The sequence below is a fragment of the Lederbergia citri genome, assembly GCF_018343625.1.
Classification (GTDB): Bacteria; Bacillota; Bacilli; order Bacillales; family Bacillaceae_C; genus Lederbergia; species Lederbergia citri.
In genome coordinates this window covers 472,951-703,636 of sequence record NZ_JAGYPG010000002.1, presented here as the reverse complement: position 1 = coordinate 703,636, position 230,686 = coordinate 472,951, and the positions used below count along the sequence as shown (strand labels likewise).

Annotated in this window: 201 protein-coding genes, 4 pseudogenes, 3 riboswitches and 1 other annotated feature (2 of these 209 running past the window's edge); of the genes and pseudogenes, 155 read left to right on the top strand and 50 right to left on the bottom strand. The window is 36.1% G+C overall.

Features of this window, described 5'->3' with window-relative positions:
* The 5 genes from KHA97_RS12045 to KHA97_RS12025 all read left to right on the top strand — a co-directional run.
* Positions 1–1,327 carry the 3' portion of a DUF3883 domain-containing protein gene (locus KHA97_RS12045; RefSeq protein WP_213124980.1) on the top strand. It extends 89 nt beyond the left edge of the window, so 1,327 of the gene's 1,416 nt are visible here — the last part of the coding sequence; the start codon falls outside the window, past its left edge; the stop codon is at positions 1,325–1,327.
* Between the two features lie 72 nt (positions 1,328–1,399).
* On the top strand, positions 1,400–1,726 hold the full coding sequence (locus tag KHA97_RS12040) for a hypothetical protein (protein WP_213124979.1): 327 nt from the start codon (positions 1,400–1,402) through the stop codon (positions 1,724–1,726).
* Positions 1,727–2,098: 372 nt separating this feature from the next.
* Positions 2,099–2,329 carry a single-stranded DNA-binding protein gene (locus KHA97_RS12035; protein WP_213124978.1) on the top strand — a complete coding sequence of 77 codons (231 nt, stop codon included), beginning with the start codon at positions 2,099–2,101 and terminating at the stop codon, positions 2,327–2,329.
* Positions 2,330–2,486: 157 nt separating this feature from the next.
* Positions 2,487–2,771, top strand: coding sequence for a hypothetical protein (locus tag KHA97_RS12030; RefSeq protein ID WP_213124977.1), 285 nt, complete (start codon positions 2,487–2,489; stop codon positions 2,769–2,771).
* A 70-nt stretch (positions 2,772–2,841) separates the two neighbouring features.
* A protein-coding gene (locus KHA97_RS12025) for an IS3 family transposase (RefSeq protein WP_213124976.1) occupies positions 2,842–4,193 on the top strand; the annotation gives its coding sequence in 2 pieces (ribosomal slippage) (positions 2,842–3,289 and positions 3,289–4,193; 1,353 coding nt in all).
* A 155-nt stretch (positions 4,194–4,348) separates the two neighbouring features.
* Here the strand turns inward: KHA97_RS12025 and KHA97_RS12020 are convergent.
* The gene (locus tag KHA97_RS12020; protein ID WP_213124975.1) at positions 4,349–4,636 is read right to left on the bottom strand and encodes a hypothetical protein; all 288 of its coding nucleotides are present in this window, start codon (positions 4,634–4,636) and stop codon (positions 4,349–4,351) included.
* A gap of 122 nt (positions 4,637–4,758) precedes the next feature.
* Between KHA97_RS12020 and KHA97_RS24715 the strand changes: the two genes are divergently transcribed.
* The 9 genes from KHA97_RS24715 (at position 4,759) to KHA97_RS11980 (ending at position 11,475) form a co-directional block, all read left to right on the top strand.
* Positions 4,759–4,992 (top strand): WYL domain-containing protein, encoded by a 234-nt coding sequence (locus tag KHA97_RS24715; RefSeq protein WP_456076488.1) that lies wholly within the window; start codon positions 4,759–4,761, stop codon positions 4,990–4,992.
* Entirely contained in the window at positions 4,992–5,336 is a 345-nt protein-coding gene (locus KHA97_RS12015; RefSeq protein WP_213124974.1) for a YolD-like family protein, read from the top strand. Before KHA97_RS24715 ends, KHA97_RS12015 begins: the two co-directional genes overlap by 1 nt.
* 414 nt (positions 5,337–5,750) lie before the next feature.
* Entirely contained in the window at positions 5,751–5,939 is a 189-nt protein-coding gene (locus KHA97_RS12010; protein ID WP_213124973.1) for a hypothetical protein, read from the top strand.
* A gap of 1,045 nt (positions 5,940–6,984) precedes the next feature.
* Entirely contained in the window at positions 6,985–7,386 is a 402-nt protein-coding gene (locus KHA97_RS12005) for a PTS sugar transporter subunit IIA (protein ID WP_213124972.1), read from the top strand.
* A 20-nt stretch (positions 7,387–7,406) separates the two neighbouring features.
* Complete coding sequence (locus tag KHA97_RS12000; RefSeq protein ID WP_213124971.1) at positions 7,407–7,907, top strand: PTS system mannose/fructose/N-acetylgalactosamine-transporter subunit IIB; 501 nt, start codon at positions 7,407–7,409, stop codon at positions 7,905–7,907.
* A gap of 3 nt (positions 7,908–7,910) precedes the next feature.
* On the top strand, positions 7,911–8,651 hold the full coding sequence (locus KHA97_RS11995; RefSeq protein WP_213124970.1) for a PTS mannose/fructose/sorbose/N-acetylgalactosamine transporter subunit IIC: 741 nt from the start codon (positions 7,911–7,913) through the stop codon (positions 8,649–8,651).
* Positions 8,652–8,654: 3 nt separating this feature from the next.
* The gene (locus KHA97_RS11990; protein ID WP_213124969.1) at positions 8,655–9,527 is read left to right on the top strand and encodes a PTS system mannose/fructose/sorbose family transporter subunit IID; all 873 of its coding nucleotides are present in this window, start codon (positions 8,655–8,657) and stop codon (positions 9,525–9,527) included.
* A 22-nt stretch (positions 9,528–9,549) separates the two neighbouring features.
* A complete protein-coding gene (locus KHA97_RS11985; RefSeq protein WP_213124968.1) occupies positions 9,550–10,605 on the top strand; it encodes an alcohol dehydrogenase catalytic domain-containing protein in 1,056 nt (351 codons plus the stop codon).
* A gap of 12 nt (positions 10,606–10,617) precedes the next feature.
* Positions 10,618–11,475, top strand: a complete 858-nt coding sequence (locus KHA97_RS11980) for a class II fructose-bisphosphate aldolase (RefSeq protein ID WP_213124967.1) — start codon at positions 10,618–10,620, stop codon at positions 11,473–11,475.
* Between the two features lie 7 nt (positions 11,476–11,482).
* On the opposite strand, the gene KHA97_RS11975 is transcribed toward KHA97_RS11980, so the two are convergent.
* The gene (locus KHA97_RS11975; RefSeq protein WP_213124966.1) at positions 11,483–12,280 is read right to left on the bottom strand and encodes a GntR family transcriptional regulator; all 798 of its coding nucleotides are present in this window, start codon (positions 12,278–12,280) and stop codon (positions 11,483–11,485) included.
* A gap of 272 nt (positions 12,281–12,552) precedes the next feature.
* Here KHA97_RS11975 and KHA97_RS11970 point away from each other — a divergent pair, with 272 nt between their 5' ends.
* Positions 12,553–12,702 (top strand): hypothetical protein, encoded by a 150-nt coding sequence (locus KHA97_RS11970; protein WP_213124965.1) that lies wholly within the window; start codon positions 12,553–12,555, stop codon positions 12,700–12,702.
* Positions 12,703–12,787: 85 nt separating this feature from the next.
* On the opposite strand, the gene KHA97_RS23995 is transcribed toward KHA97_RS11970, so the two are convergent.
* A complete protein-coding gene (locus tag KHA97_RS23995) occupies positions 12,788–12,922 on the bottom strand; it encodes a YidC/Oxa1 family membrane protein insertase (protein ID WP_233713457.1) in 135 nt (44 codons plus the stop codon).
* Between the two features lie 651 nt (positions 12,923–13,573).
* Between KHA97_RS23995 and KHA97_RS11965 the strand changes: the two genes are divergently transcribed.
* From KHA97_RS11965 to KHA97_RS11925, 9 genes are all read left to right on the top strand, one after another.
* Positions 13,574–14,467: a tyrosine-type recombinase/integrase gene (locus tag KHA97_RS11965; protein ID WP_213124964.1), complete on the top strand. Its 894-nt coding sequence runs from the start codon at positions 13,574–13,576 to the stop codon at positions 14,465–14,467.
* A 5-nt stretch (positions 14,468–14,472) separates the two neighbouring features.
* Positions 14,473–15,306, top strand: coding sequence for a site-specific tyrosine recombinase/integron integrase (gene xerA, locus KHA97_RS11960; protein ID WP_213124963.1), 834 nt, complete (start codon positions 14,473–14,475; stop codon positions 15,304–15,306).
* Positions 15,307–15,324: 18 nt separating this feature from the next.
* Positions 15,325–16,869, top strand: a complete 1,545-nt coding sequence (locus KHA97_RS23990; RefSeq protein WP_233713456.1) for a tyrosine-type recombinase/integrase — start codon at positions 15,325–15,327, stop codon at positions 16,867–16,869.
* A gap of 6 nt (positions 16,870–16,875) precedes the next feature.
* Positions 16,876–17,724 (top strand): tyrosine-type recombinase/integrase, encoded by an 849-nt coding sequence (locus KHA97_RS11950; RefSeq protein ID WP_233713455.1) that lies wholly within the window; start codon positions 16,876–16,878, stop codon positions 17,722–17,724.
* Between the two features lie 53 nt (positions 17,725–17,777).
* Positions 17,778–19,817, top strand: a complete 2,040-nt coding sequence (locus KHA97_RS11945; RefSeq protein ID WP_213124962.1) for a hypothetical protein — start codon at positions 17,778–17,780, stop codon at positions 19,815–19,817.
* Between the two features lie 229 nt (positions 19,818–20,046).
* Positions 20,047–20,535 carry a hypothetical protein gene (locus tag KHA97_RS11940; protein ID WP_213124961.1) on the top strand — a complete coding sequence of 163 codons (489 nt, stop codon included), beginning with the start codon at positions 20,047–20,049 and terminating at the stop codon, positions 20,533–20,535.
* A 1,095-nt stretch (positions 20,536–21,630) separates the two neighbouring features.
* Positions 21,631–22,263, top strand: coding sequence for a restriction endonuclease (locus tag KHA97_RS11935; RefSeq protein WP_325167446.1), 633 nt, complete (start codon positions 21,631–21,633; stop codon positions 22,261–22,263).
* Between the two features lie 135 nt (positions 22,264–22,398).
* On the top strand, positions 22,399–22,572 hold the full coding sequence (locus tag KHA97_RS11930; protein ID WP_213124960.1) for a hypothetical protein: 174 nt from the start codon (positions 22,399–22,401) through the stop codon (positions 22,570–22,572).
* A 993-nt stretch (positions 22,573–23,565) separates the two neighbouring features.
* On the top strand, positions 23,566–24,189 hold the full coding sequence (locus tag KHA97_RS11925; RefSeq protein WP_213124959.1) for an HAD family hydrolase: 624 nt from the start codon (positions 23,566–23,568) through the stop codon (positions 24,187–24,189).
* A gap of 255 nt (positions 24,190–24,444) precedes the next feature.
* Here KHA97_RS11925 and KHA97_RS11920 read toward each other — a convergent pair whose 3' ends face one another.
* Together KHA97_RS11920 and KHA97_RS11915 are read right to left on the bottom strand one after the other, a co-directional pair.
* Entirely contained in the window at positions 24,445–24,735 is a 291-nt protein-coding gene (locus KHA97_RS11920) for a YolD-like family protein (protein ID WP_213124958.1), read from the bottom strand.
* Positions 24,736–25,104: 369 nt separating this feature from the next.
* Positions 25,105–26,076 (bottom strand): helix-turn-helix transcriptional regulator, encoded by a 972-nt coding sequence (locus KHA97_RS11915; RefSeq protein ID WP_213124957.1) that lies wholly within the window; start codon positions 26,074–26,076, stop codon positions 25,105–25,107.
* 100 nt (positions 26,077–26,176) lie between these two features.
* Here KHA97_RS11915 and KHA97_RS11910 point away from each other — a divergent pair, with 100 nt between their 5' ends.
* From KHA97_RS11910 to KHA97_RS11880, 7 genes are all read left to right on the top strand, one after another.
* Positions 26,177–27,091, top strand: a complete 915-nt coding sequence (locus KHA97_RS11910; RefSeq protein ID WP_213124956.1) for an SDR family oxidoreductase — start codon at positions 26,177–26,179, stop codon at positions 27,089–27,091.
* A gap of 448 nt (positions 27,092–27,539) precedes the next feature.
* Positions 27,540–28,136, top strand: coding sequence for a class I SAM-dependent DNA methyltransferase (locus tag KHA97_RS11905; RefSeq protein ID WP_213124955.1), 597 nt, complete (start codon positions 27,540–27,542; stop codon positions 28,134–28,136).
* 336 nt (positions 28,137–28,472) lie between these two features.
* Positions 28,473–29,438 carry an ornithine cyclodeaminase family protein gene (locus tag KHA97_RS11900; RefSeq protein WP_213124954.1) on the top strand — a complete coding sequence of 322 codons (966 nt, stop codon included), beginning with the start codon at positions 28,473–28,475 and terminating at the stop codon, positions 29,436–29,438.
* A gap of 158 nt (positions 29,439–29,596) precedes the next feature.
* Positions 29,597–30,034: an NUDIX hydrolase gene (locus KHA97_RS11895; protein WP_213124953.1), complete on the top strand. Its 438-nt coding sequence runs from the start codon at positions 29,597–29,599 to the stop codon at positions 30,032–30,034.
* Between the two features lie 143 nt (positions 30,035–30,177).
* Entirely contained in the window at positions 30,178–30,594 is a 417-nt protein-coding gene (locus tag KHA97_RS11890; protein WP_213124952.1) for an NUDIX hydrolase, read from the top strand.
* A 576-nt stretch (positions 30,595–31,170) separates the two neighbouring features.
* Entirely contained in the window at positions 31,171–31,713 is a 543-nt protein-coding gene (locus KHA97_RS11885; protein WP_213124951.1) for a hypothetical protein, read from the top strand.
* 4 nt (positions 31,714–31,717) lie between these two features.
* Positions 31,718–32,023: a hypothetical protein gene (locus KHA97_RS11880; protein WP_213124950.1), complete on the top strand. Its 306-nt coding sequence runs from the start codon at positions 31,718–31,720 to the stop codon at positions 32,021–32,023.
* A gap of 115 nt (positions 32,024–32,138) precedes the next feature.
* Here the strand turns inward: KHA97_RS11880 and KHA97_RS11875 are convergent, their stop codons facing one another.
* The 3 genes from KHA97_RS11875 to KHA97_RS11865 all read right to left on the bottom strand — a co-directional run bounded on the left by KHA97_RS11875 (position 32,139) and on the right by KHA97_RS11865 (position 34,839).
* Positions 32,139–32,312: a hypothetical protein gene (locus tag KHA97_RS11875; RefSeq protein ID WP_213124949.1), complete on the bottom strand. Its 174-nt coding sequence runs from the start codon at positions 32,310–32,312 to the stop codon at positions 32,139–32,141.
* Positions 32,313–32,377: 65 nt separating this feature from the next.
* Complete coding sequence (locus KHA97_RS11870; protein WP_213124948.1) at positions 32,378–34,075, bottom strand: methyl-accepting chemotaxis protein; 1,698 nt, start codon at positions 34,073–34,075, stop codon at positions 32,378–32,380.
* 53 nt (positions 34,076–34,128) lie between these two features.
* Complete coding sequence (locus KHA97_RS11865; RefSeq protein ID WP_213124947.1) at positions 34,129–34,839, bottom strand: EAL domain-containing protein; 711 nt, start codon at positions 34,837–34,839, stop codon at positions 34,129–34,131.
* 304 nt (positions 34,840–35,143) lie between these two features.
* On the opposite strand from KHA97_RS11865, the gene KHA97_RS11860 reads away from it, so the two are divergent.
* The 3 genes and pseudogenes from KHA97_RS11860 to KHA97_RS11850 form a co-directional block, all read left to right on the top strand.
* Positions 35,144–35,800, top strand: a complete 657-nt coding sequence (locus tag KHA97_RS11860; protein WP_213124946.1) for a GGDEF domain-containing protein — start codon at positions 35,144–35,146, stop codon at positions 35,798–35,800.
* Positions 35,801–35,881: 81 nt separating this feature from the next.
* Positions 35,882–36,499: a response regulator transcription factor gene (locus tag KHA97_RS11855; RefSeq protein ID WP_213124945.1), complete on the top strand. Its 618-nt coding sequence runs from the start codon at positions 35,882–35,884 to the stop codon at positions 36,497–36,499.
* A 65-nt stretch (positions 36,500–36,564) separates the two neighbouring features.
* A pseudogene (locus KHA97_RS11850) lies at positions 36,565–36,756 on the top strand (IS1595 family transposase); the annotation flags it as partial.
* A 15-nt stretch (positions 36,757–36,771) separates the two neighbouring features.
* Here KHA97_RS11850 and KHA97_RS11845 read toward each other — a convergent pair.
* Positions 36,772–36,984 carry a DUF3951 domain-containing protein gene (locus KHA97_RS11845; protein ID WP_213124944.1) on the bottom strand — a complete coding sequence of 71 codons (213 nt, stop codon included), beginning with the start codon at positions 36,982–36,984 and terminating at the stop codon, positions 36,772–36,774.
* 561 nt (positions 36,985–37,545) lie between these two features.
* On the opposite strand from KHA97_RS11845, the gene KHA97_RS11840 reads away from it, so the two are divergent.
* The gene (locus tag KHA97_RS11840; protein WP_213124943.1) at positions 37,546–37,701 is read left to right on the top strand and encodes an aspartyl-phosphate phosphatase Spo0E family protein; all 156 of its coding nucleotides are present in this window, start codon (positions 37,546–37,548) and stop codon (positions 37,699–37,701) included.
* A gap of 1,122 nt (positions 37,702–38,823) precedes the next feature.
* Here KHA97_RS11840 and KHA97_RS11835 read toward each other — a convergent pair.
* Entirely contained in the window at positions 38,824–40,461 is a 1,638-nt protein-coding gene (locus KHA97_RS11835) for a S8 family peptidase (protein ID WP_213124942.1), read from the bottom strand.
* A 359-nt stretch (positions 40,462–40,820) separates the two neighbouring features.
* Between KHA97_RS11835 and KHA97_RS11830 the strand changes: the two are divergent.
* Positions 40,821–40,960 (top strand): annotated as a pseudogene (locus KHA97_RS11830) (ATP-binding protein); the annotation flags it as partial.
* A 149-nt stretch (positions 40,961–41,109) separates the two neighbouring features.
* On the opposite strand, the gene yidD reads toward KHA97_RS11830, so the two are convergent.
* From yidD to sda, 3 genes are all read right to left on the bottom strand, one after another.
* A complete protein-coding gene (yidD, locus tag KHA97_RS11825) occupies positions 41,110–41,340 on the bottom strand; it encodes a membrane protein insertion efficiency factor YidD (protein ID WP_213124941.1) in 231 nt (76 codons plus the stop codon).
* On the bottom strand, positions 41,330–41,608 hold the full coding sequence (locus KHA97_RS11820) for a hypothetical protein (protein ID WP_213124940.1): 279 nt from the start codon (positions 41,606–41,608) through the stop codon (positions 41,330–41,332). The genes yidD and KHA97_RS11820 overlap by 11 nt, the downstream gene beginning before the upstream one ends.
* 186 nt (positions 41,609–41,794) lie before the next feature.
* Positions 41,795–41,935 carry a sporulation histidine kinase inhibitor Sda gene (sda, locus tag KHA97_RS11815; protein WP_233713454.1) on the bottom strand — a complete coding sequence of 47 codons (141 nt, stop codon included), beginning with the start codon at positions 41,933–41,935 and terminating at the stop codon, positions 41,795–41,797.
* Between the two features lie 645 nt (positions 41,936–42,580).
* On the opposite strand from sda, the gene KHA97_RS11810 reads away from it, so the two are divergent.
* From KHA97_RS11810 to KHA97_RS11785, 6 genes are all read left to right on the top strand, one after another.
* Positions 42,581–43,717 carry a processed acidic surface protein gene (locus KHA97_RS11810; protein ID WP_213124939.1) on the top strand — a complete coding sequence of 379 codons (1,137 nt, stop codon included), beginning with the start codon at positions 42,581–42,583 and terminating at the stop codon, positions 43,715–43,717.
* The gene (locus tag KHA97_RS11805) at positions 43,714–44,319 is read left to right on the top strand and encodes a class D sortase (RefSeq protein ID WP_213124938.1); all 606 of its coding nucleotides are present in this window, start codon (positions 43,714–43,716) and stop codon (positions 44,317–44,319) included. Before KHA97_RS11810 ends, KHA97_RS11805 begins: the two co-directional genes overlap by 4 nt.
* Positions 44,320–44,708: 389 nt before the next feature.
* Entirely contained in the window at positions 44,709–45,857 is a 1,149-nt protein-coding gene (locus tag KHA97_RS11800; RefSeq protein ID WP_233713453.1) for a glucosaminidase domain-containing protein, read from the top strand.
* A gap of 55 nt (positions 45,858–45,912) precedes the next feature.
* The gene (locus KHA97_RS11795) at positions 45,913–46,068 is read left to right on the top strand and encodes a hypothetical protein (RefSeq protein ID WP_213124937.1); all 156 of its coding nucleotides are present in this window, start codon (positions 45,913–45,915) and stop codon (positions 46,066–46,068) included.
* Positions 46,069–46,138: 70 nt separating this feature from the next.
* Positions 46,139–48,718: a WD40 repeat domain-containing protein gene (locus KHA97_RS11790; RefSeq protein ID WP_213124936.1), complete on the top strand. Its 2,580-nt coding sequence runs from the start codon at positions 46,139–46,141 to the stop codon at positions 48,716–48,718.
* A 225-nt stretch (positions 48,719–48,943) separates the two neighbouring features.
* Entirely contained in the window at positions 48,944–49,972 is a 1,029-nt protein-coding gene (locus tag KHA97_RS11785; RefSeq protein WP_213124935.1) for a D-glucuronyl C5-epimerase family protein, read from the top strand.
* 69 nt (positions 49,973–50,041) lie between these two features.
* Here the strand turns inward: KHA97_RS11785 and KHA97_RS11780 are convergent, their stop codons facing one another.
* On the bottom strand, positions 50,042–50,848 hold the full coding sequence (locus KHA97_RS11780) for an accessory Sec system S-layer assembly protein (RefSeq protein ID WP_213124934.1): 807 nt from the start codon (positions 50,846–50,848) through the stop codon (positions 50,042–50,044).
* 2 nt (positions 50,849–50,850) lie between these two features.
* The gene (gene secA, locus KHA97_RS11775; protein WP_213124933.1) at positions 50,851–53,214 is read right to left on the bottom strand and encodes a preprotein translocase subunit SecA; all 2,364 of its coding nucleotides are present in this window, start codon (positions 53,212–53,214) and stop codon (positions 50,851–50,853) included.
* A 214-nt stretch (positions 53,215–53,428) separates the two neighbouring features.
* On the opposite strand from secA, the gene KHA97_RS11770 reads away from it, so the two are divergent.
* From KHA97_RS11770 to KHA97_RS11735, 8 genes are all read left to right on the top strand, one after another.
* Positions 53,429–54,538 (top strand): DegT/DnrJ/EryC1/StrS family aminotransferase, encoded by a 1,110-nt coding sequence (locus tag KHA97_RS11770; protein WP_213124932.1) that lies wholly within the window; start codon positions 53,429–53,431, stop codon positions 54,536–54,538.
* A gap of 93 nt (positions 54,539–54,631) precedes the next feature.
* A complete protein-coding gene (locus KHA97_RS11765) occupies positions 54,632–55,375 on the top strand; it encodes a hypothetical protein (protein WP_213124931.1) in 744 nt (247 codons plus the stop codon).
* The gene (locus KHA97_RS11760) at positions 55,368–56,396 is read left to right on the top strand and encodes a Gfo/Idh/MocA family protein (protein ID WP_213124930.1); all 1,029 of its coding nucleotides are present in this window, start codon (positions 55,368–55,370) and stop codon (positions 56,394–56,396) included. The genes KHA97_RS11765 and KHA97_RS11760 overlap by 8 nt, the downstream gene beginning before the upstream one ends.
* Positions 56,393–57,706: a nucleotide sugar dehydrogenase gene (locus KHA97_RS11755; protein ID WP_213124929.1), complete on the top strand. Its 1,314-nt coding sequence runs from the start codon at positions 56,393–56,395 to the stop codon at positions 57,704–57,706. Before KHA97_RS11760 ends, KHA97_RS11755 begins: the two co-directional genes overlap by 4 nt.
* 19 nt (positions 57,707–57,725) lie before the next feature.
* Positions 57,726–58,457 carry an acyltransferase gene (locus KHA97_RS11750; RefSeq protein ID WP_213124928.1) on the top strand — a complete coding sequence of 244 codons (732 nt, stop codon included), beginning with the start codon at positions 57,726–57,728 and terminating at the stop codon, positions 58,455–58,457.
* Entirely contained in the window at positions 58,458–59,882 is a 1,425-nt protein-coding gene (locus KHA97_RS11745; RefSeq protein WP_213124927.1) for an oligosaccharide flippase family protein, read from the top strand.
* Positions 59,879–60,931, top strand: a complete 1,053-nt coding sequence (gene wecB, locus KHA97_RS11740; RefSeq protein ID WP_213124926.1) for a non-hydrolyzing UDP-N-acetylglucosamine 2-epimerase — start codon at positions 59,879–59,881, stop codon at positions 60,929–60,931. The genes KHA97_RS11745 and wecB overlap by 4 nt, the downstream gene beginning before the upstream one ends.
* A 40-nt stretch (positions 60,932–60,971) precedes the next feature.
* A complete protein-coding gene (locus KHA97_RS11735; RefSeq protein WP_213124925.1) occupies positions 60,972–62,357 on the top strand; it encodes an O-antigen polymerase in 1,386 nt (461 codons plus the stop codon).
* A gap of 151 nt (positions 62,358–62,508) precedes the next feature.
* On the opposite strand, the gene KHA97_RS11730 is transcribed toward KHA97_RS11735, so the two are convergent.
* The 4 genes from KHA97_RS11730 to KHA97_RS11715 form a co-directional block, all read right to left on the bottom strand.
* Positions 62,509–64,032, bottom strand: a complete 1,524-nt coding sequence (locus tag KHA97_RS11730; protein ID WP_213124924.1) for a SpoIID/LytB domain-containing protein — start codon at positions 64,030–64,032, stop codon at positions 62,509–62,511.
* The gene (locus KHA97_RS11725; RefSeq protein ID WP_213124923.1) at positions 64,033–64,695 is read right to left on the bottom strand and encodes an SH3 domain-containing protein; all 663 of its coding nucleotides are present in this window, start codon (positions 64,693–64,695) and stop codon (positions 64,033–64,035) included.
* A 2-nt stretch (positions 64,696–64,697) separates the two neighbouring features.
* Positions 64,698–67,382 (bottom strand): SH3 domain-containing protein, encoded by a 2,685-nt coding sequence (locus tag KHA97_RS11720; protein ID WP_213124922.1) that lies wholly within the window; start codon positions 67,380–67,382, stop codon positions 64,698–64,700.
* Between the two features lie 500 nt (positions 67,383–67,882).
* Entirely contained in the window at positions 67,883–68,857 is a 975-nt protein-coding gene (locus KHA97_RS11715) for an LCP family protein (RefSeq protein ID WP_213124921.1), read from the bottom strand.
* 384 nt (positions 68,858–69,241) lie between these two features.
* On the opposite strand from KHA97_RS11715, the gene KHA97_RS11710 reads away from it, so the two are divergent.
* Genes KHA97_RS11710 through KHA97_RS11700 form a run of 3 tightly spaced genes read left to right on the top strand, consistent with a single transcriptional unit; the run spans position 69,242 to position 72,673 of the window.
* Positions 69,242–71,065 (top strand): polysaccharide biosynthesis protein, encoded by a 1,824-nt coding sequence (locus KHA97_RS11710; protein WP_213124920.1) that lies wholly within the window; start codon positions 69,242–69,244, stop codon positions 71,063–71,065.
* Between the two features lie 17 nt (positions 71,066–71,082).
* Positions 71,083–72,084 (top strand): hypothetical protein, encoded by a 1,002-nt coding sequence (locus KHA97_RS11705; protein ID WP_213124919.1) that lies wholly within the window; start codon positions 71,083–71,085, stop codon positions 72,082–72,084.
* A complete protein-coding gene (locus KHA97_RS11700) occupies positions 71,999–72,673 on the top strand; it encodes a sugar transferase (RefSeq protein ID WP_325167445.1) in 675 nt (224 codons plus the stop codon). Before KHA97_RS11705 ends, KHA97_RS11700 begins: the two co-directional genes overlap by 86 nt.
* A 522-nt stretch (positions 72,674–73,195) precedes the next feature.
* Here the strand turns inward: KHA97_RS11700 and KHA97_RS11695 are convergent.
* The gene (locus tag KHA97_RS11695) at positions 73,196–74,284 is read right to left on the bottom strand and encodes a glycosyltransferase family 4 protein (RefSeq protein ID WP_213124918.1); all 1,089 of its coding nucleotides are present in this window, start codon (positions 74,282–74,284) and stop codon (positions 73,196–73,198) included.
* Between the two features lie 1,137 nt (positions 74,285–75,421).
* Between KHA97_RS11695 and KHA97_RS11690 the strand changes: the two genes are divergently transcribed.
* Positions 75,422–76,189 carry a WecB/TagA/CpsF family glycosyltransferase gene (locus KHA97_RS11690; RefSeq protein WP_213124917.1) on the top strand — a complete coding sequence of 256 codons (768 nt, stop codon included), beginning with the start codon at positions 75,422–75,424 and terminating at the stop codon, positions 76,187–76,189.
* 288 nt (positions 76,190–76,477) lie between these two features.
* Here KHA97_RS11690 and KHA97_RS11685 read toward each other — a convergent pair whose 3' ends face one another.
* The gene (locus KHA97_RS11685; RefSeq protein WP_233713452.1) at positions 76,478–77,590 is read right to left on the bottom strand and encodes a CDP-glycerol glycerophosphotransferase family protein; all 1,113 of its coding nucleotides are present in this window, start codon (positions 77,588–77,590) and stop codon (positions 76,478–76,480) included.
* Between the two features lie 500 nt (positions 77,591–78,090).
* Between KHA97_RS11685 and tagD the strand changes: the two genes are divergently transcribed.
* From tagD to KHA97_RS11615, 14 genes are all read left to right on the top strand, one after another.
* The gene (gene tagD, locus KHA97_RS11680) at positions 78,091–78,489 is read left to right on the top strand and encodes a glycerol-3-phosphate cytidylyltransferase (protein WP_213124915.1); all 399 of its coding nucleotides are present in this window, start codon (positions 78,091–78,093) and stop codon (positions 78,487–78,489) included.
* On the top strand, positions 78,482–79,666 hold the full coding sequence (locus KHA97_RS11675) for a CDP-glycerol glycerophosphotransferase family protein (RefSeq protein WP_213124914.1): 1,185 nt from the start codon (positions 78,482–78,484) through the stop codon (positions 79,664–79,666). Before tagD ends, KHA97_RS11675 begins: the two co-directional genes overlap by 8 nt.
* Positions 79,667–79,797: 131 nt before the next feature.
* A complete protein-coding gene (locus tag KHA97_RS11670) occupies positions 79,798–80,628 on the top strand; it encodes an ABC transporter permease (RefSeq protein ID WP_213124913.1) in 831 nt (276 codons plus the stop codon).
* Between the two features lie 16 nt (positions 80,629–80,644).
* Positions 80,645–81,448 (top strand): teichoic acids export ABC transporter ATP-binding subunit TagH, encoded by an 804-nt coding sequence (gene tagH / locus KHA97_RS11665; protein WP_213124912.1) that lies wholly within the window; start codon positions 80,645–80,647, stop codon positions 81,446–81,448.
* A gap of 285 nt (positions 81,449–81,733) precedes the next feature.
* On the top strand, positions 81,734–85,237 hold the full coding sequence (locus tag KHA97_RS11660) for a CDP-glycerol glycerophosphotransferase family protein (RefSeq protein WP_213124911.1): 3,504 nt from the start codon (positions 81,734–81,736) through the stop codon (positions 85,235–85,237).
* 148 nt (positions 85,238–85,385) lie between these two features.
* Complete coding sequence (locus KHA97_RS11655; RefSeq protein WP_213124910.1) at positions 85,386–87,080, top strand: methyl-accepting chemotaxis protein; 1,695 nt, start codon at positions 85,386–85,388, stop codon at positions 87,078–87,080.
* Positions 87,081–87,326: 246 nt separating this feature from the next.
* Positions 87,327–87,418: riboswitch (cyclic di-GMP riboswitch) on the top strand.
* Positions 87,419–87,734: 316 nt separating this feature from the next.
* Positions 87,735–89,429 carry a methyl-accepting chemotaxis protein gene (locus KHA97_RS11650; protein ID WP_213124909.1) on the top strand — a complete coding sequence of 565 codons (1,695 nt, stop codon included), beginning with the start codon at positions 87,735–87,737 and terminating at the stop codon, positions 89,427–89,429.
* Between the two features lie 48 nt (positions 89,430–89,477).
* Positions 89,478–90,107, top strand: a complete 630-nt coding sequence (locus KHA97_RS11645; protein WP_213124908.1) for a response regulator transcription factor — start codon at positions 89,478–89,480, stop codon at positions 90,105–90,107.
* A gap of 627 nt (positions 90,108–90,734) precedes the next feature.
* Positions 90,735–91,349 (top strand): competence protein ComK, encoded by a 615-nt coding sequence (locus KHA97_RS11640; RefSeq protein ID WP_213124907.1) that lies wholly within the window; start codon positions 90,735–90,737, stop codon positions 91,347–91,349.
* A gap of 263 nt (positions 91,350–91,612) precedes the next feature.
* The gene (locus KHA97_RS11635) at positions 91,613–92,116 is read left to right on the top strand and encodes a sigma-70 family RNA polymerase sigma factor (protein WP_213124906.1); all 504 of its coding nucleotides are present in this window, start codon (positions 91,613–91,615) and stop codon (positions 92,114–92,116) included.
* Positions 92,117–93,068: 952 nt separating this feature from the next.
* The gene (locus tag KHA97_RS11630) at positions 93,069–94,106 is read left to right on the top strand and encodes a zinc-binding dehydrogenase (RefSeq protein WP_213124905.1); all 1,038 of its coding nucleotides are present in this window, start codon (positions 93,069–93,071) and stop codon (positions 94,104–94,106) included.
* 42 nt (positions 94,107–94,148) lie between these two features.
* Positions 94,149–94,832: an orotidine 5'-phosphate decarboxylase / HUMPS family protein gene (locus KHA97_RS11625; protein WP_213124904.1), complete on the top strand. Its 684-nt coding sequence runs from the start codon at positions 94,149–94,151 to the stop codon at positions 94,830–94,832.
* A 17-nt stretch (positions 94,833–94,849) separates the two neighbouring features.
* Positions 94,850–95,752: a sugar phosphate isomerase/epimerase family protein gene (locus KHA97_RS11620; RefSeq protein ID WP_213124903.1), complete on the top strand. Its 903-nt coding sequence runs from the start codon at positions 94,850–94,852 to the stop codon at positions 95,750–95,752.
* Positions 95,753–96,125: 373 nt separating this feature from the next.
* On the top strand, positions 96,126–97,088 hold the full coding sequence (locus tag KHA97_RS11615; RefSeq protein ID WP_213124902.1) for a D-2-hydroxyacid dehydrogenase: 963 nt from the start codon (positions 96,126–96,128) through the stop codon (positions 97,086–97,088).
* Positions 97,089–97,482: 394 nt separating this feature from the next.
* Here KHA97_RS11615 and KHA97_RS24300 read toward each other — a convergent pair whose 3' ends face one another.
* Positions 97,483–97,602, bottom strand: coding sequence for an SDR family oxidoreductase (locus KHA97_RS24300; protein WP_213125749.1), 120 nt, complete (start codon positions 97,600–97,602; stop codon positions 97,483–97,485).
* Positions 97,554–97,808, bottom strand: a complete 255-nt coding sequence (locus tag KHA97_RS24630; protein WP_213125748.1) for an SDR family oxidoreductase — start codon at positions 97,806–97,808, stop codon at positions 97,554–97,556. The genes KHA97_RS24300 and KHA97_RS24630 overlap by 49 nt, the downstream gene beginning before the upstream one ends.
* 179 nt (positions 97,809–97,987) lie before the next feature.
* Here KHA97_RS24630 and KHA97_RS11600 point away from each other — a divergent pair, with 179 nt between their 5' ends.
* The 6 genes from KHA97_RS11600 to KHA97_RS11575 all read left to right on the top strand — a co-directional run bounded on the left by KHA97_RS11600 (position 97,988) and on the right by KHA97_RS11575 (position 104,032).
* Complete coding sequence (locus KHA97_RS11600) at positions 97,988–98,824, top strand: AraC family transcriptional regulator (protein WP_213124901.1); 837 nt, start codon at positions 97,988–97,990, stop codon at positions 98,822–98,824.
* 96 nt (positions 98,825–98,920) lie between these two features.
* Positions 98,921–99,985: a zinc-binding dehydrogenase gene (locus tag KHA97_RS11595; RefSeq protein ID WP_213124900.1), complete on the top strand. Its 1,065-nt coding sequence runs from the start codon at positions 98,921–98,923 to the stop codon at positions 99,983–99,985.
* 50 nt (positions 99,986–100,035) lie between these two features.
* Complete coding sequence (locus KHA97_RS11590; RefSeq protein WP_213124899.1) at positions 100,036–100,905, top strand: sugar phosphate isomerase/epimerase family protein; 870 nt, start codon at positions 100,036–100,038, stop codon at positions 100,903–100,905.
* Entirely contained in the window at positions 100,856–102,178 is a 1,323-nt protein-coding gene (locus KHA97_RS11585; RefSeq protein WP_213124898.1) for an ABC transporter substrate-binding protein, read from the top strand. Before KHA97_RS11590 ends, KHA97_RS11585 begins: the two co-directional genes overlap by 50 nt.
* Positions 102,179–102,238: 60 nt before the next feature.
* The gene (locus KHA97_RS11580; RefSeq protein ID WP_213124897.1) at positions 102,239–103,123 is read left to right on the top strand and encodes a carbohydrate ABC transporter permease; all 885 of its coding nucleotides are present in this window, start codon (positions 102,239–102,241) and stop codon (positions 103,121–103,123) included.
* 12 nt (positions 103,124–103,135) lie between these two features.
* Complete coding sequence (locus KHA97_RS11575; RefSeq protein WP_213124896.1) at positions 103,136–104,032, top strand: carbohydrate ABC transporter permease; 897 nt, start codon at positions 103,136–103,138, stop codon at positions 104,030–104,032.
* 185 nt (positions 104,033–104,217) lie between these two features.
* On the opposite strand, the gene KHA97_RS24440 is transcribed toward KHA97_RS11575, so the two are convergent.
* The gene (locus tag KHA97_RS24440) at positions 104,218–104,385 is read right to left on the bottom strand and encodes a DUF1883 domain-containing protein (RefSeq protein WP_325167444.1); all 168 of its coding nucleotides are present in this window, start codon (positions 104,383–104,385) and stop codon (positions 104,218–104,220) included.
* Positions 104,386–104,551: 166 nt separating this feature from the next.
* Between KHA97_RS24440 and KHA97_RS11565 the strand changes: the two genes are divergently transcribed.
* The 6 genes from KHA97_RS11565 (at position 104,552) to KHA97_RS11540 (ending at position 110,088) form a co-directional block, all read left to right on the top strand.
* Positions 104,552–105,109: an NAD(P)-dependent oxidoreductase gene (locus KHA97_RS11565; protein WP_213125747.1), complete on the top strand. Its 558-nt coding sequence runs from the start codon at positions 104,552–104,554 to the stop codon at positions 105,107–105,109.
* A gap of 718 nt (positions 105,110–105,827) precedes the next feature.
* Positions 105,828–106,595, top strand: a complete 768-nt coding sequence (locus KHA97_RS11560) for an SDR family NAD(P)-dependent oxidoreductase (protein WP_213124895.1) — start codon at positions 105,828–105,830, stop codon at positions 106,593–106,595.
* 13 nt (positions 106,596–106,608) lie between these two features.
* Positions 106,609–107,598: a sugar phosphate isomerase/epimerase family protein gene (locus KHA97_RS11555; RefSeq protein ID WP_213124894.1), complete on the top strand. Its 990-nt coding sequence runs from the start codon at positions 106,609–106,611 to the stop codon at positions 107,596–107,598.
* Between the two features lies 1 nt (position 107,599).
* Entirely contained in the window at positions 107,600–108,376 is a 777-nt protein-coding gene (locus KHA97_RS11550) for an SDR family NAD(P)-dependent oxidoreductase (RefSeq protein WP_213124893.1), read from the top strand.
* A gap of 64 nt (positions 108,377–108,440) precedes the next feature.
* Complete coding sequence (locus tag KHA97_RS11545; RefSeq protein WP_213124892.1) at positions 108,441–109,208, top strand: SDR family NAD(P)-dependent oxidoreductase; 768 nt, start codon at positions 108,441–108,443, stop codon at positions 109,206–109,208.
* 37 nt (positions 109,209–109,245) lie between these two features.
* Positions 109,246–110,088 carry an MBL fold metallo-hydrolase gene (locus KHA97_RS11540; protein WP_213124891.1) on the top strand — a complete coding sequence of 281 codons (843 nt, stop codon included), beginning with the start codon at positions 109,246–109,248 and terminating at the stop codon, positions 110,086–110,088.
* 199 nt (positions 110,089–110,287) lie between these two features.
* Here KHA97_RS11540 and KHA97_RS11535 read toward each other — a convergent pair whose 3' ends face one another.
* Complete coding sequence (locus KHA97_RS11535) at positions 110,288–111,019, bottom strand: glycerophosphodiester phosphodiesterase family protein (protein ID WP_213124890.1); 732 nt, start codon at positions 111,017–111,019, stop codon at positions 110,288–110,290.
* 91 nt (positions 111,020–111,110) lie between these two features.
* A complete protein-coding gene (locus KHA97_RS11530) occupies positions 111,111–111,260 on the bottom strand; it encodes a hypothetical protein (RefSeq protein ID WP_213124889.1) in 150 nt (49 codons plus the stop codon).
* A gap of 282 nt (positions 111,261–111,542) precedes the next feature.
* Here KHA97_RS11530 and KHA97_RS11525 point away from each other — a divergent pair, with 282 nt between their 5' ends.
* From KHA97_RS11525 to KHA97_RS11510, 4 genes are all read left to right on the top strand, one after another.
* Positions 111,543–112,637 (top strand): extracellular solute-binding protein, encoded by a 1,095-nt coding sequence (locus KHA97_RS11525; RefSeq protein WP_233713537.1) that lies wholly within the window; start codon positions 111,543–111,545, stop codon positions 112,635–112,637.
* 141 nt (positions 112,638–112,778) lie between these two features.
* Positions 112,779–113,807, top strand: a complete 1,029-nt coding sequence (locus KHA97_RS11520; RefSeq protein ID WP_213124887.1) for an ABC transporter ATP-binding protein — start codon at positions 112,779–112,781, stop codon at positions 113,805–113,807.
* Between the two features lie 17 nt (positions 113,808–113,824).
* Positions 113,825–115,549: an ABC transporter permease gene (locus KHA97_RS11515; protein ID WP_213124886.1), complete on the top strand. Its 1,725-nt coding sequence runs from the start codon at positions 113,825–113,827 to the stop codon at positions 115,547–115,549.
* A gap of 434 nt (positions 115,550–115,983) precedes the next feature.
* Positions 115,984–116,580: a hypothetical protein gene (locus tag KHA97_RS11510; RefSeq protein ID WP_213124885.1), complete on the top strand. Its 597-nt coding sequence runs from the start codon at positions 115,984–115,986 to the stop codon at positions 116,578–116,580.
* Positions 116,581–116,647: 67 nt separating this feature from the next.
* Here the strand turns inward: KHA97_RS11510 and KHA97_RS11505 are convergent, their stop codons facing one another.
* From KHA97_RS11505 to KHA97_RS11490, 4 genes are all read right to left on the bottom strand, one after another.
* Complete coding sequence (locus KHA97_RS11505) at positions 116,648–117,493, bottom strand: carbohydrate ABC transporter permease (RefSeq protein ID WP_213124884.1); 846 nt, start codon at positions 117,491–117,493, stop codon at positions 116,648–116,650.
* 14 nt (positions 117,494–117,507) lie between these two features.
* Positions 117,508–118,452 carry a carbohydrate ABC transporter permease gene (locus KHA97_RS11500; protein ID WP_213124883.1) on the bottom strand — a complete coding sequence of 315 codons (945 nt, stop codon included), beginning with the start codon at positions 118,450–118,452 and terminating at the stop codon, positions 117,508–117,510.
* A 61-nt stretch (positions 118,453–118,513) separates the two neighbouring features.
* Positions 118,514–119,833, bottom strand: a complete 1,320-nt coding sequence (locus tag KHA97_RS11495) for an ABC transporter substrate-binding protein (RefSeq protein WP_213124882.1) — start codon at positions 119,831–119,833, stop codon at positions 118,514–118,516.
* Between the two features lie 43 nt (positions 119,834–119,876).
* On the bottom strand, positions 119,877–120,770 hold the full coding sequence (locus tag KHA97_RS11490; RefSeq protein ID WP_213124881.1) for an AraC family transcriptional regulator: 894 nt from the start codon (positions 120,768–120,770) through the stop codon (positions 119,877–119,879).
* A gap of 544 nt (positions 120,771–121,314) precedes the next feature.
* Here KHA97_RS11490 and KHA97_RS11485 point away from each other — a divergent pair.
* The 9 genes from KHA97_RS11485 to KHA97_RS11445 all read left to right on the top strand — a co-directional run bounded on the left by KHA97_RS11485 (position 121,315) and on the right by KHA97_RS11445 (position 131,003).
* Positions 121,315–122,427 (top strand): ABC transporter ATP-binding protein, encoded by a 1,113-nt coding sequence (locus tag KHA97_RS11485; protein WP_213124880.1) that lies wholly within the window; start codon positions 121,315–121,317, stop codon positions 122,425–122,427.
* A 74-nt stretch (positions 122,428–122,501) separates the two neighbouring features.
* Complete coding sequence (locus KHA97_RS11480) at positions 122,502–123,368, top strand: carbohydrate ABC transporter permease (RefSeq protein ID WP_407658035.1); 867 nt, start codon at positions 122,502–122,504, stop codon at positions 123,366–123,368.
* Entirely contained in the window at positions 123,365–124,180 is an 816-nt protein-coding gene (locus KHA97_RS11475; protein WP_213124879.1) for a carbohydrate ABC transporter permease, read from the top strand. The genes KHA97_RS11480 and KHA97_RS11475 overlap by 4 nt, the downstream gene beginning before the upstream one ends.
* A gap of 79 nt (positions 124,181–124,259) precedes the next feature.
* The gene (locus KHA97_RS11470) at positions 124,260–125,639 is read left to right on the top strand and encodes an ABC transporter substrate-binding protein (RefSeq protein WP_213124878.1); all 1,380 of its coding nucleotides are present in this window, start codon (positions 124,260–124,262) and stop codon (positions 125,637–125,639) included.
* A gap of 168 nt (positions 125,640–125,807) precedes the next feature.
* Positions 125,808–126,569, top strand: a complete 762-nt coding sequence (locus tag KHA97_RS11465; protein ID WP_213124877.1) for a glycerophosphodiester phosphodiesterase — start codon at positions 125,808–125,810, stop codon at positions 126,567–126,569.
* A gap of 745 nt (positions 126,570–127,314) precedes the next feature.
* Positions 127,315–128,118 carry a TIM barrel protein gene (locus KHA97_RS11460; protein ID WP_213124876.1) on the top strand — a complete coding sequence of 268 codons (804 nt, stop codon included), beginning with the start codon at positions 127,315–127,317 and terminating at the stop codon, positions 128,116–128,118.
* 326 nt (positions 128,119–128,444) lie between these two features.
* Positions 128,445–129,095: an MGH1-like glycoside hydrolase domain-containing protein gene (locus tag KHA97_RS11455; RefSeq protein ID WP_213124875.1), complete on the top strand. Its 651-nt coding sequence runs from the start codon at positions 128,445–128,447 to the stop codon at positions 129,093–129,095.
* Positions 129,096–129,977 carry a DMT family transporter gene (locus tag KHA97_RS11450; protein WP_213124874.1) on the top strand — a complete coding sequence of 294 codons (882 nt, stop codon included), beginning with the start codon at positions 129,096–129,098 and terminating at the stop codon, positions 129,975–129,977. It abuts the gene before it with no gap.
* Positions 129,978–130,007: 30 nt separating this feature from the next.
* A complete protein-coding gene (locus KHA97_RS11445) occupies positions 130,008–131,003 on the top strand; it encodes a LacI family DNA-binding transcriptional regulator (protein WP_213124873.1) in 996 nt (331 codons plus the stop codon).
* A gap of 310 nt (positions 131,004–131,313) precedes the next feature.
* Here the strand turns inward: KHA97_RS11445 and KHA97_RS11440 are convergent, their stop codons facing one another.
* Both KHA97_RS11440 and KHA97_RS11435 read right to left on the bottom strand, forming a co-directional pair.
* Positions 131,314–132,093 (bottom strand): alpha/beta fold hydrolase, encoded by a 780-nt coding sequence (locus tag KHA97_RS11440; protein ID WP_213124872.1) that lies wholly within the window; start codon positions 132,091–132,093, stop codon positions 131,314–131,316.
* A gap of 516 nt (positions 132,094–132,609) precedes the next feature.
* A complete protein-coding gene (locus KHA97_RS11435) occupies positions 132,610–134,898 on the bottom strand; it encodes an EAL domain-containing protein (protein WP_213124871.1) in 2,289 nt (762 codons plus the stop codon).
* Positions 134,899–136,114: 1,216 nt separating this feature from the next.
* Positions 136,115–136,204: riboswitch (cyclic di-GMP riboswitch) on the top strand.
* A gap of 69 nt (positions 136,205–136,273) precedes the next feature.
* Between KHA97_RS11435 and KHA97_RS11430 the strand changes: the two genes are divergently transcribed.
* From KHA97_RS11430 to KHA97_RS11420, 3 genes are all read left to right on the top strand, one after another.
* The gene (locus tag KHA97_RS11430) at positions 136,274–138,478 is read left to right on the top strand and encodes an EAL domain-containing protein (RefSeq protein ID WP_213124870.1); all 2,205 of its coding nucleotides are present in this window, start codon (positions 136,274–136,276) and stop codon (positions 138,476–138,478) included.
* 36 nt (positions 138,479–138,514) lie between these two features.
* Positions 138,515–139,351: a GGDEF domain-containing protein gene (locus tag KHA97_RS11425; protein WP_213124869.1), complete on the top strand. Its 837-nt coding sequence runs from the start codon at positions 138,515–138,517 to the stop codon at positions 139,349–139,351.
* A 189-nt stretch (positions 139,352–139,540) separates the two neighbouring features.
* A complete protein-coding gene (locus tag KHA97_RS11420; protein ID WP_213124868.1) occupies positions 139,541–139,717 on the top strand; it encodes a hypothetical protein in 177 nt (58 codons plus the stop codon).
* Between the two features lie 199 nt (positions 139,718–139,916).
* Here the strand turns inward: KHA97_RS11420 and KHA97_RS11415 are convergent, their stop codons facing one another.
* From KHA97_RS11415 to KHA97_RS11405, 3 genes are all read right to left on the bottom strand, one after another.
* Positions 139,917–140,789 (bottom strand): carbohydrate ABC transporter permease, encoded by an 873-nt coding sequence (locus tag KHA97_RS11415; protein WP_213124867.1) that lies wholly within the window; start codon positions 140,787–140,789, stop codon positions 139,917–139,919.
* Positions 140,789–141,754, bottom strand: a complete 966-nt coding sequence (locus KHA97_RS11410; protein ID WP_213124866.1) for an ABC transporter permease — start codon at positions 141,752–141,754, stop codon at positions 140,789–140,791. Before KHA97_RS11410 ends, KHA97_RS11415 begins: the two co-directional genes overlap by 1 nt.
* Before the next feature lie 180 nt (positions 141,755–141,934).
* The gene (locus tag KHA97_RS11405) at positions 141,935–143,509 is read right to left on the bottom strand and encodes a type 2 periplasmic-binding domain-containing protein (protein ID WP_213124865.1); all 1,575 of its coding nucleotides are present in this window, start codon (positions 143,507–143,509) and stop codon (positions 141,935–141,937) included.
* 938 nt (positions 143,510–144,447) lie between these two features.
* On the opposite strand from KHA97_RS11405, the gene KHA97_RS11400 reads away from it, so the two are divergent.
* Positions 144,448–146,121, top strand: a complete 1,674-nt coding sequence (locus KHA97_RS11400; RefSeq protein ID WP_213124864.1) for a methyl-accepting chemotaxis protein — start codon at positions 144,448–144,450, stop codon at positions 146,119–146,121.
* 310 nt (positions 146,122–146,431) lie between these two features.
* Here the strand turns inward: KHA97_RS11400 and KHA97_RS11395 are convergent, their stop codons facing one another.
* The gene (locus KHA97_RS11395) at positions 146,432–146,587 is read right to left on the bottom strand and encodes a hypothetical protein (RefSeq protein ID WP_213124863.1); all 156 of its coding nucleotides are present in this window, start codon (positions 146,585–146,587) and stop codon (positions 146,432–146,434) included.
* A gap of 266 nt (positions 146,588–146,853) precedes the next feature.
* On the opposite strand from KHA97_RS11395, the gene KHA97_RS11390 reads away from it, so the two are divergent.
* From KHA97_RS11390 to KHA97_RS11355, 8 genes are all read left to right on the top strand, one after another.
* The gene (locus KHA97_RS11390) at positions 146,854–147,885 is read left to right on the top strand and encodes a Gfo/Idh/MocA family protein (RefSeq protein WP_213124862.1); all 1,032 of its coding nucleotides are present in this window, start codon (positions 146,854–146,856) and stop codon (positions 147,883–147,885) included.
* Positions 147,886–147,900: 15 nt separating this feature from the next.
* Positions 147,901–148,800, top strand: coding sequence for a Gfo/Idh/MocA family protein (locus KHA97_RS11385; RefSeq protein ID WP_407658017.1), 900 nt, complete (start codon positions 147,901–147,903; stop codon positions 148,798–148,800).
* 15 nt (positions 148,801–148,815) lie between these two features.
* Complete coding sequence (locus KHA97_RS11380; RefSeq protein WP_233713449.1) at positions 148,816–149,664, top strand: sugar phosphate isomerase/epimerase family protein; 849 nt, start codon at positions 148,816–148,818, stop codon at positions 149,662–149,664.
* Positions 149,661–150,419, top strand: coding sequence for a glucosamine-6-phosphate deaminase (locus KHA97_RS11375; RefSeq protein ID WP_213124861.1), 759 nt, complete (start codon positions 149,661–149,663; stop codon positions 150,417–150,419). Before KHA97_RS11380 ends, KHA97_RS11375 begins: the two co-directional genes overlap by 4 nt.
* Positions 150,416–151,558, top strand: coding sequence for an N-acetylglucosamine-6-phosphate deacetylase (locus tag KHA97_RS11370; protein ID WP_213124860.1), 1,143 nt, complete (start codon positions 150,416–150,418; stop codon positions 151,556–151,558). Before KHA97_RS11375 ends, KHA97_RS11370 begins: the two co-directional genes overlap by 4 nt.
* A 213-nt stretch (positions 151,559–151,771) precedes the next feature.
* Positions 151,772–152,494 (top strand): 6-phosphogluconolactonase, encoded by a 723-nt coding sequence (locus KHA97_RS11365; protein WP_213124859.1) that lies wholly within the window; start codon positions 151,772–151,774, stop codon positions 152,492–152,494.
* Position 152,495: 1 nt separating this feature from the next.
* The gene (locus tag KHA97_RS11360) at positions 152,496–153,881 is read left to right on the top strand and encodes a family 4 glycosyl hydrolase (protein ID WP_213124858.1); all 1,386 of its coding nucleotides are present in this window, start codon (positions 152,496–152,498) and stop codon (positions 153,879–153,881) included.
* A 186-nt stretch (positions 153,882–154,067) separates the two neighbouring features.
* A complete protein-coding gene (locus tag KHA97_RS11355) occupies positions 154,068–155,000 on the top strand; it encodes a nucleoside hydrolase (protein ID WP_213124857.1) in 933 nt (310 codons plus the stop codon).
* A 132-nt stretch (positions 155,001–155,132) separates the two neighbouring features.
* On the opposite strand, the gene KHA97_RS11350 is transcribed toward KHA97_RS11355, so the two are convergent.
* Positions 155,133–155,630 carry a hypothetical protein gene (locus KHA97_RS11350; protein ID WP_213124856.1) on the bottom strand — a complete coding sequence of 166 codons (498 nt, stop codon included), beginning with the start codon at positions 155,628–155,630 and terminating at the stop codon, positions 155,133–155,135.
* A complete protein-coding gene (locus tag KHA97_RS11345) occupies positions 155,627–156,004 on the bottom strand; it encodes a hypothetical protein (protein WP_213124855.1) in 378 nt (125 codons plus the stop codon). Before KHA97_RS11345 ends, KHA97_RS11350 begins: the two co-directional genes overlap by 4 nt.
* 566 nt (positions 156,005–156,570) lie before the next feature.
* Between KHA97_RS11345 and KHA97_RS11340 the strand changes: the two genes are divergently transcribed.
* The 3 genes from KHA97_RS11340 to KHA97_RS11330 all read left to right on the top strand — a co-directional run bounded on the left by KHA97_RS11340 (position 156,571) and on the right by KHA97_RS11330 (position 160,215).
* Positions 156,571–157,578, top strand: a complete 1,008-nt coding sequence (locus tag KHA97_RS11340) for an ABC transporter substrate-binding protein (protein WP_213124854.1) — start codon at positions 156,571–156,573, stop codon at positions 157,576–157,578.
* 80 nt (positions 157,579–157,658) lie between these two features.
* Positions 157,659–159,152 carry a sugar ABC transporter ATP-binding protein gene (locus KHA97_RS11335; RefSeq protein ID WP_213124853.1) on the top strand — a complete coding sequence of 498 codons (1,494 nt, stop codon included), beginning with the start codon at positions 157,659–157,661 and terminating at the stop codon, positions 159,150–159,152.
* A 16-nt stretch (positions 159,153–159,168) separates the two neighbouring features.
* The gene (locus KHA97_RS11330; RefSeq protein ID WP_213124852.1) at positions 159,169–160,215 is read left to right on the top strand and encodes an ABC transporter permease; all 1,047 of its coding nucleotides are present in this window, start codon (positions 159,169–159,171) and stop codon (positions 160,213–160,215) included.
* 97 nt (positions 160,216–160,312) lie between these two features.
* On the opposite strand, the gene KHA97_RS11325 is transcribed toward KHA97_RS11330, so the two are convergent.
* A complete protein-coding gene (locus KHA97_RS11325) occupies positions 160,313–160,507 on the bottom strand; it encodes an H-type small acid-soluble spore protein (protein ID WP_407658016.1) in 195 nt (64 codons plus the stop codon).
* A gap of 185 nt (positions 160,508–160,692) precedes the next feature.
* On the opposite strand from KHA97_RS11325, the gene KHA97_RS11320 reads away from it, so the two are divergent.
* Entirely contained in the window at positions 160,693–161,190 is a 498-nt protein-coding gene (locus KHA97_RS11320) for a hypothetical protein (protein ID WP_213124850.1), read from the top strand.
* A gap of 137 nt (positions 161,191–161,327) precedes the next feature.
* On the opposite strand, the gene KHA97_RS11315 is transcribed toward KHA97_RS11320, so the two are convergent.
* From KHA97_RS11315 to KHA97_RS11305, 3 genes are all read right to left on the bottom strand, one after another.
* Positions 161,328–161,705 (bottom strand): PilZ domain-containing protein, encoded by a 378-nt coding sequence (locus KHA97_RS11315; RefSeq protein WP_213124849.1) that lies wholly within the window; start codon positions 161,703–161,705, stop codon positions 161,328–161,330.
* A gap of 116 nt (positions 161,706–161,821) precedes the next feature.
* Entirely contained in the window at positions 161,822–163,669 is a 1,848-nt protein-coding gene (locus KHA97_RS24435; protein ID WP_325167469.1) for an EAL domain-containing protein, read from the bottom strand.
* Positions 163,567–164,013: a PAS domain S-box protein gene (locus KHA97_RS11305; protein WP_213124847.1), complete on the bottom strand. Its 447-nt coding sequence runs from the start codon at positions 164,011–164,013 to the stop codon at positions 163,567–163,569. The genes KHA97_RS24435 and KHA97_RS11305 overlap by 103 nt, the downstream gene beginning before the upstream one ends.
* 65 nt (positions 164,014–164,078) lie before the next feature.
* Positions 164,079–164,168, bottom strand: a riboswitch (cyclic di-GMP riboswitch).
* A 309-nt stretch (positions 164,169–164,477) separates the two neighbouring features.
* Between KHA97_RS11305 and KHA97_RS11300 the strand changes: the two genes are divergently transcribed.
* The 9 genes from KHA97_RS11300 to KHA97_RS11260 all read left to right on the top strand — a co-directional run bounded on the left by KHA97_RS11300 (position 164,478) and on the right by KHA97_RS11260 (position 176,226).
* On the top strand, positions 164,478–164,840 hold the full coding sequence (locus KHA97_RS11300; RefSeq protein ID WP_213124846.1) for a hypothetical protein: 363 nt from the start codon (positions 164,478–164,480) through the stop codon (positions 164,838–164,840).
* A gap of 572 nt (positions 164,841–165,412) precedes the next feature.
* Positions 165,413–166,342: a polyisoprenyl-teichoic acid--peptidoglycan teichoic acid transferase TagU gene (gene tagU, locus KHA97_RS11295; RefSeq protein ID WP_213124845.1), complete on the top strand. Its 930-nt coding sequence runs from the start codon at positions 165,413–165,415 to the stop codon at positions 166,340–166,342.
* Positions 166,343–167,689: 1,347 nt separating this feature from the next.
* Positions 167,690–168,871, top strand: coding sequence for a poly-gamma-glutamate synthase PgsB (gene pgsB / locus KHA97_RS11290; protein ID WP_213124844.1), 1,182 nt, complete (start codon positions 167,690–167,692; stop codon positions 168,869–168,871).
* 10 nt (positions 168,872–168,881) lie between these two features.
* Positions 168,882–169,331: a poly-gamma-glutamate biosynthesis protein PgsC gene (gene pgsC / locus KHA97_RS11285; RefSeq protein WP_213124843.1), complete on the top strand. Its 450-nt coding sequence runs from the start codon at positions 168,882–168,884 to the stop codon at positions 169,329–169,331.
* Positions 169,332–169,341: 10 nt separating this feature from the next.
* Complete coding sequence (locus KHA97_RS11280; protein ID WP_213124842.1) at positions 169,342–170,505, top strand: CapA family protein; 1,164 nt, start codon at positions 169,342–169,344, stop codon at positions 170,503–170,505.
* Positions 170,495–172,138, top strand: coding sequence for a gamma-glutamyltransferase (ggt, locus tag KHA97_RS11275; protein WP_325167443.1), 1,644 nt, complete (start codon positions 170,495–170,497; stop codon positions 172,136–172,138). Before KHA97_RS11280 ends, ggt begins: the two co-directional genes overlap by 11 nt.
* 18 nt (positions 172,139–172,156) lie before the next feature.
* Complete coding sequence (locus tag KHA97_RS11270) at positions 172,157–172,321, top strand: hypothetical protein (RefSeq protein ID WP_213124841.1); 165 nt, start codon at positions 172,157–172,159, stop codon at positions 172,319–172,321.
* A gap of 210 nt (positions 172,322–172,531) precedes the next feature.
* A protein-coding gene (locus KHA97_RS11265) for an IS3 family transposase (RefSeq protein WP_213124840.1) occupies positions 172,532–174,090 on the top strand; the annotation gives its coding sequence in 2 pieces (ribosomal slippage) (positions 172,532–173,174 and positions 173,174–174,090; 1,560 coding nt in all).
* A 534-nt stretch (positions 174,091–174,624) separates the two neighbouring features.
* Complete coding sequence (locus KHA97_RS11260; RefSeq protein WP_213124839.1) at positions 174,625–176,226, top strand: C40 family peptidase; 1,602 nt, start codon at positions 174,625–174,627, stop codon at positions 176,224–176,226.
* A 143-nt stretch (positions 176,227–176,369) separates the two neighbouring features.
* Here KHA97_RS11260 and KHA97_RS11255 read toward each other — a convergent pair whose 3' ends face one another.
* From KHA97_RS11255 to KHA97_RS11240, 4 genes are all read right to left on the bottom strand, one after another.
* Positions 176,370–177,203, bottom strand: coding sequence for an energy-coupling factor transporter transmembrane component T family protein (locus KHA97_RS11255; protein ID WP_213124838.1), 834 nt, complete (start codon positions 177,201–177,203; stop codon positions 176,370–176,372).
* On the bottom strand, positions 177,194–178,900 hold the full coding sequence (locus KHA97_RS11250) for an ABC transporter ATP-binding protein (protein WP_213124837.1): 1,707 nt from the start codon (positions 178,898–178,900) through the stop codon (positions 177,194–177,196). The genes KHA97_RS11255 and KHA97_RS11250 overlap by 10 nt, the downstream gene beginning before the upstream one ends.
* Positions 178,901–178,971: 71 nt before the next feature.
* Positions 178,972–179,523 carry an ECF-type riboflavin transporter substrate-binding protein gene (locus tag KHA97_RS11245; RefSeq protein ID WP_213124836.1) on the bottom strand — a complete coding sequence of 184 codons (552 nt, stop codon included), beginning with the start codon at positions 179,521–179,523 and terminating at the stop codon, positions 178,972–178,974.
* 46 nt (positions 179,524–179,569) lie between these two features.
* Positions 179,570–180,427: an SAM hydrolase/SAM-dependent halogenase family protein gene (locus tag KHA97_RS11240; RefSeq protein ID WP_213124835.1), complete on the bottom strand. Its 858-nt coding sequence runs from the start codon at positions 180,425–180,427 to the stop codon at positions 179,570–179,572.
* A 69-nt stretch (positions 180,428–180,496) separates the two neighbouring features.
* Positions 180,497–180,774, bottom strand: a binding site (T-box leader).
* A 261-nt stretch (positions 180,775–181,035) separates the two neighbouring features.
* On the opposite strand from KHA97_RS11240, the gene KHA97_RS11235 reads away from it, so the two are divergent.
* From KHA97_RS11235 to KHA97_RS11200, 8 genes are all read left to right on the top strand, one after another.
* Positions 181,036–183,123 carry a BglG family transcription antiterminator gene (locus tag KHA97_RS11235; RefSeq protein ID WP_213124834.1) on the top strand — a complete coding sequence of 696 codons (2,088 nt, stop codon included), beginning with the start codon at positions 181,036–181,038 and terminating at the stop codon, positions 183,121–183,123.
* 24 nt (positions 183,124–183,147) lie between these two features.
* Positions 183,148–183,579 carry a PTS sugar transporter subunit IIA gene (locus KHA97_RS11230; RefSeq protein WP_213124833.1) on the top strand — a complete coding sequence of 144 codons (432 nt, stop codon included), beginning with the start codon at positions 183,148–183,150 and terminating at the stop codon, positions 183,577–183,579.
* A gap of 197 nt (positions 183,580–183,776) precedes the next feature.
* Positions 183,777–184,043 (top strand): PTS sugar transporter subunit IIB, encoded by a 267-nt coding sequence (locus KHA97_RS11225; RefSeq protein WP_213124832.1) that lies wholly within the window; start codon positions 183,777–183,779, stop codon positions 184,041–184,043.
* 18 nt (positions 184,044–184,061) lie between these two features.
* Positions 184,062–185,357, top strand: coding sequence for a PTS ascorbate transporter subunit IIC (locus KHA97_RS11220; protein WP_213124831.1), 1,296 nt, complete (start codon positions 184,062–184,064; stop codon positions 185,355–185,357).
* A 235-nt stretch (positions 185,358–185,592) separates the two neighbouring features.
* Positions 185,593–186,588, top strand: coding sequence for a phosphotriesterase family protein (locus KHA97_RS11215; RefSeq protein WP_213124830.1), 996 nt, complete (start codon positions 185,593–185,595; stop codon positions 186,586–186,588).
* A gap of 9 nt (positions 186,589–186,597) precedes the next feature.
* Positions 186,598–187,326 (top strand): creatininase family protein, encoded by a 729-nt coding sequence (locus tag KHA97_RS11210; RefSeq protein ID WP_213124829.1) that lies wholly within the window; start codon positions 186,598–186,600, stop codon positions 187,324–187,326.
* Positions 187,319–188,062: an SIS domain-containing protein gene (locus tag KHA97_RS11205; RefSeq protein WP_213124828.1), complete on the top strand. Its 744-nt coding sequence runs from the start codon at positions 187,319–187,321 to the stop codon at positions 188,060–188,062. Before KHA97_RS11210 ends, KHA97_RS11205 begins: the two co-directional genes overlap by 8 nt.
* A 64-nt stretch (positions 188,063–188,126) precedes the next feature.
* Complete coding sequence (locus KHA97_RS11200; RefSeq protein ID WP_213124827.1) at positions 188,127–188,810, top strand: copper homeostasis protein CutC; 684 nt, start codon at positions 188,127–188,129, stop codon at positions 188,808–188,810.
* A gap of 29 nt (positions 188,811–188,839) precedes the next feature.
* Here KHA97_RS11200 and KHA97_RS11195 read toward each other — a convergent pair whose 3' ends face one another.
* Positions 188,840–189,274 carry a hypothetical protein gene (locus tag KHA97_RS11195; protein ID WP_213124826.1) on the bottom strand — a complete coding sequence of 145 codons (435 nt, stop codon included), beginning with the start codon at positions 189,272–189,274 and terminating at the stop codon, positions 188,840–188,842.
* A gap of 146 nt (positions 189,275–189,420) precedes the next feature.
* Between KHA97_RS11195 and KHA97_RS11190 the strand changes: the two genes are divergently transcribed.
* The 3 genes and pseudogenes from KHA97_RS11190 to KHA97_RS23975 all read left to right on the top strand — a co-directional run.
* The gene (locus tag KHA97_RS11190; protein WP_213124825.1) at positions 189,421–189,987 is read left to right on the top strand and encodes a polysaccharide deacetylase family protein; all 567 of its coding nucleotides are present in this window, start codon (positions 189,421–189,423) and stop codon (positions 189,985–189,987) included.
* 108 nt (positions 189,988–190,095) lie between these two features.
* On the top strand, positions 190,096–191,190 hold the full coding sequence (locus tag KHA97_RS11185; RefSeq protein ID WP_213124824.1) for a Gfo/Idh/MocA family protein: 1,095 nt from the start codon (positions 190,096–190,098) through the stop codon (positions 191,188–191,190).
* Positions 191,191–191,356: 166 nt separating this feature from the next.
* Positions 191,357–191,553: pseudogene (locus KHA97_RS23975) on the top strand (IS5/IS1182 family transposase); the annotation flags it as partial.
* Positions 191,554–191,950: 397 nt separating this feature from the next.
* Here KHA97_RS23975 and KHA97_RS11180 read toward each other — a convergent pair.
* Positions 191,951–193,873 (bottom strand): gamma-glutamyltransferase, encoded by a 1,923-nt coding sequence (locus KHA97_RS11180; RefSeq protein WP_213124823.1) that lies wholly within the window; start codon positions 193,871–193,873, stop codon positions 191,951–191,953.
* A 710-nt stretch (positions 193,874–194,583) separates the two neighbouring features.
* Here KHA97_RS11180 and KHA97_RS11175 point away from each other — a divergent pair.
* From KHA97_RS11175 to KHA97_RS11100, 16 genes and pseudogenes are all read left to right on the top strand, one after another.
* Positions 194,584–196,077, top strand: a complete 1,494-nt coding sequence (locus tag KHA97_RS11175) for a glycosyltransferase (RefSeq protein WP_213124822.1) — start codon at positions 194,584–194,586, stop codon at positions 196,075–196,077.
* 305 nt (positions 196,078–196,382) lie between these two features.
* Positions 196,383–197,306, top strand: coding sequence for an LCP family glycopolymer transferase (locus tag KHA97_RS11170; RefSeq protein ID WP_213124821.1), 924 nt, complete (start codon positions 196,383–196,385; stop codon positions 197,304–197,306).
* Positions 197,307–197,569: 263 nt separating this feature from the next.
* The gene (locus KHA97_RS11165; protein ID WP_213124820.1) at positions 197,570–198,772 is read left to right on the top strand and encodes a glycosyl hydrolase family 18 protein; all 1,203 of its coding nucleotides are present in this window, start codon (positions 197,570–197,572) and stop codon (positions 198,770–198,772) included.
* Between the two features lie 97 nt (positions 198,773–198,869).
* Positions 198,870–199,548: pseudogene (locus tag KHA97_RS11160) on the top strand (transposase); the annotation flags it as partial.
* Positions 199,549–199,793: 245 nt separating this feature from the next.
* Positions 199,794–200,939, top strand: coding sequence for a GntR family transcriptional regulator (locus KHA97_RS11155; protein WP_213124819.1), 1,146 nt, complete (start codon positions 199,794–199,796; stop codon positions 200,937–200,939).
* A gap of 190 nt (positions 200,940–201,129) precedes the next feature.
* The gene (locus KHA97_RS11150) at positions 201,130–202,476 is read left to right on the top strand and encodes an ABC transporter substrate-binding protein (RefSeq protein WP_325167442.1); all 1,347 of its coding nucleotides are present in this window, start codon (positions 201,130–201,132) and stop codon (positions 202,474–202,476) included.
* Between the two features lie 51 nt (positions 202,477–202,527).
* On the top strand, positions 202,528–203,460 hold the full coding sequence (locus tag KHA97_RS11145) for a carbohydrate ABC transporter permease (protein WP_213124818.1): 933 nt from the start codon (positions 202,528–202,530) through the stop codon (positions 203,458–203,460).
* A gap of 15 nt (positions 203,461–203,475) precedes the next feature.
* On the top strand, positions 203,476–204,309 hold the full coding sequence (locus tag KHA97_RS11140) for a carbohydrate ABC transporter permease (protein ID WP_213124817.1): 834 nt from the start codon (positions 203,476–203,478) through the stop codon (positions 204,307–204,309).
* 148 nt (positions 204,310–204,457) lie between these two features.
* Positions 204,458–205,336 (top strand): sugar phosphate isomerase/epimerase family protein, encoded by an 879-nt coding sequence (locus KHA97_RS11135; protein WP_213124816.1) that lies wholly within the window; start codon positions 204,458–204,460, stop codon positions 205,334–205,336.
* Positions 205,337–205,356: 20 nt separating this feature from the next.
* Complete coding sequence (locus KHA97_RS11130; protein WP_213124815.1) at positions 205,357–206,442, top strand: Gfo/Idh/MocA family protein; 1,086 nt, start codon at positions 205,357–205,359, stop codon at positions 206,440–206,442.
* 381 nt (positions 206,443–206,823) lie between these two features.
* Positions 206,824–208,020 (top strand): GntR family transcriptional regulator, encoded by a 1,197-nt coding sequence (locus tag KHA97_RS11125; protein ID WP_213124814.1) that lies wholly within the window; start codon positions 206,824–206,826, stop codon positions 208,018–208,020.
* A gap of 419 nt (positions 208,021–208,439) precedes the next feature.
* Positions 208,440–210,482 (top strand): GxGYxYP domain-containing protein, encoded by a 2,043-nt coding sequence (locus KHA97_RS11120; RefSeq protein WP_213124813.1) that lies wholly within the window; start codon positions 208,440–208,442, stop codon positions 210,480–210,482.
* A gap of 354 nt (positions 210,483–210,836) precedes the next feature.
* Positions 210,837–212,141, top strand: coding sequence for an ABC transporter substrate-binding protein (locus KHA97_RS11115; RefSeq protein ID WP_213124812.1), 1,305 nt, complete (start codon positions 210,837–210,839; stop codon positions 212,139–212,141).
* Between the two features lie 30 nt (positions 212,142–212,171).
* Positions 212,172–213,053, top strand: coding sequence for a carbohydrate ABC transporter permease (locus tag KHA97_RS11110; protein ID WP_407658015.1), 882 nt, complete (start codon positions 212,172–212,174; stop codon positions 213,051–213,053).
* Between the two features lie 101 nt (positions 213,054–213,154).
* Positions 213,155–213,967: a carbohydrate ABC transporter permease gene (locus KHA97_RS11105; RefSeq protein ID WP_325167468.1), complete on the top strand. Its 813-nt coding sequence runs from the start codon at positions 213,155–213,157 to the stop codon at positions 213,965–213,967.
* A gap of 14 nt (positions 213,968–213,981) precedes the next feature.
* Positions 213,982–215,937, top strand: coding sequence for a glycoside hydrolase family 127 protein (locus KHA97_RS11100; RefSeq protein ID WP_233713447.1), 1,956 nt, complete (start codon positions 213,982–213,984; stop codon positions 215,935–215,937).
* Between the two features lie 47 nt (positions 215,938–215,984).
* Here the strand turns inward: KHA97_RS11100 and KHA97_RS11095 are convergent, their stop codons facing one another.
* Positions 215,985–216,863 carry an AraC family transcriptional regulator gene (locus KHA97_RS11095; RefSeq protein WP_213124810.1) on the bottom strand — a complete coding sequence of 293 codons (879 nt, stop codon included), beginning with the start codon at positions 216,861–216,863 and terminating at the stop codon, positions 215,985–215,987.
* A gap of 184 nt (positions 216,864–217,047) precedes the next feature.
* On the opposite strand from KHA97_RS11095, the gene KHA97_RS11090 reads away from it, so the two are divergent.
* The 3 genes from KHA97_RS11090 (at position 217,048) to KHA97_RS11080 (ending at position 220,437) form a co-directional block, all read left to right on the top strand.
* The gene (locus tag KHA97_RS11090; protein ID WP_213124809.1) at positions 217,048–217,554 is read left to right on the top strand and encodes an AAA family ATPase; all 507 of its coding nucleotides are present in this window, start codon (positions 217,048–217,050) and stop codon (positions 217,552–217,554) included.
* Between the two features lie 16 nt (positions 217,555–217,570).
* The gene (locus KHA97_RS11085) at positions 217,571–219,313 is read left to right on the top strand and encodes a phospho-sugar mutase (RefSeq protein ID WP_213124808.1); all 1,743 of its coding nucleotides are present in this window, start codon (positions 217,571–217,573) and stop codon (positions 219,311–219,313) included.
* Positions 219,314–220,005: 692 nt separating this feature from the next.
* A complete protein-coding gene (locus KHA97_RS11080; protein WP_213124807.1) occupies positions 220,006–220,437 on the top strand; it encodes a DUF4870 domain-containing protein in 432 nt (143 codons plus the stop codon).
* 61 nt (positions 220,438–220,498) lie between these two features.
* On the opposite strand, the gene KHA97_RS11075 is transcribed toward KHA97_RS11080, so the two are convergent.
* Positions 220,499–221,626: a GntR family transcriptional regulator gene (locus tag KHA97_RS11075; RefSeq protein ID WP_213124806.1), complete on the bottom strand. Its 1,128-nt coding sequence runs from the start codon at positions 221,624–221,626 to the stop codon at positions 220,499–220,501.
* A gap of 181 nt (positions 221,627–221,807) precedes the next feature.
* Between KHA97_RS11075 and KHA97_RS11070 the strand changes: the two genes are divergently transcribed.
* From KHA97_RS11070 to araB, 7 genes are all read left to right on the top strand, one after another.
* A complete protein-coding gene (locus tag KHA97_RS11070; protein WP_213124805.1) occupies positions 221,808–222,854 on the top strand; it encodes an aldose epimerase family protein in 1,047 nt (348 codons plus the stop codon).
* Positions 222,855–222,918: 64 nt separating this feature from the next.
* Complete coding sequence (locus tag KHA97_RS11065) at positions 222,919–223,836, top strand: ArsR/SmtB family transcription factor (protein ID WP_213124804.1); 918 nt, start codon at positions 222,919–222,921, stop codon at positions 223,834–223,836.
* A 151-nt stretch (positions 223,837–223,987) separates the two neighbouring features.
* Positions 223,988–225,262, top strand: coding sequence for an ABC transporter substrate-binding protein (locus tag KHA97_RS11060; RefSeq protein ID WP_213124803.1), 1,275 nt, complete (start codon positions 223,988–223,990; stop codon positions 225,260–225,262).
* Positions 225,263–225,329: 67 nt separating this feature from the next.
* Complete coding sequence (locus KHA97_RS11055) at positions 225,330–226,211, top strand: carbohydrate ABC transporter permease (protein ID WP_213124802.1); 882 nt, start codon at positions 225,330–225,332, stop codon at positions 226,209–226,211.
* Positions 226,208–227,032, top strand: a complete 825-nt coding sequence (locus KHA97_RS11050) for a carbohydrate ABC transporter permease (protein ID WP_213124801.1) — start codon at positions 226,208–226,210, stop codon at positions 227,030–227,032. Before KHA97_RS11055 ends, KHA97_RS11050 begins: the two co-directional genes overlap by 4 nt.
* Before the next feature lie 159 nt (positions 227,033–227,191).
* A complete protein-coding gene (locus KHA97_RS11045; protein WP_213124800.1) occupies positions 227,192–228,937 on the top strand; it encodes a glycoside hydrolase family 2 protein in 1,746 nt (581 codons plus the stop codon).
* A 312-nt stretch (positions 228,938–229,249) separates the two neighbouring features.
* Positions 229,250–230,686: the 5' portion of a ribulokinase gene (araB, locus tag KHA97_RS11040; RefSeq protein ID WP_213124799.1), read on the top strand. The gene runs 234 nt beyond the window's last position; only the first 1,437 of its 1,671 coding nucleotides appear in the window; its start codon is at positions 229,250–229,252; its stop codon lies off the right edge, out of view.

The following is a 230,686-nucleotide window of genomic DNA, read 5'->3' as shown; positions in this document are numbered from 1 at the left end:
TACCTACTCCAAGAGTTCCATAAGTACAGTAAGAAGCAGCGTTTATAAACTTCTTTATGAAGAATTAGAGAAACATGAAGTAGCTGACTTAACGTTTAATGATTACAAATCCATTATTCCTGAAGACGATTCTGAAATAACAACCCAAATACGTTTACGTAGTCGTTTTTTTCAGTTTTTATATGCGTTCGATTACCTTAATAATCCTGGTGGTTTTGAAACAAAGTGGATAAAAGATGAATTAATAAAAGAGTTCAGCCCCAAGGAAAAGAAATCGAAGAAGAAGTCCGAAAAAACAGGTTCTTTAACAGTCGAGGAACTAATGTTAATTCAAAATGTGGTAGAAGCAGAATCTACTAAACTTGAAACATTAAAAATGCAATTTTGTTGGTATGCTTTATTTGAATTGGGTTTACCCATTGAAGAAGTTAGGAAAGAGATAACAAGTGATAGTTACTTTAACGGACAAATAAAAACTACCGCAGGTGTTTTCAATATTCCAGTAAAGTTTCACCGTATGTTTCTTGAATTAAGTAATCGTGATAGCAACTATAATGGTTTTGCATCGTTAGAATCCCTAATTGCAAACATCGGAATAGATGCCGGCTTAACAAAAAGGATTGTTCCGAACATGATAAAAAATACTAGAAGAACGACTACTGTAATGTGTCCTAATTGTTTTGAAAGCTACTCAAACGAAGCACACAATTGGACATCAATTAATAACCGTATTGTATGTATCAGTTGTTCAGAATCTATTAAAAAAAAACTAAAAATACAGGTGAATGAAAAAGAAATTGAGAATACTAATGTTGATTTAAAGACCGATAAGGATATATCTGTTTTGTTTACGTTTGAAGACCTTAAATCAAAGTTAAAGAGTAAAAAGGTCGATTATCTACAGTTACATGAATTTCAAATGGAAATCGGTAGCTTAGGTGAAGCATACGTTTATCAAAAGGAATGTGAAAGGCTTAAAAATACAAAGTATTTGCATATGATTGACGAAAGAAAAGCACAAGACCCCGCAAATGGGTATGATATTCTTTCATATACTGAAGACGGTAAACCGTTACATATTGAAGTTAAATCAACAATAGGAAAAGAAGATGTGTTCCACCTATCTGAACATGAACGTTTAACTGGTGAACGTATGAAAAATCAAGGGAAATCCTACGTTGTTTATTTTGTTAAAGAAATCATGTCGGATGAACCTAAACTTGAAATAATAGAAAATATTACTTTAAATGAAAATTATATTTTTGAAACAAGAAATTGGCTTGTATCTAAAAAACAAAGCTTAAGACCTGAACTTTCAAAAATATAATATTAATCGTGGCTTCCTCCTATTGGGGAAGTCTTTTTATAACCATTCGCACCCTTGAACATAAGGTTTTTATTGGAAGACTTAACAGGGAAATCCCGATGTTCTTCCCAAACAGGTTTAAGAAGAGAAAGTGTAAAATTCTTTATTGAATTAATGGTGCAGTTTAATAAGAGTGGATTTTATAGTTATAATTTTGATAAAAACAAGAAAAGTAGGTATGATATGAAACTTGAAAAGATTAAAGAGACTATATTCGTAATTGGAACTTATACTTTTCTTCTTCTGTTCTTTTATAGTTTTATTGATACAAATTGGAGTAGTGAGAAATTAAATTATTTCAAGCCATTTATAGGTGTTTGGGGTTTGCTTGTTGTGGTTGGATATATCGAAAGGTCTTAGACAGTTTTATCAAAGAAAAATTACCTTTGGATTAAAATTTTTGCCATAATCTTTAGTTTACTGTTACAAGTGTTTTTGATGTCTCAATAGAAATATTAACGTAGGCTTTTGAACTAAAGGGGGCTTTAGTTTAATAAGAACAGTTGAAATCAACAGTGATTTGTTGACTTTTTTGTGTCGCATCCAGATCATAATTATATACAATGTAGGCTTTTTTTTTGCCTTAATGTAGAGAAAAGGGAGGGTGTCATTCACTAGGTACTACAAGTAAATTAATTATTCCTACTAAAAGTATTGACAATATCAACAGTAGTGTTTATATTGTTGTTAACAACATTGTCAATATGGATATTTAATAAGGAGGAATAATTAATGGTGAATGATCTATTAGTAAGAGCGATTGAAGAATTGGATAATCTCAATAGTGGAGAAGTGTTCCTTGTAAGGGATTTATTCAAAGGGTATGAATGGAATAGATTTGAGAGAAATGATAGATTGAGACTGGGTGTTTTATTTTTAAATGAGATTCAATCTAATGGAGAGTTAAGGATTGAGATATTGGATAAATCATCTTCCCACCAACAAAAGTATAAAAAGCTGTAGTTAAATGATTTCTAAATATTAGTGAGATAAAGCTAGAATATAAATGATGGCTTTTTCTATAGTATTCTGATGTATTATCGGATCATAAAGCGCAGTTAGTGAAATAGAGGATTTCCCCAACTTATGTCGAAGGATAGGACTAAAGGAGGGGGGAACGTTGAAATCTAAATTGAAAAAGTTGTTTGAAGATGACAAGTCTTTTGGAACGGATTCAATTGGTTTTGACAATGGCTTCATGCAGAATCAACATGGCGATTTGGTGGATTACATGATATTAGAGTATGTTGATAGATTCGATGTTTACCTGAATCTATACGATGAAGGGAAACCACCATACAGAAATATACTAGCGAAGGGTTCTGCTAAGACGAAAGAAGAAGCTCAAATGCTTGCGATAGAAGAATTAGACCGATTTGCATATAGTAACGATATAATACATTAATTTGAAAGCATCTCTTTTGAACTGCACCCCAATTGTTAGACACATATAACAATTGGAGGTGCAGTTTTTTATGGCCAAATTTACTTCTGAAGAAAAACTACAAGCAGTTAAGAGATATCTAAGTGGTAATGAAGGATACAAATCAGTGGCGAAATCCATTGGTGTTAATTCTGGTGTCCTCCACAATTGGATTAAACAATATGAGTTTGCTGGTGAAGCTGCTTTCGAAAAGCCCTATACAACCTACACCCCAGAGTATAAACTGGATGTACTGAACTATATGAACGACCATGGGACATCCGTTAGGGAAACTGCAGGGATATTTAACATCCCTGCCCCTTCAACTCTCTTTAAATGGAAGGCTGATTTTGAATCAGGAGGATTGGATGCCCTCAGACCAAAGCTAAAGGGGCGTCCACCTATTATGGAAAAAGACCAAAAGAAATCAACACCTGCTGAAGGATCTATAGAATCACTCCAGGCAGAATTGGAACGTTTACGCATGGAAAACGCATATTTAAAAAAGTTGAATGCCTTAGTTCAAAACAAGGAAAAATCACCAAACAAGACAAAACGCAAGTAGTCTATGAATTAAGGCATGAATTTCCGGTGAAAGCACTTCTGAAGTTCGCAGGAATCCCCCGAAGCACGTATTATTATTGGGTGAAAAATATGGACAGGCCTGATTCAGATGGTGAGCTGAAGGAATTGATCCAATCCATTTATGATGAACATGAGGGCCGTTTTGGCTACCGTCGTATCCGGGATGAACTGAGAAATCGTGGACACAAAGTTAACCACAAAAAGGTGCAGCGTATCATGAAGGAAATAGGCCTTAAATGCCTGGTACGTATGAAGAAATACCGTTCATACAAGGGGAATGTCGGTAAGATTGCCCCAAACATTTTAGACCGCAATTTCAAGGCTGATAAACCGAATGAGAAATGGGTTACCGATATTACTGAATTCAAGCTATTTGGAGAGAAGTTATATCTGACCCCAATTTTAGATTTATATAACGGCGAAATCATCACCTACACAATCGGGTCTAGACCAACATATTCACTTGTTTCCACCATGTTGGATCAGGCTTTTGGGATGTTGACAGGGAAGGGAAACATTCTAATTCATTCAGACCAGGGGTGGCACTACCAGATGAAGAAATATCAGCTTTCGCTTAGTCAACGCGGCATCACGCAAAGCATGTCCCGCAAGGGAAACTGTTACGATAACGCTGTGATCGAAAATTTCTTTGGGATTATGAAATCCGAATTTCTCTACCTCAAGGAATTTGAAAGTGTCGAGCACTTTAAACAGGAATTGGAAAAATATATAGAATACTATAACCACAAACGGATTAAGACAAAATTAAAGGGCATGAGCCCGGTACAATACCGAGTTCACGCCCAATTAGCTGCCTAATAAAATCCTGTGTCTAACTTTATGGGGTCACTTCATTTATGGGGTGCTTTTTTTTCTGTAAAAATTAAAATTGAAGTGTGAGTTTAATGCAAATGATAGAATGGTTGTCACTTTTGATATTTCCTTCTCCTTTCACAGCCCTCTTTTGAGGGCTTTTATAAACTTTCAAAAAGTTTTTGCGCCTTCAAATATTCAGAGCCGCCTTCTATAGGATTAAGAAAAAGTTCTAAATAATTGTTAGTGATATATAGTGGTGAAATTAGAAGGTTTGATAATAAGAGGGGCGGTGTTTTTAAATATTCATTTTCATTCATTTTGACTATTGAAGTGACATATAAATTACCTTCACGATTAATACTATCCAACTTTACTATCACTGCATCAGCCTCGAGTCTTTTTTTAATGTTATCCTCTAATTTATGAAATAGTAGCTTTAACTCCACTATTTTGTCATCACTCCATTTCTAGGTATTTATTCCTATCATTCTACAAATAGTTACAAATACCTTCTTTTATTTTCCAGTTGCATAACAAACGTATGTTTGCATATAATAAATAAAAACGTATGTTCGGGGGTGATTTTGTGAAAGGAATTCTCAAGCGAGCAGCTGGCACAGAGCAAAAACTTGATCTAATCTACGTAAAAAAAGATAACCAATTATCACAACGGACCATTAAAGTGTTGGCAGTAACTGATTATTCAGTAAAAGCATATTGCTACACTAAACGACAATTCAGGACTTTCAAACTGGATAATATCCTTTCTGTTGTACCATTTAGAAATAGGAGGACTGCGTGATGGATTTCAAAGAGTTCAAAGACCGCGGGATGAAAAAATGGCATGGTTTTATGATGCCGGAACATATTGGTTCGCTTGGGGATATGTGGCATGATGATGAAAAAGAGAAGAAACCAATACTAGACGAAACCCAACTACAAGAAATTGATGAAACTTTACATGCTGCTATTGAATTTAACATGCCAATCATACTTACATTATGGATCGACGGATTTCTTAAGGAAGAAGAAGGTCGACTTCATCATGTTGACAATGTGGATAAGCGCGTTTCACTTGTGGATAGTTTTGGTAATGTTAGTCAAATAGACTTTGAAAACATAGTGAAAGTGGAATTTAAAGATTGAAATGGGGAATCAAATAAACACATCTTTGAGTTGATGTACATCAAGAAAACCCCCTCTACTCTGTAATATTAGAGATAGTGAATGTACTATTCAGTTTATACTATAGTTTCATAACTTTAATGTCACTCATAATAATAAAAATCACTACATCACTTAATATAGTGGTGTATTTTTTTGTTTATAGACCTTTTAAATAACCGCATTTTACTACAACAACATTTTGAAAAATATTATCTGTTTTTCAGCCATCGGGTTGCAAGAGTTAAAGAAGGGTGTTGCTACAGCGACCTTTTATTTTTGTGCTAACGGGGAGGTTGGTGGAATAAAAAGGATAATAAATCCAAGTATCGAATATAAAGAAATGGGAAGCAACTAAGGGTTATATGATAGATTATTTTAGAAAGGGAGTTAATTGTGATTCGTGAAGCTGAAAGAACCAATAAAGAGCAAATTTCTGAACTCTATCGAATGTTAGTAACAAATAGTAAGAAAAGAAATGTACTTGAAGAACAAATTGATAGAATCAGAAAAGATTCTAATAATTTTTTACTTATTTATGAAGAAGAAGGAGTAATATTAGGAACTCTTACACTCAACATATGATTGGAAGCCTTGCATGGCAAAAGCCTTTTATGGAGTAGTAGAAAACATCATTGTTCATGAGAATCACCAAAGTAAAAAGTTGGAAAAAACTATTACAATACGTTGAGGAGTATTGTAAGTCAATAGATTGCCATAAAATTATGCTATTAAGTAACTCGAAGCGGTATAGAGCCCATCAGTTTTTTGAAAGAGAAGGATACGACGGTACAGTAAGTAAGGGATTCAAAGTTTTATTGAACGAACGGGTGCTATTCTTAAGAAGGAGAATAGCTCTTTCTTATTGAGGTAACGGGCAGCATTCCTGTAATGAAGAAATATGAGGTTTGAAGATAAAAAAGCCACTTGGTAGGATATGAGTGTCCTAAGCTTTCCGGCAAAAAGGGCACAAACACACTACCAGGAGGCAATTTAAATGAATTATAACCAAAATAAAAGATTGCTCAAATTACTTCTCAAACATTGATTATAGGTGTTGATATAAGTGATGAACGTAAATCACCAGCATGTTTAGAACCACTGATTACTGACAGTTCAAGTTTTTGTAAGTAGAAACATATTTACCGTCATAAACAGCTGGAGATATTTTGACCACTATACCCTCGTCAGTACTTTTGTAATTCGCAAGCTCTTTCTCATGATCTCCCTCCGGATAACTAATTTCATAAAATCAAAAACAATTTTTTTGCGCGTTTATCGAATGAATAACTATTTCATTAAAAGTGTCAGGTTCTATTTTCGATATACAATGTATTGTGGGGAATACAAATACAGTTATATATTCGGATTTATCTAAACCTTTACATGAACTCATATATACCTTTATACCAACAAATTATCAACTAATTTTTTCTTACTAAAATAGTTTATCCTTATGCCATCTCACTCTACAATATTTCAATTACCTATTTGCTATATCAGTAAGTAATCCTTTTTTAAACAGTGGTATTAGTTAAATTATTTGGAATATTTGTAAAACCAATTGACTAAATCGTTTGATTAATCTTATAATTGATTTGTACCTACATAGGGATAAGGGGGGGCAAATTTGATTGGAATTGTTGTTATAGCACATGGTGGTTTAGCGGAATCAATAGTCAAGGTTGTTAGGGTGTTTGCAGGCGATTCACCGCTTCTTGCATCTGTGGATTTAGCTCCTGAAGCGGGACCAGAGGATTTTTTTGCAAAATTGACGGATGTAACAAAACAAGTGGACATAGGGAAAGGAGTACTAGTTTTAGTAGACTTATTTGGCGGGACACCAGGAAATTGTGCAATGAAGTTAGGGGTCGATAGGCCGGATTATAAAATTGTCACCGGTGTAAATTTACCTATGCTGCTTGAGGCAGTTCTTAACAGAGAAAATGTCACGGACGTAAATGAACTTGCCCAAAGAGTCTATCAATCTTCTAAAGAGGGAATCCAATTGATTTCTATTGGCAATCAATAATGTGCGAAGGGGTAGAGATGATGACTAATGTTTACTACAGGGTAGATGACAGATTGATTCACGGTCAGGTTATTACAGGATGGTCACGCTATTATCATTTAAAAAAGATTATTATTGTTGATGATGTTGTAGCCAACGATGCAATACAAAAACAAATTATCTCCCTTGTGGCCCCGCCAAATATCAAAGTTCATATCACGAATGTTCTGGAAGGTTCACATCTGATCAAGGAAGCTAATCAAAATCAGGAGTCCACTCTTGTTTTGGTTAAGGGGCCAGAAACCTTAGTAGATTTGGCAAGGAGAAATGTAACCGCATCCAAAGTGGTTATTGGAGGAATGCAATTTAAACATGGACGAAAAAAGGTCACAAATACCGTGTCTTTAACCGTAGATGAGGCGAAAGCCTTTCAAGAATTAAGCAATGCGAATGTTGAACTTGTTTTACAAGTTATCCCAACTGATAAGGCTCAAGATTTTAAAGGGCATCTTAATAAATTAATTTTGCGAGAGGGAGTGTAGTGAATGACGCTAATTCAAGCCATTTTGATCGCTTCTTGGGCAGGCATATCTGGAAATTATTTCATGGACTATTTGGGTTTTGCACGGCCGATAGTCTCCGGCTTAGTTGTGGGAATTATTTTGGGCGATATTACAACAGGCGTGATTTTGGGAGCCACAATCGAGGTAATCTTTTTAGGTATTTTTACAGTTGGTGCTGCACTTGCTCCCGACCATAACCTAGCCGGAATTATTGGTGTCGCATTAGGGATAGCATCTGGTTATGGGGTGGAAACCGCCGTAACGATTGCATTGCCGGCGGCATTGTTAGGCCAGTTCTTAATGATGGCGATTGTGTATCCGGGAAATCTATTTCCTCTTCACTTAGCCGACAAATATGCAGCACAAGGACGTACCCGGCCAATTGAACTTGCTTTTTATAGTGGCGGAATTCTCTGGTTTTTAAAAGGATTTATTCCTACCCTCCTTGCTACGTATTACGGAGTAAAGCTTGTTGAAAAAGTATTTGATTCCTTGCCAACATGGCTTGTAGATGGATTCAATATAATTGGTGGAATCCTGCCAGCAGTGGGTTTTGCGATGTTATTAAATGTAATTGGCGTAAGCGGAAGGGTGTGGGCATTCTTTACCATTGGGTTTGTATTTGTAAGCTACCTGCATCTAGATATTATCGCAATTGCAATAATCGGTGTTGTTTTTGCGTATCTATTGGTCACACGAAATACAAAGGCGGAGGGAGTGTAAGCCATGCTGGGAGAGGAAAAAGTGCTTGATTATGTGGAAAATTTTGATAATTCAGAGAAACAAGAAATGAAAGTGAGCAAAAAAGTGCTTAATGCTGTTGCTCGAAGAGTATTGCTGTTTGAGAACTCTGTCAACTTTGAGCGAATGCAATCCTTGGCTTTTACCTACACGATGATCCCGGTTTTGAAAGTTTTATATAAGGATAAGCAGGAGCTTTCGAAGGCTCTCCAACGTCATTTGCAATTTTTTAATTCAAATGTCGCTACAGCTTCACTTATTACAGGAGTAACTGTTGCGATGGAGGAACAAAAAGCGAGTGGCAAGGACATAAGCGATGATACTATTAATGGAATGAAAACAGGTTTAATGGGGCCAGCGGCGGGAATTGGCGATGCCTTATTCTGGGGTACTTTTGTTCCTATTGTTGGTGGCATTACTGCGTCAATGGCCATGTCAGGGAACGGATTTGCCCCTATTCTTCACCAAATTATCCGAATTATCGTTTATGTTGCTTTTACTTTTCTATTTGTGAAATTTGGTTATCGTCAAGGAATCAACTTATTTCAGATGGTGGGGCAGGATACCGTAAAGAAGATTACGCAGGGGTCAACTATTTTAGCTGCGACCGTGATAGGTGGATTGGTCGCCTCGCTTGTCCATGCGCAAACGGGATTAGCCATGAAATCAGGCGATATGAGTATCAAGATTCAAGAGATTGCTGATCAAATGCTTCCCAATCTAGTCCCAATTAGTATCTTTTTTCTTGTGTTTTATCTATTAAATAAACGAAAATGGTCACCACTCCTAGTGATTGGTTTTGTCTTTTTACTTGGTATAGTAGCCTCCTATTTTAAAATACTGATAGTTCAAAATTAGACAATAGAAAGGTTTGAGAAAAATGAGAAGTGCAGTTTATCTAGGCCCAAAAGAGATTCAGTTAGAAGAGTTCCCGGAAGAGGAATTGCAGGTAGGTGATGTCAGGATAAAAATTGGACTTTGTGGGATCTGTGGTTCGGATATAAAAACCTATCTTCGGGGTACGCCATATTTTATACCTCCGGCTGTTTTAGGACACGAAGTAGTTGGAACAGTCGTTGAATCAAGAAATAATAAATGGAAAATTGGCAATCGCGTTGCGGTTGCGCACTACATACAGTGTGGAACATGCCCGTACTGTCTTGCCGGCAATGGAACTTTATGTCCGGAATTGTTTAATAGAAGGATATCACCCGGTGGTTTTGCGGAATATTTACGAGTCCCAAGGGATTTGGCAGATCGCGCTACCTTCAAGCTCGCTGATAGCGCTGAGTTCTTGGATGCAGTGTTGGCGGAGCCACTAGCATGCTGTATACATGGTGCGAAAAAGGTAGGTATTCCTGTAGGTGGCACTGTGCTGGTAATTGGCGACGGGCCGATGGGGCTGCTGCATTTGCAAACGGTTCGGGCCTTTGGTGCCGGGAAAGTAATCTTAAGCGGCATGACTCCGGAACGATTAGAAATTGGTCGGTACTATGCTGACTTTGTTATTAATGCAAATGAAGCTGATGTTCATTCAGAGGTAAAAAAGTTAACAGACGGACTGGGCCCAGATGTGATAATCGTTGCAGTGGCTTCTGTTGGAGTTGCGGAACAGGCAATTAAAATGGTCCGGTCAGGTGGGGGAGTATTACTATTTGGAGGTTTCTCAAGTAATTCTGAATTGAAGCTTGATCCAAACCGTGTTCACTATGATGAAGTTCGAATAGTCGGTTCATTGGGATCACTGCCCGAAGAGTTTCACCAAGCTTTGGAGTTTCTAGTCTCTAAGAAGGTAAGTGGAGAAAAAATGTTTACCAACCTGTATAGCCTTGATCAAGTTGGACTTGCATTGGAGAGGGGTTCAAAGCAAATAGGGGTAAAAGCTATTGTTGATCCATGGGCGCCTAAAGGAACAGATAAGATTCTGAAAATGTGAGGTGATGGAACCATGTTATCTTCTATGAGGGATATTTTACAGGAAGCATATCAAAAAAAATACGCGATTCCACAACCAGACTTTGTTAGCATCGATATGGCAGCAGCCTATTTACATGCTGCAAGCAAGTATCGTTTTCCGGTTATTCTCGGATTCGGTGAAGAATATTTGGATGTGTCAGGGGCGGCAAATTTAAAACACCTGGTTAAAATCATTGAGGAACTTTCAAATGCGTATGATATTCCTGTCGTATTGCATTTGGACCATGGCCGTTCCTACGAGGCTTGTGTAAGAGCCATCAATGCAGGGTTCACATCTGTTATGTTTGATGGTTCATCCTTGCCTTTTGAGGAAAATATTCAAATTACAAAAGGAGTTGTAGAAATAGCCAGATTAGGTGGAGTAAGTGTTGAAGCCGAATTGGGAAGGCTAAAAAATGCTGAGGACTATGATATGGCGGTTAGTGATTCACAAGTACTTACAGATCCCGAGACAGCGGGAATATTTGTGGAAGAGACCGGTGTTGATGCTCTCGCCGTCTCTATAGGCAGTGTACATGGCGATTATAGCGGAGAGCTTAATATTCGCATTGACTTGCTGAAACAAATAAATAATCTGGTAGGAATTCCGTTGGTACTACATGGGGCGACCGGGATCCCTTACCAGACTTTATCAAAATGTGTGCAAAATGGAGTTGCGAAAGTTAATATTTACACGGATTTTGCCAATACAATCAATCAAATTGTCCGCGAACATTTTATTCATGCTGAAAAGTTTCAGATCCCTGGTATTTTAGGTGATATTCGTGTAGGGATTAGCGAAAAATTAGAAGAATACACACAGGCTTTAGGGTCAATAAATAAAGCTTAATATATACTCAGGAGTAGTGCCGCATATTTAATTTGTAACTATAAAGATCGCCCCGGCCTACTCCTTCTTCATATACAATTGGCCTCTCCGATTCATCGTATGTGATACGCTGATTTAATAAACCTGCAGAATTGGCGGGTACACCCAATAAATTTGCTACCTCGGAAGTAATGATGACTCCTTTAATTGTATGGGATGCAACTTTTGGAATCCAACCTTGATGAGCCAGCATCTCGTATAAAGAATTGGTAAACATACTATCTACATTTAACCCTACATATTCGGGTATATATGCACAGGTATAAAAAAGTGGAATACCATTACCAGTTCTGATTCTCCTAACTAGCAATGCCCTTTTTTCTCCATTTAGCTGCCTGGAAATATTTTCAGATAAATCCACCCATTTAGCATCTAAAAATACCGCCCCCGCCTTCATACCTCTTTCAGTTAACTCTTGCGTTAAGCTTTTTAATTGGGGTACCACTACTTGGGCATCAGGTATGGAAATAAAAGTTCCTTTTCCAACAACTCTTATTAAATAACCTTTGCGTACCAGTTCTTCCAGTGCTTTTCTAACCGTATTTCTACTCATTCCGGATAATTCCTGAAGAAGTATTTCCGTTGCAAAAAAGCTACCGGGTTCCATTTTTTCTTTCTCGATTACATTTTGAAGTACTTGTATTAGTTGGTGGTAAAGCGGCATCGGATTTTGTCTATTAATCCTTTTCAATTCTTCTTCGATAACCTTTATTAGTCTATCACTCGGTTTATATTCATCTGAGATTGTCATTGATACATCCTTCATATTAAGTCCCTCTCACTCCAAAATACTTTATAGTCTCTATTATAACGTATTACAAGGTGTACCGTCAGGAAAATGCAATGTAGAACTATAAGGAAGTTTCGAAAAAAAAGACGATTTCCGGTTTCACAAGGAATCGCCTTTTTATTTATTTTGTTTCACCAAATCACCCACACTATAATGATCTGCTACTGAATATGTAATGGTAAGGTCATGGCCATACCTATCTGTTCCATTTATTACATTGCTTTACTTTGAATAATAGGGGGGATCTTATGTGCAAAAAAGGAAGGGATTTGCTCGATATGACTCGTATCTTTGAAGTCCATCCAAATGATCAGCCCAACTTTGAACTAAGTGGTTATAAAGATGTTGATCCATTACGTCATACCCTATTTTTACATATTTATGGAGCGTATCCGTAGATTTTTTTCAGTCCATCAAAATTTTGTCGGGTAGGGTTTTCAACAGGTATCTACTTCCTCTGAGCTGAGATTTCAATTACACGAGCTATCTGCTCATTTTTTTAAGTAATTCTTTAACTTCCTTTTGCAGTTGTTCATAGGCTTTCTTTGTTTTCTCTTGTCGCTTCTCGTTTATTTCTCGCTGGATCTTCAATTCGATATATCCAGATTTGTATTTCAAAAAGTCACCCCTTACGCAAGGAATTATATTCCCTTAGATTTCCATGTACTTTTTTTCGAGTTCAATTAGCATTTTTATAATAATTTATTTTTAGATTTTAAACCGTTCAATAATAAAGTTTTTATGTATATTTCATCATTATTTTCAAGTATATCATCAAGCACTTTTCATCCTCAATGATTTGAAATGATTCAAGGCAACATAGAGAAGAAAGTGGAAAATTAACAAGAAGGATGAAAATGGGATTATTGTTTTCAATGTATACAAAATAGATATTTGTCTAAAATGTATAAAAAAAACACAAATTTGTCTCATTTGTATACAAAAATATATATTTGGTAACAATATAAACAATGATAACAAAATCCATTGATCCCAATGGTCAATGTAAATTCTCAAAATTAAATAGTTTAACCAGCTGTTGACCTTTTTATGCCTTAAAAGTTCATGTTTTTTGACATGGGCTTTTTTTTATTTTTATAGGTATAAATGATAAGTTATCTGAAAATGATGTTGGTAAAAAGGAGGTTATAAATCCAGCAAAAATAAAAAATTTCTATCAGCTGTCAAAAATTCAGAACAAAGAAATATGCATTGGATGTCCAGATAGTAGGTTCTTATACTGACATACCATTAAAAGGAGATTAATAGATGAAAGATAATCGGAAATATTGGGAAAGTTCCAATGAAAACATATCTATAGAAACCAGGAGGATCTTAAATGAATACTTCTTAAGTTTAAAACTTGCTAATAAAGCAGAAGCCACTATTACAAAATATCGAAGAATATTAGAAAAATTCCTTTGCGAGTGCTTGGTTCCTCTAGAATCCTTAACATCAGAGGATGTGCTGAAATGGCTGACTGAATTTGCAGAGGATAAAAAAGAAAGAACCGTTGATCTTTATCTTTCATGTCTTTCATCCTTTTTTCAGTTCTGTTTATCAGAGGATTACATGGAAAACATGGTCATCAAAAAACGGTGGAGGCCGAAAATATCACAAACACTCCCCAAGTATCTCACAGAAGAAGAATATGCACGAGTAAGGTTAGCTGCAGAATCCTTAAGTGTTCGTGATCGAGCCATTATCTTATTCCTATTCTCTTCGGGATGCCGAAGGGGAGAAGTTTGTAACTTATCAATAGCAGATATCACTTTGAAAAAACGCACCGCCAAAGTTATCGGTAAAGGAAAGAAAGTTCGATATATTCATTTTTCAATAATGTGTGCAATTGTGTTGAAGGAATATTTACAAACAAGAGACTGTGAAGAGACTGCGCCTCTATTTATGAATCGATTTGGAAAGCCTTTAGGACCAGGTGGAATTTTGAAAATCATTAATGACCTGGGAAAAAAAGCGGGGTTGAATCAGTCCTTACATCCTCATGTTTGCCGACATACATTTGCAACGAATATGTTGGCACGTGGTGCAGACTTAGCCTTTATTGCAGATGAAATGGGGCACGCAGATCTAAATACAACTAGGATCTATGCGAGGATTCCAACAGAGGATATGATTATAGCCTATCAAAATAAAATGGGGTGAAAATAATGAATCTAGAAATCCAAGAGTCTTTTATCTATGACAATCAATCCAGATTCAGTTCTGAAACTATTAGAAGTTACCGAATTTCTCTATCTCAGTTTTTCTCTTTCTGTGAGAAAACATTTGATGAAGTCAAACCATCGGATATACGATCGTGGCTTTTGAGTATGGAAGAAAAAGGGCTAAAACCCAGAAGTATTCATTTAAAACTATCGGCATTAAAATCTTTCTACCAGTATTGTTTGGAAGAAAATTATATTCTTAAAAATCCCACCCTCACCGTTCACACACCAAAAAAAGATGATTCTCTTCCTTATTATCTATCCCAACGGCAGCTAGCTCTTCTTCAAGAATATACAAAGGGAAATGTAAGAGATCGAGCCATGGTTGAAACTTTATATTCAACAGGAGTAAGACTAAGTGAACTCCTCCATATTAAATTAGAAGATATTAAATGGGATACAAGACAAATTTGGATTCGTAAAGGAAAAGGAAATAAAGAGCGTTTTGTTCTTTTTACACATGAATGTGCGGAACGAATAAAATCATATTTGAGCGAACGAAACATTAAAAGTGATTACTTGTTTTGTAATCAACGCGCGGAGCCTTTAAGTCGTGTGTTTTTGGAAAAGAAATTTCAGGGTTATTCGGAAGCTCTAGGTTTTAAAGTAGTACCCCATACGATGCGCCATACTTTTGCAGCTCACTTGGCGGAAAAGAATATGCCTCAAAGCTACATCCAAGAACTACTCGGACATATTAATATTAATTCCACCAGAATTTATACACGTTTAATGGAACAAGCTCGCAAAAAATTATATGACCGATATCAAGGCTAATAAAAAAGGAGAAAAACCATGGATAAGTATTGGGAGATTAAAAAGGCATTACCTAACAAGGAGAATGAAAAGGTAATAAATGAATATCTGTTAAGCCTGAAGAATGAAAGTAGAAAACAGACTACCTTAATCACCTACCGGTGCCTTTTGCAATCCATTTTTATGGATGTGGAAAGATTGTATACTTCCCTCACATCGGATGATATTCAGGAAATGTTAACAAAAAATAAAAATGATAAAAATGAAAAAACTCTAAAGAATCACCTAAATATTTTAAGTTTCTTTTACAATTATTGTGTGGATAAAGGATATATGGAACAATCACCTATCCTAGAAAATAGAGTCACCATCAATTATTGGGAGTTAAAAAAACCGTTACCTAATGATGAGAATCAAAAAGTAATCAACGAGTTTTTGCTTAGCCTGAAAAGGGCTAATAGAACAAAGAGAGAAATTATCAAATACAGAGGATTTTTGCAATTGTTTTTTAAGGGAAAGGTAAATTCGTATTCAAGCGTCACATCTAATGATATACAGAAATGGCTAACGGAACATCAAAAGAATTGGAAAAAAATGACCATATATATATATATACATTACCTACGTTCTTTTTACAATTTTTGTTTGGAGAAAGGTTTTATAGATAAAAACCCTATCCTGTTCCTATGGGAAAAAGAAGACAAGTATTGGGAGGTAACGATGCCATTACTTAATAAGGTGAACCAGGAAAGAATCAATGAGTATTTATTAAGTCTTTATGTGGTGAACTACAGTAGGCATACTATCAGTGGATATAGATACGTGTTGCAGAGTTTTTTTAAGGATAGGAAGGAATTGTTTACATCTATTGCTTCTGGAGATATCCAGCATTGGCTAGCACAGCTGCAAAAAATGAAGAAAGAAAGAACGACCATGTTTTACATCAATGCTCTTACTTCCTTTTACCGTTTTTGTGTAGAAGAAGGTTATTTAGAAAAAACACCAATGAAAAAAAGATGGTTCCCTCGACTACCAAAACCAGTGCCTAAATACCTAAACAAAGAAGAAGTTGCAAAAGTCCGCAAGCAGAGTGAAAAGGAATTACTTCGAAACCGAGTCTTGGTAGAATTCTTAATTACCTCCGGTTGTCGAATAGGCGAGGTGTATTTGCTCAACCGGGCAGATGTTGATCTCGAAAATCGAATAGCGATGGTAGTAGGAAAAGGGAAAAAAATCCGCCAAGTCCATTTCTCGGTAAAGTGCGCATTGTTGCTTGAACGCTACCTCGAAACCCGAAAAGATGAGAATCCTGCCTTATTTGTCACAATTGAAGGAAAGCCTAGGCGTCTTTCAATTAATTGGATGTACAGGATTATAAACAGGATGGGGAGTAGTTCAGGACTATCAAGTGCGCTCCATCCACACCGATTTCGTCATACATTTGCGACGGATTTAATAGGGAAGGGTGCAGAACTGTCATTTTTAGCGGATGAATTGGGGCATGCTAACCTCCAAACAACACAAATTTATGCTAATCTGCCGGAGAAGAAAATCATTACATTATACCGTAGGTATATGGGATAAAAGAAGATGGAAAGAATGGGCTTAGACGCGCTTTTTAAACAATTTACATTGGATCATGAATTTCGTCTTGAACCAAGTACGATAAAAACCTACGAAAATGCAATAAAGCAGTTACTTGAATATACAGAGAAGTCCCTAGATGTTATCACTATATCAGATATCCGATCCTGGCTTGGGCATTTGAAGGAAATTGGATATAAGCTAAGTACCATTTCAGTAAAGTTATCGGGGGTGAAAACATTTTTCAGCTATTGTCTAGAAGAAGGAATTACCCTCACGAATCCTGCAGAAAAAGTTCCATTTCCTCATATAGGAGAAAAACTTCCTCGATATTTAACCTTGGATCAACTTAACAGGTTGCGGCAGTATTTGGATGGGCGGCTGCAGGAACGAGCAATTGTCGAGATTTTGTATGCCACGGGTGTAAGAATTAGTGAATTATGCGCTATGAAAAAAGAAGATATCGATTGGTCAGAACGTATTATTCACATTCCGAAGGGGAAACGGAAGAAAGGTCGTATCGTCCTCTTTACATGGGAAAGCGCTGAACATTTGAAAGTTTACTTAGAATCTAGAACCGACAATCTTCCATTTTTATTCTTAGGTGGAAAGTGGAAGAATCGTCCCATTTATCGGCAACAAGTTTCTGAATGGTTTGCAAAGTGCTCCAAACGATTGGGATTCAAAGTAACTCCGCACACTTTGAGGCACACTTTTGCTGCGCATTGTGCTCAAAAGGGAATGCCATTGGATTACATTCAGGTGCTTTTAGGTCATGAGAGCCCGGAAGATACCCATTATTATGCAAAATTATACAATCAAGCTCGAAAGGAAATGTATGATGATTTCATGTAATAGAGCCAGCAGAAGAAGAATATTATCCAAAATAATTAAAGATAGTTAAAACCATGTCTTTCTTCTTTTTAGAAAGACATGTAATAAAACTCAGCATAATACAGTTTAACCATACTCTTGGAATTATGCGGAAACACCTAAAGCCCTTGATATTACTGGGTTTAGGTGTTTTTTTATTTTGCCTCCATAGAATGGAAAGTGCGATTAACGCTAAGAAATTAGAAGTTAAATTCAATAAAGAAGTTTCAAAATCAGCTGCAGAAACAGCTGGGAATTACACTTTTGTTGGTTTAATTGACAAAAACGATGCTGCTGTAACAGCAACTTCATATGAACTGCAAGATGATGGAAAGACAGTTGTTATCAAATTATCAGATGCTCTTAAGAATGACATCTCAATTGTTGCTACAGTTTCTGAAATCGCAACAAAAGCAGATTCTAATGTTAAGACTAAGAAATTCACAACTACACTTACATTCAGTGATACTGTAAAGCCAGCATTAGCAAGCGTAACATATCCACGTGCTGGTGTAGCTGAAGTAAACTTCACTGAAGAATTAAGCACAGCTGGTACTGTTAAAGTTTATGAAGGAACTGCAGAATCAACTGAAGTTTCTCAATCTTCTTTCACAGCTGGAGATCAAAAGCTTGTATTTACTGGTCTAAAACCAAATAAAGAATATAAAGTAGTAATTGTTGGTGCTAAGGACCAATCTGAAAACTTAATTGCTGCTCCAATTGAAGTAGTAATCAAAAGTACAATTAATGATACAGTTGCTCCAGAAGTTAAATCTTTAACAACAGTTGGAAGAAATACTGTTAAAGTTGAATTTACAGAGGGATTAGATACAATTGCTGCTAATACCTATGCTGATTTGTACTTAGATGGCAGTACTACTGCGGAAGCAGGCACAACTCAAACTTTTGACGAAAAAACAAATACTTTAACTATCACTAAAGCTGGTCTTGTTGCTGCTGATGGTATACATTCACTTAAAGTGGATGGTTATAAAGATTATGCTGGTAATTCAGGAAAAGCTTTCACTAAGACTGTAACATTCTCAAATGCTGCTCCAGCTGTTAAAAAGACTGAAGTAGTTAAAAAAGGAAATGATACTTTTGTTGAAGTAACATTCGATAAAGCACCGGATTTAGCTGCTCTTCAAACTGACAGTAATGGTACTGATGCTGGTGTATATACTCTAACTTATACAACACCAGAAAAAATCCAAAAGACTACTACTATTGCAGCTGCAGATATCACTCTAGATACTACAGTTTCAACTGCACCTAAAGCATTATTTAAAGTAACAGGAAAAGATGCTGGAGATTACAAACTTGTATTACCTAAGGCTAATGTAACAGATACTGTTACACAGGCATCTTCTGATGTGACAATTACATTTACATTAGGTGATGCAACAGATGCTACTAAACCTTCAATTCAAAATGTGTTCTTACCAGGCACAGATGCATCAGCTGTTGCAGCAGGTGTAACATCAGTTCCTCTAAATACTGTATATGTAAAGTATGATAAGGAAATGTCTGCCGCTGCTCTTAATGCTGCAAACTACACTGTAGATGGTGTAACTGTATTTGAAAACCCTGTATTTGTAGGGGATAAGACACTAGTAAAACTGTCAATTAAAGAAAATACATTAACTATTTCAGGAGATCGTAACTTTGCAATCAGCAGTGCAGTAACTGGCACTAACAATGTGGCAATTGATCGCTATGCATCAGTTCTTGACTTCAAAGAAAATGTTAAGCCACAATTAGTATCTGCTAAATTAGCAGGTTCTAAAGGAGTTGAATTAACTTTCAGTGAAGCTGTTAAGGATAGTACATTAGCAAAAGCTGATTTCACTGTAACTGTTGATGGCTCTACTGTTGCACTTGATGATGCTTCACCTACTACTTGGCTATCTACTGGTACTGTAGATGATAATGTTGTAACTCTAGTATTAAAGAACGACATTACAGTTGACCAGTTTGCTAAAGCAATCACAGTTAAGTTAGATAAAGATTCTAAAGCTACTGACCTCAATGGTAATATTGTAGTTGGAGGAGTTACACTTAACGTTGCAAAGTAATATGATTCTTGTAAAACTAATCTAGAATTATTAGAGGATTAGTAGACAAATTGATTGGAAGAAAGCTCTGTAGAGAGAAATCTCTGCAGGGCTTTTCTTTTTGCTAGAAACCGAATCAAATAGAATGAGAAACATCATTTGATAAGGTGCATTAAAAGTTAGAGTATTACGTTACTGTGTATTAATAATATTGAAAGAGTAGAGCAAAGTATTAATAAGGAGCTATCTAATGACTCTTACGGAATATGTTAATTTAGTACTGAAACCTTTTTCAAAAAATATCTTAAATGAATCCGCTAAAGATTATTCAAATGATTTTTTTGTGTTTACTGGAACGTCAGTTTATAGTTATAAAACCCTTTTGTTTTACACAACTGATCCTCACCTTTTATTAGCTTATGAGAAGGATGAAGAATTTAAACATGTCATAATCCCATATGAACAGCTGGATGCTAATCGAATTATTAAAGATGTATGTGAATTTGCCAAAACGTTACCGATGGAGAAAGATGATCAATTGGACTATTGTTTTTCGACATGCAGAAAAATACTTTATATTATTGATAGGGAATTCATACAAATATATGAAGATCATCATTTCGCGGTTAAAGGAAAAAAGGGGGAAATTGGCAGAATTGTTAAAAGCTATAGTTCAACATCTCCATTTTTAATTTTGGAATGGGAGGAGGAAATAGAAAGAATCTTTAATCTTGTGTAAATGATCATTTATTTGCTTTGCGAAAAGTTTATTTAATCTGCTAAAATGGTTTGATTGTCTCGGGATACAGGCAAACTGACAAGGAGAGTACCTTACAGTTTGTCAAAATCCTGAGATCTGGTCTCCTAGTTGCGAAGGAGAGAATTCATTTGATTAGCCTTTTTGAAGTTATCTATGGGTGTGCAAAAGTCTATTGGGAAGTATGCTATTAACACCAAAGTTTTATTAAGAGTAGCATGGGGATGATCCTTATGTTTCACTTGATATTTACCAGTGAAAAAACTGTAAAGTATCACTTTGTTCCATCCGAAGTGGTTTTCCTTTATTCAAATTTCTCCAGTATGACCCTTGTACATTCCCTTAGAATACACAAAAATTTTTGTGCGTTCTAAGGGGATGATTTTTTATGATAATACATATTGGATGGGTCTTAAGTAATATTGGCAGATGGGACGAAAAATGAGTTTCCGGTATTTGAGCGTTGTAAATGCTATAACTGTGTTTCCGAGGGGATTCTTCATTAAAATGGTTACTATTGTGGATATGGAATTACTGAGGGAGATGGAGAATTATACCTTCCAATCTTTTAATCTATATTATATCCCATTGTGGATAATTTCTCGAAAAGGGGAATAGTGAAAAAATCATCCCAATCCGTTCTGAATTAATAGAAGGACCTTTGCAAGATATGCCTAGCTTTTCTAAAAATATACCTGAGGGTACCTCGCCTTTTACAATTTCTAGAGCTGAGTATAAAACATTATTGTTGCAAAAAAATAGATCACTGCGTTATTTACATATTAAATTAAATTTACTTATAAAATAATGCTTAAAATGAACTATTGATAGATTTTTTAAAGCATATATTGGAATTGGTGGCAGAGTTGAGGATTAAGAGGAATAAAGATTTCCTGAATCACTTTTCTGCGTTAAGCTACAAAACCTATATCTAATAGGAAAAATCTTATTCAATAAAGAATATGGGAATTTGATATTGAAAGCTATTACTACAAAAATAATCAGTTTCCTGAATAGGTGGTATTGGGTTAGAAGTATTAAGGACAAATAGATCGTAAAGTGAAATGAGGATCATCGGTGAAACAAATTTTGAATATGGGAATAATATTTGGGGGATTGGCATGGTTCTGGTTAATTGCGGATAATCCAAAATGGTATTGGTTTTTTATCATACTTCTTACAGGTGTTATAATCCCTGAGTTGGTTTTTCTACCAAAAAAGAAAACAAAAACAAAAAAGGTAATGAACAAAAACCAATTGACTAAAAGCAACCATCAAAAATGGTTAGCTAAGAAAACATTGAGTGATGAAGAGCTGCTAACAGCAAATTTCAGTGATCTGAATGGTTATGATTTTGAAAGATTAGTAGCGATGTATTTTGAAGATAAAGGGTATGAACCAGTAATTATTGGAGGATCAGGGGATCACGAGGTAGATATTATTCTTACTGATCCAAAAGAAAAATACAAAATTGCGGTACAGTGTAAACACTGGAAAAATAAAAATGTAGGAAATGATACGATTCTGAGGTTAAATTCGGGCAAAAGAGTACATAAGTGTTTAGATGCTTGGTGTATTACAACAAGTAATTACACTAAAAGTGCTAAGGAGGCTGCAGAAGGTTTAAATATTAGGCTTCATAATGGATTGCATGTTCAGGATAAAATCGGTAATTGGCGTAAAGATAAAATTAATCGTATTAAAAAGTGAATGAGACTTAATAACTCTTGGTAAAGTAGTAGATACCAAAAGCCGCACTATACTTAACCAACGAAGGTGACTTTTACACAGCTGCAAAAGTTAACGCTAGCCCAGATACAGCTACAAAAGCTATGTTTTAAAGTCTTGGATGCTGACCTTAACCAAGTAGCAATTATTAACAGTGCAAAATCAGTTACAGAAGTACACAACGCTCTTATGACTCTTGGAGTGGTAGATTACTGGAACGTTAAAAGTGTTGACAGACTTGCCGTAGCAGAAGAATTGCTTGAAGTAGTTCAGGAAACTGGATTTTTGTAGTTTAGTAGAAAAGAGGTAAAGGACTGAAATTTATTGGCTTAGTCCTTTTTTTGTGTGTTGGTGCTTATGTATCAATAATATAGACATGTATTAAGTGTTTTATCATATTCTTTTGATTTAGTTTTGCATATATCGTTTTCATTATCTTGAATTAAATTGCTGTCTAGCCGTGGATTTGCATTAGGAAAAAGGAGAAAAAAAACAGTACTTTTTCCAATCTTGTTTTATTTCTTCTGTGTCCACCTATCCCATAACATTTGAAATATAGGATTAAATTTAATCATGACCATATAGCCGAATGCAAGTATACCTATTGAAATTGGATTAATGGGCTGACTAGTAAAAATATTGAATAAAAGAATATAAGTTAAAGCAACAGGTAAGCAGATACCCAAGATGTGCAGATATAGAACAAATTTATGGTAGTCCATAGAATGCCATCCTTCTTTTGCCAATGTTGTTTACGATCACAATTGTTATACCCAATATTTCATGTTTATAGAAATAGGTGTCTCCCTGCCTCATAGTTGGTTCCCAAACGGCAAAGGAATCGGGGAAAAGTAGCGAGCAGACCATTATGTATTCGATCGTTATTCAACCGGTTTTTTCAATCAAAAACCAATAATAAATCGGGGCGTATTCAATCGGATTGCGTCCCTTTTTCTTTTGCCCAATATCGGTCAAATCTCCTTCCAGCAAGGGTTTCAATCTCTTTTCTCCAATCCTCTTTTTTCTAATATGGTCCCTTTCTTAAATGAATCCGTACGATTTCAGTTCTTTTCGTGTAGTTTTCAATCACTTTTCAATCTTTTCTTCTGACACTTTCCTCCATTCAGGGAAGAACTTAATAACTTTGGCAGAATATTCGACACAATAAGGGCAAAAATGGAGGGAGGGAAGGACTTTTTAGCTAACGGGAGGTTTGTTCAAGATAATAATTTACATTATTATGGTAAGGTGTTTATATAATTAGAAACTAAGGAGGGATAAGGATTGTTTAAATATGTGATTTTTGACGTGGATGGAACCATTTTAGACACAGAAAAAGCTATATTAATATCTTTACAAAAAGTCTTAAAAGAAGAGGGCAAAGATTATCAATTAGCGGATTTAAGATTTGCTTTAGGAATACCTGGAAAAGAAACATTACGAAGACTGAATGTGATGGATGTAGACCGTGTACATCCAAAGTGGTCAGAGACTATTCTAGAATTTTCTCACGAGGTAAGTGTTTTTCAGGATTTAGAAGATGTTATAAAAACATTAGCAGAAAGTCCTGCCAGAACTGGTATTGTGACTTCAAAAACAAAAAAAGAGTTAATTGATGAATTTGAACCATTTGGATTGAGTTCATTTTTTGAGTACACGATATGTGCAAGCGATACTGAAAAACATAAACCACATCCTGACCCTTTATTAGCTTGTTTAGATGGGATAAATGCTAATAAAGATGAAACAATATACATTGGAGATTCTACATATGATATGCAATGTGCAAATAGTGCAGGAGTAAAATTTGCCCTTGCTTTATGGGGTTCTAAAACAACTGAAGGATTTGAATCAGCAGACTTTGTATTAAAGGAACCAAAAGATATTTTAGATTTAATAAAAATGTAAAACCTAAATGGCTTGATTGTGAAAACACCTGGAACACTGGAAACTAAGAAAAAAATCTGAGATTGTGATGAATTAAACTTAAACTAAAGCCTGCTATTGTTGAAAAAAGAAGAAAGAGGTTGATACACATGAATTATGTGTATCAACCTCTATTTTAAAGGTTTTCAATAAATTAGGTCTTGATAAATTTCAAATCAACAAATATTTCTTTTTGTTTCGACGTTATGTTTGACAATTCAACATACCCTTAAACTTTTACTTTATTTGTATATTGATAATTGACTCAAAATTAATTTTATGAACGTCTTCGTCAAAATCCTCAATTCTCATATGCTTATTTGTAATGTCTATATAATGAATAAAACCTTCTAATATATTCGTAAAACCATTTCGCCAATAAGTAATAATAATAGGAGAATGAAATTCCAAAGCAATATGTATTGTTTCGTCAAACTCATTGAATCGAGATTCGTCTAATGTTGGCTTTATTCCTTTTTTCTTGTCGTAGTGATGAGCTATTATCTGTTCTTTATGTTCGGGAAGCATCATCCTGCTTGATTATATCTTAACTATTGTACTTACATACCGTTTAGTAAAGGCATTTTACTTTGAATACATGTCAACTATGTTTACCCTTTAGATTTTATATCTAAAGGGATGTTTTGTTGTAAAAGGATATACTTAATTAAGTAGTTCAGTATAAACTAAATTTATAGAAATAATTGATAATGATATAAGGAAGTTGTGAACAAATGTACTTAAAATGGCAGGTTAGTTGAAAAGTGTATTACAACTTTTGTTCAACAATCGGGCCATATTGTTGAAGAAAGGTAGGAACTTTTAGTATCTCATTATAGTTTTCTGGATACTTCCATGGAAATCTAGGGTATGGATCAGTGTACATCTATTTCAATATCAATTAAAATTATCTTGCTCATAAAAATCCACTATAGCCCTTGCCATATCATAAATGATTTGTCTTAAAGTTATGGGATGAACGATCCTTATCTGATTCCCAAATCCTAGAATATATTCTATCGCTTCTTGTTCTGTATCAAAACACAGTTTTACAGGGATCCATCCATTCTCTAGGGGTGAATTAATTTCTAATGTTTGTACAAATCGTCCGGTGAACCCTATTCTCTGAGCAATAGATGGAGATATTTCAACATTTACCTCATATCTTGGCAGACTTTTGATAAACTTTTGTTTTGAGTTATCCCAATATTGGGCTAAATTAAAGTCCTCTGGTCGCGAGAACTTTTCCGCTGTCATTAATGCTGACTCGATTCTTGAAGCTCTGTAATTCCGAAATTCTTCATTGGAGGACGCGATTAAATACCATGTACTACCTTTAGCTACTAATCCTAACGGATCAACAACTCTTTCTACAATTTTCCCATCTGCTCGATCATATTTCATTTGAAGTTTTCTTTCATTCCAAATTGCTTGTTGTAAAATTTTAAAAAACTCAATTTTTTCAGTTGACTGTCTCCATGTACTTGTATCAACATGGATTCGATTCCAAACATCATTGGCGTTTTTCTGCAAAAAACTTGGAATAGAAGCAATAAGTTTTTGACGTGCTTTACTCCAATCAGTTGTTAAACCTAGATCATTGAGTACATGGATTGATGGTGAAATAAACAAAGACTTAATTTCATTATCTTTTAAACCCGTTATATTTGTCCGATAGCCTTCCAGTAAAGACCAACCTCCATTTTTTCCACGCTTTGCGAGAACTGGAATTCCTGTTCTGCTCAAGGCTTCCATATCCCGATGAATGGTACGTTCTGTCACTTCCAATTCATTCGCCAATGCTTTGGTAGTTAATTTTTCGTTATTTTGTAGCAACAATATTATGGTAATAAGTCTGTCTGCTCGCATGATAACCACCTAACAAAAATATATTTAAAATCTTATTATGACATAAGGTGTCAACATTGTAGATTATACTATAGATATTACAAATGGGAGGCAGATAAAAATGAAATCTTTAACGGGAAAAGTAGCTTTGGTAGCTGGTGGAACAAGAGGAGCCGGACGTGGTATTGCTATGGAGTTAGGTGCCGCAGGAGCTACTGTCTATATCACTGGGCGTACGACACGACACGAGATTTCTGAATACGGGCGCCATGAAACTATTGAAGAAACAGCTGATCTAGTAAATAACCTAGGTGGAATCGGAATTGCTGTTCAAGTTGACCATCTTATTCATGAACAAGTACAGTCCTTAATTGAAAGAATTGAGAAAGAACATGGAAGGTTAGATATACTTGTAAATGATATTTGGGGAGGTGAATATCTTGTTGACTGGTGGAATACGAGAGTATGGGAGCATTCGCTTGAAAAAGGCTTAAGAATGCTTCGTTTAGCGATTGATACTCATTTGATTACGAGCCATTACGCATTACCATTGCTCATCAAAAACGAGGGTGGACTTGTCATAGAAATGACCGATGGCACAAAAGAGTATAATAATGAGAACTATCGCATACCAATGTTTTATGATCTAGCTAAAAGCTCTGTCATCCGTATAGCAGAAGGGCTCGCTCACGAATTAGAACAGTATCATTGCACAGCTGTCTCCTTAACCCCAGGCTGGATGCGATCCGAAATCATGCTCGATCATTATGGTGTCAAAGAAGAAAACTGGCATGACGCTACTGAGGAGGAACCTCATTTCGTCATCTCGGAAACGCCACGTTATGTGGGGCGAGCTGTTGCAGCCCTTGCTGGAGATCCCGAAGTCTCACGTTGGAACGGTCAATCTCTGTCAAGCGGAAAGCTTGCACAAGTTTATGGTTTCACTGATCTTGATGGTTCTCAGCCAGATTGCTGGCGCTATATTGTGGAAGTGCAGGATGCTGGCAAGCAAGCAGATGCTACCGGATATCGTTAAAAAAACTTATTTACTATACTAGACTATTTGAGAGTATCATCGGTGGTTAAGTTTATCTGTGTTCAATAATAGGGCGCTTTAATAGAGGAAATATCATAGAAATGTTCAAACTTTTTTATAAAATAATGATGCAATAAAACATATTAAGAGCGTGTTTTGATCAATCCTTTTTCAAAACACGCTCTTTCTTTTTGCTTGTTTTCAATGTTATAGTATTAATTTGTCAAACTTTATTCTATAGCTACATAAAAAAGTAACTCACTCGTATATTAAAACGGGCGTGTTAATGTGAAGAATTACACTTAAACGTGGCAGGTTAGAGGACCAATAAATGACATAAGTAGAGTAGAATAAGGTCATAAGAAAGGTTTGAGGAGAGAACTGTCCTCAAGATTTTGATTTTTGCTTTAAAGGTAATTTTAATTTTTAATAAACAGGGGAGTAGAATATGGAAAATAACGCTTTTGAAGAGATGGCAAAAAGATATGATACAGAAGAAAGAATTGAATTAGCTAACGTTATAGTTAATGAAGTAAGACCAGAATTACGAAATAGTAAATCAAAATCCTTGATAGACTATGGAAGTGGTACTGGTCTAGTTAGTTTAGAATTATCAGATTTAGTGGATTCTATTTTGTTGGTAGATTCATCGAAACAAATGTTAGAGGTTGCGAAAGCTAAAATTTCTATCAAAGGAATTACCAACTCAAAAAGGCTTTATTCAGATTTCACTCAAGAAACACCTAAACTTAAGGCGGACATAATTTTAATGTCATTAGTTCTTCTTCATATTCCAGATACTAAAAAGATTTTACAAGAGTTGTTTAACATTTTAAATAATGGTGGCAAGCTAATTGTTATTGATTTTGACAAAAACGATAAAATAAATCATCCAAAAGTTCATAACGGTTTTTCGCACGAAGAACTCAAAAGAGGATTATCCGAAGTTGGATTTAAATCAATTGCAATTAAGACATTCTTTCATGGCAATCGTATTTTTATGAATCAAGATGCCTCAATGTTTATATCCAGTAGTATAAAGTGATTTTGAAGAATAATTGCTTGTTTGTACTGCTCCCCAAATGATAGACACGAATCTAACGTTTGGGGTGCAGTACAAGAAGGATTAACGCTTTTTTTGTTGAAGTTATTGAGCTAACAGGCAGAATAGTTCAAAAAGGATTATAGTCACTTATGGTAAAGTAATATAATATTCATGCCAAGAACTATGGGGGAATTATGTCTTATAATGCTGTTTAGTTAGCAATTGTTAAGGTGTTATAAAAACGAGATCTTATTGGCAGTGAACTATAAGAATGCTATTGCTCAAATAAAAAAATAAAATATCCTAATGACCTCTTTAAAAAGGAGAATTGTTTTAATGGAAACATTATTACTTACACGTACAGAAGTCCAATCCCTATTAGACCCGTTAGAGCTATGCTCATCTTTAAAGGCAGCTTTTGCTTCCTACTCTTTAACTCGTCACATCCCAGTTCAAAGAGCTCGTTCCATTTTGCCTCAAGATAACGCTAGTGTTATGCTCTTGTTTCCTGGACTCATCTCAAATATCCCAGCTTATACCGTAAAAGATCACGCTAAATTTCCATCTCAATCCCCCTCTATTAAAGGTGTAATAAACCTACACGATCTTGAAACAGGACAATTATTAGCAATTATGGATTCTACCTATATTACAGCTGTTCGTACTGGGTTATCAGGTGCCCTGGGGACCCATTTGTTAGCAAGAAGGGATGCTAAAAACGTGACGATTATTGGGGCAGGGGTTCAAGGAACACTTCAACTTCGCTCCCTTACTTATTTTCGGGAAATCTCTAATGTGTTTGTTTATGACACATCTTTAGAAAAAGCAACTTCGTTTGTTAAAAATATGACAGATGCATTAAAGATTCCTATTACTATATGTAACAGCGTTGAAGAAGCAATACAAGATTCGGATATTATTATTTCCGCTACATGGGCTACAGAACCTTTCCTGTTTTCTAGTATGGTTAAGAAAGGTGTACATATTACAACACTTGGTCCAGATGAGCCAGGTAAATGTGAGGTAAGTGCAGAACTAATAGAGAAATCCATATTCGTGTGTGATGATCGGGGTCTTGCGGTTCAAATGGGGGCAATAGGTGGAGTAGGATTAACAGAAGATTACATTCATGCTGAAATTGGTGAGGTAATTGCTAATAAAAAAATCGGAAGAAAAAATGATAATCAATTTACAATTTATGGATCTGTCGGATTAGCTTTTCAAGATTTAGTGGGGGCATGGCATGTCTACCAAAAAGCAAAACAGCAAAATCAAGGAAGATATATAAACTTCTTAGGATAGTCTAACCTATTTCTTATCCGAAAGTGCAGTATTTCTGTAATAAGTTTGTGAACATATGCACTTAAACTAAAGGGGGCGTTTATTCAAGAAGGTTTAACGCTTTTTTTGTTGAAGTTATTAAGGATCGGGGCAGTTTAATTTAATAAGGGGGGCGTATCGTGGAGGGATATAATGTTTTAATGATTTATAACAAGAATATGAATCAATTGCTAATGTGCAAACGATTGAAGAATCCTTATAAAGGATTAAGTAATTTAGTAGGAGGAAAAATCGAGATTGGAGAATCTGGTATAGAATCTGCTTACAGAGAACTCTTTGAGGAAACTGGTATATCTAAAGAGGATGTTAATCTCCATCACTTAATGGACTTTAAATATTATCTACAAAATTGTTATGTTGAAGTTTATGTTGGTAGATTAAAGCGAGAAGTAAGTGTTTCGGGGGATGAAAATGTTTTATATTGGTCCAATTTGAATAAAGACTTATTTGATATGTCTCTCTATGCTGGTGAAGGAAACATTGGTCATATGGTTGAGCAAGTAAATATGGTCAAAGATAGTTTATTATCTGATAAAAACATCTTGGTTGAAAAATAGTAAGTTTTCGTAGCAGAAAACATAATTGTGCGAACGGGGGGCGTTAATCGAAGAAGGATTAATGCTTTTTTGAGTTATTAAGCTAACGGGCAGAAGACTTGAAGATGTTTCAAGGAAAGATATTAATATTGGAGGGTCATTTAATGTTTGTTGTAAATGTTGAAGGTGCAATTCGTCGAAATGACAAATGGCTTCTAATCCTTAGAAATGAAAAGGAGCAACACGCAGGCGGTTCTCTTTCTCTTGTTGGTGGGAAATGCGAAATCGAAGGAAATTCTTCAGATATATTGGAAAGGACTTTGCAAAGAGAAATATATGAAGAAGTGGGAATCGAAGTAACAGGCCTAAGATACGTAAATAGTTCATCGTTTGTTACTGATTCAGGGCTTAATGTTATTGACATAGTTTTTATATGTCACCTTAAAGCTGGTGAACCTTATGCTAAAAGTACCGAAGAAGTTGATGATGTCGTATGGATGACAACACCAGAGATCTTATCCCACAATGGATTACCCACATATTTAAAGGAAAATATAAAACTTGCTGAGAAGCTATTATAAGATATGTAACATTATATTAATCTTCTTTATCCAACTGGTATGTTGCTGCAATAATGAAGGACGGATTTTTCCTTATCGAAGTAACGGGTAGTTTACTTTAATAACTGATAATTTATGATAGAAGGGTGTTATAATAGGATTATTAAATTTTATTTTATTCAGTTATTTTAAGGTAATTCATCTTCAACTAACGGGTGCTTCTCCATAATAATCAAACAGACTTTGTCACATCCAATCATCATTAAGGATGAAGGGCAACTGTTGAATCAGACGCAGCCCGCCCAATTCATGAATGCGCATGGCAGCAATATGGATCCAAAGAAAATCCATATGTATTATAAGCGTAGTAAGCTGCGGAAAGAGGTATTTATAATTGGAGGAACTCCCTATTGGACGAAGGAAGATGTGGAGAACTATTAAAAAGTAGATCAGGAGTCCCAATGAACCTTTAGATTAAAAAGTTGAATGAATGTTTAAAAATTAGTACAATATTCCTAATACTTTAGTCTAGTTGGATTATCTACTAAATAGAATTTTAAACTTTATTGCATTTTCATTGGAGAAAGGGGATATTGGGTGGACAAAAGAAGTTTACAACCAACATTTGAGGAAATTTCCACATTGCTTGTTCGATTTAGCAATCAAATTAAAGGCATCCGAAAAATGTTATATTCTTTGACCGTTAATCTTTCGGACTCAGTGCCAGATTCATGGAATCGATTTAATGATTACTTCAATATGGGTACGTATTTTCATCTTCGTTGTCAAGGGTTTGTAGAATGTTTGCTTTTTACAAGTGCTTACTCAACTACGAGTATTGTCATTTGGGTTCATGAATCGGTGAAACCGGCTGCATATAATTTTATGCGTGCCATGGGGATAATGAATGAAATTAAAAAAACACCTGAGTTTCTTAAGAGCAATTATTTCTCTGATCTGGAGGAGAGATTATCGGCACTTCATCAAACAGGCATGTTAATTTTTGAATATTCGAACTATATAGATCAAGGGTTACAATGTATAAACAAAACATCCCTAGTAGTGGAGCAGTGGATCGCCTTTCATACGCTGCAAGAAAAAAATGATTGTTTATGGACTCCTAGTAGGAGAGGCGGTTAATGACATGCAATTGGATATAATGAAATTGTTTGATGGATATGTTAGAAACTATCATACTTTTAATCTAACAGTACATCACGGAAAGCACTCATTTACTATGACTGAAATCGAGCATTTTTCAAGGTTAGGTTCGATGTTGGGGTATTTTCCATTCACAGAAGACACTAGTAATGGTGAGAATAGACCAATGGACTTAACATGGTGTGATAACGATGATGGTGAGTATTGGCGTGACCTTGTATTACACCTGGAACGTGAAAACTATTTCAAAAAAGATCAAAATTCTCGGAAGGTTACTTTATTGGATTAGAGAAAACCTGAAACCTTTTTATGCGCAAGCATAGCCAGTTTCAGGTTTTTACTCTCCTTTAAAGGTTCTTCCATTCACTTTGGTCTTTTACATAACATTCGTACTAAGCAGCAAATTATTTCTTATCTCTTATGTTTTTAAGAGTTTTTCTAAGTTCGTTTTCGTCACCAACGAAATCACTTACTTGCACTTTTGCTACCTCGATAAGTAACTCTATTCCTTCATCATCCAGTGTCTTGATAAAGGCCATTATGTCTTGAAACTTTTTCAATTTTGCTTTAGTATTCATGAAACACCTCAAACTTTTATGACGCAGTTTCTGGATCTCCAATTTTTTTCTTTCAATGTCTAGGCTTAAAGTTTAAATTTATTCACCTGCATATTTAATTGCTCTGAAAGTGAAGCTAGTTCCTCAGCGCTTCCAGCGATTTCTTGCATCGAACTGTTGGTTTGCTCGACTGATGCTGCAGCTTGTTCAGTTCCCGCTGCCGATTCCTCCGCAACAGCCGCAACTTCTTCAATTGCCTTATTCATTTCTTTGCTATTTTCATTTAGTTCTCTAAGATTGGTAGAAATGACACGAATTTTACAAGCCATATCTGTTACGGATTCGTTAATGCCTCCAAAAGTGCGGCCCGTTACCTCGATTTGCTTAGTACCGTTTTCAACTTCATTATAACTTGACTCTAATGAATGGACCGCCTTATCTGAACCTTCCAGAATGTGTTCCACAATTTCGGTTATTTCATCAATAGAATTAGATACTTGTTCTGCCAGTTTCCGAACTTCCGAAGCCACCACTGCAAAACCTTTCCCTTGTTCACCAGCCCTCGCAGCCTCAATCGCTGCATTTAAGGATAACAGGTTTGTTTGATCGGCGATTTCTTGAATGACTTGAACGAGTTTGGATATCTTTTTCGAATCCTCATTTAACCCTTTTACATTTTGAACGGCAATCGTGACCTTTTCGTGGATATTTTCCATTTGTTTAACGGATTTATCCATTAAATCCCTGCCTTCTGTAGCCATTGACAGGACAGTATCACTTGTAAGTTCAATATCTTCTCCATGTTTATTTGCTTCATCAATTTTTACATTAAAATCTTCCATCATTTCATTCAATAATGTTGCGCTATCGGCTTGGGATTCGGCGCCGGAGGAAAGCTCCTGCATGGTTGAAGCAATTTGTTCACTGCCTTCTTTAACCTCATTGGTGGATTGTGTCAATTCTTCACTGTGCCCATTTACAGACTCAGATGCTAGACTTATTTCCTTTAATAACCCCTTAATGCTATCACTCATTTCATTGATGGCCATCGTCAATTGTCCCAATTCGTCCCTTGACTTTGTTTTTAATGGTTCATGAGAAAAATCCCCATTCGCGACAATCTTCATTCGATTTGTAATTGTTTTGATAGGCTTTGAAATAATATTAGAGATTACAATGGTAGCGATAATACCAAGTATGACGATAAAGGCGGTAGCTCCTAAACCTATGTAGATCATCGTTTTGGCATTGGATAAAATGTTATCACCATTCTGAATAATGGCTTTTTCCCTTTCTGTAGCCAGATTTTCAAAATCCAACATTATTTGCCTTGAAACGGGGGCAATTTTTTCAGAAAGAGTTTTCAACGCTTGTTCTTTATTACCGCGATCAAACTCGTTAAATACTTCATTTATGACCGTATTTTCCCATTCAACACTCTGATTTATTAATGCTTTTGCTTCCTCTGAATTTGAATTTTGCAGGATAATTTCTTCATATTTTCTGCTTTTATCGGCATATTCATTAAATAACTGTCTATATTCTTGATTTTCAAACAATACATACCCTCGTACTAAAGCTAACTTTTGAGCAATAGCAAGTGTTTCTTTTTCATCAGCAATGAGTAATGGCATTTTTTCCTTGACAATACCTTCTGTGTCATTTTTCACAAAGTTTAACGAGTAATAGTTAAATACGCCAAGTAAAATAACCAATACTAATGAGATTGAAAAACCAAAGAAAATTTTCGTTCTAATGTTCTTAAAGTTAAACAAGTTGTTCATCATGTTACCTTCTTCACTTCATATTTTTTGTTACATTTACCACCGTACATCATTTATATAAGTACTGCCTCCGTTAACATTGCGGGTTTTCCAAGAAAATACCCTTGAGCAAATACAACACCTAATGATTTAGCCATTTCCAGCTCTTCACTTGTTTCTACACCTTCTAAAATGAGCTGACTCCCATAATGGTCGCAAAATGTTTGAAATATAGAAATGAATTCTTTTTTTTTCGGGGATAGGTGCAAATCTTTCGCAAATAAGCGATCTAATTTTATATAATCCGGTTCTAATTCAATAATGGATTCAATCCTCGAATATCCTCTTCCCATGTCATCAATAGCAATTAAAAAGCCATCCTGTTTAAGGGTTGATATCCGCTCTTTAAAGATTTTTATATCTTCTATTAACTCCGACTCAGATACCTCTAAAACGATGCGACTGTTGTGTTCGCGAGATGTAAGTACTCTCTTGAGTAAAGATATAAACCTTGGATCTAGGAGAGTTGACGGATAGATATTTAAAAATATTAATCCGTTTTCACTCGTTGAAAGATAAGTAGAAAGAGCTTTACGCATAGAACCTACATCAAGATCAAATAGCTGATGTTCTTTTTTAGCAAGTTGGAAAGCTATTTCCGGATTTGGATATTCCTCTGAACGCAAAAGCGCCTCATATCCTATTTTATTTCTGTTGTGAAGTTCGTAGATGGGTTGAAAAAAATGATAAAACCGAGCTTGTTGGATAAAACGTCTAATGTTCAAACATTAATACCACCCTTCAATGCAAAAAGGTACACCTTGGAGAGGTACACCTTTTTAAAGTTTAGTTTCCTTTGGCAACCCGGCTACCTTGGCAAAAGAGCTTTAGGTCCGAAGTCTCATCTTTCAATAAGTTTGCCGATAACAGTATGAAATTGTTACTATTATTATAACAAATTATGACAAAAGAAGTATTTTTTTGACAAAATAAATTATTTTTCCATTACTTTTTACCCATTTTTTCGACAAATAATGATATATTTATACATTGTTAGATAGATAACATGAGGGAGTCTGAAGAAGCGTAATGGAGTTTAAAGGAAGAATTATTGCTGTATTAACGGTCGTGTTTATACAAACAGCCTGGATCATCTATAACATCGCGTTCATGAATATCATTTTTCATAGGTTTTTATTTTTAGCTGAACTAATCGTTATATATTGGTTAGGAAAAAAGGTAGATGATTATAAATTTTTATCGGAAAGGGATTTTTTAACGAAATTATATAATAGAAGATATGTTTTCAATGTTTTCCCCAAACTTGCCAATCATTTACGTTCCGATGAAAAGATCAATGTCTTTGTATTGGATATCAATGACTTCAAAGGCATTAATGATACATATGGTCATAAAATGGGAGATTATGTACTTAAAGGTATTTCAAAGTCCCTTTTAATGAGTATGGGGGAAAAAGATATCGTGGCAAGGCTAGGAGGAGATGAATTCCTTATCATAGCTCCGAGTAAAAAAATCATCCCTACCGAAGTGATTTTTAGAAGAATAGAAAAAACGCTCAATGATTTATCCAAAAAAATGGAGGTCAGTGTTTCCATTTCAATCGGAAAATCTGTATATCCTGATAGAGCCGAAACGTTAGATGATTTGATTAGACTGGCAGATATAAAGATGTATAAAAACAAGGTGCTACACAAAGATGAACTTCTTTATCGTAATACTAATTGAATCGAATCGAACTAAGAAAATACCGAATTGGAATCGAAGAATGAGTAAAACATTACAAAAAGCGAGAAAGGGTGAAGTTTAATGGGGTTTGTACAAGACAAGAAGGATTTTGCCAAACAGGTTCAACAGATATCATTTTACCCTCCTAAATCGGAAAAAGAATATAAATCCATACAAAAAATACGGTCATATCCTAAATTATTAATATTGGAATTGAGCCCGAATATTAACTTATATAAAATGACCGAGTATTACAAAGAACATAATGTGATGATCGCATTATTGATTTCAATGAAAGACACGAAGTATCTTCCTGACTTATTTAAACTGGATATACAAGGCTATTTTCTTAAAGGGATGAAGTCAATCGAACGACAGGTTGCTGTAAACAGCCTGTTAAATGGGATTCAATATATTCATCCAACATTTGTTCCAATCCTACTGGAAAGGTATAAGACGTATAAGACCCTCCGTAAAGAACCATTAAATAGACCTAAAAGTCTTTTATCACAAAGAGAATGGGATATATTGGAGCAAATCGTCCAAGGTAAAAGCAATGATAAAATAGGAGAACATTTTAATATTGTTATTAAAACAGTCAAAAATCATGTTTCCTGTATACTGAAAAAATTAAATGTAAGTAACAGGACAAGAGCTGCTGTAGTAGCTATTAAAAATAATTGGGTTTCTTTAAAATGAAATGTGGGGGGAGTATAAATAAGGATTTAAGTGCAAGGAAAATGAAATTGAGAAACATAATAACTCACCATCGTTTAAAGGATTGGATGGAACGCTTCTAGGGTGTGGCGACTAAATTCTTGGATAACTACCTCTACTGGTTCCGTTGGCTTCAATTAGGGAAAAATTTAGCGCTTGAAAAACAAGTGGAACAAATGCTTATTTCAGCGTGCCAAAAATCAAGTATTACGACAGTTGAAATGATAATGAGAACGTAAAAAAGACCGCTATTTTTAAACGGACTTATCGTTATCTGTTCTCTCTTCGTATTGGATGTGATGTTTTGTATCCTGTATTGGTGAATCTTGATTTACATCAATTTTATTACCCATTGTTATTTCATCGAATGGTGTATATCTATTAGAAGGTGTTGATTTTTTCTTAAACATTCTGTAACAAACATATCCGATTACAGCAATTATGAAAAAGGTAGAAACGTAAGCCATTACACAAATCACTCCTTTGAATAGACTACTTAACATACTATTCTATCTGAGGTCAATATATTCCTTTCTTCAAAAGCAACAATCTTTAAGAAAACAGCCTAATTTATTAAGCAAAGCAAACTCAAGGTATGCTTTCTTTTTGAGGTTTTAGAGGTAGTCAGCAAAGAGAAAAATGGTAAAATACAGTTAATACCTATTTTTTCTTTTTTTTATTGCGACGATTTTAACTTCTGCGGTGACGACTATAAAAGCCTTTGGGCGTTTGTGAGATTCATAGTATTTATTTTGCTATGGATGACCAAACTTGCCCAGGGCTTTTTTTGCGTTTTGAAAAGAAAAGGTAAAAAACTTTGGGAAGGGTGTGCATTATGAGACATTGAAAAAATATAAGATACGAAAACCTGATATGTACGCCTTGAAGAACTTCCAACACAATAACTGTAAAGGACGTTGCGTGAAAGCTGGTGCAGCACACTTCCAAAATCTATTAAGAAAAGATGAAAAAACATTCATCGTGCTGATGCTTACAGATGAAACTAAAAAAAGGAGAGAAAACATAATATGGATTTAAAAGAAGAGATAGAACAGAAACGAGATCTTCTACTTGTTAAAGTAAAGCAGTATGAACTTACTTATCCATATGTATTGAAAGTGTCTAAGGAATTGGATGTGATGATAAACCAATTTACACAAAAACCAAGTGAAATGACTAAGTAATTAAAATGAGACTTAGAGTCTCTTAAAAAGTTTTGGAAATTTGTTCAAGGAACGGTCTGTACTTCTTTCTTGTGATGAAGACACTCAAGAATAATAGAGGGTCCAACAACAAACGCATAAAACATACTCTAAGCAAATTTCGACATTAATACCGATTCTTCCTATACTTAGTGAATTCAGTTTAAATTAGATAATTTCTTAATAATGAACCGAAACCTCTTGATTATATAAAAGAGATTTCGGTTCATTTTGTACGTTCAAGGATAAGCCTATTTCTTATTTGACATTGACGTAGCGTAATGACATTTCCGGTTCTATTATTCAGCCTATGACTTAGAGACACGTCTTTTTAGGTTTTCAATTGTCCTAGAAGCATCATTCAGTACGCTTTTACCATGAAGTATGATAATAGCCCCTAAAGAGCTTCTTTTTCAACTTTGTATCTGTCCCTTTTGATTGCAGAACTTCAAATTTTCGTTAAATAAAAAAGGAACGGAAACTTTTTTTGAACGAAAGATTGAGTTTACAAGACAAAAAATGAAAGCTGTACGTTACATAAAGCAGCTAATCTACTTAAGTCCACATCCCTCTATAAAAATATTCTTTTAAATGAATGTATAGAAACTATAAAAGTAGTAAACAATGATACTACTAGATTATGGCTCTGTGGAGTGAAGCATTGATCTGTTCTCCTTCCGTATTTTTGTTAAAGCCGATTGTATTAAATTCTATAGGAACACCACTCAATCAATATAAAGAGTGAAAAAAAAAGCAGTTCACGATTTGAGGCATTAAGGCAACATAGCAAAGAAACTAAGTTTGATTGAGAAGGATTCTCTGATACAACCTTGCGTAGTTAGTTAATATATTACGTGAATAAAATATAAATCAAAAAAGGCACATTTCACAGCTAATAAAACCGCTGAATGTGCCTTTGTCCGTGCAATTTGTACCGCTTTTCATATCTCCGGATTAATTGGCAGTTGGCCCCTACCTCAAAATTACGGGGAAACAAGGAATCTAGGAGGGGATCAACTGCCCGTAAGTCCGATTGATTCAAGGGGCTAATGGATCACCTTGTGGTGTAATCATCAGTCGCTATGAAGAAACCCTCAGGAAGTTTCACTTTATTTTAAACATAACAACGACTGGATTGGATATTGGGATTCCAGTTGGGCTAAGAATAGTCCGGTCGATATAAAGAAAATATGTCTGGCCAGCTAAGAATCCTTCTGGTGGTCCATATACAATAACCGATTGTTGGTCTGTCCCAAATTGGAAAGTAATATTTTCAACAAATTTTCCGTTTTTGCGGATAAACACATTTCTTGAATGGACCGATTGTGGATTGATGTCTTTGTTAAATCGTATGAGTAATTGCTGGTTTGGATTCATATCCATAATGGATTGAAATTCTACCAAACCTAGTTCTTCTTGTAATGTTTTCAAAGCATATATTAATTCTTTTTTCTTTGTTCCATCAGGTAACTGCTGTATGGTGTATCTTGCTGAATCATAGTCCCATAATGTTCTTGTTTGATCAGCTAAGGAAATTTGTGTCATTGCATTTTCAATGGCTTCAAAATCAAAAGCATTGATCATGGGGTCATAATAGACCATCCCATATCCATAATAAGAATCTTTCCCCGAAGGGCCTAAATCGATGACATATTGTTGTAGTACTTCCCGTAATTCATTATTTGATAAAGTAGGATATTTTTGTTTTAATACTGCTAGTATCCCACTGACATGAGGGGCAGCTTGTGAAGTTCCGCTCATCATCGCATAATTTCCATTGATATATGTACTAATAATTTCTTCGCCGGGAGCGGAAAATTCAACTTCTGTACCTGTCGATGCAAAAGAGCTGATTGTGAATGAATCATTAACAGAAGATACGGCAATGACACTATCATATTTTGCTGGGTATTTTACAGTAGATGGATTCCCATCATTTCCACTGGATGCGACAACAATAATGCCGCTGCGATAAGCCATATCAATCATGTCTTGAAATAATTGACTAGCCTCTTTTGCTTGTAAACTCATGTTGATAATATCCATTTGATTGGCAATTGCCCAATCCAATCCTTCTAAAATATCCTGCAAGTTTCCTTCCCCTGAATGGTCTAAAACTTTGACAGCAAATAGATTGGCATCCGGAGCAACACCAACCACATCTACACCAGCGACCGAATGGATTCCAGGTTGGGTGGCTATTATTCCAGAAACATGTGTGCCATGTCCATGATCATCTTGCCATGATTTTGTGTAATCGACCGTTGATATCCCACCAGAAATATGTAGTTCATTATGACTTGAAATACCGGTATCAAGTACAGCAATATTCACATCCTTACCAGTATAACCATCTTCCCAAGACTTTTTAATATTCATTGCTTTAATATTCCATAACTCATCTTGTTGTCGAATAATGTTTTCGGCTTTTAAAATGTCTATTTCTTTAGAATTGGAGATAGAAAAGGTAATATTTTCTTCTATATAATCAATATTTTCATCATCCGTTAATTTTTTTAAATCTTTATTTGTCACTGTTGCAGAAACGGCTGGAACAGTTTCAAACTCATAATCGACTTCAACACTTTTTTCCAAAACTTCTTGCTTGCCTTCTTCATTTTTATACACAACAATAACTTCTTTTTCGATATCTGTATTTTCTTGTGCAATGACTCCTTGATAACTCATTCCTATCATCAATATAGATAGGGTAATGACAATGAGGTAGATTTTATTCTTCATGTGCTCACTCCTGGAGATTAAAATATTAAATTTTTTTAAGTACATTTATTAGGTGGTAAGACAGTAGGGGATGAAATTACTAAACTATTTATTATTATAAGAGAAATGTAGAATGTCGTCATTAATAAATCGATGGGACCAGGGACAGGTACGTTGTTCTTTATTTTGTTTTGGGTGAAATTTAAATGTACGTTTTTTAATAGGAGAGATTTTGGATATCAAGAGTGATATTGATAGTGTCAAGCCATCCTCATTTATCCAATGTGCCAACCATATATATCACATAAGTTTCATGAGTAAAACGGTGTGTTAACGCTGCTGTAACTTGAATCTAGAGTTTTTGGTCAATAGAATCATCAGTTTTTGGAGATAACCTCTAACTTCCGCCCTTGTAGACAGATTAATGCATCACGCTCATGTCACAGCGTCTAGAGGGGGAAGTTACCGGTTGAAGAATGGATTTTACTCTTTTTCCATTTCTTCATCGAATGCGATTTAATTTAAATTTGAAAAAAGTGGTGCTAAGTTGCTAATGTTGATCCGCATAATCCTGATGTTGCCCCTATAAGGAATACATATTATGTATGACATACATACCTTTCACAAATAAAAAATAGCAGAAGCAAAATAATTATGCTTCTGTTTTCTTTAAGGATAATCTATGCAACTTTCAGTATTATCTGGCCGACATCTCCAAAGGCGGTTTATCGATTTCTTTACACCTACAGCAGGTCCATATTTTCGTATGGCACTTATTGCATAATTAGAACATGTTGGATGGAATCTACATTTAATTTTTTTAGGCTTAATGGGTGAAATGAACTTTTGATAAATTTTTACAAATAATATTAATAGTGAAGCAACTGCATTACTCAACATTATGTATCACCGTTTCTTTTTTTACAGCCTTGGATCCACATTCTGGGCAAGAATTTAAATCTTTAACATTTGATTTCTGCTTATCTGGCATAAACAATGCAGGTAGACAACCTGAACAACACATCATATCTTTACCAGTATTACTCATATCCTTTCCTACATTTTGCATTTTTTCACCAAAGTTTTGAATTGCTTCTTGTTTACCGTAATACCAGACTTTCCCACATGCTTGGCATGTACATTTAGTTTCTTTTATTTTTTTTGCCATTATTCATAACTCCTTATAATGATAATTATTATATCTTTATCCTATTCAATCCACTAAAAAACCCCCGATTTTCCTTTAATGGATAATAGATCATCTACTCTTTTATTAAATTCCAGTTCAATTCTATATCTTGCAAATTCATCTGTAACAAGAAAATAGTCTGCAATATTACTAATTAGTACAGCTTCACTTGTCTTTAGGAGGTAATATTCTTCTACGCTTGATTTCATCAAGTAATAATTTAATAAAAGCACAGTCCAATTTATTGTTTTTTGCTTTCTGATATAAAGATATTAAAAGTTCATTGGATAAATTTTTAATTGACATAACATTCAACTCCAAAATAATGTTCTATGATAGAAGCTCATTATAAACATTATCCTAAATCTTATAAAAATAACGTGATAGTTTCGACAAAATTTTTAGTGCGTACATCGAATACAATATTCTGCAATATTTTCTACTATGGGGTGCGATTGTAGAAGAAAGACCAATACAATACATCAAAAAATGAGCTTGAATAACCAAACTCCTTTTTTGAAGCAACTAACACTAAATACCGAAGGATTTTAGAACAACTTTTGCGAGAATGTCCGATTCCTTTGAAGAAGTGGATGGCGAAGACGTATGGAAATGGCTAGATGAGTTTTCCGAAGGGAAGGAGCTGAAAACAATCGACCTTGTACTCCCGACTCTCTCATCCTTTTTTACCTTTTGTCTAGATGAAGAGTATATGGAAAGAGCAGTGAGTATTCTGCTGAAACTGTCGCATTAAATTCGTTTTACTGATAGAGGGTGGAAAATAACATAATAATATCACAAATCAAGAAGAAAAGAGCAATTGCACCTAACTGAGAGAAGTTGGAATAAAACTAAAAAAATTGGGTTTATTTACAAGAAAAAAATACTATCCATATAATAAATCTTCCATTATAGTAAAAAAGTACATTTATTATTTTGGAGGAAAACAACTTGAAACGTATACTATCTTTGATGCTAGCTTTTACTTTATTAGTCGTAGTTTTTCCAGTTAAATCATTTGCTTTAACTTCAAATGAGATTGCACCAGTCCTTGAGAAAACAGGTTTTTCTGAAGATGAGTTAGAAACATTTCTATTGCTTTATATGGATTTGGATATTGAAGAAATAAATTCAGTTCAGGAAGTTTATGATGCGTTAGGTCAACCTATTAATGATACAAATTTACAAACATTACTTACCGAATATAATTTTTCCAGTAAAAAAGAGTTGGAAGAATTTTTGATTGAAAATGGAGAGCTTGAAAAAGGGCAAAAAATCGAAGAAGTCTTCAAATATATTAACTACTTAGACTTCATCATTTCTTTTTATGAGGATTCATCCACCCCAATCACAAATGAATCTCTTAATCAGTTTTTAAAAGACTATAATCTGACAATGAATGATTTAAAAAGCCTTCTAACAGCTAATGATGACTCAATCGAAAATTATGAATCTATTGAAGAACTTGAGTTTGCAGTATTATCTTATATTGCTCAGCAGACGTTTGATAAATTAGGTATTACTGAAGATGAAATCATGAATTTATTCAATCATCTAGCTAGTTTGCAAATCGATGAAACGAAAATTGATTCGCAAATGAAAAGCATCATGAGTCGTCTAGATGTATTTTCTAATTTTGACAGTGCGAAAGATTTAACGAAAGAACAAATCGCTGAATTGGCTGACATTTTGAAAGAATTAATGGGCATTTTACAGATTGATGCTAAATTTTATCTTTATAAAGACGGACGAAAGACTAAAGAGCTTTCTTATGAAGATTTAATTTCGCTTGAAACGACTAATGGAGCAGACCTGCTTATCGAGTTATATAACTATGATGGTGTGCTTTTGGCTGATATGCTTTTGACGGCAGATTTATTTAATTCGGGTTTGATTGAACAAATTAAAGAAACAGAGAAAGTGATTACAAAGCCAATAGAAAAAATAATATCTAATAAACCTAAAACAGTAAAAGGGGCAAAAATGCCAAATACTGCTGGAAATTATGTTGAAGGTGTAGCAGTGGGTCTTATGTTGACTTTTGGAGGATTGTTCTTAGTCCGTAGACGATTTGTGAAACATTCATGAAATTAAGAAGATGGTTATTACTCGTAATGGGTATTGCCCTGCTTACCTTAGGAATATTTATATTTGTAAAGAATGCAATGCCGTTAATGAAGACTTATGATACTAAACAATCGTTGAAATCCGAGGTAACGGAGCAACCTATTGTATCCGCACAAAAAAAGCCAGCAAAAGAGCTGTATTCAATTCGACCCGAAAAGGGAGAGGAATTCGGAACATTATCGATCCCTAAATTAGATGCAACCCTGCCTATTTTTCAAGGAGCCGATGAAGATGAACTTGAAAAAGGAGTTGGACATTTTGCTGGGAGTGTTTTGCCAGGTGAAAAAGATAACTCTGTTCTTTCTGGTCATCGGGATACAGTTTTTCGAAAACTTGGGGATGTGGGAAAAGGTGATTTACTAATTGTTACCACATCTGCGGGAGAGTTCACATACAAAGTGAGGAAGGTACGTATTGTCGATGCGGATGATCGAACAGTTATCGTCCCTAAACCGAGGGCAACTTTAACAGTGACTACATGCTATCCATTTTACTATATTGGAGATGCCCCACAAAGATATGTATTAATTGCAGATTTAATTAAAAAGAATACAAAAGTGTAGGAGCTATCTTTCGATGGCTCCTATTTCTTTATCACGTTGAAGAACTTATTATAGGAAAAAATCGAATCATTTGAATCCCTACTCCCATTTGCAGTTATTAAATAGATGTACAAATAAATATATAAAATACATTATGTTTTGTCGAAAATTCTAATATGAAGATATTAATTGCATGTAATAATATAAAAATTACTAATTAATCCCTTGCTTACTGAGTTAGGGACTTTTTACTTTTTAGTAGAATATAAGGTAAATATATATATAAATTATGCATTTTCTATGAATAAAGAAAACAATTTAATATTAAATTATTGGAAAAGTAACCCAACTATACATTTTATTAGTATAATAGAAATACAACATTGATGATTATGGAGGTAATATGTTTCATGTTTAATAGGTTTAAGTCAATCTTAGGTACTTTAATTATACTTCCCCTTGTTTTTTCCGCGATTCCCTCATTTGCCTCGGCCAATTCACCTGTATCTATAATGGGTTCTTCCGAATTAACTTCAAGGCAAATGGGTGATTATACATTGTTGTATAATCGTAATCCAAAATTAACGAGTGTTGATATATATCAGCTGGCAGAGTTATATCTTAATATTGGGAGAATGGAAGGCGTTCGTGGAGATATAGCATTTGCTCAATCCTTACTAGAAACAGGCTATTTTGCGTATGGTGGGGACGTTGTACCTGAGCAAAATAATTATTCAGGTATTGGTACGACAGGTGGCGGAGTGAAAGGGGCATACTTTGCAACACCCGAAATTGGAGTAAGAGCACAAATTCAACATTTAAAGGCATATGCTTCAAAAGAACCACTTGTTACCGAGTTAGTTGATCCTCGTTTTCAATATGTTACACGTGGTATTGCACCAAATTGGATAGATTTAAACGGCAGATGGGCTGTTCCAGGTATTGGTTATGGAGAGAAAATCTTAGGTATTCATAGTGCAATGAAGAAAATGACATTATCTATTCCCAATACTCAACTTCCATCCAATCACCGTTTCCCAGTAGCGAAAATGGTTCTACGTCAGGATGTTCCACTAATTAATCCACAAGGTAAGGTAGAGCGAATACTAACTAAAGGGAATGGGTATAGAGTATATGGAGTTTTAGGAGATCATTATGATGTCGGTGGGGGATATTTAGTGAAAGCCGACAGTAATAAGATGGGAGTATACATCGGACGAGCTTTAATCAAAGATAATGCAACCTACCTATATGCACCCAATGGTCAGAAGTATCGTCTTATTGATAAGGGAGCAGCATTAAGGGTTTATAGTTATAATGATAGGATTTTTGATGTCGGCGGAAGCTATTATGTGACAAAGTCCAATAATGTTACATATTACGTTGGCATGGTCACTATTAAAGCGGACAGTACACTATATCAGAAAGATGGAAAACCATATAGACTTTTAAAAAAGAACGAGCGCTACCGTGTATATAAAATTGATGGTAATAAACTTGACCTCGGCGGGGGATATTATGTAGTAGATCAGAGGAATAATTTAGATTACATTAATTAAAATAGTTATTGGATTATTCCATGGCGATTTAATTTTGGTAGAGGTGAAAGTGTATATGATGAATTTGAATAATAAAGAGCTAAAGGAATATGAAAAGCTAAGAGAAAAAATGATTAATGCAAAATCTGCCGACGAGGTAGATAAGTATGCAGATAAAATAATGAAACTTCTCGAAAGGGTGTCTAAAGAAACAGACGGAGAAGAGAAGTGAAATCACCTATGATCTTGATGGAGGAAGATTACACTACAATGTGATAGACATGAAAAAGGGGGTTAAATCATTGAAAAAAGTTAGTGTGCTATTTTTATTTTTGTTGGCGGGGGTCTTTATCATTCCCGCTCCCTTTGTTTCAGCAAAGGATGCTCCATTTGAAAACCTTGGACCTCAAGTGGAATATTTAAATGTCATAAATGGTAAAGCAGGGGTTAATAAGGATGGGAGACCCCTATATTTTGCTTTGTTACAAGGAGAGCCAGCGAAGCTTGCAGTAATTGACATATGGAATAATCAAATTATTGATATTAAAGATCTTGGAAAAGCAAATGCAGCATGGGCAATTGAAATAGGAGAAGATGGTCTAGTCTGGATTGGAACTACTCCTGACGAACATCTATATACATACAATATGAATAGCCAAGTACTTACAGATCTCGGCAAGGTATCCACCCCATCGAATACTGTGATTTGGGATTTAGCCTATGATTCAAAGAATAAGAGAGTATTTGGAGTTACTTCATATGGTGGAAGTATATTTTCATATAATGAGAAAGAAGGATTTGTTGACTTTGGCCAAGTCATGAAAGGACGTCAATTTGCAAGAAGTGTAGCATTTGATCAAGTCAACAATGTTCTTTATATTGGAGTAGGTTCACCTGCTGCTCTTATAAAATGGGACTTAAAGACGAACGTTAAAGAAAACATCTTGCCCTTGGAGTATAGCCAGATGTCTTCTATTCATCATCTGGAAGTTGTAGATGGCCGTTTGTTTATTAAGTTTGAGGGAAAACCGCTTATTCTTCAGTATGAAATCAATTCAAATAAATATGTACAAACGATTGAGGCGGATTCTATAGGCGTATCACCTAAAATAAAAGATGAGAATAGTATTTTTTATAGCAATAAAGGTTCTCTATATAAATATAACTATCTCTCAAATCATTCGGAGAAGATAAATTCTGATTTATATGGATCTAGTGCGGTTTCTTTAGATTTAATACCTTCATCATCAGGAAAAGATATGCTTGTGGGTCTTGCAGGTAATAAAGGTAGATTCTACTCTTTTGATATACAAAATAAAAAATTTTCTATGAGAATGTTAGAACTTCCCCCTCAGGCTGTCGAAATTTATAAAATTGGGAATGGTCCAAATGGCTCCATTTTTAGTTCTGGCTTTATTTCTGGTAGTTTATCAATCTACGATCCTCTAACCAAAGAACGATATACAAACACAGGAATTGGTCAAATGGAGGCAGCGACCTTTGCAAACGATCAAGCTTTTATTGGCGTTTATCCATCATCAAAGATATTTCAATTTAACCCTAACCAACCATGGCTTATGGGGCAAAATCCTAAACAATTATTTTCGTTAGATCACTTAAATCAGGATCGTCCTTTAGCCATGACTGCGGATGAAGAAAGCAATCGTTTGTTTGTTGGAACATACCCAATGAGAGGGAGTAATAGTGGATATGTATCAATCTATGATTTGAAGAATAATAAAGTCATTTATAATAAAGAAATTTCTCCTAGCCAGAGTATCTTCTCACTCGCTTATCTTCCAGAGAATAAGACGTTATACGTCGGAACTTCAGTATACAATGGTCAAGGAATAAAGTCAGAATCAGGCGCAAAACTTATAGCCCTGAAAGTTGACGATCTTGAAAAAAAACCTGTTGAAATCGACTTGCCTGTTGATTATTCACTTATGGTATCAGCATTGGCGATTACTAAAGATAACCGGGTTTGGGGGATTATTGATAATAAAATATTTGTGTACAATCCTGAAACAAAGGCATCCATTGTTACGCCAGTAACGTCAACGCCTGTGAAAGGGATGACAAAAAATGAATCTTTGCTTGTTGGCAAGGATGGCTATCTATATGGAACCATTCAAGGAACGTTTTTTAGCGTAAATCCTTTTACTATGAAGATATCAATATACAGGACAAATGATGTCTACAATTTGGCAAAAGATCTACAAGATGACTTATATTTTAATAGTGGTTCAAATTTGTGGAAAATCCATATAAACGCATTGTCTGATGAGGATATCATTGATCCTTTGAAAATAGAACTTCCTTATATCACAACGGATGATTCGCTTATTCCTGTCGCTAGAGCATATGCAAAACAGCCACTCGTGTTGTATAAAAAAACGAATGGTGCCATGATTCCTTATCAAACGCTGAGAGCAAAAGGGTTTTATAGAGTTTATGGAACAGAAGGTAGATACTACCATACTGGTGGAGGATATTATATTTATCATGAAGGGCACAAAGTTGCTACATATATTGGAAGAGTGGTTTCGAGTGTAGCGGTTCCCATGTATAAACCAGATGGCTCTTTATATAAAATGGTTGAGCCAGGGGCAGAATTACGAGTTTATAATTATGATGAAAATGAATATGATGTAGGTGGAGGATATACTATTCAAAAGGACCAAAATGTTACCTATTATGTAGGAACTGCCAAGGTCTTGAAGGAAACTTGGATGTATCAATACGGTGAAGAGGAACCCGTATTCAAAGTGAATCCTGGGGAAACATATACTGTCTTTCATGCGAATGACAATATAATGGATATTGGAAATGGCTACTATTTAAAGTTTAAAAAAGAAGTATTTGATTATCGGAAGAATTAGGGGGGATTGCCCCCCCATATTCCTCCCTAAAATGAGATAGGTGTAGTGAGTGTTGAAGTGAACAAATGGAAGTAAATGGTGTATGTAAATCCTGTAAGGATTGTAGAACAACCAATTGGATGTAGTAAAACAACAGAGTAGAAAATAATATAAAAAGTAGATTTTTAAACGAACATAATAGGGAGTACCACCTAATATGGTGAAAAACAGTAAGTAGGGGAATTAATGAAGAGAATAAAAAAGTCATTTACTTATCTTCTCGTTCTGGGGATCATTTTCGCTTCAGTACTTGGAGTAAGTAACCCAAAAGTCAAAGCCAGCACAATTTATAGTAAGGTAGTACTGGATTCGCTAAAGCAGTATAAAGCAGAAAATCACACCCACACAATTTACATGGAACAGTATGATCGAAAAGGGGACTACTTTAACTTTAGTGACCGTAAGGGTTTTCCATCCCCAGTATTTAAGTTTGATAATGATGGAGTACCAATGACACAATATAGAGGCAACTACCACTACAATCCTGTATCAGTTGCACAATCAGCTTTAAAAGTATATGGTAAGTATTTAAAAACACAAGATGATGATATCAAACGAAAGTTCTACGCACATGCAGATAAACTTTTAGAGTTGCAAAGTAAAGATGGTGCTTTTAGATTAGATTTCACCCATACCATCAACCATATTGGAGTAGTCTATAAACCAGGGTGGGTTTCAGCATTAGCACAAGGACAAGCATTAAGTGTACTATCAAGAGCGTACGAATTAGACTGGAACCTAAAGTACAAGAGGGCAGGTAAAAATGCATTAAACTTCCTAATGACTCCAAAGCAAAAAGGAGGAGTTATGACCACCTTAGCAGATATGAGCAAATCATGGAAAGATAATATTTGGTTTGAAGAGTACGTATCAACACCAGATAACTACACTTTGAATGGATACATGTTTACACTTGTAGGGTTATATGACTGGTCTCATGTGGCAGGAGCAAGAACAGATCATGGACAGATTACAGCTGAAAAATTATTCAAAGAAGGAATAGCTTCGTTAAAGCTGATGCTCAGTAAGTATGACTTGGGGGGATTTACATCTTATGACCTCACACATCTAGTCAATAGACAGCAGCCACACATTAATGTTTTTTACCATAAAGTACACATATATTTACTACATGGACTCTATACAGTAACAGGAGACACTTATCTAAAGTCATATAGAGATAGATGGATAGGGTACGTAGAAAAAATTGAGTAATTATAATATGTAATTATACAAAATGTAAAAAAGTGCTACAGAATAAGAAAAATGTAGCACTTTTTGTATTTATCTTGGAACTTGAGCAGTCCATTTTGATAAATCTGGGTTTTTATTTTCTAATAAGTTTTGAGGGAATATGAATGTCCATGGTTTACTCGTATTGGCATTAATGATAAAATCATTAAGTTTGAAAGAGCCTGATGCAACAACATTTTTCTGTGCATCCATTATTTGAAGGGGCAGCTCCTCCAGTCGAATGGCTTCTGCTGATCCATTTCGAATCAGCAAAGTAGTTGCTAATCCGCCCTGGTCAGTAAACTTTGCTTGGATCCCAATGAAATTCACTTCATTCTCTTTTAAAGGCGGTAATTTCTCCACTAGTTCCCTGAGATACTGTTTTTGTTCATCCGTAACGGATTTTTCCCAACTCGCGTCTAGCATTAATTCATGTTTTGTTTCTTCTTTTCTTTTTTCTAATTCAAATGCTATAGTCCAACCTTCAGTAGGTATAGACTTATGCTCATTATCCTCTTTATGGAATAAGAATTTCCATGGTCGGCTAGAAAAAGGCGGGAGATTTCCGAAAATTTCCATATCAAACCTTTTTCTTGCGAGTGTATTTTGATCTTCATCCAATATAACTAAATTGAGAACCTCAAAAGTAATCTCCTTATCTAGTGTTGAGCGAACATAAGCAGTGACGACAAAAAAGTCTTCATAGTCTTCTAGTTTATTCCCCACAATTTGCAGTTGATTTTTTTCCATAGGCGGAAGTTGTTGATGTTGAAATTGATAAACATAAATTTCCTGCTGTGATAAATCCCATTCTGGGTGAATAGATAACGTGGTTTCGATATGCTTATTTTCGGACATAATTACACCTCTTCGTGTTGGTCATCGCTTTTTATGAAAGCATAGATATGATTCGTAATAGATAATTGATAGCTCTTTGTCATTTCATCGTAAGCATTGTGAGCTTCCATTACGAATATTCTATAAGGGTCTTCCTGGCTGTAACTCCTTAAAGTGATCCCATCTTTTAAAGTTTCCATTGTATTCATGTGATCAATCCAATGCTGATCGAGATTCTGTAATAAAATCCTTTGAATGGCTAGTAAGTTTTCATCATGCATAATAAACTGCGTTAAATGTTGTTTGTATGAAGAAAAGCGAGAGAAAATATACTTAGAGAGATCTTCTTTGTCTGAAAAACTACTTATTTCAATATCTTTAACTATTGGTAGCATTAAGGATAGTCTAGTAAATATATGTTGAATTCTATCTTCATTTATTTCACGATCATTTTCTGAGACATCATTAATAAGAGTTTTTAATGCTTGTTCTATTTCAGATATCAAAATAGAAGGAATATTTTCTTTTAACAATAATTTGTCTCGTTTATAATACGTGCTTTTTCGCTGTTGATCAACAATATCATCTAATTTAAGTAGATGCACACGTGAAGAAAAGTGAGTGTTTTCAATCGTTTCCTGAATCAAGTTTACAAACTGTTGCGGATTAGGGGAAATAATCTCTCCTAAGGCATCGGTTTTCATTTTTTTTCTCCACTTTTCCAATTCTTCGTCATCATATTGGAGCATTAGGTCATCCTCAAGAGAGATAATAAATTGAGTTGTTCCTGGGTCTCCTTGCCTTCCTGCTCTTCCTCGAAGTTGCATATCGATTCTTCTGCTTTCATGGCGCTCTGTTCCAATTATATGAAGTCCGCCAAGTTTCGCTACGCCATCTCCTAAAAGAATGTCTGTTCCTCTACCTGCCATATTAGTCGCTATCGTAATTTGTGATTCTTGACCAGCAAGAGCAATTAATTGTGCCTCTTGTTCCTCACTTTTAGCATTGAGCAATTGATGTTTTAGCCCGTGTTTTTTCAAGAGTAATGAAAGTTTTTCTGATTGTTCGATTGAGGTCGTTCCAAGTAAGATCGGTCTTTTTTGCCCGTGATAATGCTGCACTTCCTTAATAATCTTTTCGTATTTAGATTGTAACGTAGAATACACAACATCTGGAAAATCTTGACGTATTTTAGGCCGATTCGTAGGTATTTCAATGACATCTAGTCCATATATATCATTGAACTCTTCTTGAGCTGGGATTGCACTCCCTGTCATACCGCAAAGTGTTTTATACATACGGAAGTAATTTTGTACAGTGACAGAAGCTTGTGTTTCATTTTCTTCATTGATTTCTAGATTTTCTTTAGCCTCAATTGCCTGGTGAAGGCCGTTGCTCAAGGTTCTGCCATCCATCACTCTTCCAGTAAAGGCGTCTACTAACTCTATTTTACCTTCACGTACAATATAATCCGTATCTTTTCGGAAAATGAATTGTGCTTGCATCGACTGAGTAATAAAGTGCAGCAATATTTGGTGCTCAGCATCGTATATATTGTCAATACCAAATGCTTTTTCTACTTTTCTTGCTCCTTTTTCAGTCAATTGCACTTGTCTGTATGGAAGATCTAATTCATAATCTATTTTTTCTGTAAAACTTTTAACTATTTTTGAAGTAATCTGAAAGAGCTCCGAGGAGATATTTGATTTATTTGCAATTATTAAAGGTGTACGTGCCTCGTCGATGAGGATGCTATCAATTTCATCGATAATCGCAAAATTATGGCCACGCTGAACTTTATTTTTTATATTAAATTCCATGTTATCACGCAAATAATCAAAACCAAACTCACTTCCCGTTCCATAAATAATGTCGCTGGAATAGGCGGCTTGTTTCTCTTCGGGCGAGAGGTCAGAAACGTTCAAACTTATGGTGAGGCCAAGATATTGGTGAATCTGGCCAATTATTTCTAAATCTCTTTTTGCAAGATATTCATTTGCAGTTATAACATGTACACCTTTTCCATGGAGAGCAAATAAAAAGCTAGGCAATGAAGCAACGAGTGTCTTACCTTCCCCTGTTTCCATTTGAGCTATATTACCATCTGCCAATACGAGACCGCCAAGTAATTGAACATCATAATGTCTTTGGCCGATTGTTCTTTTCGATGCTTCTCTAACCATAGCAAATGCTTCAACTGTCAATTGATTAATTGCTTTTCCTTCTTTTAATTGTATCTTTAATTGTTTTGTTTTTTGTATAAGCTCATCTTGTGATAGTTTTTCAAATTTATTTTCCAATGCATTTATTTGGTTTACCGTTGCCAATAATTTGTTCATATGCAACCGGGATTTAAATTTCATAAAATGATTTTGCAAAGTGGACATTAAATATTTGCACCTCTGTTTTGAATCGAATAATAAATAAAATTATACCATAATTAAGCAATTTGCTATATGGTAATATGTGAAATTGCATTTTCATTTTTCGATAAGATGAGAGACCCAGATAAATTTGTAGTAAAATGCATGATATGATAAAATTTTGTGGTAAAATATCATAAGTGAAGAATGTTCTTATTATTTGAAAGGACGAGAATCAATGAAAATTCCTATGCTTGATTTATCTGAACAATATAAAACATTAAGGGAAGACATCTTGGGTGTACTAGATGAAGTTATGACATCCTCTCAATTTATTTTGGGGAGTAACGTAAAAAAATTAGAAAGTAGTATTGCTGAATATTGCAATGTCAAGCACGGAGTGGGCGTTGCAAATGGAAGTGATGCCCTTCACATTTCCCTAATGGCCTGTGGAGTAAAAGAGGGGGATGAAGTGATCACAACTCCCTTTACATTCTTTGCAACAGCAGGAGCAATTGCCCGCTGCAATGCAACTCCTGTTTTTGTTGATATTGATCCAGTGACATTTAATATTGATGCTAATCAAATTGAAGATAAAATTACAGCTAAAACAAAAGCAATTATTCCAGTTCATCTATATGGCCAAATGGCAGATATGACGAAAATTAATGAAATTGCAAAAGCACATAATTTATATGTTATTGAAGATGCTGCTCAGGCAATAGGAGCAACACATCGAGGACATCATGTTGGAGAATTAGGGGATACTGCGACTTTAAGCTTTTTCCCTACGAAAAACCTTGGGGCATATGGTGATGCAGGCATGGTCGTTACCAATAATGATGACTTGATGGAAAAGATGCGTGTCATTAGAGTACATGGCAGTAAGCCAAAATATCATCATCACGTACTGGGGTATAATAGCAGGATAGATGAAATGCAAGCTGCCATCCTGAATGTAAAATTCCCTCATTTGGATGAGTGGGGAAAAAAACGGAGGAAGATAGCTTCCCGATATACCGAAATGCTGACAGGTAAAGTTGCTGGGCAATTGATCACCCCTGTTGAATCTAAAGATAGTTATCATGTTTTCCATCAATATACGATTCGTGTAGAGAAACGTGATGAACTACAAAATCATCTAAAAGAAAATGGAATTTCAACAATGATTTACTATCCTGTCCCTTTACATTTACAACCTGTTTTTTCGGATCTCGGATACAAAGAAGGAGATTTCCCTCAAACTGAAAAGGCGGTAAAGGAAGCAATTTCTCTCCCGATGTTTCCAGAGCTTAAGGAAGAACAACAACAATATGTAGTGGATTCGATTGTGAAATTCTTTCAATAACTACTATTAGGAAGTCGCCTTCTTTTCGATATGAATAAAAGGAGACTTCCTTATTTTTCGTCAATTATGAACTATTAATTGTGAGGTAATAAAATGGAAAATGAGAAAAGATTTGTATTTTATGAATATTTATTGTTTTTTTGGCAGAAGAAATGGGTCTTATTGCTGTTGCCAATCATATTAGCGGCTGCTGCAGCGCTTGTATCACTAATGAATGTTAAAGGATATGAAGGTAAAGTAAATTTTTATACTTCTTCCCTTAATATTAATGATGAGCTTACTGATAATGAATTGATTGAGAATATGTATAAAGACAAGATAGATGATAATGTTATGTTCTCGGCAAAGGTGTTACGGAAATCACGAGTCCAATTTAAGGTGATTGGCACTAATAAGGATAGTGTCGAAAAGCAGCTTGAATTCCTTCGTATAGATTTCTCAGAGAGGCTCGTTAATGCTTTTAATTTGAGAAAAAATCTAACTGAAAAAAAATTGAATAATTTTACAAAACAGTTAACATCAAATGAAAATGAAAAAGAGAAAATTAATGCCATAAAATGGGACCAATTAACAGAATCCGAAAAGGTTGACGTAGCCCAAGCTATGACCAAAAGAGCTGATATAATTGCTGAATTTACAAGAGATATTAATGCTAATGAGAAAGATTTAGCCCTTGCGGAAGAACCAATCGTTTACGGAGAAAGTATTGAGAAAAATAAAGGGAATGTGGTAGGAAACACGATTGTAGGTTTTATTTCAGGTCTTTTTTTGTCAATTTTGATACTCATGTTATGGAAGTATATTACATTCGCTAGAGAGCAGGGATATAATGATTAAGTTCGCAATTGTAGGGATGGGGCATATAGCAAATAAACATATCCAGGCTATAGATCAAATAGATAATGCACAAGTAGCTGCCGTATGTGATACTAATATTGATCGCTTAAAAGAATTTGAAGGGAAGTACCCTATCTATAAAGACCTTGAAGATATGCTACAAAAACAGACGGATATTGATGTGGTTAATATTTGCGTACCATCTGGTTTACATGCGCCATTAGCGAAGATTGTAGCGTCCTATGGAAAACATATCATATTAGAAAAACCTATGGCGTTAAATTGTGATGATTCTATGGAGATTATTGACGCTGCGAAGAGAGCAAATGTAAAATTATCGATAGTTCATCCGAACCGTTTTCGACCTGTGATTCAGTTATTACAGGAGACGATGAGCAAAGGGATGTTAGGAAAACTAAGCCATGCGAATATAACAGTAAGATGGAATCGTGGACAGGAATATTATGATCAAGCTGCTTGGCGTGGGACAAAGCAGTATGATGGCGGTGTTCTTATGAACCAAGCAATCCATAATATTGACCTATTACTATGGTTAATGGGTCCTGTTAAATCAGTCCAAGCTATGTCCGCTACACGATTGAGAAATATTGAGACGGAAGATGTAGCTTTAGGTGTTGTTGAGTTCGAAAGTGGAGCGCTAGGAGTTATTGAAGCGGCGACTACAATTTATAAAGAAAATCTCGAAGAATCGATTGCTATTTTTGGTGAAAAAGGTAGTGTAAAAATCAGCGGTAAAAATGCTAATTATATTGAAACATGGAATATTGAGGGAATTAGTGATGAAAAACGTGATGAATATATAGATAGAATCAAAGAAGATCCATTTGGAAAACCTGGTCATCAATGTATTATTGAAGACATGGTGACAGCCATTAAGGAAGATCGTCAACCTGTTGTAAGTGGTAATGATGGATTAGCTCCAATCCAGCTAATCGAAGCTATGTTAAAATCGTCTGAAACAGGAGAACGAATCATATTAGGTAAGGAGAAGGAAATATGAGTATGAAATCATTGTTAGAGAAAATAGAAACACGTCAAGCGGTTGTAGGAGTTGTAGGACTCGGTTATGTTGGACTACCACTGGCGGTAGAAAAAGCAAAAGCAGGGTACCATGTAATAGGGTTCGATGTTCAACAATCAAGAGTGGATATGGTGAATAATGGTATAAATTATATAGGTGATGTACTACCTGCTGATCTTCATGAAATGGTAAATAGTGGGTTATTATCAGCAACAACCGACTATGCTAAAATTCAAGATGTAGATGCAGTTGCGATATGTGTACCAACTCCGTTAGACCTTCATAAGCAACCAGATACGTCATATGTAAAAAGTTCGGCAAAGGCAATTGCTGAGTATGCACATGAAGGAATGTTAGTAGTATTAGAATCTACAACATATCCAGGTACAACGGAAGAAATTATTGTGGCGGCTTTTGAAGAAAAAGGATTTAAAGTTGGAGAAACTATTTTTATCGCCTATTCACCTGAACGTGTAGACCCAGGGAATAAATTTTATAACACAAAAAATACTCCTAAAGTTGTAGGTGGAGTAACTAAAAACTGTACGGAAGTAGCTTCAATGCTTTATCGCCAAGTATTAGATGGTGATGTATTTGAAGTTTCTAGCCCGGCAGTTGCAGAAATGGAAAAGATTTTTGAAAATACATTCCGACATATTAATATCGCTCTTTCAAATGAAATGGCATTGTTGTGTGACCGTATGGGAATCGATGTGTGGGAAGTTATAGATGCAGCGAAAACGAAACCCTATGGATTCATGGCGTTTTATCCAGGACCAGGTTTAGGAGGACATTGTATTCCTATTGATCCATTTTATTTAACATGGAAAGCAAGAGAGTATAACTATCATACTCGATTGATTGAGATAGCTGGAGAAATTAATAATGCTATGCCTGAATTTGTTGTCGATCGCTCGATGCGAATTCTAAATGAATCAGGTAAAGCAATGCGTGGAGCGAAAATTGCTCTACTTGGAATTGCTTATAAAAAGGATATTGATGATGTCAGAGAGTCTCCTGTACTGTCTATTCTTTCAAATTTGAAAAAAGAAGGTGCATTAGTAACAGCAGTAGATCCTTATGTAGATAATTTTAAATGTGGCCGGGAAGTAATTAATACTGAACCACTTAGTAAAGAGATACTTAAAAATGCTGATTTAGTCATTATTACGACAGATCATTCAACATTTGATTATGAATTAATTGCTGAAACAAGTGACGTTGTTTTTGATACCAGGAATGCATTGAAAGACGTTAAAAAGAAACCGAAAAAATATTTTAAACTATAAGTTTTAGGAGCGGTTAATCATGAATATGATCCATGAATCAGTCAAAATACATGATTCTGTAAAAATGGGATATTTCAATGTAATCGAAGAGGGTGTCACTCTAGGTGAAGATGTTCAAATAGGTAACCATGTTACTATTTATCAAGGAACCAAAGTAGCAAAAGGCGTTCGAATTGCTGATGGAGCCGTTCTTGGGAAACAACCTACACCCGCAAAGACTAGTACTATGAAGTTATCCGGAGAAATACAGCCGCTGGTATTAGGTGAAGGGGTTACGATCGGTTCTAATTCTGTACTTTATGCAGGAGCGGAAATTGGTCCATCCACATTGGTTGCGGACCTCGCCACTGTTCGTGAAAATGTTCAAATTAAAGAGGAGTGCATTATCGGCAGGGGTGCTACTATTGAGAACTTTGTAACAATTGGAAAACGTGTCAAGGTACAATCTAACGCCTATATTACAGCACATTCTAATTTGGAAGATTTTGCTTTTGTTGCCCCATGTGTAGTCACAACAAATGATAATTTCATGGGTAGAACAGAAGAAAGATTTTCTAAGATTAAAGGAGCAACCATTAAAAAGGGAGCTCGTGTAGGAGGAGCTTCAATCCTTCTGCCAGGTGTGATTATAGCAGAAGAAACGTTCGTAGCTGCAGGAGCATTGGTTACGAAGAATACTGAAGAGAAAACGGTTGTTAAAGGGTTCCCGGCTAAAATTTCCAAGATGGTAGATGAACGGGAGCTGTTATAATTGTTAGAACATCTCAAGCGATTGGGGGGAGATTCCCTCCTTTTCGCTTTAATGAATGTAGGTACAAAACTAATTGCCTTTTTAATGCTTCCTATTTATACATCTTACTTGGGAGCTGAACAGCTTGGGGTTCTAGAAAACGTTGACGCCTTTACCTCAATGTTAACTTTTATCGTTATATTCGGAACTGATTCTGCGTTAGCGTTTTTTTATTTTGATACAAAGGACAAGCTAGAAAAAGAAAAGTACGTAAGAAATGTATTAATGTTTAGAATAATGGTAGCTTCAGTGTTATTATTATTAGCTATTTTTACGGGGAATTTCATATCCAAGTTAATTTTTGGAGTGCCAGGTTATGGAGTTATTGTTCAAATAGCCCTTGTAGTATTATTTTTAGAATCAGTTATTACACTTGTCCTTACTTATTTTCGCTATGAGTTTTTAAGTAAAAAAGTAGTAGTTTATACGGTATCGAGGTTAGGAACTGTAGCCATTCTATCCTATTTGTTTTTACGGTACATGAATGCTGAAGTTTCTGTAATATTTTATGCTCGTATCATAGGTGCTATATCGATCCTAGTTCTCCTTTTCCCTTATATAAAGCGTTTCTTTACTTTTAAGATTGATTTCCCTCTTTTAAAGGAAATTTTAATATATGCCGCTCCTCTTGTTCCGGCATCTATAGCATTTTGGGTAATTTCTTCGTCAAATCGCTTTTTTTTAAGCCAATACGATAGTCTGGCACATGTGGGTGTTTATGGAGTAGCTGTGAAATTTGCAACAGTTATTACGTTGCTTACCTCTAGCGTACAAATGGCTTGGAGACCCTACTCAATGTCCATTAAAGATCGCAGTGATGCGAAAACAGTTTTTGCAAATATATATTTACTTGTGCTCATTATAGGGATGTTTGGTTTACTTGGTATAGCCACATTCATTCCATATATATTGCATTGGATGATTCCGAAGGTTGAATTCCATAGTGCTAGTAAATATATTGCAGTTCTTAGCTTAGGAACCTTTTTAAATTTTTATTACCTTATCATATCCGTTGGATTGTTCATAACAAAGAAAACAAATCCGATATCCATTTACTTTGGCATCGCTGCAATCATCAGTATTTGCTTAAATATCGTATTAATACCTAATTTTTCTTTATGGGGAGCAACCCTAGCAGTTGTATTGTCTTACTTATTTGCATGTATAGCAATCTTTATTAAGAGTCAAAAAGTTTACCATGTACCAGTATCGATTTTTAATTTAGTTGTGGTATTTATTTCGGGAGTATTATCTTTACTGTCAATAGTCTATATTCAAGAGTATACCAATTTGAATGGTGCATACACGATTTTATCTTGGCTATTTTACTTTGGCATGATAGTTATTATTTATCTAAATGTTAAGAGAGTGGGGGCGAAAAAATGAAAATCATCACAGTAATTGGTGCAAGACCACAGTTTATCAAGGCTGCTCCTGTATCGAGGGCATTAAGAAAGCATTTTGATGAATTGATTATTCATACAGGACAGCACTATGATTCCAATATGTCTGATATCTTCTTTGAGGAATTAAATATCCCAAAGCCAGATTACCACTTACATGTTGGTTCTAGTTCACATGGTAAACAAACGGGTGAGATGCTTACAAATATTGAAGAAATTCTTATGAAAGAATCCCCTGATTATTTATTGGTTTATGGGGACACAAATTCAACTTTAGCAGGTGCCTTGGCAGCAGCAAAAATCCATATCCCGGTAGTTCATATTGAAGCTGGTCTAAGAAGTTTTAACAAAAAAATGCCAGAAGAAATTAATCGTATTATGACAGATCACGTGTCCGATTATTTATTTTGTCCAACTGAGACTGCTGTAAAAAACCTAAAAGCAGAGAATATTACAAAGAATGTTTTTAACATTGGTGATGTCATGTATGACGCAGTCTTATATAATCGAAATTTAGCTGGAAATTCAAAGATTATTCAAAATTTAGGGATAAATTCTAAAGACTATATTTTAATTACTTTGCATCGAGCAGAGAATACCGATGACCCGAATAAAATGCTTGCAATTATTGATGCATTTAAAGAAATTGAAAAAACAAAAGTATGGCCAATTCATCCAAGAACTAAGAACAAATTAGAACAATATGGAATTAATCTTAATGAAATACCAGGGCTCCAAGTAATTGATCCTGTAGGATATCTGGATATGCTTCGCCTCGTTATGGATGCGGAAAAAGTTATGACTGATTCAGGTGGTGTTCAAAAAGAAGCGTACTTTTTGAATATTCCTTGTGTAACATTGAGAGATGAGACAGAATGGGTAGAAACAGTTGAAAATGGTGCTAATCTATTGGTTGGATCGGATGCCAAAAAGATTGTGAACGCCGTCTACCAACCATCCAATTCTTCTTATCCATCAGTTTTTGGTGATGGTAAGGCCTCGGAGGCAATAACTAAAATATTGATGAAGTAAACTAACTGGAAGCTATGTACAACACGAAAGGAGTAACAGGATGCAATACATTGCCCTCTGGGGAATGGTAGTGGTAATATCTTTCTGTCTTTTTAAGAGCTCGGCTGGTTCAATGTCATTATTGAAACCGAATTTGCTTTCGATTATTTTTTATTATTCACTGCTTATTTCTTCCTATATAGGATCACTTTTAATTGTTCTAAAAATAGATAACCATTACATGACCAGGTTATTATCCAGTGATTATTTTAGGTTAGAAGGATTTATCGTAGTTTCGATTGTTATGATCCTTTTACCATTAACGATGTTTATAGTGAAGACATTGACCGGGTTTAATTCGGAAAGAGAATTTAACACTTATCTTGAGTCTCCCATCAAGAATGAAGTCGATTTAGATAAATATTACTTTTTTATGTACAGTTGCATGTCGTTATTGTCATTGATGTCAGTGGCGTATACTGTCTATCATCTTAAGGCAATCCCACTTTTATCACTAATATTAGGTGGGGATAATCTAAGCCAGTTGAGGATTGAGGCATCTCATGGATTTACGGGAAACACAATCATACGTAATGTCTTTGGAATTACCTTGGCCCCGATTTTGTCGATGATCACGTTTGTTTATGCCAATAAAACACGGAAGTTAAAATGGATAGTGTTATTTTTTATTACTTTTTCATGTGCCATTTTTATGCAAACGTACGATCTTGCAAAAGGTCCCATTTTCTTTTACGCATTAATGTTTATCTTACTATTAATTTACATGGGCATACTCAGACTAACATGGTTTAAAATGGCGTTATTTGGTGCCATAGCTGCAGTTGGGCTTGTTACTATGTATGTTTTAATCTCTGGAGTAACTGATGTACATCAATATTTATCCTATAATTCTGGACCCATTGGTCGTTTGATTTTGTCACAGATTGGCCCTTTGTATCTTCATTTAGATCTTTTTACTGGTCGCGAGCCTTTATTAATGGGTCAAAGCCTACCATCATCATTACTACATTTGTATGATTTGGAACAGATTCGCTCTGCCCGACTTGCCATGGAAGTATTCTTCCCAGAACGAGTAGAGGCAGGAACTGCAGGCGTTTTGAATACATTATTTGCAGCAGAAGCATTTGCTAACTTTGGATATTTGGGTGTGATTCTAGGTACAATTTACATTGGTGTATATGTACAAGTGATATATATCATATTTACACGCCTGCCTAAAAACCCGCTGTTTTTATCGTTGTTTGTTTATTTTACGGTGAGTATTCCTCGGGTAGTGATTGGAGGATTCGCAGACTTTCTTCTCAATACATTATGGGTCGCCGTGTTAGTTATTCTGTTAGCACCTTATTTGTTAATCTTATTAAAAAGAGAGTATAGAAAAATAAGAAATCACTTAGGGAAAAATAAAAATGCGGTTGGCAATTAGCCAACCGCATTTTTAGTTAATGCTAAGGTTATTTAAAAAATTAAAACTTTGTTGAGCGCCTTCCGCTTTTCGTGGCACCCTGTGTTTCCTTTATCTCGTCAGAATCCTAAAAAGTTGGTTACGTCGCTGAACAGGCGCTTCCGCTTTTGTTTTAATATTCTACAGTTGTTCCTTGAAAATAATGTTTAATAATATTTTCAGCCTTCCATCCATTTTCTGCTAGCCCTTTTGCTCCATATTGACTCATTCCAATTCTATGTCCCCAACCTTTTCCTTTAATAAGGATAGAAGCAGGATCGCTTTCTTTTGATAGAGTGGATGCTTTCATCTGGATGTCGACTAGATTGGAAGATATTACAGCTGATTTATTATCAGCAAGTAAGATAGATTGCCCTTTAATGTTGTATTGACTCGTAACTTTATCAGTCATTTGAATGGAATAGTCTTTTGTGCTAGTTAAAGTAAACCAGTTAGACTTTAACATGTTATAAGCCCCACCAACAGGAAAGAGTTTTCTAATATCGTTCTCGTTGCCTTTAACTGTTTTATTTCCTTCAGAAGTTTCTATTGACACGCTAGAAATTTCTCCGTTTGCTCCTGTAGCTTGTACTTTTATATCGTATAAGTTAGTTGTCAAAGGATTAAAACCAAAACCACTTAAAATGGTAGCAGACGATATTTTTTCCTCCCAATTACTATGAGGAGAATTTTCATAAGGATCTGACACGCTCTTTAGATAAGGATAAGTCGCTTGATTGGAATTCCAAACATCGCCAATATTTGCTGTTTTCCCACCACTTGTAGAGTAAAAAAATGTTTGGATTGGTTTACCATTATATTTAACTAGTAAACCTTTCGTTTCATCAACAGCTTGATTACTTTTCGACTGTTCAGACGAATAGCCTTTGTAAACTTGGCTAGCTGTAGTATTTTGGAGTAACATGCTGTTTGCTGCATAGCTTCGTGCTGCAATTGCCTGAGCTTTAAGTGCCTCAATATGCCATGAAGATGGCATTTCATTAGGAACAACGCCTTTTACATAGTTCTCCAAATCTAGTATGTTAATAACCTTAACATTACTATTTGATGCTTCTAGAAGTATGCTGCCGCGATAGCTGGAAGTGCCAAGTGTAAAGTTGTATATAATAGATGGGGAGTCCTCAATTAATGTAGAGGCAGCAGGTACCCATCCCTTTGTTCCATCGGCGGTTTGCACATTGTACCATGTTTCATTCTTATTATTGACAATACTTGTGATGTATTCGGCAACTTCTACTTTTGAAATTGTTTTTTTAATTTCATAATCTTTAGTAGCACCACTATGTATGTTAGTGTTACTTGTAAACTTTGCAATTTTTTTTAGACCTGTTGTTTCTCTTAAGAAAAATCCGGCTGGAGATGTATATGTTACATCCCCTGCCTTAATGATTGTTGAAGAGCCAGAAGCAGAAACGGAAATAATTACGTTCGGTGCTAATAAAGCTCTTGTGCTTGATGCTTTATCCTGTAATTCGTAAATGCCTCGCAATGGTATGCTAGTGGATCGAGTGTTGCTAAGTTGGACTTTCACTTCATTTTGATAAGGGACTGTAGTATATGCTTCTGTTACATTTGTAGAAAGTAGACAGATTAATAATACTGGAATTAGAGCAAGCAATAGTTTATTGCTGTTCATTTATGATTGCACCTCGCCGTAGCTCGCCTGAATCCAACCTCTAAGTCCTGATGAGAGCTCAACGTTGTACCATGTCTCATTGTTGCTGTTAATAGCAGAAATGTATTTTACTGATTGACCTGATTGTAAAGTTGCAACTTTGCGATATGTTGTTAATGCTCCACTGTATACAGTTGTGGTTTTGTTAATTTTAACTGTTTTTGGCGTATTTACTGGGTCTACGCTAATATCTGAAGCCAAAATCCAACCAAATTGTCCTGATGAATACTCAACCCGATACCACTTTTCTGTAGATGTATGTTCATCCAAAACTTTTAATCTTTGACCTACCGCTACATTAGCTACCTTACGATAACTTGTTAAAGCACCTGAGTAAATCGAAGCAGAATTAGATTTAACATAAACATATTCAGGAAGAATTAACCCTCCACCTTCTGAGATAGATTTTTTTAATAAAGCTATTTCTGCAGCTTGCGAATTAATGGTAGATTCCAATTTATCAATCTTTGTTTTTAATGGATTAATTTGTGATGTTACCCATTCAACGCTAGCAATCAATACATTGCTCTGTGCAGAACTATAGATTGAAGGTGAGAAAATACCTCCTATTAAAAAACCGATAGCCAAAGTGAAAGAAATAGTATATATTTGCCTTTTTTTCATAACTAATTTCCTCCGTCAAAGTAGTTTTTCAAGCCTTGAGCAATGCCTAATGCTGCATTTTTTCGTGCAGTTTCACTACGAAGGAGTGTTTCTTCCGCTGGATTAGATAAAAACGCTAACTCTACTAAAATACTTGGTACTTCATTGTTTTTGATTACGTAGAAGTCTGCAGTCTTAATTCCACGATCATAGGTACCCAATTTGTTAACGAGTGTTTTTTGTACTTCCGTTGCCAGAATCATACTTTTAACACCATTAAAATTGGAATTAATATTATAGTAGGTTTCCGTACCTCTTGCCGCCGTATTATAGTTAGAATTAGCATGGACACTGACAAAAGCATCGTAATTAGACCCGTTGGATAATTGCACTCTTTCATCTAAAGTTAAGAAGACATCCGTGCTTCTTGTTAGGACTACAACTGCACCAAGTTTCTGTAATTCACTTTGTAAGTACTTAGCAACAGCCAAGTTAACATCTTTTTCTTTTAATTTAGTCGGACCACTAGCACCAGCATCATGGGCGCCATGACCAGCGTCAATTAAAATTCTTTTATTAGCAATACCAACTCTAGATATTTTTAAAGTGAATCGATTATCATAATTTCGGAGAGTGAAACTATAGCCTGCATCTGGCTTAAGAACAAAATAATCTTTAAAGGTTTGAATGCTAGAAAGTCCCACTATTTTCCCTTTTGGTAAATCAATTAAAGTATTAGCCGCATTTACTTTTAAGGATTTATCAGATTGGATGGAATAAGTGATTGGAATGTTTTTACTTTTAGTCCAAGTAATCAATGTTTCAGCAGCTGAAAGCTGAGAGATTGAAGGGCCGCTTAATAAATTGGGAACCACTTCAACTACTTGGTTAAGTAAAATCCAACCTCGAATACCGTTGCTATTTTCTACATTTATCCAATCATTATTTCTATTGAGATATAACAATGGATCTCCCGATTTTACGGTTGCGTTTTCTTTATAAGATGTAGAAGCACCTCTTCTTAAAACATTGTTTTGAGAAGAATAATAGTATTTGCGATCATTAAGAGAGTCATATAATTCCCACGCAGGGACCCAACCTCTAACTCCATTACTTAATTCTACATTCATCCATTTTTGCCCGTTTACATTAAAAAATTCAGATATAACAGTGACTGTTGAGCGTTCTGGTAGCTTTTGCGTGACTTGATATCCGAAATCAGCTCCACGACGTAATTCAGCTGATTTAGTGCCGATTACCATCTGTTTTTTAATAGGTGCAACTTCAACTGAAAGAGCAGAAGAAATAACCCAACCATATAAATTGTTCCCTAGGTCCACTCTATACCAAGTCTCGAGATTACTATGTGTGAATTGATCAATTACCTTGACTTCCTTGCCTTTTGATAATGAGCTAACTTTTTTGTATGAAGTAGCGGCACCACTATAAACACTGGTATTTTCGATAACATAGAATACCTTTTCAGTGAAAGGGTCATTTTGAAGTAAGGTTGAAAGGATCCAACCTAATGTACCATCGCCTACCTGTACTCGATACCATAGTTCATTATTACTATTAATAATTTGATCGATTACCTTAACTGCAGTATTTTTTGTCAAGGTGCTTACTACTTTGTAAGAGGTAGTTGCTCCACTTCGGAGATTTGCAGTTTCAACATTCACATAAAGTACTTGATCGGATATAGGTATAGCTGTTTCTTGAATCTCAGCAGATAGTACCCATCCTAAAATATTGTTGTTGAGTTTTACTCGATACCATAGTTCTTTTTGCTGATTAACAAAATAATCTATTATTGTTAATTGTTCCCCCATCTTTATGTTGGCAACAGCTTCATATGAAGATAAAGCCCCTCTTCGGATTGCTAGGTCTTTTTTTGCATAAACTATCGAATTCATTTCAAGAACATCTGGAACGAGGTCTGGTTGTAGGGATTTGGAGTATACCCAACCATAGATTCCATTTTGTGTTTCTACTCGATACCATAATTCTCCCAATGAATTTGTAATTTCATCAATAATTTCAACCTTTTCGTTCCTTTGTAAAACGTATGATGTGGCATACGATTCTAGAGCGCCTCTTTTAACGGGAGTATTATTTTCATTGGCGTAAAGAGTTTTAGGTGTATTGTTTGAAGGACTATCTTCAGAAGGAGTGTCTTTAGAAGGACTTTCTTCAGAAGTGTCAACAGCAAGATAAGTCCCAATTACCCACCCGAATTGGTTACCAATTTTGATTCTATACCATTCTTCATAATTTTGATTAAGGAAGCGATCAACGGCTTCTACTTGTTGACCTAAATTCAAAGAATCAATTTTATCATAGGAAGTCATAGCGCCTTTTCTAACACTTACATTATTTCCTGTTGAAATCATTTTAGTGAGCTTAAATTGAGCTTCCTTAATAAATTCATTTTTTACCCAACCTGTAACAGTATTACTGTTGATTCGTAGCCAAAGTTCATTTTTTTGATTTTTAAATATGTCTATTACATATACTTCTTGGTCTTTTGAAAGTACTGCTGTTTGTGTGTATTCAATATCGGCTCCGCGATATACTATAACATTGTTACTAGTTGTAACTCCGATAAATGGAATTTTAACTGAATTATTAGTAGTTTCTGCAAATGATACTTGTGAAAATGAAAAAAGAATTAACAAACACACAATAGAGTGAAAAATCCGCCGCATTTTAGTCTCCCTTCCTTGATGCCAAGTGAATCATGAATGATAGTTGTGTAATATGTTGAATTCCTGCGATATAAGTGTCATTGTGACTATACTAAACTGTGTGGACTATGTTCTTTCCCCCTTTTTTAAAAACTTATCGGTATTAGCCGATTTAATCGGATAAAGAGTAATTCTTTCCCGATTTAACTTGAATTCATCTACCTTTATGTAGGTGAATTTCTCACTATCTTCGAGACTCTAGTTAGAATTTTCAAAATAAACTATACAGTTCTTAGTAATTTAGTAGTGTTTATTTTGATATCCAGCTAAACTCCTATTCAAGTGATTCAAATAAACCCCTGAATAATTTATCAGGGGGTTATCGAATTTATATATAATTGTAACAAAAAAAGAAGGTAATGTGTGTAATTTATAGAAAAAACATGCAAAAAAAGCCAAATTTTTCATTTTAAGAAAAATATGGCTTTTTTTGAATTTTATTGTCAGATTTGGACAAATGTTTATTGCTTAAGATGCTGTTTTAATTGTTGGATTACTTCTTCGGTATTCGTTTCGTCAGGGATAAAATAATATATGTCATTAATATACTCGTCTTTTCCAGTGAGTGTTAGCTTTTCTATTTTAGAACTGTTAAATTGTTTTAATTTCTTTGCAATTGATAGTGCCTCCGATACTTTAACGTTTGTTTCAACGTTATTTCCTATATGGACGGCAATATTGTCTAATTTTAAAAAGGACGATGGGCTCATTAACTTCTCGATAACAGTGGAGACAATTTGTTGCTGTCTTTCATTTCTCCCCATATCTCCCATAGGATCACGTTTGCGCATACGGGCATATGCTAGTGCTTCTTCCCCATTTAAAGTCATTTCTCCCTTTTTAAAATAAATCCTTCCTGAACCTACCACATCACTTTTCTCCCAAAAGTCAAATGGCACATCTACTGTAATTCCATTTAACTCGTCGATTATGTTCTTGAATCCATCAAAGTTAACAGTTACATAATAATCAATAGGGATATCAAGAAAATTTTCAACAGTTTCAACAGTCATTTTTTTGCCACCAAAGGCATGAGCATGGTTAATTTTATCTTTGGTACCTCTTTCAGCAATTTCAACTCTGGTGTCACGAGGGATACTAAGCATTTTCATTGTTTGGTCTTTTGGATTAAGTGTAGCAACTAAAAGAGTATCGGTTCTCCCATTTTCTCCTCCGCTGGAATAGTCCTCTACTCCCATTATTAAAATAGAAAATGGGTCTTCAGATATTACAACTTCATTCTCACGAAGTTTTGATTTACTCCCGCGATCAAGTTCCTCATAGGAATTATTTGCAGCTGTGTACCCCGTAATAGCCAAATATCCTAAATAACTTATACCTAAAGTTAATAAAAGAAAAAATAATAATACAATTTTTTTAATCCTTTTTTTTCTCTTTTTGATAGTATTGTTTTTATGCCTAGTATTTTTCTCCACTAAAATTTCCCCTTATTATTTTGATTCCAGATTATTTGTGATATTGTTCGAAGCCTATCGTTTTAACCTATTAAAAAATTATAACATTTCCTTAAAGCGAAATAAACTTGAATATTTTTATTGATCCTCATAAGAAAACAGCTCAAAATAGTTCATCTCTTATCCTATGGAAAATAGTACACATTAATGCCACTGGTATTTCATTAATATCCGGTTTATAATAAAATGGTTACTTGCTTCGACATTTTACAATCCTTATTACATTTAGTTTTCAATAGTATAAAATTTCAATTGTATAGATTTTATTCGCTATATTAATATATTATAGTAGTATGAGAAAGAATGACCTATTAAGAATTTTAAATTAGAAGAGAAGGGATACATTTGACATATCAAAAGCGTGTTCCATTATTAATGCTGCTTGACTCAATTATTGTTCTATTTTCAATATATGTAGGTTTCATCATATTAAATCCAGATGCTAGTAGTGATTTTTATACTTCGAGGACTTTATTATTTAGTGGTATCGTCTTGCTTGTGAGCCACCACGTATTTGCTTTTATCTTCCGTCTTTATCATAAGGCTTGGGAATATGCAAGTGTGGGTGAGATGGTCATAATTGCAAAATCTGTAACTTTTTCCATTCTTATGGCTACCGCTGCACAAATTGCTGGTCCTGGTTATGTATACATTAGAGTACTTATAATCACATGGATGCTCCATATGATTTTAATTGGTATGTCTCGATTTTCTTGGAGAATATATCGTGATCGATTTATCAAAACGGGCAACGGAAAAAGGAGAACGCTTATAGTTGGTGCTGGTTCTGCGGGAACCACGGTTGCTCGTCAACTATTGCATAATAATGATGTTGATTTAGTACCAGTTGCGTTTGTAGATGATGATTCCAGAAAATATAAATTGGATATGTATGGGCTGACTGTATGCGGAAATATCGCAGATATACCACAGGTTGTAAAAAAATACAAAATTCAAGACATTATCATAGCTATACCATCTATAACCAAAACAGAAATCAGAAGAATATATGACATTTGCTCCAAAACAGAAGCAAAGATTAAAATAATGCCAATGATCGAAGATATTATGACTGGGAAAGTTCAAGTAAGTGAACTTCGCAATGTTGAGGTTGAGGATTTACTTGGTCGCGAATGTGTCGAGCTAGATATTAGTAGCATTTCAGAATCCATTTCCGGTGCCACAGTATTAGTGACTGGTGCAGGTGGTTCAATCGGCTCAGAAATTTGTCGCCAAATATGTGTGTTTCAACCAAGGAGAATAATATTATTAGGTCACGGTGAATTTAGTATATATAATATTGATATGGAATTACGTAAGAAATATCAAGATATAATTGATATTGTCCCAGTCATTGCTGATATCCAAGACAGGACACGAATATTTGAAATCATGGAAGAATATTCCCCTGACGTAGTTTACCATGCTGCTGCACATAAACATGTTCCACTTATGGAAGGAAATCCAAGAGAAGCTGTTAAGAACAATATTTTTGGTACGAGGAATGTTGCTGAAGCTGCAGATACATTTGGTGTAAAAACATTCGTACTTATTTCATCTGATAAGGCTGTCAACCCACCTAATGTGATGGGAGCAACAAAACGATTTGCAGAAATGATTATTCAAAACCTTGCGAAAGAGAGTAATACGAAATTTGTTGCTGTCAGATTTGGTAATGTACTCGGTAGTCGAGGTAGCGTCATTCCTTTATTCAAGAAACAAATTGAAGCTGGCGGACCAGTTACGGTTACACATCCGGACATGACCCGTTATTTTATGACTATTCCTGAAGCTTCTCGATTAGTGATCCAGGCAGGAACTCTTGCAAGAGGTGGGGAGGTATTTGTCTTGGATATGGGCGATCCTGTAAAAATCTCGGACCTTGCCAAAAACTTAATTACTCTTTCAGGATTTACAGTGGACGAAATTGGAATCAAGTATAGTGGGCTTAGACCTGGAGAAAAAATGTTTGAAGAGCTTTTGAATGATGATGAAATACAAAAGAAGCAAGTGTTTCCAAAAATCCACATTGGAAAGGCTGAACCGATGGGAAAACAAGAATTACATTCGCTGATTGAACGATTATTAACTATGACTGTAGAGGATATGAAAAACATATTAATACAAGTTGCTAATAATAAATACAAACAGTTAGAATCAACAAAATGATTAAGAAGGATAATATTATGTGGTCTTGTATCGAAAATGATATGCTTAGAAAAAAGTATACAATGGCATTTATTAGCACAACCGCAAAACATTCGGATGATTTTTTGAGATTGCCAGATAAAGAGATACTTGGCGATGACACTATTCATTTGTTAGTTACAAATGAATCAATTGCAACAAAACTATTTAAATATCTAAATGGTAAAGTACCAGATATTTTCATAGATATAGAAAGAAAGCAAGAGATAGATTTAATGAAGTTGGCTGAAGAAAGTATCAATGACTCTAGAATCCATCCATATAAACCTAACGATATAACTGTGGAAGCTGCAGACCAGCTTCTCCTTTATCACTTTCAGGGAAATTTGACTGGGAAGAATGTCTTGTTATATGGGAATGGAAATATTAACGCTAAATTGGCAATTCGTTTAACTGAGCGCAATGCGAACGTCTATTTATATGGTCGAAATCAAAAAAAATCCAAAGATCTCGCAAATGCGATTAATTTAATTTTACCTGCATATTCACCCAACGTTGTCCGTGTATTTGATGACGAGGAGTTATTTGACGCGATGGTTTCATTTATCTCCGCAGAAAAAGTAATTACGAGTGATTTTGTAGCATATTTAAAAAGTGGTGGTATTGCTTTGGATGGAGGTATAGGAAACTATACCGAGGAGTTTATTTTTGATGCAATCAATAAAGGGATTAATGTTTTACGTTTAGATGTAAGAATCGGACTTCCTTTTTTAGAAGCAAGTACAAAAGCTGTAAAACATTCATTTTTCCAAGAAATTATGGGACAGAGGGAGATCAGTAATATATCCATTGTAGCAGGTGGCATTATAGGTGCTTCAGGTTCTGTTATTGTAGATAGGATTGATCAACCTAAACAAATCATTGGCGTAGCTAATGGAATTGGTGGTGTAAAGAATGAGTCAACACTCTCAGACCATGACAAACGTGCAATTAAAATCATCAACGAGTACATTATACAAAGTAAGCAAGAGGATCTTTGATATTGCTGTAAGTATTTGTATAATTATTTTACTCAGTCCATTGTTTATTTATGTAGCTATTCGTATTAAAAAAGAAGACAATGGACCAGTTATTTTTAAACAGAAACGTGCAGGTTTAAATGGAGAACCTTTTTATATTTATAAATTCAGATCAATGAAGATTCAAACATCCTCAAAAAAATCCAGTAAGAATCCTTATAACTGGAGAGGTGGCGTTCCTGATGATTTTGTCTTTAAAAATACAAACGGTTTTCACCCAGATGTAACGAAGATCGGTCAGTTTCTTCGTAAATATAGTGTAGATGAATTTCCACAATTTTTTAATGTATTAAAGGGGGATATGAGTATCGTTGGTCCTCGTCCCGAAATACTTGAGATAAGCGATCATTATAATGATTACCAACGCCAGCGATTACTAGTGAAACCCGGAATAACAGGTTGGGCTCAAATTAATGGGCGTAGTGAAATTCCCCACGGTCAAAAAGTTGAGTATGATTTATATTATGTGAAACATCAAAATGGAATATTAGACATTAAGATATTCATCAGAACAATTTACCAAGCCATTTTTGGAAAAGGTGCCATTTAGGCTTTTGGAAAAATAAATTCTTGTGGAAATTTAATTATCATAATAACGACCGAAGTGCTTGCATGAGCACTTCGGTTTTTGTGTGAAATAAAGAAAGTATAACTTTTTTAGTTCTGTATTTTTAAGCGCATGGCCATTAGAGTGTAGCTCCAGCGCCTATCGACTAGCAAACTTCCTTTCCTTCTCTTATGCGAACGTCAACATTTGTCTAATAGATATAGCTGCAGACCTATCCTATAGAGGTCAAAAACCAGCGACAATAAAAGCAAATGAGCAACTTTTTATGTCAGAGCATGTTTGCTCTGTCGGTGCAAAGGATGGAGGGGCAGGAAGGTGGTCCTTAGTATTCCTTTTTTTATCGGCCTCTTGCTATTCTTTGAGGAAAGGCGGCACCATCTTGACTTAACTAAGCATTGCAAAAGCCACTAATGGTGTAATATTTGAATCTTAAGCAGCCGAAGTGACAGAAGCATCAGGCAGATCGGTAGTCTGATGTATATGAACGATATTTAGGCCAAAAATTCATGGAATCATAGAGTTTATAATGTTGGAAATATTTGATGCAGTTTTTCTAAAAATCTTTAACAGAGGCTTTTTTTCAACTAGCCCTACAATCTCCGCTGTAATTTGAGCAAAAAGTAATATAAAGGCTACTATTGTTAAAGCTCCCCATAGGATTGAATGTGAAAAAATGATTGCACTTAATCCTGAAAAAGTTGCGATTACATAAATGACTATAACCGTTGCTCTATGACTTAGACCAATTTCCATTAGGCGATGGTGTAAATGTGATTTGTCGGGCGAAAAAATCTTTTTCCCTTTATATAACCTTCGTATGATGGCAAATATTGTATCTAATAATGGGAATGCAAGGATGATTATTGGGAGGAATAAACTAAAAAAAGTTATACTCTTATACAAACCTAATATGGAGATAGTTGAAATAGAGTATCCTAAGAATAAGGCGCCAGTATCTCCTAAAAATATTTTAGCAGGATGAAAATTAAAAATAAGAAAACCTAAACTACTTCCAATTAATATTAAAGTTAAAGCGGTTATTAAATACTGGCCACTAGTCATTGATAAAATGCAAATTGTCATAAGCGCTATTAATGAAACTCCTGTTGCTAAACCATCTAGACCATCAATTAAATTAATGGCATTTGTAATTCCGACTATCCAAAAGATAGCAATTACATAACCAAAAACCCCCAGAGAAATTTTATCCATCCAAAACGGGAGGTTAATATACTCAATGTTAAATCCCCAAAAAACTACTAGGCAAGCAGCAAAAATCTGCCCAATTAGCTTGTACTGCGGTTTGAGCGAGTACTTATCATCTAATAACCCAGTGATTACGATGACTATTCCTCCTAAGGCAATAGGAATAATCATCGTGACTAATTGGTTGAGATACAATAATCCAGATATTGTTCCAATAAAGATGGCTAAACCTCCAATTCGTGGGATTGGAGATTGATGAATTTTTCTACCGTTAGGTATATCTAAAAAATTGTATTTTTCCGCCATACTAATCACGAAAGGTGTAATAATTATTGATACCGCAAAAGAAATAATGAATGCAATAAAGTAATCAATATATGTATACATATTTCACCTCTGATTAATAAAAAGATAATATTATTATGCTCTGCAAATGCAAATAAGAACATCATATTTTTTTCCAAGTTCTTAAAATTGGGGATTATCATCGAGAATCGTTTTTTTAGTAATTGGATTGATTTTAGAGTTACATTTTAGATTATTTTTGCATTAAGACAATTATTCTTTTAACACTAAGATATTGAAGAAAATGCTATTTGTGACTGAAACGGGATTATATCAAAAACAAATAGTGACTTAATTTTTCTGTGAATGAACATAAAAAACCACATTAGAAAAGTGAATTCTAAGGTGGTTGCTTGATAGTGCCTCTGGCCTTTATAGTTGTGATGAAGAATCACAATAAAGTAATTAATAAGTCATTGCTTTTTTAGCTTGATTTCCCCATAATTTATTAATTGATCTTTTACTTATTTTAACATCCTTTTGTCCTGTCAAGCAATCATTATAATAATAATTATTTTTATCAAATCTAGTTAGTACAAATGCATGGACGGAAAATCCATGTATTGGTGAACCCCAAATTACGATTGAGGTATTGTTTAATAAATAACTTTCTAGTGTTGCATTACTTTTCCCCGTAAGATTCACAGCATTAACTGCATGTTTAGTTATTAAGCTTGTTAAGGCAGGTGCATGAATAGTCCATCCTGATTTGGCTAGTCAATATAGTAATTATTGAGCATTATTCCTTGAAAAGTGCAAGGAATTTTCCTAAAAGCATAAACTGAAGCATTTAAATGTGTCACTTGGTAAAAGAATTAAAATCAATAGATAGATTGGAGACAATCGTTTACACATAAGGTCAATATAGACAGATGCTGAATCAGGTATTAGATACCGTGAATGTTTCACGGAGTATTATTGGCGATCATAAAAGATAAAAGACTCTTTTTTATAATAATAAAGACATCTATTAGTTACTGACAAAAGTTTTTATTTTTGCATCAGGAATATATTTCAGTGGTTAAATTACAACTAAATTGATTGGAATAATCAATTTAAAATATCACCATCTGTAGGGGCAGTCTTTTATTATCATATAAGCCTTTGAAAACATATTTTACGGATGCTTAAACCATACTAAAGCAAACGTATAAAATTTATTTCAAGGGTGGTTTTTTGGTGCCAACTATTTTATCTGTAACATTTACGGAGAATAACATGAGTGAAACAGTACGTTGGGCAAATGAAAGAATAGAAAAGTCCTTCTCCACTTTCATTGTAACGGCAAACCCAGAAATCGTAATGAAAGCAAGGAAATTTCCTGATTTTTATAAAGTTATCAGTTCTGCCGATTTGATTACGCCGGATGGAATAGGGATTGTCTATGCTTCCAAAATATTAGGTCAGTCATTGAAAGAACGGGTGGCTGGATATGATTTGCTGCACTCCTTGCTTGAGTATAGGGAAATTCAGGGTATACCTACTAAGGTTTTTTTGCTTGGCAGCAAGACAGAGGTTGTTGAAGCTGCTAGTATGAAACTTGAAAGCCTGTATAGGAAAGTAAGTATAATGGGTACTCACCACGGGTATTTCGAAAAGGACTCAGAAGAGGAAATCTCTATTTTGGAGCAAATTTCCCGTGAGAAACCCGACCTTTTGCTAGTTGGTTTAGGTAGTCCGAAACAAGAAGAGTTTATACATAGGTTTAAAAATGAGTGCGGGGCAACCGTAATGATTGGAGTGGGTGGTTGCTTTGATATTTTATCCGGACGTATCCAAAGGGCTCCTGCTTTATTCCGAAAGTGTGGTTTAGAATGGTTTTACCGTTTGCTATGTGAACCATCGAGAATCAAGAGACAAATAATACTCCCTGTTTTTGCGTTTCTTGTAATTAAGGAGAGAATGCTGCGTGGTAAGGAAGCACCAGAATACAAATTGACAGAGTAACTAAGTTAAGATTTCTTAATTTTGGGGACTGCTATAAAATCGGTTAGCAACCCCTTAAGGTTTAGTATAAACCTCCTGCTTTTTTTGCTGGTAATAAAAACGTCATGGTGGAGGGATGCTTAATTGTCAATAGTATCTTCTTTACAGTAACTATCTTTTAAAGTTTGAAATGCGATGGTCAGCATTATCGATGAATTTGAAACTCCCGCCCTAATAAACATAAAGGATAAAAATATTGCAACTTTAAATAGTTAAAGACGAACTGGTTAAATTTAACCAGTTCTTTTTTTAATGGAGGAAAATTCTTTCTACGACTTTACGTGTTGAATCCCCTTTCTCCAAAGAACAAAATTTTTCATAAAATGAATCAAATGTTGGGGGTAGTTGAAAACCGGCTGCATCAATTTTTTTAACTGTTTTAATCAGTTCTATCGTTGTCCTTACAAGGGGACCAGGGGATTCATGTTCAAAATTAAAGTAAAAACCACGAAGGTGATCCCGATACTGATCGATATCGTATACATAGAAAATCATTGGCCGTCGTAAATTTCCGTAATCAAATAAGACGGAGGAATAATCAGTGACTAGGATATCAGCCATTAAATATAACTCACGGATGTCTTCGTGATTTGTGAAATCGTAAGCAAAACCCTGGTAGGGCTTTAAATCTAGATATTCTGATACTAAATAGTGTAGACGAAAAAGTATGACATAATCTTCTCCCAATTCCTTTCTTAGTAAATCAAGATCCAAATTAAGATCAAAACGAAATTTGCCTTTTGTATTATATTGATCATCTCGCCATGTAGGAGCATAGAGTATTACCTTTTTTTGTAATGGGATTCCGAAATTAGCTGCCAACTTTTTTATTTTCTTCTCATTATTGTGAGTGCAAATAAAATCATTCCGTGGATAACCAGTCTCTAATATTTCCTTATCAAATTGAAAGGCTCTTCGAAAAATGTCTGTTGAATATGGATTAGGAGAAATCAGGTAATCCCATTTCTTTGCTTCCTTTATGAAATTTTTCTTGTATTTTTCAGCCGTTGTTCCTGGCATATGAACTTCAAGCATGTCTGCTGCCAAGCGTTTTAAAGGCGTTCCATGCCAAGTTTGCAAATAAGTGGTATGTTTTAGTTTTGGTATCCACAAGGGAAACCTACTGTTTGTCACCCAAAAATGGGCCCGAGCCATGATAAAAAACCACTTCATTGAAAATCTTGGGATGCAAATAAGGTTTTTGTCTTCAAAATGTTGACGGTACTTTTTGTCAATACTCCAATATAATTTGTAAGGATAATTTTGATTTTGTAAATACTCAAAAATAGCACGCGGATTGTCGCTATACTGTTTTCCGAGAAAACTTTCAAAAACCACTATTTTATTATTTAAAGGGGGCATCCTAAACCAGTTTAAAGTCTTTTTGTAGATTGTTCTTACCAGAGAGTGTCTTTTAAAAGAAAATGGCTTGTTTTTAATTGAAAGTAAAGCGTCTAACAGAATCATAGCTGTAAAACACACCCTATCCGACGTTTATAAAGCAAAGCTGGTCTGGGAAAACCTAGCTGTATGTATAACCAGTCATCATGAGATTTCATTGAATCTAAAAGAAAATATTACGCAAGTAATTTTTTCTTTTCAAAATTTTCTACAAGTTAGTATTGCCGCAATGATAAAAATATACCAAACAAAAAACCTGCTCATTCATGAGGGAATGGTAATTAACTTTATCAGTAAAAGGCAGTCCTTATTGGCATATATATCGTTGTCCGAAGATTTTATTATCACATCGTATAAAGTTTTCGATAGTTAATTATTTGAATTTCTGAATAAAAACTTGCTTTCACTTCTATAATTACTAAAGATATGTTTATTTTTTCCCTTAAAAGGAGGTTGTACGTATGGTAAAGGTATTGACCTATGGTACGTTTGATTTACTTCATTTGGGGCATATAAATTTACTGAAACGTGCAAGGGCATTAGGGGATTATTTGATGGTTGGGCTTTCCACTGACGAATTTAATCAAGGGAAAAATAAACAAGCCTATCATAGCTATGAAAATCGAAAAATGATTTTAGAATCGATAAGCTTTGTAGATGAGGTCATTCCTGAATACTCTTGGGAACAGAAAATTGCGGATGTCAAAAAGCACAATATTGATCTTTTTGTCATGGGGGATGATTGGGAAGGACATTTCGATTTTCTCAAACCTTACTGCAAAGTCATCTATCTGCCAAGGACAATGGGTATATCTACTTCAAAAATCAAAAAGGATTTGAAGGTGGCAGAAAATGGTTAGGGAGCTAGCCATTTTTCTTTTTATTCTTTTATTTAAGTTTGTGTTTTTTCTTTTTAATTTGTTGCCTCTCAAAGATAAGGTCACATTTGTGGTAAGTTTTGGAGATAATAGTAAATATGTTATTGATGAGATAAAGCGGGAAAACATCCGTGTTCAAATAGCCGTACTTTGTACAGGAAAGACCCTGAATATTTTTAGAGAGTATAAGGATATTCATCTGATACCGTTTGAACCGAGCAAGATTCTTCGATTGTCCTGGTTTCAATCCGTTTATCATATGGCAACATCACGATATATTTTAGTGGACAATTATTATGGTTTTCTTGCTGCAGTCAACTTTAAAAAGAAAGTCGAATGTATTCAATTATGGCATGCCTCAGGTGCATTGAAGAAGTTTGGGCTTGAGGAAGAATCAATAAAATATAGAGGCCCTAAAGCAAAGCGACGTTTTTTACAAGTTTACAGCAAATTTCATAAAGTGGTGGTAGGGTCAGATGTGATGGCCTCCATTTTTATCAAGTCCTTCAACCTTAAAAAAGAGCAAATTTTAACTACAGGTTTCCCCCGGACAGATTTCTTTTTTAATGAAGAATTAATACAACATGCAAGGCAATCAATAGCGTCTCAACACCCAGAAATCAATGGTAAAAAGGTAATCCTTTATGCCCCTACATATCGGGTCCATGAACTAAACCATTTTATACTTCAACTTGATATTGGAAAAATGGTTAAAAACTTAGGCAACGACTATATCCTATTTCTGCGGTTACATCCTGCAATTCAGAACTCGGTCAACTTTTCCATGCAATACCCAGATTTTATAGTTGATGTTTCATCAAATCGATATGATGTAAATGAACTTCTAGTAGTTGCTGACTACCTGATTACAGATTATTCATCTATTCCATTTGAATTTTCACTTATGCAAAAGCCAATTATTTTTTTCACATATGATTTGGAGAAATACAAATGTTCACAAGGGGTAGTAGAGGGATTTGAATATAACCTGCCTGGTCCAATTGTTAGAGATACGGATTCGATTATAAAATTAATACATACCAATCATTTTGATCTTGAGATGATTAACGACTACTCAAAAATTTGGAATAAGTATTCAAAAGGCCATTCAAGCTACAATTTAGTTCAATATATGTCTTTTAGAAAGAAACATATTTAAAAGGCTCCTTAAAGCCACCTCATGCTTTGAAAAGAAAAATTCTAGATGCATTATTTTTATAATGCTTATTTTTGGCAAAAATGGATATTAAACAAGATTTTTATTTGTTTTAAGGAAGGACAAACTTTATTATGAAGTCTCTAATAACAATTATAAGGGAGCAGATTAGTTCCTTCTACCTTATTTTGAGGCTCTCTGCCTTTGAAATGAAAAGTGAAAATAACAATAATTATTTGGGAAGACTTTGGGAAATCTTAAATCCGGTGATTCAACTTGCTATTTATTGGTTAGTGTTCGGTCTTGGTATTCGCGGAGGACAAAAGATCATAATGGAAAATGGAGCCAAGGTTCCTTTTTTTATTTGGATGGTAACGGGGATGGTTGTTTGGTTTTTTGTGAATCCCGCTATTTCTAAATCCTCAAAATCAATTTATTCCAGGATTCATTTAATTTCCAAAATGAGCTTTCCTATGAGTACGATTCCCTCTTTTGTCATAATGGCTAATTTCTATACACATTTAATGCTACTTGCGGTTGTATTGATTTTTTTACAATTTTCCAGCTTTAGGGTATCTGTGTATTATATCCAGCTGCCTTATTTCATGCTGGCAACTTTAATCTTTTTGTTGGCACTTGCACTTATAACATCAACTCTTACTACAATTGTCCGTGATATACAACAAATTGTTCAGTCGGTATTAAGAATGATGTTATATTTAACGCCGCTTATCTGGCATGCAAATAACGTGATCATTAGGGGAGTGGATATAACATTTCTGTTTAAGCTCAACCCACTGTATTACATTGTAGAGGGATATAGGGCGTCATTACTGGGTACGGCATGGTATGCAGTTGAAAACTCCCAATATACTCTATATTTTTGGTTATTGATTCTCGTTATGATGGTCCTAGGTTCAACTTTACATTTGAAATTCAGAAATCATTTTGTCGATTTCTTATAAAATGGATGTGAAAACAATGTCTGAAACGGTTGTTGTTCAAAACGTCTATAAAAAATATAAAATGTACAAATCAACGAAAGAAAAGCTACTGGATGTTATTTTACCACAGGGTTGCGGGGAAGATTTTTACGCTCTTCAAGCAATTTCGTTTACGGCAAATAAAGGTGACGTCATCGGGCTTATAGGCATGAATGGTTCAGGGAAATCAACTCTATCCAATATCATAGGGGGTGTCATTCCTCCTTCATCCGGGACCGTAAAGACAGTTGGGCAAACCTCAATAATTGCCATCTCATCTGGATTGAATAATCAATTAACAGGCAGAGAAAATATTGAATTAAAGTGCTTAATGCTCGGATTCAAGAAAAAAGAAATTCAGGAAATGGAAGAAGAAATTATTGAATTTGCCGATATCGGAAAATTTACTGATCAGCCGGTTAAAATGTACTCTAGCGGCATGAAATCACGGCTTGGATTTGCTATCTCCGTTACCGTTAACCCTGATATTCTTATCATTGATGAGGCACTTTCAGTAGGGGATCATGTATTTGCTCAAAAGTCCAAAGATAAGATGTTTGAGTTTAAAGAAAAAGGTAAAACCATTTTCTTTGTCAGCCATTCAATGGGACAGGTTAAAGAATTCTGCGATAAAGCTATTTGGCTAGAGTTTGGAGAAATAAAAGCTTACGGTCCAGTAAATGAAGTAATTCCGGATTATGAACATTTCTTGAAGAAGCACAAGGCGATGACAAAAGAAGAACAGAAAGAGTACCGACAAGAAATCATGAAGAAGCAAAAAGGCATTGCTGTTATAGGGTAATGTACATATTATAGTGGACATTTTTTAATAAGGCGGATTTGTTATTCAACATCAGCTCGAGCCGCTTTTTAGTAAACACTTAAAAATAGGCAATCCCTTCGTATGTGAAGAAGGTTATTTTTGCATTATTTCCTATCACGAGTCTACTCCTTATTATGCTAGGCAGTCTGTTTATCTAATTAATTTCTAAATGATTATGCTGTATTAGTGCAACTCGTTCATAATTCTCCCTCTTTCGCACATACTACCTACTGTATTCCAGCATCAAAAGGGGTTGCAACGAAGATGAACAGGAAGGTCTTAAAACGAAGGATAAAATTCGTGATAGATCCAATAACGGATTATGTGTTCCGGGGAAGTCAGCGGCGGGTTCAGCAGTATGCGAGGTTTTATAAAACTTGCGGAGTGAAGAAAAAGACGATTCTTTACGAAAGTCGTGATGGCAACAGTATGACTGATAGCCCTTACGCGATGTTTAAATATATGGTTGGGAATCCGGAGTTTCGTCATTATATGCATATTTGGTCGATTCAAGATTTTAAAGCTGTCTCTAGTGCCATATCTAAATATCAAAACTACTATAATGTAAAATTTGTAAAGCGGAACTCCAAGGAATATCTCAAATATTTGGCGACTTGTGAATACCTAATTAATAACTCGACGTTTCAAAATTTCGTCATTCCGAAAAAAGAGCAAATATACATAAATACATGGCATGGAACTCCATTAAAATTAATGGGTTATGATATCCCAGGAAATCCTGTTCACTCACAAAATGTTGTGAGAAATTTCTTGAGCACAGATTATATATTAAGTCCTAACGCTCATACGACGAAAATATTCACTGACAGTTATAAATTGAATGGTTTATACCCGGGGACAATTATTGAAGAAGGTTATCCACGGATTGATTTAACGTTGAATACGGATCCCGATGAAATGAAACAACGATTACGCTCATATGGTTTGAGTATTGATGATCAAAAGCAAAATATATTGTACGCGCCAACGTGGAAGGGAACGAATGTCGCGAAGGTTAATAATGATGTGCATCACATCGTTGCTGATATGAATGATTTGGAGTTTAAAATGGGGCACAAATACAATATTTTAGTAAAGGTTCATCCTTATCTATATAAAGAGGCGTCAAAGCATTCTGCCCTTCGAAATCGACTTGTTCCAGATTTCGTTGATACGAATGAATTGCTTTCGATGGTGGATTTGTTGGTTACCGATTATTCCAGCATCTTTTTCGATTTTCTTGTAACGGATAAGCCGATTCTGTTTTACACATGGGATCTTGATGTGTATAACGAGGAAAGAGGGCAATATTTAAAGAACGATGAACTCCCAGGGCCCTTGCTCTTCAACGCGATTGAGCTCGTCGAGGCGATTCGCGGTATTGAAAACGTACAAACCTCCTATCGCAAAAAATATCAAGAAATGAAAAGTAGATTTACTAATCATGACGATGGCAATGTTACAGAAAGAATCGTGAACTATATTTTTAAAAACTATGGTAAAAAATTTAATACCATCACTAATCTTGATTCTACAAAGGAAAAAATCTTGATTTACCCAGGTGGAATGAGGAATAACGGGATCACCTCTTCCTTTATTAACTTAACGAATAATATTGATTACGATACATATGATGTCAGTTGTTTTCTACCAGCTTCTAGTGACGAAGAATTTTTGAGGAATATTGAAAAAATCAATAAACATGTCCGCTTGCTTTTTAAAGGTGGCGCTCCAGTTTACAATATCGCGGAGCATTATCGAGACAAATTCATTCATAACCGTGGTAGGAATGGGTTTTTAGCCAAAAAAATATTCCCAGAGTATATTTTTCTGAGGGAACATCAACGGTTATTTGGTAAATCAAAGTTTGATTATTGCATTGACTTTAGCGGCTACAGTCTGTATTGGGCCAAATATTTAATGGTTGCTGATGCAAAAAAGAAATTATGCTTTTTGCATTCGGATATGCTTTCGGATAGTGAAAAAGTCGTCAATGGTAAAAGACCGCACCGCATTAATTTACGCGGGCTCTTTTCGGTCTATGATCAGTTTGATAAGCTCGTCAGTGTTTCTGAAGGGACGATGGAAGTGAACAAAGCGAACTTGTCAAAATATGCAGCTGAGGAAAAATTTGATTACGTATTAAATTCTATTAACCCAACGAGGATTTTACAAAATGAAATAGAGGAAAAAATAGAAGATGAGGCACCTCGTGTAGAACATTTCAGAGCACGAGCGGTGATAAAAGGGGAGTGGGCTTGGAATCTGCCTCCTTTTAATGAAGGTGCTAAAGAGTTTAAGTTAGAACTAGATTTAAAAAACGCTGAAGTATTAATAACGAGAAAAGCGGATTCGTATTATAAATTTAGTCATAACAACCAAGTGATTGGTTGGATTAGCGCTGATGCAGTGGAATTACTTCCAGACAGTATTTTAAGCGAAAAAGAAGTTCGTAAAATAGCTAAGCTAGCGAATCCAAAAGGGAATCAAATATGGTCCATGCCATATAAAGTTCCTGGAGCGGAGAAAATTTCCGGAAGTGCGGATTATAAGGATGTAATCGTTGATATTGAAAAAGAAGTGGAAACTCCGCGTGGTATGTATAGCAGGATTTCCATTAATGGGACGGTACTCGGTTGGATCAGCAATTCCGCTTTTCACGTGTATGATGGGGATATTCTAAAAGGAAAGTTATTAAAAACAAGAAATTATCAATGGAAAAAGAATGTAATAAAAAATATTGCAAATCGAACGTTAAGTGAAGTAAAAGTTATCAATCCAGTCTATGCAAAAATTGTAAATCCAGGCAATCGCCTTATTTACACTCACGCTTATCCCCATTGGAATGCAAAAGAAATTGCACCGGCAAAATGGTTGGAAGACGAGATCGTCACAATAAAAGCAGTAATCAAAACAAGGTATGGACATAGCTTTTTATTTTATCATGATGGTAAAAAAATTGGCTGGCTTGATTCTAAAGCCTTTGAAATATTAAAGGAAGCTATCGTAATCAAAGAAGTCGAGGTATCAAAAAAGGTCGTATTGGAGTTAGGTGAAAAGTATTCTGTATGGACAAAGCCATATGGTCAGAAAGTAGAAGTTGATAATGAACTCGAAGGCAGTATTGTAAACATTGATAAAGAAGCAACGACTTTACGAGGGACATATTCACACATTCCTTCGCTAGGCTGGGTAAATCAAAAGGCATTGCGTATTCTTGGCATGGAAGTGGACGGTCAATTCGTTCTCGAACCTAGCAGCAAAAATATTAATTTTGCCACAATGGGGAGACTTTCGCCTGAAAAAGGGCAGGATAATTTGATTAAAGCATTCGGAAGATTTCATAAAACTCATCCTAATAGTATGCTTTATATTATAGGTGAAGGTGCCTTAAAAAAGCAGCTCAAAACTTTAATACAGGAACTAAACCTAAATCATTGCGTGTTCCTCCTAGGCCAACTTGAAAATCCCTTCCCTTTCTTGAAAAAATGCGATTGCTTTGTCCTTTCGTCCCATTATGAGGGACAGCCCATGGTCTTGCTGGAGGCGATGACGCTCGGAATGAATATAGTCGCAACAGACATTATTGCAAATCGGACAGTACTCGAGGATGGGAAATACGGCTTATTGGTGGAGAATAGTATTCAAGGTTTGGAAGAAGGATTACATCAGATAGCAAATAAAGAACAAAGCTTTCGTCCAGAAGCATTTGACTATAAATACTACAACGAAATGGCGATGGAATCGTTTTACCGTCCATTGCGATAAAAAGGGCGTCCAAAGACGCTCCTTTTTCATGTAGAAATTAAGGAAACACTGTTGAATATTGGAAAACTCTAGTCTATCATTATAGTAGTAATTCTTTCCTATTACGAAATATCTTCATTAAGAAAATTTACAAGAAAGAGGTAGACACGTGAAGAAATTATTCAATTTTAAAAGCTTGAAAACAAAAATTTTATTCGGATTTTCTTGTGTTATTTTATTGTTTATTGTTTTTGGACTATATAACTTTTTAACTGTTAAAAATGTGAATAATGATACAAAAAATATTCTTGATAAAGAGCTTAAAATATTAATCATAGATGACCAATTGTCAGCAAATATGGCAAATCGAGTCTCGCTTTTACGAGGTTTTTTATTATTTGAAAATGATGATTACAGGGACCAGTTTTATGCTTTAACAGAGCAAGCGATATTAGATCAAAAAAGGGCAATAGACTTAGGAGCTTCTGATGAGTTTAAACAACTTGTCCAACGTACGATGGCTTGGCAAGAAGATATCGAAACGAATGTGTTTGCCTTATATGATAAAGGACAAAAATCGCTAGCCAATAGAAATCATGTAGCTGCGACAAAAGAAGCAGAGAGTATCATCGAAGAATATGAAAAACTTGCTATAAATAGGGAACATATCATTCAACAACAGGGGAAAGATATCATATCCAATGGAGAAAATACATTATATATAGTATCTATTTTTATTATTTTAGTGATTATCGTTAGCATTGCTACTGCCCTGATCACTTCAAACTTTATTACCCGTCCAATTAAGAAAGTAATGGAGCGAATGAAGTTAATAGCAAGCGGAGATCTAAGCCAAAGTTCACTAGAAACGAAATCGCGTGATGAAATTGCACAACTGGTTGTTGCGACAAATGAAATGAATGGAAGAATACGAGAATTGGTAAGTGAGATCAATACGGTTTCTGAAAACATCACGAGTCAGAGCGAAGAAATGATGCAATCTGCAAACGAGGTTAATTCAGGTTCGCAGCAAATTGCAGCTACAATGGAAGAACTCGCAACGGGCACAGAGGCGCAAGCTTCAAACGCGAGTGAATTGGCTGCTATCATGGTGACATTCTCCACGACGGTACATGAAGCGAATGAAAATGGCGAACGCGTTCAGCGAGCTTCAACGGACGTATTGGGAATGACAAATGAAGGCAGCCAATTAATGGAAACTTCTAGCCAGCAAATGGAAAAAATCGATCAGATTGTTCAGGATGCTGTTCATAAGGTAAAAGGCTTAGACGAAAAATCTCAGGAAATCTCTAAATTAGTTTCTGTTATCCAAGATATTGCCGATCAAACTAATTTACTAGCGTTAAATGCTGCCATTGAAGCAGCTAGAGCGGGTGAACAAGGACGCGGATTTGCGGTCGTTGCTGATGAAGTAAGGAAACTCGCGGAACAAGTTTCGAATTCCGTAGCAGATATTACGGGTATCGTAGCAGGCATACAAAATGAATCCAGCATTGTAACTGACTCCTTGCAGGCAGGGTATAAAGAAGTAGCCCAAGGCACAAATCAGATTGAATCAACAAAAGAAACCTTTGAAAAAATCAGTTCTGCCGTTACAGAAATGGTAGAGAATATAAAAACGGTATCCGATAATATCATGCACATTTCCTCTAACAGCGAAAAAATGCAAAATTCTATTACGGAAATTGCAGCAATCTCTGAAGAATCCGCTGCAGGAGCAGAAGAGACGTCCGCTTCTTCTGAAGAGATTAGTAGTTCGATGGAAGAAGTCGCAAATAATTCAGCAGATCTTGCTAAGTTAGCAGAGAATTTAAATGGATTGATTAATAGGTTTAAGCTTTAATTAGATAAGGATCCAGTCCCCAAAATGGGAAAGGATCCTTTTATATTGTTTTAGAAAAGGTCTAAAGCTCTGTATTATGCAAAGGAGGAAGAAATTTCAAGTATTTGTTCAACTTATAATGCAATTATTTCAACGATATTCGACATAATTCGGCAATTTTACCAAATATATGAAGATTTTTGTTGAATTTTGGAAGTCAACATTGTATGATATAAAAGTATTAGGTAATTAATCATATAAACGTAATCAGAAAAAAGGCAAACTATTTGAAAAAATAGGACGCAAAGCCAAGGGTCTAAGGTTTAATTCGAAAAAACTATGATTGCCTGGCTGCCAAATAGTTAACTGTTTCATATGTGAAATAGTTTTTTGGCTATTCTTTGTTTTAAGAATAGCCTTTTTGTATGCAAAGAGGAGGTAAACAACGGACAATATTCATTAATATTTAAACTATTTAATTATTACTTGTAAAGTAGACAATAAAATTTGGACTCACTTAGTTTAACAGTTTAAAAAAAGACCACATTTAAAAAGATCTATGTAAGTGATAAGTAATTTGTTTGAAAACATAAAAAGGATTGGTTTGTGAAAACATTCACAATAAAAAACTTGAAAAGAAGCTTTAATGTAATCTTATACGAAACGAGGAAGAACATGAAAAATTTGTTTAATTTTAAAAGCTTAAAAATGAAAATATTAGTTGGCTTTTCTCTTGTGATCTTGCTGTTCATTGCCTTTGGTGTGTATATCTACATATCAGTCAATAAAGTCAATAAGGATACTGAAAATATGGTAAGTAAAGATCTTCAAATATTGATTGCAGATGAACAATTGGAAACCAGAATGGCCAACAGTATAGGCTTGGCGCGAGGTTATGTCCTATTTGGTTATAATGATTATAAAGATAGATTTATAGATGAAATAAAAAAAGCAGAGCACTATGAAAAGATGGCGAAAGAATTAGGTGCTTCAGCTGAATTTAAGGAACTTATTCAGCGAACTTCCAAATGGAGAGAGCATGTTATAAAGGATGTTTTTAATGAGTATGACAAGGGCAATAAGGAGCAAGCTATATTAAATCTCGCAATCTCGACAAATGAAGCTCGTGATATCATGGATCGTTTTGAAAAAATAGCAACAGATAGAGAAGCCTTAATTCAAAAGCATGGAAAAAGCATTATGAAAAGTGGCAACGAGACATTGTACGTAGCTTTAATTTCGATTATTTTAGTCATAATTGTTAGTATAGCGGCAGCGCTCATCACTTCTACTATCATTACTACCCCTATTAAAAAGGTAATGGAGCGAATGAAGTTGATTTCAAGTGCGAATCTCAGCCAGGAGCCATTAAGAACGAAATCACGGGACGAAATTGCCCAGCTTGTTATCTCTACAAATGAAATGAGTAAAAAATTACGTGATTTGATCAGTGAAATCAGCTACGTGTCTGAATCCATTACAGGACAGAGTGAAGAATTAACTCAATCGGCAAATGAGGTCAATGCCGGTTCTCAACAAATATCCGCTACTATGCAAGAATTGGCTACCGGAACAGAAACACAAGCCACGAGTGCAGGTGAATTGGCTTCTATTATGGTATCTTTTTCCGCTACAGTCCAAGAGGCTAACGACAATGGAGAACGTATACAGCAGGCTTCCGATAATGTATTACAAATGACAAATGAAGGCAGCCAATTAATGGAAGCTTCTAGTCAGCAAATGGCGAAAATTGATCAAATCGTTCATGATGCGGTGGATAAGGTAAAAGGTTTAGACGAAAAATCTCAAGAGATTTCTAAGCTGGTTTCTGTTATTCAAGAGATTGCAGACCAAACGAATTTACTTGCATTGAATGCAGCGATTGAAGCGGCTAGAGCAGGGGAACAAGGTAGAGGCTTTGCAGTAGTGGCAGATGAAGTTCGAAAACTGGCAGAACAAGTATCCGCGTCTGTATCGGATATTACTGCCATCGTAAATGGCATCCAAAATGAATCTGGTATAGTTACAGAATCCCTTGAAGAAGGATATAAAGAAGTTGCACAAGGAACGAGGCAAATTGAAGGAACGCAGGAAACCTTTGACGGAATCAGTCTTGCTGTATCAGAAATGACGAATAATATTAAGATTGTCTCCAAAAATATCTCAAGCATTGCTGAGAGTAGTAAAAAAATGGACGAATCCATAACAGAAATTGCGGCAATTTCCGAAGAATCTGCTGCTGGAGTGGAACAAACTTCTGCTTCATCCGAGCAAATCAGCAGTTCTATGGAGGAAGTAGCAAATAGTTCTAATGATCTAGCTAAATTAGCTGAAAACCTAAATGGCCTGGTCAGTCGATTTGTTCTGTAATAATTACAATTATAGCAAAGCATGAAGGATATACAGGAGATGTCATAAATGAGCAACATTGAAATAAATAAAGAAATAAATTTGTTACACAAGAGGGTTCCGACGATTGAAAAAAAACTGACACAATCAGTAAGGGTATATGATCATATACCCTCTAATCTTATTTTTGGAAGCAACCACATTCCCTATCTAATTATATTAGATTTTAAATCGAATATAGATTTACGTAGAGTAGTTGATTCCTATAAAGATGATAATGTAATTATTACGGTACGGCTATCGGACTCTGAGGGGGAATATCTGCCCGAACTATTTAAAATTAACTTACATGGTTATTTACTAAAGGGAATGAAGACTAGTGAGTTAATATATGCTTTTAACCTTATGTTGAAAGGAAATCAATATATTCATCCTAAATTAGTCCCTACCTTATTTCAGCAAAGAAAAAAAATATCCAATATATTATCGAACAGACCTGCAAAATTATTAACAAATCGGCAATGGGATATATTGGAGTTAATTGTAAAAGGTCATAAGAATCAAAGCATAGCTAAACACTTAAATATTAAGGAAAAAACAGTGAAAAATCATATAAGTACAATGTTTATAAAGTTAAATGTAAGTGATAGAACAAACGCTGTCTTATATGCAATTAAAAATCAGTGGTTTTCTTTGTAATTAGGTTATTAGGTTATGAAAGTGTCAGCCTTTCTCTTTATTTATTGCAGAGAAAATTCAAATTGTAGGAAAATATTATGTGTATGGTCAAAGGACTCTGCACTTTGTCATATATCTAGAGAGATCAGGTGCTTCAGCACGAGGTCTTTTTAAATTATATAATAGTTTAATAGAACTTCCATAATACATTAATAGAATTACATATATCCAAAATTGATATGAAATGAAGAAATGCATTCAACGAACTTGTATTCGTAGTTTCGTAATCAATGACAAAATATTATTCCAAACTTTTCTCAAAGGATAAAGAGGGCTGCTACATATCAATTTTTATACTTTCTAGTGCAATCCTCCCAGTAATAGAGCTTCAGAGTTGATTAGTTATTTTTACCTATGAAATGATAGGTTTTATAATAAAATGTCGAATTTTAAAAGATATAATGTTGAAATATAGATAAATAGTCCTAAATGTGCAATAATATAGAAAGATGTGAAAATTGTATTTTTGGAATGTGGTGATCGATAGAGCGGTTAAAGGTTTTAAATTAAATTAATACATCTTAGTTTAATATCATCCATGTGTACTATCTCTTATCTGAAAAATTACTGAAAAGGGGAGTATGGTGTATGAAAAAAATGAGAGATGATTATATTATTAACCGTTTTACAATGGCACTTATGGGAGTTTTCGTTAAGAATGGGTATTTTTATACTCGTGTCTTAGAGGCTAAAAAAGTTTTTATAGTCAAATTAAGTCCTATCGAAATCATTGAAAATAGTTTGATTCATTATGGAAGCGGTTTAAATGCTGCGAAAAAAGCTACGAAAGCTGCTCTAGGGAATATTGATATGCCGCCGATTAAAATCTGTGGAAGTTTAGGTATATACTGGTTTCCTAGCATGTCCCCCAAAAATAAAAATTGTGTTTGGTTTTCGTTGAATCATATAAAAGATAGTATTCCTGTGCCTAATAATAAAACGAAAGTCTTAATGGAATATGATCATACGATTACCATTAATATCAGTAAGGATCTCTTCAAAACTAGGGAATATCGCGCACAAGACTTACAAAAAACCTTCGAAAAGAGAACAATACCAACATTACCCTATACATATGAACCGCAAAAAGAGGCACTGTTTATTAATGAAAACAAAACTATCTTTCACTTTAAACAGACAAATAAAGGAATTGTAGAAGTAGATTACGATATTAATAAGGAATATTCTTTACATATAAGTTAACCAAAAGTGTTTGGGTGAAATATTGCCCAAACATTTTTTTATTTTATTTCCATTTTCCTAAAATAGAAAATTACGAATAGAAATCATATCATTTCTCGAAAATAGCCTAGGAGAAAAAGGTTAAATAAAGCCATTTTTCTTCAAATATAGGTAGAAAATCGTTATTTCCCTCAAAACGTTCATTCGCGTCAAGTGTTCATTCTTACTATCTTTAAAGTACTCGAGAAAACATTTGAAAGCGCGCTTTCCAGGAAGGAAACGGAATGGAAAGAGAACGTTTTGAAGAAATAATCAAGATGCACGAAAGAATGATATTTCATGTAATGAAGTCACTAGGGATCTACAAAAATCAGGATGAATTTTATCAAACGGGATTGATAGGCTTGTGGGATGCTTATCAACGTTTTGATGGAGAGAAGGGCAAGTTTTCCACTTATGCCTATTCGTATATTAAAGGGCGGATTTTGACCGAGTTGACGAAGATGAGTCGGTTCGAAGAAAAAAATGTGTATCCTGACGAGGAATTTTGGGAGATGACCGTCGATGAAAATGTTATGGCGCCAATGGAGCTAGAGCAATTAAATCCCTACTGTAAAGGACTGACTGAGAGGCAGAAATTGTGGGTGATTGATACTTTCTACTATGGATTGAGTGTACAGGAAATTGCCGGGAAAGAAGGAGTGTCTTTGTCGGCAGTTAAGAAATGGCGAGCGGGAGCTATTCAGAAGATACGTCGGAATCTTGAGGAGGGTGTAATAGATTTATAGAGGTAGTGATAGATGAGTAGTCTTTGATAGGGCTATACCAGGGCGATCCTTGTCAATCATTTTAAGAGTGAGATGATACAAGCAAAAAATATTCCCAGAACCTATTCGACTCTGGGAATTCTTATATATTGCTATGTCCTGGCCCGAAGAAATTGATAATAGCTATTCGTTCGGTTTTCGGATTTTTAGAATGCCAAACGGATAACTTCTGTTTATTCATCTCTATAAATAAGTTATTCACGGCACCCTTAACAGAGCTTCTTAAACAGCTTGTCAAATTAGACCTCCTTATAGGTTCTGTTTCCATACCTACACCATACTATCCTCATCCCAATAGTAGTAACTGGCGGTCGCTAGCGTATAGTCTTCATATATATTATAAAAGATTTCAATATTCATCCCACTATTATTACAAAAGATATTGCTAAGAAGTTATAGCAAACCTTATTTTGATAAGCCCTAATTACCTATATACAGAAAATATAAACTATTATGTCAAATCCTTTTGATTATATGATATTATAATAGATATATTTTTTGATAAACATTGCTTATACACAAAATTTATTGGTTTGTATTGCCATGCATTATGTGCTGAATACGGTCTTTTGTGTAAACATAATTTTTGAAACATCGAATGCCCGAACTGCAGTTTGCGATAGAAGTTACATTTGATCTCGATGAAACCCTAATGCAAAATTCTTTTGCGAGTGGGTATTTCCTGAGATTAATAGTCTTGTAGCAGGAATTATTCCAGCATAAAAAAGCACATAGAAGGTGACTAAAAACAAATGGTGCGGCTGCTTATGACTGTGATGATATTATAGAACAAGTTTTAGCAGAAAAGATATACTGCCTAAAATCAATATGACGAAATTAGTTCAAATACATGCAATAGATCCTAAAGTGTACTTAGACACATCATTATCTATAAATTTCAAGGGGGCTTCTGATGAAAGCTTTAGTTAATTTTGCGGAAGGTAAAGGGAATGTAGCTTTGAAAGATGTCCCAATACCGGAAATTGGTCCTAAGGACATTTTGATGAGGGTTGAGGCTGTGGGGGTATGTGGAAGCGACCTTCATATGTACCATGATGTACAAGGATTTAAAGTAAAGCGCCCTGTCATTTTGGGTCATGAATTTTCGGGAGTGGTTGTTGATGTTGGTAAAGATGTAAGGGATTTCAAAAAAGGAGAACGGGTTGTTAGTGAAACCCCATCATACGTATGCGAGTCATGTATTTATTGTAGAACCGGCCAATATAACTTATGTCCGGATCGGAAAGGGTTCGGAGTATTGGATGATGGTGCAATGGCACAATATATAAGAACTCGGGAGGCTATTGTCCACCACATTCCCTCCGATGTTTCATTTGAAAAAGCTGCTTTGACTGAACCTGCCTGTGTTGCTTACAATGCTGTGGCACATCATTCTCATATTAAGCCAGGGGACCATGTTGTTGTGTTTGGACCAGGGCCAATTGGGTTAATGTGCATACAGATTGCTAAGCTTTTTTCTCCATCCATCTTAACTGTTGTCGGGATTGATAAGGATATTAATCGTCTGGAAATGGCTATAAAATTTGGTGCAGACCATATCATTAATGCTAGTAAGGAAGATGTAGTAAAAGAGATTATGCAACAAGGAGATGGCTTAGGTCCAGATCTCGTACTAGATGCTGTCGGCAATTCAACCACGTTGAAACAAAGCATTGAAGTTGTTCGGCCAGGGGGGCAAATTACGAAGATTGGTTGGGGACCGGAACCCGTTGGCTTTTCGCTTGATCCTTTAATTCAAAAAGCGGTCAAATTACAAGGTTCATTTAGCCATAATTATCCTATGTGGGAAAAGGTTTTATTACTGATGAATAAGGGTGAGATTGATCCTTTACCGATGGCAAAAATTTATCCTATTGATCAATGGGAGAGTGCTTTTAAAGATATGGACTCATTATTGCACGCGAAGTCTATAATACTACCAAATTCATAAAATATGAAATCGTATTAATTTTATCAGAAAGGATGGATGAATATGTCTGTTCAACCTATTATCCAGATTTCTCTTGATTTAACAAGTACGGAAGAAGCGTTAGAAATGGCGGAAATTGCTGTAGAGGCAGGGGTGGATTGGATTGAGGCGGGTACCCCACTACTTCTTGCCGAGGGACTTCATGCTGTAGCTGCTTTAAGAAAAAAATTTCCCGACCATCCGATCGTTGCGGATTTGAAAACGATGGATGGTGGATATTTGGAAACGGAAATGATGGCAAAGGCTGGGGCTACTCATGTTGTGGTTATGGGGGTTGCTCATCCAGCGACAATCAGGGCAGTGGTAAGAGCAGCACGGGATTACGGAATAGAGGTTATGGGCGATATTATGGCCGCAGAGGATCCTGTAGCAGCTGCAAAATTATTAGAAGAAAATGGTGTCGATTATATTATTGTACATACAGGATTCGATGAAAGGGGAGAAAATCCGGAGCGAAGCCCTTTCGATCATTTAGAAGACGTTTTTAAAGCTGTTACAATACCGATTCAAGCTGTCGGAGGCCTGTCGATTCAACAAGCTGCGAAAATGCCCAAACACGGTGCACCTTTAGTAGTAATCGGCGCGCCACTAGTCATCGATCAAAAAGAATTTAGTCCCAGCACAAATAAAGAAGAACTTAAAAGAATATTGGCTGATCTCGTTCATCAGGTAAAACATTCTCAGTGAAGGAGGAAAGATATAGGATGAATCAACCTCGTGTTTCCGTATTTCCAAAAGGCTATTTGGAAGTATTGTCTGATGGAAGAATGGATGTCTTTGAATGGATCAAACAGGCCGGAACGCTTGGAGCGGATGGACTAGAACTATATCCTTCCTTTCTGAAGCATTCGTCTGAAGCATATTTAATAAGTATAAAAGAGGCAGTGCAAAAAGAAAGTTTAAGCATACCGATGATGTGCTCTTCTCCAGATTTTACCCATCCTGATGCATCGTTTAGAGAAAATGAGATAAAGAAAATGAAAAAAGTAATTGATATCATGCATATTCTTGGCCCGGGAGATTTTCAATCATGTAGAGTTCTTTCAGGTCAAAGAAGACCAGAAGTATCAATAGAAGATGGAATACAGTGGACAGTTAATTCCATTCGTGAGCTATTGCCATATGCAGAGAGTAAAAATGTCCATCTTGTTATGGAAAACCATTATAAGGATGGATTTTGGGTTTACTCGGAATTCGCGCAAAGGTCGGAAATATATCTCCAGATTATTGACCAAATATCATCTCCATATTTTGGTGTTAATTATGATCCTTCCAATGCATTATTTGCAGATGAGGACCCCATTGCTTTATTGGAAGAAGTTAAAAATCGTCTTATTACTATGCATGCCAGTGATCGCTATTTAACGGAAGGATATTCATTAGATGATATACAAAAATATGTGAAAGAAGGGTATTCGGATGCCCTTTCACACGGTGTCATCGGAAAAGGATTAAATGATTATCACAAGATTTTTTCCATATTAAAATCCGTCAATTTTAATGGATGGATTTCGATTGAAGATGGTGTCAATGGCCTTTATGAGTTAAAAGAGTCTGTTGACTTTTTGCGAGAAATGATTAACAAGTACTATATCCTACCCCATTGAAATTCTCAAATTAGTTTTTGATAGGAAGAATTTCACCTGGGGACTGCTCTAATAAAGATTTCGCCCGCGTATACTACAGGGATGAAAACTGGGAACGTTGTCGACTTGTTGGACGCGGCGGGGACAACCCCGCATTAGCAAGAGATTTAATAATTGATTGATGGGCGCATATTGGGTCTGGTCATGTAGTTCAATGGAATAGAAGGAGCAAAGGGCTTCATTGTAATAGATTACGAGTTTTTCAGCCAATCTTTAGACTGACGACTTCCGAAATCAATCCCCTCCTAATTGCTAAGTATAAAAAATTCGCCCTATCTAGCCCTGTTGTATAATAATAAGGAGGATCGGAATACATAAGGGCGGAGGAAATATAATGCTAAACATAGTTGTATTAGATGGTTATACATTAAATCCGGGTGATTTGGACTGGGCAAGTTTAGAAAGATTGGGGAATGTAACAATCTATGATCGAACGAATGCAGATGAGATTATTCAGAGATCAGCGGATGCGCAGATCGTGTTGACGAATAAAACGCCAATGACGAGAGAGACCTTATCAGCGTTACCAAATTTGCAATATATCGGTGTACTTGCGACTGGCTATAATATTATTGATACGGAGGCTGCGAAAGAACGGGGAATCATCGTTACGAATGTGCCGACCTATAGTACGCAATCAGTGGCTCAATTAGTATTTGCATTGCTTTTGGAGCTATGCCACCATGTAGGACGGCATAGTGATGCTGTCTACGAAGGAGAATGGACACGCAGTATCGACTTTTCTTTTGCAAAATCTCCGCTGATCGAGCTAGCTGGCAAAACGATTGGTTTAATTGGATTGGGGAGAATTGGCAGGCAAACGGCGCAGGTTGCCCAAGCGTTTGGGATGCATGTATTAGCTGTTGGAAGTGGACGTCGAACTCCTCCTGAAGTGGCTGGGGTAGAATGGGTAGAACTTGAGGAATTAATGGAAAGGTCTGATGTCGTCAGCCTTCACTGTCCATTGACACCAAATACGGAAAAATTGATCAACGCTGAAAAAATTGCTTTAATGAAGAAATCCGCATTTTTAATTAACACTTCTAGGGGACCGTTAATTGATGAGCAAGCTTTGGCGGATGCATTGAATGAAGGAGGCATCGCCGGGGCGGCCGTAGATGTTCTGTCTACCGAACCACCGGAAGCTTACAATCCACTTTTATCAGCGAGAAATTGTGTCATTACGCCGCATATTGCATGGGCGACAAAGGAAGCTCGTGAACGTTTAATGGAAATTGCGGTGAGCAATGTGCAAAGTTTTATTAAAGGGAATGCTGTAAATATTGTTAATCAATAGGAAATTAGGCAAAATAAACCTCCCAGCTGTCTTTGCAGCTGAGGGGGTTTTCTGTTTTTAATTAGTGTCTTACTCGCATAACACTTTTATAGTATTTATCACTCTAGCTCTCGTTAAAATTGAATTGAAGGAAGCAAAGGGTAGTAAAATAAAGAATAAAAAAGAAAAAAAAGAAAAAAGACTTTTATGCCTAGTTCACTAGTAAAAATGTTGGAATTTTACTAATCTGGTCTCGTGGATAGAAATGAGTTTCCCAAGCATTATAAACTTAAAAAAGCATCCACTGAGGTGCTTTGTAATGAGGGAAAGTAATAAAAATTTTTAAACATGCTTTCCCTCAACAAATATTTACAATTTCATCTTTGCATTAGTTCAAAATAGATTATTTTAAGAATTAGGAACCTGTTGTCCATCCACCGTCAACGCCTAACTCTAAACCTGTTACATACTTCGATTCATCAGATGCTAAATATAAATATGCATTTGCGATGTCCGTTGATTCTCCAGCATATATTTTAAAGCCGCTTTACCTTCGTTATGAGAACCCATATCTTCTTGAGACTTAATTCTTACAGCTTCAGCCATCTCAGTAAAAATTGCCCCAGCATGAACAGAATTTACACGGATATTATCTTTACCAAACCATTGAGCAGCATGTTTTGTTAACGAACGAACTGCACCTTTAGATGCACTATATGCCGCATCGTGCCCATCAACAATCCCGCAAAATTACTTTTGTCCCTAACCTGTAAAATAGTTAAATATCACTTTATTTTAATCATTTATTTATAAGAAAACTATTTATATAATTGGTTTGGAAGCGTTTCCTATCCCTGATTTTATTTTGTTAATTAGCAAATTTAAAGGAATGAAAAATTATTTAATTAGGTGATTTTTTTATGATTGATAATAGTATGAACTTCTTACTAAAATATGCGGACTTAAATGTTTTAGAATGTGATATCCATACTAGAACTGAGATGATGACTATTAATCGAGTCCTCTCCTGTTATATTATGTCATATCATAAATCTGGGGAAGCAAAGCTAAGAATTGGAAAGAATGTGTATCCAATAACTCCTGGGACAGTCGTCCTTGTACCACCTAATGTTGAACATGATCATTATAAGGAATCTGATGAAGAAACTATATTTTTTTGGTCTCATTTTACCTATGGTATTGCTGGTGTATTAGACGTATTAGGCTTATTTCATTTTCCAATAACTTTTAAATTAAAAGATTCTACTGAATTTGAAAAGGTTTTTATCGAATATAAGAAGTCAATAGAGTCATCGGAATTTTTAATTAGCACAATTTTAAAAAAAGCTAAAGAACTTGAGCTCCTATATTTAATGTTTGAAGGAATAATGAAGACTCAAAAATATCCAGTTCAAGCAGGAAATAAGGAAGAAGAATTTTTATGTATATTAACGGAATTAATTCAAAATCCCAATAAGGATCTAACTCTTAAAGAATTATCGGATAAATACCATCTTCATCCCACCTATATAAGCAACCGTTTTAAAGAATTATTCGGAAAATCTCCAATACAAGCACATAAGGAATTGCGAATTAATAAAGCAAAGGAACTATTAAAAACCAGTCAGATGAGTATTACAGATATAGGAGCTTCACTTGGTTTTAATGATACACCTAGTTTTACAAGGCTATTCAAATCATATGTTGGTATTTCTCCATCTCAATTTAGAGGTTTAAATCTCAAGTTAGGTGGATAATTATTGTTTCTTGAAATATTGGAGGTGAGAAAAAATGTGATATTTAAAGTTTTTTAGTGCTAAGAAATATAATAAAAAGTTGATAGGAGAACAACTATGTTAAAACAATTATTAGCAGTTGCACCACATAAAGCCCAATTAGACTATTACGAGGATAGGGAAATAAACGAAGATGAGGTCAAAGTTAAGGTTGAATTTGCTGCACCAAAACACGGCTCAGAATTGGCGGGTTTTCGTGGAGAAAGTCCACATATAAACGATTATTATGACGAAGATTGGCACACATTTTTACCAAGAGATGAGAAGGAAAGTAAAGGTGTAGAATTCGGAAAATGGAATCTAGGTAATCAATGGGTAGGAAGAATCATCCAAGTCGGTTCTAAAGTAACTGATTATAAATTAGGAGATCGAGTATGTAGCTATGGAGGTATACGAGAAACACATATTGTAAATGCGATAAATAATTTTTATTTATTAAAAATGCCTGAAGAAATGTCTTGGAAAAATGCATTATGTTTTGATCCTGCACAATTTGCATTAGGAGGAATACGAGATAGCCAATTAAAATTAGGAGATCGTGTAGCAGTAATTGGATTAGGGGCAATTGGTCAACTCGCAGTTCAATTGGCTAAATTAGCCGGTGCAAGCTTTGTAGCGGCAATTGATCCAATTGAAAAGCGTAGAAAAACAGCAGTACATTCTGGTGCTGATATTGCATTAGACCCAATTCAACAAGACATTGGTCTTGAGTTAAAAAAGTTAACGAATAAGCTTGGGGTTGATGTAATTATAGAAACAAGTGCAAATGAGAGGGCACTACAGCAAGCATTAAGAGGGTTAGCTTATGGAGGAACAATTGCTTATGTTGGTTGGGCAAGGCCATTTAAAGGCGGTCTTGATTTCGGAAGAGAAGCACACTTTAACAATGCAAAATTAGTATTTTCGAGAGCTTGTAGTGAACCTAATCCCGATTACCCTAGATGGAGTTGGCGACGTATTGAAGAAGTATGTTGGAAAATATTATCTGAAGGATTGGTAAGCTGTGAAGATATTATAGATCCTGTTGTTCCATTTGTTGATTCAGCATTTGCTTATGAAGAATATGTGGATCGCAATCCGCGGAAGAGTGTCAAATTAGGCATAGACTTAACTGATCAATAGAAAAGACTTTAAAGAAAATAGAAGACTTTTGGGATGGGTGGTTAATAGGTATGAAATTTTCAGTACAAGATAAACTTTTAAGTAATACGTATATGGAAACTTTTAATCTAGCACGAGAACTAAAATTTGATGGCGTAGAGATTTCTGTGGTAGGTGAACCTTTGAATAGTAAGATTACTAAAGAAATTATAAGTGCATCCAATAAAACAGGTATTGTTCCAAGTGCAATTTGTGGGGGGTATAGAAATTGGATAGGTGACTTTGAACATGAAAAGAGGCTAATTGCAATAAAAGATATCATTACATCATTAGAATATGCCTCTGAGATGAATTCCGTTGGTTTAATAATGCCAGCCGCTTTTGGGATGTTTTCAAGAAGATTACCACCATTTTCACCTCCTAGGGACCAGGAAGAAGATCAAGTAGTTTTAGTCGACTCATTAACTAAGATAGCAGAATTTGCGGAAAAGAAACGTATTAATGTTTTTTTGGAACCATTAAATAGATATGAGGACCACATGATAAATACGGTGAAGCAAGCAGTAGATTTAATTGAGCTTGTAGGGAGCGAGCGTATTAAAGTAATCGCCGATTTCTTTCATATGTCAATTGAGGAAGAAAAAATTGAAGACACCATTTGTAAGTATTCAAATTATATTGGTTACTATCATTTAGCCGATAGTAATAGATTACAGCCTGGCATGGGGCATTCCAATTTTGAATTATACTTAGGAACAGTTCAAAAAACAGGTTATAAAGGATTTTTATCTTTTGAATGCGGAATTCACGGCAATAGTATTGAAAGTCTATATGAATCTCTTAACTTCTTGAAAAGTTTGGTGCCAGTAAAATTACAGGGGGATGGTAATAATGTCGGTCAAAAATCTAAGGATTTCATTAATACTAATATTGTTATTTAGCATAATAATATCGGCATGTTCATCTGAAATGAGTGCTCCAAATAGTAATAACAAGGCAAAAGATAGTAATGAAAGTAAAGATGGAAAAACAACTTTGATGTTGTGGGATCCATTCACTGATCCAAGTGATTCTGCCGTCTTGGAAACCATCATTAAGAGTTACGAGGAGAAAAATCCGAATATTAAAATAAAACGAAATACGATGAAGAATGATGATATTCGTAAAACAATAAAACCCGCTCTTACTAGTAATGAAGGGCCGGATATGTTCTTTTATGATGCAGGGCCGGGATATTTAGGTGTATTAGCCAAGGCTGGTCAAGCATTAGACCTAACAACATATTCTGAACATTATGGGTGGGATGAGAGGTTCCCTGAATGGGTTACTGAACATGTTACTTTTGACGATAAAATATACGGAATTGGTAATGAAATTGAGTTAATCGGTGTTTATTATAATAAAAAGATTTTTCAAAAGCTAGGTGTTGATATACCAAAGACATATGATGCATTTTTAGAAATACTTGAGAAAGCAAAATCAGAAGGAATTGTACCAATTTCATTTGATGATAAGGACCAATGGCCTGCTTTTCATTTAGAAAGTGTTTTTTATACAGCCGTCGCTGGTAAGGAAAAAATTGATAAAGTATTAAATAATGAAGAGGGCTTTGATCAACCGATCTTTGCTGAAGCGTTAGATGAGTTTGCAAAATTAGTCAAAAATGGTTACACATCGGCTAATCCATTATCTGTTTCATATGATGATGGGAATAAAGAATTCTATTCTGGAAAAGCAGCAATGAGAATTACTGGAACATGGATGGTATCGGGAATGGTTGAAAATATGAAAGACAACGTTGGTTTCTTCCTTATGCCCTCTATTAATCCTTCATTACCGACATCGGCACCTGGTGGAATCGGTGGGGCACTGGTTGTAAATGCCAATACTAAGCATCCGGATGAAACAGTCGACTTTTTAGATTATATGTTTTCAGAGGAAATGGCGAAAATTTGGTATGAGAATAGTGTAATTCCACCAATAGATATTGACGTTGAAGAATTAAATATAAATTCACTAGCGAAAGATGTAATCAATATGGCGAATTCACCTGCGGGATTATCCTATAATATCGATGTATTAATGCCACAGAAGGTTAATAATGTTACTCAAAATATCCTTCAAGAATTGATAGCAGGGAAGAAATCTGGAGAAGAAGTTGTAAAGGCAAAACAAGAAGCATTCGAAGAGGAAATTGCTGCTGGAAACTATTAATAAATAGATGTGATAGGGATTTTTCCCTATCACATCTATCTAATAGAAAGGAAGCTAAGTATGCAAATTTTCGTGAAAAAACTTAAGGAATTTAGACCTATTATTTTTGTTCTTCCAGCATTATTATTTTATATAATCTTTCTTATTAATCCAATAATAAAAACAATACAATTCAGCTTCTATAGTTGGGATGGGGCCAGTCCAGTTATGAAGTATATTGGGTTTGAGAATTATTCCAAAATGTTGAATGACCCCATATTTTGGAAATCTTTAAGTCATAATATTTATTGGATAATTTCAACAGTAGTTCTTCCTGTTAGCCTAGGTCTGATTTTAGCTTCATTACTTTCTTCGAAATTTATTCGTGGAAAAATTATATTTCGTTTAACATATTTTATGCCCGTAATTGTTTCGTTAGTGGCTGTAGGCATTATCTGGAATTGGATATACCATCCGGATTTTGGAATCATAAACTCCTTTTTAAGATGGATTGGTTTATCAAATTTTGCACAACCTTGGTTAGGTAATGAAAATACGGTGCTACCAGCGTTGATTGTTGCGGGAAGTTGGACATATTATGGATTCTGCTTGGTAATTTTTATGGCAGCAATGCAAGGTATAGATAGAAGTTTTTATGAAGCTGCCAAAGTTGAAGGAGCAAATTCAATTCAATCCTTCTTTTTTGTTACAATACCATTGCTAAAAAACACAATCACATTATTAATACTGAATTCGCTTATTGGTTCCTTTAAGGTATTTGACATAATATATCTGATGACTAAAGGTGGTCCATTTCATTCATCGGAAGTCATTGGCACATATATGTTTAATCAAGCTTTTACAATGAATGATGTTGGGTATGGTGCTGCAATTTCTATCGCTCTTGCATTTATTATTGCAATTTGTTCAGTTTCTTATTTAAGGTTTGCTGAAAGGAATGAATAAGGAGGTTTTGGTGTGGAAATTCAAAAGAACATAGATTACAATGTGCCCCCAATCAAAAATAGTATAACCAAAAATAAAATTAAGGGTATATTTTCGTTTAGCAAAGTATTGGTTTATATTATATTGATAATATTTTTATTGATTTCTATCATGCCTATTTTGTGGATTCTACTTGCTGCTTTAAAGGATCCATTAGAGCTGAACCAAAATCCATTTACATTTCCAAAGGCAATCACATTTATTAATTTTATAGATGCCTGGACAGTTGGAAAAATGGGTCAATATTTTTTCAATAGCGTAATAGTAGCTTTTCCAAGAGTTATAGTTATCTTAATTCTTTCATCCTTGGCAGGATATGCATTTGGTAAACTAAAATTTCCAGGTAGGAATCTTTTCTTTTTCTTTTTTTTGTTTGGAATGATGGTTCCAATACAAGCTATGATCATTCCTCTATATTATAAAATTCAAAGTTTAAACTTAATTAATACTTATTGGGCTATGATTATTCCTAATTTTGGACTTTCTATGCCGTTTGCAATTTTTATGATGAGGGCTTTTTTTAGAGATCTACCTGATGAATTAATGGATGCAGCAAAAATTGATGGTTGTAACGAATTTCAAACTTTTTATCGTGTAATGTTACCATTAATGGTTCCAGCGATTACATCATTATTTATTTTTGAATTTATGTGGTCATGGAATGACTTTTTACTACCTTTATTGTTTGTCTATGATGATACCTATAGGACATTGCCTTTAGGGCTAATGTACTTTTTCGGTAAATATACTTCAAATCAATCTCTGATTGCCGCTGGAGTTTCAATCTCAATAATCCCTATTATTATTGTTTATATTATTTTTCAAAGGAAGTTTATTGATGGAATGACTGCAGGTGCGGTTAAAGGTTGAGTTCGCTTCTGCATATTAATTTGTCATCACTGTATGTATGATAGGTTCTACCGAGTTCTTAAATAGTAAAGAGCAAGGAAGGACGTTAACATCTTCTTTAACTTGATAACGTCCTTTTTTAATTGTAGTAAACTATGCATAAACCATTTTGATTTCAATAAATAGGTAGTCTAAGGGATTGTTTTTTAGTAGAAACGATATTCGTATTGTCCACCTCCACGGACAATAAGGTACCATTGCCCGTCTCCATTAACTGTTATGTTTACTGGAGATATTATATAATGGCCCCCATAATATTGGAATTGCTGACCAGATTGATACTTACGAAAATTGTTTCGGTCAACTAGAAACACACATCTGAAGCATGTTTCAAATGAACTTCGACTGATAATCTTCCATTTGAGTCAGCGTAAGGGACTTTAGTCATATATAATCCCCCCTCCAATAGTCTCAATTCGACAAGAGAGGCTTTTATCCTGCAAGGAGTGATTATTATAAGCTTAGTTATAGTCGAATTAAATTTCTTTTACAAAATCCCCGCTGATCGAGCTAGCTGGCAAAACGATTGTTTTAATTGGATTGGGGAGAATTGGCAGGCAAACAGCGCAGGTTGCCCAAGCGTTTGGAATGCGTGTATTAGCTGTTGGAAGCGGACGTCGAACTCCTCCTGAAGTGGCTGGGGTAGAATGGGTGGAACTTGAGGAATTATTAAAAAGGTCTGATGTCGTTAGTCTACATTGTCCATTGACACCGGATACGGAAAACTTGATGAACGCTGAACGAATTGCTCTAATGAAGAAATCCGCGTTTGTAATTAACACCTCTAGGGGACCGTTAATTGATGAGCAAGCTTTAGCGCATGCATTGAATGAAGGCAGCATTGCCGGGGCGGCAGTAGATGTTCTTTCTACCGAACCACCTGCAGCTGACAATCCACTTTTATCAGCGAGAAATTGTGTTATTACGCCGCATATTGCATGGGCCACAAAGGAAGCTCGTGAACGTTTGATGGATATTGCGGTGAGCAATGTGCAAAGTTTTATTAAAGGGAATGCTGTAAATATCGTTAATCCATAGAAAATAAGGTGAATATACCTCCTTGCTATCTTTATAACAGGGAGGTTTCTGTTTTAACCTTTGTCTTAATTCTTCCCTTTTCTTATAGAGGTGCCGGCAATCATGGCTACTCGACGTTTTAGATGGTCCATGAATGAAACGATCTATAGATCTGAATGGATAATCAATATATTACCTAGAAGCTTGAAGATGTTCGATAGAATGGTATGCCTAGATGAAGAGTATTTTTGTTTGGCGCAGTTGCTTAGGTGAATCCGAATTCTCTTGAATATCTGTAATAATTTGGTATATTGTAAATAACACTTCGATATATTATTCCTACCAACTAAAATGAACAATATCAATTCCTTTAACACATTGCCTTAAACAGTTTCCAGAAAACAAGATGAATGTTATGCAACAATAGATATATGGAAAAAATAGAGATTAATAGGGAATAAATACTGTTTTTTTTTTAGTATGATAGAGTCACTAAACACTTTTTTAGAGATTCTTGGTCTAAAGAGATAATCCTACATAAGCCTCCATTCCTAAAACCTCAATGATAACCGCATACATGAATAAGTTCCAATAGAAATATGTATTATTTTACCTTTTTCTCCACAGACAATAACAGCTATCGAATCTAGAAATGACCACCACGTTTAAACTCCGTTGTTAATTTTTTCCTGTACTTATTAACATAATTTTAGCCTGATAAAACAAAGGAGGATGTTCTATGTCTTCAAATCTATTTTCTTTAAAAGGAAAAACTGCACTTATTACAGGAGGCTGTCAAGGTCTTGGCTTAGAATTTGCTAGAGCTCTAGCATCAGCAGGTGCCAATGTTGCTATTACAAGTAGGGACGTTGAAAAAGCAGAAAATGCTGCACTGGAATTGTCCAATCAATATGAAACAACTATTTCCGGATATGCAGTAGATGTATTGGATGCCAAACAAATAGATGAGTTAGTTAAACGGGTTATAGATGAATTCGGAAGTATTGATATTTTAATTAATAACGCCGGTGTGAATATTCGTAAACCTCTATTAGATTATGATGAGAAAAGTTGGGATTTGGTGCAAGAGACGAACTTAAAAGCCCCATTCCTCGTTTCGAAAGCAGTTGCCCCGCACATGATCAAACAAAGATATGGAAGAATTATTAATCTTGCTTCGATGTTAGGAATGGTAGGGCTTGCTGAACGATCTGCCTATTGTTCTAGTAAAGGTGGACTAATTCAATTAACCAAGGTCATGGCGCTGGAATGGGCAGAATATAATATAACGGCCAATGCGATTTGTCCAGGACCATTTGCGACTGAATTAAACCAAGTTGTCATTAATAATCCGGAAGCCAATCAATTTTTCCTCGATCACTTGCCTATTAAACGATGGGGAAAACCGGATGAATTAGCTGGTCTAATCATTTATCTTGCTTCTGAGGCTTCAAGCTTTATGACGGGTTCATCGATTGTCATTGATGGTGGCTGGACAGTGGAATAAGGGAGGAAAACGAATGAAGTTTGGACTTACGGCATATGGGACGGTTTTTTATATGGGCTTACATCCAAAAGCAGAAAACCTGCGAATTACGGCTCTACAACAAATGAAGATGGCGGAAGAATATGGACTTGAAGGGGTAGAGTTGCCATACGAAATACTAGTAGATGCTAATTTAGATGAAGTTAGAGAGTATGCTAGAAATAAAGGTTTGTTTATTAATATCGCTGCAAGCGGTTTCGACCCGCAATATTTAGAATTAGTTCTTCAACTGGGAAGCAAAATCGACGCACATACAGTCAGAACGGTAGTAGGTGGGGCTGATTTTGGCGGTGACCGCAGAAAAATGGTTGGGAAATGGCAAACTTTCCTTAATGAAATACTAGTATCTTTCCAAGAGGCTGTAAAAACAGCTGAAGAAGTAGGGGTTCATTTAACGGTTGAGAATCACCAAGATTTAGCATCAGAAGAGCTCGTATGGTTATGTGAAACCATCGATTCTGATCATTTTGGCATTACGTTAGATACTGGGAATCCTCTTGCAACAGCAGAAGTTCCAATGGATTTTTTTGAGAAAATGGCTCCATATATAAAAAATGTGCATTTAAAAGATTACAAGATTTATTGGTCAGATGAAGGATACCGTCTTGCCCGTTGCCCTGTTGGACAAGGTGTGATTGATTTTCCGGCTCTTTTTTCATTAATGGAAAGGGTGAATCCGAATATTACGCTGTCGATTGAACATGGAGCATTGGAGGCAAGACATGTTAGAGTGTTGCAGGAAGATTATTGGACGGAATATCCGGAAAGAACAGCCCAACAGCTGACACGCCTTCTTCGTTTTGTGGAGGACCATGCTTTTACAAAAGGAGAATGGCGGACTCCGTTCGAAAAGGGAGAACCCGCAAATGCTATTGCTGCATATGAAATGGAGGAAATGGCGGTGGGGATGGCATATTTATCTTATTTGATGAAGAAAAACGATATCCTGCAATTGGAGGTGTAATATGCAAGCTTTAAAAGGAAAAAATGCATTAGTTACGGGTTCGAGTCGCGGATTGGGAAAACAATATATTTATGATTTAGCGAAAGCTGGAGCCAATGTGATTGTTCATGATATCAATGATCAAGCAGCAAGTGAGTTTAATGAAGCCGTGTCGGGACAAGAAGTAGCAAAGGAAATTCAGTTTCTTGGGGTAAAAGCAGATTTTATTGCAGGCGATTTGTCAGATCCGAAGCAGGCTGCAAATGTTGTGGAAAAGGCCATTGAACGTTTAGGAACGATCGATATATTAGTCAATAATGCGGGTGGTGATATTGGATTTTCAACACCACGCCCTAATCCGAATGATGCCCTATATATATCAGTAGAAGATATTCGTTCTGTCGTCGATCGAAATCTACTTTCCACTATGTATATGTGTAAATATGTTGGACTTCATATGAAGGAAAGAAAAACAGGAAAAATCATTAATGTTGGTTCGATTGCGGGACATGTGCCCGTGCAAGAGGGGATCATTTATGCAACAGCAAAGGCGGGAATCTCGTATTATACGAGAAGTTTAGCGGAGCAATTGCGACCTTATGATGTAAACGTAAATGCCATTTCCCCAGCACCCACCTATACTGGTAGATTCCTAGCTACTCGAACAGTTAAGACAGAGGAAGGAAAATCCCGCTTGCAAAAAATTGCTCACCCTGAAGACATGTCGAGCATTGTGATGTTTTTATGTGGGCCAGCCGCGGAGGTTTTAACAGGGGAGACGATTGTTTGTTGGGTGTGAGAGTGTAGTGTTTTTTGTAGCAGTCAAAATCGAATGAAGTTTTAAAAAAGAAAGAGTGATGCGAATGGGCAACCGTCTTCAAGATAAAGTAGTCGTCATCACGGGTTCGACAAAAGGAATAGGAAAAGGTATTGCTTTGATGTGTGCAGAAGAAGGAGCTAAAGTCGTAGTAAGTGGGAGAAATAGAGATGCTGGGAATGCAGTTGTGGAAGAAATACAGATTCGTTATGAAACAGAAGCCATTTTTATTCAAAAAGATATTTCATCTGAGCAGGCTTGTAAAGAGTTAATCGAGGAATCAGTCGCTCATTTTGGCCGAATTGACGGCTTGGTTAATAATGCAGGAATTTTTCCAAGAGGAACGATTCTTGATACTACAGAGGATTTATTTGATGCCATTTTTGATGTGAATATTAAAGGCGCATTCTTTTGTTCCAAATACGCCATAAAAGAGATGTTGAAAATGGGAAAGGGATCCATTGTTCAAATTGGATCAACGAACGGGTATGCGGGTGGAGAAAACTTGGTTGCGTATTCCTGTGCGAAAGGAGCTATGCTAACGTTAAATAAAAGCATCGCTACTCATTATGCCAAAAAGCAAATTCGTTCGAATTGGATAACAGTTGGATGGGTTGCCTCTGAAGGGGAAATTGAACTGCATGAAAGTATGGGAACGAGCAAGGAAAAACTCGTAGAATGGGCGGAAAGTGCAATTCCTTCAGGGAGAATGCAAACGGCCGAGGATATGGCATATGGTGTTGTATACTTATTATCAAATGAATCCAGCCAGGTTACAGGTACTGAACTACATATTAACGGGGGGTTGGACTAAGACGCTCTCGGTAAGAAAGGAAATGAGTAAAAGGAAAATGGAACAATCGGAACGTGGGTTAGAAATATTGAAGGAACTTAATGAAACGGTAGTCCCAGAAGGAATGCTTGCTGTTTGGTTTTTGGGTCAGAATAGTGTTCTTTTGAAGGGTGATGGGAATAAAATTGTTTGCATCGATCCTTATTTGGATCCTGCACCATATCGGGTATTCGCTCCTCCTTTTCAGGCAGAATTGTTAACAAATATCGATTATGTTTGTATCTCGCATGATCATAGTGACCACTTGGATCCATATGCTGTGGAGGCGATTGCTAAGGTAAATAATCAAACTAAGTTTATCGCTCCTGCCTATTGTAATGATCAATTGCAAGAATGTGGTGTCAGTCCTGAAAATATAGTGAAGGCTGATACAAATTTAGAATGGTGTACTACTGATGTTAAGATAAAAGCAATTCCTGCTGCACATGAAGAATTTGAATATTCACCTGAGGATGGTCACCGATTTGTAGGATATATTTTGGATTGGAACGGAGTAAAGGTATATCATGCAGGGGATACAGTGATTTTTCCTAAATTAGTAGAAACGTTGAGAAAGGAAGCTATTGACTTGGCCCTTCTTCCAATCAATGGAAGAGACTTCTTTAGAAATGAGCGAGAGATAGTTGGTAATATGGATGTAAGAGAGGCAGCTGAACTAGCTGTAGCAGCAGGCGTAGATACAATGATCCCTCTCCATTATGATATGTTTGCTGGAAATTCGGAAAAACCTGGGAGAATCATCGACTATTTTTATGAAAATTATCCGATGCAGAAGTGTCATGTCTGTGCCCGGTTTGAGAGATTTATCTATGTTTCTAGGGAAGCTTTGAAAGGAAAGTAGTGGGACTGCAAAAGTGGGTTTGGTTGCTGTAAATAAAAAAAGAAGATAATATGATTTTTTTACTTAGTACTACTATTACCCTCGATATATCGTAGGTAATGGTAGTGAAAAACAGTAATATAGGGAAGATCAATAAATACAAAGGCAGGAGTAGAATAATGTTAGAATTTCTACTCCTGCTGTTCTGTTTATATACTTTTTATTTTCCTAAGTACTGTAACGCTGGTAGTGGATTATTGCATGTCATTAAGGTTACGCCGCAATCTAATGAATATGTGACTTGTTCTTCATCGTCTGGACAAAAGCACCATGTGAGTTTACTGGCATTTTTATAATCTTGAACGATGTTAGGATTCAATAATTTCATATCAATACCGATGGCCCATAGTTTGGAAAAAGTTCCGTTTTCACCTGGGATATAATTAGACATTTGATCCTCCGGAAACCCTTGTGTTTTAAAATGATATTTATCATGAATATACTCAACAATGTTAGCATCGAAACTTGTAAAAACGCACCTATCAAGAAAAGCAAATTTCCTTAGAATCTCGATTGCACGATCAGTAACCTCAATTGCCTTATCGCCACGCTTGATTTCAACGTTAAAAAGTAATTCAGGATATGGTTGAAGTAACTCGCAGAACTCCTCTAGTGAGGGAATCTTTTGCCCATCACCAGCATCCAATTCTTTTAACTCTTTTAACGTCAAATCATTCACCTTCCCCGAATCATTCGTCGTCCTATCCACCGTTTGATCATGGATGATCGCCACTTCATCGTCTTTAGATAGTCGTAGATCAAACTCAATCATATCCACGCCAATATCAACTGCTTTTTGAAATGCCAAAAGCGTATTTTCAGGATACTCAGAACTAAAACCGCGATGAGCAGCTACGATTATACTAGATTCAGCTTGAAGTCTTTCGATCATGATTTTTAACTTCTTCCTTCCATATTTAGATTTCTTAAACTCTTCCGACAAATAACCAATACTACTTTACCATGTTTCCTTTTCTAATATGTTAGGATGTGTTTCCGACATGCCACTCAGAATGATTTCTTGTTAATTTAATTAATTGATTAAGATATTCATTGGATAAGGACCAGTCATCTTTTTCAGTAGCTATTTGTCTAATGTCATCTATCGAAAAGTTTTTCCATCTTATGTTCACCTTTTAATCCACATGTTTTTTTATTTATTCAACCTTTTAAGGATGTTAATAATGACCTTAACTAAGTCATTATCTAGCGTTATTAATCTAGAACTCTCATTAATTAGAGCAATCAAGAACTTTTAGTTGCTAAGTACATGTATATTTAGAATTCACAAAATATTTACATCTAATTTACATCATAAATATATCTAATTAACAATGGAAGTCTATAGTTAAAATTGTCAACAATCGACAATAATTGACACAGTTTACTTCAGGGAGGAATGGATAAGCGTGAACATGAGAAAAGCGGTTATATTTTTCGGAACTTTATTTATTTTATTTGTACTATCTGCTTGTGGGAAAGGTCAAGCTACTGGAAATGCAAACGAACCAACGACTGATCCTGCACCGAAAGTAGAAGCTAAATCAACTACTTCTGATAAGCCGTTAATCGTTTATACGAACTCAAACAGTGATGGTAAAGCCGAATGGATTGTTGAAGAAGGTAAAAAAGCAGGTTTTAACATTGAAATTGTTGGAGCTGGTGGTGGTGACATCACGAACCGATTGATTTCAGAAAAGGCTAACCCGGTCGCAGATGTTGTTTTTGGTTTGAATCACATGTTTTTTGAACAATTAAAAGCAGAAGACGTTCTAATACCATTTGCTCCTAATTGGGCTGAAGAAATTGAAGCAGGAATTAATGATGAAGCTGATTACTATCATGGATTAGTGAAACAAGCACTAATTTTATCATATAATCCTGAATTTGTTGAAAAAGCAGATGTGCCTGACAGTTATCTTGAATTAGCTAACAATGAGAAATTCAAGGGCATTTTTCAAGCACGTGATGATTTAGGCTCTGCAACTGCAAAAGTTATCATAGCAAGTATTATTGCACAGTTTGAAGATCCAAACGGAGAATTAGGTATTTCTGCTAAAGGCTGGGAAACAGTTGAACGTTTTTATAAAAATGGGGTGCAAATTCCTGAAGGTGAAGACTTTTTTTCCATGTTTGCTTCAGGTGATGCTCCAATCGGGACGATGATTTCAGGTAATCTTGCTGTGAATCAAGAACAATATGGAACAGAGGCTGTTTTTATTCATCCGGAAGTAGGAACACCATTAGTTGTTGAGAGCGTAGGAATTGTGAAAGGTACAAAACAAGAAGAAGTTGCACAGAAATTTGTTGATTGGTTTGGTTCTGCTGAAACTCAAGGTGCTTTTGCTGAAAAATTTAATGCAATGCCTGTTAACAAGGGTGCACTAGACAAAGCGTCTGATTTCCAAAGACAAATATTTGATAGTGTCGTTCCACAAGATATCAACTGGTCATTTGTAACAGAAAATATCGATGATTGGGTAGAAAAATTAGAACTAGAAATCTTCTAATTTATTTGAATCGATGCATTACATAGCTTAATTATGAAATAAATATACGGATTGAAATAGGGTGAAGGCTTGCCTTTATTTCAATCCGTTTTAATTAAAACAGGTAGTTTGATAGAAGTTCTTAAGAAGGGGAAAGCAATGATGATTACATTTAAAGATATCACGATTAAATATAATGATTTTGTAGCAATAAAAAACTTGAACTTCCAGATCAATGATGGAGAGTTTTTCACCTTTTTAGGACCATCTGGCTGTGGGAAAACAACTACATTACGTGCATTAGTTGGTTTCGTTAACCCGACGACAGGACGAATTCTCATTAATGATGAAGATATTACAGATTTACCCACTGAAAAACGTGATATTAAAATGGTGTTTCAAAGCTATGCGCTTTTTCCAACAATGACGGTATATGAAAATATTGCTTTTGGACCTAAAGTAGACAAAGTGAATAAACATGAAATTAAACGAAGAGTACAAGAAATTGCCCAAAAGGTAGATTTGAAAGAGGAACAATTGAATAAAAAGGTTTCTGACTTATCAGGTGGACAGCAACAGCGTGTTGCGATTGCGCGGGCACTAATTACGAAGCCAAGCATTCTCGTATTAGACGAGCCTTTATCAAACTTAGATGCCCAACTTAGAGTTCAATTGCGTAACGAGTTGAAAAGTCTGCAAAAAAAGTTTGGAATTACGATGGTATATGTAACTCATGATCAGGAAGAAGCTTTAACTTTATCTGATCGAATTGCGGTATTTAATGATGGTGAAATTGAACAAATTGGAACACCAAAGGAGATTTATGAACAATCAGCTTGCAAATTCGTTTGTAATTTCGTAGGAGATAATAACAATATTTCACCATTGATTCATAAATATCCGCAAAAATTTAATCTCTTAAATTTAAAAGCTCATAAGGAATTTTATATTCGAATTGAGAAAGCGAAAATAATTTCGCCAGATGAAGATTATCAACTAACTGGTGAGGAAATATCGTTTGAAGGTGTTGTGGTTGAGTCTGAATACTATGGTATTTATACAAAATATTCGATAAAAGTTGAAGATATCTTAATCAGTTCCATCTTAATCAGAAATATTTCATCCGATACGCTTCAAAATCAGCAGGTTAGGGTGATCTTTAATCAAAGGGATATTCTACAGTACGTCTAGTAGAAGGGGAGTTGACAATGGATATTCTAAAAAGTCGGAGTTTCAAATTTAATCCAATCATCATAATATTATCCCTCTTGATTACATGGTTCGTTTTTGCATTCCTCGTTTATCCTAATATTAATACACTATATGAGACATTTTTTAGTACTGGCACGTTTTCACTTGAAACGGTCCAAAAACTTCTAAAGTCAGACCGTGCAGTCCGGAGTTTGATAAATAGTGTTGTCTTGGCTGTCGTTCTCGTCATTACTGTAAATATTGTTGGGGTATTTCTTGTCTTGAGCACACAATATTTCGATATTAAAGGCGCAAAAATATTAAAACTAAGTTATTTCACTACCTTAATCTATGGCGGTGTTGCCCTTAACTTAGGTTATAAATTGGTATACGGTAACAATAGCTTGCTCACAAAATTATTAATAGACATTTTTCCAAATTGGAACGCGAATTGGTTTAGTGGAATGTTTGCCGTTGTATTCGTCATGACCTTTGCATGTACATCTAATTATATTTTATTCTTATCAAGTGCGATCAGGAATATTGATAATCAGACGATTGAAGCGGCTAAGAATTTAGGAGCATCGCAAATGACGATTTTAAGAAAAGTCGTATTGCCAACCTTAAAACCAACGCTCTTTGCATTAACAATCCTTCTTTTTTTAGCAGGATTAAGTGCGACTTCAGCACCATTAGTGTTTGGTGGTTCAAAATTTCAAACAATTACCCCGATGATCTTAACGTTTGCTAATAGCTCTAGTTCAAAAAAATTAGCGACTGTACTTGCCTTGTTCTTAGGAATTCTAACCATTATTGTTTTGACTTTTATGTTGCGATCTGAGAAAAAAGGTAATTACATGTCAATCTCTAAAACAAAAACGAATTTGAAGAAACAGAAGATCAATAGTAAAACGGTTAATGTCATCGTACATGTTGTTGCGTATTTATTATTTATTATCTATACGATGCCAGTTCTAGCGATTATTATTTATTCTTTTACTGATTCTTTAGCTATTACATCCGGCGTTTTGACGTTTGAAAGCTTCACTCTTAATAATTATTTTCTCGCTTTTTCAAGCTTGGCAGCACTCAAACCATATATCATATCTTTAAGCTACGGGCTTTCATCATCTTTCCTAGTTGTTGTATTTTGCTTATTCTGTGCATACTTAATGAAAAAATATAACAATCGATTAACGAATGTACTAGATTACTTTTTAATGATTCCTTGGTTTCTACCGTCAACTTTAATTGCAGTAGGTTTAACGATGACATACAATGTGCAGCAAGGAATTGTGTTTAATCAAGTCTTAACTGGGACAATATGGATATTGCTTATTGGCTATATTATCGTCAATATTCCCTTTACATTACGCATTTCTAAATCAGCACTTTATGGTGTTAACAATGAAATTGAAGATGCTGCAAAAAATTTAGGTGCTAACTCTTTCTATACTTTTATTAAAGTAATTCTGCCAATCATTATTACTTCTATCATGGGTGTCTTTGCTTTAAATTTTATCGGTATTTTGCCAGATTATGATTTAACTGTTTTTCTCTATCATCCTCTATACGAGACATTAGGAATTTCGATTATGAAAGCAACAGGTAATTCTGCAGTGGCAGATACAAGAGCATTGAATTTGGTTTATACTGTTATTCTAATGATTATCAATACAACCATCTTAACGCTTGTATATGGTAGATTGGGCTTTAATAGAGGCGGTAAAGGTGTAAATTAGGTAGTTTAAAAACAGATGCTAATAGTAAAAGGCGAACAGTGTTAATGACACTCCTGTTCGCCTTTTATATTATTGACCCGGTAGAAATTTGTGGTTACAACGTTAAAGTAGGAAACCTTGAGTCAGTAGGGTATACTCTATTGAGATTGTGGAGGTTTAAACTTAAACTTTCTTACCGTCAGTTTTATAGAAGAATGAAATATGGAAATTACTCAGTCAAAAAAACAATCAAATTATTCATTACGTAGTAGAGAAAAGTGTGGAAAGAATGTGAAAGTGAAGAAGAGATTAGATTACTGATATAAGACAAGCTACTCTATGCGAATTAGCTAATCAAAAGCGTCTAACTTTTTCCACACGTCAATTTAAGCATCTTTCTCTGTAACCAATCTTATTCACCAACCGTCTAAAAAGAAAAAAGGGGACTATATAAAATGAAAATACTTCATTGGTTTATCAGCTTAGTGGTAATGACTTGTTTATTTTTAGCTATATCACCTTCTAAAGGTTTTGCATGCTCTTGTCTTCCGGTCGGGACTGTTCAGGAAGGGGTAGATGGTAGTACAGCTGTATTTTCAGGTAAAGTAATTGAGGTTGTCGATTCAAATAAAAATAAAAAAGTCCAATCCTCTGCCGATTTGATTGAGGTAAAATTTGAAGTGGATCAGTCGTGGAAAGGGAGTAATCAATCAGAATTGATTGTTTACACTGAAAGAGATTCAGCGAGCTGTGGTTTCGAATTTTCCTTAAATAAAGAGTACTTAGTGTATGCGAATGAAGTGGATGGGAAGCTTAGAGTATCTCTTTGTTCACGAACCGCTCCTTTGGCTGCGGCAACAGAAGATATAAATGAATTAGGAAAAGGTGAGAAGCCTTTAAAAGAATTCTCATCAGATAATGGTGTAAAAAAATCGGAGAAGCCAGCACAACAAGAAAATGATAGTCAGGTATACATTATTTTCACAGCATTAGGAATAGGCTTAGCAGTGGGTATGGTTGTTGGATTTATTATGAAGGGGAGAAAGAGGTAGAAATAATGTTATGCCAGTCTCGGCGTGTACATACGTTGGAGACTGGCATTTTTCATACTTAATACTATTACCCTTTCACACCACCTGCGGTAATCCCTTCAACTAAGTATTTTTGAAAAAACAAAAACATAATGAGTTGAGGAAGTATTGACGCCACTGACATGGCGAGCATTGGACCCCAGGCAGTTAACGAGGACGGATCGGAAAACATTTTTAATCCAAGTGCGACGGTGTATAATTTTGTATCATTTAAGTATATAAGCGGTGCCATGAAATCATCCCACGTCCAATAGAAGGAAAAAATGGCGACCGTTGCTATAGCTGGAGTGGTTAATGGCAAGATGATGCGCCAAAATATACCGAAGGTGCTGCATCCGTCAATATAGGCTGCTTCATCCAACTCTCTAGGGATTCCGCGAATAAATTGCACCATGAGAAAAATAAAGAAGGGTACGCCTCCAATGAATGCCGGCACGATTAAAGGCAAATACGTATTTACCCACCCTAGGTTATGAAAAAGTATATATTGAGGGATGAGTGTTACTTGTTGAGGCAACATAAGTGTTGCCAGCAAACAAATAAATAACGGTGTCCTAAAGCGAAACTTAATTCGTGCAAATCCAAAAGCAACTAATGTGGATGAAATGATCGTTCCGATGACAACCATGACGGTTACAATCGTTGAATTCGCGAAAAAGGTTGTAAATGATATATTTCCAAAGCCTTTCCAACCTTGAATGTAATTTTCCCACTTTAAAAAGGATGGGCTCAACGATGAGGCATTTCGAAAAATTTCGTTTTCTGGTTTTAAAGAACTTGCAATCGTCCAAAGGATAGGGTAGACCATCAAAAAGCCGAGCAACGCTATGACCACATGATACATATACATTTTGTATTTTCTACGAATCGCCATTTAGATTCATCCCCTCATTCAGATTCATAGTAAACCCAGCTTTTTGCTGTTTTAAAAATAAACATCGTGAAAATGGCACAAATAATTAATAAAATCCAGGCCAATGCTGACGCGTAGCCCATATTGAAATGGCCAAACGCTTTGTTATATAAATAAACAGCATAAAATAAAGTGCTATTTAACGGGCCACCTTGGGTAATTAAAAAGCTTTGTGTAAATGTCATAAAACCTTGAATCGTTTGCATGACTAGATTAAAGAAAATGACAGGTGAGAGCATTGGAATCGTAATTTTGAAAAATCTTATGAACGCATTAGCCCCGTCCACTGAAGCGGATTCATATAATTCATTCGGGATTGCTTTTAATCCTGCTAGGAAAATTAACATAGGTGAACCGAATTGCCATACAACTAATAGAATTAGTGTTGACAAGGCGTAATCTGGACTGGCAATCCAATTTGTCCCTTGAAATCCAAAAATGGAGAGGATATCATTGACAGCTCCATTTGTGCTGAATAATTGCTTCCATACGACGGCAACTGCAACACTACCGCCTAGAATGGAAGGGATATAATAAAGTGTTCGGTATATCCCTACTCCTCTGTAAGTGTTATTAAAAAGCATAGCGACAAATAAGGCAAAAGCTAATTTCAATGGAACGGAAGTAAAAACAAAAACGAATGTAACCTTGAGGGCTTTAATAAAAATGGGATCTTTCGTAAACATATTGATGTAATTTTGCAATCCTATCCATTTTGAAGGAGACAATAAATTATAATCAGTAAACGAAAAATATAAAGAGGCAATCATTGGCCCAATAATAAAACAGATAAAACCGAGTAGCCACGGTGAGATAAATGCGAAACCGACGAGATCCGTTATCAATTGTTTATTTTTTTTTACTGTTTTTTTCGTAAGACTAACACGTTGATCAAGCGAAACCCCTGTCCTTTCTTTCATCGTACACCTCCGTATAACATACAAACCATCTATCAATAGATGGCTTGTATAGTATTATTAATTATTTTTTGTTTTTCGCTAATATTTCAGTTGCTTTGTCCCTAAACGCTTTTGCTGCATCCTCTGGAGAAATTTGATTATAATAAATAGGATCTTCAATTTCTTTTGCAAAATAATCTTCTATTTCCGTCGCGCCTACTGGATCTGGCGGATCAATTTCTCGAGAATAATCCGCAACTAAATCAAGATAATCAAACATTTTTTTACCTGCATCCGATAAGTTATTCCGAAGATCTTCACGTACCTTTTCTGAAATGGGCACTCCTCGCTCCGCATCCAATATTCTGTTTGCTTCTAAATCATTTGTGAAAAAGTTGATAAATTTAGCTGCTTCTTGCGCTTGTTTTGAATGAATCGTGACAGATAAAAACTGGCCAGGTTTAATGTAGTGACCAAATTCTCCCCCTTCTAGCATTGGCTGGAGGATTAATTGCAATGGCCGTCCAGAGGCACTTTCCATCGCGATAATTTGGTTGCTATGAATGTCCATCTGCATCGCAGCTTGTTCCATGATAATCGGCATTTGTTCCACATTCGAGCCCGCACTCTTAAAGACTTCTGGTGGTGCAGCGGCACCAGACTTAATCATGTCTACTGTTATTTGTAAAAAGTCAGCTAATAATTGGTCATCCTCATATCCTAAACCTGTCCCGTCCTCATTAAATAACCAAAGTTTATGTTCGCGTAAATAATGTTTAAAGGCCATTATTCCGGCATTTGGATGCGTGCCGTATACTCCGTCTCCTAATTTATCGGATAGTTGCTGTCCGATTAATTTAAGGTCATCCCAAGTGTATCCTGGTTCAGGTATAGGAATTCCAGCTTTTTCAAATAACGCAGGATCAACTAAGACAGCGTGTGCATTTGCGCCAATATTAATGGCGAATAATTTATCGTCTATAATTCCGCCATTTAAATATTGGTCATCTACGTCATCGAGATTCAAAATGCCTGAGTCCACATACGGATTTAAATCGATTAATAACCCTTTATCGGAGTAGTCGGATAAAAATTTGTAATCCATTTGAATGATATCAGGTAAGTTTTTACCAGCAGCTTGAGTAGCTAACTTTTCCCAATAACCGTCCCACCCTGTAAATTCTGGGGATATTTTAATATTAGGATTTAGTTTTTCATAAAGTTCTATTACTTTTATCGTGCGATCATGCCGGTCCTGAGAACCCCACCAAGTCATTCTTAATTCAATTTTATCTTCAGCATCTTCTGCGTTTTTATTACCTCCATTAGTTGATTTACTGCACCCGGAAATCAGTCCTATAACTAATAAGAGAATAAGTGTTTTATAGATGAATCCTTTCATTCGAACGCCTCCAAATATCGTGATTTAAAAAAGCGCTTCCAATTTACAACGAAAAAGTCATATCTACAAAGCTTTTCCGAAATTCTTTGGGAGGGATTTTCTCGTATTGTTTAAACAATCGACTAAAATGTACCGCACTATTTAATCCGATTTTACAAGAGATTGAACTGATAGACAGTTCTGTTGATAATAATAGTTTCTTACCTTCTTCAATTCTTTTTTGGGCAATATATTTATTTATCGTAAATCCAGTAACTTCTTTGAAACAATGACTCATGTAATATTTGTTTAAATGGACTGTTTCAGCAATATGATCGAGTGTAAGATCCTTCATGAAATTCTCATTGATATATTTCAATATCCTCTGAGCGTGATTATTCTTTTGTTTGCATTGTAGATTAATACTGACCCCTTTCGATTTCCGATAGATTTTGATCAAAAGTTGACCTAGGTAGGATTCAATCATGGATTGATAGCCAACTTCTTCTTTTCTATTTTCCTCATTAATATTTGAGAAAATTTTTTCTACTTCAATCAGTTCTTCAATCGTCCATCTAATTAAGAATCCATTATTTAGCTCAAAAATGGTTTGTATGTTTTGATAGATATTATCGTCGATGATTTGCTTAATATAATCGAGGTGAAAATTAATATAACTGCGGATGTATGTACCGTTGCCAGGGTTGACTTTATGTGAATGCTCACCGTTAAAAATCAACATATCCCCCGGCTTTAGATCATAGATGAGGTTATTAATTAAATAAGTCGCATTCCCTTCGTGGAAAAAATAAATTTCATATCCTGAATGAGAATGCAAAGGCCAACGTTGTTTATTCGTATCTGCTCGATACTCAATTTTTATTTTTCCACTTGCCAGCAACTGATTCGTCTCAAGATCCACATAATACTCCATTGTCGAATCCATTTCGTATTTCACAACACCCTTTCTAGTAAAGTAATATACTATTTGTACCATACTAGCATGGAAAAGGGTGAGGTTTTTAACATATCTTGCTGAATGTTTAACAGTTCTTGCTTAAATGAAAATAGTTTTAATTAACTAATTTGTATATAAATCCGTTTTGGAAATTAAATAGGACTCATCTGAAAAATAAGCAGTTCAATGGAGGAGGTTATTAAAATACCCTCGCAAGATATGCTTATAACGGGTTATTTATATAAACATTTGAGATGTTTATATAAATTAATCACTGAAGTATTTTGAACAAATAAAAGTGCGGAGTTATGAAGTAAAAACATAACCCTGCACTTTATTTTTTTTGTAATGTTGATATTGTCCGCAATTTCGTTAAACCTCTGCATTACGAATGTACGTAGTGCATGTTAATTATTACCAACCGATTAATAAATTGTAAACGATGTTAACTTCTACTAAAAGATATGTAAATGTTCAGTTAATTTAAATTTTTTAATAAATAAATATGTTTCAATATGAGTAGCACATCAAAAGGAGGTAAAGCATGGGACAAATCGAGTTGATTGAAGTCTCGAAATCGTATGATAAGCAACATCACGTATTAAATGAAATCAATCTTTCCATTGAACAAGGAGAGTTTTTCGTTTTGGTTGGACCTTCTGGTTCAGGGAAGAGTACACTGCTTAGAATGATTGCAGGCCTTGAGGAAATTAGTGGTGGTACGTTAAGAATTAATAATCGAGCCGTCAATCACCTTCCGCCAAAGGATCGAAATTTATCGATGGTATTCCAAAATTATGCTTTATATCCGCATTTGACAGTCGAGCAAAATATTTTATTTGGTTTAAATGCAAAAAAGGTTGATAAACAGGAACAGAAAAAACGCTTAAATGAAACGGCCGATATGATGGGCTTAAGCGAATTATTGAAACGTAAACCGAAAGAACTTTCTGGAGGACAAAGGCAACGAGTTGCCTTGGCTCGAGCAGTCGTAAGTGAAGCGCCTCTTTGCTTAATGGATGAACCACTTTCTAATCTTGATGCAAAACTTCGTGCAAATATGAGAATGGAAATTCGACGTTTGCAACAAAGACTAGGACTAACCATGGTGTATGTGACCCACGACCAAGTTGAAGCGATGACGATGGGTGATCGAATAATGGTTTTGAATGATGGGAAAATCCAACAAATTGGTGCACCGATTACATTGTACAATGAGCCAGCCAATCTCTTTGTTGCTTCTTTTATAGGGTCGCCAAAGATGAATATGGGAAGCGCCATTATCGCAAATCAAAATATGATTATTGAACATACGCTCAGCATCCCAATCGATCCATCAAAAATGCCACAAATATTAAAAGATCGGCAATTTACAATTGGAATTAGAGCGGAGCATCTTCCTTATGGAACAAATGATGCTAACACACATGAAGTAGAAGTTATCAACGTGGAACAGTTAGGAAATGAAACATTAGTTACATTTGAGGTTGGGAGAGAGCTATGGACGGCAAAATGGCTTGGTCAATGGATGGTTCATGTTGGGGATAAGGTTCCGATCCAAATTTCTGCGGAATATTTTCATTTCTTTAACTCAGAATCTGGTTTATTAGTAAGGGCGGCCACTGCAGAAAAACAACAAGAGGTAATCGCCATATGAGTATGAATCATACAGCCGTTCAAACGAATGAATTAAGCTCGATTGATTTTCAACAAGTAAAAAAGATCCAAAGGATGAAAAGTTTTATTAAAGGAGTTTTATTCCTACTTCCTTCGATCGTCTTATTCAGTGTGTTTTTGTTCTATCCAATGATTCGAACCATTTATTTAAGCTTTTTCTTAACGAAAGCAAATGGGGAGACTACCGTATTTGTCGGCTTAGATAATTATATTAATATCTTTACTTCTCCTATTTTTTTACAAAGTATAAAATCAACTTTTTTATTTGTACTCTATACGGTTCCGCTCACGATCATTATTGGTTTATTTTTAGCCATTATTGCAAATGAAAAGGTGAGAGGTATCGGTTTTTTCCGCACCATATACGCTTCTACTATGGGGATATCTGTCGCAGCTGCATCTGTATTCTGGTTGTATTTATTTCATCCAACTATCGGGTTCTTAAATCAAATTCGAAAAGCGTTTGGCTTAGAAACGATCGGCTGGTTAACAGATCCGAAGTGGGCATTAATTGCGATAGCTGTCACAACCATTTGGATGAATCTTGGTTTTACGTTCTTGATTTTATTAGGTGGTCTACAATCGATCGATTCCTATCTGTATGAGAGTGCAAATATTGATGGGGCTGGTTATTTTTATAAGCTTAGACGAATCACGATTCCGATGCTATCACCAACTCTATTTTTTGTCATAACCGTCACCATCATTAACGCCTTTCAAACATTTGGGCAGATTGATATATTAACGCAAGGCGGGCCGCAAAATACATCCAATTTACTTGTATATTCGATCTATCGGGAGGCATTTACGAATTACAAATTTGGTTCAGCCAGTGCCCAAGCCATTGTGTTATTTATCATCATTCTAGTGATGACCATCTTGCAATTTAAGCTTGGTGAAAGGAAGGTTCATTACCAATGACCATGCCGATTGGCAAAAAAATCGCCTTATATTCCTTACTTGTATTAGCAAGCGTAATCGTCTTTGCACCCATGATGATGGCCTTTATCATGAGCTTCATGACGAATCAAGATATTATGACAGGTAGTTTACCGAAAGTCTTGTCTTTTGATAATTATATAAAAGCCTTTAACCAATTCCCTTTATTTCATTATTTATTTAATAGTTTCGTAGTTGCCATTGTCATTATGCTAGGGCAATTGTTGCTTTCTAGTTTAGCAGCTTATGCTTTTGTGTTTTTAGAGTTTAAAGGTCGAGATCTTCTATTTTACCTGTTTATCGCTACGATGATGGTTCCTTTTGAAGCATCGGTGATTCCAAACTTTCACACGATTAGAGACCTAGGATGGATTGATACATATCAAGGTCTATCTGTTCCTTTCTTTGCGATCGCATTTGGAACATTTTTATTGAGGCAGACTTTTAAGCAAATCCCGAAGGAATTGAAGGAAGCAAGCGAAGTTGCTGGAATTGGTGATTTCAAATTCTATTTCACGATTGTATTGCCAGTAGCGAAGACTAGTTTAGTAACATTAGGAGTTTATGGATTTTTAACATCTTGGAATATGTACTTATGGCCGTTGCTTGCAACAACAAATGATAAAGTACGCACTGTCCAAATTGGCTTGAAACAATTACAGACTCAGGAGCAATTAAATGACTGGGGCGGCATCATGGCTGGTGCGATTATCGTTGTGATTCCAACTTTAATCCTATTATTCCTTGGACAAAACAAGTTGCAAAGAGGCTTAACTGAAGGTGCTTTGAAATAAGATAAACTTTCTTCAAGACTATTGATTTCCTATCCGCCATTGCGGAAATATTTTTCATATAAAAGGAGAGTATGAAAACATGAAAAAGATATTGGGCTTACCGTTTCTTATGCTGATGTTAGTATTTGTTATGGCGGCATGCAGTTCTGGAGAAGCTGCTTCTCAGGCGGAAATGGGACAAGGAAGTTCAACAAATCAAGAGTCAGAGAAAAAAGAAGAAAACAAACAAAAGCAAGTAGTAACATTTTGGCATTCGATGGGAGGGAAGGGACAGGAAGCATTGAATGCGATCGTTGAAAGCTATAATAGTTCTCAAGATGCCGTCCAAGTAAAGGCAGAGTATCAAGGAAAATATGATGAATCATTAGCAAAGTTCCATAGTGTTGCTGGTACGGATAGTGCACCAACAATGATTCAGGTGTTTGAAATTGGAACGATGTCGATGATTAACAGTGGATTTATTAAACCAATACAAGAATTTATTGATGCAGAAGGATATGACATGGGGCATCTAGAAGAAAACATTGTCAACTATTATAAAATTGATGATCAATTTTATTCCATGCCATTTAACTCATCTACACCTGTCATGTACTACAATAAAGATGCGTTCAAAGCAGCTGGCTTAGATCCTGAAGCACCACCAAAAACGTTTGAAGAAGTAGAAGAAGCGAGTAAAGCCATTGTAAAATCCAATCCGAAAATGAAGGGTTTTGCCTTACAAGCTTATGGATGGTTATTCGAACAATTATTAGCAAATCAAGGTGCTTTATTAATGAACAATGATAATGGACGTACCGATTCGCCAACAAAAATTGGCTTTACGGATGATCAAGGAAAATCAATTTTTAATTGGGTAAAACGAATGATTGATGATAAGACTTTTGCCAATTATGGTACAAATGAAGACAACATGGTTGCAGGCTTTTTAGCTGGTGATGTATCTATGTTTTTACAATCATCTGCAAGTTCAAGAGATGTCATTGACAATGCACCTTTTGAAGTAGGGATTGCTTACTTGCCTCATCCTGGAAGTGTAGAACGTCAAGGGGTAGTCATTGGTGGCGCTAGTTTATGGATGGTGGATGACAAATCAAATGAAGAACAACAAGCAGCATGGGATTTCATGAAGTATGTACAATCTCCTGCTATACAAGCTCAGTGGCATGTAGGAACTGGATATTTTGCTATAAACCCTGCAGCGTATGATGAGCAAGTAGTGAAAGATGCTCATGAAAAAATGCCGCAATTACAAGTAACGGTCGATCAACTTCAATCAACAAAATCGTCTTATGCTACACAAGGTGCTGTGATGGATATGATTCCTGAAGAAAGAAAAATAATTGAAACAGCACTTGAAACCGTCTATAACGGCGGGGATGTAGATGAAGCATATAATACAGCTGTCAAACAACTAAATAGTGCAATTGAACAAGCAAATGCAGCTAGAGGAAAATAAATGAACTTTTTCAAACGCTAATTAGGTGTCACCAATCGAATAGGCAGGCAAGAGCATAGTAAGATACCCCCCACCTTTTAAGCTCTTGCCTTGCTTATACATTATGTGGGATGCTCCTTTAAATATGAGAACTAAATTCTTTATTCTACTAAAAAAGGAAGTGTTAATATGGCAGAGACTAAAATTTATGGTCATCGAGGCTGTATGGGGATATATCCCGAAAATACAATGCTAGGTTTCAAGAAAGCCATTGAGCAAGGTGTGGATGGGCTTGAATTAGATGTTCATATGACGAAAGATGGGGAAATTGTTGTCATCCATGATGTAAATCTAGATAGAACAACTGATGGAACGGGATACATTAGAAACTTAAGCTTGGCAGAGATTAAGGAGGTTAGTGCTGGAATTAAGTTTTCTCATTTTCTTCATTACAATGAATCCGTTTGGAACTTAGAACGTGTACCCACATTGCAGGAAGTACTGGAATTACTCGCACCTTATGATATCGAACTGAACATCGAATTAAAGACATATCTTATTAATTATGAGGGCATTGAAGAAAAAGTATTGAATGTAGTAAAACAATATGGGAAAAATCGAAATGTCATTTATTCTTCTTTTCATTTACCAACTTTGCTTCGTATTAAAAAAATTGATCCATCCGCCAAAATCGCAATGCTACTAGATCATCAAATTACCCATCCTAATGATTATATGGAAACGTTTAATTTGGAAGCATTACATGTATCAAAACGAATCACCATTATGGCAAATCATTATTTGAAAGACTTGAAAGGAAATATTCGGGTATGGACGGTAAATGATCCTCTTGAAATAAACGAACTTTTCGATATAGGTGTGAATACCATTATATCAGACTTTCCGGAAAGAGCTTTGATGATTAAAAATGCGCGGAGAATTTATGCTTAAAAAGAGCAGGTAAAATAATATCAAACACTGGTGCCCTTCGTGATCGGAATATTCGATACAAAGGGCATCAATCCGTGTATAGGTGACTTACACAACGAAAAAACCCTCGATGAACAACCTCCAACCAGGGTATTGAGACCTAAAGCAATGGAAAAATCCTCGATGAACGACCTCAAACCAGTTATTGAGACCTTAAGCAAAGCAAATATCCTCGATGAACGACTTCAAACCAGTTATTCAGACCTTAAGCAAACCAAAAATCCACGTTGAACGACTTCAAACCAGTTATTGAGACCTTAAGCAAAACAAAAATCCTCGTTGAACGACTCAAACCAGGTATTGAGACCTTAAGCAATGAAAAAAATTGACAATATCCAAAAATGTATCTGAAGAATTAAGATTGCGGAATCTAAAAAAGTAACTACTCATAAGGGTAAAGGGTTCCGTTTTGAGGTGCATCTTGCTTAAATGACAAAGGAATTGACACTGCAATTGGCAGAGGTCGATTCCTTTTTACATCAAGGTTCTTTTAACTTTTTATAGAGAATTGACATCAGAAATGACATAATAAATTTAAAGGACAATGATTGTTGTACACTTGAAATTTGTTGTATATTAATGTGTCAATTGAGTTGTCAATTCGACTGTCATTTTGTTGAGTTTTTATAAAAATACATAAAGCTTTATTGAACTAATGGTTCAAATTAGTTTAATAAGCACTAATACAAATATAGAGGTTTAAATTATGAAAAACAAAAATATCAATCTTAAATGTTCTCTTGATCCAAAACAGATAGATGATCGTCTAAAATATAATCCAGGGACTGTTGAACTGCAATTATTTGAAAATGATATTTACTCTCCCGAAAAAATTATCAATAGTATTCAGTTACTTAACGAAAATAATGTTAAGGTATTTCTTCATCATCCGATGAAAGTTAATGGAAAATTCTTAGATGTATTAAGTGAGGATCCAGAAGTGTTTGAGTTTTATCGATCGTCGTGTGAGTTGTTAAACGAGATTTGCCATTCTGAAGACATTTATTGTGTGGTTCATCCCCACTATGAAAAGTGCGAAAGTGGAATGCTGGATACATTAAATCAAGAATTAATTCTTGAACGATCAAATTTTTTAAGGGAAGCTGTTCAAAAGGTACGTCTCACTACATATGATCGATTTCTCTGGGAAAATGCTCCGAGAGGGGTTTTCTCCAGTGCAAATCGTTACTGGCTATCTCATATTGTAAAACCCTTAAATCTACCTATTTGCTATGATATTAGCCATTCTTTTATGTCTTTCAAAGGAGACAACCCAAAATTAGAACAAAATCTTATTGAGGCTTTTCCTTTTACTCGGCATTACCACGTCGTAGATAGTGCTGGAACAGAAGTTCACGATGCTATGTCTTTGGGTTTTGGTGGCATAGATTGGTCAAGGTTAAAACCATACATTATTCAAAGGGATTTTATTTTTGAGATTGATTTACCATATTATGAGGACTGTACGCCAATGATTGACAGCCGTAATTTCTTTGAATTAATAAAATAGTTCAAAGGATGCTTTAGTTGAAGACAGTTTGAGTGTCAATTGAGACATAAATAGCGTGAAAATGGCTTGTCAAACTGATGTCAGTTTACAAGCCATTTTTATTGCCATTTATATGATATGCACCTCAAAACGGAACCCTTTATCATAAGGGAAAGTTGCTTTTTTAGTTGGATAGATGTTTTTTCCCATGAGAGGAATTGCGTCGGAAATAGTGAACTTCGTGTGTATTTGGTAAAGATTCCTCCAGAAATTGATGATGCTAAGCTAATTGGTAATGTTCGGATGGTTATAGTGTGCTCAATCGATCATTAGTAAAATAACAACGCATGGTAAATTTTGATTCGGATTGGGATAATTCGTCATTATTCCATTTAGGTATGGTTGTTGAGGCGCCAGATCTTGCAGGTTTTTTAATCCGTTCATACGATATTTTAGCTTCGTTTGCTATAATACTTGGTGAGGAAACAGAGTCTGTACACTTTAAGCAACAAGCCGATCAATTATTTTTATTATTAATGGAACGGCTACATGATGAGGAAGGCTTTTTTGGCCGCTATGGAAAAAATGCGGACCCGATTCAAGCGCGTTCCAGCTTAATTTTAAAATTGCCCATCATGATAGGCTATCATTTAGAGGAAAATGTGAAGCAGCGGCTTGTTCGTGATTTAGAGGAACATTTTGAAGCAAATTACGGACTCGCAACGGAGAGGATTGATAGCCCGTATTATAAAGAAAATGGCTACTGGCTCGGTCCAATTTGGGCACCTGTTACGTATTTATTTATAGATTCGTTAGCGTCCTTTGGCTTTGAGGAAATGGCGAAACGCCTGCGAGATAAATTTTTGCAAGTGACATTAGTAGGCGGAATGGCTGAAAACTTCGACCCGATTACTGGAGAAGGCTTAGTTGATACGTCATTTGCATGGACGTCAAGTGTGTTTTTACTATTTTTACATGAAAAAATTACGGAGGCTTAAATGAAAAAATATCTTGGGGAGATCGCACTTTTAATTACGGCGATTATTTGGGGAAGTGGATTCGTTGCAAGTGCTGTTGCACTAGATCATTATAGTCCCTATCAAATGATGGCCATTCGCTTTTTGGTCGGCGGCGTAATATTATCAGCTTTCTTTTTTAAGAAGCTGAAACAGTTAAATCGTCGTATAGTGCTAAAAGGCATTTTCCTTGGAACGATCCTTTATATCGCCTTTGCATTGCAAACGGTGGGGCTACAATTTACAACACCATCGAAAAATGCTTTTTTAACGGCGGTAAATGTCGTGATCGTTCCTTTTATCGGATATGTGTTATATAAAAAACGCTTAGATCGTTTTGAATTAGTTGGAGCTTTTTTGGCGATGACGGGTGTAGGATTGCTGTCCTTGCAGGATTCCTTTAAAATTAATATTGGGGATACGTTATCATTATTATGCGCGATAGCATTCGCTTTCCATATTTTTTATACTGCCAAATATGTAAAGAATGAAGACCCGATTTTACTAACACTAATACAACTATTGACAGCAGCTGTGATTGGCATCATCGTTGTTATTTTCAAAGGTGAAGGTACGATGGCAATAGACGGCGAAGCTCTTTTACCTGTCTTATATCTTGGAATTTTCTCAACGACGATTGCTTTTTTATTGCAAACCTCTGCTCAGAAATATATTTCGGAAACAAAAGCAGCTATTTTTCTTTCGACTGAATCACTGTTTGGAATGATATTCTCGGTGATTATACTCAATGAAATCGTCACGACGAAAATGGTGCTTGGGGCCGTCATTATTCTATTTGCCATTATTTTATCAGAAACGAAGTTAGGCTTAACGAAGCTGAAAGTTCCATTAGGTAATTCATAAATATTAGTTTATTGAGTTGGGGGATGGCAGATGGCGACGATTAAAGATATTGCAAGACGAGCACAGGTTTCCATTACGACGGTATCACGTGTTCTTAATTATGATGAAACCTTAAATGTGACACCTGAAACGAGAAAAAAGGTGTTCGAAGCTGCTGAAGATTTAAATTATAAAATGCCTGTGAAGCAAAATAAGAAAAACAGTCGGGTTATCGGCTTTTATCAATCCTACTCTTTAGAAGAAGAACTTGCGGACACCTATTATTTGGCCACAAGGGTAGCGATTGAAAAGAAGATCAAGAGTGAAGGAATGGAGCTTTATAAAGTCAATAAAGAAGCTTCCAAGGAAAAACTCAAAAAGTTGGACGGTCTAATCTGTCTCGGTATGTTTAATAAAGCTGATATAGAATTTTTTAAACAGATTGACAAGCCATGTGTCATCGTGGATTCCAATCCAGATGAGCATTTTGATTCAGTTGGCATCGATTTTAATTCGGCGACGAAAAAAGCACTGGATCATTTGTACGGATTAGGTCATCGTAAAATTGCCTTTATTGGAGGCAGCGATAATGATATGTACGGGAATCGCTTCAAAGATTTAAGGCAGGATGTATTTGAAAAATATTTAATCGAACGTGGTATTTTTAATGAGATGTTTGTAAAAATCGGCGGTTATCATCCTGAAGACGGTTATAGCTTATTAAAAGAGCTTTTGCAGAATGAAGATAAACCAACGGCGTTATTCGTTGCAAATGATACCATTGCGGTTGGCTGCTATAAGGCTGCGTATGAATTTGGGCTTAAAATACCTGAAGATCTAAGCATTGTTGGATTTAACGATATTGCCTCCGCGCAATTTATGGTTCCGCCGCTTACAACCATCAAACTTTACACTGAAATTATGGGTGAAACTGCTTACGAAGTGTTAATGGAACGGATTAATACAAAGCGAGATATATCGAAGGTTGTTATGATTAATACCAAACTCATTGAAAGAGAAAGTACTGCTAAGTTGAAAAAGAGTTAATAACGATAGGGCTCCAAAAAGTTTAGTATCTGACTTTTTGGAGCCCTTTTTAGGATAGAAGTATTTACGTAATTTGCCTGTTCATGACAATAGCTGGTGTAAGGTCACAAATTGACATACTAAACACCTTACCAATTCGAATGTTGTTATTTGCCGTAATATGGTTAAAGTATACCAAAAGTCAAAAAAGAAATACCTGTTCAATAACTAAGAGTCGCTGAACAAATATTCCTAGAAATAGAAAAAAGGACCTGGTGTCCTTTTTTGAATTTTATCTTCAATTATTAGGCCAGCAGCAAAACAAACACAATTACTTTATAGTTATTACGTCTTGTGGTAAAACACTTTCCTGTAGCCACTTTTTAATCATTTGATTAAAATAATTAGGGTTCAGCAAGGATATTCCGTGACCAGCGTTAGGTATAATTATTCCTGTACAATTCGAATTGTTCGAAACTATATCTATAGCTGATTTTTTCATTATTGCTTTTTCTTTTTCACCAACAGTAACTAATATTTTGCCCTTTGCTTTATTAAAATCGTCAGGTATATTAAATGACATATTTTCTTTTAATATTCTAATAAGTGTATCTGATTTCATTTGAGAACTTTCCTTATAATAGGTGTCAAAATATTCCTCACCAACATAAAGTGTTTTTGATTGAAGTTTTGAAAAATATCTATTACTAATTAACGGGAAAGTCAATTTTATAGCAGGTCTAATCATTTTTTTGACAATCGCATTGGGTCTTACTAATGCACTATTTATGACAGCATTATTAATTAAATTCGTATTCATACTCAGCATTTGAATAGCTACTTGTGCACCCAATGAAAATCCAATAACGATTACTGTTTTACCGTTTGCTATTTTTTCTATTAATTCAATAATCTTTTCTGCACTTTTTCGAATTGAAAAGTGTTCAATATGATTACTTTTCCCTTGTTCAGGTAAATCAATTGTAACGCAATGATAGTCAATGAAATATCGAATTTGTTTATCCCACATCCAACTACTAACTCCACCACCGTGTAAAAATACCATTAATGGAGCATTCTCATCCCCATATTCTTGATAATATAATTCCAAACAATTCACCTATCTTTATATTGATTTATCTTTTCAAACCCCAATATCATTATACCAGAGATACCAAAAAGTTCCTTTTTTAAAAATGAAACAACACCGCCAAAGGCAGTGCTAATGATGTTCTATTTGAATGTTATTAGAGGTGTTAAATATTATGTTAATTGCTGGTTTGCACCTCTGAAGAGAACCCGTTATGTTTTAATATAGTTCTTTTAAAAAATTTATAAATTCTTCACATGATGCAATTCGTTCTTCTTGTTCGACATTTACTAAATAACATGAAAAAATGAGCACTTTATTTCAGATTTCTTCAATGATTAATGTGAGAAAGGGTAACTGGAATAATGTGCTCACTTAAACCATATGAATAAAAATTATTCGTCGATTCCTGTTTCTAGTTAATAAATCACATTCGAAACAAGATGATTGCACCTGGACATAATTTTATAACTATTATGTTTGAGTTCATTTTTTAAACTCTGGATTATATGTCTTCATTGCAGACAAATGAATTATTCATGAATTTAATGGGTCCTGTTTGATTGGTAAAAACACATCAACTTTTGTCCCGTAATTAACCTTACTCTCAATGTTGATAGTTCCCCCGTGCTCCTGAATAATTTTGTAACAAATATTTAAACCCAATCCAGTTCCTTTTTCTTTTGTACTATAAAAGGGCTCAAAAATATAGGCCATACGATCTTCGGAAATACCACATCCTGTATCGGTAAAACAAAATTTTATTCTATCTAAACTATCTCTTGTTGCTTTAATAGTAATAACTCCTCCATCTTTCATCGCTTCTAAAGCATTTTGAAGAATGTTAATAAATACCTGCTTAATTTGAATTTCGTTACAATCGATAAGTGGTAATTCTTGATCGACCTGTTGTACAATTTCAACATTTTTTAGTATTGATTGAGTACTCATTATTGTAATAATCTGTTGTAAAAGCTTATATATATCGGTGTCCAACGTTTTTTTTACTACTGGATTAGCAAATGACAGGAATTCTTTGATAATTTTCTCGATATGGTTAATCTCAGACAGCATGATCTCGAAATAATTATCTTGTTTAAAATCTTGTTGCATCAGTTGAAGAAATCCTTTCACTGTAGTTAGAGGATTCCTAATTTCATGTGCAATTCCAGCGGCTAATTGTCCTACAACGGATATCTTTTCCGTTTTTCGAATATATACATCCATTTTCTTACGCTCTGATATATCACGTCCAACAACTACAACTTTCTCCACATCTCCATCTTTTCCAATTACAGGGCTAAAAAGTGCCTCCACCTCTACCCATTTCCCATTTACATGTTTCACTCGGAATTCCGTTTGACTGGGGGTTTTACTCGATACCATGTACATGAATTGTTCTTGAAGATGAGGGATATCATCGTGATGAACCCAGTGGTACTCCTCCTTACCATCCACTTTTGGTATAAACCCCAAAATACTCATGTGAGATGGTGACGCATATGTGATTCTCCCGTTTGCATCACAAACAGTAACCAAATCTGTCATATTCTCTGCAATAATTTGATACTTAGATTCACTTTGAATTAAGGCTTCCTTAAGTTGCTTCATTTCTGTGATATCTACAGCTGAACCAATTACTTCAACCACTTGCCCAGCTCTTTTAATAGGACGTAACGAAATAATAGTATGTATTCCATTTACTTCACCTTCATAAGTAATATTCTCCTCTCCTTCCCAAGCTCTCTGATAAACCTGAGCTGTTCCTTCGCTTGTTTCAGGAGTAAGAAAATCATTGAGTTTTCTCCCTACAATTTGTTCTGGTAATAGACCCATTCGATGAAGCAACTCACCATCACATATCGTATGTATGAAGTTCCCATCTTTTTTTATATATTTAAAGGTCATCCCCTGTTGTTGTCTAATCGTTTCTTCTAACTCTTGTTGGGCAAGGTGTAATGCTTCTTCTAGCCATTTTTGATTTGAAAGTTCTTTTGGAATCCCTTTTTGTGGGATGATTTGTTCAATATTCTTATATTCTTGAATGAATTCATCTGGTGGAATAGGTTTACAAAATAAATATCCCTGAGCTTCATTACATAGGTTACGCTGAAGGAAAACCATATGTTCTATTGACTCAACCCCTTCAGCAACAACCGTAAGTTCTAACTGATGTACCATCGCTATAATGGTTTTGACAATAGTTGCATCATTCTTGTCTACTGTACAATTTCGAATAAATGACTGATCTATTTTTAGCTTATTGATAGGAAGTTCTTTTAAGTGTTGGAGAGAGCTATACCCTGTTCCAAAATCGTCCAGACTGATTTGGACACCTAATCTATTGAATTCTCGTAGTATTTGGATACAATGTTCAATATCCATCACCATACTTTCTGTAATCTCAAGTTCTAGGAACTTAGGTGCAAGACCCGTTTCATTCAAAATCCGTTTTACTATCTCAACTATTTGAGGCTGGTAAAGTTGACGAACGGACAAATTTACTGACATTACAACAGGAGTGTAACCGGCATCTTGCCAAGCCTTGTTTTGCAGACATGCAGTTCTTAAAACCCATTCTCCAATTTCGAGAATAAGGCCTGTTTCCTCTGCAATAGGAATAAATTCTCCAGGAGAGATAGTTCCTTTCTCAGGATGATCCCATCGAACTAATGCTTCTACACCTACTATCTTTCCTGAAATTAGGGACAACTTAGGCTGATAATGTAATAATAAATTTTCTTGTTCAATTGCATTTCGAAGACCATTTTCCATATCAAACCTATCATTTTTTTTTGATGTTGTTATACCTATATTTTCCTCCACGATGGACACCTCGGTATATGTTTTTCCATAAAATTCTCTCAAATATCTATTCCCTATTTTCTGTGATGTTTCTATTAATAGGTAAATATTACTATTCCCATTATACCATTTTTTGCAAAAAACGTTATAAATCGGCAAAGTATTCTCGAAATCTTTTTTTATTTTCTGCAATAATATTAGATTTATATTCTTGTTCCTGTAAGAATATAAATCTTGTCCCCTTCTATAACAAGCACTAGAGACAGCGGAAAATCAAGTCAGAGAAAACCAAATGATTTGATAGATTAGGAAGGCTTTTGACATTTGTTCCTACCTTTTAAGGAAGGATATAGCGGTTTTTGAGGGAAATGATTATTTTCTCCATGTAACAGATAGGATTCATGCCTTAGAAGAAATAAAAACATTTATGCATGAATATTCAATTAGTGGACGTGGAAGGGAGAAAGCGGTTAATGCTAAAAAAAGTTGATCTCTATAGTATTCTAGATACCCCATTATAGTATTGTTTATTTTAAAAACCATGAACCGTATATGAAAGAAAGAGGAGAAATTTTTAAAGTATTAGAAAGTATTCTTGAAACAAAAAACTAAATCCGGCTGTCCATCAAAAAAAGCCACCCAGGAAGCCGCTACATAGATTTAACAAAGAAGTCCTGGAAGGAACCTACCGTTTCCGAATATTAATCTTAAAACTTTTTCTCAAGAATGGTTAAAATCATACTATCACAGCGTCAAGATTAGTAGTGTAAGGGCTCAAGAAAAAGAGTTGAAACATTTAAATTCTGTATGGGTACAAACTTTATTTTCACTACCCTTTCATTCACAGTTTTAAGAATTGGAGAATTATTAGCACTAAAATGGACAGACGTCGACGAGACCAAACTGACATTATGAGTAACAAAAACTTTAAATATCCAACTAACAATATAAAAGACTATTTTATAAGAGATATCGTCTTAATAAAACTTCTTCTCAATAGAAAAAATCTCCCTGATTATTAATAATTGTAAAGATTAGAAGGCAGCCAAAAAGTTTTAGCAATTTGTATAACTAAATATCTACCAAAATAGAGTCAGCGAATAATTAAAAGTTTTAATAATGCTATATTTTCGACAAAATATTTCATTTTTTTCAAAATTATAGCAACCAAAAAGGAAAATATGTGTTAATATAAAAAGGACTATATACCTATTAGTATATTCTATTAGAACTCTATATAAGAAAAAGGCAAAATCATTGAAAGATGATGACGCAAAGCTAAAGGGGCTAAGGTGTAGACTTTACACGATGCCAGCCAGTTACCGAAAATCATACTATTAAACTCTTTTTCGGTAACGGAGGAGGGTTTTTTTTATTTTTATAAGATGAGGTGAGCATGTTGAAAAACCAGGATAATGTTAATGATACTCACGAATTATTTGACACACTTGAAAAGTTAGAAACATATGAAACATTAGAAACATTGTTTAACACGTTTCCTGATATGATCATATTTAAGGATGGACAAGATCGTTGGATCAACGCAAACCAATATGCTCAATCCCTCTTCGGGTTGGAAGAGACTGAATATATTGGAAAAACATCTGCTGAACTTGCCTTAAAAAAACCATTATTTCGGGAACTTTTCTTATCGCGTTATGAACAGGAGAAAAAAGTGTGGGAATTAGGATCATTAGAACGAAGTGAAGTGAGTTTTTCACGTCAAAATGGTCTGAATGTAACACTTGATGTTATATCAAAGCCTATTTTTGATCAAGATGGTACGAAAAAAGCCCTTATTATCATAGGCAGAGATATTACAGATCGTAAACAGATGGAAAGAAATAACTATTACTTAGCTTATTACGATCAATTAACTAATCTCCCCAATCGATTCAAGTTTGAAGAAGAATTGGGAAACAATATAACTATTTCTAGGACCCTGCAACATAATTTTGTAGTTATGTATTTAGGATTGGATCGTTTTAAAAATATTAATGAAACGCTAGGCCCTGCAATTGGTGATCAGTTGCTTATACAAATTTCTAACCGTTTAAAAAAGTTCTTACAAGAAGAATGGTTTTTAGCACGAATAGGTGGCGATGAATTTTCTATTCTCATTCCAAATACAAAACTTGAAAAGACTTTTAGTATAGCCAAAAAGATTATTGATTCTATGGATAATCCTTTTTTCATTAATGAATATGAATTATTTATCACGGCTAGTATTGGGCTGTGTAACTATCCAGAAGATGGGGAAGATGTCCAATCACTGATGAAAAGTGCTGACATTGCATTGAATCTCGCTAAAGTAGAAGGAAAAAATCAATATAAAGCTTATTCCTCTGTAAAAGATATCAAAACGTTTAAAGCTTTCTCCATAGAAAATAGCCTTCATAAGGCAATGGATATGAAAGAATTTGAATTATATTATCAGCCTAAAATTGATATCCATACGAATCAGATCATAGGCGCAGAAGCTCTTATACGGTGGAATCACCCTGTATGGGATCTTGTGTCTCCTAAAGAATTTATTTCATTAGCGGAAGATACCGGATTAATCATCCCAATTGGTACGTGGGTGAAGGAAACAGCTTGTAGGCAAAATAAAAAATGGCAAGAAGAAGGCCTGAAAATAGTCCCGATTGCCGTCAATATTTCGGCTAAAAGATTTATGCAAAAAGAATTTGTAAAAAGCATTGAAAGGATTCTGAAAGACGTTCAATTAGACCCACAATTTTTAGAAATTGAAATTACAGAAACCTCTTTGATGGAAAATGAAGAATTGGCGATTGAAGTAATCCGCCAATTAAGTGAATTAGGATTAAAAGTATCACTTGATGACTTTGGTACAGGATATTCAGCTCTATCTTATTTAAAACAATTCAAAGTCGATACCATTAAGATTGATAGTACGTTTATTAAAGAAATAGGTAAAAACAATCAAGATGAATTGATTGTAAAGGGGATCATTAATTTAATTCATAGTCTTAACATTAACGTAATTGCTGAGGGGGTAGAGACAGAGGATCAATTAACATTCCTCCGCGAACACAAATGTAATCAAGTGCAAGGATATCTTTATAGTAGACCTGTTAAAGCAAAAGAATTTAAAGAACTACTGAAAAAGGGGAAAATAGATATCAATTTACAAAATAAAAAGGTTATCGAAGATTTTACAAATAGACGAAAATATTTCCGACTAAATTTACATCACCCACTTTCTGCAGACATGACCATAATCAAATTTATGGGAAAAGACATATCATTAGGCAAGACGGAAGTTCTAATTCAAGATCTTAGTATAGGTGGTTTAGGTTTTGTCTCTGACATAAAAATCGCCGCACGTCCCGACATGATATTAAGCATTGAAACGGAAATACTAGGAGAGATTGTTGAATTTATTGGGAAAATTGTTTGGATCAAAGAATTATATGATGATGTGTATCATTACGGGATGGAATTTATGATAGAGGAACAAGAACGAGATGAAATCGCTAAAGTGATCAATACTCTAACGGTTAGACTTCGGAAGAACCCAATATTGCCAGATTGTCGATTTATCATAACAGATATTAATACTTTCTTTAAACACAAATAGAAATTTTAGATTGACTACTGTATGAAAGGAATACAAATGCATAAGTATACAATTCTCGGGGTAATTATCTTCACTACACTTTTACCTATTATTCTCGCACTATTATTCTTTAATGATGAAGCCTATACATTTTTATGGTCACTTTTATTTATTCCCGGCTTCCTTATTATCATTACATACCCAAAGCGAGCCATAGCAATTGTTACCATTATTGGGTATATAGGTATTGAAATCATCACTCAATACTATTTTTTAGATATTGGCGATTCGAGTGCTGTGCGGTTAAAAATATTGATCATGAATCCAATGGTGAACACTATTATATTATTTTGCGTTGCTTATTATCGAATAAAAGTTAAAATGATGACCGATAAATTACATGAATTGGTTGTTCACGATCCGCTTACAGGAATCTATAATCGAAGATATTTTGATCTTTTCTTAGAAGGTACCGCTTCACAATATTTAAAATCAGGGAAACCTCTTCAATTAATCTTCTTTGATATTGATCATTTTAAAAAGATTAATGATCATTATGGCCATCCTTGTGGGGATTATGTTTTAAAAGAATTGACGAAGACTATCAATAATGAAATAAGAGGCTCGGATACTTTTTTTCGAATTGGTGGAGAAGAATTTGCTATCTTTTTACCTGAAACCACTATTAATACAGCTGAAAAGGTAGCTGATAGATTACGAAAATTGATTGCCGAAACTCCTTTTGAATATAATCATGAACCTATACAAGTAACGATTAGTATGGGTGTATCGGAATATAATGGGGGAGAAGTCCTGAAATTAATAGACAGAGCTGACTCTGCATTATATAAGGCTAAAGAAAATGGAAGGAATCAAGTGGTTGTTGCTGAATAAAAATATTTTTATGTAAAAGTTACTTTATTGCTAATGTGATAGTACTAAAGTCATATCTTTGCACATTGATAGTGTGTTTTTTACATAAGGAATTAAATGATCAATAATAAATTTTACGTATAGGATGTATTTATAATGTTTGCCTTCACATTAGGTACATAATGCCCGTATTTTTAGAAGTTATAGGTCTTGAATAACGATGATTTCCCCTATGTAACTAACCGTATTGTTCAACCATCTAAAAAGAAAAAAGGTGAATTATTAAGCTTAAAATTCTTCACTGCTTTTAACAACTTAGCGGTGTCTTTTTTCTTAGGAGGACACTTAGGCGACACAACTAGCTTAATTGCTAGTTGTGCCGCCTAAGCTTTTTTTCGGGCTGCCAAAGGGATTTATGAAAACGGGCATTGAATTTTAAAATTTAGGGTCATCTCTATATAATTAGGAGAACGACCCTGTGTGGAATAATTGTGATTTTCATGTAATGATACCCGCGAATCCATCCGATGCCACGAAATCATTGTGACATATCATGAAGTTATGCCGCGATGCATTTCCGCTAAGACTAATCTTTTATAGATCCAAGCAACATTCCCTTGTAAAAATGTTTTTGGAAAAAGGGGTAAACACATAACAGTGGAATGGCAGTTATGAGAATGGCCGCCATTCTTGCTGAATGAGTGAAGTTGACACCTTGGATTTCCTGTTGCCCTAAATCGGCATCCCCTTTCACAAGCATCAATTTTAAGAAAACTTGCAATGGCCATTTATTATTATCGTTTAAATATAAAATGGCGTGGAAATACGTGTTCCAATTATAGACCATGTAAAATAAAGTGAACGTTGCAATTACTGGTTTTGATAATGGAAGTACAATAGTGAAAAGTATACGCCATTCACCGGCACCATCAATTCGTGCGGAATCAAATAATTCATCTGGAAGTCTAGTAAAAAAGCTGCGCATCACAATCAAATTAAACGGTGCAATCGCTGTAGAAAACCAAAGTGCCCCATATGTGTTCAACAGTCCCAAGCTATTGACAACTAAATAAGTTGGAATCATCCCACCTGAAAAGATCAATGTGAACACGACGATAAAATTAAGAAAGGCACGACCTTTAATAAATTTTTTGGATAAACCGTAGGCCATTAAAGTTGTGAGGATAATGTTGATGAATGTACCAACGACCGTTATTTCAACTGCATTCCAAAACGCTCTCAAAAAAGATTCATTCTGCAATAAATAGCGATAGCCTTCCAAAGTAAATTCATGTGGAAAAATAAAAAAGCGATGGGTTAAATATTCCTTTTCTGTCGCAAAAGAAGTCATTACAACGTAGAGGATCGGGAGTATGATGATGATTACCCCGATAATAAGTAGGCCATACACCATTATTTCAAGGACTACATTCCGTCCTTGTGGGTTGTACTTTGCCATCAAAAAATCCCCTCCTCCCCGAGCTTTTTAACCACTTTATTGGCTCCGACAACTAGGATAAGACCTATAACCCCTTTAAAAATTCCTACAGCTGTCGTATAACTGAAGTTCCCCATTAATATACCTGTCCGATAAATATACGTATCAAATATGTCTGAAGTCTGCATATTTAACGGATTCTGCAATAATAATACATGTTCAAACCCAATATCCATAAATGCGCCTAATCGTAAAATAAATAAGACAATGATTACACCGCGTATGGCTGGCAACGTAATATGCCACATTTGCCGTAGTCTCCCAGCTCCGTCAATCGAGGCAACTTCATATAAATTGGGATTTACCCCCGAGATTGCTGCCAAAAAAATAATCGCTCCCCAACCGGTTCCTTGCCAAATATTGTGTAATATCCAAGTAATTCGAAAACCAGCTGGTGTTGTTAACGGTTCAATTGTATTAAATCCTAAGTCTCTCAGAAGGATATTGACTCCCCCATCTCGTGCAGCAAATAGCACAACGGTTATAGCCACAATAACGACCCAAGATAAAAAATGTGGTGCAAAAAAGATGGTCTGTGTCACAGCTTTAAACCACTTTCGTCTTACTTCATTTAATAAAATGGCTAAAATAATTGGCATTGGAAAGAAAAATACAATATCGAGAGCACTTAGGATAATCGTGTTCGCCATTAACGGCCAGAAATTCCTTGTTGTAAAAAGTCTTTCAAAGTTTTCGAACCCTGCCCAACTGCTTCCCAAAAAGCCTTGAATGGGATCATAGTTTTGAAAGGCTATGACAATCCCAACCATTGGAATATACTTAAAAATGATAAAAAATAAAAAGCCGGGTAGGATCATCATGTAAATTGGCCATGTGCGTTTAAGGTTGAATCCAGTCTTTTTTGGGCGGATCGGTGTTGGTAGGGTTCCCACCGTTGAAGTTAATTTATTGGTTCTCAATCTCATTGGCTGCACTTGCTCCCTTGCTTCTTTCATTTTAATAAGGAAGAGCGAGATGCCCTTCCCTTTATTTTTTTTCTAGCTTCAGTCGCCATCGGCTCCAGCTCAAATATCTTGAGTTGCTAAAAGTCAAAGAGCAGACTATTTGCGCCTCAGAACATTTGCTTGTCGAGGGTAACTGGCGCCTTACGCTTTCTTTTTGGCTTTTTGTTTTTGATAAGACTTATTTACCTCTTCGATTATTTTATCTCCACCGTTTGCTTTCCAACGAGCAATTACTTCATCAATATAGTCAACCGGCTTTCTTCCGGCAATGATATTGGCGATCCCTTCATTGAAATCAGCTGTAAGATCTTTGGAACGCTGTTGGAAAGTTGGAGAATTAATCGCATAAAGATCTCCTGCATCTTTCCATTCTGAAGCATATTGATCAACTACGTTCTGGAAATCAGCATCGTATTGTTCTTCTTCCGGAGTCCATCCATGAATATTGAAGTCATCCCTGGCCGCACGGAATATCCAGTTATTTAATAGATTAATTTGATTCTCATATTCCATCCCTTTTTCTGTTAGGACAACTTTGCCATCTGCGTTTTTCTCCCAAATCTCTCCTTCGGGACCATCTTTCATCACTCTCGTACCTTCTTCCGTAATCCACCAATCTAGCCATTCTAAAATACGATGAATTTTTTCCTCTTCCATATTGGCATTCAAAACTAGCTTTCCTCGTCCTTGTACTGTAACCAACAAACCTGATTCACCTTTAGGACCTTTAGGTGGATAAGGAATCATAACGAATTCCGCCTCTGGCACAATTTGTTTTAATACTTTCTCTTTTTGTTTAATATCGCCGGGACCAGCGATCTCCCAGCCGATTTTATTTCCTTCTACTAATGCCTCAATATCACTTCCAACATTGGTTGCGAAGTTGTGATCAAATACATTTTCTTCGTAAGCTTTACTTAAGAAGGTTAAAAGACCCTTCCATTCCTCGTTTTGTTCCTCCATTTTTACTAATCTACCGTCCTGCTCCTTCCACTCATAAGCAATCCCAAAAGCTGCTTGAAGAAAGGCGTTTCGATTTTTACCTAAACCCGTCGATGTACCAAATTCATTTGTGAAACCAACTGTGCCGCCTTTTCCATTTCCACCTGGATCTTGTTCCACAAAAGCTTTTGAGATTTCATAAAACTTTTCAATTGTAAATTCCTCGGGACTTGGAATGGGAATACCCAATTTGTCCAGCCAATCTTTTCGAACCCATAAAGCGTTATCGTATTTCATCGTGTATTTAGGGAATCCGTAAATTTTTCCTGGTTCATTAAACACATCCATTGCATCTTGTGAAAATTCACTTTCTAACTTCGGGAATTCTTTTAAATAAGGCTTCAAATCAACAAAAGCTCCATTCTTCTGCCATTTTCGAAACTGAACAGGTTCATTTAAAAAATACATGTCAGGTAAATCTTTGGAGGCAGCTAAGCTGTTCAAAGTTTTTCTATATTCTTTGCCCCCAGGTACCCAGCGAATATCTAAGATAATATTAAATTTGTCTTCAACATACTTAATGGTCGGGTGATTTTTGTCTTCCCAACCGCCTCCCTGTTGCACAGGTACCATTAGCGAGATCGTCATTCTTTTTGAACCATCGTCGACTTCCTTAGCACTAGGTTCTTTTCCACCGTAAGATTCTTTAGAACAACCGATGATCATAATGACAGAAAACATTAACGTAAAAGATAATAAAAGAATTTTTTTCAATAGAGATCCTCCTTGTTTAGAAATTAATTGTGTAAGTAGAGAGTTCAAATCTCTACCAACTTATGACTGATTCCTTTTTTGCACAAAAAAAGATAGACATTCGGGATCAATGCAAATATTCCGATGAAAACTGGAGTAGAATGAATGGAGTATGAACAATTATATGTTTTTGAAAGGAGGGCTAGTGTAGCAAACTCGTATTGGTACTGCGACATTATGGTGATCTGGAAACGAGCGAAAAAAAGAAAAATAACGCATGAAAAATCGCAGGAGATTAGATAAAGATGATATGTACCATACGGGTTTTTCTATCCTCTTTTCAATTAAAATCTTAATGTGGACCTCCATGTTTATAAGTCTCTAAGATTCTTTTAAAATATTTTTGTACGAGGGAGATATCGAGCTTTTTGTCATGAACCATAAGAAATCATGTTGTTATTTATAGAACAGTGATAATTAAAACATCATATGTAACGTTGGTCTAAAAGGTATAGATGTATGTCTACTGTCGGAAGAATATTCACCTATACGAGTCACGATGAGGATAGGTGTATCAGAATTTAATGGGGTAAAGTCCTGAAATTAATAGACAGATCTGACTCGGCATTATATAAGGCGAAAGCAAATGAAAGGAATCAAGTGGTAGTTGTAATATAATAAATATATTTGATATAGAAGCTATTTTTTTTTGCTAAGAAACTGCCGTGAATCGTTGAATATAATTTTTAATCGTCTTAGCTATGATTGTTGAGTTGGGCAAAATGGTGAAACTATCTCTAATGCCGAGATGGACTTTTTTATTTCTTTGTATTCCAATCATTCTACATATAAACTTTACACAGTCTTCACATAAAATTAATCTTTATGGTCTTTAATGGTAATAGGAATAAAGTCCTTTTACATACACAATTAACTATGTGAAGAAACGAGTGGACCAATTGAAAAAATTACATACTAGAAGAATCAAGTTGAGATTGAGTTTACAAACTTTGTTGGTTATTCCTATTATGTTCGTCATTTCATTATCTTCTATCAGCATTGCATATGTGAGCTATGAAAAAAATAAGCAATTAACGAAGAATGCGATTGCGCAGCAACTCCGTTCTTCAGCAGAGGTTTTGACGGAAAAAATTACGATGCTTAAATCATCGGCTTCTAAAAAAGAATTTGACAGGAAGCTGGCGTATGCTCTTCAACAAAATGCAAACGCATTTACAGAAAGTAATGTGAAACCGATGCAATTTCATGTTACAAAAGAAGGGAAAATCGTCCCATTTAAGGGCTTTAAAAGTGAAATTCCTACTATACCTCAAGCAGAAATTGAGAAAATGTATAAACAAAAACAAGGAATATATCATGTTGAGGGCTTAACTGTTTCTTTGGCCTATCAAGTTGAAATGGATGATTCGTTATATGTAATCGCACTTTATGATCGTGATTATTTACAGCCTGTCTATGAGTATCGAAACATTACTATTTTAATGACGCTAATCTCTATTTTTATAGCAACTATTTTGGTATTTATTATCATACATAAAATGGTTTCTTCGATTTCATTATTAAAGAGATCAATGGAAAATGTAGCTAAAGGAGATTTTCAGGGAAAAATTCAAGAGAATTCTTTTGCGAAAGAGATTGAAGCACTCTTGATGGGCTTTAACCATATGATTGGAAGTCTCCATACGTTAATCGGACATTTAGAAAAGAGTACACTTTCTGTAACAGCAACCTCCGGAAATCTACGAGCGGCTTCTAATGATGCCAAACTTGTCACTGAACAAATTGCAGCAGCAGTAGGTGAAGTCGCTGTTGGTATGGATAACCAAGTTCAATCATCCATCGAAAGTGCAGAAAATATGTCTGAAATATCTACTGGCATTCATCGTGTTGAATCTTCTATTCGTACAGTCGAAATATCAGCTAACGAAGCAAATGAGAAAGCCAATAACGGGCACCAATTAGTTAATAGGACAGTAGAGCAAATGACTTATTGTCAAACAACCGTAAATGATGCTGCAGAAAAAATATATTCCTTAGGGCAAAAGTCAGCACAGATTGATCAAATCGTGAACTTAATTAGTGAAATTGCCAATCAAACGAATTTGCTATCCTTAAATGCAACTATTGAAGCTACTCGTGCAGGGGAACATGGAAGAGGCTTTCTTGTAGTTGCGAACGAAGTCAGAAAGCTTGCGGAAAAAACAGCGGAATCTACTTTTCAAATCAGGGATATTATTGAAACCATTTTAGTGGAGACGGAACATGCTGTTCAATCGATGACAAGAGGAGCAGAAGTTTTAACAGAAGGAATGGGCATGGTCGAAAAGTCGGAAATCGCCTTTGATGACATTGCGGCTTCGATTGAAAAAGTGTTAAATGAAGCAAAAGAAGTAGTGAATGTTGTGAGTGTAGTAAGTGAAAGAGCAAACGATATGGCAGAGAACATGGAGCAAATCACTTCTATTTCCCAACAAATTGCAGCAAGTACGGAAATGGTTGCTGCCTCCACAGAAGAACAAATAGCTTCTATTGACGAAGTAGCAAAAGAAGCGGGCTCACTAGACGATTTAGCAAAAAACCTTGGGAATGTGATAGAAGAATTTCGTGCGTAGGACACCCCTCATAATTTTTGTATTCCTAGTAGTTAAGCTACTATAAAAGTGGATAAAAGGTTAACTAAAGCGCCAAATTAATTTGGCGCTCATTTTTTTGGACTTTTCATGTTAATGGAAATAGGATTGTTTGTTTTTAAAGAAAATTGATTTCTTTTCTAAATTAAAAACATATAAACCCATTAAAGGATGATTTTTGCCTTAATAATATAGATTGATTGTATTCTTCTTTAGTAAAGAAAGTGTACAAGACCGCCCAACATTGGATTCAGTAACTTTTATGCGAGTTTAGTAGAGCGTTTTAATCCTACTAGCGCTTTAAACTTGTTTGTGCGTTGACAATGATGAGTAGGACCAGAATAATACCTGTTGCCGTTTTATCGGGATTGTCGGTGATGAAAAAATTATATACCGTAATTAATAACGCTAAAGCTAAACAAATTTTAATGATCCATATCTTGTTCATTGTAATCGTTTCCCCTTTTTATACAGATATTTTTAATTTAATTGGAACCCTAGCATTTGGCAATATTTTTTAATAGAACAAGTAATGTTTTTTATTAAAAATCATGTACTCTCAAAATCTGCATACAAATTTTTAAAGGAATTTATTTTGTCGATATAGAATGTCTCTATGAGGAAATAGAATACGATGAATAGAATGATTTTCCCAATATTCCATTTAGAAAGCGCCTTAAAGTTATGAATTCTAATACTAAAGGAGTGTCTCTTATGACAAGTAAAATGAAATTCGCCATTGTCGGAGCAGGCGTGATTGCCCCTTTTCATGCAAAGGCGATTACAGCTAACAATGAAGCTGAAATAGTGGCCATTTGTGATATTAAAAAAGAAAAAGCAGAGCACCTTGCTGAGGAATTTTCGGTTTCGAAAACGTATACAGACTATGAAGACATGTTTGAAAAAGAAGAGATTGATATCGTTTCTGTCTGTGTGCCAAGCGGACTTCATGCGGAGGTAACCATAGCGGCAGCGAAGGCAGGGATACACGTGCTATGTGAAAAGCCGTTAGATATTACTCAGGAAAAAATGACTGAAATGATTGTGGCATGTAGGGAACATAATGTGAAATTGGGGGGAGTATTCCAAAGAAGGATGTTGGATGCAGCCATCATTACGCGTAAAGCGATTCAAGAAGGGAAACTTGGGAAGCTGGTTCTTGGTGATGCTTATTTAAAGTACTATCGCAGTCCGGAATATTACGAGAGTGCTGGTTGGAGAGGAACTTGGGAATTAGATGGTGGTGGGGCTTTGATGAATCAAGGAGTACACGGGATTGACCTTATCCAGTGGATGGTCGGAGAGGTTGAGTCTGTATTTGCCTATACCGCTCCCTTAGTTAGAGATATTGAAGTAGAAGATACTGCTGTCATTGCAGTTAAATATAAAAATGGAGCGTTTGGGGTCATTCAAGGGACCACTTCTGTTTACCCTGGACAGGAAACACGGTTTGAAATTCATGGGGAAAATGGTTCGATTATTTTTTCCGATAGCGGGTTCCAGCAATGGAAATTCCTTGATGGTGATGAAACGATTCCGAAGGTTGGGAACAGTGAAGGCGGAGGCAGTGATCCGAAGGCCATTTCTGATGAGGGGCATTTTGTTTTTGTCGACGATATCATTCATGCTGTTCGGGAAAATCGCGAGCCATTTGTGCCGGGAGAAGAAGCCCGAAAAGCGGTTGATTTAATTTTAGCGATCTATGAATCTTCAAGAACAGGTAAAGAAGTTAAAGTTAATGCTTAAAAGGAGATGATTCTCGTGGGCAACATTAAAATTGGAATGATTGGGCTGGATACGTCACACGTTATCGCCTTTACAAAACTGCTGAATGATTCGAAACATGATCATCATGTTCCAGGAGGAGAAGTGGTCGTCGCGTTCCCGGGCGGATCTGACGATATGGAATTTAGTCACACTCGTGTGGAAGGGTTTACTGCGGAGATGCGTGATAATTTTGGTATTAAAATCGTTCAGACTCCTGAAGAGGTTGCAAATGAGTGTGATGCGATTTTGCTAGAGTCTGTAGATGGTCGTGTACATCTTGAACAATTTCGTAAAATCGCACCGTTTGGGAAACCAACATTTATTGATAAACCTTTTGCTACTTCATCACGAGATGCGAAGGAAATTTTTCAATTGGCAGAGCAATTCGGGACTCCTGTCATGAGTTGTTCTTCGCTTCGATATTCTGAAGGATTAACGGCAGCGCTTGAAGAAGATGAAGGTGGAAACATTTATGGAGTTGATTGCTATGGACCGCTTGCAATGGAGGCAACTCACGGTCTGTTTTGGTATGGCATTCATACGGTGGAAATGCTTTACCGTGCGTTTGGTCCGGGATGTGAAAAAGTAACCGTGACGAAAAACGATGATCATGATTTGATTGTTGGAGAATGGAAGGATGGACGGATTGGAAGTATTCGGGGAAATCGGATTGGTAATTCTTCATTTGGCGCATTGATTCATCGTCAAAAAGGAACGCAATTCGTTGATGTAGATGCTGATAAAAAACCTTTTTATGCATCACTTTTAGAAGAGATTATCCAATTTTTCAGAACCGGAAAGTCTCCAATCAACTACATAGAAACATTGGAGATAACTAGATTTATAGAAGCTGCAAATGAAAGTCGTGAAACGGGAAAAACCGTAAAACTATAGACAGGAGTGAATGAATTGATTTTTAACCGACTGGGAGTGTTGACAGACGAGGTATCACAAAACATAACAGAAGCGCTGGACTGGGCGGAAAATAACGGCTTGAAGCATGTGGAGATTCGGATGGTAAATGGGAGAAATATAGCTGATTTTTCGGATCAAGAGTTAGATGAATTGCTTTATGAAGTAGAAAAAAGAGGTTTATTCGTTTCGGCAATCGCTTCACCTATTTTCAAGTGTGCCCTTGATCCTTCAAGAGTTGTTGCTTCTGGAGATACGTTTGGACAGGAAGAAGATAGCGTCGAAAACCATTTTTCAAAATTAGAAAGAGTCATCAAAATCTGCCAGAAATTAAAGGCTGATAAAATTAGAATTTTTTCTTTTTGGCGGGAGGAAAACCCTTTAACATATGAGGATGAGATTATTGAATATTTAACAAGGGCAGCTAGGATGGCGGAAGAAAATAAAGTGTTATTGTTACTAGAGAACGAAAACTCATGTAATGGTGGTTACGCTGTTGAAGTTGCAAATTTTGTTCGTCAGGTTGCGTCTCCTAACTTAAAGGTTTTATGGGACCCAGGAAATGAAGCCTACGGTGGATCTCCTGCGTTTCCAAAAGGATATGATCAAGTGAGAGGACTGATTGGTCATGTCCATTTGAAGGATGCTTTCGTTGGTAAGTGTGTGCCAATCGGGGAAGGAACGGTTCCTTTTGCGGACCAGCTTCAAGCACTAAGAAACGATGGGTACGAGGGGCTTTTTACGATAGAGACGCATTATATTCCAGAAGGTGGGACAGCAAAAGAAGGCACGCAAATGACGTTGGATGGTTTGCAAAAAATATTGGGAGTCGAGGTTGAAAAATGAGTATAGCGGTGGAACAGGTGGAAAACTTAGTCGTCCAGGTTTACGAGACTCGCTCGGAATTAGGAAAAGCAGCAGCAACTAAAGTTTCGGCTAAGATAAAAGAACTTTTGGTAAAGAAGGATACAGTTCGAATGGTTTTTGCGGCAGCTCCTTCCCAAAATGAATTCTTTGAAAATTTGAAGAAAGATTCGGATATTGATTGGAATCGTATAGTCGCATTCCATATGGACGAATATATTGGTCTAGAGGCTGGTGCCCCACAAAGTTTTGGAACCTTTTTAAAGACTCACCTTTTTGAAGATGTGAAACCAGGAGCAGTTCATCTTATCGATAGCTCACAAGATGTGAAGGATGAGCTATTACGCTATGAGAGTCTAATTAAAGAAGATGAAATCGATATTATCTGTTTAGGAATTGGAGAAAATGGTCATCTCGCTTTTAATGATCCGCCTGTTGCTGATTTCAACGATCCTAAAATGATAAAAGTCGTGGAGTTGGATGAGGTTTGCAGACAGCAACAGGTAAACGATGGTTGTTTTCCTACAATTGAAAACGTGCCTACTCATGCAATTACTTTAACGATTCCAACTTTAATGTCTGGAAACTTTTTATTTTGTATGGTTCCGGGTCCAACAAAAAGACATGCAGTGAGAGGACTGTTGGAGGGACCGGTATCTACAGAAAATCCTGCTACGATTTTGCGACGTCATCCGAATTGTATCCTTTTTTTAGATAAGGAATCGTACGGTATATGAAAATAAAAGGAAATCACTTTGCTACTGGTGAACCAATTTCCGTCACGATTGAAGGAGAAAGGATTAAGCAAATCACTAGTGAAAAAAACAATTCACCTTTTTACATTGCACCAGGGCTCGTTGATTTACAAATTAACGGATACAAAGGATATGACTTTAATACGTTGCCAATTCCAAAAGACCTTGTTAGACATATAACAGAAGCAGTTTGGAAAGAAGGAGTGACTTCCTTTTACCCTACAGTGATTACGAATAGCGATGAGGCAATTGAAGAAGCAATGGCAACGATTGCTATGGTTTGTGAGAATGATCATTTTATGGATACATGCATCCCGGGAATTCATCTTGAAGGTCCATTTATTTCACCTGAAGATGGGCCTAGGGGAGCACATGGAAAAGAATTTGTGAAAGCCCCGGATTGGGAGCTTTTTCAAAGATGGCAGGAAGCAGCAAATGGGAAAATTAAAATCATTACAATATCCCCGGAATGGCCAGGCTCGATTGAATTTATTGAGAAGTGTGTGGAATCCGATGTTGTTGTTTCAATAGGACATACCGCTGCCACTACAGAGCAAATAAAGGAAGCCGTGGAAGCTGGAGCTATGATGTCAACCCACCTCGGAAATGGTGCACACCTAATGTTGCCCCGCCATCCCAATTATCTTTGGGAGCAATTGGCACAGGATGAGTTGTGGACATGTCTTATTGCAGATGGTTTTCACTTGCCAGAGTCATTTTTGAAAGTTGCAATCAAAGTAAAAGGGCATCGTTCCATGCTTGTTAGTGATGCTGTATATTTAAGTGGACTAGCACCCGGTGAATATAAAACCCATATAGGTGGGGAAGTTGTTTTAACGCCTGAAGGCAAGCTTCATATAAAAGACAATCCAAATTTGTTGGCAGGCTCCGCACAAATGTTAAAGGATGGAATTGTTCATCTTTATAAAAGTGGTCTCGCTACTTTATATGAAGCTTGGGAAATGGCATCGATTCGGCCATCGAATTTTATGGGACTAGCTACAAAAGAAGGGCTTTGCAATAATGCTCCAGCTGACTTGGTTGTTATTCAATGGAATGGAAATCAAGTGGATATTGTGCAAACTTATAAAGCGGGAAAGCAAGTATATTCGGCTGGTTAAAACGTATAGGTATAGAAAACAAATTGTTTAACGCAATCCATTTCCGTCGGAATGAATGCAAGGGTTACAAAGAAATCAAGAACTACCGGATTCATCGTGAAGGAAGCATGGATTCACGATGAATCCGTCTTTTTTTCGATATTATTGGTAATTAACTATGAATTCCTATGGTTACAACAAGAGATCTAAAAATTAGTTCAGGGAGTAGAAATGATGATTAAAATATTTGAAAATGCAGAGGCGGTTGCAAATAAAATTGCTGAAGAAATGAACGTTTGTTTAATGAATGAAGTAAATCCTGTTTTTTGTTTGGCTTCAGGAAGCACACCCCAAAAAAGTTATCAACAGTTTGCCAAAATCGTCGGTAAAGAAAAAAAGAAGAAAATAAAAATCGTCAGTTTAGATGAATGGGTAGGAATCAGTCGAGATTCTGAAGGAAGCTGCTTTCAAATGTTGAACAAGGATTTATTTTCACTTTTACAGTTAGATGAAGAACAAATTCATTTTTTTAATGGAAACTCGCAAGACTTGCAAGAAGAATGTATAAGAATTGATGATTTTATGAATGAGAACCCAATTTCGTTTAGTTTAATGGGTGTCGGAATGAATGGCCATATAGGGTTAAACGAACCGGGGTGTCCTATGTTAAATCATAGTTCGATTGTAACATTATCGGAAACAACGAAGACAGTAGCTCAAAAATACTTTAATCAACCGACGCATTTAGAAGAAGGCATCACACTTGGATTACAGCAAATTATCAGTAGTAAACGAGTAGTCGTGGCAATCACAGGTGAGCATAAGGCTGTCATTGTAAAAGAAATATTCATGAATCAAGGGGCTAAGTTGCCTGCACAAGAGTTGCTCGGGTATCACCATATTGATTTCTACATAGATTCAGATGCAGCCAAGTATATAAAAAGGGAGAATATTTAGTATGAAAAAATTGAAAGTAACGTTAGTTGGAGCTGGGAGTTTATCTTTTGCTCTAGGAGCCCTACAAGATATAGTCTTATCAGAACGCTTGAAATATCAAGTGGATCTTGAAATCGCTTTGATGGATATAGTTGAAGAGAATTTAAATCGAACGTATACATATGCGACTGAAATGTTTTCTGCTTTTTCACATCCAGCAAAAATTACTCAAACAACAAATTTAGAAGAAGCTCTCACAGGAGCTGATTTTGTCATAGTAGCCATTGAGGTAAACAGATATTTTTACTGGTCTCAAGATTTTCATATTCCTCGCAGGTATGGAAGCAAACAGATTTATGGAGAAAATGGCGGTCCAGGATCTATGTTCCACACATTGAGAAATCTTGGTCCTATGCTAAAAATTGCTAGAACGATGGAAAAGGTTTGTCCAGAAGCTTGGATTATTAATTTTACGAATCCCGAGGCAAAGCTAGTTGAAGCCATTTCAAAATTAACGTCCATTAAAATGGTAGGTCTATGCCATGGATTGGATATGGGAATCGATCAAATTTCGCAGTTTTTAGAAATGGATAGGGAGGATATTGGGTTTGAAGGTGGAGGGTTGAACCATTTTGGGTTCTTCACAAAGATTTGGAACAAAAAAACAGGGGAAGATTTATATCCGTTATTTAATGAAAAAGAAAAGAAGGCAGATCGCTTAGCGCAATTTGATCATATCGGACTTTCCAGAACTATGTATCGAACTTATGGTTACTATCCTTATCCAGGGACAAACCATATTGGGGAATACGTCTCATACGCTGATGATTTTTACGCAGGGTTGTCGTTGCAGTATCGCTATGACCCAATAAGAGAAAAGTTATGGGAAAAAGACTCGAGAGTACCGGATTTTATCTATTCCGCGAGTGGCCATACATTGGATAAAGAGCTGTTCCCAGATGATATGACCCAAGAAGAATGGATTGAAGAGACGTTTAAATTTGATAAAGATAAGGTTCAAAAAAGTAATGAATATGCGATTCCGATTATTGAGTCGATCTTTTTCGATGATGAAATTCAACTAAACTCAGTCAATATGCAAAATAATGGTGCTATTAAAGGGCTTCCTGATGACATGGTTGTGGAAACGCAAGCGATTGTAAACGGACAGGGAATTAAGCTAATACCAATGACCGTTGAATTGCCAACCGCCATTATTGGAACGATTCATATTCAAGGAACAATCCATAAACTCTTACTTGAGGCATTTGTAGAACAATCGAAAACAAAACTATTGCAAGCAATCTTACTCGATCCACAAGCACCTAGCTATTATCAAGCATGTGCCATGATTGATGAAATGTGCGAACTTCAGAAGGATATTTTGCCGAAATTGGAGTGGAAGTAGTTTCATAGCTATAAATTGTTTCGGTGCATGGCATTCAAAGGAGGCGAACAAGATATTAGAGAAAGGTTCGAGAGATGAACTTAATAGAGAATATCATCTTTTGGGGCTAATGCATTTGTAAGATTAATATTTCCTTTTCGAGAGTTTCTAGAACGTTTTATAGTTGACTTAGGGAGGAACGAGAACATGAATTTTCCAATTATGAATCCAGAAACGATTATTAGAAAACTAACTCCACCATCTTCATCTACAATAGTACGTATGGTACTTGATACGGATACATTTAATGAAGTTGATGATCAATTCGCGATTGTTTATGCACTTCAGTCACCAGAAAGATTGAGTGTTGAAGCGATTTATGCAGCGCCTTTTTATAATGATAAATCTGAAGGTCCCGAAGATGGAATGGAAAAAAGTTATGATGAAATATTGAGGATATTGAGAAGGTTAAATATCTCATCGGAGAACTTTGTTTATAAGGGTTCAACAGGATTTTTAGATAACGTTAGCAGTCCGTATCATAGTGAAGCTGCATTGGATTTAGTTGAAAGAGCTATGAAGTCTTCGGAGGATGATCCTTTATATGTGGTTGCAATAGGTGCGCTCACAAATATTGCATCAGCCATTTTAATTGAGCCAAAAATCATTGAGAGAATTGTTGTTGTATGGCTAGGTGGCCATGCTTTGCATTGGGAGGATACAAAGGAATTCAATTTACAGCAAGATGTTTTATCAGCACAATTAGTTCTTGATTGCGGGCTTCCACTAGTGCTTATTCCTGTTATGGGGGTAACGTCCCATCTACACACGACCCTTTCAGAGATTAAGAATTTTGTTGCTGGACAAGGGGAAATTGGAGATTTCTTAGCTAAAAGATTCGAAGAATATCATGACGATCATTTCGCTTATTCTAAAGTGATTTGGGATATTTCGGCCATTGCCTATCTTATAATCGACAAGTCTGTTCCTACGCAACTGGTACATAGCCCTATCTTAACGGATCAAGTCACTTGGAGCTTTAATGATTCAAGGCATTTTATTAGATATGCTTATTATGTTCATCGGGATGATATTTTTAAAGATATGTTTTTAAAGTTAGGTAAAGGAAAGAAAAGGTAATCATCATTTATCATTTGAAAATAGTGTAATTCCAGAATCGTTTGGGCGCGCTGGCTCCTTTGTGAGGACAATCAAAATATTAAAAAACGACTAAAAGCCATTTCTCGTGGCTTTTGGTCGTTTGAGATAAGACTATTTAAAGATGATCGATATAATTTCTTTCATCGTCATTCCGCTTTCTACTTCAAATGTACCAGGACGTAAATCTTTCGACAAACCCTGCTTTTCAACTTCATTAAAAAACTTCATTCCGCTATCAATAATCTTTGCTCGCTCGAGAGCTTTACCAACATCAATACTGGTCATGCCTGGAGTTACGGTTACCATTGTGCGGTATATAATCTTTTCTTTTACTTCTCCCGCTTTTTCTTCTACCTTTTCTTCTGGCTTTTCTTTTTCTTGTGCGCTATCTTTAGCTGCTTTAACGGCAGCTTCCTGCTCATGCCACTCTTCTTCTGAATGGATGACATAGCCTTCAGAAACTAGCATACTTTTCATCTCATCTATCGATGGTTTTTCCACGGCTTGTGCGTTATCTGCTTCGTTAGGACCAAAATAGTATACCGCGCCACACATACTTGCCGCTACAATTAGTCCGCCGGCAAAGCTGCGCATTGATTTATATGTCATTGGGCAACTTTGCTCCTTTCATCCTTTGCCTTTATGTAGGGGGCAAGCATACTGTCTACTTCATTCTTGTTCAACTGTTTTTTCGTTGCAATGCTATCAAATGAGTATCCACGCTTATGTAAGTCAAGCATGTCGCGTAACAAGAGGCGCTGCTCTGAAGTGGCCGGTAATATACCTGCTTCTTGTGCAGTGATTTCCGCATCTATCTCAAGATTCCTAATTTTCTGTTCTAGCTGATGTATATCATCCAATAAAGAATATGAAAGCTGATCCATTTGTTGTTCCAACTTTGATGATGTTTTCATCGATTGTAAAAACGACAAAATGAGCAGCAAAACTGCTGCACCAAATAAAATGGCTAATACCCATTCCATTGTTATGTATCCTCCCTTAACCAAAAATTTTACCTTCTTATTATACATAAAAAGTACAAGAATTCGGGTTAAAACAAGAAAATGTAACAATTGTCATGTGTTTATGACAAAAAAAGGCGTGGAGATTGGTAATACAGACGAAAATAATAATATTTATGAATTGGCCAATACGAACTTCAATTCGTTATGAATGCGGATCGCCCAGCTGATTATGTAAATTTATTGGAACAGTAAGTGGTGCATGATAGGGATTGGTGAAAATTACTGTATAATTGGTGAACATACTCCGCATATGATGAAATTTTTGAAGGGATTGGTGAATTTATAGTTCGGATTGTGAAAACTTTCAAATAAATTGATGTAAATCTACCGGGAATTGGTGAATTTACTTAAATCCTTTTCCTTGGCATTTTTTTATCTGTTAATTATAATTTACACTTATATCCATTTACCTTATAATTATCTTAGTCATACATATTTCATGTAGGATATTTTACTCATTTAAAAGCGGTTTCAATTATATTTTATAATAGATTTACAGATTGATAAAAAGGGGAGGATCTTTAATGAGAAAAGTTTTAAATGTAATCGCTTTACTATTATTGATTATGGTTCCACTTCTTACTGCATGTGGTGGAACGTCAACAGATTCAGGAACATCATCACCTGGAAATGATTCCGGTACAGATTCCAGTGGTTCTGACTCAGGTACTAAAAAACACAAGATTGGTATTTTAGCACCAGCTGTTACGCATGGTTGGGTTGCAGCGGTTGCGTACAATGCGGAAGCTCGTGCGAAGGAGCTTTCCAATGACATTGATTATCAAATTCAAACAAGTTCAAACGCGGAAGAAATGACATCACAATTAGATGACTTGATGACATGGGGAGCAGAAGCGATTGTGGCATTCCCACAATGGGAAGGAATGGAAGTTCCTATCCAAAAGGCACTTGATGCAGGCATTAAAGTTGTAAACTTTGATATCGTTATTGATGCTAAAGGTGTCTATCGCGTATCCGGAGATAACGAAGATATGGGGATTCAAGGAGCAAAATACATCGTTGATAAAATTGGAAAAGAAGGCAATGTTGTCATGCTTGAAGTTCCAACTTCAGGTTCTGTATCTGAGTTAAGGAAAAAAGGTTTCGTTGATACGATGAAAGAAATTGCACCAGATATGAAAATCGAGACGTATGCTACAAAGTTTACACGTGAAGACGGATTGAAGGATTTTGCAGATATTTTAACTAGCACTCCTAAGATTGACGCTGTTTATTCTATGGATGATGAAACTTCTATCGGTGTCTTGCAGGCTATTGACGAAGCTGGAAGAACGGATATTAAAGTTGTAACTGGCGGAGGCGGAATGCAGGAATATTTTAAAATGATGCCAGAAAACGAGAATATTTGGATTGAGTCTGCTTTATACAGCCCAGCAATGGTTAAAGATGCCGTGGATGTTGCGCTTAAACTTTTAAATGGTGAAAGCGTTGAAGAGGTTAAGGTTATTCCGACAACGATTGTTGACCGCGATAATTACAAAGATTTCCTTGACGATAATTCACCATATTAAGTCATAGAAAATTATGAAACGGAAGGGAGATTATGGCTTAGCTATGGTCTCCCTTTTTATAAAAACTTGGAAGTGATTGTATGATCATTGAGATGAAAAACATCAGAAAGTCGTTTGGAAGTAATGATGTGCTTAAAAATGTGTCTCTTACACTTAAAGGCGGCGAAATTTGTGCATTGCTTGGTGAGAATGGTGCTGGAAAATCGACGCTCATGAATATTTTAGGCGGAGTTTTGCCTGCGGATTCCGGACAGATTTCAGTAGATGGAAAACAAGTTGAATTTAATACGCCGTCAGAGTCTCAGGAAGCGGGGATTGCCTTCATTCATCAGGAACTGAATTTGATTAATGACTTGCCGATTTATGAAAATATGTTTCTAGGCAGGGAATTAAAAACGAAAAGAGGCAGCCTTGACCTCGAAAAGATGTATGAGGAAACAGAAAAAATGTTTCAGCAAATGAATGTGAACCTTGATCCAGGTATGATGGTTGGCGATCTTGATGCATCGTATAAACAAATCGTGGAAATCTGCCGGGCGATGATGACGAAAGCTTCGATCATTATTATGGATGAGCCTACGACTTCATTGACAGACCAAGAAATTGAGCGCGTTTTTATGATGATGAAAACGTTGAAGGACCACAATGTCGGGATTATTTTTATCTCTCATAAACTGAATGAAGTGATGGAGATTTGCAATCGATATGTTGTACTTCGGGATGGCAACCTTGTGGCAGAAGGGGATGTAGAAACCGTTACGACAAATGATCTGGCGCGATTCATGGTTGGATTTGATGTACGAACTGAGCCGTTATTAAGAGAGAAAAAAATAGGAGCGGAGATTTTGCGAGTCCAGGGTCTTACTTCTAATTATTCATTTAGAGATATTGATTTTTCAATAAAAGCTGGCGAAATTGTTGGAGTTACCGGACTTCTCGGAGATGGGCGCAGTGAACTTTTTCAAGCAATTTTTGGAGCGGATAAAATAGATTCTGGAAAAATATTTTTAAATGGAAAAGAAGTATCATTGAAAAGTACGACACAAGCAATTGAAGCAGGAATTGCGTATTTACCTCGTAATCGGAAAGAAAATGCGATTATTAAAGATATGGATATTATTGAAAATGCGTCAATCGTGACATGGCCTAAGTTTTCCAAACGCGGAATCATTAATGCGAAGAAGCATGAGGAAATGTTTGAAAAACAGAAAAAAGCTTTGAGGTTAAAAATGGGCAAGCTGACGGACAGCATTACGAGTTTGTCAGGCGGAAACCAACAAAAGGTCGTGTTGGCTAAATGGCTAGCATCTGATCCGAAACTGCTTATTTTAGATAACCCCACTCAGGGTGTGGATGTAGGTGCAAAAGAAGATATTTATGATATCATTTTGCAGCTTGCCGATAGCGATATTGCAATTATTGTCTTGTCCAGCGAAGCGACTGAAATCATACGCGTTTGTGATCGCGCGCTCGTTATGTACCATGGAGTCATTCAAGGAGAAGTAGCTGGAGAGGAAATGAACGAGCAAAATATTATGAGTCTTGCGACGGGTGGACAACTGACTTATACATAAGAAAGGAAAGCCGATAATGGAAAATGCCAGTGTAAAAAATAATAGAAACTTTTTTGTTTGGTTTAAGCATAAATGGACGAGCGAACCACTGTTCAGTACGGCCATTGCTCTTATTATCATGATTATTTTACAAACATTGGTTTTAGGATTTGATTACAATTCGTTCGGCGAATGGTTTCAGTCCTGGATCAATAACTGGATCAATATTTTAAGAAATAATGCGGGAGTCGGAATTATTGCACTAGGGATGACCTTGGTGATTATGACGGGAGGCATCGATTTAGCCGTTGGTTCTACATTGGTTGCAACAGGTGCATTCGCCATGATCCTTCTTGACACAGGAACAAAAGGGATTTTAGGCATGTTAGGAATGACCGGATTTCCAGCATTTGTTGTGACAATTGTATTGGTTGTCCTTTTAGGCTATTTGCTAGGATCGCTGATTGGCGTAACGATTACGAAAGGGAATGTACCTCCATTCATTGCAACTTTGGGCGCGATGATGATTTTCCGAAGTGTGACGCAGCACTTTATGCAAGGGTACAATCCAAAAGTGCCAATGGAATTTTTACAGATTGCTAGTTTTAAAATAGGAAACTTTATGATCATGCCAATTATTTATTGGGCAATCATTGCTTATATTTTGTACTATGTATCCAAACGCACTACCTTTGGACGGCACATTATAGCAGTAGGATCGAATGAAAGAGCCGCGAAACTTTCCGGTGTGAACGTAAATAAGGTTAAATTGCGTGTGTATGCGTTGATGGGTGTTCTCGTTTCGATTGCAGCGATCATTCAAGTTTCCCGAATCGGCTCTATGGACTTCTCCAACGCGGGACGCGGAATGGAAATGGACGCCATTGCAGCTGCTGTTGTCGGTGGTACGAGCATGATGGGAGGAAGAGGATTCATCCTTGGAACTGTGTATGGAATGTTAATTATTGCGGTTATGAACAATCTTTTGAATTTGTTTGGAGTGCCTCCGTTTTTGCGTGAAGCGTTCAAAGGGTTGATTGTAATTGGAGCAGTGTTGTTGCAGAGGAAAGAGAAGACGTCTTGATTGACTGTATTGAGTGGGTGCCTGGTACCCACTCAATTTATTTATAATGGAAAATCTAGATGTTTAGTTCGTAACCCATTAAAAAGAATGGCGAAAATTATTCCTCTTCTAGTTCCCTTATTTCAACGGTGGTTTTCTCTCCTTTTTTTCGATTATCAAGACTTTGAACAATCGCTGTTTTCCCGTCCTCATTCAAGCTATCAATCCATATCGGAACACCTTGATAATTTACGTCAACTTCAGCGGATGATGATAAAATCTGTTTTATTCGATTTGCGTCCAAATCTTTCACTCCTATCGTATTTTCCATCTATTTTTTGTTATTAAGTCCTATTTATTCATACTTATTTGTTACATGTGGATCCTATTGACAGCAATAACGGAAGTAGTGGAAAATAATTCCTCTTTATAAGAAAGTGTTTTCACTGGTAAAATACAGTAGTTATATTACTTAATAGAAAATGGAGAGGAAATTTTGTGGTACAACCTAGAAGCAACAAGACAAAAGTTTTCGCAATTATCATTGCCATCATTGGAGTCATCATTTTAGTCAGTTCGATTATATCGACTATCAGTATGAGTAAATATTATCTCGACTCTTTTTATCAATCTGTTTTTACATATTTGTTGGGAGTCATATCTGGGCAAGTTGGCTGGGGGATTCACTTTGGGATTGCTCTAATAGTAATATGCTTGTTATTATTAAAACCGCGCGAAATAGGAGCGGACAGCCTAGAATCGGAAAATACAGTTGTTTCTAAAGGGAAGTTGAAAGACTTATCAGTGCTAGAATGGTTTGGAATATTAATACTACTTGCCATTCCGCTAGTGAATATCATCATGCTTCTTGTTTGGGCTTTTGGTGCAGACAATCTTAAGAAAAACTTTGCGCGTGCCAATTTGTTGTATGTTTTAATTATTGCTGTTATTGCCATTGTCGTTGTGATTTTTACGTATCAAATGTATGCATATTAAGATTTTAATCAAGCCCTTGTAATATCTCGAATGTTGATATAACAGAGGATTTAAAAAACAATGAAAAAAGAAGAAAAAACAGTAAATGGGAGGGGTCTTTAGGAAAAGTCCCTCCTATAATTTCTGCTCATTATGCTCTAATTCAAAGGCATGTTATGTTTCTTCCTCGATACTTTTTTTAGTTGATTAATAATCTGTTGTTCTACTTCTTCATTATTTTCTAATTGAACACCATACATAAATTCTCCTGTATGCGTTTCTTTCCACCGAAAATGACCTGACACTAGAAATTCTATTTCCTCTAAAGTAAATTGTATGCTCACTCTTATCATATCCCGATTTTGCGGTATATTAAGTTTTGTTGAGAACATTAGCCCATGTGGACTAATATTATGGATTTCTGCATCACCGAAGTGGCTTGCTTTTTCGGGTTCACCTTCCAGAGCGATATTAAATTGACAATTGAGAGGTGGTGAAAAATTATAGCGAAACGCTTCGTGGCGGTTGCTTAGCATAAAAGTTACCTCCAAAATGGTTATTGGGCCAGAACAATTTGTTTCGACCATTCGTTTTAGTTAGTATAATATAGATTTGAAGATAATAACTCCGAGAATCGAATACCTTTTAAATTCTACTTATGATTCTTAAAGAAAGTATTGATATCTGTGGTAATGAATCGGCAATCTGGTAATATCGGGTTTTTGCGAATTTTAACCGTTAGAGTATTGATTACCTTGGCAATTTCATCTCGTTCATGTTCCTCTATTATAAATTCCATCCAGTATTGATACACATCATCATTTAATTCTTTCATCCAAACAATTTTTCCTACAAATTCAATGATTTTCCCTAGTATTTCGGTTTCTATGTTTAAAATCATATCGGAACGTACAGCCATTTTTATGTCAGAGAAAAAGCCCAAACCGCCTACACTAAGATCATGAATTAGAACTTCGGTTTTGCCTAATGAGATGTCTTTACCCATAAATTTGGTAATAGTCAAGTCTGCTGAAAGTGGGTGAGGCAATGATAAACGGAAATACTTTCGTCTATTCTCAACATTTTGATTGGCTTTTCCTTTGTCTGCATGGATTTCTATTTTTCCTTTTTTGAGCAGTTCTTTAAATACGTCTGCTTTTACTGGTTTGCTATATAGATATCCTTGTACTTGATTGCAATGATGTTCTTCCAAAAATTTTAGCTGCTCTTCTGTTTCTACTCCTTCAGCAATTACATTGATTTCAAGACTTTGGATTAAATTTATTATTCCTTTTACGATTAGTTCGTCTTGCGGGTTCGTACCAATTTCTTTAATGAAGCTTCGATCAATTTTTATCGTATCTACTTTGAACTGTTTTAAGTATGAAAGTGCTGAGTATCCTGTACCGAAGTCATCGAGAGAAACTTTTAATCTGAGTTTATTTAATTGATGAATCACTTCAATCGCCAGTTCTTCATTTTCCATCAATGAATTTTCTGTAATTTCGATTTCTAAATATTGCGGGTCTAAATCAACCTCTCTCAATATTTTTTCGATACTTTGTACAAACTCTTTTTGCATAAATCTTTTGGCAGAAATATTGACCGCGACAGGGACGATTGCTAATCCTTCATCTTGCCATTCTTTATTCTGCTTACAGGCCGTTTCCTTTACCCACGTACCAATCGGAATAATTAAACCTGTGTCTTCTGCTAAAGAAATAAATTCTTTTGGCGATATAAGATCCCATTCAGGATGATTCCAGCGTATAAGAGCTTCAGCACCTATGATTCGATTTGATTGTATATCGATTTTAGGTTGATAATATAATTCAAATTCATCCTTCTCCATCGCCTTATGCAGGCTGTTTTCAATGGAAAAAGCTTTAAACGTTTTGATATCTTTTATAGAGCTAAAAGCTTTATATTGATTTTTACCTTCCTCTTTGGCGAGATTTAACGCAATATCTGCATTTTTCATTAGTGATTGAGTATCTTCGCCATCATTAGGATAGCTGCAAAGTCCGATGCTAGCAGTAATAAATAGTTCATACTCATTGATGAAAAAAGGTTTACCTATAGAATCAATAATTTCATGGGCTATATTAAATGTATTTTCTAGTCTAGTATTTGGGATCAGAATTGAAAATTCATCTCCGCCTATCCGTGCTAAAAAGCACTCTTCTTGTAGGCAATTTTGCAACCGCTTAGATATTTGAATAAGCAACTGATCACCAATCGCTGGACCTAGAGTATCATTAATATTTTTAAAACGATCCAAACCTAAGTACATAACGACAAATCTTTGTTGTAGAGTATTAGAAATAACGACATTATTTTCCAACGCTTCTTCGAACTTGAATCTATTAGGGAGTTTGGTTAATTGGTCGAAAAAGGCTAAGTAATAGTTGTTTTTTTCAGCTCTTTTTTCTCTGTAATATCTCTGCCAATGATTACAAGGGCTTTTCTGCTGCCATCCTGATGATAAATAGGTTTTGATATAATATCAAAGGTTACATACTGTCCATTTTGACTTGAAAAACTTACTTCCGTTCTATTCAATTTTCGTGATTCCCATATTCTCTGGTCCTCTTCATAACGGGATAAAAAGAACTCATTAAAAAATGGTTTCACTAAAACGAGTTCAGCAGAAAATTTTCCTATATAATCAGTTTCTTTTAAACCAAAGAGGGTGATTGCATATTGATTTGCATTAATCCAGCGATCCCGCCCATCTTTAAAAATAATTAAATCGGGAAATGCTTCAAGTAGTGTTTCTAACTTTTCAATGGCATCAAACAAATCTTGTTTAATCTTATCATCAACTTTATCTTGGTTTTTCAACAATATCACCTTATTTCATTAAAAAACTCTTTTTCGTTACCGAAAAAGAGTTGGAAATCCTACGTTTCGGTAACTGGCTGGCATCGTGTAGAGTGTACACCTTAGCCCCTTTAGCTTTGCGTCATCATCTTTCAATGATTTTGCCTTTTCATATATTAGTTGACATGTTGATAGGTAGACAGTGTTATTACAACTAAATTGAGAAAATTTATTATTAAAGACATATTATCACATGTTTCTCTTAATTGTAATCATCTTAGGAATAGAGAAGTAAGGACTTTTTGTAAAAAAATTAATGTCCTGTTGAAATATACAAAATAATAGATTAATATATTAACACTGGTATAAAATTCCTAGGAATTATGTCATATAAATTCATTTATGAAATGTTGAAAAGAAATTGGCTCAAACAATAACTACATTAGAATTCTCTCTCTGTTAATGTTATTGAAAGGGTGATCTTATTGGAACAACCTGATGTTTTATTGAGAAGAAAAGCTGATCAATTACTTTCGGATGTCATTTCATTAAATATCCTTCTGAATCTGGAAGTGCCGGATCATATAAAAGCTAGAGGATTGGAAATATTACAAGATTCTGTTGAAAAAATATATAATTTTATACCTGATAGTATATTTCATACAGAGAATGAACATAGAAATCCGGACCACTCATCTTTAAGTGAGAAAGAATTAACAAATAATATATTCTATGTCGATTCGGATCATTATAATGCTTTATCTAGAAGGACAGCTGAATTTAATATCAATTACTATCTAAGTAATATAAACGTTATGGGTCAAATTAATTCAACAATTTACACATGAAGGCAATGACTTCGTCTTATAGGTAGTATCTTAATACTTTTTATATAAATTAATTAGAGGGGGTAGTTCAAAACGGGCACCCCTATTTGTTATTAATATGCTTTTGGTGACCTTTAATGGATAATCGATAGATTGATGTAAGCCAAGAAACGTGCAGCGAAGAAGACTACTAAAAATCAATAAACCTTGAATATATAAAGATGCTAAAACCATTTTATGCTGTATATATTTTGGGGGAATTAAAGAAAATAGCCTTAATTTAGGTATGACGCGCTAGTATAATATAACTGTAACTTTGGAATTATAGGAAAGATTGATTTTTTCAGAGGAGATAATGGTGGATACATTTCGCTAATTGTCTTTTGAAATTTAAAAAATAGATACAGGTTCTTACGCATAGAGTACTAATTTTTTCAGGATTTCCATACTGTGGATATTGTAATAAGGTAAGCTGAATGAGTATAATATAGATTATGCTATGTTGAACCAGTACAATAATTTGCAACTTTTTAGTATTTTCACCGTCTATAATATTATGGCATCTAAAGTGTATTAGGGAGAGGGTTTAAAAAATGGGTCGACATAAACCGAAAAAGAAAAGAAAAGGATTAAAAATATTCCTTATAGTTTTACTTGTACTTGTTGCTGGAATTGTTGCTTATGGTTACTCGATATATCATAATCTTTCTAAAGCGGCCAATGCGGTTCATAGTCCGATTGACCGTACTCCGGAAGTTAATCGTCCTTCAGATTTAGAACTTAGTAAGAAAGAACCTTTCTCAGTTTTGATGCTTGGAGTAGACGAGCGCGAGGGTGATAAAGGCCGTTCCGATACGATGATTGTTATAACTGTAAATCCTAAGTCGCAATCAATGGAAATGCTAAGTATTCCACGCGATACGAGAGTAGAAATCGTTGGTAATGGTACTGTGGAAAAAATTAATCATGCCTATGCACGTGGCGGCGTAGAAATGTCGATGAATACAGTTGAAAAATTCCTTGATATTCCAATTGATTATTATGTAAAGATGAATATGGAAGGTTTTCAGGAAATCGTAGATGCTGTAGGCGGAGTAACAGTTAAGAATGATTTAGACTTTACTCAGGATGGACATCATTTTGCTGTTGGTGAACTTAACTTAGATGGTAAAGAAGCTTTAAGCTATTCACGGATGCGTAAAAATGATGCTCGGGGTGACTTTGGGCGTCAAATGCGTCAACGTCAAGTAATTCAAGGCGTTATTAATAAGGGTGCTAATATTTCTGCTCTTTGGAAATATGATGATGTTCTAAAGGCATTGAGTAAAAATGTTGAAACAAACATTTCTTTCGATGAAATGAAATCAATTCAAAAAAATTATGCGGATGCTCGTCATAATCTTGAGCAAATCCAAATTGAGGGTAGTGGCGCAACGATTGATGGTCTTTGGTATTATGTTGTACCGGATGAGGAAAGAGTAAAAGTACAAAATAAGTTAAAAGAGCATTTAGAGTTGAAATAAAAATAAAGCGTTGGAACCTTTGAGGTTCCGACGCTTTTCGTTTTTATAATTAACCCATTTTTCCATTTCCAGTTACAAGAGACTTCATTCCCATCAGATTTTATAAATTCCTGAATTTCTTCTTAAGTATTTTTATTATTTTTTTCACCATAATCTTCTAGATCGTTTACACAAACATATTGTTCGTCATATCCCGTTAACAACATTGTGAAGTGGATTAGGTGAAACATACCTGTCATCATTGTTTGTTCAATATCTTTCTTTCTGCACTTTATATTCATTTATTATCCAAACAAGGACAGGTCTACTTTCCAAAATAAAATATTCCAGCGTCTGAAGAGTTGCTCCGGTTGTGTCAATAACAGTATGTATTGATTAGACTGCTACTTTAACATATTCGGAAAAATAGAATATCCAATAAAAAAATGGATCGCGGACGTACCCTCTTGACGGATTTCCCCATATATTTATCGGTTCTATCGATAATCCTAGTCATCTCGATATCATCATAAATATGTCCTTTTGCAATCATTTCTTTTGTAACACTAATCTCATAATAATTAAAAGCCATTGCTAACCTAAGTTGCTTCGCAGCCAGAAGGCAAAATTGGTCTTTGCTTGATATAAGGGATGTTTAAAATGATTTTTTCTAATTTATCCTTATATTTCATATTCATAGACAAAAGTTTTACTACAGAAGTACTAACGAATACGGCTTTTCCGTTGTAGTCAATAGGTTGCCATCCATTAATTTGCTCCCCAATTACATCAATTTGATCGCCAAAAATAGAACATGCCTGATGAATTAGTGTCCATGACTAGGTTCCGTACGAATATTTAAGTAGTTTTGTCACTCTAATATATGTGATTTCTAGTGGGCTTAGGAGGATTATTTACAATGCTTTTGGATATGTATTTATGTGATTATCGAATTAAGCAGCACTCATTACTATATTGTCCTATTTCATATTTTGAGAAGTTATGAAAATTGTAAGTAACTAAAAAACACATTCTACACTGCTGTTATATTTGATATAAAATTGAAAAAATAGTACTTTACTCCCGTTAACTTATTCTTATCTATTTAACCAATCCTGTTTACAGCGCGCCGAGTGGCTGTTCTAACTGTGGATAGCCATTTTTAACATTTTTCGACAAAATTGTAATATAAATTATTACAATTTTTATACAATTGTAATGGATTAGGAACTGAATCTTAACATTGGGGTTTTATACTCTTACATAGAATTAATTTTGGAAATGGTAAGGGAGATGATGGTTCTACAGTATATTTCGTATTTTTTTATATCTAAACATCTTAATCTTTTAAGGAGGGATGTATGTTTCATGATTTTAATTCCTATCATTTGTATTGTTATTTTGGCAATAGGTTTTGTAGAAACGAGGCAGCATCAAAGAAATATTAATTCCATACCTATTCGAGTAAATGTAAATGGAATTCGCGGGAAATCGACAGTCACTAGACTAATCACTGGAATTCTAGTGGAGGCTAAGTTAAGAACGGTAGGAAAAACAACTGGTACATCCGCTCGAATGATTTATTGGAATACTGATGAGGAAAAGCCGATTAAACGCCGCCCTGAAGGTCCAAATATCCGTGAACAAAAAATGGTCGTTAAAGAAGCGGCGCAGTTAAAGGCAGAAGCATTAGTCAGTGAGTGTATGGCAGTAAATCCAGATTATCAAATTGTCTTCCAGGAAAAAATGCTTCAAGCGAATATTGGCGTAATCGTCAATGTTTTAGAGGATCACATGGATGTAATGGGTCCTACCCTAGATGAGATTGCAGAAGCATTTACGGCAACAATCCCTTATAATGGCCAACTCATTATTTCAAAGAGTCCCTATGTGAATTTTTTCACAAACGTTGCCGAAAAACGGAACACAAAAGTGATTGTCGTTGACAATAATGATGTATCAGAGGATTACCTTAAAAGATTTGAATATATGATTTTTCCGGAGAACGCCGCTTTAGCTCTAGGTGTAGCAAAAGCGCTAGGAATTGATAAGAAAACAGCCTTACAAGGGATGTTGAATGCTCATCCTGACCCTGGCGCCATGCGAATCTTGCCAATGGGTAATTATGATAACCCATCCTACTTTGTCAATGGGTTTGCTGCTAATGATCCTTCTTCAACGTTGAATATATGGAAACGGGTTGAAGAGCTAGGCTATCCAACGAAAAATCCCATTGTCGTCATGAATTGTCGTGCTGACCGTGTCGATCGTACGGAACAGTTTGCTAGAGATGTTCTCCCGTTTATTGAAATGGAGAAATTAATATTAATTGGAGAAACGACAGAGCCAATTAGAAAAGCATTCGATGCAGGTGATATACCAGCTGCAAAGATAGTTGATCTAGAGGAGAAAGATACAGAAACAATTATAGAAGCTCTTTCTCATGATTTTTCTGGCAAGGTGATATACGGTGTTGGAAATATTCATGGGGCAGGGGAGCCATTTATAGAAAAACTTCAGGAATACAAATTAGAACAGCACGTTAGCTAGGGGGAATTAAATGTTTGGTTCAGATTTATACATATCACTTGTACTAGGTGTCATTTTAAGTTTGATATTTGCTGAAAAAACTGGCGTAATGCCTGCAGGATTGGTCGTACCAGGGTACCTTGCTCTCGTATTTGATCAACCGGTATTTATGTTAATGATTTTTTCTATCAGCTTATTAACCTTCCTTATTGTAAATTATGGAATATCACGTATAACGATTTTATATGGAAGAAGAAAATTTGCAGCCATGTTAATAACAGGTATTGCCCTAAAATTAATTTTCGACTTTATTTACCCTATCCTTCCTTTTGAAATATACGAGTTTAGGGGAATTGGAGTCATTGTACCCGGACTAATTGCTAATACGATTCAGAAGCAAGGTGTCATTTTAACCTTTACATCAACATTATTACTTAGTGGTCTGACGTTCCTCATCATGTTAGGCTACTACCTCATTTAGGAGATTTTAAATGGCTAGAAAACTAACTGCACAAGAGAGAATACTAAAAAAGTTAAAACACGATAAAAAGAAAAACCTACCTTATACCATCATTACGCTTGCGATAACGATGATTTTAATGATTGTATTTTCCGTTGCCAGTGAGCCTCCTGCAATCAAAGTAAGTGAGGATAAAAATACTATTTTTACTTCCACGATGGCAGGTGATGTAATGATGGGACGGAATGTTGAGAAAGTAACGGATCGGTATGGTCAGGATTATTTATTTCGTTATGTCAAACCATATTTGTTAACGTCTGATTATGTCGTGAGTAATTTTGAGCATTCCGTTGTTTTACAGGATGGCTATACGAAAGCTGAAAAGTACATCCATTTAAAAACATCCAGGGAGTCCGTCCAAACATTAAAGGATCTTAACTTCAGTGCTGTCACTCTTGCAAATAATCATGCAAAGGATTATGGAAAAAGAGGATTGGAAGACACGATTAATACTTTTAAAGAAGTAGGCTTAGATATGGTGGGTGCAGGATTGAATCTTGAAGAGGCAAAAAAAATATCGTATCAAACAAAGAATGGTGTTAATGTGGCGCTCCTTGGGTTCACAGATTCTTATACGAAAGGAGCTCGAGCGTTAGAGCTCCGGTCAGGTGTGTTAAATGCTGATCCTGAAATATTTTTGCCACTCATTAATGAAGCGAAAATGAATGCTGATTTAGTAATCGTAAATGTGCACTGGGGTCAAGAATATGATAACGAGGCCCATCCAAGGCAGAGGGAACTAGCAAAAGCTATGGTCGATGCCGGGGCTGACATTATTGTTGGTCATCATCCACATGTTCTTTCTTCTGTAGAAGTATATAAAAATAGTGTTATTTTCTATAGTTTAGGAAATTTTGTGTTTGACCAAGGTTGGACGAGAACGAGAGATAGCGCAATCGTTCAATATAAGCTTCAATCTAATGGAAAAGCAAAAATAGAAGTTACCCCATTAAGAATTCGGGAGGCAACACCTCAGCCCATTGGGAAATTCGGTTACTTCCATTCTCAAAAAATATTTCGCACGTTAACGAAGGATACGCCGAACAAGGACGAATGGAAAATTGAAAATGGGAAGTTGACTTATGAATTAGATCATTCAAAAGTCTTAAAAGAGGTTGCGACTAGTGGAAAATAAGATATTATTCTCCATTCTGATCATCGTCGTATGCATTTTTACTTTTCTGTTATTTATGAACAATGATATTCAGCTTCAGCCAACCGATGATAATGTTACGTTTGATGTTGAGCCTTCTACACCAATAGAAAGTTCCGACGGATATGGTGTGAGTTCTTCTCACCCTCTAGCGGTGAAAGTCGGGATGGATATTCTTGAAAAAGGTGGAAATGCAGTGGATGCTGCTGTCGCCGTTTCGTATGCCCTTGGTGTTGTTGAGCCGTATGGTTCAGGTATTGGCGGTGGAGGCGAAATGTTGATTCTTCCTCCAGCTGGGAAAAAACCGATTTTTTATGAATATCGTGAAAAGGTGCCGATCTCTGGTACAATCCCATCTGGTTATGTTGGTATCCCTGGGTTCGTTAAAGGGTTGGAAGTCATCCATAATGATTTAGGTTCAGTGAAAATGGCTGATTTGATTCAGCCCTCTATTGATCTAGCTGAAAACGGGTTTAAAGTGAATCGTCATTTGACAGAGCGATTAGAGGGAGCTAGCAGCAGAATGCCAATAAAAAGTCTTCCGCATTTATTTCCAAATGGTGAAGCGATTAAACCAAATGAAGTATTAAAACAAACAGATCTAGCAGAAACCTTAAAAATACTTAAAAAAGATGGAACAAATTCCTTTTATGATGGAATGCTTGCTCAAAAATTATTACAAGCAGTTCAATCTTTTACACCGTCTGATTTGGAAAGTTACTCAATTGAAAAGTCAAAGCCTGTTTATGGTAAATTCAAAGATTTTGAGGTCATTTCTGCTCCTGCACCTCTTGCTGGTGCAACGTTAATCCAATCCTTACAAATGACAGAAATACTAAATCTTGCTTCTCTTGAAGTTAATTCTGCTGACTACATTCATCTGTTAGGAGAAATATCAAAGCGAGCTTATTTTGACCGATTAAAAAATATTGCAGACCCGAGTTTTTTTCAACCTCCAAAGAATCTTACGAGTAAGGAATATACAAAAAAACTTGTAAAGGATATTTCTTTGAACAAGCTCTCTGAAAATTATCGGATCAACGACTCGGTTGCAGACGAAGAGGATTACGATAATACTACTCACTTTGTCGTCGTAGATAAAAAAGGAATGGTTGTATCCACTACAAATACGCTAGGTAACTTCTTTGGTTCGGGTAAATATGTAGGAGGATTTTTCCTAAACAATCAGCTAAGCAACTTTAGTAATTCAGCGAATCTACCAAATAGTCCTGCTCCAGGGAAAAGACCAAGAAGTTTTACAAGCCCGACAATCTTAAAGAATAAGGATATGGTTATTGGCATTGGAACACCAGGCGGAAAACGTATTCCTATGGTGCTTACACAAGTGATTATCCGTCATCTTTTATTAGGAGAATCAATTCAAGAAGCAATCGATGCACCAAGGTTTTATGTCGAAGATAAAGTTATTTATACGGAAGAACCTTTTTCAAAAAATATTAGTAAAGAACTACGCTCAAGAGGTTATAAAGTGATAATAAAAAAATCACCTTCCTTTTACGGGGGAGTACAAGCTCTCATTATTGATCGAAAAAAGGAAGAAATATATGGCGGCGCAGACGAGCGGAGAAGTGGTTACTGGCAAGTAGCAAAATAAAAAAATGGAGTGAGAAGAATGAAAAAATTAATTCAAGCAGTTTTACCTTTCGTATTCCTTTTTACAGCACTATTCGCCATGTCCAATTTTAAACATAAGGAAGTCCTTACATCACTCGAGTCACAGAAAATAGTCGAGTTTTTTGAAAACAAAGTGACTACTAGTAATCTACCAATTGAATAATCAAAAATGCCTTTGAAGATAAAGGGCTTAGTTTTGAAGTACAAGAATTGAATTAGCGGGTAAAATACTAGTAAAATTGGCAATAGAATTTACAAGATAATTAACACAATAATCGTCGTAAAAAAATGCTCAGGGGACATAATGATATGCTCCCCTTAAGGTAGACAGATTAAAAAATAAAAATCTGTAACCTTAGGGGGAGCATTTTTCATGTCCAAACGGTCCTTCTCAATTGATTTTAAACTCAAAGTCATAAATGAACTTATACAAGGTTATCACTCAATCAATGAGGTAGCTTATAACAATAAAGTAGACTGGGTGAGCATAGATGATTGGAGATGGAAGTATGAAAAATATGGAGTAGATGGTCTAAAAGAGGCGACTACTACAAAAAAATACTCTAAAGAGTTTAAGATGGCTGCCATTCAGGACTATTTATCCGGCTATTACTCTCTTCGAGAGATAACTAGAAAGTATGAAATACCGAGTACGAACACTTTAAGGAAGTGGATTAAGGATTATAATGATCATAGAGACATAAAGGCTACTGGGAGAGGAATGAGCCACTCTATGACAAAGGGAAGATCCACAACGCTTGAAGAACGGATGCAAATTGTATTGTTTTGCTTAGAAAATGGAAAAGATTATCAGAGGACAGCCCTGACCTATCAGGTCTCTTACCAACAGGTATACCAATGGGTAAAAAAGTATGAAGATGGCGGAGAAGAAGCTCTTTGGGATAAGCGTGGAAAGAAGAAGGAAGAAGCTGAACTTTCCCCAGAACAGAAGATAAAATTGGAGATGCAAAGGCTTGAGAGAGAGAACGTGCGTTTACGTGCAGAAAATGCCTTCCTAAAAAAGTTAGAGGAGATCGAAAGGTGGCGAAGATAAGCCAGGTGCGTTTTAAGGATAAATATATTGCAATCCAGGAACTGCATCAGGAAGAGAATTTCTCCATTACGCTGCTTTGTACAATTGCAGGGATTGTTCGGTCTGCCTATTATAAGTGGCAAAAGCGAACACCTTCAGTGCGTGAACGTCAAAATGAAGAAATCATAAAAGAAATGATGGTTCTCCATGAGGAAGTCAAAGGCATCTTTGGGTACCGTCGAATGACTTTAAATTTAAATCGAAGATTTGAAGAGAGCTTCAATCATAAGCGAATCTATAGACTTATGAAGATAGCTGAAATCCAGAGTGTCATTCGGAAAAAGAAGAAACGTTACAAACAATCCACCCCTCAACACGTCGCGGAAAATATATTAAATCGGGAATTCAAAGCTGAAAAACCGAATGAAAAATGGGTTACAGATGTCACCGAACTCCAATATGGTGGGTCTAAAAAGGCTTATTTAAGTGCGATTCGAGATCTATATGATGGGTCGATAGTAAGCTATGTTTTAGGACATTCAAACAATAATAAACTGGTGTTTAAGACTTTCGATCAGGCTACAGCCCTATTGGAAGGAGCTCACCCACTTATTCATAGTGACCGAGGATTCCAATACACACACCAAGGATTTAAACGAAGAGTAGACTCTGCAGAAATGACTCATAGTATGTCTCGAGTTGGAAAGTGTATTGATAATGGACCTATGGAATCTTTTTGGGGAACACTTAAAAGTGAGAAGTATTACTTAGAAAAATATGAGACCTTTAAAGAACTTTCTGTTGCCATAGATGAGTATATACATTTTTATAATTATGATAGATACCAAGAACGACTAAAAGGCCTAAGCCCTATGGAATATAGGGCCAAGGCTGCTTAGAATTTTTTTATTATTTCCGCTGTCTACTTTACAGGGGGCACTTCATAAGCCCTGAGCATTTTTCTATACTTCTACTTATTAAACTAAAGCCCCGGTGTTAATCACCAAGCTCTTGCACCCACGAGAATGAAAGGGTGAAAAAGTCCCAGCTCGCTCCCGTATTTCCCCAGTGCAAGGACAAATTGATCCTGCATTAAATATATTTGAAATCTGTTCTTTTTAAACTACCTTCTTGAAATTTCGGTAACCGTTTTAACATATGAATTAGCAAAATGACACAAACTTCTGTCACCTTACTAAAGTAGTGGAATCGCAGTGATATTTTTTCCGTAATTCTACTAATTTTTATTATATTAACAAAAAGAAGTTACCTAATTTGTATACGAATTGGGCAGCTAATTAATGTGTTATTTAATGATTTTGTACTAGAAAACTCATATTACAAAAATAAAAATATTCTAAAAACGTTCTTTCGACCTATGATATGGTAAAATATACATGTATTTACCATAAAAAGGGGAGGAAAAGAGAAATTTGAAAACGAAGTACATTTTTATGATGACTATGATGATCATTCTAGTCGTTTTCAATGGGGTCAAGGAAAGTCAGGCAGCCACGGAAAATCCTTTATTAATCGAAGCCAATAAATATATAGGCGCTCCATATTTATATGGAGGGGAATCTCCACAAGGCTTTGATAGCTCAGGATTTGTAAAATATATATTTGATCAAACATATAATCAAGCCATGCCACGTACGGCACAAAAGCAATATGGTGTGGGAACAGCGGTAGCAAGAAATTCACTTTTGCCAGGGGATCTCGTTTTTTTCGGCAGTAGTGAAACTAATATAACTCACGTAGCGTTTTACAAAGGAAATGACCAGCTTATCCATGTGACAGTTTCACAAGGTGTAAGTATTACGAGCTTCGAAAAAAGTGCGTATTGGAGCGCGAATTATGTCGGTGCCAGGCGTGTATCCAAATTACCGGCAGCAACGATAGATAATACTATTGTAAAAGAAGCACTTAAGTACGAAGGTACTCCATACCTTTATGGCGGGACGACACCTAATGGATTCGATAGCTCGGGATTTACGCAATATGTCATAAATCAAACGTTAGGATTTAAGCTTCCTCGTACGGCACAACAACAATTTGCCATGGGAACCGAAGTAGCTAGGAAGTCATTAGAGCCAGGAGATTTAGTCTTTTTTGGCAGCAACACTAGTAATATCACACATGTCGCAATCTATAAAGGGAATGACGAGCTTATCCATGCGACAGTATCACAAGGTGTAACGATTACGAGCTTTGAAAAAAGTGCATACTGGAGCTCTAATTTTGTTGGAGCAAAACGTATAACTGGGGCGCCAGTTATTGATGCAAATAATCCACTTGTAAAAGAAGCTCTTAAATATAAAGGAATTCCATATGTATTCGGCGGCGAGAATCCAGAAGAAGGATTTGATTGCTCATCCTTTGTCCGCTATGTGTATGAAAAAGCGTTAGGAATTTACTTACCTAGGTCTACAGACCAACAATGGCAGGTGGGTAAAAAGATAGAAATGGCAGATATTCAGTCAGGAGATGTAATATTCTTCAGCGATACGTATAGGGAAGGAATCTCTCATGAGGGCATTTATATTGGAGATAACCAGTTTATTCATGCCACAAGAGGTGATGCGGTTACCATTTCTTATTTAAGCAGTGAATATTGGCAATCTAAATTTACCGGTGTGCGCAGGTTTACCGGATTAACTATACCAAAAGAAAACCCAATTGTTGCAGAAGCAACAAAATTTATTGGAGAAGTTCCTTACGTAAATGGGGGAACAGATCCAAACACAGGTTTCGATGTTTCCGGCTTTGTTCAATACGTATACAAACATGCAGCAAACATTGACATCCCGCGCTGGGGCGACCAACAAATGTTAATTGGTGAGAGCGTAGAAAGAAGCAACCTTCAACCGGGTGATATCGTATTTTTTAAACTAACAGCAATCAACCCAGCCATCTATATAGGCAACAACCAAGTCGTTCATGTAACGGTGTCAGACGGAGTAAGAATTACTAACATCAAAACAAACACCAGTTGGAGCTCTAAATACATTGGAGCGGTAAGAGTAGTCAAATAGATTATTCGACAAAAAACCGGTGGTGCCTGTCACTATAGTTATCAAGTAATATAACTATTTCCCCCTTAGGATTTATTTCTAGGGGGGATTACTTTTTATAAGTATTTTAGCTGAAACATGCATAAAAAATCAGGACGTGTTAATCACGCCCTGAATGGGTTGTAAAATCTACTTCCGTTATAAAAGGTAATAATCAGTGATAGGACGAACACAATTCCTACTATAATGAGTGCGATATAATCAATTCTTTTAAATGGACGAGCGCTGTACCAGGAGCGCTTTTTATTTTTTCCAAAACCGCGAAGTTCCATGGCGTTGCTGATGACTTCGATTCGATCTAAGCTCGATAGTATTAATGGGATGATGATGGACGCAATGTTTTTAATTCTCTTCCCTAATTTTTCTTTGCTCGACATGTCGATTCCGCGTGCTTGTTGGGTGATTGCAATGTTGCGAAAGTCGCGCTGAATGTCAGGGATATAGCGTAAGGCCAAAGCGACAGCATAGGAAATTCGATAGCTTACCCCGATTCTGTTCAGTGAAGCCGCGAATTCACTAGGATGTGTTGTTACGATAAACAAAAGGGCTGCTGGGATAATTGTAAAATATTTAATCGTTATATTAAATTGGTAAAATAGTTGCTCCCACGTTACGTTATATCTACCTACTATTTCAAAAATGACATGGCTTGTACCGTAAATTTTAACTCCTTCTTGTGGTGAAAAAACGTAAATGGCGATATTGTTCAGCAGTAAAAAGGCTAATATGAAAATCAAAACAAAGGAGATTTCGCGAACTTTTACTTGAGACGCAATAAAAATAGAGATGCTTGCGACGAATAAAAATAGCAGCACTCGTGTATCATACGTAAGCATGGCGGCGGTGGACCATAAAATAAAGCAAATAAGTTTCGTAGCACCTGTCAGCCGATGAATTAGGGATGGACGATCAATATATGCGAGCATTTCTACTGCCATGTTGTTCTAACCTCCTTATCGAAGGAGATAAATCGTCCGACGAATTCTCTTGGCTCTTTGACTCCGGCTTTTACGGCTAAGTCGAATAATGACGTTTCTTTCAAATTCGCTTTTTCGATTACGTTTCGATCTGTAAGGATATTCGCCGCAGTATCATCAGCAATTTTTTCCCCGCCGGCAATGACGATCGCTCGCGGTGTGTACTCGAGCATTAAGTGCATATCATGTGTGATCATTAAAATCGTGATGCCTTGGTCATTTAGTTCCGTTAAAAATTCCATGATTTCTGTATAATGCTTGAAATCTTGTCCAGCAGTTGGTTCATCTAAAATAATCAGTTCAGGTTCTAATACTAATATAGAAGCAATGGTAACACGTTTTTTCTGTCCAAAGCTAAGGGCTGAAATCGGCCAGTTCCGAAATGGATAGAGACCGCAGATCCGCAATGTATTTTCAACTCGTTCTTTTATTTCATCTTCTGGAACGCCACGCAATACTAATCCCAACGCTACTTCTTCAAAAATCATATGCTTTGAAATCATTTGGTTTGGATTTTGCATGACGATTCCAATGCGCTCGGCACGTTCTTTGATCGTATCGTTCGTGATGTCTTCACCTTTAAAAATAATTCTCCCCGAATTAGGTTTTATAAAACCACAAATGAGACTAGCGAGCGTTGATTTTCCAGCTCCATTTTTACCAGCAATACTGACCATTTCGCCTTTTTCAATAGTAAAAGATACGCCGTGTATAATTTCGCGTCCTGGTGAATAGCTAAAATGAATGTTTTCCAGCTCTAAAATTGAATCTGTTTTCTTTTTCCTTTCAGGAGGATTGGTCGCTTCAAACCAGGTGAGTAACTTATCCTTATCAACGAAAAATGTATCGATATGGGATGGCTTAGATTCTGCTGTCACTTCGGATCCTGCGTATTTTGCTGCTTTTACATAAAGTGGTTCACGAATATTGCATTCTTCTAGGATGGAAGAAGCAAGTAATTCATCAGGTGTAAGGTCGGCTACAATTCTGCCTTTATCTACAACAATAATTCGATCGACATGGCATTCAAGTACGTCTTCGAGGCGATGCTCAATGATGACAACAGTTGTATTTGTTTCCTGTTGAATGCGGTCAATGAGGTGAATCGAGTGTTTACCTGTTGCTGGATCGAGATTGGCGAGCGGCTCGTCGAAAAGTAAAATATCGACATCGTCGACCATTACTCCTGCCAGGGATACACGTTGCTTTTGTCCTCCCGATAATTGATGAAGCGATGATTGTAAATAATCGTCCATATCGACCATTTTAGAAACGTCTTTTACGATTGAGAACATTTCGTCCTGTGCACGGACATCATTTTCAAGTGCGAAAGCAATATCTTCTCCAACAGTAAGTCCGATAAATTGCCCATCAGGATCTTGTAAAACCGTTCCAACCATTTTAGAGAGTGAAAAAATATCGTGTTTTTTTGTCTCTTGCCCCATTATTTTTAAACTCCCAGTAATCTCTCCTTTATAGGAAAATGGTATGAGACCGTTGAGGCAGTGGCCGATTGTACTTTTTCCAGAACCTGAAGGCCCAACAATCAGGACTTTTTCACCTTCATAAATCGTTAAATTGATGTCGTGAAGAGTGGGATCAACTTGTGTACGGTATTTAAATGTAAATTGTTCAAATTGAATAACAGGCTTTTTCATTGTGATCTCCTCAAATACATTTAAAACGAGGAAACCGCAGTACGATTTCCTCAATAAATTCAATAATAAAATTATTCTGCTTTCAAGCTTCCACTTTTCACTCTAGTTTTTGCGTAAGCTACAAGTAGAATTGTACCAAGCACTGCAACCGTAACAATGTTAAAGAGTCCAGCTACAATACCTTGTGTCCAAACTTTATTTGCAGGCTCTGCGTAAATAAGTATGTCGAGTGTTGGAGCAAGAAGCCCCCATCCAATAATTTGAATAATTATCTGGAGGATAGTAAATGGAATAATTTGTTTTTTACCAAACTCTCCTGATTCAATATTGATACGTTTTCCAGCAAGACCGAAGAAAAATCCGACTAATGCTGAAATAATTACCCAGCTCCACCAAATGGAACCCCACATAATCGAGTCAAGCAATGCATGGCCAATCAATCCAATAAGTCCACCTGCAATTGGTCCAAATACGACTGCCATCAGTGCTAAGAATGCATATGACGTATTAAAATTAGTATTCGGAACTCCAGTCGGAATCGAAGCAAATCTCCCTAAGATGACAAATACTGCTGCTCCAATCCCAATCGCTACGATTGTTTTAATCGCTAAATTTTTCCCCATTCTAGATCCTTCTCCCTTTTTCGAAATATTTAATATTATGACATCTTCAATTATATATGACTTTTGGCACTTTGCGGAGTGATATTTTCCAATTTGCACCTGTTTCAATATGATATGCTTTTGCGAATGAGCCTTGGTTGAGGGCTATTCCAAGATTATCAAGTGAATTTACGTAAATTAATGGTTCCCCTAAATGGCTATCTGCAAAGGAACGTCCGTATGTCATGATGTTTTTATAAACTTGACGTGTATCGTTATGAATCGTCACTTCAAAATTATCGCCGTATTCAACATTTAATTGTAGGAAAAGCGTTCTTGCGATATTTGTCCATAAGTTTCCGAATCGAATGTCAAGAATATCGATATTTCCAGTGACGGAAGCTTCATCGATCGTTGGAACAAATTTTGCAAGTTCAACTACGGAATCTACTGTAACTTCGGGACCAACTTCTTCAAAGGAGATGACGCCAGATGCAAGTCTCGCTCCTGTATAGGCATATACGTCGCGGCCATGGAATGTATAGGATTCACCTGATTTTGGCAAGCGATTAACTGATTCATCAATGATTCTCACTTCAACGATTCCTATTTCATCTTTTATGTGAGTGAGTGTCCCGTTATCTGGTGTCACGATGTATTGATTTTGAGTGGTTTTCGCAACGATGCTGCGGCGATCGGAACCAACTCCTGGATCGACGACCGAAATGAAAACTGTTCCTTCTGGCCAATAGGAAATGGTTTGATAGAGGCGATAGGAGCCCTCCCATATATTATATTGTGGAATGTCATGAGTTAGGTCAAAGATTCTAAGTGCTGGGTCGACTGAAATCGCCACACCGTACATAGCACTTACAGCACCGTCACTTAAACCGAAATCTGTTTGAATCACTAAATTGTTTGCCATTGTAAATTCCTCCATCTGTGTAAAAAGTTTTAGAAAAACAAAAAACCACGCCCGTATCTTTATATAAAAGATAAGGACGTGGTTGGATTCACGTGGTACCACCTTATTTTACTGTTTGTTCACACAAAACAGCCTCTGCAAGTACTAGAGCACAAATACATCTTTGCTCGGAATACTGTGGTATTTGTAACGAGTACCAAATCTCGTCGGCACCTACTAATCCGCAAATGGACGTTCAGCTCGCAACTCGGAGGCCATTGTTCAGACTGTGATTTTTGCTTCTTTTCAGCTACCGAAGCTCTCTTTGTAAAACCAATAATCCTACTTTTTCTCTTCATCGTCTTTAAAAAAGGTAAAGCATATGTGATTGAAATTGATTATAAGCTTGGGCGAAAAAAAATGCAAGTATTAATTTTTCTTAAAATGTTGGAATAGGATTTTAGTGAAAAAATAAAATCAAAAACTAAATTCTTAATTGGTACATTTTTTGTTTAAACTAATTTTACCATCCATTTTTGCACAAATCTTTGTGGGTCTTTTGGTCTGTAATTCTTCAGCATTATTATTTATGATGGAAGTAAGGATTTCTCTTTGGCAGGGGTGAGAACGTGTTACTAGGTAAACGAAGTCATGCCATATTGCAGGAATTGATTTTACAAAATAAAAATGTATCGATAAATGAATTGACTCAACGTTTTAGTGTGTCGAGAAGAACAATTTACAATGAAATAGATAGAATCAATTACTGGTTGAAAAAAAGAAAATTGCATCCTGTTCTGTATCAGCGTTCACAAGGATTTTATTTAAAGTCGGATACAAAGGAAATATTATCAAATGAATTTCCATTAAGTGATCTCCACTATGTTGAATATACGGCTGAAGAAAGAGTTGCTTGGAGTGCACTGCAATTATTAATCAGTGAATCACTTCTTTTGATTCAGGATTTATCCGAATGTACGAATGTAAGTAGAAATACTGCAATTGAAGATTTAAAAAAGGTGAAGGCAGAACTTGAGCAATTTCATATCATGGTCGATTTCCAGAAAAAAGAAGGTTATATACTTCATGGAAAAGAGGTTGATAAGCGAAAAGCGATTCTATTTTACTTGTTTTCCTTGTTATCTATGCAAGAATCTCACCAACCAATATTTGAAAAAATAGGAGAACTAGTACATTTAAGTGAATTAAACCTTGATCCAATTTTTACTGTGTTGCAGGAATGTGAGTGGAATCTTGAGGTGCGATTTACAGACAATGATTACTATCAGCTGGTCCTACATTTATTTTTGATAAGTAGAAGAATAGTAAGAGGACAGCTTGTCAGCATCGATACAGTGGAAAAAACGGTAATAAGAGAGACACTTGAATATTTGGCAGCAGAAAAGGCTGCTCAAACAATGACTGATATTTTTTCCGTTTCTTTCCCAGAAGATGAAGTGTACTATATAACAACTTTATTGTTAAGCGCCAAGCTTCATCATAAATATCGCGATGATACGGATGCTTTCCATTCATTGGAAATGGCTATCCGTTATATGGTATCTGATTTTCAAACCTTGGCAGGTGTTGTTTTTCAAAATACTCATGAGATTGAAGAAAATTTATTAATCCATTTGCAGCCAGCATTTTTTAGATGTAAATACGGTCTAAATATGCATAACCCTCTTACAGATTTAATTAAAGAAAAGTACGAAGATATTTTTCTATTAACTAAAAAGGTGATACACCACTTTGAGAAGTTAACGAAAAGTCCTCTTGGGGATGATGAGATAGCGTTTATTGCCATTCATTTTGGAGGGTGGCTACGTAAGGAAGGTATGGAACCACTCATCAGAAAAAAAGGGTTGATCGTTTGTAATAGTGGAATTGGAACGTCTGCTATTTTAAGGAAGCAGCTAGAAAGTTTATTTCCATCAATCAATTTTATTCGAACGATGTCAGCAAGAGAATATGAAAGTGAAGGTGCTCAAGCGGATGTTGATGTTGTCATATCAACTGTTCCAATCGTGAAAAAGAATCATCCGCTTTTCGTAGTGAACCCCATTTTATCAGAGCCTGAAAAGATATCACTTTTGAATAAATTGTATTCAATTATTGGAAAACAGGTAGATATTACAAAGAGTGCAACCATAGAATGTATATTAGATATAATTAAAGAATTTGCGGATATTCACGATGAAAAAGGGCTGGAAAACGGATTAAGAAGTTTATTGAGTAAAGGAAATGAACAAAAAAATATTGATTTTAGACCGGAATTATTGCATGTGTTGACAAAAAGTAATATCCAGATTCAAGAAGGTTCTAATAATTGGCGATCTGCAATAAAACTGGCAGCAGGTCCACTGCTTCAACAGAAAATCATTTCGAAAGCATACGTCGATGCCATGATTGCCCATGTGGAAGAAAAAGGCCCTTATATCATAATTGCTCCAGAAATAGCATTACCACATGCAAAACCAGAAGAAGGTGCCTTGGGCATTGGAATGAGTATGTTAATTTTAAAAAATCCAATAGCTTTTTCAGAAGATGTGAAACACAAAATAAAGATTTTAATTGTATTATCATCCATCGACCAAGTTAGACATTTGCGTGCAATGTCTGAGCTTACGAACCTTTTATCAAAGGATAGTAATTTATCAAAGTTAAAGGATTGTGAATCTGTGGATGAGGTATGGTCTATACTACAACAACAGTAAACATGGAACATAAGGAGCGTTAAAATGAAGTTTATCGAAGAAAATATAACAGCGTTTAACGTACAGGCAACTACTCCGGAAGAAGCAATTCGTGTTGCGGGGAATTTATTGGCGGATAGCGGATATGTTGAAAAACAGTATGTGGAGGCGATGGTAGAATCCTTTCAAACGAACGGTCCTTATATTGTGATCGCTCCCCACATTGCGATGCCCCATGCAAGACCGGAAGATGGCGTGCATGAAGCATGTACTTCAATGATCCAACTTGAAACACCTATTACATTTGGAAGTACACCGAATGATCCCGTAAAGCTTGTCTTTGCTCTAGGGGCTTCTGACAGCGAAGAGCATTTGGAAGTATTGAAAAAATTAATGAATTTGCTTGGGGATAAGGAAGCAGTTGAGCAATTGTTTTCTGCTTCGTCTTATGAAAATATTAGGGAATTGATAGTGTAATTTGAAATAAGATGATAGGAATCGCGACTCAGCCGCAATTTCTATACGATTTCAATCTTAATCGGGTTTGAACCTTGACACAAAAGAAGCTTTTCGATGATTTATAAGCTTGATCTAAGGCAGCTTCTTCGGCTATCATTCGCGCAATTAAATAAATCAGTAGAACAATAATTTCAAAATAAAAGGAGTGACTTTACATGAAAATTTTATGTGTATGCGGGTTAGGACAAGGGACAAGTTTGATTTTACGCATGAATGTCGAAACGGTATTGCGTGAAATGGGTATTAGTGCAGATGTGGAGCATATGGATGTTTCATCGGCATCAGGAACTGCTGCAGATTATATTATAACGAGTAATGAGCTTGCACAATCATTAGGGGGAGTGAGTGCCAAAATCATTGTTGTGAATAATTATTTTGACCAAGGTGAGATTAAGGCTGCATTAGAAGAAAATATACGATAATAAGTGGGGTGGAGTACGATGGCAGTAATCAAATGGCTTGCCACTAACTTTTTTGGAACTCCGGCTATATTGCTCGGAATTATTGTGTTAATTGGCTTGCTTTTACAGAAAAAGAATTCGAGTCAAGTGATTAGTGGTACGTTTAAAGCAATCATAGGATTTTTGATTATTGGAGCAGGTGCAAGTGTAATTGTAAACGCTTTAATGGTGTTTGAACCGATGTGGAAAGAAGTGTTTAATCTTCAAGGCGAGTCGTTTAGCGACTTTTTGGGGCAGGATAAATTTAATGCAAAATTCGGAAGTGCGGTCACATTAGCGATGACACTCGGATTTTTGATCAACGTATTGCTTGCCAGGTTTACGAAATTTAAATACATCTACCTGACAGGGCATATGATGTTTTGGACAACGACGATATTTGCTGGAATTGTCGTTCAAACAGCGGGCGATGTTCCGTTTTGGAAATTGGTGATCTTTTTATCCATTATTATGGGGATTTATTGGACGCTTCAACCAGCTATCACCCAGCCATTTATGAGAAAAATTATGGGTAATGATAATATTGCACTCGGTCATACTTCGGCTTCTGTTGCACTTCTAGGGGCTTGGCTTGGAAAAATTCTCGGGAACAAAGAAAACGATTCTGAGAAAATCAAATTACCGAAGGGTCTAGAATTTTTACGAGACTCAAACGTAATTACCGCATTAACAATGGGAATCTTGTTTTTAATAGGAGCCATCATTATTTCTATGAAAAATACAGCTGGTGCCACAGAGCTTGTAGCATCAGCAGGTGACCAGAACTTCATTATTTATTCGATTATTCAATCCTTTACGTTCGCGGGTGGTATTGCTATCGTCTTGATGGGGGTGCGGATGTTTATTGGAGAGATCGTTCCAGCATTTAATGGAATTGCAACAAGAATTGTTCCTGGAGCAAAGCCTGCGTTAGATTGTCCGGTTGTATTCCCATTTGCTCCGAATGCCGTCATTCTCGGATTTTTAGGTTCTTTTATTGGTGCATTGCTATGGCTTGTTGTGATTGGAAATACTGTAGCGTATATTTTTGTTCCGACGATGATTGTACTATTCTTCCACGGTGCAACAGCCGGCGTCTTCGGAAATGCAACAGGTGGAGTAAGAGGTGCACTTATCGGTGGTTTTATTACATCTACCGTTGTAGCTTGGGGTCAGTATATTACCGTAAAACTTTTATTGCCAAATACAATTCCCGATACAGCGATGTGGGCAGCAGACTCTGATATGTTTATATTAGGACCAATCATTAGAGCACTTGCATCGATCTTGTTCTAATGATAGTCAAGTGAATTTAAAAAAGGTCGGGTAATCGCATTTTAACACGGAACATAAAAAGGTCGGGAAACTGACCTTTTTCATGTCTAGCTTCAGGCGCCATCGGCTCGAAGTCAAATAGCCTGAGCCAATGAAAGGCAAAAAAACGCCTTTCTTTGGCTCAGTACATTTGCTTGTTTCCTAAGGCTGCGCGCCTTACGCTTTTCTTTAAACATTTAAACTAGAGGTGACAACTATGAGTTTTATTCGTACGCTACATGGAGACATTAAACCGGAGCAATTAGGATTTACTTATTCACATGAACATATCGTCTGCCGTCCGCCTTTTTGGGTGGAAAAAGGTGAAGATGATTTGCTATTGGACGATAAAGAGGCATCATTGAAGGATGTTCTTGATTTTGTTCATCACGGTGGGCAGGCAATCGTGGATGCAACCGCTGTTGATTATGGTCGAGATGTTCAAGCTGTAGCGAACATTGCGACGGAAGCAGGCATTCATATTGTCGGAACTGCTGGTTTTAATAAAAGTTTTTTATGGGATGCTGCCATTACTCCCCATCTTCATGAAGTCATCGGCGGTAACTTCCGCACATACAAAGATTGGATTGAAGGATCTTCGATTAATGAGTTGACTCAATATGTTGTGAAGGAAGTAGAGGAAGGTCTTGAAGGTACAAAATTTAAGGGAGGGCAGGTGAAGTTCGGTACTGCCTATAATAGGATTACGCCTTTAGAGGAAAAAACTATTCGTGCTATCGCAAGGGCTCACCACGAAACGAAAGCTCCAATCCATTCCCATACAGAAGTTGGAACGATGGCACTTGAACAAATTGAGATTTTAAAAAGTGAAAACGTAGATGTTTCTTATGTCAGTTTCGGGCATATGGACCGAAATCCTGATTCTTATTATCATGAAAAAATTGCTTCGATGGGAAGTTTTCTATGTTTCGATGGAATCGCAAAAATAAAATATGCTCCAGAAAGTACAAGAATTGCCTGTATTTTAGAACTCGTAAAAAAAGGATACGAAAAACAAATTTTAGTGAGCGGAGATACAGCACGCAAAACATATTATAAACATTATGGCTACGGTTTAGGACTTGAATATATTATCGCAAAGTGGGTACCTCGTTTCATTGATGAAGCGAATAAAGCTGGTTTCGATGGTGAAAAATTAGTGGAGCTCTTCTTTGTTGAAAATCCAAAACGCTGTTTTACGTTCAAAGGGTAGGTGAAATCAATGAAATTTGGTATGGAAAATTCCTTTGAGGTAAAGGAGAAAATTTTGCAGTCAAAAATTGCGATTTTACCGATTGGTGCGGTGGAAGCCCATGGTCCCCATCTTCCTCTTAGTACGGATACTATTTTAGCGGAAAGGCTCTCGGAAATGCTCGCTGAAAGGGTTGGAGCATTAGTATTGCCGAGCCTGCCTTATGGACAAGTATGGAGCTTGCGAAACTTTCCAGGGAGCATCAATATAACCAATGATTCATTGATATCTTTTTTAGTCGATATAGGATTGAGCCTGTATGATCAAGGTTTTCGAACTTGGGCGATGGTGAATGGACATCTTGGGAATCAAGTTGCGATGAAAGAAGCAGCTAGAGTTTTATATGATAAAATTCCTGATTTAAAAGTGTTTTATTTTTTCTATCCCGGAATGAATGGTGTTGTAAAAGATATTCGTGAGACGAAGTCAGTCCATAGTACTTATTTTCATGCGTGTGAAATTGAAACGAGTATCATGCTTTATTTGGCTGGGGAGTTCGTAGACATGAATCGTGCTATTAATGATGTACCGCAAATTGGTGAAGAGGCAGATTTTACACCAACTCCGTGGGAATCTTTTACGAAAAGTGCTGTTCTAGGGGATGCAACAATTGCTACAAAGGAAAAAGGGAAGAAAATCGTTGAGACGGCTTTAGAAAAAATGGTGAAAATGTTGATTGGAGGAGAGACGAATGATTGATTCGTATTTCGGAAAGATCAATGAAAAACTGATGATGATCTTGGACTCAGAGAAAGAAAAAATGAAGGAAGCAGCATCGAAAGTTGCATCGGCGATTGAAAAAGGTGGGATTGTACAGCTTTTTGGCTGTGGACATTCTCACATATTAACGGAGGAGGTTTTTTATAGGGCTGGCGGGTTAGTGCCAATCAAGCCAATTTTCCACGAATTACTTATGTTGCATGAAGGTGCCATGCTTTCCTCACAATTAGAAAGAAAAAATCATTATGCCGCTTCATTTATGGAAGGGCAGGATATTCAAGAAAATGATATTATGATTGTTTTATCTACTTCAGGAAGAAATCCCGTTCCAGTAGATGCCGCCTTAATTGCCAAAGAAAAGGGGGCTTTCGTCATTGGAATCACTTCATTTGAATATTCCAATAGTCAACCTTCACGCCATATATCAGGAAAACGATTGTACGATGCTGTGGACCTAGCAATTGATAATCATTCGCCAATTGGCGACGCTGTTTTGAATCATGAAAAAGTTGATGTGCCATTTGCCCCAACTTCTACTGTAGTAGGTGCGGCTATTTTGAATGCTATTTTTGCTGAGTCCATTGCGTTGATGGCCGAGACTAGCTTTACCCCTCCAATTTTCTTAAGTGGAAATATAGAGGGTTCTGATGAGCACAATAAATCTTTAGTTTCAAAATACGAAGCGAGGATCCCGTTGTTAACGAAGGGTTTGTAATCGAACAATTTATCTATTTGGCTTACAATGATAGTAAGCAATTTGTAAAAAGGGGGATCTTTTCGTGATATTAGAAATAATTGCTACTAATATTCGAGATGTCAAAGCAGCAAGTGATTATGGAGCGGATCGAATTGAATTGTGCGTGGGGATGAAGGAGGAAGGTTTCACGCCGAGCTACGGTTTAATCGAGTCAGCGTTAGAGATGGCAACTATCCCGATCAATGTCATTATTCGTTCTCATAGCCAATCTTTTTTCTATGAATCTTCGGAAGTGGATACTATGATTCGGGATATTCGTATGGTTCGGAAGTTGGGTGCGAATGGAATTGTCATTGGAGCACTTACGGAAAATGGACAAGTTGATGTAGAGGTAATGAAGAGGCTTCTTGAAGAAGCTGAAGGACTCGATGTCACGTTTCATCGAGCTATCGATTTTTCAAGAAATCTTGAAGAAACATTGGAAGCATTAACTCAGTTCAATCAAGTGAAACGAATTCTAACTGCAGGTGGAAGGAAGCCGGCGACGGAATCAGTTCCGACGATTAAACGACTTATGGAGCTTGCGGAAAACACACATTTAAACATTATGCCTGGATATGGTCTTCGTGTCGAGACGTTTAAAGAATTTTATGATGAAGTTCAGCCAAAAGAAATCCATTTTGGTTCTGGAGTTCGAGAAGAAAATAGTTTTATGAAACAGATTGATCCTGAAAAGGTAGAAAGTATCAAGCAAATTTATTCTTAAAAGACCTCTTCCACTTAGGAGAGGTTTCTTCATCCTATAAACGCCGCAATACTAAAAATAATCGTAATTAAAGAAAGCAGTTGTAATACGTTATGCTGGGCGTCTGGGATGATATGATTTTTAATGGGAGGCAGCAACTTTACGGTTCTTGAAAAATGTGAATCGTATAGGTTTTTAGGGAATTGTTTCAAATGTTTTCCTGTTAAGTAAGGCATCCACCATGTGAGCAGCTGCATGATGAAAAAGAATACCCAAAATAATAAGCTAATCCCCATTCCCCAGCTTGTTTTTGTCGCAAATAGACCAATGCAAACTAGTAAAATGATCCCGTTAGATATGCCTTCAATCCATTTTTGCCTCTTTGTATACTTAGCCAGATCATTCCAAGGAAATAGATTGACTAAGGTCGTAATTTCAAAATAGAGAAAGACGAATATTTGAAATAAAATTGCTAGAGAAAACATTATTTTTCACCCTCACTTTTAATTATATTTTAACAATGCTATGTTACTTCTTATAGAGTGATTCATTCGACAAATTCATTGTGGTTCATTTTCGAAATCTTTTGTATTATTGATAGGAAGGCAGGAATCTTAACGGGGTGAGATTAATGGAAAAAGGTAAGAAAAAGGTAGCTTTGACATTTGACGATGGTCCACATCCAGAGAATACACAAAAGATATTAAGTCACCTTGAGAAATATGGGGCAAAAGCCACATTTTTTCAAATAGGTAAACTTGTTGATGAAAATCCTGGGATAACGGCAGAAGTTTTTAATAAAGGTCATGAGATTGCTTCTCATACTTGGAATCATCCTGATCTTATTACTTTAAATGCAGATCAAGTGGAAGAGGAAATATCAACAACTCAAAACGTGATTAAAACGGTGATAGGGGAAGCTCCTGTTCACTTCCGTCCTCCATATGGGAATACAAATGAGTCAATTAAAGAGATTGCTAGGGGATATGGAGAAACAGAAGTTCTTTGGACAGTTGATACACTTGACTGGAAATCGCGTGACCCAGAAGCTATTTTGCAAATCGTACAAGAAGAAGTGCGGGACAAGTCGGTCATTTTAATGCACGATATTCATCGGACGACAGTTGAAGCTGTAGAGAGAGTGTTAAAATTTTTGGATGATGAGGGATATGAAATGGTCACCCTACGAAATCTATAAATCTATAAAATTTTCAATAAAAACAAAACATGTACGTATATTTATATTGACTATTTGAGTGAAAACGTTTAAATTAAAAGCGAAGTTCTAGAAAAAGGGGATGCTGAAATGACAGAGAAAGTTAGAGTAGCAATTGTTGGCTGCGGCGGTATTGCGAATGGTAAGCATATGCCAAGCTTGTCCAAAGTTAAGCAAGCAGAAATGGTAGCGTTCTGCGACATCGAAGTTGAAAAAGCAGAAAAAGCAGCAGCTCAATATGGAGTTGAAGGTGCGAAAGTATATTCAGATTATAAAGAGCTACTAGCAGACGGATCTTTTGACGTTGTTCATGTTTGTACTCCAAACAGCTCTCACGCTGAAATTTCCATCGCTGCTATGGAAGCTGGAAAGCATGTAATGTGTGAAAAGCCAATGGCGAAAACATCTGAAGAAGCTCGCCAAATGGTAGAAACTTCTAAGCGTACAGGTCAAAAATTAACAATTGGTTATAACAACCGTTTCCGTCCTGATAGCCTACACTTACATAAATTATGTGAGCGTGGCGACCTAGGTGAAGTTTACTACGCGAAAGCGCATGCGATTCGTCGTCGTGCCGTTCCTACTTGGGGAGTATTCCTTGATGAAGAAAAACAAGGTGGCGGCCCGCTAATCGATATCGGTACACACGCACTTGACTTAACGCTTTGGATGATGAATAACTACAAGCCAAAAGCTGTTCTTGGAACGACTTATCATAAATTAGGTCAAAAAGAAAATGCAGCTAACGCATTTGGTTCTTGGGATCCAGCTAAATTCACTGTAGAAGATTCTGCATTTGGTTTCATCACAATGGAAAACGGTGCAACAATCGTTTTAGAATCAAGCTGGGCACTTAATACTTTAGATGTTGATGAAGCAAAAGTTTCTTTAAGCGGAACTGAAGCTGGAGCTGACATGAAAGATGGCCTTCGCATTAATGGTGAAGACAATAGCAAGCTCTACACAACTAAAGTTGACCTAGGACCAGGCGGAGTAGCGTTCTATGATGGAAGCGTTGAATCTGATGCTGACATCGAAGCTCGCCAATGGATTGAAAGTATCATCAACGATACTGAGCCATTAGTAAAACCTGAAGAAGCATTTGTTGTTACACAAATCCTTGAAGCAATCTATGAATCTGCAAAAACAGGTAAAGCTGTATATCTTGAAGAAGTATTTGCTTAATAAAATTGCGCCCTGTTAGTTAATAGGCGCTACTAAAAACCTCCGAATTTTGAGCGAGGCAACTGAAAAATCCCAATATTTAATAAAGGCAGTTGAAAGTTCATAAACCTTCAACTGCCTTTTTACTTTATAATATTGTTATCAGATGTATGTAGGTGGTATCCACGTGATTTCAAATCAAGAATCTCTCAATTTTAGCCCATTCATGCTTTATACGATATTGTTGTACCAATAGATAATATGCTCCGTAAAATTAATGAGCTTGTAGATTTTTCTTTCATACTTGGAGAATTAAAAACAAAATATTGTTTTAATAATGGTCGCAATGCAGTTTCGCCAATTCGTATGTTTAAATTTTTTCTCGACATGGCTTCAGAGTCAGGCATCCGGGCAATTTGAAACTGTTAAGGCATTGCCTCAAATCATTGACGAATTACGCGCACTGGGCTATGTGTTTGTTACCGTTCCAACACTCTTAGGTACTTAGAAACAGGTAAATAAAATATCCCAATAGGGTTACCCTATTGGGATATTTTATTTTTAAAAGATACTATAATTGGAAGTTTTCCGTATGGTATTTAAAATAAATATTTTAAATTAGGTACTTTAGAGCGAGAAGTACTTATTTATCCTAAGTGTGTTAATGGATAATAAGTTGTTAAAAAACACCATCAATGTTGTTCCATCTGTGGTCTATAAAAATTTGGGCGATTCTTTTCTTACTAGAATTATCCATAAAAGTCATTCCTTTTGTACCCTTTTATGGAACATTTAATTTTTCGCCTGGATAAATCCACTGAGGATTTTCAATTTGCGGGTTGGCTAGTCTTAACTCAGACATCGGAATATCGAGTTTAAGTGAAATTTTATATAATGTGTCCCCTGAAACAACTGTGTATGTATTCGATGTACCCGGTTCAGGAATTTTTAATTGTTGACCTGGATAAAGATCGGTAGACTCCAATTTATTTAGATTTTTTATTTTATCTATCGATGTTTCATACTTATTAGCAACTATCCAAAGGGTATCCCCTTTTTGAACGGTATAAGTGTTTTTACCCTTGGAATCCCAAGTTCCGCCTCGTCGTAAATCAGCGATTCCATAAATGGTATCTTCTTTTTTGTTCACTTCAAGCGCTTGAATTCCACCGAAGTAGACGGATAGATGCTTTGCTTGAACCTTATATCCTCGGTTTCTCATGTCATCTTTTACCTCTTCAGGAAAACCATCTTCTACATACAGATATTCATCTTTACCATAAAACCTTTTAGCTCTCACAGCCTCTTCAAATGATTCATCCAGATAAAGATGTCTGGCTAACACTTGTGCCAATACAGACGGAATTCTTCCACCTCCAGGGGTTCCAATCCCAATAGCTCTTTCTCCATTGATCAAAATTGTTGGAGTAGTAGAACTTCTTGGGCGCTTATTAGGTTCATAACGGTTTGGTGAATCTTTTTTAGTGCTAAATTGATGTTCAGTGGCATTATTGATAAAGTAACCATCCGTATATTTTCCTGATCCGAAAAAATTGCTCAATGTATTAGTTGCAGATATCATCATTCCTTCTTTATCGACAATGACAAAATGTGTTGTATCTGTATTGGAATCATTAACGTTTTCCCCGTCATCCTCTGTTACTGTTGAGATCTTGCTAGGAGAAATATTATCAACAAGTTTTTCGATATGAGCATCACTGACAAGTTCATCCACATCTATTTTATTGAATGTAGGATCTCCGATTTCTTTTATTCTATCATTCTTTGTGACTCTTGAGATTTCTGTCATTAAATGAGTGAATCGGCCCTCATCACCTTTTGTTTCAGCTATATTCATTTTTTCAGCAAGTTTTAACGACTGAACAAGAGGTACTCCTGTAAGAGGAGGACTGGCAGAATAAACGGTCCATTCCTTCAGTTTTCCTGTAACAGGTTCTGGTTTCTGAATTTCATAGTCTTCCAAATCTTTCTTATCCACGTATGGAACAGCTTTTATAAAACTCTCACTTATTTCACCTTTATAAAAAGCATTTGGACCGTTTTCTTTGATTTTAGTTAGAGTTTTCGCCAACTCCGTTTGTTTTAACGTTTCCCCCGGTTTTATGGGTTTCTTATCAGGATAGAAATGCGGTAAGTCCTTTACCGGCATCCTCTGAATGGCGCCTGTAAGACGTTCCGATAATAGTTGCTCGACTTCAACTCCTTTCTCTGCGAAGTCAATTGCAGGTGAAATCAGTTCAGCAAATGGTTTTGACCCATAATCTCTATGTATCGCATCCATCCCTTTAACGAAACCGGGGACACCTGATTTTTTACTACCTCGTTTCTTATCAGATGTGGCTTGTACTCGATAATCATAAACAACAGGCTTATTTGTCTTCGGCGGTATAAGTAGCATTTGACCACCGCCGCCAATCCCTGACGCAAATGGCTCAACAACAGAAAGCGTGTAGGAAACAGCAATGGCAGCATCGGCGGCATTCCCTCCATTTTCAAGCACTTTCATTCCCACTTCGACTGCGCGGGGATGAGACGCACTCACACCATAACTTTCTTGTGAACCTATGAGATCAGTAACTGAAGGTGTACTATCTTGTTCACTGGATACCGAATTGGCGTGTACCACTCCTCCCGTAATAATAAGATTTAAAAAAAGACATAATGATATTAACTTCTTTAACAAAGTTCCGTTCACCACCCACTAAATTTTCATAACAAGATTAATATTATCAGAAAATAAAGGAAGGAAAACTGATTTAATCGAAAATTCACAGATGTAATATTTCCGTTACAATTATGAGAAAAGTTAAAAAAAGGATAACGATAAATCTCTTAGACCGTTAGGAAAGAATCATAAAAAATGAACATCACGATTATCCTTTATCTATTCCTCCATTTACTCGTATAAAGGTCTGTAAATCAATGGAATTATAAATATTAGGGGATAGGATATGAATTTCGGCGTTATTTTGTATATGAGTGGACATTAAAATGGTTGTTTTAATTGTAGTAATTTTCACTAATTTCATTTGCCATTTTTGATTTTATACTACAACTAGATAAATGTAGAACGAGATTTTTTGAGAGAATTGAAAATTTCATTTGGATTTCAAAGAAAACATATTTTTAGGTATTTAGATCCAGATTATATGCCTGTTTAATATCTATTAAAGCTTATTTCTGATTTTAATTTGACTACTACACAATCCTTGCATACTTAATAGTATAAAAGACTTCATTATTACCCATTTTTATACATATTTAATTTATATAAATTTTCATTTATAACAACAAAATTACTCATATTAAATTATTCTAAATTTCCAACAGAAATAATTTCTACTTCCTTATTCTCTGATAACATAACATGTTAGTGAGGTGGTGAACAGAACATTGATAAAGAAAATATCATCATTATTTCTTTTTCTATATGTTTTTATTTTTAAGGAAGTGGTACACGCAAATTCAGTAACTAATGAGCAAGATAAAGCTCCTTCGATTATTGATTTTATAAGTTCGATTGTTTTTTGGGATGATATTCTCGTATTTTTATTCTTTTTAGGCAATGCTTTCCCCGTGCTTCATTTACTCCATTGTTTACCTTGGTTTCGGGAAAAAAGCGAAGAAGTTAATCATAATGTAGAAATAGAAAAAGGGATTAGTATAATTGTCCCTTGTTACAATGAACAGGGAATTATTGAAACTTCGATTAACAGTGTGAAAACATTACCTTATTCACAGTTTGAGGTAATTTATATCAATGACGGATCAACGGATGAAACACTTTCTTTATTGAATAAGTTTCTAAAATTAACACCATGTTCTAGATCTCCACTCAGAAAGCTGTCCCATAAAAAAGTAAAAAATGTTTATCAATCCAAGCTTTACCCTCATATATTCGTTTTAGATAAAACGAATGGTGGAAAAGCTGATGCCTTAAATGCAGGCATTGAATATTCAAGTCAAAGTTTAGTTGTCACATTAGATGCAGACACCATCTTGACAGATCAGGCCCTATCAGTGATTAACAAAACCTTTGAAGATAAGGACGTCGTTGCTGCAGGCGGAGTCGTGCACGTTCTACAAACAAAAACATCTAAACCTTTGAGCTCTTTGTCTTTACTTCGTGCAAACATGCTAGTACGTCTCCAAACATTGGATTTTCTAAAAGCTTTCTATGTTACAAAATTATCACTTGCACGTTTTCAAGCTTTAGCCGTCATATCAGGAGCATTTGGTATTTTTACGAAACAAGCACTTCTTAATGTAGGAGGTTATCGTTCAGCTATAGGAGAAGACATAGACATAACCCTACGAATCCATAAGTACGTATCCAAACATAAAAATAAGAAGATTGCTCTAATTTCAGAAGCTGTTGCTTATACAGAATTACCTGAAAACTGGAAGGACTTTTTTAAACAACGCGTACGCTGGCAAAAGGCATTTATAGACTGTGTCATCCATTTCCGTTCTTTTTTTTGTAAAACCTTATTTACTAAAGCAGTCTCGTTTTTCTATATATTTGAATCTTTTGTAGGTAGAACCATTACTGCTTATATTATGACGGGCTTATTTGTAATAAATATTATCTTTAATCCATTTTCTTCTGATATTTTACATATTATTACCAGTTTGCTTTACATTTTATTATTTCATTGTATGTATAATTTGATAGCAATTGGAGTGAGTAAGTATTACGGATTTAGATTTCAAAAAAAGGATATCTATCGCTTATTCTTTACTATTCTCCTAGATATTTTTATCTATCGCTTTATCATTATGAACCTTGTAATGTATGGAAGTATTGCTTATTTCTTCAACAAGGACTGGAATAAAGTAAATCGAACAGGACGAGACTATCAAACTGATTCTAAATCTGTAGCATAGTCCAATAATTAAGAGAGTTTGTATTTTCAGGACAACTTATTATCCCGCAGTAACGGCAGTAAGACCCTCACCTCAAGGTTACAAGTGCCGTTTAACGATGTATGGACTGGACCACTCCGAATGGATAAAGGATACACGAAGAGCGTAAGCGATTCGATGTTAACCTTATCGCAGTGAGGAGTGGGAAGTACATTAATCGCTGGATGTCGAAACGCTTATCCACAGTTCAATAATTTATATTTTCTTATTTTTAAATATATACAAATAATCTATAATCCATTGGATTTATTAAAGTGAGGTATACTATGCGCACTGAAAAGAGAAAAAAAATATTACTAATTATATTGACCACAATTGTTATTTTACTTTTAGGGACAGGCAGTTTTGCATATTACATATGGTCTATGGTAACGTCAACTGTAGCAAGTATTCAAGTAAAATACGAATCTAAAGAACGACTAGAAAAGATTAACCTTAAAGAAGGGGATCCCATTTCGGTTTTACTAATGGGAATTGATAAGCCGGCAGGTCGAGAACTACACGGACGGTCTGATGCATTAATCTTATTAACGATTAATCCTCATAGTCAATCCATGCATGTGGTAAGCATTCCTCGTGATACGTATACTAAGATAATTGGGAAAGGAACAAAAGATAAGATTAACCACTCTCATGCATTAGGTGGTCATGGAATGGCCATACGTACTGTAGAAAAGTTCTTAGATATTCCTGTTGATTATTTTATAAAGGGTGATATGAAAAGCTTTGTAGATATTGTTGATGCAGTAGGAGGAGTGAAAGTAGATAATGATATAGATTTTACTATTTATGGTGTTCATTATCCGATAGGCACGATCAATTTGAATGGTAAAGAAGCCCTAGGTTACTCTCGAATGAGAATGGACGACCCACGGGGGGACTTTGGTCGACAACTTCGACAACGTCAAGTAATTGAAGCTGTGATTAATAAGGGATCCCACATATCCTCTATTACGAAATTTGATGATATATTTAAAGTTGTTGAAAATAACGTGAAAACAAACTTGACTTTCAATGATATGTGGGATATTCAATCCAATTATAAAGAGTCCCTTCAAAACATAGTACAGCACCAAATTGATGGAAAAGATTCGAAAATAAATAAAACTTACTATTTTATACCAGATGAAGAAAAGCTCGATGAACTTTCCAATGAATTGAAAAAACACCTTGAGATTGACAAGCAATAACTTTCTATCTATCGGTCTATGCCTATTGATTTCAAGCTTAAAGGTTCCGATGCAAAAGAATTACTTTATCATAAATGGACATTTTTGATAGTCGATCACAAGTTTTATTTGGACTAAACAGCTTAATAAAGATTTATAACTATAATAAGCAACCTTGTTAACTCTAATTAGAGTAATATGGTTGCTTACACTATTTCCGCCTCATTACTTCCCATTTCTTTCTGATACTATAAAGACGATTTTCTACGAAAAGAGGATGTTGAATGAAGAAACACTACCTCCTTCTAACAATAGTAGCAGTGCTCACTTTTATAGGAGGATTTTTTTTAGTATCTATATTTACAAGTTATATTACAGAAAAAGATCAGACACAAACACAAAGCCAACTCATAAAAGGAGAAGGACCAAAATCAGAACAACATATTAAAAAGGAAAACCCCCAGTTAGAACCTGTCGATTCAAAAGTATTAATAGGATATATTCAGGATTTTCGAGATCCCGCGTCAATCGATTATACGAAGTTAACACATATTATTTTTTCATTTGTCCATCCTGAAAAAGATGGAAGTCTCATATTGAATGGTGAGAAGGCCTTATCAAATCTTCGTAAAATAGTTCAAAATGCACACCAAGAAGATACATTATATCTTCGCAAAATGGTTCAAAATGCACACCAAGAAGATACAAAGGTAATGATTGCTGTAGGTGGCCATGGCCACATGAAAGGCGGAAGATCATATGACTATTTTAAAACTGCCATAGCAAATCCCACTTCTCGTACAAAGCTTATTGACGAACTAATTGAACTAACGAATGAAGAGAATCTTGATGGGATTGATATTGATTTTGAGCACCCCCGTTCAAAAGAGGACGCACATTATCTAGCTGTTTTTACAAAAACATTGGGAGAAAAGTTACACTTAAATGACAAGGAGTTATCGATAGCCGTATATTCAATGATTCATAGTGTGACAGGGACAGAAGTTCAATCAGTCGTTTATGATCCATCCATGTTTCATTATGTTGACCGTGTTAATATCATGGCATATGACGGTCAATGGGACGGGAAATATAATGCTGCAAATTTATCACCGTATCCATTTACTAACAAAATCGTAAGCTATTGGTCTAATTTATTTGACAAACTTGGAATTTCGAAGAAAAAGTTAGTATTAGGAGTTCCTCTCTATGCACAACCAGAAGACTTAACGAAAATGCATTTATCTTATAATGCTATCATTAATCACGATCCTACAAATGCTGAAAGAGACATAGTTAACTTGAACGGGACGACTTATCATTATAATGGAGAAACGACAATGATAAAGAAAACCAAACTTGCTCTTGCTAACGAATTTGGTGGAATGATGCTATGGGAGTTGGGGCATGATGCTGAAGGGACGCGTAGTTTAACAAGCGCTATTTTTGATGTTCTGATTAAAAGACAGGAAGAAGAGAGTCGATAGCGCCCGCCCCATTGTCTAACTGGAGGCGGGCACTAATGATGTGTTATCATTTATTCTGTTAACTCCTTTTTTCACTCTTAGTTTCTCCTCTAAAAATTTGGCTACTGGTGAGAAAAGCGACGGAAAATACTTGAAAGATTTAGTTGAGAAAAGTAAAGAAGCAGGCATGACAATTGATAGAATCATTGGTGATACAGCTTATTCAGAAAGAGATAATATACAAGATGCAAAAAAGAAAGAATTCAACTAGTATCCAAACTGAATCCTCAAATCACACAAGGTGGACGTGCGAAAGAAGATGAATTTGAATTTAATAAAGATGCAGGTATGTATGTTTGTAAAGCAGGTCACATGGCAATACGTAAAGCAAGAACAGGGAAGAAAGGGCAAAGTAAAAATCAAAAGGATACATATTACTTTGATATTGAAAAATGTAAGGTATGTCCTTTCCGTGAGGGATGTTATAAAGAAGGGGCAAAAAGTAAAACATATTCTATTTCAATAAAATCCACTGAACATAAGGAACAAGAAGCATTTCAAAGTAGTGATGAGTTTAAAGAACTTGCGCGATCTCGTTTAAAATTGAAGCAAAGAATAGTGAGTTAAAACATAGACATGGTTATGAAATAGCATCATCTGCGGGTCTATTTGGTATGGAAATTCAATGAGCCACAGCGATATTTGCAGTTAATCCCAAGCGAATCCTAAAACTCCTAAGTGAAAAAGAAAAAAAAAGAAAAGAAGAAAGGCCATTTACCGTCAAAACCAGATGGTAAATGGCCTCTTATTGTATTGAATAGAGACTATAAAGTAAAAAAACGTAAGTTTTTCAGTGTCCTCATTTTGAGTTCGGTTTTTTTGTTGTAAAAATAGTATAATAGTCGTAGGATGACAGAAGGTGTCGAATTGGTTTTTTACAATATTCGACTCAAGAAAAATATTAAAAAATTTAAAATTTTTTATTTGCTATTTTTGAAAGAGTTGATATAGTGATTATAACAACTTATAGGGTGATGCGAATATGAAAGTGCCATTGTATAAACAGATCTATGAGAATATTTTGCAAAGAGTCCAAATCGGTGACTTGAAACATGGGGACAAAATCCCATCTGAAAAAGAATTGGCCGATGAATTTCGAGTGAGTAGAATTACTTCTAAAAATGCTTTGGACTTACTGGCGCAGGATCAAATAATAGAGCGGGTTCAAGGGAAAGGCTCTTTTGTCATTTATTCTGTTGAAGAGTCGGAAAACATGCTCAATAGTAATCAAACTCATATAACCAAAAAAGGTTTGAAAATTGGTCTTGTTATTCCTAGTTTTTCCAGTAGCTACGGAATGGGGTTAGTCCAGTCAATGGAATACAATTCATCAAAATATGGAGCAACTTTCTTAATGAAAATCACTCGAGAAAAAATTGAGGAAGAAGAAAATGCGATTGAAGAGTTATTAGATGCTGGGGTTGATGGGCTTATTGTCATTCCTATTCATGGGGAACATTATAATCCAAAAATTTTAGAACTTGTATTAAAAAAATACCCGATTGTTCTCGTAGACCGCTATTTGAGAGGAATACAGGCTAGTGCTGTCTTAACTGATAACGTTAGAGCATCTAGAGAAGCCACTGAGTATTTAATGTCACTCGGACATGAACATATTGCGTATATTACTCCACCGTATGATGGAACAACTGCATTAGAAGATCGTTTGAAAGGATATCAGCTTGCACATACAGAGCAGCATAAACAACTTAATCCAGATTATATTTTTTCAAATTTCGGTTCGGATTATGCTTTTAATGACCAAAAGAAGCAGGAGTTTGAATTGGAAATAGACAACTTGAGGAATTTTATTTTAAGTTATCCGGAAATTACGGCTTTTGTAGCTTGTCGTCACGCTTTTGCTAAGATTCTTTTATATGTCGTCCAATCCATTGGTAAAGAAGTTCCACAAGACTATTCCATAATTTGTTTTGATTCACCACACCCAATCATTGGGAAGCCTCTCATTACCCATATTTCTCAAAGAGAAAATGAGATGGGGACCAAAGCGGTAAACCGACTAATGTCGCAAATAAATGGTGAATACAACATTGAAACAGAATTATTAAATTTTGAATTAATCGAAGGTTTATCAACCGCGTCAATAAAGACTCCAGTGAAGAATTGAAAAGATTCTTCTTTTTTTTGTGAAAATACGATTGACATATTGATATAAGATAATATATTATGTTGATTACATTGAATATGCAGACATCTTAGAAAATTACATAGATTATGAAATGTAAGCGGTTTACAGGGGGTGTGGAAGTAAAAAGTTTGGTAGTTTACTAATTTTTACAAAAACCGGGGGTGTAAAAGTGAACAAGAGTGTAAAGAAATTCGGTCAATTAATGATTATTAGTCTACTTGCCTTATCTGTTTTTCTAGCTGGATGTTCTTCGAATGAGAAGTCCTCTTCTGGTGGAAGCGGAGGAAGTGGCGGAAGCGGTGGCAGTGGTGGAAAAGGCGGCGACGGCGGACAGACAGAGATTACCTTTTGGCATGGAAGTACAGGTATGGGGTTAGAAGCTTTGAATGCATTGGTTAAAAGTTTCGAAGAATCACATCCTGATATTAAAGTGAAGATGGTTTATACAGAGGCTAATGAAGGAGCGGACCAAAAACTTCTTACTTCTGTAACAGGTGGCAATCCTCCTGATGTCGCAACATTTGACAGATTTAAAGTTGGTTCTTGGGCATCTCAAGGTGCGTTGACTGATTTAACAGATATGGCTGCTGCAGACGGTATTTCGCAAGACCGTTATTATCAATACGCATGGGATGAAGCGAGCTATCAAGGTAAGCTTTTCGCCATTCCATATTCAACGGATTCTCGTTTATTGTATTACAACAAAGATCATTTTAAGGAAGTTGGTCTAGATCCTGAAAATCCACCTAAAACAATTGCTGAATTGGAAGCTGCTGCTGAAAAATTGACAATCAAAGAAGGTAACCGATTTAAACGTATTGGTTTTATTCCTTGGTATAGTCAAGGATGGCTTTATAGCTGGGGTTGGGCATTCGGCGGTGAATTCTACAATGAAAGTACACAAGAGGTTACGGCTAACGATCCTAAAATTGTAGAAGCATTACAATGGATGGTTGATTTCGGTAATAAATATAATGTTGAAGATATTTCTGGTTTTGAAAGTTCTGCAGGTAGTGATGCGTTGGATCCATTTATTTCCGGTCAACTTAGTATGAAGGTAGACGGAAATTGGACAATTGCAGGAATTAAAAAATTTAAGCCTGATTTAAATTATGGTGTTACTCCTATTCCAACACCTACTGGAACTGATTTCTCGACATGGTCAGGTGGTCACTGCTTTATTATTCCAAAAGGTGCAAAAAATACTGAAGCGGCTTGGGAATTCTTGAAATACTTCGGTGGGCCTGAAGGGGCAAAAGCATATTATTCCAAGCTTGATGGATCTCTTTCAGTACAACCAGCAGTAAACGAAGAATTACAACGTGAGAATGATCCAATGCTAAAAGCATTTATTGATATCCTTCCAAACTCAAATCATAGACCTGTTATTTCTGAAGGACAATTACTCTGGAACGAACTCGCTTCTGCTACTGAGAATGCGACAAGAGGCAAGGGTACACCTAAGGAAAATCTAGATAAAGCAACTGAGACTGTAAATAAAGCGTTGAAAAAATAATAAATGGGGAGGATCATACCTCCCTTTTATTTATGAAGGGGGCTGCCTAATTTGGCGAAAGTTGAAACTTCTAGTGTCGTAGTCCAACCGAAAAAGAAAAGTTCCATAACTTTAAAAGCAAATATTACTGGCTGGTTATTTGCATCACCATGGGTCATTGGGTTGATTGTATTCTTTGCCATCCCATTATTTTCATCCATTTATTTTAGTTTTACGACATACAGTGTGTTACAGGCAGGAGAATTTGTCGGACTGCAAAACTATAAAGAACTATTCCACGATGATCTGTTTTGGAAGTCAGTTTATAATACGGTTTACTTTGCTGTATTTTTTGTTCCTCTCAGCATAATCTTCGGAGTTGCCCTTGCTATGATGCTCAATATGAAAGTAAAGGGACTGGCTGTTTATCGGACAATCTATTTTTTGCCGACCCTTGTACCACATGTAGCATTGGCCGTACTTTGGATGTGGCTTTTGAATCCAGGATTTGGTTTGATTAACGGTACGCTGGACTTTTTTGGAATTGATGGACCTAACTGGCTAGGTAGCGTGAAGTGGTCTAAACCGTCGTTGATCTTAATGTCACTTTGGGGTATTGGACAGGCAGTCATTATTTATTTAGCAGGTCTAGGAGATATACCGGAAGAATTTTACGAAGCAGCTGAAGTAGATGGAGCGAACTGGCTTCAAAGAACGAGGCACATTACTCTTCCATTGCTCACGCCTGTTATATTTTTTAACTTAGTCATGGGGACCATCGGAGCTTTCCAGCAATTTACATTACCGTATACGATGACACAAGGGCAAGGGACACCTGCAAACTCTCTAACCTTCTATGTCATGTATTTATACGACAACGGATTTAAATTTTTCAAAATGGGTTATGCTTCTGCTATGGCTTGGATATTATTTGTCATTATCATGGGCTTGACTGCATTGATTTTCCTAACTTCAAAACGTTGGGTCCACTATCAGGGTGAGTAGAAAGGAGTGTGTCGTATGCAACCGGTTGTCAAAAAAAGAATTCAATTTACATTGGCGCATTTAATTCTAATCCTTGCGTCTATATTTTTCATAATCCCATTCATTTGGCTTGTGTCGACTTCATTGAAACCGATCACACAAATTTATTCATTTCCACCTGAATGGATTCCAAAACCATTTCGCTTTCAAAATTACATCGAAGCGATGTCGTATATACCGTTTTTTACTTATTTGAAAAATACGGTTGTTATTACGATTTTTAGTACAATAGGTATCATTATTTCTTGTCCATTAGTAGCGTATAGTTTCGCGAAACTGCGCTGGAAAGGACGAAATGTATTCTTCATCATTACAATCGCTGTCATGATGATCCCCGGACAAGTCACGATGATTCCATTGTTCTTGTTATTCAATAAAATGGGATGGGTTGGAACACCACTTCCATTAATTGTTCCTGCGTTTTTTGGAGCACCATTTTACATATTCTTATTGCGTCAATTTTTCTTAGGGCTCCCAGATACGCTAAGGGACTCAGCGAAAATTGACGGAGCATCTGAGCTGCGGATTTATTTGCAAATTATGCTGCCTTTAGCAAAGCCTGCACTACTTGCGGTTGGACTTTTCCAATTTATGGGCAGCTGGACAGACTTCCTCGGTCCATTGCTTTATTTGACAGATGAAACGCAGTACACATTATCATTAGGACTTCAGCAATTCCAAAATCAAATGGGAACTGAGTGGGGAATGATGATGGCCGTTTCGACGATGATGACACTTCCAATAATCGTCATGTTCTTCTTTATGCAAAAGACGTTTATTCAAGGGATTACGTTTAGTGGGATTAAGTAAAGTATTTGAATTAGATGATTTTTTGTTGAAACCTTTAGATGTAATTGGTGAAAATTTTGTTTATTTGTTGAAACTTTTATATCAATTGTTGAAATTGAGATTAATAGAATACTAAGGCTTGGATTTTTTATTAATGGAGGTTAAATGAATGGCTTTTCAAATAGGTATGCGTATCCCGCCAAAGCTTGGCGCATTAGGGATGGAAAAACTGGCAGATTGGGCCAAAAGTGCCGGAATAGATGTAATTGATGTCCCATATTATAACGAAGAAGTTAAAAATGCATTAGAAAATGCTGGTTTGGCAGTCGGTTCAATTGATGGTGTTGGGGCGGTTGGATTGACGAATTTATTGAATGCGGATGAAGCTGTGCGAGGTGAGGCAGTAGATGCATTGAAAAATCAAATTAGTGAGATCTCTCAAGTTGGTGGTAAAACGATTTTTATTTGCCTCGGACCTACAGATGTTACGCAATCAAGGTCTAAAAGCTTCGATATTTGGAAAGAAACATTTCCTGAGATTGTGAAGCATGCGGAAGAAGCAGGCGTATATTTTGCGTTGGAAGGCTGGCCGGGACCGGCACCGTATTATCCAACAATCGGATGTACACCGGAAATGCTGCGTGCGATGTTCGAAGCGATTCCGTCTAACCATTTTGGATTGAACTACGATCCTTCACATCTTGTTCGACTAGGCATTGATTACTTGCGCTTTTTAACAGAGTTTGGCGAGAAGGTAAATTACTGCCACGGAAAAGATACGGAAATTTTAACAGATGAACTCTATAACGTTGGTATTCTACCAGCTACTTTTGGAGCGAAATATGGCTTCTCTGAAGGTTCATGGAGATACACAATCCCTGGTCATGGTGCAGTTGAGTGGGAAAAAGTCGCTGTTCGGTTAGATAAACTCGGCTACAATGGTCCAATTAGTATTGAACTGGAGGATCATCGTTACTGGGGAACTCTTGAAAAAGAACAGCAAGGCATTATAAAAGCGAAAGAAAATTTGGAAAGAATTTTTAAATAAGATATAGAACGGAGGATTTTATGTCGAAAACGCTGAAAATCGGAATTATCGGCAGTGGGGGAATTGCTCAAGCACATGCAAGATCTTATCTGCAGATGCCAGAAGTTGAAATTGTTGCTGTAGCGGATGTCATTCCTGGAAAAGCTGCCGAGTTTATTGAGAGGCTCGGTTTGATTGGTGCAAAAGCATTTGATAGTCACCTGGAATTACTTGAATTGGATTTAGACGGAGTGAGCGTTTGTACTCCAAACGTGGCGCATCATCGGACAAGTGTCGACGCACTTAACGCAGGCAAGAACGTATTAGTGGAAAAACCTCTCGCAGTCACGTTGGAGCAAGGCGTTGAAATGGTGCAAGCTGGTAAAAAGGCTGGGAAAATTTTAACCGTTGGATTCCAGCCGAGATACGATCCTAATATGCAAGCTGTCAAAAAAATAGTACAATCAGGGCAGCTTGGGAACGTCTATTATGTGCAAACTGGTGGAGGCCGCAGACGCGGGATGCCGGGCGGAACATTCATTAATAAAGAGCTGGCGGGTGCTGGAGCAATGGCGGACATTGGCTGCTACTCACTAGATTTAGCTCTGAATGCTCTAGGTTATCCAAAACCGTTAAGTGTATCGGCTTTTACATCCAACCATTTTGGAACAAATCCTACATATCATCCAGAAGCTGATAGATTTGAAGTGGAAGACTTCGGAGTGGCGCTCGTAAGATTAGAAGGTGGAAAGGTTCTTAATTTTAAAATTTCATGGGCCATGCATATGGACACTCTTGGACCTACATTATTCTTAGGAACGGATGCCGGATTGAGGTTGACACCAGCAGGAAGCGGACCGTGGAGCGGAGTGTGGGACGGTGGAATCGGTTCAATCACATTATTCCACGATGTTCAAGGACACCATACTGAGAGTCCAATCCCTATACAAAGTCACAACTTAAATATTTTCTATGAAAAAGTCCGTGCCTTTGTTGTAGCGATTATGGAAGTAAAACCTGCTCCGATTCCAGGGGAAGAAATCTTAATCAATCAAGCGATTATTGATGGAATTTTAAGATCTTCTGAACTTGGTAGAGAAGTAGAGATTTCGGTTCCAGAGGTTTGATCTTTTAAAAAACTCGAATTCTTATAGGATTCGGGTTTTTTATGTGCATATGGGATCTCCAAAAAAAGAGGAAAACATATTTTAAGCAAATATTAATATGTTTTTGTGTTTTGTTGGTAGGGGCCATTATGGAATAATTTTAGAATAGATATTTAATATGAGAATGAAATGAATGCAAATTAGTGAAATGCAAAATGCTTTTTCTTTACTATTAAAAACACTTAGGAATTTATCACACCTTCTTTTATATAGTCATTTTGTAGGATATATTAAAGCTTTTTTATTTGAATAACGCTACTTTATACTTATGAGTAATACGAATTTTCTTGTTTAACAAATGACATATTTGATATAATGTAATGAAAAATGGGAGTTTTGATCATGTCATCTGGTACTAGAGAACCACTTTACTTGCAGATACAGGAATATTTTAAAAATCTAATTTCTTCTAAACAGTTGGCTCCTCATGAACAGATTCCAACTGAGAAAGAAATCATGGAAAAATTCAATGTAAGTCGAATAACAGTCACTAATGCACTAGCTGAGTTAGTTAATGAGGGTTTGATTTATCGAATTCCGGGAAAAGGAAGCTTTGTTCAGGAAGATGCAAAAATATTCAAAGGTAAAGTGGAAGCTTTGGAGGGTGATACCTCTATACCTCTTGAGGAAATAACTACTCAAATGGAGATTCCTGCTGAACGTAAAATAATTGGTTTAATTATGCCGTCTATCGAAGATTATTTTGCTATCCGTTTATTAGCTGGAATAAACGAAATGTTAAATGAAACGGAATATATTCTTACTATTATTCTAAGCCACAATTCTAGAGAAAAAGAACGTGAGGCCATTAGAGAATTGTTACGATTGAGGGCAGTAGGATTGCTAATTTTCCCAGTGGACGCTGAAATATATAATGAAGATATATTGGAATTAAAAGTAAGAAACTTCCCTTTTGTACTAATCGATCGTTATTTACCAGGGGTAGAAACGAATTATGTTATATCAAATAATGTAGATGGGGCAAAGCTTGCTGTGGAACATTTATGGGATATGGGACACCGTAATATAGCCATTTGTTCTGATTCCATCCTTCCAACCATAACTGTTGAAGATAGAATAAAAGGATATATGGATGCACTGAAAGAAAGAGATGCCATGATTAATCCAGGCTATATTCTCACTGATCTTTCTCTTAAACAGGGAGACCTGACTGATCAAAATCTATTGTATCAGTTTATACGTAGCCGTAAAGCAACTGCATATATTGCTCTAAATGCTAAGTTAAGCGTCCATATTGCCAAATTGGCAAAAAGCTCTTTTTTAAATATTCCTGAGGATATTTCCATTGTAACTTTTGATGATCCTTCCTTCGATACGGATTTCGGCATGTATACTCATATATTCCAATCCGAACAAACGATAGGGAAAGAAGCAGCAAACATACTTGTACAGCTACTTGAGGAGCGTCAAAAAAATAATATTCCCCACTATAAAAAGAAGAGCATCACTCCTCAGCTTGTAGTTAAAGGAACGACAGGACCTGTTAAATTAGTCCATAAAAATAGTCCTTTAAAATGAAAAGTAATACAAAATTTGGTTGTTGAATTACCAAAGAGTGCTCTGTTTCTCCTAGCAGTGCGGAGAGCCTCCATGGCGATTGTTTAATATCCCCATCAATCTATTGAAGGGGTTTTTTTATTGACACCATTAACTATAATGATATAATGATATATTATATAAGACATTAAGACATACTCCGCTTATATTCCAACATTCATTAACATACTATATAAAATTAAAGCGCCTTCATTTTAGAGTCCATAATATTAAAACATAATAGAATAATATTTTTTTATCAAAGGGATTCTAGGAATTCCTTGATATATATTTCGTCAGTATTATAAGGGAGGTGTTATTTTACATTCATATCAATGAAGAAAAAGGTAATGTTGCAAAGTCTTCCAGTCCCCAAACTAATCAGAATGAAGGAGGATAAAATGATCCGTAAACTATTTTTGATCAGTTTAACATTATTTTTAGTGTTTTCAGGAAGTACTATTTACGCACAAAGTCCAAGTTCAAAAGGAAAGGTTAAATGGCCAACTGATCAGGCATTACCTACATTCGCAAAACCAAAACATCTTGATGTTATTGACATACAAAAAAATTCTGGCGAAGAGAAGATTCTTTTTGCTTCATTGCAAGGAAATGTGAATCGTGAACAACCTCGAATTTATCTATATGAAGATAAATTTGGTGAAGGAAAATTTACTTGGTTAAATGAATTGAAAGTTCCTTATACAATGGTTGAAAAACCTTGGGATCTTTTATTGAAGTATAAAATTGAAGTGTCGGGGATAGTAATTTATGATCCGGAGGTTCCCGATTCCATAAATGTTGCTACTACTTTGGCAGGTTTAAAAAATGCGGTTGTAGCAAGTCCAGAGCTAGCTGAAAAGCTTTCTGCAAAACCTTACAAATTCAAAGTGATTGAAGATTTCAGAGGGAAATTCAAAGATAAATTAGAAGCCTATCAATGGCAGTATGATAATCTTTGGTCGAAAACGACTCACCGTATGCTAATTGGTTTGGATCCAACCAAAAATATACCTCTACCAGAGAATAATTTTGACTCCTTTAAAACAATTCTTAAAGCAGAAGAGATAAGAGATAGTTCTAACCGCGATGTATATAATCTTGATTTGTCGGAATATTTAGGAAAGGAAGCGGTTTATCTTCGTTTCCAAGATGCTTTTCCGGCTGATGGATGGGGACCAGCTGTGCATGAGGTAACGGTAAAAGCGGATGGACAAATCATTGCTCAATTTATACCTGGAACGGAAGGGGAACAATCTTATCTTTATGACCGGGATGGATCGAATTCAGACGAGCGATTCGATGGTCATAGATGGGCAGACGGAGGCAGCTACTTTGTATATAAATTCTCTCCTCCTGCGAATACTCAAGAGTTAGTCGTTTCCCTTGATATGTGGAATCAGTTTAAAGTATCAGTATCGAATGAACAGCCTTTAGCGTCTGGACAAAAAGAGCCGTATGGGTTTTTAAGAGATTATGCGATAGCAAACCGTGCAATGGCATTTTGGCTCGAATCAAATATTCCAGCAGAAAAGGAATTATTTGAGAAAATATTATCTGATGTTGAACCAAACACCCCTTATTTAGGATGGTTCGGAAATGATGTTGCTGGTGAGTTTAGCGGAACGGAAATTGTATCCAAGTATGGGGTTTATGTGCTAGCAGCTGATTGGTTTAATAATATGACTGTATTTTCCGGTGCTAAAGGGAAAATTGTTAAACAAAAACCATTAAAAGCTCCAAAATTAAGTAATAAAATTTATATTACTTTTACACTTGGTGAAGGTGATAATTTACAATACAACCAGCATCATATGAGATTTTTATGGGATAACGAACGAAGAGGAAGTGTCCCTATTAACTGGACAACAAGTCCTCTTCTCTATGATGTAGCTCCTTCCATTTTAGGATACTATCAACAGACTGCTACAGAGAATGATCTATTAGTTGCAGGCCCTTCCGGTGCTGGGTATATTTATCCTACACCTTGGCCAGACGACACTTTCTATTTGTATGCAAAGCAAACAGGAAAGTACATGAAGAAAACAGGTATGGACATTATTTATGCACTAAATCGTGTAGATGGTAAAGATGTTCTATTATCCGAATCAAAGGCACAGAATTATATAGATTATGTAAATCCCAAAGGATTGTTTATTGGCTGGGATAATTATACGGAAACTTCTATTTTAAATGGTAAATTACCACAATCCATCTTACTTTCCTCAAGTAGTGTTGGACAAGCAAAAGAGGAAATAGCAAAGGCGACTTCAAAATGGGATGGCGAGTCCCCGCTATTTATAGCAATGGGTATGCTAGCTTGGGGCATAAATCCATCTAATATTGAAGAAATAGCCAAGTCTCTTGGTCCTGAATTTGAAGTTGTGCGTGGAGATCAATATTTTGATCTCGTTCGTGAGGCGAATGGATTGCCTAAAAAATAGCTTCCAAAATAAAAGAGAATACTAGTTTTTACAACTTATAAACTCGAATTTCAATACGAATTCGAGTTTTATTTATTTACAGATGTATTCGATGATGGTGGTCATCTAGCTGTGTAGCAAAACAAGCATAGCAATTATGTAAATAAGCAATTTTGGAAATTCGCATGTCGTAAAAAAACACTTAATTGAATAAATGTCGATTAATTAACGATAGTCATTTTTGTCCACCTATTGTTTTTTTTAGTCCACTGACAAGGAAAATAGAGGGTGATAAGATAATACCCAACAATTAAGCGCGATATCAACTAGAGGTTGAAGGAGAAAGAAAAATTTAAGCAAACGGGGGAAGGAAAAATGAAAAGTCGATTGGCTCTTTTTCTTGTAACCATCATGATTTTTTCTCTAGTACTGACTGGTTGTGCGAGTAAGGATTCTTCAACGGATGGCGGTAAAGACGGTGTAGTGACACTGAAATTTATGGGGTGGGAAGCTAGTCCGTTAGAAACAGAAAGTGTTAAAAAAGGTATACAGAAATTCGAGCAGGATCACCCCAATATTAAAGTAGAATATACACCTGTTCCTGGCGATCAGTATGCATCAAAGCTGCTAACGATGATGGCAGGTGATGCCCCTCCAGATGTTTTCTTCTTAGGTTCAGCAGATTATCGTTCATTTCAAAAACGTGGTGTATTGCTAGATTTAACAACGTACTTCGAAAATGATTTAAGCATCGACGATTTTATTCCGTCTTCTGCAGGGATTATGCAGATTAATGGAAGCGTTTACGGTGTCAGTAGCTGTACCGTTTCTCCAGTTCTTTATTACAACAAAAATATATTCGATGAAGCAGGGGTTCCTTACCCTCCAAGTGATCCTAGCAAGGCATGGACATGGGAAGAATTTGAGGAAGCTGCTAATAAGCTAACGAAAAAAGAGGGAGATAAAGTATCTCAATTTGGAGCATATGGATTTGAAAATTTTGCCAATACAGTTATGGCGGTAATGGAAAATAGTGGTGTCATCTTTAACGACGATTATTCTGAAACAAAAATTAATTCAAACGAGACGAAGAAGGTGCTGGAATCAATACTATCCCTTAAGAAAAATGGGTTAAGTCCAGAGGCTAAGTTACTGGAAGAGTCTGGAATGAGCGCATCGCAAATGCTACAAACTGGAAAAATTGCTATGTTAGTCGATGGATCGTGGGCTTTGCAGGAATTAAGTAAAATGGATTTTCCAGTTGGAGTAGCAGCACTTCCAAAATTTGAAAAAGCCGTTACGACTGGTCAGGCTCATGTCCACTCAGCAGCTGCAAAAACAAAGCATCCAGAGGAAGCGTGGGAGTTTATCCGTTTTCTATCTTCTGAAGAATATCAAATTGACTTAATTAGTGAAGGACTCTGGATGCCTAATAGAGTATCACTTTATAGCGAAGATGGTATTACTAGATGGTTTAATGAGTCTGTGCATCCTGATGGATTTAAGGAATTAGTTCCATATTTTCAAGACGCGACGGTTGACCCATTCGCGATAAACGAGAAGATAGAAGTCCGTGACATCATGGTAGAGGAATTGGACAAATTCTGGTATGACGGTCAGCCTGCAGATTCTGTTCTTACGAGTATTGAAGACAGAGTTAATAAAGAATTAGCAAAATAATCCACTATTATTCATATGAGGAGGGAGAGTTTGAACAAGACATCATTATTATATAGGGATGGTCCGTGGGCATTTATCTTATTATTGCCTAGCATTTTAGGATTTCTAATATTTGTTCTTTTCCCTGTCATCGCCTCTTTTTTACTAAGCTTTACGAGTTGGGATCTACTTACTCCAATCAAATGGGTAGGATTTGAAAATTATATTAATCTTTTTCAAGATGAAACTTTTATAAAAGTATTTTGGAATACGATTTATTTTACAGTTGTGACAGTACCTATTGGGATTATCATTTCACTCTTTTTAGCAGTCGCTTTAAATCAAAAAATACGATTTATAAAATTTTATCGAGCTGCCTATTTTCTTCCAGTCATCTCTTCTATGGTTGCGGTTGCTGTCGTATGGCAGTGGATCTATAACCCTGAATACGGTTTGTTGAACTATATACTTAGCCTTTTTGGAATTGATGGTCCAAGCTGGCTGAGTGACACGAAATGGGCAATGCCTGCTGTTATGATTACGAGCATTTGGAAGGGCTTAGGATTCAATATGCTTATTTTTCTTGCGGGCATCCAAGGTATTTCAGAAAACTATTATGAAGCGGCCGATATGGATGGTGCAACATGGTTTAAAAAGTTTCTTTATATAACCGTTCCTTTATTAAGACCGACTACCTTTTTTGTTACAGTCATGGCGATTATTGGGTCATTTCAAGTATTCGATGCTGTTTTCTTAATGACACAAGGGGGGCCGGCTCGCTCCACATCGGTCCTCGTCCATTACTTATATCAAAACGGTTTTCAATATTTCAAAATGGGCTATGCGAGTGCGATGGCATATATTTTATTCTTTCTAGTCCTCACCTTTACAGTTATACAATTTTCACTGCAGAAGAAAAGAGGAGAAGTTTAGGAGAAGGAGGTGCATCCGTGAGTAAATTGGCTATAAATACTAGTAATATAGACGTTGAAAATGTAAAGGTGATTCCTCATAGAAGAAAAAAGAAAGTTAGTATCAAAAAAATAATCGCTCACATATTCCTTACTATCGGAGCGGTTACCATGCTGTTTCCGTTTGTATGGATGGTAAGTACGTCATTAAAGCAGTTGAGTGAAGTATTCGTCTTTCCTCCGACACTAATGGGTGAATCATTACGCTTCGATAACTATTTAAAAATATCCGATCGATTTCCCTTTATGACGTATTTTCTTAATAGTTTAAAAGTGACGGGGATCGTTGTTGTTTCCCAGCTACTGACGAGTTCGATGGCAGGTTATGTATTTGCTAGATTACATTTTAAATTTAGGGATTTAATTTTCGGATTGTACTTAGCTACTTTGATGATTCCTATGCAAGTGACGATGATTCCGAACTTTGTGATTATGCGATTTTACGGTTTAGTAGATACACATGCCGCTCTTATTTTGCCGGGATTAGTTAGCGCCTTCGGAACATTTTTAATGAGGCAATTTTTTCTAACCATTCCAAAATCGTTGGAGGATGCAGCCAAAATTGATGGCTGCACCCCGTTCGGAATTTATTGGAGAATTTTCGTGCCATTGACGATGCCTGCTATGGCAACATTAGGGATATTTGTTTTCATGGGAACGTGGAATGACTTTTTCAGTCCACTTATATACATCAATACGCAAAGTAAAATGACCCTGCCTTTAGGGCTAGCATCAATGCAAGGTATGTATTCAACTGACTGGCCAGTGTTGATGGCAGGAACTGTTATTAGTGTTTTACCTGTGATTATTGTTTTTTTACTAGCACAGGATGCTTTTATAAAAGGTGTTACATTATCGGGAATTAAAGGAGAATAAAGGAGGTAATGTAGTTGGAAAAAGTAAGGTTGAAAAGCTTGGAAAATGTTGATTTGAAGGATGTAATTATTGATGACTCGTTTTGGTCAAAAAGACAGAAATTAATTAAAGAAACGGTCATTCCTTATCAATGGGCTGCTTTAAATGATGCCATCCCTGGGGCCGAGCCGAGCCACACGATAGAAAATTTTCGAATCGCGGCAGGCGAATCAAATGGTGAATATTATGGAATGGTTTTTCAAGACAGTGATTTAGCAAAATGGTTAGAAGCGGTCGGACATAGTTTAGCGATTGGCAAGGATGAAAGTTTAGAGAAGATTGCAGATGATGTAATTGATTTAATAGGGCGTGCGCAACAAGAAGATGGTTATTTAAATACGTATTTTATAGTGGCGCATCCTGAAAGAAAGTGGACAAACCTGCGGGACGATCATGAATTATACTGTGCTGGCCATTTAATAGAGGCTGCTGTTGCTTATTTTCATGCGACTGGAAAACGAAAAATAATAGATATTGTTTGTAAATTAGTCGACCATATTGATTCAGTGCTAGGACCTGAGGCAGGGAAGAAAAGGGGATATCCAGGCCACCCAGAAATAGAGCTAGCGCTAATGAAATTATACAAAGTTACCGGGAATAAAAAGCATTTAGAATTGTGCAGGTTCTTTATAGATGAAAGAGGGGCTGAACCACATTATTACGATATAGAAGCGGAACGGAGAAAAGAAAGTGGAAGAGGAGAAAAGTTTCATAATAAGAGCTACTCCCAGGCTCATTTGCCTGTAAGAGAACAAACGGAAGCAGTTGGCCATTCAGTGAGAGCTGTTTATTTATATAGCGGTATGGTTGATCTGGCGGTTGAAATAGGGGATGAAAGTTTAATAGACGCGTGCAAGGCATTATGGGAAAATGTCACGCAGAAAAAAATGTATATTACAGGAGGGATTGGTTCGTCGCAATATCGAGAATCGTTTACCGTCAATTACGATTTGCCGAATAATCGGGCTTATACGGAAACTTGCGCATCTATTGCACTAGTATTCTGGGCAGACCGCATGCTGCAAATTGAAGAAAACAGGGATTATGCGGAAATAATTGAACGAGCTTTATATAATGGTATCTTAAGTGGGATGTCGTTAGATGGGAAGAGCTATTTTTATGTAAATCCTCTAGAGGTATGGCCTTCCACAGTAGACCATCGTAATGATATGAGTTCAGTTAAGTATACGAGACAACCTTGGTTCGGTTGTGCATGCTGTCCGCCTAACTTAGCCCGATTAATCGCGTCTTTAGGCCAATATATTTATTCATATAATAAGAGCAATAAAGAAATATTTATTCATCAATTTGTTGGAGGAAATACGAAGGTTGAGATGGATGGATTACATGTCGGGATTGAGCAAAAGACAGAATATCCTTGGGATGAAAAGGTAAATATAGCATTATCAGTTGATGAAGAACAGGAGTTTACATTAGCGCTTAGATTGCCTAGTTGGTGTAAAGAGCCGAAGCTGAAAGTGAATAATGAGGTTGTTGATCTTTCATCCATTTTGGAAAAAGGATATGCTAAAATAACTCGCGTTTGGAAGCAGGATGATCACATTGAATTAATCCTTCCAATGCCTGTTGAAATTGTAAGAGCAAATCCAAATGTTAGAGAAAATATTGGAAAATTAGCTTTACAACGCGGGCCGATTGTTTATTGTATTGAAGAAGTCGACAATGGAGAAAATCTTCAATCCATTAGTTTGCCATCGGATTCAAATATGTCTGTAAAATTTGAAGAGAGTCTTTTAGAAGGTGTATCTGTCATAAAAGCGGAAGGGTTTAAAATTAATCCATCCGATAGTGAACAATTATATTTTACCTCTCATAACGTCAAGGCTCCAGTCGAGGTGAAGGCCATTCCTTACTTTGCTTGGAGCAATCGAGAGCCGGGAGAAATGATTGTCTGGATTAGGGAAGAATAGAGTAAAAAAGGAGTAGGCGCTTAACCCCCTAGCGCCATACTCCTTTTTTAATGGTTATTCATTTTTGTACGAAAATACGATGTTCTGTATTCAGTAGGCGTCATTCTTTCGTACTTTTTAAATAGTTTCATAAAATATTTTTCATCTTGAAAGCCGACTCCGTATGCAATTTCTTTTATACTATCGTTCGTACTTGTGAGGTAATCTTTTGCTTTTGATATTTTAATATGGTGAATATATTCAATAAGAGTCATACCGGTTTTTTTCTTAAAGTAGCGAGATAAATATTCACGATTGTAGCAAAATTTTTGGGCAATAGATGTTACGGTGATGTTTTCAAGCGCATGAATTCTTGTCCATTCGAGCAATGAATTTAAATTCTTGTCTCCGGTGGAATGCTGATTGATTGCTTGCTCGGTTAGCTCAATAAGAATAAGTGATGCCATATAATGACCGCTGTGATTTGTATAATAGTTTGATTGATAAATATGTAATAACTGGCTGAACATAATATTTATTCGTTCAATGCTATTAGGAGAATAAAAAATAGGCAAATAAATAAATGTTTCGGATTCGTGTTCTTTTTCTATTAGTGATTTGATGGATATTTCCTTCTTCATCGTCGCTTCATCGATGATCTCATAATACCCGGGACAGTAAAAGTGGAACCAGTAAAAAGATAAATTTTCTTCCCCCAGCGCATAACCTTTATGCTCTACATGAGGGAGGATAACGAGGACATCCCCTGGATTTACTTCATATTTTATTCCGTTTTGCTCTATATAAAGAGTTTTATTTGTACCTATGATCACTTCAAAACTATCAATATTTCGTTTCGTATGGATCCATGGTTTTTCAGAAATGAAATGTCCGCCGGAAATGAATTCAATCGGAGTATGGATTGGAAATTTTAGAACCTTTGACATCTTACCTTTCACTCCAATCATATGGTCGTATTTGTGAATATTCGATGTGTTTTGAGATAAACCTTTTATTTTTTGTAGGAGAACATGTTCTATTAACAAAACAAGATACGACAACAAACATAAATATTACATGGTATAATCGATATTGTGCTTATATCCTATCACTCTCTGAAGGAGACAAAAAATGCAATACATTTACATCATTTCCGGCCCTTGCGGAGTTGGGAAGTCTACAGTTGCAAAGGAAGTCGCAAAGCTTGTTCCAAAATGCGCTCTAGTAGAAGGAGATCATCTTTTGCATTTTTATGATGATCATTCGATGCTTCCGTGGGAGGAACGATTGTGGATTGCTTGGAAAAACCTTGTCGATGTGACGAAAAATCTTTTGCAGCATAAGCTTAACGTCGTGATTGACTTTGTTGTGGAGGATGAATTAGAGTGGTTTTGCACATATTTTTCCCATTTGGACATAACGTTTAAATATGTTGTTCTTCGTGCGGACAAGGAAACGTTGGTCGAACGCATTACAAAACGCGGGGATACATATATGATTGATCGTTCGCTATTTTTACTGAATCAGTTGGAAAACGAGCCATTTAATGAGCCATTTTTATATGATACAAATAACAAAAATCCAGCTGAAATTGTAAAAGACTTAATAGAACAAAAAAGGTTTGAACTTATCTTTTAAGGAGATGACAGGCAAGATGTCTTGGGAGACAAAGATGAATGAGTGGCTTGAATTTGAGTCGCTTGATAAAAATTTGAAAGAAATATTGGCAGCCAATCAGGGGAATGAGAAGCTGCTCGAAGATTGTTTTTATAAGGAACTGGAGTTTGGAACGGGTGGTATGCGTGGAGAAATCGGCCCAGGTACCAATCGAATGAATATATATACAGTTCGAAAAGCGGCTGAAGGCTTGGCTCGTTTTATGGTGGAGCAAGGCGAGGAAAAGATGGCGCGTGGAGTCGTGATCGCTTATGATTCACGTCATATGTCTCCTGAGTTTGCGCTTGAAGTGGCAAAAACAGTTGGAAAACACGGAGTAAAGGCATATCTTTTTGAGGAGTTACGTCCAACTCCTCTACTATCATTTGCTGTTCGTTATTTACATGCATATGCGGGTGTCGTCATTACCGCAAGTCATAATCCTCCGGAGTACAACGGATTAAAAATGTACGGCGAGGATGGTGGACAACTGCCTCCTTTGGAAGCTGATACGATTACTCGTTATGTGCAAAATGCAGGCAGTGAGTTGAAAATTGAAGTTGCGGATGAAGAAGAACTATTACAAAAAGAGTTGCTTACATATATTGGCGAAAAAGTAGATCGTGCTTATATTGAAGCAATGAAATCAATTCATCTAAACGAAGATGCCGTAGAGAGTATTGGCAAGGATTTAGGCATCGTATTCACTCCGCTTCACGGGACCGCAAATCATCCAGTCCGTGACGGGCTACGTGCATTTGGATTTGAAAATGTTACGGTTGTAGCAGAGCAGGAGCTTCCGGATCCGGATTTTTCAACGGTTGCATCACCAAATCCAGAAGAGCATGCAGCCTTTGAGTTGGCGATTCGCTACGGAAAAGAAATAAACGCCGATGTGTTGTTGGGAACTGATCCAGATGCAGACCGTTTAGGTGTGGCAGTGAAAAATGAGAGTGGGGAATATGTTGTGCTGACGGGTAACCAAGTCGGCGCATTGATGGTGCATTACATTTTAGAACAAAAACGAGCAAATGGAACACTACCTGAAAATGGGGTTGTGTTGAAAACAATCGTCACGTCTGAAATTGGGCGTGCCATTGCTGAAAGCTACGGCATCGAAACGATGGATGTGTTGACAGGCTTTAAATTCATTGGTGAAAAAATAAAAGAGTTTGAAGAAACAGGGGATCATACCTTTTTATTCGGATACGAAGAAAGCTATGGTTATTTGATTGGTGATTTCGTTCGCGATAAAGATGCTGTTCAGGCTGCAGTTTTCGCCGCTGAAGTTGCGGCTTATTATAAGATGCAAGGAAAATCTCTATATGACGGCTTGCTCGAGCTTTTCGAAAAATATGGATACTACAAAGAATCACTGCGCTCCCTTACATTAAAAGGAAAAGATGGTGCCGAGCAAATTGCAGGGATTTTAGAATCGTTCCGAAATGATCCTCCGAAGGAAGTAAACGGAATTTCCGTTGCGGCGATTGAGGATTATGGGGCGAGCGAAAGTTTAGATGTGGCAAGTGGCGCGAAGACCGCCATTGAGCTGCCAATATCGAACGTATTGAAATTCAAACTTGCGGACGGTTCCTGGTTCTGCGTAAGACCTTCCGGAACCGAGCCAAAAGCGAAATTCTATTTTGCTGTAAAAGGCGAATCGATGGAAGACAGCGCAAAGAAAATTGCAGGACTTGAACATGAAGTCATGGCACTCGTCGATCGTTTAGTGAAAAATTAAGGTGAAAAGCCAATTCTCTGTTTTGGTAGGAGAGTTGGCTTTTTTGATTTTTAATTGGTTCCAAAAGCTACTTCCAATTTAGCGCGATTTATTATCCAATTCCCGTACATTGAAGCAGTTAAAGAGCACTTTTTTACGGTATACTTCGTTCTCTGTCCGATTGGAGCGTTCAATGAACACGTTTATGTTGGATATGTAGTTCCCTGTCCGATTGGAGCGTTCAATGAACCCGTTTAAGTTGGGTTATCGCAGTACCTTGTCCGATTGGAGCGTTCAATGAACACGTTTATGTTGGGTATTGCAGTACCTTGTCCGATTGGAGCGTTTAATGAACCCGTTAATGTTGGATATTGCAGTACCCTGTCCGATTGGAGCATTCAATGAACACGTTTATGTTGGATATCGAAGAACCCTGTCCGATTGGAGTGCTCAATGAACCGTTTATGCTGGATATCGCATTTTCTATCCGATTGAAACCCAATAGATACCAACCTTCGTTAAACAATTGTGTGCTAATAATCGTTTGTTTTTTTCCTATTCCCTATAAGAAATTCTATTTCTATATTAGCATCACTATAATTCCATCCAAACTCCGCTCACATATATTTTTTGAAAATGTAATCTATTCTTACTTTTCGTGAATAAAATAACAGTGAATTGGTGATTAAGAGCGGAAGGAGGATGGCGGACGGATGGCGGATAAGAATGTTGATGGGAAAAAAGAGGCGCGGAGGAAGATTGAACCGATTTTTAAAGATATCGTTGAGGAGCCGAAAGCACAACAAAATCCTAATCAGGATAAGAAAGCTGGGGCTACGGGATTATCAGAAAATGTTGCGGGCTTATTATGTTATTTATTCTGGTTCGTTGGTGGTATTGTATTTTTATTAGTTGAAAAAGAAAATAGATTCATTCGTTTCCATGCGATGCAATCCATTGCGTTATCGGTTGTATTCTTTGTACTCAGCATTGTGCTTGCTGTTATTCCATTTATCGGATGGCTATTGAGTCTCATCTTAACTCCAGTCATGTTGATACTGTGGATTGTCTTAATGTATCAAGCCTATCAAGGCAAGTATTATAAGCTGCCTATTCTCGGGGAATTAGCCGAAAAACAATTATAGTGATCCCTTTAAGTAAGGGATTTTTTTCATTTAAAAAGAGCCCCAATATGGAGCCCTTCCTTCACGAACCTAATGCTTCTTTTTTCCCAATCGCTTTTGTTGAATTTCGGACAATCAGTTCCGGTTCGTACGTTATATGGTTCTTATCTGACTTGCCATTGTTTTCAACGGCATCAACGATCCATTTCGCTGCATCAAGTCCCATTCTAGTTTTTGGATGGTTAACAGATGTTAACTTGATCTCTGAAGCTTCTGCCAGTGATGAATTATCATAGCCGACAATCGATATATCATCGGGTACACTTAAGCCTTCACCGCGCAATACGTTGATGACCCGTAATGCGATCTCATCGTTATAGCAGACAATCCCAGTAGGCACTCTTTTTGGATCAGCCAACACTTCTTTTACTTGATCCTCAAAGGATTCGTGCAAATCTTCCGTTGAATAGGAAATGATTGTATCTGTTAAAAATGGAATTTTATGCTCACGAAACGCTCGGATAAAGCCTTTCATCCGATAGACGCCTTGCATATCGTCCGTTTTAAAAATGCCAATAATTTTTTCGTGCCCCTCATTGATTAGGTGCTCCGTCGCAATAAAGCCGCCTTTTTCATCATCGAGAATCATATAAGGTGGATTTAATTGAGAATAGTATTGATTAATCATTAAGTAAGGAATGTTTTTCTGTTCAAGCTCAAGATAATAATGAATATTCGGATTGTACCCGCTACTTTTCGAAGGCTCAATAATAAGGCCATCAACGTTTCGGCTAAGCATCGCTTCAAGACATTGTTTTTCTTTGTCTATATCATTGTCCGTGCTTGATAATATAAGAGAATACCCTTTGGAAGTGAGATAGGATTCCATTCCTCTAATGATAGCTGGGAAAATATAATCAGAAATATACGTTGTGATGATTCCGATATTTTTTCCAGACATGGCTCCAGGTTGATTGGAAACATTCGTTGTTTTAGGAACAGCGCAAAATGTACCGGCGCCTTGTTCCCTATATAGAAGTCCTTCGTGGACGAGTTCACCTACAGCTTGTCGAATTGTATGTCTTGAGACATTGAACATCTTTGCCAGTTCATTTTCAGAATATATTTTTTCACCAGGTTTCACATCACCGTTTGCAATCCATTCTTTTATCGTATCAATGACTATCATATATTTTGCGGGCTTACCCATAAAATCCCTGCTTTCAAGTTGTTCGTTTTTTAAAAGTTATTCGTACAATTATTCCCATTATACACGATAGAGAAACGAAATTGTATGCTTTTAAATATAGCCATTCTGATGGAATGTTGAAATTGACACGTACGGACAGCGAGACTATGATGACAATAGAAGAATGAAAGGTGGAGTTTAAATGAATATAAGAAAAGAAGAATTCGGGAAACTAGAAGACGGTACTGTATTCGCATATTCTTTGGAGAACGATCATGGTGTAAAAGTGACCTGTCTAGACTATGGGTGCACCATTACGAAGATTATCACTCCTGATCGAAACGGGAAATTTGAAAATATCGTGCTTGGCTATGACAATCTTGAAGGCTATCTAAATAATTCCGCATATTTTGGCAGTGTAGTAGGAAGAGTGGCAGGAAGAATTGGCGGTGCGGAATTTACTTTAAACGGAAAAACATACTCTCTTGAAAAAAACGAAAATGGTAATCATCTTCACGGTGGGCTAAAAGGTTTCGACAAAGTGATTTGGGATGTGGAAACCGAAGAAAAAGCGGATGAAGTGAGTGTGAAATTTTCTTATGTAAGCCGAGACGGAGAAGAGGGCTATCCTGGGAATTTAAAATTGAATGTTACATATACGCTTAATAATAACAATGAATTGGCGATTCAATATGAAGGAATATCCGATGCAGCGACCCTTTTAAATGTGACGAATCATTCTTATTTTAATTTAAGTGGTGATTTAAAGCGCAACATCCTTAATCACGAGCTTACTCTAAAAAGCGATCAATACCTTGAGCTGCAAGAAAATTTATTGCCGACAGGGGAATATGCTGATGTGGAAGGAACACCATTTGATTTTCGACAAGGTCGTTTCATTCGAACTGGCGCGGAATCAGAGCATTCACAAAATAAGCTTGCTGGAGGCGGATATGATCATCCATTTGTGTTGAATGCGAATCGTAATGAAGAAATTATTTTGAAGGACGAGGAAAGCGGTCGTCAGATGGTAGTCGAAACGGATGAGGTAGGAGTTGTCGTGTATACGTCGAACCAGCTAACAGGTGAGGATGCGATATATGGAGTTTTACCGCGAAAGCATCTCGGAATTTGCTTGGAAACACAAGGTTTACCTGATGCAGTTCATCATGCTAACTTCCCTTCATGGGTACTGGAAAAAGATAAACCTTTTACTTCTGTTACAACATTTAAGTTTGGTGTAGTCTAAAATAGCAGGTTTAATTGTAATAATAAAATAGTGTATACAAATGAGTGAATGAGAGGAATTTGGATTGAGAACATTACAATTAACTTTGCAGGAAGCTCTTGAGGTTTCTAAGGCTTTAGCAAACGAGAATCGAATGGAAATCATCCGTCAACTTACGAGTGGTCCGAAAAATGTAAATGACATATCTGAGTTATTGAAAATTCCTTTTTCAACCGCTGCTGCTAATATCAAAATTTTAGAAAATGCTGGTCTTATCACAACGGAGATTGTTCCTGGCAGAGGGAATCAAAAAGTGAGCTCAAAACGGTATGACCGAATCATTATTGATTTAGAGGAACAAACGCCGATTCTGGAAGATATTATTACGTATGAGCTTGAGATCGGAGAATATGTAAATTGTGAAGTGGAGCCTACTTGCGGTCTTTTGAGTGAGGAAGGCATTATACATATCATTGATGACCCGCGTTCATTTTTTGAACCAGACCGAAGAAAGGCACAACTCGTTTGGTTTAGATCTGGTTTTATCGAATATCATTTTCCAAATAGAATTCCTTACGGAACAAGTGTCGACGAACTTAGTTTTACTGTTGAACTTTGTTCTGAGGCACCCTACTACAACGAAGATTGGCCATCTGACATCACTTGTTGGATCAATGAAACAGAAATTGGTTTCTGGACGAGTCCAGGTGATTTTGGTGGTGAAAGAGGATTCTTAACGCCGAGTTGGTGGGAAACGCATAATACGCAATATGGCGTATTAAAATATTGGAAAATTAATAGAGAAGGTAGTTTTATAGATGGTGTAAAAATTTCCTCAATAACAATTGATGAATTATTGTTACAGGAAAAACCGTTTATCTCCTTAAAATTAGGTGTAAAACAAGATGCCAACAATCAAGGAGGCATCAACTTATTTGGTTCGAAATTCGGAAATTACGAGCAAGGAATTATTATGAAAATCAATTATTCCCAAATAAAATAATGAACGACTTAGAGATCAATTCCAAGGTGAGTGGAATTGGTCTTTTTTTGTCTTTTTTTATTCCAGAAAATCTGAAATATTACAAGTAATTTTGTAATAGATATATTAAAAGCAGGTACAAGGTTTTATTCCAAAAGAGAGGGTGGCAAATTTGAATAAAAAAGTCTGGTCAATATTTCTCTCTAGTTTTTTAGTTTTAACTTTATTAGTCGCTTGTCAAAGCAGTAGCTCTGGGAGCAAATCGAATGGAAAGATTAAGTTAGTGATGTGGGATTTATTCTCCGGCGGGGACGGAGACTTCATGAAGGAAATGATAAAGGAATTCAATAATTCCCAGTCGGACATTGAAGTAGAAACGGTTACGTTGGAATGGGCAGAGTATTATACGAAACTAGTTACAGCTGTTGCTGCTGGGAAAGGGCCGGATATTGGGATTTCTCATACATCCAAACTGCCGGAAATTGTTGACCAAGGGTTGGCTACGGAATTAAATCCACTTGCCGATTCGATTAAGCTTAATTGGGATTCGTATAACAAGAATATTTTGGATGCCACCATTTTTGACGGCAAACATTATGCAGTTCCAATCGATACACATCCAATCGTTTTTTACTATAATAAAAAGCATTTGGATGCAGCGGGGTTATTGGATGAAAACGGAATGCCGAAAATGGAAAGCGGAGCGCAGGGCTTTAAAGATTTTATGAATACGCTCAAAGCAACGGACTCAAAGCTGACAACTTTTGCTTTCCCGACTGCAGGAGATGATCCTTTCAGACTATGGTGGGCGCTTTATCATCAGCTTGGCGGCAATGATGTTGTCTCGGATGATTTAACAGCTCCACAAATCGATAAAGAGAAAGCGATTGAAGCAGCTAACTTTATGAAGGATCTTTATTACAAGGATAAGGTTATTCCTTTGAACATGGAAGACTTTTATCAACCGTTCCAAACGGGCAATGCAGCGACGATTATTACCGGCGTTTGGGCAACGGGTACTTTTGAAAAAACGGATGGTCTAGATTTTGGTGTCATCCCTCTGCCTACTCTTTATGATAAACCGGCAACTTGGGGAGATTCCCATACAATTTTCCTGCCGGTTCAAAAGAAGGAAGATACGGAGAAAGCTCAAGCAGCCCTTGAATTCGCGGACTTTATTGCTGACCACGGCCAAATTTGGACGCGTGCTGGCCACATACCGAGTAAAACGACAGTTGTCGAATCGGAAGAATTTAAGAACATGCCTTATCGAAGTGATTATGAAAAAGCAGCTCAACAAGTTGCCTTTCCGAAACAATCGAATAAGGTTTGGCCAATTAAAGATATTATCATTCGCAATTTAGATACGATTTGGGCAGATAAGGCAACTCCAGAAGAGGCTTTTAATAAGATGGAGACTGAGATAGCGGATTTATTGAGTAAATAATATTCACTTCCCTGACAAGCTTGAAGATGATCACTTCAAGCTTGTTGGCGCATTTGGAGGAATAGTGATGAAAGGGAAATTTATTAACGATGTAAAAGCGATTCCGTTTTTGCTCCCATTTTTTCTTGTGTACGCTGTGTTTACCATATTTCCGATTTTAAAAGGTTTGGAAATGAGTTTTTACGATTGGACGATTATTCGGAAGATGGATTTTATTGCGCTTGATCATTATAAGGAATTGATTGCAGATAAAAACTTCTGGAAGTCATTATGGAATACAACATTATTCGTTCTATTATCCACTCCAACGATGGTTATTCTCGCATTGATTTTAGCGTTAATGGCCAATCGCCATTCAAAGTTCAGAACATTTTACCGAAGTACGTTTTTCCTGCCTTCGATTCTTTCTGTTTCGGTCATTTCCTATATTGCGATTTTTATGCTTCAGCCTTACCAAGGCTTTGTAAACACGACGTTGCATCTTTTTGGAATTGATAATGAACCATTTTGGCTGAAAGATACTAATTTGGCATGGTTTTCGATTGTGGCAGTAACGTTATGGTGGACGGTCGGTTTTAATATGGTGTTGTTTTTAGCGGCATTACAGGATATTCCGGAAGAATTGTATGAAGCGGCAAGAATTGATGGGGGAAAAAGTTCGCAGCTCTTACGGCATATTACACTTCCTTTGTTAATTCCGATTGGCCGTGTTGTATTGCTGCTGCAGATTCTTGCATCTTACAAAGTGTTTGCCCAAATTTTATTAATAACAGGTGGTGGACCTGGTACCGCGACACGACCGCTTATCCAGTATATATACGAAATCGGCTTTAGACAAAATAATTTAGGGTACGCTGCGGCCTTATCTTATGCTTTATTCGTCATTCTGCTCATCCTTTCTTTGATTCAGTTAAAGGGCAATATGATTCAAGGAGGGGCTCAAAGATGAGGAAAAAGAAAAACGTGTCCCATTATGCATTGTCGGGGCTTTCATTATTCACCGCATTTTTATTTATTATTCCAATTGTCTGGATGCTATTCGTTTCGCTGAAACCAGAAGGAATAGGTGTGTCAAATGTAATCGGCTGGTTCATTCCTCCTTATACGACTGAAAATTATGCTCACGTTTTGTTTGATACGCCTGTCATAAGATGGTTGTGGAATAGTTTAATTGTGGCTCTTATTTCAACAGTTTTAACCCTAATTGTGACTTCGCTCGCTGCTTTTGCCATATCTAAAATGAAATTTCGTTATAAAACATTTATCTATGTGTTCTTTTTAGCAGGTTTAATGGTACCTGGAGAGGCGACCATCATCCCCCTTTATCAAATTGTGAAAGATATGGATTTGTTAGATACATATACAGGTCTAATCATTCCGGGGATTGCCTCTCCACTTGGGGTCATCATCTTAAAGAGCTTTTTTGACGGAGTTCCGCAAGAATTAATTGAAAGTGCAAAAATGGATGGATGCTCACTCGTCCGAATTTATTTGAACATCGTTCTTCCATTGGCGAAACCAGCGCTTGCAGCTATTGGAATTTTCACTTTTATAGGGTCTTGGAATAATTTCTTATGGCCATTTTTAGCCATCATGTCAGAGGATTTATTTACATTGCCAGTTGGTATTCCGCAGTTTAATTCTGTATATTCAGTTGATTATGTACTTCCGATGACGGTAAATGCTGTTGCATCAATCCCTGTCATTATCGCTTTTCTAATCTTTGAGAAGCAAATTGTCAGAGGAATTAGTTTTACTGGAATAAAATAGGCTGCAGTGTTTGGTCTGTGGCCTTTTAATCAATGATTATTATTACAAAAATTATTGAAACATTATAACTATTTTTGTAACATTAGAGTTGAAAGCGCTATATCCAGGACGAGATTCATATATTAGTTGAAAAATAATTAATAAAGGAGTGTGTCAATCGTGAATCTTTCAAGTATTCCACGGTCGGAATATCCTCGCCCCCAAATGGTGAGAGCTGATTGGATGAATTTGAATGGGGATTGGGAATTTGAAATGGATTATGGGAAAAGTGGGAAACAGAGAAATTGGTTTGACGCCGGACACCATTTTTCTAAAAAGATTGTCGTTCCGTTTTGCCCTGAAAGTGAGTTGTCAGGAATAGGTTATACCGATTTTATGGCAGCTGTTTGGTACAAGCGGAAGTTTACGATACCGAGCGAATGGCAAGGGAAACACATTTTGATTCATTTTGGGGCTGTCGATTATGATACGGAAGTATGGATAAATGGTCAGTCTGTTGGAAAGCATCGCGGTGGATATTCTTCCTTTTCTTTTGATATTACGAAGTTTGTTACGGATGGAGATAATGTAGTGACGGTTTGTGCGGACGACGATGTCAGATCTGGGCTGCAGCCTAGAGGGAAGCAGAGTGGTTTATATTACTCCCATGGCTGTGACTACACGAGGACGACAGGAATATGGCAGACTGTCTGGTTAGAGTGTGTACCCGAATCGTATATTTCGAAATTGAAATATTATCCAGACCCTGATAATCATTGTGTACATATAGAAGCAGAATTAAGCGGCGACTATGGTCATCAACTTTTACTGGGGGCTTCAGCATCTTATGAGGGAAAAGCTGTCGGAAGCAATCAAGCTAAAGTCTTTGGACAAAAAGCAAGGTTAACTGTAGGACTTTCTGAAATCCATTTATGGGAGCCGGGAAATCCGCACCTCTACGATTTAGAAATTCATATTTTAAAAGACGGCAAGAAACTTGATACTGTTGAAAGCTATTTCGGACTACGCAGCATTAAACTAGATGGAATGGCCTTTAAGATTAACGATAAATCTGTTTTTCAGCGCCTTGTCCTTGATCAAGGATTTTATCCAGATGGGATATATACAGCTCCTTCCGATGATGCACTTCGGAAAGATATTGAGCTTTCAATGGAGATGGGTTTTAACGGTGCCAGACTGCATGAAAAAGTATTTGAACCACGTTTTCTTTATTGGGCAGATAAGCTTGGGTATCTCGTTTGGGGAGAGCATGCGAATTGGGGATTGGATATCACAACCGCAACGGGTCTTGAGCGCTTTTTACCCGAGTGGCTTGAGGTCGTCGAGCGGGATTTCAATCATCCAGCCATAATAGGTTGGTGTCCTTTCAATGAAACGTGGGATTTGGATGGAAAGAAACAAAATAATGAAGTACTTCGCATTGTATACTCTGTAACGAAACAAGTAGACGCGACTCGTCCTGTTATTGATACGAGTGGAAACTTTCATGTGCAGACGGATATATATGATGTCCATGATTATGATCAAAACCCTGAAACATTTGCGGCAAGGTATGAGTCAATGAAACAAGGTGGAGAAGTATTTACGACCTTCCCAGAACGACAACAATATGGAGGCCAGCCTTACTTTGTAAGTGAATTCGGCGGGATTTGGTGGAACCCGGAACAGAAGGATGAGAAAGGCTGGGGATACGGAGAAAGACCGAAATCTGAGGAGGAATTTTTAAGCAGGTATGAAGGACTCGTTTCCGTCCTGCTCGAAAACCCATATATGTTCGGATTCTGCTATACCCAATTGTACGACATCGAGCAAGAAGTAAATGGACTTTACACATATGACCGAATGCCAAAATTTGATCCTGAAATCATTCGCGGCATAAACTCCCGCAAAGCAGCAATCGAATAAGAATCGGGGGACGGGTTCAAAGGGGACAGGTTAAATGGGGACTGTCCCCGTTTAACCATTAATAAGAGAAATGATAATACATGGCAAAGAGAAATAGTAGAATCTTAAGATTGTAAAAGGATTGTTCATAAAGGGGCAATCCTTTTTATTTTGCGATAAACACTATTCTCTATTGAAAATAAGAAGAAAAGTGATAGAATCAAATTAAGGTTATACGTACAAGTTTATAGAATCAGTAGATTGTACGTATATAATATGCGGTTTTGAATAGATTAAAGTAACGAATATTTTAATAGAATAGGGTGATAAACATTGGCGAAATATTCAATCGGCGTTGATTTTGGAACACTTTCTGGTCGGGCGGTTCTTGTAGAAGTCGGCTCGGGAAGAGAAGTGGCTACTGCTGTAAAGGAGTACACGCACGGAGTCATGGACGAATTTTTACCAGATGGGATCACGAAGCTTGAAGACGATTGGGCATTACAGCATCCAAATGATTATCTGGAAGTGTTGGAGATTACCATTCCACAAGTTTTAAAGGAATCGGGAGTGTCTGCTGACAATGTAATCGGAATTGGAATTGATTTTACTGCTTGTACGGTACTGCCTATTAAGGCTGATGGCACTCCACTTTGTATGATGGACGAATTTCGCAGCCATCCTCATAGCTACGTAAAGCTTTGGAAACACCATGCAGCACAGGATGAGGCAAATCGTCTGAATGAGATTGCTGAAATGCGTGGAGAAGATTTTTTAAAGCGGTATGGAGGCAAAATTTCTTCAGAATGGATGTTCCCTAAAGTCTGGCAAGTTTTAAATGAATCCCCTGATATATATGAAGCAGCTGACCAAATTGTCGAAGCGGCAGACTGGGTCATTTCCCAGATGACTGGAGAAATTAGAAGAAACAGTTGTACGGCTGGGTATAAAGCGATTTGGCATAAGCAGAAAGGCTATCCTTCGAAGGAATATTTGAAAGCGCTCGATCCACGTCTTGAACATGTTGTTGAAGACAAGCTATCAAATGATATTTATTCCATTGGTTCGAAGGCAGGAGAAGTGACGGAAAAAGCTGCTAGTTTAATAGGTTTGAATCCTGGCACAGCAGTTGCCGTTGCAAACGTTGATGCCCATGTTTCAATTCCTGCAGTAGGAATTACGGAACCAGGAAAGTTATTGATGATTATGGGAACGTCTACATGCCATGTGCTGCTTGGGGAAGAGGAAAAAATTGTACCGGGCATGTGCGGAGTTGTTGAGGATGGCGTCATTCCAGGATTTATGGGTTATGAAGCTGGACAATCATGTGTGGGAGATCACTTTGAATGGTTTATCGAAAATTGTGTTCCGGCAAGTTACTACGATGAAGCGAAGGAAAGAGGAGTTAATATCCACACGCTGCTTACGGAAAAGGCTGGGACTCTAAAAGTCGGCGAGAGCGGGCTGCTTGCTTTGGACTGGTGGAATGGAAATAGATCGACTCTTGTTGATGCTGATTTAACAGGGGTGTTGCTAGGCGCAACCCTTCTTACAAAGCCAGAAGAAATTTATCGTGCGCTTATTGAAGCAACCGCTTACGGAACCCGCATCATTGTCGAGGCTTTTAGAAACAACGGAGTTCCGGTTGACGAAGTGTATGCATGTGGGGGGATTGCGGAAAAAAATTCGCTCATGATGCAGATTTATTCAGATGTTCTAAATATAGAGATTAAAATTTCAGCTTCATCGCAAGCGCCGGCATTAGGTTCA

Coding starts and splice junctions, on each gene's coding strand:
- KHA97_RS12035 (WP_213124978.1), top strand. CDS start 2,099: ATGGTGAATGATCTATTAGTAAGAGCGATTGAAGAATTGGATAATCTC.
- KHA97_RS24715 (WP_456076488.1), top strand. CDS start 4,759: ATGTTCGGGGGTGATTTTGTGAAAGGAATTCTCAAGCGAGCAGCTGGC.
- KHA97_RS12015 (WP_213124974.1), top strand. CDS start 4,992: ATGGATTTCAAAGAGTTCAAAGACCGCGGGATGAAAAAATGGCATGGT.
- KHA97_RS12000 (WP_213124971.1), top strand. CDS start 7,407: ATGACTAATGTTTACTACAGGGTAGATGACAGATTGATTCACGGTCAG.
- KHA97_RS11995 (WP_213124970.1), top strand. CDS start 7,911: ATGACGCTAATTCAAGCCATTTTGATCGCTTCTTGGGCAGGCATATCT.
- KHA97_RS11990 (WP_213124969.1), top strand. CDS start 8,655: ATGCTGGGAGAGGAAAAAGTGCTTGATTATGTGGAAAATTTTGATAAT.
- KHA97_RS11985 (WP_213124968.1), top strand. CDS start 9,550: ATGAGAAGTGCAGTTTATCTAGGCCCAAAAGAGATTCAGTTAGAAGAG.
- KHA97_RS11980 (WP_213124967.1), top strand. CDS start 10,618: ATGTTATCTTCTATGAGGGATATTTTACAGGAAGCATATCAAAAAAAA.
- KHA97_RS11975 (WP_213124966.1), bottom strand. CDS start 12,280: ATGAAGGATGTATCAATGACAATCTCAGATGAATATAAACCGAGTGAT.
- KHA97_RS11970 (WP_213124965.1), top strand. CDS start 12,553: ATGTGCAAAAAAGGAAGGGATTTGCTCGATATGACTCGTATCTTTGAA.
- KHA97_RS11965 (WP_213124964.1), top strand. CDS start 13,574: ATGAAAGATAATCGGAAATATTGGGAAAGTTCCAATGAAAACATATCT.
- xerA (WP_213124963.1), top strand. CDS start 14,473: ATGAATCTAGAAATCCAAGAGTCTTTTATCTATGACAATCAATCCAGA.
- KHA97_RS23990 (WP_233713456.1), top strand. CDS start 15,325: ATGGATAAGTATTGGGAGATTAAAAAGGCATTACCTAACAAGGAGAAT.
- KHA97_RS11950 (WP_233713455.1), top strand. CDS start 16,876: ATGGAAAGAATGGGCTTAGACGCGCTTTTTAAACAATTTACATTGGAT.
- KHA97_RS11945 (WP_213124962.1), top strand. CDS start 17,778: ATGTCTTTCTTCTTTTTAGAAAGACATGTAATAAAACTCAGCATAATA.
- KHA97_RS11940 (WP_213124961.1), top strand. CDS start 20,047: ATGACTCTTACGGAATATGTTAATTTAGTACTGAAACCTTTTTCAAAA.
- KHA97_RS11920 (WP_213124958.1), bottom strand. CDS start 24,735: ATGCTTCCCGAACATAAAGAACAGATAATAGCTCATCACTACGACAAG.
- KHA97_RS11915 (WP_213124957.1), bottom strand. CDS start 26,076: ATGCGAGCAGACAGACTTATTACCATAATATTGTTGCTACAAAATAAC.
- KHA97_RS11910 (WP_213124956.1), top strand. CDS start 26,177: ATGAAATCTTTAACGGGAAAAGTAGCTTTGGTAGCTGGTGGAACAAGA.
- KHA97_RS11905 (WP_213124955.1), top strand. CDS start 27,540: ATGGAAAATAACGCTTTTGAAGAGATGGCAAAAAGATATGATACAGAA.
- KHA97_RS11900 (WP_213124954.1), top strand. CDS start 28,473: ATGGAAACATTATTACTTACACGTACAGAAGTCCAATCCCTATTAGAC.
- KHA97_RS11890 (WP_213124952.1), top strand. CDS start 30,178: ATGTTTGTTGTAAATGTTGAAGGTGCAATTCGTCGAAATGACAAATGG.
- KHA97_RS11880 (WP_213124950.1), top strand. CDS start 31,718: ATGCAATTGGATATAATGAAATTGTTTGATGGATATGTTAGAAACTAT.
- KHA97_RS11875 (WP_213124949.1), bottom strand. CDS start 32,312: ATGAATACTAAAGCAAAATTGAAAAAGTTTCAAGACATAATGGCCTTT.
- KHA97_RS11870 (WP_213124948.1), bottom strand. CDS start 34,075: ATGAACAACTTGTTTAACTTTAAGAACATTAGAACGAAAATTTTCTTT.
- KHA97_RS11860 (WP_213124946.1), top strand. CDS start 35,144: ATGGAGTTTAAAGGAAGAATTATTGCTGTATTAACGGTCGTGTTTATA.
- KHA97_RS11855 (WP_213124945.1), top strand. CDS start 35,882: ATGGGGTTTGTACAAGACAAGAAGGATTTTGCCAAACAGGTTCAACAG.
- KHA97_RS11845 (WP_213124944.1), bottom strand. CDS start 36,984: ATGGCTTACGTTTCTACCTTTTTCATAATTGCTGTAATCGGATATGTT.
- KHA97_RS11840 (WP_213124943.1), top strand. CDS start 37,546: ATGGATTTAAAAGAAGAGATAGAACAGAAACGAGATCTTCTACTTGTT.
- KHA97_RS11835 (WP_213124942.1), bottom strand. CDS start 40,461: ATGAAGAATAAAATCTACCTCATTGTCATTACCCTATCTATATTGATG.
- yidD (WP_213124941.1), bottom strand. CDS start 41,340: ATGTTGAGTAATGCAGTTGCTTCACTATTAATATTATTTGTAAAAATT.
- KHA97_RS11820 (WP_213124940.1), bottom strand. CDS start 41,608: ATGGCAAAAAAAATAAAAGAAACTAAATGTACATGCCAAGCATGTGGG.
- sda (WP_233713454.1), bottom strand. CDS start 41,935: ATGTCAATTAAAAATTTATCCAATGAACTTTTAATATCTTTATATCAG.
- KHA97_RS11805 (WP_213124938.1), top strand. CDS start 43,714: ATGAAATTAAGAAGATGGTTATTACTCGTAATGGGTATTGCCCTGCTT.
- KHA97_RS11800 (WP_233713453.1), top strand. CDS start 44,709: ATGTTTAATAGGTTTAAGTCAATCTTAGGTACTTTAATTATACTTCCC.
- KHA97_RS11795 (WP_213124937.1), top strand. CDS start 45,913: ATGATGAATTTGAATAATAAAGAGCTAAAGGAATATGAAAAGCTAAGA.
- KHA97_RS11785 (WP_213124935.1), top strand. CDS start 48,944: ATGAAGAGAATAAAAAAGTCATTTACTTATCTTCTCGTTCTGGGGATC.
- KHA97_RS11780 (WP_213124934.1), bottom strand. CDS start 50,848: ATGTCCGAAAATAAGCATATCGAAACCACGTTATCTATTCACCCAGAA.
- secA (WP_213124933.1), bottom strand. CDS start 53,214: ATGTCCACTTTGCAAAATCATTTTATGAAATTTAAATCCCGGTTGCAT.
- KHA97_RS11770 (WP_213124932.1), top strand. CDS start 53,429: ATGAAAATTCCTATGCTTGATTTATCTGAACAATATAAAACATTAAGG.
- KHA97_RS11765 (WP_213124931.1), top strand. CDS start 54,632: ATGGAAAATGAGAAAAGATTTGTATTTTATGAATATTTATTGTTTTTT.
- KHA97_RS11760 (WP_213124930.1), top strand. CDS start 55,368: ATGATTAAGTTCGCAATTGTAGGGATGGGGCATATAGCAAATAAACAT.
- KHA97_RS11755 (WP_213124929.1), top strand. CDS start 56,393: ATGAGTATGAAATCATTGTTAGAGAAAATAGAAACACGTCAAGCGGTT.
- KHA97_RS11750 (WP_213124928.1), top strand. CDS start 57,726: ATGAATATGATCCATGAATCAGTCAAAATACATGATTCTGTAAAAATG.
- wecB (WP_213124926.1), top strand. CDS start 59,879: ATGAAAATCATCACAGTAATTGGTGCAAGACCACAGTTTATCAAGGCT.
- KHA97_RS11735 (WP_213124925.1), top strand. CDS start 60,972: ATGCAATACATTGCCCTCTGGGGAATGGTAGTGGTAATATCTTTCTGT.
- KHA97_RS11730 (WP_213124924.1), bottom strand. CDS start 64,032: ATGAACAGCAATAAACTATTGCTTGCTCTAATTCCAGTATTATTAATC.
- KHA97_RS11725 (WP_213124923.1), bottom strand. CDS start 64,695: ATGAAAAAAAGGCAAATATATACTATTTCTTTCACTTTGGCTATCGGT.
- KHA97_RS11720 (WP_213124922.1), bottom strand. CDS start 67,382: ATGCGGCGGATTTTTCACTCTATTGTGTGTTTGTTAATTCTTTTTTCA.
- KHA97_RS11705 (WP_213124919.1), top strand. CDS start 71,083: ATGTGGTCTTGTATCGAAAATGATATGCTTAGAAAAAAGTATACAATG.
- KHA97_RS11700 (WP_325167445.1), top strand. CDS start 71,999: ATGAGTCAACACTCTCAGACCATGACAAACGTGCAATTAAAATCATCA.
- KHA97_RS11695 (WP_213124918.1), bottom strand. CDS start 74,284: ATGTATACATATATTGATTACTTTATTGCATTCATTATTTCTTTTGCG.
- KHA97_RS11685 (WP_233713452.1), bottom strand. CDS start 77,590: ATGCCCCCTTTAAATAATAAAATAGTGGTTTTTGAAAGTTTTCTCGGA.
- tagD (WP_213124915.1), top strand. CDS start 78,091: ATGGTAAAGGTATTGACCTATGGTACGTTTGATTTACTTCATTTGGGG.
- KHA97_RS11675 (WP_213124914.1), top strand. CDS start 78,482: ATGGTTAGGGAGCTAGCCATTTTTCTTTTTATTCTTTTATTTAAGTTT.
- KHA97_RS11670 (WP_213124913.1), top strand. CDS start 79,798: ATGAAGTCTCTAATAACAATTATAAGGGAGCAGATTAGTTCCTTCTAC.
- tagH (WP_213124912.1), top strand. CDS start 80,645: ATGTCTGAAACGGTTGTTGTTCAAAACGTCTATAAAAAATATAAAATG.
- KHA97_RS11660 (WP_213124911.1), top strand. CDS start 81,734: ATGAACAGGAAGGTCTTAAAACGAAGGATAAAATTCGTGATAGATCCA.
- KHA97_RS11650 (WP_213124909.1), top strand. CDS start 87,735: ATGAAAAATTTGTTTAATTTTAAAAGCTTAAAAATGAAAATATTAGTT.
- KHA97_RS11645 (WP_213124908.1), top strand. CDS start 89,478: ATGAGCAACATTGAAATAAATAAAGAAATAAATTTGTTACACAAGAGG.
- KHA97_RS11640 (WP_213124907.1), top strand. CDS start 90,735: ATGAAAAAAATGAGAGATGATTATATTATTAACCGTTTTACAATGGCA.
- KHA97_RS11635 (WP_213124906.1), top strand. CDS start 91,613: ATGGAAAGAGAACGTTTTGAAGAAATAATCAAGATGCACGAAAGAATG.
- KHA97_RS11630 (WP_213124905.1), top strand. CDS start 93,069: ATGAAAGCTTTAGTTAATTTTGCGGAAGGTAAAGGGAATGTAGCTTTG.
- KHA97_RS11625 (WP_213124904.1), top strand. CDS start 94,149: ATGTCTGTTCAACCTATTATCCAGATTTCTCTTGATTTAACAAGTACG.
- KHA97_RS11620 (WP_213124903.1), top strand. CDS start 94,850: ATGAATCAACCTCGTGTTTCCGTATTTCCAAAAGGCTATTTGGAAGTA.
- KHA97_RS11615 (WP_213124902.1), top strand. CDS start 96,126: ATGCTAAACATAGTTGTATTAGATGGTTATACATTAAATCCGGGTGAT.
- KHA97_RS11600 (WP_213124901.1), top strand. CDS start 97,988: ATGATTGATAATAGTATGAACTTCTTACTAAAATATGCGGACTTAAAT.
- KHA97_RS11595 (WP_213124900.1), top strand. CDS start 98,921: ATGTTAAAACAATTATTAGCAGTTGCACCACATAAAGCCCAATTAGAC.
- KHA97_RS11590 (WP_213124899.1), top strand. CDS start 100,036: ATGAAATTTTCAGTACAAGATAAACTTTTAAGTAATACGTATATGGAA.
- KHA97_RS11585 (WP_213124898.1), top strand. CDS start 100,856: ATGTCGGTCAAAAATCTAAGGATTTCATTAATACTAATATTGTTATTT.
- KHA97_RS11580 (WP_213124897.1), top strand. CDS start 102,239: ATGCAAATTTTCGTGAAAAAACTTAAGGAATTTAGACCTATTATTTTT.
- KHA97_RS11560 (WP_213124895.1), top strand. CDS start 105,828: ATGTCTTCAAATCTATTTTCTTTAAAAGGAAAAACTGCACTTATTACA.
- KHA97_RS11555 (WP_213124894.1), top strand. CDS start 106,609: ATGAAGTTTGGACTTACGGCATATGGGACGGTTTTTTATATGGGCTTA.
- KHA97_RS11550 (WP_213124893.1), top strand. CDS start 107,600: ATGCAAGCTTTAAAAGGAAAAAATGCATTAGTTACGGGTTCGAGTCGC.
- KHA97_RS11545 (WP_213124892.1), top strand. CDS start 108,441: ATGGGCAACCGTCTTCAAGATAAAGTAGTCGTCATCACGGGTTCGACA.
- KHA97_RS11540 (WP_213124891.1), top strand. CDS start 109,246: ATGGAACAATCGGAACGTGGGTTAGAAATATTGAAGGAACTTAATGAA.
- KHA97_RS11535 (WP_213124890.1), bottom strand. CDS start 111,019: ATGATCGAAAGACTTCAAGCTGAATCTAGTATAATCGTAGCTGCTCAT.
- KHA97_RS11525 (WP_233713537.1), top strand. CDS start 111,543: ATGAGAAAAGCGGTTATATTTTTCGGAACTTTATTTATTTTATTTGTA.
- KHA97_RS11520 (WP_213124887.1), top strand. CDS start 112,779: ATGATTACATTTAAAGATATCACGATTAAATATAATGATTTTGTAGCA.
- KHA97_RS11515 (WP_213124886.1), top strand. CDS start 113,825: ATGGATATTCTAAAAAGTCGGAGTTTCAAATTTAATCCAATCATCATA.
- KHA97_RS11510 (WP_213124885.1), top strand. CDS start 115,984: ATGAAAATACTTCATTGGTTTATCAGCTTAGTGGTAATGACTTGTTTA.
- KHA97_RS11505 (WP_213124884.1), bottom strand. CDS start 117,493: ATGGCGATTCGTAGAAAATACAAAATGTATATGTATCATGTGGTCATA.
- KHA97_RS11500 (WP_213124883.1), bottom strand. CDS start 118,452: ATGAAAGAAAGGACAGGGGTTTCGCTTGATCAACGTGTTAGTCTTACG.
- KHA97_RS11495 (WP_213124882.1), bottom strand. CDS start 119,833: ATGAAAGGATTCATCTATAAAACACTTATTCTCTTATTAGTTATAGGA.
- KHA97_RS11485 (WP_213124880.1), top strand. CDS start 121,315: ATGGGACAAATCGAGTTGATTGAAGTCTCGAAATCGTATGATAAGCAA.
- KHA97_RS11480 (WP_407658035.1), top strand. CDS start 122,502: ATGAAAAGTTTTATTAAAGGAGTTTTATTCCTACTTCCTTCGATCGTC.
- KHA97_RS11475 (WP_213124879.1), top strand. CDS start 123,365: ATGACCATGCCGATTGGCAAAAAAATCGCCTTATATTCCTTACTTGTA.
- KHA97_RS11470 (WP_213124878.1), top strand. CDS start 124,260: ATGAAAAAGATATTGGGCTTACCGTTTCTTATGCTGATGTTAGTATTT.
- KHA97_RS11465 (WP_213124877.1), top strand. CDS start 125,808: ATGGCAGAGACTAAAATTTATGGTCATCGAGGCTGTATGGGGATATAT.
- KHA97_RS11460 (WP_213124876.1), top strand. CDS start 127,315: ATGAAAAACAAAAATATCAATCTTAAATGTTCTCTTGATCCAAAACAG.
- KHA97_RS11455 (WP_213124875.1), top strand. CDS start 128,445: ATGGTAAATTTTGATTCGGATTGGGATAATTCGTCATTATTCCATTTA.
- KHA97_RS11450 (WP_213124874.1), top strand. CDS start 129,096: ATGAAAAAATATCTTGGGGAGATCGCACTTTTAATTACGGCGATTATT.
- KHA97_RS11445 (WP_213124873.1), top strand. CDS start 130,008: ATGGCGACGATTAAAGATATTGCAAGACGAGCACAGGTTTCCATTACG.
- KHA97_RS11430 (WP_213124870.1), top strand. CDS start 136,274: ATGTTGAAAAACCAGGATAATGTTAATGATACTCACGAATTATTTGAC.
- KHA97_RS11425 (WP_213124869.1), top strand. CDS start 138,515: ATGCATAAGTATACAATTCTCGGGGTAATTATCTTCACTACACTTTTA.
- KHA97_RS11415 (WP_213124867.1), bottom strand. CDS start 140,789: ATGGCAAAGTACAACCCACAAGGACGGAATGTAGTCCTTGAAATAATG.
- KHA97_RS11410 (WP_213124866.1), bottom strand. CDS start 141,754: ATGAGATTGAGAACCAATAAATTAACTTCAACGGTGGGAACCCTACCA.
- KHA97_RS11395 (WP_213124863.1), bottom strand. CDS start 146,587: ATGAACAAGATATGGATCATTAAAATTTGTTTAGCTTTAGCGTTATTA.
- KHA97_RS11390 (WP_213124862.1), top strand. CDS start 146,854: ATGACAAGTAAAATGAAATTCGCCATTGTCGGAGCAGGCGTGATTGCC.
- KHA97_RS11375 (WP_213124861.1), top strand. CDS start 149,661: ATGAGTATAGCGGTGGAACAGGTGGAAAACTTAGTCGTCCAGGTTTAC.
- KHA97_RS11370 (WP_213124860.1), top strand. CDS start 150,416: ATGAAAATAAAAGGAAATCACTTTGCTACTGGTGAACCAATTTCCGTC.
- KHA97_RS11365 (WP_213124859.1), top strand. CDS start 151,772: ATGATTAAAATATTTGAAAATGCAGAGGCGGTTGCAAATAAAATTGCT.
- KHA97_RS11360 (WP_213124858.1), top strand. CDS start 152,496: ATGAAAAAATTGAAAGTAACGTTAGTTGGAGCTGGGAGTTTATCTTTT.
- KHA97_RS11355 (WP_213124857.1), top strand. CDS start 154,068: ATGAATTTTCCAATTATGAATCCAGAAACGATTATTAGAAAACTAACT.
- KHA97_RS11350 (WP_213124856.1), bottom strand. CDS start 155,630: ATGACATATAAATCAATGCGCAGCTTTGCCGGCGGACTAATTGTAGCG.
- KHA97_RS11345 (WP_213124855.1), bottom strand. CDS start 156,004: ATGGAATGGGTATTAGCCATTTTATTTGGTGCAGCAGTTTTGCTGCTC.
- KHA97_RS11340 (WP_213124854.1), top strand. CDS start 156,571: ATGAGAAAAGTTTTAAATGTAATCGCTTTACTATTATTGATTATGGTT.
- KHA97_RS11335 (WP_213124853.1), top strand. CDS start 157,659: ATGATCATTGAGATGAAAAACATCAGAAAGTCGTTTGGAAGTAATGAT.
- KHA97_RS11330 (WP_213124852.1), top strand. CDS start 159,169: ATGGAAAATGCCAGTGTAAAAAATAATAGAAACTTTTTTGTTTGGTTT.
- KHA97_RS11315 (WP_213124849.1), bottom strand. CDS start 161,705: ATGCTAAGCAACCGCCACGAAGCGTTTCGCTATAATTTTTCACCACCT.
- tagU (WP_213124845.1), top strand. CDS start 165,413: ATGGGTCGACATAAACCGAAAAAGAAAAGAAAAGGATTAAAAATATTC.
- pgsB (WP_213124844.1), top strand. CDS start 167,690: ATGATTTTAATTCCTATCATTTGTATTGTTATTTTGGCAATAGGTTTT.
- pgsC (WP_213124843.1), top strand. CDS start 168,882: ATGTTTGGTTCAGATTTATACATATCACTTGTACTAGGTGTCATTTTA.
- KHA97_RS11280 (WP_213124842.1), top strand. CDS start 169,342: ATGGCTAGAAAACTAACTGCACAAGAGAGAATACTAAAAAAGTTAAAA.
- KHA97_RS11270 (WP_213124841.1), top strand. CDS start 172,157: ATGAAAAAATTAATTCAAGCAGTTTTACCTTTCGTATTCCTTTTTACA.
- KHA97_RS11255 (WP_213124838.1), bottom strand. CDS start 177,203: ATGGCAGTAGAAATGCTCGCATATATTGATCGTCCATCCCTAATTCAT.
- KHA97_RS11250 (WP_213124837.1), bottom strand. CDS start 178,900: ATGAAAAAGCCTGTTATTCAATTTGAACAATTTACATTTAAATACCGT.
- KHA97_RS11245 (WP_213124836.1), bottom strand. CDS start 179,523: ATGGGGAAAAATTTAGCGATTAAAACAATCGTAGCGATTGGGATTGGA.
- KHA97_RS11240 (WP_213124835.1), bottom strand. CDS start 180,427: ATGGCAAACAATTTAGTGATTCAAACAGATTTCGGTTTAAGTGACGGT.
- KHA97_RS11230 (WP_213124833.1), top strand. CDS start 183,148: ATGAAGTTTATCGAAGAAAATATAACAGCGTTTAACGTACAGGCAACT.
- KHA97_RS11225 (WP_213124832.1), top strand. CDS start 183,777: ATGAAAATTTTATGTGTATGCGGGTTAGGACAAGGGACAAGTTTGATT.
- KHA97_RS11220 (WP_213124831.1), top strand. CDS start 184,062: ATGGCAGTAATCAAATGGCTTGCCACTAACTTTTTTGGAACTCCGGCT.
- KHA97_RS11215 (WP_213124830.1), top strand. CDS start 185,593: ATGAGTTTTATTCGTACGCTACATGGAGACATTAAACCGGAGCAATTA.
- KHA97_RS11210 (WP_213124829.1), top strand. CDS start 186,598: ATGAAATTTGGTATGGAAAATTCCTTTGAGGTAAAGGAGAAAATTTTG.
- KHA97_RS11205 (WP_213124828.1), top strand. CDS start 187,319: ATGATTGATTCGTATTTCGGAAAGATCAATGAAAAACTGATGATGATC.
- KHA97_RS11195 (WP_213124826.1), bottom strand. CDS start 189,274: ATGTTTTCTCTAGCAATTTTATTTCAAATATTCGTCTTTCTCTATTTT.
- KHA97_RS11190 (WP_213124825.1), top strand. CDS start 189,421: ATGGAAAAAGGTAAGAAAAAGGTAGCTTTGACATTTGACGATGGTCCA.
- KHA97_RS11185 (WP_213124824.1), top strand. CDS start 190,096: ATGACAGAGAAAGTTAGAGTAGCAATTGTTGGCTGCGGCGGTATTGCG.
- KHA97_RS11170 (WP_213124821.1), top strand. CDS start 196,383: ATGCGCACTGAAAAGAGAAAAAAAATATTACTAATTATATTGACCACA.
- KHA97_RS11165 (WP_213124820.1), top strand. CDS start 197,570: ATGAAGAAACACTACCTCCTTCTAACAATAGTAGCAGTGCTCACTTTT.
- KHA97_RS11155 (WP_213124819.1), top strand. CDS start 199,794: ATGAAAGTGCCATTGTATAAACAGATCTATGAGAATATTTTGCAAAGA.
- KHA97_RS11140 (WP_213124817.1), top strand. CDS start 203,476: ATGCAACCGGTTGTCAAAAAAAGAATTCAATTTACATTGGCGCATTTA.
- KHA97_RS11135 (WP_213124816.1), top strand. CDS start 204,458: ATGGCTTTTCAAATAGGTATGCGTATCCCGCCAAAGCTTGGCGCATTA.
- KHA97_RS11130 (WP_213124815.1), top strand. CDS start 205,357: ATGTCGAAAACGCTGAAAATCGGAATTATCGGCAGTGGGGGAATTGCT.
- KHA97_RS11125 (WP_213124814.1), top strand. CDS start 206,824: ATGTCATCTGGTACTAGAGAACCACTTTACTTGCAGATACAGGAATAT.
- KHA97_RS11120 (WP_213124813.1), top strand. CDS start 208,440: ATGATCCGTAAACTATTTTTGATCAGTTTAACATTATTTTTAGTGTTT.
- KHA97_RS11115 (WP_213124812.1), top strand. CDS start 210,837: ATGAAAAGTCGATTGGCTCTTTTTCTTGTAACCATCATGATTTTTTCT.
- KHA97_RS11095 (WP_213124810.1), bottom strand. CDS start 216,863: ATGTCAAAGGTTCTAAAATTTCCAATCCATACTCCGATTGAATTCATT.
- KHA97_RS11090 (WP_213124809.1), top strand. CDS start 217,048: ATGCAATACATTTACATCATTTCCGGCCCTTGCGGAGTTGGGAAGTCT.
- KHA97_RS11085 (WP_213124808.1), top strand. CDS start 217,571: ATGTCTTGGGAGACAAAGATGAATGAGTGGCTTGAATTTGAGTCGCTT.
- KHA97_RS11080 (WP_213124807.1), top strand. CDS start 220,006: ATGGCGGATAAGAATGTTGATGGGAAAAAAGAGGCGCGGAGGAAGATT.
- KHA97_RS11075 (WP_213124806.1), bottom strand. CDS start 221,626: ATGGGTAAGCCCGCAAAATATATGATAGTCATTGATACGATAAAAGAA.
- KHA97_RS11070 (WP_213124805.1), top strand. CDS start 221,808: ATGAATATAAGAAAAGAAGAATTCGGGAAACTAGAAGACGGTACTGTA.
- KHA97_RS11055 (WP_213124802.1), top strand. CDS start 225,330: ATGAAAGGGAAATTTATTAACGATGTAAAAGCGATTCCGTTTTTGCTC.
- KHA97_RS11050 (WP_213124801.1), top strand. CDS start 226,208: ATGAGGAAAAAGAAAAACGTGTCCCATTATGCATTGTCGGGGCTTTCA.